Below are 190,680 nucleotides of genomic sequence, written 5' to 3'. Positions count from 1 at the left end.
CCCCCCCCCCGCCATAGACGACGGTGGGGTTGTACGACGGGACGTAGATCACCTCCGGATTGGCCGGCTCGATCCGCACGATGGTCTGGGTGGTGCCTCCCCCACCAGTCGTGCCGCCGCTGGCCTGCGCTGGCGGCTCCACGATGACCTTTTGCTGTTCGTTGGATTTCAGGTTGCCGGACTGCTGGGCCTTGGCGCGCAGCCGTTGTACCGCCGCCATCACGTCCTTCTCCTGCGCCAGGAAAGCGTCGCCGAGCTTCTGGGTCCAGTCGAGCTTGTCGCTCATCGGCTCCAGCACCTGCGGAAACGCGACCAGCGATTTCACGCTGACATCCCACGGCTGGCTCTCGACCGCCTTGATGGCGGCATCCCCTTTGACGTTGGGGTTGGCCTTAACCCATCGCGCCGCCTGTACCACCTCGAGCGGATAGGTCGACGCCATCAGCGCCTGCGCCAGCACGGAGTCAGGATAAAGCGCGATCGGCGCGACCAGCGCTTCGAGCTCCTCTGGCTTGAATGACGCCGGGCCGGCGCTATTTTCCTGCGCCCAGGCGCTACCAATGCTTGCTAGGAAGCAAGCTATGATCCATGCTCCGATCCAACTGAGTCGTCGCACGCTGCAACGCGTCATGGCACCCTCCTGACACCGCATCGGTTTCGCCGGCACCGATGCCAACATGGTGATCTTATAGATGCCCCGTTTGCTGCCCGCAATGGAACCTTGGTCCAATACGCGAGCGAACGGACCAACGGTACGCTTCCGCCAGGTACAAGCCTTGCAGGACATCTCGGACGAACGTATGGACCGTGTCATGAAACGGCAACATCGACCCGGCATGTTCAGCGCCCTCGCGTGCAGGGGGGCGCTGCTTCTGGTAATGGCGACAGCCATGCCCGCCGCGCACGCCCAGGCGCAAATTTTCGGGCCCGGCGTGCAACGGCAGGCCAACGCCGTGCTGTCGCTGATGAGTTATTCGGTCGTGCCGGATCTGGCATCGAGTTCGCTGTCGATCAAAAGCGCCCAGACGGACAACCCCGGCATCGTCATGTCCCAGCTTGGTGGCGGCTTCACGATGAGCAAGACGTTTCCGCTCTATCTCGAAGGCTCGATCGCGTACAGCCGCTACGATCCGACCTTTGTATCGACGGACGGTGCGGACTCGCGCCGGCTTCCCACGCGCTGGAACACTTTTGCCGGAACGGTCGGTATTGGCTGGGATTTTCCGCTAACTGACGACAAGGAACTGGTGATCCGCCCGATCCTCAACGCTTCGCTGGGCAATGTATCGAGTGACCTCAAGCTTGCCACGGCGGTCGTCCAGCACGTGACGGACCGCGACATCAACTTCCTCAACGGCGGCACGCTGAATGCCTACGGCCTGGGTGGCGCGCTGATGCTGGACTGGGAACACTACCGGCCAGAGCACGACATTGATATCGAGCTCCGCTACACCAGCATCCACTTGCAGAGTTTCGGCGGTTCCGCGCCAGCGGTCCAAGGATCCGTTACCTCACAAACCGCAAATCTCTATGCGCGCTGGCGCGCCCCGACTGGTGTGATCGCGCTCGATCGCCCGCTTAGATACGTACTCGAACTGTCCCATTCCCATTACTTTGGTGCGCAGGCGGGAGTATTGGGATTCAACTACCTGACAACGCTGGGCGCGGGACTGGAACTGGATACCACCGCGCACGAGGTGTATGTGACACGTGTGCGGGCTGTCGTCCGATATGTGTTTGGCAATAATGTCTCTGGCGTTTCCCTCGGACTGGCGGCGAGCTTCTGAGGCGGATATCGCAAAACTCATCATTTGAGAGTTATTGCGATCGACTCTTCCTGCTTGCACCAATATGGTTATTACTGATCCATTTTGGTGCAGAAAACAAATCCCATAACTGTCATCGGACTTCGGTCTTGCGCTGAATGCCCGCGCTCACGCACGCCGTGATGCATTCAGATATTTCTCATTACCGCCGTCAAAACGGACGACGGCATACCATACCGTGTTTACGTCCGCCCTATGGCTGTGCACTTCTCGGCCAGTTTCATGTCATTAATGTGCGCTATTTGATGCACGGCGCGCCAAAATGTTGATCATAGTCAATAATCTACAACCATCATCTATCCCATTTATATAGGATTGAGTGTGAACTAAATTCAAATGCATTTTGCATCGCACAAATATCAGTGTCTCAAGAGGGGTGGCCGCAATCCGTAAGGCTTTAATGAAGTGGCCATCCTGGACCCCGCTGGCGCTCCTGGTCCTATTTCGCATCATGGGGTGTGGTTATATTTCCATACAAATGCAAGCGAAAGAAGGTTCGTTTTTCAGAAAATGAAGAATATGCTTATCAGCATCAAATCCAGGCTTATAGCGGGGTTCGCATTGTTTGCATTAATGCTGACCGGCGTTGGCGCATTTGGCTATTATGGTCTGTCCACGCTTGGTGAGCGCATCGAGGCACTCTACGCGTCCAATACCACACCACTTATTCGAGTGGCTTCGGTCAGGGCGCATTCCTTGCGCATACGTATGAATCTCTGGCGCGCGCAGGTCGAAGCTTCGCCGCAAGCCACCGCGCAGGCCGAGAAGGACATCGCGGCGTCACGCGCCGCCATCGAAGATGCCTGGGCGCGCTACTACCCGGACGGCATCACCTCGCCCCGCGAACGGGAACTTGCCACGCAGATCAATGCTGCACTGAAGGAAATCCTCCCGGAGAACGACAAGGTGCTGGCCCTGCTTCGTGCGGAAGACTATGTTGCGGCCAAGGAATACCAGGACGCCAACGTCGCCGTGCAAGCTGACCGCCTGAACGAGTTGATCGACAAGGCCATAAACGACAACGCCGCGCAGGCGGAAGCGGCCGTGAAGGAAAGCTCGGGCATAACGAAGACGATCCTGGTGATGGCCGCTTTGCTGATCGCCGCTGGCATCCTGTTTTCGCTGGTCATCGCCACCTTGCTGACGCGTGGGGTAAAGAAGCCGCTCGACAAAGCATTGCATACTGCCGCCGATGTCTCCAAAGGAAAGCTCGGCCAGCCTATCGTCGTCGATACCCAGGGCGAGTTTGGCCGCGCTATTGACGCCTTGAATTTGATGGATGAAAAGCTCTCCACCACCGCGGAGGAAGGGTCGCGCCAGGCTGGCGAGGTAGGCGCATCCATGCAGGAAGTCATCAGCGTGATCAACAAGATGTCGGACATTTTTGGAGAGATCGCCGCCACGTCCGATAAGCGAAGCCGTGGGGTTGCACAGAGTCACGTCGCGATCAGCCAGATTGACGCAGCCACGCAGCAGAACGCCGCGTTGGCAGAAGAGGCTGCGGCCGCCTCCCAGTCTCTTCAGGAACAGGCGCGGCGAATGAAGCAGGACATGATGCTCTTCCGTCTCGCGAACGATACCGGCGCCATCACCGTGCCTCGCGCCACCGTGCCAAAAGCCGGTGCGCGCGTCGTCAAGAAGGTTGCGAAAACCAATGTGATGAACCCATCCAGCCAGTTTGCGCTGGCCGCTCAGGAAGGCAAGTCAGGTCACGACGACTGGCAGACCTTCTGAGCTCACGCACGAGGGAGTTTCCTCTGCGGGTCCAAAGCAATAAAGCCGGGGGTGGCGTCAAGCACACGCCACCACCCAGGTGTCCGCCACCGCCTCTCGCCTTCCGGGTAGCCATCGCTGCCAACGGTCAGCAAGTTACGGAAACCGCGCCCCTCTCGCATCGCCTCACTTGAAAATGCCTCGCTGCTCTGCATGTACCTTCGCCAGCTTTTGCCTCCCGGGTGGATTGAATCGCCGCGACATCGATCGCCTGGACTCCGTCGTACATGGCCGAATCAGCCTGCATAAGGGCGAATCGCTCTATCGGCTGGGTGATCCCGTGAAATCCATCTATGCAATCCGTGTCGGCACATTGAAGAGTCAGGTTTCCACCCAGGATGGACGCGTACAGATCGTTGGGTTTCACCTTCCCGGCGAACTGGTCGGTCTCGACAGCCTGGTGTCCCCGCAATATATGTCTCACGCGGTGGCCCTCGAGGACGCCCGGCTCTGCCGCATCAATCTGACAGCGTTGCGCGATCTGGCTGTCGCGCTGCCCGGGCTGTACAACAACATCCTGCGGCTCATGGCAAACGAAGTCCGTCACGACCATGGCATGCTGAGAACGCTTGGGGTGCTCAATGCCGAGGAAAGGCTGATCGCGTTCCTTCTCAGTCTTTCCGCGCGGCTGTCCGCCAGGGGCTTCGCGGCAAGCGAGTTCCAACTGCGAATGACCCGGGAGGAGATCGGCAGCTATCTGGGCCTGAAACTCGAGACGATCAGCCGCCTGTTCTCCAGGCTTTCGGAGACGGGACTGATCACCGTACGACACCGCAGCGTGAAGCTCAACGATCTCAACGGACTACGCCTGATATATGAAGGATCGTCGGGCGCTCTGGCATCGTTCCAGAATGATTGTCTTACAAACTGAAATGATTCTTGATATTGACTTCGGCGCGATTAACCATGACATTCCGCGCCACCATTAATTTGAGCAAATGCAACATTTTAACGTTTATTTTTCTTGTTCCATTGGAAATAAACATACAATTGAAAATGTAGTCAGGTTTTCTCCCCATTGGACTTGGCTATATCCGCGTTTATGCCCCCCTCTGGAGGGCATTTTTTTGCTCAATGAGGAATATTGCGCGCAGACTTATTATTGGGATCTGAATATGAAGAATTGCAGCCTCCTCGTATATAGAGAAAGCTGCTAATAGTGAAACTGCCGGGGGGGGTAAAGCAGAACTCAGGGCTTCAGATTGCCCATCCTACGGAGGGATACGTCCTTCGGGCGATTCATCGCTGCGGGTTCGATGGATATCGTTTGCTGCAAGTCTTCTGGCACAACGAAGGGATTCGCTGACGTAGCCAGCTTTTTCCCCTTGGCTGCGCGTGGGGGCGGCGCGCACAATCCACAGACAAAGTTGGTCTGCAGGTCATACTTGTGCCTGACGAACGAACCGCCACAGCATTTGCATGTGGAACTGACCAACGTACCGGAGTCCAAAAACCTGAGCAGGGTCCAGGCTCGTGTAAAGCTCAACGTGAGTTCCTCGCCTGTCAGCGAGACGTGCTCCACGTACAGGCGATAGGCAGACACAATGCAGCGGATACGCGATTGCTTGCCTCGTGCCATCAGAAACCTGTAGGCGGACAGGAATAGCGATGCGTGCACATTCGGTCGCCATGTCAGGAACCACTCTGGCGAGGACGGCAATTGCCCCTTCGGCGGCGAGACACCTCGCAACTCCTTGTAGAGCCGGGTAAGACGGTCCCGCGATATCGCGACTTCGGACTCCAAAACCTGCAACCGCGCACCGAGTTCAACCAGCTCAACCGCCAGCCGGAACTCCTCTACTTCTCTGAGGACACTCTTTCGAGTCGTCATGTTCCTCCTGCATCGTCAGTTGATCGAGTCCAAGGGGTGCGCCGAGAGCAGAATAGCCATGTGCATCTGCTGGAGATCGTGTTGCGGCGATCCATTTGCAAGCGTTGCGAGCAGTGAATGGTTATCGAATCTGAAGGCGCAAAGAAGTATGTTGGTTCGCGCCAGCTTGACCAGCTGCGCGGAGCTCAACCCCCCAATGATCTCGGCCACTTCCTGACTGACACCTAGCCGGAACATGGCTTCCGCGTCATGCGCAAGAATCATGCGCTGGGCAAGCAAGAGATAAGAAAGATTGAAATCTGAAATGCTGATGACCCTGTCGTCTACTTCCATTTTTGGATTAATTACTATGTTGGTGGTGTTCCAATACTAGCCCACCAAAAGACCATGTCTTGGAAGATTGACGGCGAAGTTTGTGAATAATCAACATACGATAATCACATTCATATCAAGGCATCGTAATCATATTTATCGGAACATTATTTGATATAAATAGATGCCAATTTTGATGTCAATCAAAATCAATGTTTCTATGAAATTACATTGGCGCGTAGACTTTCATTAATATTGGCTGTCCTACGGGGGCATGGAATTTCAGTTCTAACCTGTCAATTTGCTTTCAGCCATGATTTACCCAGGGTAGTTTGCCGATACTCACTTGTGCGGCCAAATGCCTGATCCGGCTTGAGTTGCCCATGGCCGGGCCGTTGCGCTATTGCCTTCCCGTGGCTGAGGTTGTTCCTTGGCGGTCTGTATTGCCGCACGGCAATGGAGCCAGCTTTCCTGTTACAGCGTGGCCTCCGCACTTCCGATTGACGAGGCAAGACAGAACGCATCTTTTCCATTGCGCTTGGCGTGGTACATAGCCACATCCGCCTTTTTCAGCAGTTCTCCGGGTGTCAATGCATCCGTCGGGTACACGCTGATGCCAATGCTGGAGGTCACGAAAACCTGGTGTTCGCCGATCTGCCGCGCGGACCGGATCATCCGGAGAAGGCTCCGCGCCAGCATTGGGAGATGGTCCTGGTCCGCGATGCCTTCCAAAACGATGGCAAACTCATCGCCACCAATCCGTGCAACCGTGTCGGAATCGCGCACCGCGTTGTGGAGATCCCGCCCAATCAGGATGAGCAACTCATCGCCGACGCCATGCCCCAGCGTATCGTTGACGGCCTTGAATCCGTCCAGATCGAGGAACATGAGTGCAACCGGCTGTGGCATGCGCCTGGCACGGGCAAGCGCCTGGCTGAGGCGCTCGTCGAGCAGAAACCGGTTTGGCAGGCCTGTCAGCATGTCGTGGGTGGCAAGATAGCCAAGCCGCTCTTCGGTCTGTTGCCTATGCGTAATGTCAGTGCAGATGGCAGCAAAATGCGTGTACTCGCGGTTTGCCCCGCAAATGCCCGCAATCGACAACGACTCCAGGTACACGCCACCATCCTTGCGCCGATTCCACAGCTCGCCTTTCCACTGGCCCGCCTCTCTCAGCGCTTTCCAGAGTCCGCGATAAAACTCCTTCGTCTGTCGTCCGGAATTGAACATGCGAGGGTTGTTGCCGACCAGTTCGGCCTGGCTGTATCCCGTGAGGCGGCAAAATGCGGGGTTCACCTTTTCTATCGTCCCTTCCGCATTCGTAATCATGACCCCATCCAGGGTCATCTCGATGGCCTGGTCCGCCAGCCAGAGGTGATAGCGCGACTCCTCCATGGCGTCGTCACGCTGGCGAACCAGGTGCGTGAAGATAGCGATTGAAATCGTCGCGCCAGTCGCCAGCAGCACAAATGCGAAGGCGGTGGTGATGGCCACGCTCAGCATGGTGGCACTTTCCTGCCGAAGCGCGGCCGCCATGGCGACGTTCAGATCGACCTCGCTCGCGATCAGCGTATCCAGCTGATTCAGCGCCTCGACGTTCTGCTCCAGCCAGTCGCGCGTGTCATCGTGATCGCCGAATGAAATCCGCTCCAGCGAAGACCTGACGATTCCGTTGAACAAGGTCAGCCGATGCCCGATCTCGGTGGCAAGCACGTCCTCGTGCTGATTGTCTGGCGCATCCGCGCAATACCGGGCCCAAGCGTTGTCGATGGCCCTCAGATTCACATGTATGGCCGCGATGGCCTGGCGTTCCTCTTCGCGGCCGCGCAAGGCAACAAGCCGCCAGAGCAAGCGGCGGATGTCGGTCGCACGTGTCCTGATTTCTGCGAGCTCTTTGATCGGCGCGGTGTTGTGCTCGTAGATTGCCTTCACGTATCCGTCAAACCTCAGCATGACGAACGCGCTTCCGCCGATCAGTGCTGTCAGGGCGACGACCCCGGCAGCTATGGCTTTGATACCTCGACGCCTTAGCGGTTGGGCATATGATTCCATTCCCAATGACGAATGTGGCCAGCAGGCCTTGGGTGTTTCCACAAAGCCAGCGACGAATTGCAACAAGAACGTTGAAGTGTCGGCAGGATACTGGGACTTCACTGCCTCCCCAATCTTCCATGTTGATTCGCATCAATGCGAAGCCGGAATATGTATTGCAGGAGCTCGCGCAACATGGACGACGCCGGCGACACGCTGCCTTCGACGTCTCCGGCGAGCAACAACTTGCCGCGAATTGCCCACGGTCAATGTCGCAGACCCATATCTGGATCCGCAGGCCGTTATTAGCAACCGAAGCACGGCATCCCATCGGTTAAACACCAGACACCTCGAGTGTGGCCGTGCGTGGCGCGATGGCAGCGTAGGCTGCTATCGCGAGAGAGAGGCCTATCCGCACTTTCGCCGCCATGCAGGCGAACCTAATCCATGAAGATCAATATGAGTCGAAATCCACTGTCCGCCGCATTCGGCGTAACAACTCAGGCAAGATCCGAACTGACACCGCCCTGCACCACCCCCGAGACCCCAGGCTCAGGCGGCGCGCCCGCTGATCCGCTCGTTGCCATGATGAGCGATATCGGCGTACTGGGCGATGCGTCGCTGCATTACGGAGCCAGGCTGCTGGTTATTCGAGAGTTGCTCAGAGCCTTGTGCAGCCATCTGCCGACCGCGCTGCGGCCCGGAATCGCCAACGAACTGCGAGCCGGTACGGAGCGAATCCTCGCGCACGCCGACGAACGGCCCCTGCCGGACGCCTTCTACCACGCACTTCTGGACGAGATGAACCGATACCTCGAGTGCCTGTGAGGGAATGAAAGCCGTCTGCCACATGCCTGAATTCGGAATCGGGCGCAACCATAATGAGGAATTTATTTAATTCGCCAAATAAAAGATTCATGTCGTGAATCAAAGTCCCCACGTAGAGCTGCGATATTCTGGGGGAAACCCTGACGGGGCACTCCGTGTGCCCCATGCCCCCGGATTTTTTCACGGCGCGCCATGCGCGGTGATGCCTGCATGGAATGGCTACCACGCATGTCACTTGCCTTTGCCAGAGAGTTACTCATCAAGCGTCAAATCTCACGTCGCGGACCTGCCGCGGCACTGATAGTCGTCCCGATCCTGCTTGGCGGCTGCATCTCGATGGATCCCACCTACGAGCGTCCTGCGGCACCGGTGCGGACCACGTGGTCGCCAGATGCCGCGGCGCCGGCCATCGCGCCAGCCGCCACAATAGGCTGGCGCGAGTTCTACGCGGACCCCGAGCTTCAGGCACTGATCGGTCAAGCGCTCGACAACAACCGGGACTTGCGCATCGGCGCCGCGCGTGTCGCGCAATCGCTTGCTGCCTACGGCATTCAGCGGGCGGAGCAATACCCGTGGATCGGTGCATCCGCCGATGGAACCCGGGCTCGGGTACCCGGTGATCTGAATCTGACTGGTCGGCCTCTAATAAGCAGTCAATATCAAGTTGGCGTTGGACTCAGCACGTGGGAGATCGATTTCTGGGGACGTATTCGCAGTCTCAAGGACGCCGCCTTGCAGAACTATCTGGCGTCCGATGCTGCGCAACGGGCTGTCACGCTGTCGATCATCACGCAGGTGGCGCAGACGTATCTGGCCATTCGCGAGCTCGACGAACGGATCGCTCTGGCAAAGCAGACCACGGACACCCGGGCCGAATCGCTGCGTATCTTCACGCGCAGGGAACAAGTCGGTTCCGCATCCAAGCTGGAGCTGACAGAAGTCATCACCCTTTATCAGCAGGCCCGGGCACTGGTCACCCAACTCGAGCAGGACCGGGCCACGCAGTCTCATGCGCTGGAGGTTCTGGTGGGCGCGCCGGTCGACGTCAAGCCGGCCATCGGCCTGGTCAACGATGCCGAGCTGATGCGCCAGATCGACGCTGGCCTGCCATCCGAGCAGCTGGAGAACCGGCCCGACATCGTCTCGGCCGAGCACCAGTTGATGGCCGAGAACGCAAACATCGGCGCTGCGCGCGCGGCGTTCTTCCCGCGAGTGACGCTGACCGGTTTCGCCGGCACGGCCAGTGCGGACCTGGATGGCCTATTCCGTGGAGGCAGTGGCGTATGGTCCTTCGCCCCAAGCATTTCCATTCCGATCTTCCAGGGCGGACAGTTGCGTAGCAACCTCGACCTCGCGAAAGCGCGGCGCGTTGAGGCGGTAGCCCAATACGAAAAAACTATCCAGAATGCTTTCCGCGATGTGGCCGATGCTCTGAGCGCGCAGCGCTGGCTGGCCGAACAGGTCGATATTCTGCAACTCACACAGGCGGCCCAGGCCGAACGCCGGCGACTGGCGAAACTGCGGTACGACAACGGTGCCGCAGCCTTCCTCGAAGTCCTTGATGCCGAGCGCGATCTGCTTGCCATTGAGCAACAGGCCGTCCAATCGCGCCGCGCCCTGCTTGCCAGCCGCGTCAGCCTGTATGCAGCACTGGGCGGTGGCACAGCCGTCGCCTCGCCGCCGGAGGCGGCCGCTCCGGAAGGTGCGCCCGCCAGTGCAGCGCCTGACGCCAAGCCCTCCACACCTTCTACTGCTCGTTAACCAAGTCGGCCCATGAAGCTTCCTACCAACAAGCTCGTTCCCGCCCTGGTCGTGCTCGCTGTCGTCGCCGGCGGCTGGTACGCGTGGGATCGCCTGCGCGACAACGGCCCCGGCGAAGGTTTCGCGCGCGGCAACGGTCGCATCGAGGCCACCGAGGTCGATGTGGCGACCAAGCTCGCTGGCCGGGTCAGCGACATCCTCGTCTTTGAAGGCGATTTCGTGACGGCGGGCCAGCCACTGGCCCGGATGCAGATCACCACGCTCGAAGCCCAGCACGATGAAGCCGTGGCCCAGCATCAGCAGGCCATCAACGCAGCCGCGGCGGCTGTGGCGCAGGCTGCGGCGCGCAAGAGCGACAAGGCCACGTCGGAAGCGTTGGTCGGCCAGCGCGAGGCCGAGCTCGACGCGGCGCTCCGTCGGCGCGCCCGCTCCGAAACCTTGTCCAAGGAAGGCGCCTCGTCGATCCAGGAATTGGACGATGATCGCGCGCGTGAGCGCAGCGCCCAGGCGGCCGTTACCGCAGCCCGCGCCCAGGTCGCCGCCGCCCAGTCGGCCATCGAGGCCGCTCAGGCACAGGTAGTGGGCGCGCAGTCGACGGTCGCCGCCACGCAGGCCACCATCGCCCGCATCCGGGCCGATATCGACGACAGCGAGCTGAAGGCACCGCGCGATGGCCGGATCCAGTACCGCGTGGCGCAGCCAGGCGAAGTGCTCGGCGCCGGCGGCAAGGTACTGAACCTCGTGGATCTGTCGGATGTGTACATGACCTTCTTCCTGCCCGAAGCACAGGCCGGTCGGCTTGCCATCGGCCAGGACGCCCGGATCATTCTGGACGCCGCGCCGGAGTATGTGATTCCGGCAAAGATCTCCTTTGTCTCAAGCACCGCGCAATTCACGCCAAAGACCGTGGAAACGGAAAGCGAGCGCCAGAAGCTGATGTTCCGGGTTCGCGCCAAGATCGACCCGGATCTACTGCGCAAGCATCTGAAAGTGGTCAAGACGGGGTTGCCCGGCGTGGCATGGGTCAAGCTCGATGCCAAGGCAGAGTGGCCGGCATCGCTGACCACCAAGCTACCTTGAAGATCGCGTAATGAACGTCTCGACGGGTACGCACGAGCACGTTGCCGGAGTCGCGCACGTCACGCTGCGCTATGGCAAGACGGTTGCTCTCGACGACATCTCGCTGGAGTTTCCCGCGGGCTGCATGATCGGCGTGATCGGTCCCGATGGTGTTGGCAAGTCAAGCCTGCTGTCGCTGGTGGCCGGCGCACGGGCCGTGCAGGAAGGCACGGTCACCGCGCTCGGCGGCGACATGTCGCGCAAGGACCATCGCGACGCCGTCTGCCCACGCATCGCCTATATGCCGCAGGGGCTGGGCAAGAACCTCTACCCGACATTGTCGGTCGAGGAAAACCTGCAGTTCTTTGCCAGACTGTTCGGCCACGGTGCGGCCGAGCGGCGTCATCGCATCGACGACCTCACGCGCAGCACCGGTCTGCAGCCGTTCCTGGATCGCCCGGCCGGCAAACTCTCCGGCGGCATGAAGCAGAAGCTTGGCCTTTGCTGCGCGCTGATCCACGACCCCGACCTGCTGATTCTGGACGAGCCGACCACCGGCGTGGATCCCCTCGCACGCGCACAGTTCTGGGATTTGATCGCCCGCATTCGCCAGGATCGTCCGGGCATGAGCGTGATCGTCGCCACCGCCTATATGGATGAAGCGCAGCGCTTCGACTGGCTGGTGGCGATGGACAGTGGCAAGATCCTCGATACCGGGACGCCGGCAGAACTGCTGGCCCGCACGGGCGCCGCCGATCTCGAAGGCGCGTTCATCGGGTTGCTGCCCGAGGAAAAGAAGCGTGGCTACGAGCCCGTAGTGATCGCGCCGTTGGCCGTGGACGAAAACACCCCGATCGCCATCGAAGCGAAAGACCTGACGATGCGCTTCGGCGATTTCGTCGCGGTGGACCACGTGCAGTTCAAGATCCGGCGGGGCGAGATCTTTGGATTCCTCGGCTCCAATGGCTGCGGCAAGTCCACGACGATGAAGATGCTGACCGGTCTGCTGCCCGCCAGCGACGGACGCGCGTGGCTGTTCGGTCAGGAGGTGGATCCGCGCGATATCGACACCCGCCGCCGCGTGGGCTACATGTCGCAGGCGTTCTCGCTTTACACCGAACTCACGGTGCGCCAGAACCTGGTGCTTCACGCCCAGCTCTTTCACGTGCCTAGGGAGGACATCGAAGTCCGTGTGGGGGAAATGGCCCAGCGCTTCGGGCTGCAGGACGTGATGGAGAGCCTGCCCGACGGATTGCCGCTTGGTATGCGCCAGCGGCTTTCGCTGGCCGTGGCAATGGTGCACAAGCCCGAACTGCTGATCCTCGACGAGCCGACCTCCGGCGTCGATCCCGTGGCACGTGACAACTTCTGGCGGCTGTTGGTTGCGCTGTCCCGCGAGGACCATGTCACGATCTTCATCTCCACGCACTTCATGAACGAGGCCGCCCGCTGCGACCGCATCTCGCTGATGCACGCAGGCAAGGTGCTGGTCAGCGACCCGCCGGAGAAGATCGTCAGCGATTGCGGCGCGGATACGCTGGAAGCCGCGTTTATCGATTACCTCGTGGCAGCCGGTGGCGGCACGCAGGCGGCCACGGAAGACACGGAGGCCCCCGCGTCCCCGGTAGAGGCCCAGGCCGAGACCGAAGCAAAGAGCAAGCATCAGCCATTCTCGCTCGGTCGCATGTACAGCTACCTGTGGCGCGAGTCGCTGGAGCTTCAACGCGACCCGGTGCGCCTGACCCTGGCCATGCTGGGCTCCGTGATCCTGATGCTTGTAATGGGCTTCGGCATCAGCATGGACGTTGAGGATTTGACCTATGCGGTCCTCGACCGCGACCAGACCACATTGAGCGAGAACTACGCGCTCAATATCGCCGGCTCGCGCTACTTCGTCCAGAAGCCGCCACTCGAGAGCTATGCCGACATGGACGCGCGCCTGCGCAGCGGCAAGCTGGCCCTGGCTATCGAAATCCCGCCCGGCTTCGCGCGCGATGTGGCGCGTGGCAAGCAAGTCCAGATCGGCGCGTGGATCGACGGCGCCATGCCGACGCGGGCCGAAACCGTTCAGGGCTATGTCCAGGGTATGCACCAAGCCTGGCTGGCGGATCAGGCGCTACGGCGTTACGGTGTGCGGGCCACGTCGAATGTAGCGATCGAAACCCGCTTCCGCTATAACCCCGACGTCAAGAGCTTGCCGGCGATGGTGCCGGCCGTGATTCCGCTGCTACTGATGATGATGCCGGCGATGCTGACCGCCCTGTCGGTTGTGCGCGAAAAGGAACTCGGCTCCATCCTGAATCTGTACGTCACTCCCGTCACGCGTACCGAGTTCTTGCTGGGCAAGCAGATGCCGTATGTCGCCCTTGGGATGCTGAACTTCTTCCTGATGTCGTTCCTGGCGGTCACCCTGTTTGGGGTACCAGTGAAAGGCAACTTTCTGGCGCTGGTGCTGGCGGCGCTGATCTTCAACGTCGTGTCCACGGGCGTTGGCCTGTTCGCATCGACGTTCACCCGTAGCCAGATCGCCGCCCTCTTCTTCACGATGATCGGCACGATGATCCCGACCATACAGTTCTCGGGTCTCCTGACGCCGGTATCGTCGATGGAGGGTGCGGGCAAGGTGATCGGCGGCATCTATCCCGCCACGCACATGCTCATCATCAGCCGTGGCGTGTTCAACAAGGCGCTTGGCTTCTCCGATCTTTACGCTTCGTACTGGCCGATGCTGATCGCCATCCCCGTCATTCTCGGGTTGACGGTGGCACTGCTAGCCAAGCAGGACAAATGATGGACGCCGCGCCTAACGCCTCCGCCCCAGCAGCCCCAGCGGCCCCACCCGCTCGCGCCGATGCGCGACGCGGCACGCTGCGCCACCTGGCGAATATCTACCGGCTCGGCGTCAAGGAGCTCTGGAGCCTGGCGCGTGACCCGATCATGCTGGTGCTGATCATCTACACGTTCACGGCCTCGGTGTACACGGCCGCCACGGCCCAGCCAGATACGCTGCACATGGCGCCGATCGCCATTGTTGACGAGGACCATTCGCCGCTGTCGCAACAGATCGCTTCCGCCTTCTTCCCGCCGCAGTTCACCATGCCGCAGATGATCACGTCGTCGGAGGTCAACGCAGGCATGGATGCGGGCAACTACACGTTCGCGCTCAATATCCCACCGAATTTCCAGCGGGATGTCTTGGGCGGACGCTTCGCCGAGATTCAGCTCAACGTCGACGCCACGCGCATGAGCCAGGCATTTACTGGCAGCGGTTACATCCAGCAGATCGTCTCGGGCGAAATCCAGACGTTCGTGGACCGGTACCGCTCCACCACCCGGCTGCCCGTGGAACTGGCGCTGCGTGTGCGGTTCAACCCAACACTGACACTGGCGTGGTTCGGCGCGCTGAACCAGATCATCAACAACATCACCATGTTGTCGATCATCCTGACTGGCGCCGCGCTGATCCGCGAGCGTGAGCACGGCACGATCGAACACCTGCTGGTCATGCCCGTCACGCCGTCGGAAATCATGCTCAGCAAAGTCTGGTCGATGGGGCTGGTGGTATTGGTCGCCGCCGCCATGTCACTGATGTTGATCGTGCGTGGCGCCCTGCACGTGCCAATCGCCGGGTCGGAAACGCTCTTCCTGTGCGGCGCCGCGCTGCTCCTGTTCGCCACGACGTCGATGGGCATCTTCATGGCCACGCTGGCGCGCTCGATGCCGCAGTTCGGCATGCTGCTCGTGCTCGTGCTGATGCCGCTGCAGATGTTGTCCGGCGGGAATACGCCACGCGAAAGCATGCCGGAGATTGTCCAGTACATCATGCTGGCGGCGCCCACCACCCACTTCGTGGAACTCAGCCAGGCGATCCTGTTCCGTGGCGCGGGCCTTGAGGTCGTGTGGGTGCAGTTCGTCGCGCTGTTCGTGATCGGGGCGGCGTTTTTCGTGATATCGCTGCGGCGCTTCCGCAAGACGATCAGCCAGATGGCGTAAAGGAAGAAGCCGTCCGATGGACGGCGTTCCATCTACCGCCGATCTCGGACTCGACACCTCCGCGAGGCCGGCAACGCCGATATCCCCTACTCCGCCGCGGGCACCAGCCGTGGCGCCCTCGGCGTGGAAGCAAAAGCGAACACAACCTGGATCAGCCCGAGGGTCAAGCCAAGCGACGCACCGACCTTCCACGCCAGCGAGTAACTCTGCATCTGGTCGTAGAGCCAGCCACCACCGAAGGCGCCAATGAAACTCCCGATCTGATGGCTGAAGAACGCCACGCCGGCGATCATTGCCTGCCAGCGCAGACCAAACGTCTGGGCAATCCACCCCTGCACCAGCGGCGACACCCCAAGCCACAGAAAGCCCATGATCGCGGAGAACATCATCGTGGTTTCTGGTGTCGGCAGTGCGTGGAAGAACCAGATGAAGCCGATCGATCGGCAGATGTAGATGCCACCCAGCAATAGCAGCTTGTTGACCCTGCCGCCGGCCCATCCAAAGAACAGGCTTCCCAGAATATTGAATCCGCCGATCAGGCCGAGCGCCTTGGCGGACAACATCGGATCCATGCCGCAGACTTCCAGATACGCAGGCAGGTGCGTGGTCAGGAAGACCAGTTGCATACCGCATACCGTATAGGCGAGCGCCATGACAACGAACGGAGGGTGTCGCAGTGCGGTCATCAGGGCCTGGCGGCCGCTCTGCTCCGGCTGCGCCCGCGCCGCCGGCGCTTCCCTCACCTTGTCCGCGCGGCCCGCAAACCATGCGGCGGGCAACATCACGACCGCCAGCACTGCAAAGGCTGCCACGCCCATGCGCCAGCCCCATTCGCCGGTGATGCCCTGGCCCAGGGGCGCCGCGATCATCGCACCGATCGATCCCGAAGCAGACACCAGGCCCAGAATCATGCTTCGCACGTTCTGACTGACCGCGCTCGAAGCCGCGGCCATGGCCAAGGCTGTGCCCGTAGTGGCCATGGCCATGCCAATCAGCACACCAGCACCAATCACCACGGCCCACAAACCATTAGCCGTGGCCAGCAACACCAGTCCGATGAGATACAGCAACGATCCCCCCATCATCAGCGGACGAAAACCGGTCCGGACCGCCAGCGCGCCGGCGAATGGCTGTAGCAAGCCCCAGGTGAGGTTCTGCACCGCTACCGCGATGGTGAAGTCGCCCACCGTTATCCCGATGTCCCGCGTCAGCGGCGGCACGAAGATTCCGAGACTCTGACGCAGTCCCATGGCAAGGGACAGCATGACTGACGCGCCGATGAGAATCGGCAAGACGGGGCGCAGCGAGGATCGAGAGGACATATCGTGGTTCTATTTTGTGTCCTGCCTTGGTGAAGACAGGTTCGCCCATTCTCCATTAATTGCGCCGTCAAGGAAATGCTCCCGAACACCAGTGCTGGCCTGCCCTGCAGAAACCGGACGGGTCGTATGCCTGCCTAGTTCCTTTCGCGCCTCTCACGCCTTCCGCTCATTTAAAATCTCTCCCGATCTAGCCTGCGGTATCGCAATGACAGGTTTGCCGGGTTCCGCTACAAAGCCTGGTTGGCATCAGCCGCCGCACAATATTCCCCAGTTTCCCCCAGGAGTCAGCCATGAATGATCCACAAAAGTCCCCGCCCACCGTTGCCGAAGGCTGGCAGGCGCCGCCGGACCGCACCAGTGTGACGGACGATGCGCGCGTGGAGGACATCATCCCGCTGCCCCCGCCCGAGCACTTGATCCGTTTCTTCCCCATCCGTGGCACCCCCGTTGAATCGCTGGTCACCCAGACGCGCCAGCGCATCTCCCGCATTCTGCATGGCAGTGATGACCGGCTGCTCGTGATCATGGGCCCCTGCTCGATCCACGACCCGCAGGCCGCGCTCGACTACGCACGGCGTCTGGCGGCCGAACGCGAGCGCTACGCGGACTCGCTGGAAATCGTGATGCGGGTGTATTTCGAGAAGCCCCGCACCACGGTCGGCTGGAAGGGCCTGATCAACGACCCCTACCTGGACGAGAGCTATCGCATCGACGAAGGCCTGCGCATCGCGCGCAGCCTGCTGGTGGATATCAACCGCCTCGGGTTGCCGGCGGCCGGCGAGTTCCTGGACGTCATTTCGCCCCAGTACATCGGCGATCTGATCTGCTGGGGTGCGATTGGCGCCCGCACGACCGAAAGCCAGGTACACCGGGAACTGGCTTCGGGCGTCTCCGCGCCCATTGGCTTCAAGAATGGCACCGATGGAAACATCAAGATCGCGATCGATGCAATCCAGGCCGCATCGCGCCCGCACCACTTCCTTGGTGTGCACAAGAACGGCCAGGTCGCGACGGTCCATACCAAGGGCAATCCGGACTGCCACGTCATTCTTCGCGGCGGCAAGGCGCCCAACTACGATGCGGAGGCCGTCGCCGCAGCCTGCAAGGAACTGGAAGCGGCGCGGCTGCGCAATTCGTTGATGGTCGATTGCAGCCATGCCAACAGCAACAAGCAGCACCAACGCCAGATCGACGTCGCACGCGACGTGGCGCAGCAGGTCAGCGGCGGCAGCCAGTCGATCTTCGGCCTGATGGTCGAGAGCCATCTGGTACCCGGCGCCCAGAAGTTCACGCCCGGAGAGCACAACCCGTCGGGTCTGACTTATGGTCAGAGCATCACGGACGCCTGCATCGGGTGGGAGGACTCCGTGACGGTGCTGGAACTGCTGAGCGAGGCGGTGAATGTGCGGCGCGGGGTGAACAGGAAGGCTTAACCGGCCATCCAGACGGGAGATGACCGGTCGGGGCTTTCCAATGTCCATCTGACAATCGGCAAGCCTCGAGCGGAAATCTCTGTCAGCGATTAATGTCTAGCGCCGACCCGGAATCTCGAAGATGTCCCAGCCCTTTCGCTGGGTCTTGAGGAAGGTCTTGATCGATTCGACGGTCACGGTACGGATCCGGCCCGCAAACCGCAGGGAATCGGGGTGATCATCGAATGCCACGTTGGCCTTGAACATCCTTCCACCGAGTCGGGTCAGCGTGCCAAATTCCATTTCGGACGGCTTGTAGCCCGCCAACTCCAGCCACGCTTGTGCTTGCCCACGATCACGGATGGTGGCGTCGCGCGCGCTTGCAGCGGCCACGGTTTCGATGACCCAGCCGTTCGAATTCTGATAGCGCGTCGAGAATGGATATGCCACGAGACTGTAAAGCTCGTCATGGATGGCGCGCAGTGTCTGTCCGTCCGACAGACGCGAAAGTAGCGCCTTCGCTGTGTCTTCGGGCGGCACCATGACCAGAGTGTCGAACAGGAACAGGTCGTCCAGATAGAAGTTCCCGACACCCTCATACCAAAGATCCGACTGGTTCGTTCCACAGGTATTCAGCAGATGGGCGACGCGCCACGGTGCCCCGGGCGCGCTCCGATAGACGATGCCCACATGGCTGTACTTGAGTCCGTACTTGCTGAGGTCCTGCCCCACCCGACCCAGCAGCGCGACCTGCACGCCCCGGCGGTCCAGATCACCAGTCACCCGCTGAGCGGTTGCCATGGCCGTTTGCAGTACAGCCGGCGTGAGCGGGCTGTCATTACACGGCTGGCCGGCGAAGGCCTCCGGCGAGTTGGCCAGGCACAGGGCGGCAATCGCGCTGGCGGCTATGGCCGCGACACCTCTCGCTTTCATCTTGCTGCCCCTTGTTGAACAACGGGGCTCGTGCCCGGCACGCGCGAATGGTGCAATAGCGCCTCACCTGCCGCATTGGGCAGGAAGGCGAGGACCTTCCCCGATGCAACCAGTACCGTGCCAGTCGACTGTGCCACCACGTTGACCGTGGCACCGACGGAGAGTCCAACAGCCTCCACCGCGCCGCGCGTCACCTTCAAGGACGCCTTGCCAGCCTGCCTCGAACCCTCCAGCAGCACATCGAATGCGTCCTTTCCAGCCTCGGTGATGCCCGTGACAACGAGAACACTTCCCACCCCCGCGATCGAGACCAGCGCCGCGGCCGGATCGCTGCCTTCGGCACTCGCGGCGACACTGGCAGCCGGGCTGGCAATGATCGACAGTGTGCCAACGGAAATCTGCTCGGAGGGTGATTGATGGTTGACCGATTGAGCCAGTGAGATTGCGGGAAGACTGGCTGCGGCCAGAAGACAAATGAACGATCGGAGTGGCGTCATCAGGGAAACAAGAGGCGAAGAGGCGAAGAGGCGAAGAGGCGAAATTGCGGTCAAGGGCGCTCCAGGTGGAGTCCCGGCACAGGGTCGCTGCAGTAGCCGCCATGCTTCGCCAGACTGTCGGGGGCCGAGATGACTTCGGGATTCAGAGGCGGCACAAGCTGGCCGGAGAAATTCCTGGAAAGCCTTCACGGATGGGTCGCAAGGCAGGTGCGCCGCCGCATCGCGTCACGGGAGTCGTCCGTCACAACCCCATGAGACAGGAGAACAGGAAGACGGGCGAGACACGCCCTCAGCGCTTACGCATCCCCCTGCCCGTACACGGTCGTCATGTGACTGTCCAGCGATGCCAGCAGCACCGCATCCTTCATGTTCCCCAATGACGACGCGGCCATATAGCCTCGCATCTCGCTGGCACAGGCAATGGCAGCTTCCACCTCGCGCATCGCCAGGATTTCCGCCGTCATGCTTGCCGCCATTGCGTACAGCGCTTCGGGATCCGGTGCATGCGTGTCGCGCTGCCGCTGCCGGGCGAAGATGTCGCCGAACGACTCGAGCAGTTCGGCACATTTGAAACTGCCTCCCATCGTCGTGCTGTAGTACCAAAGCTGCTCATCGTCATCGACTTCCAGCTCGCCGCCGTTCCGGATGTGTTGCAACATGCTTTCGAGCGGCGCGAAGAGCTTGTCGAGCACCCACGGCTGCAAGCGTCCGGGGAGATGTGCCTCTGCCTGACGTGGACGATACGGCTTGCGGGGGCGGCTACTTTTTCCCATTCTCGTGCGGGCACGCCAGACGAATGACGACAAAGAGAATGACACTGAGAATTGCGAGCGCTCGCCCCATCTGCATGAAAAACTGCTGGAATTCGGCGGCTGTCATGCGTGCCCCCCAGTGATCTCCGGGACCGCAGGCGTCAGTGCGGGAGGCGATGCCAACGCCAATGGCAAGGCATCCGATTGCGCTCTGGCATTCGCTTCCAACAGCAGTGCCAACGCAGCCTTGCGCAGCAGACTGTCGGCCGGAAGAATCTCGGTGAGTGTCTTGAGTTGGCGAATAGCATCGTTCGCTTCGCTGCCAAGGCGCGAAGGTGGGGCTTGATGCGAAGGTACTTGGGACAGCACGACTGTTCCTGAAGAAAACCCGTATACCAACAGCAAGCGCAATTGGATAGGAACGGATGTTTCCCAAGTTCCGGCGGGAACGGTCACAATTGGCCGGCAAAGCGAACGTCTGCCTGACCTATCCGGGGCATGCAGTGCTGCCCAATGTCGATGCTGCCTACAGCAACGGCAAGGGTGTCAGCACAATATTGGCAATGAGCGGCCAGTCAGCATGCCCCAGACGTTCAATCCTCGAAATCGCTGCGCACCACCAGCACAGGGATCCTGGATTGCGTCAATACGCCCTCTGAAACGCTACCAAGCACCATACGCTTGATGCCGCGTCGGCCGTGCGTTCCCATTACGATCAGATCGGCCTCCCAGTCATTGGCTTCGCTGGTGATCGTGTCGGCAATCTGTCCTGCTGCCGACCCCGCCTCCTCAAGCAGCTCGGTGGAGTAGTGCAAGCCGTTAGCTTCCATCTTCGACCGGACATGTTCCAGTATCCGCTTGCCGATGGCCGCGGTTGCCGCCTCAGCGGGCGTCAAGGTGCTGCCAAGCGCCTGTGTGACAACAAATAATGCCTTGACCTCCGCCCTCATGGCTTTTGCTACGGTCACGGCCTGCGCAAGGGCAAGCTCGGCGGCATCACTATCATCAACAGCCAACAGGATTTTCTTGTACACGATGACCTCCTCCTCTTCTGTTTGTGGAATCGTCTGGCGAACTGCGTTTATCGGAACACGAGAACGGGGATCGTGCTATGGGAGAGCACGTCCTGCGTGACGCTGCCAAGCAGCAGTTTTCCCAACCCCTTTCGACCGTGCGACGCCATGAAAATGACGTCGCACTGCAGTTCATTGGCTTTCTCGATAATCCCAAGATGTGGTGCCGAGGCGGAGGACGTTTTTCCAATACACGGTACTCCCGCCAATGCGGCTGCGGCTTCAATCCGGGAGAGCTCCTCCCGGGCCGCACTTTCGAGCCTGCTCTCGACACTTCCGGTATCAACCGCCGCGCTCATCGAAATGGACAAGCGAGGCTCTTCCTTGCAAATGTATGGCGTCAGGCGGGCCCTGGTGCTACGGGCAAATTCAATGGCCGCCGATACAGCCTTGCGAGATTGGTCGGAACCGTCCACGGGCAGCAGGATGTGTTTGAACATAGAGGTCTTGGGTTGAGGGCGAATCGGTTTGCAAACGGCTGACCGATTGCCGAACTGGTGGCATTACCCTGCCTTCAGGCACGGGATACCGGCACGGCATGCGGGGAGCGTTTCTCGATTCGTAAACTGAATCGATTTAGTTACAGTATCCCCGTACCACCCCGGTCTCCTTGACTGGAGTCAACGTCTCGATGCCGGCCCTCTCCGACACGTGCTCCCACCGGGCCCGCGCATCTCGCCGCGACCAAAGCGTGGCCTTTGCGATGGTGTTGACTTGCGGCAGTCCCACGCGCACCTGCTCCACCCGGAAGCGGCCGGCGAGAAAATCCAGAGCATTGATAGCCATCAGAACGAACTGCCGCGATTTAGTGGCCTGCAGAGACGCCGGGGCGACATCTGGGTAATGCCACAAAACTCCTGGTCAATTCTGACTCCCCACGCGTTTGGCATTCAGACCAGAAACGTCTGAAATTAGGTGGACAACCCGCTGCCACGGGTAACGCGCCCTCCATTTCCATCGCTACGCATGGATGGCATGGCACGAAATGTCAACGCCCTGGCTGCTCATGCAAAGTCGATCGCCAGTTGCCCACCTATGCTGGGGCTCTTGAATCCATGTTCGGTTCATGCTTGAGCGCCCCCGTCAGCAACCCCGTCCACGACACACGCCGGGACATTCCGCATGTGAATGCCCCCGGATCGCCGATCGAAGTGCAGACCCTGCATCGCGGGGGATGAAGAACCGATCGTCCGTTAGTCCCCGGCACAGCCTGCACACGCGCTCCATGCACTGAAGATGGGGCACGCGCCCATTGAGGCGCGGGATCCGGCTACGCATCGACCACCCGTTGAACGATACGCGGCGCCGCGCGCGTCGGCGCGCGGGTATCGCCTGGATCTGGCGCCCGAACAGCTTTCAACACTATCAAGGAGACCTCGTGAACACCCTGAATGGCTATGACTACGAAGACCTGCAGCTTGGCATGACCGCAAGCTACGCCAAGACCATCACTGAAACCGATATCGAGTTGTTCGCGACGGCTTCCGGCGACAACAACGCCATCCATCTCGACGAAGACTTTGCGAAGACCACGCCGTTTGGCGGGCGCATCGCCCACGGGATGCTGACGGCCAGCGTGATCTCGGCAGCGTTGGCCAGTCGCCTGCCCGGCCCGGGATCGATCTACCTGAGCCAGAACCTGCGCTTCAGGGCCCCGGTGAAGCCTGGTGAAACCGTGAATGTGACGGTCACGGTCACGGATCTCCAACCGGAGAAACGGCGTGTCGCCCTCAGCACGGTCTGCATGGTCCAGGACAAGGTCGTGGTCGACGGTGACGCCCTGATCATGCCGACGTCAGCAAAACGACGCGAGCAATGAGCCGCGCATCCGCCCGAAATAACACGCCATTCGTCATGAGAACGCCAATGCCTGTGCCGACACCGCATGCCAATCCGCTGCTGAGCGGTTTTCCCTCGCCGCTGACGACGCTCGCGGAGCTTTTCGCCTACCCACGCTACCTGCCCAGCAGCATCGACATGCCCCGTCTGATGCAGTCCGGCTTGCGCCACCTTGAAGGTCAGTTCTCAATACTGGCCTCGGCATTTGGCCAGGCCGGAGCAGACCAAAAGCCGGACCGCCGGTTCGCGGTGAAGGACTGGGACGAGAACCCGTGGTACCGGATGCTCAAGGAAGGCTATCTGCTCAATGCCAAGACGCTTGCCGAACTGGCCGAGTCGATCCATCTGGACGACGACGACGACAAGAGCAAACTGTCCTTTTTCCTGGGGCAACTCGTCGATGCCATGAGCCCGTCCAACTTCCTGGCCACCAACCCGGAAGCAATCCGGCTCGCACTGGAGACCAACGGTGAAAGCCTCTTGAACGGCTTCGCGAACTATGTCGAGGACATGCGTCAGCGGCGCATCGCCATCACCGACGAGTCGGCGTTCGAGGTGGGCCGTGACGTCGCCACATCCGAAGGCGCCGTGGTGTTCGAATGCGATGTGATGCAGCTGATCCAATACAAGCCGCTGACATCGAAGGTGATGTCGCGCCCGCTGGTGATCGTGCCGCCCTGCATCAATAAGTACTACATCCTCGATCTCCAGCCGGAGAACTCCTTCGTCCGTTTCGCCTGCGAACAGGGTTACACGGTCTTTGTCACTTCGTGGCGCAATCCGCAGGAAGACATGCGCGGTACCACCTGGGACGACTATGTGGAAGGTGTCATCAAGGCCCTCGAAGTCAGCCGTGCCATCGGTGGCGCAAGCCAGGTGAACGCGCTGGGCTGGTGCGTCGGCGGCACGCTGCTGACCTCGGCGCTGGCCGTCCAGGAGGCACGCGGCGAAGACATGGTGGCCAGCATGACCCTGCTGACGACTATGCTCGACTTCACCGACCCGGGCGACCTCGGTTTCTTCCTCGACGAAGCCACCGTCGTGGCACGCGAGCAGAGCATTGGCAACGGTGGCATTTACTCCGGCAAGGAACTGGCCTTCGTCTTCCAGACCCTGCGACCCAACGACCTGATCTGGCCGTACGTCGTCACCAACTACCTGAAGGGAAAATCGCCAGCGGCCTTCGACCTGCTCTATTGGAACGCCGATGCGACCAACCTGCCCGGCCCCATGTACGCGTGGTACCTGCGCAATATGTACCTGGAAAACCGGCTATGCAAACGCGACGAGTTGTCGATGTGCGGGCATTCGATCGACCTGAGCAAGATCAAGGTGCCGAGCTACATCCTGGCCACCAAGGAGGATCACATCGTCCCCTGGCAGTCGGCCTATCGCAGCACGCAACTGCTCGGTGGCGATAGCGAGTTCGTGCTGGGCGAAAGTGGCCACATCGCCGGTGTCATCAATCCGGCCTCCAAGCAAAAGCGCGGCTACTGGAGCGCCGGCGCGCAGGGAGATCATGCAGAGGACTGGCTCGCTTCCGCACAGTCCACGCCGGGAAGCTGGTGGACGCACTGGAGCGCCTGGCTCAAGCGTCACGGCGGCAAGCAAAAGGCAGCGCCGGCGAATCTCGGCGACAGCCGGTTCCAGCCGATCGAACCCGCGCCCGGCCGGTACGTGAAGGTCAGGGTCGAGTAAGTCTCAGCGGCCATTGCGTGCAGCACTCGCGGCTACGAGCACGATGGCCGCGAGACCTGTCCCTTGTGCATCTTTGGAAAAGCTATTGCGATAAGTTTTCTTATCGCAATAGCAACATGGCAATCGAAACTCGTAGCAAACCAATTGCGGGAGACCAGCAGGCCGGCCACCCATTGCCAATGCCGGCCGTCGAATCTGAGCCATCAGAAATGAGCGTGCGCATGCGCAAAGTTCCGGCGCGCAATGCCGTATGCCTGAACAAGCGCCCCGGCCAAAGCAAACGGTCAGGCCTGCCCCAACCGCTCTCGCCCATGCGGCGAGGAGAAATCAAGCATTGGACCCAACGGCACGATCCCCGTGGGGTTCAGCATCCGATGGCTTTCATAGTAGTGGCCCTTGATGTGCAGGAAATCGACCGTGCCTGCGATGCCTGGCCGTTGGTAGATATCCCGCAAATAGGCTGACAAGGCCGGATAGTCGACGATTCGGCGCAGGTTGCACTTGAAGTGCCCTACATATACGGCGTCGAAACGGATCAGTGTGGTAAAGAGCCGGATGTCGGCTTCGGTAAAACGATTTCCGACCAGCCAGCGCTGCTGGGAGAGATGTGCCTCCAGCCAGTCCAGCGTATCGAACAATGACCGCACGCTTTCCTCGTAGGCCGCCTGAGAGGTGGCGAAACCTGCCTTGTACACACCGTTGTTGACGGTGTCGTAGATCCGCGCGTTGACGGCATCGATCTGCGCGCGCAGATCAAGCGGGTAGTAATCCCCTGGCCTCGCCCCAAGCCCGTCGAATGCGCTGTTCATCATACGGATGATTTCCGACGATTCATTGCTGACGATCGTGGCCTGCTGCCTGTCCCACAGCACAGGCACGGTCACCCGCCCGGTGTACTGCGGGTTAGCCAATGTGTAGACCTGATGCAGCACGCGTGCGCCACTGACAGAGTCTGGTATCACCCCAGGGCCGTCGGCAAAGGTCCAGCCCTCCTCGTGCATCAGCCAGTGCACGACCGAAAGACTGATCATGTCTTCCAGCCCTTTGAGCTGGCGCATGATCAGTGTCCGGTGTGCCCAAGGGCAAGCCAGACTGACATAGAGGTGGTAGCGGCCCGGCTCCGCGCGGAATCCACCTATACCAGTGGGCCCCGCCGTGCCATCGCAAGTGACCCAGTTGCGGAAAGCCGCATCCTTACGCACGAAACGGCCACCGGTGGAGGTAGTGTCATACCACCTGTCCTGCCATTCACCATTCACCAGTAGTCCCATTGATCGCCCCTTGCCGTTTTACGGCAGCATCTCGCTTTGCCTGACGCATCGCCTTGAGCTTGCATTGTGCTCCACATGACGACCTGCCATGTCTTACGTATGCCGATCACGGCTGAAGTCATCGGGGTGCGGGACGAGGCCGGCCAGCCGCCAAGCCGTAGCCGGCCTTACCTTTACTTCCAGTTGGCGGCGATCACCCCCTCCAAGGTATCTCCGTAGTTCTGCGGCAATGTACTTTTCCCCGCGCTAAGGCGCCTGTGGTTCTACCGCCGCCCGGCATGGGCCCAGAAGGCTTGGGAACATTGCTGCACCCAGACAAGGCAAAGCCAGATTCCAGCCATGAAGTTGTTCGGCCAGCACTTGCAGATCTACTGGCACAGCATCCTCGCCCGATGCCAGCATCGGCTCAACACCAGCGCGGTCGAGAGCATCAAACATCATCAAGGTCATCAATCGCCGAGCCTACGGCTTCCGTGACGATGAGTACGTCCTCCTGAAAATCAAGGCGCCCTTCCCTGGAATTTCAGCTACGAAAGCGCGTCTTGATGACGGGCCCAACGGCTGGGTGGTCGTCAACGATAAGGACCGTGATCATCTCTACGTCCATTGGCCCCTATAAGGGGGCATTTCCGGAAAGCCCCCGACGATCACGGTCAGCCGCTGGGATCACCAAGAACGCACCGGACCAGGCAAGCGTATTCCCAGTGTTGCCACCGATCGTTACCGTACTCGGTCATCGGAGATGTCCAAGTCGAGCCCATGCCAGATGACATCAAAAGCGGACGCGACACCGCATCAGGAAAGTCTCTTGCTGTTGCGTTCCACCCCGCTTGCCGTGTTTATACGGACCACCAGCGCAGCAGGGGTGAACTGCTGAACCTAAAAGAGAGACAAGGGCATCGACAGACTGCCCTTTGCATCGCCACCCAGTCATCCGTTCATCGACAACATGCGGCTGGACGACATCGGGCGGACCGCCCACCCTTTCGTCCAGAAAATCGGAAACTTCCGAATATCCAGACACGGCCGCTTACCAATACTGGAAGCGTCAGAACCCACGTCGCAGGCCTCACCATGGACGATATGCTGGCCTTACTCAACATCACTCCCGTTGCCATTCTTCTCTGCGCACTATTCGTGCCTTGGTTCGTTTCGCGGGAGACGGGTACAGACGAACATGGCGGGGCATTTGGCGGCGTTCTGAGCACGGTCTTCGTGTGCATTCCGGCCGCCATCATCCTGGTCTCTCGCTATCTCTGACGGAGCGCTGTCCGCCAGAACAGAACTTGCTACACATGTCCTCCAACTACGCTCGCGCCGCATCCTATGGGATCGCATTGGCTCTGCTCACTGGCTGCGCCGCCTATGACCGCGGCTCACTCACTTTGGCACACGCCATCACGCCCTATCAGATCACGATCGAACAGGGCAACTTTGTGTCGCGTGAGTCGGTCGCCCAACTCAGACCCGGCATGACCCGGGATCAGGTGAGCTTCCTGCTTGGCACACCTTTGCTGACAGATGTCTTCCATGCAGATCGCTGGGACTACGTTTTCACCTTCCGGCGCGGCCATCGCGATATCGTGCAGCAGCGACGATTGACGGCATACTTCGCGGGCGACAGACTTCTGCGCTTTGACAGCGATCCGATGCCCAGTGAAGAGGAACTGATCGCCGAGATCGATGGCGTGCGACACGGAAAGGTTTCACCAAGCGCGAAAGCGAGTTCGCCAGCCGATACCGCCAAGCCTCAACCTCTCGGGCCAACAGCATGAATATTGCAATGCCGTTTCGACAAATCCGGGATCGCCTTCTTGTCGCCATATGCTGACGTGGAGTTGTAAACTCCACGTCACAGATGCGTGCCAAGTGCCGGGCACCATGTTCCCTTCACCTTCACCTCATCCTGCCTTCACCCACGCGCCGAATACTCCGGGCCATCCAATCACTAGAAAGGAACCGAGATGGCGACGCGAACCCAGGATTTTGACCATGACGTGGTAGTCGTCGGCGCGAGCTTTGCAGGCGCCGCCTGCGCACTGGCTGCGGCACGCGCGGGATTGCGCGTGGTGGTGCTAGAGCGGAAGGCAGACCCCGGGAGCAAGCTTCACACCACTGGCATCCTGGTCAAGGAGGCGGCCGAGCAGACATGGCTCGGCCGCGCTCCTGCCGATTGCCTGCGACGCATCGAGAAGGTTCGCCTCTATTCGCCGGCGCTGCGCAGCCTCGCGTTGGCGGCGCCCGGCTACTACTTCCTCACCACCGATACGCCGAATCTGATGCGCTGGCTGGCCTCGGAGCTGGTCGATCACGGGGTCGACCTGCGTCTCGGCACCTCTTTCAGTCAAGCGGCACGATCCGGTGCCGGATGGTCCGTGCCGGGCGTCGGCCGCACGCGGTACCTGGTAGGTGCTGACGGCGCGAGGTCAAGGGTGGCCCAGATTGCCGGACTCGGGCAAGGTCACGCCTTCCTCTACGGCGTCGAATACGAGTTTGCCGGCCTGCAACTCTCCGATCCAGATGCCCTGCATTGCTTCGCCAGCAAGCACTTCGCGCCTGGGTATATTGGTTGGGTGGCCCAGAATCCCACCGGTGTGCAAGCTGGCCTGGCGCTGCGCCATGCGCCACGGCGTCGGGCAGCGCCGGATATCGACGGCTTTCTTCGGCGTGTGCGGCACCTGCTCGGTGTACCGGAGGATGCGACACCGACCACGACCCGTGCCGGCCTGATACCCTGTGGCGGCCCGGTATATCCGTTGGCCCGGGATGGCGTACTGCTGACGGGCGACGCGGCTGGTATCGTGTCGCCGGTGACGGCCGGCGGCATTCACGCGGCGTGGCGGCATGGCGAAGCCGTCGGGCGGGCCATCGCGGCGCACCTTCAGACCGGCGCCGCAACGCCAGAGCAAGTGGCCGAACAGAGCGCGCCGCGTTTTCGGACCAAGCGGCTGCTACGTTGGGCGTTCGACCATTTCCAGTCGGATTGGGCATTCGATGTCCTGTTGCATTCGGCGCCTTTGCGATGGGCCGCGGAACGCATCTATTTCCACAAACGCGGCGTCGCGGCAGAGATTTAAACCTGATAGCGAGAATTGTGTAATGAAACAGCCAACCGTACTTGTGGTGGAAGATGAATCAGCCATTGCGGACACGATTCTGTACGCCCTACGCACGGAAGGTATGCAGGTCGAGACTTGCACGCTGGGGAGTGAAGCATTGGATCGCGTGCGATCGCGACGCCCCGATCTCGTTATCCTCGACGTTGGGCTGCCCGATATCAGCGGCTTCGAGGTTTGCCGATCGATGCGGACCTTTTCGGACGTTCCCGTCATCTTCCTGACGGCCCGGCACGAGGAAATCGACCGCATCGTCGGGCTCGAAATTGGTGCGGATGACTACGTGGTAAAGCCATTCTCGCCACGTGAGCTTGCCGCTCGCGTGCGCGTGATTCTCCGTCGCGCCAAGGGCGCCAGCGACTCACCCCAACCATCGCCAATGGCCCAGGAGGACGCCGATTTCGTCCATGACACCGACGGCGCCCGCCTGGCCTATCGTGGCCGATGGCTGGACCTCACCCGCTACGAATACCGCCTGCTGGCGCTTCTGGTGCAACACCCGGGGCGTATCTTCGCCCGCTCACAGCTCATGGATCTGGTCTGGCACGATTCGCTCGATACGGTCGATCGTACCGTCGACACGCACGTTAAGACGCTCCGAGCCAAGCTCCGCGAGATCGACCCCGCTGGCGACCCGATCCGGACCCATCGCGGCATGGGCTACTCACTCGAATCACGATAAGGAAGATAAGGGCATTCCATGCATATCGGCCTGCGCATCTTCTTTGGCTTCTTCCTGATCGTCGGGCTGGCAGCGTTCCTGACCTTGCGCGTGTTTGTCCAGGAAGTAAAACCTGGCGTGCGTCAGGCCATGGAAGACACCCTCGTGGACACCGCCAACGTCCTCGCCGTGCTGGCCACCGACGATTTCAAGAGCGGTCATCTCGCCGACGGCAATTTCGCGAATCATATGGCGCGGCTGCATGAGCAGCCCGTCGAAGCCAGCGTGTGGGGGATGCACAAGGGTGCCGTCGGGTACCGCATCTACATCACCGATGATCGTGGCATCGTCCGCTTCGACTCGTCCGGCGCGGCGGTCGGACAAGACTACTCCCGGTGGAACGATGTCTACCTGACCCTGCAAGGCAAGTATGGCGCTCGCAGCACGCCCTCCGACCCCAACGACGACAGCAGCACGGTCATGTATGTGGCGGCCCCGATCCGCGACGGCGAACGGATCATCGGCGTGCTGACCGTGGCCAAGCCGAATCAGACCGTGGCGCCGTTCATCGCGCGCAGTCAGCGCACTATCCTGATGTACGGGCTGTTGCTGATCGGCGGCGCTGCGGTGATTGGACTGGTGTGCACGCTCTGGCTCGTGTATGGGCTGCGCAAGCTGCAGCGCTATGCTCGGGCCGTCGCGGCCGGCGAGCGCGCAGAGATGCCCTTGCGCGGCGCCAGCGAACTCGCGGAACTCGGCCGAGCGGTGGAAACCATGCGCGTGCGACTGGAAGACAAGCAGTACGTTGAGCACTATATCCACACGCTGACGCACGAAATGAAGAGCCCGCTGGCCGCCATCGGCGGCGCGGCGGAACTGCTTCAGGAGGACATGCCGACGGCAGACCGCCAACGCTTTCTCGGCAATATCCGCAGTCAGGCGCAGCGGCTCGATCTGTTGATCCGCAAGCTTCTGGCACTCGCCGAAGTCGAACAACGCCAGCGCCTGGAGAAACGCGAACCCGTGCAGCTGGCGCAGGAGATCGAGCATATTCTTGCGTCACTGGAGCCACGGGCGCGCCAACGCGGCGTAAGCCTGCATTGGCGGCCACCGGCGGAGGGACAATCCTTCGACGTCTCCGGCGACGTGTTCCTGCTGCGGCAGGCAATCGTCAACCTGATCGAGAATGCCCTGGATTTCGCGCCGTCGGCGACCGACGTCGACGTGATGCTGGAACCGGGACCCCATCAGGATCAGATCACGCTCAGGATCGAGGACCGAGGTCCCGGCATCCCCGAGTACGCGCTTTCGCGGCTGTTCGAGCGCTTCTATTCCCTGCCCCGCCCCGATGGCGGCGAGCGCAGCACCGGGCTTGGCCTATGTCTGGTTCGCGAAGTTGCCCTGCTGCACCATGGCAGCGCTACCGTTACCAACAGAGAGGGCGGTGGCGCCAGCGCAGTGATGGTCCTGCCCATCTCCGCATGACGCGCAACACATGACGTAACGCGAAAGACGGAGCGCAGCCTTCACAACGGCTTCACGCCAACCACACGCCCTCCTCACCCGCGATCGCTAGTCTTGCTGCATCTTCACTCGCAAGACAGTCATGAAAAACTTTCGCTCTTATCCCTACAAGGTTCTGGTCGCGGCGGGCCTGATCCTGGTGCTGTGGGCCGCCCTGCAGATGGTCTTCAATCTAGTGGAGGAGCGCAGCCAGCTCCACGAGTCCGCCGAGCAAAGCATCTGGCGTAGTTATGCCGGCCCGCAAACCTTGACTGGCCCGATCATCGTCCTGCCTTACAAGGAAGTCCTCGTGGAATCCGAAGCAAAGGATGCCAAGGGCCGCAAGACACAGACGCAGTACCGGGAGGTCGCGCGACAGTTGCTGGTCTTCCCGAAGTCCCTCCAGGTTCAAACCGAGATCAAGCCCAGCGAACGGTACCGAGGCATCCACAAGGCGATTGTTTATGAGGCGGCGAGCCAGTGGACGGGCACCTTCGTCTTGCCTGACCTGAAGGCGGCCACCGCATTCGAGAAATCCGCCGGGCATGTCCGCTTCGAACTGGGCGAGCCGTTCGTGGCACTGGGCGTGTCCGACATGCGCGGCCTTGCTGCGGCGCCGGTCATGCAACTCGCCGGAAAGTCGCTGGAAATGGAGCAAGGCGCGCAACTCAATGGGTTGGGCCAGGGGCTCCATGCGGACCTTGACCTCCGCGGTGCGGCCGGCAAGCCCGCCGACGCGCGCGTCGTGCCGTTCTCGCTCACGCTTTCCCTGCTTGGAAGCCGTTCCATCGCGTTCGCGCCGGTCGCGGACATGAATACGTTCAGTATGCGATCCGCATGGCCGCACCCCAGTTTCGATGGCGACTTCCTGCCACGCCAGCGCACGGTGGACGCCAGTGGCTTCCGCGCCGAATGGTCGGTCAACGCGCTCAACACCCACGTGCGAGAGCGCCTTCTGCCCATGGAGAATGGCGAGCGTACGCAACCAAGCGTGACCGCCCCGGCGAACGCCGCGGAATCCATCTCCGTCACGCTGATCGATCCGGTCAACGGCTATGTACGTGTCGAGCGTGCCATCAAGTATGGGCTGCTGTTCGTGCTACTGACCTTCGCCGGCTTCTATGTATTCGAGCAGATCAAGGGACTGCGGATTCATCCGATCCAGTACCTGCTCGTTGGACTGGCGCTGACCCTGTTCTTCCTCATGCTCGTCAGCCTTTCCGAGCACGTGACATTCCTGTTCGCCTATCTGGCCGCGAGTGCCGCGTGCATCGGACTGCTCGCCTTCTACCTGACGTTCGTCCTCCACAGCTGGCGCCGAGGCGCGAGTTTCGCGGCGTTGATTGCGGCGCTGTATGGCGCGCTGTACGGCATTCTGGTTTCCGAGGACAACGCGCTACTGCTGGGTTCGACCCTGCTCTTCCTGGTGCTGGCCAGCATTATGACGGTGACACGCCGCGTGGATTGGTACAACGGGGATATGCAATCCAGGTCGGAGGAAGAAGGGGGCGAAGGATAAAAGTAATAACGGGCGCGTGGCTCAGTAGTGCCCAGGCCGCCTGCACTCAATCAGGAGGTGCGTAGCGCTTTTCCACGCGACAGATCCTCCGCCCCTTTTACGTGAGATGGCTCGCGCAACCTGTGACAGGTCGGGCCACTCACCCCCGCCCCCTCGTCAACCCACAAACGCCCCCGGCACTGGGTCCTCGCCCAGCACGCTCAGCAGAACCGCCCAGTGCATGGCCTCATCGCCAAGGATGCTGCCGGCGGATTTGGCGAGTTCCCGGTTGTGGAAGCTCGGCAGTACGCCCAGGTAGGCGGCAGTAGCACCCTTCTCCAGCCCGGCGGCGAACCGCAGGACATCGGCCTGGGTTTTCAGATCCGCAGCCGGAAAGTTGTATTCGCTGGCCTTCCGGGTCTTGACCGGCGTGCCGCCCAGCTTCATCACCGTGTTGGCCAGCACATCCGCATGGGCCTTGTGGTGCGTCTGGAACTTGACGGCGGTGTCGAGCACCGGCTTCTGCAGCAGCCCGCTTTCGGCGCCCACCTGGTAAGCGGCGATCGCCTGGTACTCCAGGCCAAGTGCCGTGTTGAGGATATTGATGTCGTCCTTTGTGCTGGTGGAATGCGTTTGCCCCCAGGCGGGCATGGCCTCGCCAAGCGACATCACGGCCAGCGACCCCAGTGCGAATGCACCCGGTGCCTTGAGCCAGCCGCGGCGGACCAGATTGGGAGCAAGGTCGGCGTCGCAGGCGACGCCGGCGAACGGCAAAGACAGGTCAGGCTTGGTTTTCATGGGAACCCTCCTTGATTTGGGCGATGAACGCTGGCGGGCGAAACACGTTGCCCGGGCGTTATCGGCTTATACGCAGCCATCCACCCGGCGGATGCACCGCTGACTCCCTGCTGCCTATAATCCCGCCAACCCCATCCGCCTGGAGTGCCGCGTGGCCCTGTCCCCGGAACCTCCTTCTTCGTTGCCCGACGCACCCACGGGGCTTGATGTATTGCTCGGCCGGGTGGCGTTGGGGGATCGGCTGGCGCTGCGCGCGCTTTACGATCAGGTCGTTCCGAAACTGTTCGGCCTCGCGCTGCGTATCACTCGCAGACGTGACTGGGCGGAGGACGTGGTGCAGGAGAGTTTTGTCAGCATCTGGCACCACGCCGCCGATTACCGACCGCAAGTGGCCGCCCCGATGACGTGGATGACGACGATTGTGCGCAACCGGGCGCTCGACTGCCTGCGCCGGGCGCATGCGGCGCGGCTGGCATCGGCCGCTTCCCTGGAGGACACCCCGGAAGCCGATCTCGAAGACGAACACGATGGCCCGGCCGAACTGGCACAGGCCAGCGAGCAAGCCCGCGCGCTGAACCGTTGCCTGCAGCGCCTGGACGGCCCGCAGCGCGAGGCGGTAGTGCTGGCCTACCTGCAGGACCTCAGCCATGCCGAACTGGCCGCGCGGCTGCGCGTGCCGCTGGGCACGATCAAATCGTGGATCCGCCGTGGTCTGGAGAAGCTGCGCGCCTGCCTGGAGGCCACGCCATGAATCTTGCGCGCCACCCTGCCCTGCTCGACCGCATGGCCGCCCAGTACGCATTGGGCGTGCTGCGCGGTGGCGCGCGCCGCCGCATGGAGCAAATGGCGCGTCAGGAACCCGCCGTGCGCGTGGCGATTGCCCATTGGCAGGCACGACTGGCTGGGGTGGCCGAACTGCAAGCGCGGGCCGTTCCCGTAGAAGCCGTCTGGTGCGGCATCGAGCGACGGCTAGGCTGGAAAGCCGATCCCGCCGAGGCACAGCCGACACGCACGACTGGCTGGCGTCACGTCTGGCAGGCCGCGAGCTTCTGGCGTGGCGCCACGGCGGCGATGACGGTCATCGCGCTGATCGCCGTTATTGCCACCATAGGCCTCGGGCCCGAGCGACGGCCCAGTCCCTCCACAGTGGTTGCCTTGCTGCAGTCGCAACAATCCCGGGCTGCCATGCTGGTCAGTTGGGATCCAACTGGCCCCGCCCTGGTGGTTCGCAGGCTCGACGACCTGACGCTGACAAACCAGCAGGTCTTCCAGCTTTGGGCGCTCCCCGTGGATGGCAAGCCTCAGTCGCTGGGCGTGATTGGCCGCGCGCGCCAGGTTCGCCTGCCGCTGGCCACGCTGCCCGCCAACGTGCCGACCCTGGCAGTCAGCATCGAGCCACTCGGCGGGTCCACCAATCCGGATGGACCGAGCGGGCCAGTCGTGTTCCATGGCGCCTTGCTGAAATCCCCCCGCTGACGGGCTGAGGGACTACGGCTACGTCTTCTCCGCGCCTGGCGCCGCGTACTGATTGTCTGGCGATACCACCACCGGCGCGGCGGGCTGGTCCATGTAGTGCGGGGACATGATCTGTACCCCGTTGCGGTTGAATTCGTCCTGAATCGCCGCGTGCAGGACCGATAGGAGCTCGAAGCGCCGCCGTGGGTCGTCAATCGAGCAAAACAGTTCGTATTCGACGTAGAAGTCCTGCAGTCCACGCTGAAGCACGTAAGGGGGCGGATTGTTGCCAAGCCCCGGCACGGTGGCGGCCGCGCGGATCAACATGCCGTGAATCTGGCGCCATGGCGCGTCATAGCCGATGGTGACCGACGTGGAGACCAGCGCGCCCACATTCGCTTCCGAACCACCCCGGCGAGAGTAATTGTGGATCGCGCTGCCGACCACCACCGCGTTCGGCAGCGTCACTTCCTCTCGCCGCACGTTGACGATCTTGACCGACAGCGAATCCAGTGACGTCACTGTGCCGATCGTGCCGCCGATATCAACCATGTCGCCGCGCCGGAGCGCGCGCGAATACACCAGCACCATGCCGCTCATGATCTGGTTGACGATATTTGCCGATCCCAGCGTCACCATGAACCCGAACAGCACCGACAAGCCCTTGAATACATCGCTCTGCGAGCCCGGAATGTACGGATACGCAAACGTCAGCCCCAGCGCCCAGACCACGGTCGACGCGATGCGCCGCGTAGCGCCGGCGGTTTCCGGGTGCATGCCGGGCACCGTGACCTGGCCCCGCTGCACCGCAATAAAGATCGCGGCCACCAGCTTGTGCACGGCACGTGTGATAAGCAGGATGACCGCCACGGTCACCAGCCCCGGGACGGCGTCTAGCATGGACGTGCCGACATGCCCCAGCAGGCCGAGCAGGAACGCCCCCATGCGCTGGCCCAGCGGCCGGGTCAGCGGGAACTGTTCGAGCGCGAAATCGAGCCACAGGAAGATGAGTAGCGCGATCAGCGCCGCGCCGACGATCTGTGCGATGCTGTTGGCAAGCTGCAGTAGCGCGCCGGACCAGTCGAAACGACCCGACGTCCGCGTGCGCAAGCGTGATTCCAACGCGCGGCGGAGCATCAGATCAAGGCGACGCCGGCCGCGCGCGATGGACCACAACAGACCGAGCAGGAGCAGCAGCGCAGCCAGCGAGTAGCCTGTGCCGCGCAGGATGGTGGGCCAGTGCAACTGGTCGCGGCGAGCATCTAGCGCAGTCTGGAGTTGCGCGGCAGCCGTGGCAGCCACGGACTCCACGGTCTGCCCTGGCTGTTCGGGGTCCAGATCGCCATCGACGACCGAGAACAGGATGCGGTTACCGACCTGCACTGCCACCCCCGATACGTTGCCCAGTCGGCCCGGCAATTGGGTCACGGGTTCGGCAAGCTCGCGCCGGTCAAGCTTGTCGAACCGCTCCTGCGCGCGGGCGACCCGCACCGCGGGGGGCGTGCCTCCAAGTTCCGCGCGTAGCGTCACCACCGGCAGGTTCATCAGCACCAGATCGGCGGGTGGCGCCGCAGGTGACGTGGACGCCTCGGCAGCCCACGTGGCGAAAGGCATGGTCAGCCACCACAGCAGCGCGATCCATAGCACGACGGGCACCCTGCCGCCGCTGCTTCGCTTCACTCCCTGTGGTATCAGTGAATCCATCATCTCCATGCATCCGCCTAGCCGTTCACAATCGCCGATATCACCCACGTTTGGCGCCTCAGGCAAGTGAAATCATTCGTGTTGTGATTTAAGTTCGGTCCGTCCGCTAGAATTCCCGCCAGATACAGGCCCCCGAAGGTTTCGAAGTTGGCACTACAGCAGGGTTTTCTCCTGACCCGTCACTGGCGCGACACGCCCGCAGGCACGGAAGTCGAGTTCTGGCTCGCCACCGATGAGGGCCCGCGCCGACTGCGCCTGCCCCGGCAGCCATCCACGGCGTTCATACCGGCCGCGCAACGCGAGACGGCCGAGGCGCTGCTGCGCGGCGAGCGCGATGTCGAGTTCCGCCCGCTGAACTTGCAGGACTTCCAGCGACGCCCGGTGATAGGGATCTACTGCGACCAGCACCGTCAGCTCATGCGGATTGAAAAGGCGCTCCGCGACGCGGGCGTCAGCGTCTACGAGGCCGACGTCCGCCCGCCCGAGCGCTATCTGATGGAGCGGTTCATCACCGCCCCGGTCTGGTTCGACGGCCAGCCCGGCGCGGACGGCGTGCTGCGCGACGCCCAGATGAAGCCGGCGGCCGGCTACCGGCCCAAGCTGCGCCTGGTCTCGCTCGACATCGAAACCAATGCGTTCGGCGAACTCTATTCCATCGCGCTTGAGGGCTGTGGCGAGCGGCAGGTCTACATGCTGGGCCCCACTCCCGCGCAGCCAGCGGCGGATATCGACTTCGCGCTCGAATACCACGCAACCCGTCCTCTGCTGCTGGAGGCGCTCAATGACTGGCTGGCTCGCCACGATCCCGACGCGATCATCGGCTGGAATCTGGTGCAGTTCGACCTTCGCGTGCTGCGCGAACACGCGCGCCAGTACCAGATTCCGCTGCGCCTGGGTCGTGGCGGCGCGGAACTGGAGTGGCGCGAGCACAACCAGCAGCAGCACTACTTCGCGGCAGCGGCAGGCCGGCTGATCATCGACGGCATCGAGGCCCTTCGCTCGGCCACCTGGAACTTCCCGTCGTTCAGTCTCGAATCCGTGGCCCGGACGTTGCTGGGCGAAGGCAAGGCGATCGACAATCCGTACGACCGCATGGATGCGATCGACCGGATGTTCGCCGAAGACAAGCCCGCACTGGCCCGCTACAACCTCCGCGACTGCGAACTGGTCACGCGCATTTTCGAGAAAGCGGAGCTGCTCCCCTTCCTGTTGGAACGCGCGACGGTGACCGGCCTGCCGGCGGATCGTACTGGCGGTTCGGTCGCGGCTTTCACGCATCTCTACATGCCGCTGATGCATCGGCAGGGCTACGTCGCGCCTAATCTTGGCGAGAAGGCGCCGGAAGCCAGCCCCGGCGGCTTTGTCATGGATTCCCGCCCCGGACTCTATGAATCGGTGCTCGTGCTCGACTACAAGAGCCTGTATCCGTCGATCATTCGCACCTTCCTGATTGACCCGATCGGGCTGGTCGAGGGCCTGGCCCACCCTGACGATGCCGACTCGGTGCCCGGCTTCCGGGGCGCGCGGTTCTCACGCACGAAGCACTGCCTGCCGGCCATCGTTGCACGCGTGTGGCAGGGCCGCGAAGCCGCCAAGCGAGACAAGAACAAGCCGCTCTCGCAGGCGCTCAAGATCATCATGAACGCGTTCTACGGCGTCCTGGGCTCCAGCGGCTGCCGCTTCTTCGACCCACGACTGGCGTCGTCGATCACGATGCGCGGCCACGAGATCATGCGCCAGACGCGCGCGCTTATCGAGGCCCGGGGCTACGAGGTGATCTACGGCGACACCGACTCCACGTTCGTGTGGCTGCGTCGCGCGCGGTCCGAGGCCGACGCCGCGCAGATCGGCCGCAGCCTGGTGGCGTACGTGAACGACTGGTGGCGAGATCATCTGTGGCAGACCTACGGCCTGGAGTCCGCGCTCGAGCTGCAGTTCGAGACCCATTTCCGGCGCTTCCTGATGCCAACCATCCGTGGCGCCGATCTCGGCAGCAAGAAGCGCTACGCGGGCCAGGTGATGCGCGCCGACGGCACGGCCGAGATGGTGTTCAAGGGCCTGGAAACCGTGCGCACCGACTGGTCACCGCTGGCGCAGCAGTTCCAGCAGACTCTCTACGCGAAGATCTTCAACCGCGAGCCCTATCGCGACTATGTGCGCGACACCGTGCGCCGCACGCTCGCCGGCGAACTCGACGAGCAGTTGATCTACCGTAAGCGCCTGCGCCGCCAGCTCGACGAATACCAGCGCAACGTGCCACCGCACGTACGGGCGGCACGCATCGCCGACGAGTACAACGTACTGCACGGCAGGCCGCGCCAGTACCAGCGCGGTGGCTGGATCAGCTACTTGATGACGGTGGCCGGCCCCGAACCACTGGAAACACGCGCATCGCCCATCGACTATGAGCACTACGTCACACGACAGTTGCAGCCGATTGCCGATGCGATCCTGCCGTTTCTGGACGACGATTTCGAGACATTGCTGACTGGGCAAATGACGCTGTTTCCCCAGTAACTTCCCTAGTTTCACGGTTCCCGGCACATTCGCTGAGGTATGCTTGGCGACCTAGAACAAGAATCCGCAGAGACTTCCCGCGCAGTCCATCATGTCCACCACCCTCCCCGATCCCACTTCCCCGGTTGCCCGTTCCAAGGCCATGCGTGCCGCCGCCAGCATGCTCGTACTGCGTGACGGAACACGCGGCATGGAGGTGCTGATGATGCGCCGCCCGCAGCGCGACGACGATCGCAGCGCCGGCGCCTTCGTGTTTCCCGGCGGCACGCTCGACCCGCAGGACGCCACGTTGCACAGCCTGTGCAGCGGACTTGAGGACTCGGCCGCCAGCGCGCGGCTCAGCGTCGCGGCGAACGGACTCGACTACTACCTATGCGCGGTGCGAGAAGCGTTCGAGGAAGCCAACCTGCTGTTCGCCTACGACACACGCGGGCAGTTGGTGCAGCTCGACAGTCTGGCGGAAAGCGTGCGCCGCCAGTTGCGCGAGGCGGCCGGCTACGGTGGCAAGGGGCTGGCGCACGTTTGCGAGATGCTGGGGTTGCGGCTGGCCGTCGACCGACTGGCGTACAGCGCCTACTGGCTCACGCCACCCGGACTGCCCAAGCGCTTCGACACGCGCTTCTTCATGGCCATGCTGCCCTCTGGCCAGACCGCTCTACACGACGGTGTGGAAGCCGTGGAGCACCGCTGGCTGCGTCCGGCCGAGGCTATCGACCCGGCCAGCAATTTCACGCTGGTCAATGCCACGCGCAGGATCCTGCAGTCGATCGCGCATTTCCAGAACGCGCAGACTTGCTTCGATTTCGCGCAGCAGCAGCGCAACATCCCCCTGGTCATGCCACGTCTGGCGAGCGGACCGAAGGGCCAGCGCCCAGTGATGCCGGAAGAGGCACCGTATGCGGAAATCTCCCGCATCGACCCCGATGGCGCCGGGCACGGCCGCTACGCGCTGGAGCCGGGCCATGCCGTAAAACTGTCCGATCGCGTCTGGCGCGTGACGGCCAATAACGGCAGCGTCATGACCGGGCCGGGCACCAATACGTACTTCGTGGCCGGAGCAGACAACACCTGGGCCGTGATCGACCCGGGTCCCGACGATCCCGCCCACTTCGACGCCGTCATGGCCGCCGCGCCAGGCCCCGTCAGATGGATCTTCGCCACGCACACGCATATGGACCACTCGCCGGGCGCCGTGCGACTGCGGGCCGCCACGGGCGCGCCGGTCATCGGGCTGGTCACGGCCGCGACCGACCGGCAGGACGCGACCTTCGCGCCCGACCACATGCCACGTCACGGCGACCGTATCGCCCTTGGGCCCCAGACGACGCTGCGCGTCGTCCACACCCCGGGCCATGCATCGAACCATCTCTGCTATCTGCTCGAGGAAGAGAAGACGCTGTTCACGGGCGACCACGTAATGCAGGGCTCGACCGTCGTGATCAACCCGCCCGATGGCGATATGCGTGCATACCTGGGGTCCCTGCGGGCGCTGCTCGACGAGGACATCGAGTGGATTGCCCCCGGTCATGGCTTCCTGATGGGTCGGCCGCATGACGCGATCCGCCTGCTGATCCGGCACCGCCAGCAACGTGAAGCCAAGGTCATGAACGCGCTGCGCGCGCTGGCCCCGACGGATCTCGCCACGCTGCTGGCGAGCGTCTACGACGACGTGCCTCCGGGCAAGCATCCGATCGCCCAACGCTCGCTGCTGGCACATCTGCGCAAGCTGGAGGCCGACGGCTTGGCACGCGAGGTGGAAGGTATCTGGCACCTGTTGCCTGGTGGGCTGTAACGGCCCGGCAGGCATCTTGCTGCGGCGCCGCAAAACCGCCGCCATCGCTTGAAATATCTGGATACCACGCCGGTCTTGGCGGTACGCCGGCGCGCTGCCTACATTGATGGCATTGAGATGCATCGGAGGCGCCATCATGTCCAGACTCTTTGCCGTGATGTTGCTGACGCTGACCGCTACAGGAGCGGGCGCCGCGACTGCCGTCACCAAGTGTGAAAGCAGCCAGGACACGCTCTATACGGCAACGCCCTCATGCCCCGCCGGCTACACCAACACTACGCGGACCATGCGCGGCAGCGTGATCACCGTCCCCCGCGCCACACCCAAGGCACGACAGGCGGAGATGGCCTACCTGCAACATCAGGCGCAGATTTCGCAGCAGATCCAGGCTTGGGACGAACGTGACGCCGAGCAGGACTGGCGCTTGATGAATGCGTTCTGGAACCAGTGCCGCGTTCTCGATTACCAGATCCGGGGCACGGAATGGGCCATGGAGCACACCGAATACTGGAGCCGGGCAGACCGCTACCGTGAGGCGGTGAACGCCGCCCGTGCGACGCAGTTCCAGATAGGATGTTTCCTCTGACTTCGGATGGGTCGCGGGACGGCAGCCTCGCCGCCCCGCCGTGGAGATTCCGAACCTGGGCGCATCGTATATTTCGCCGATATTAAATGCGCTTAGATCGGCATACAGAAAATTTCAGGCGGATTCCGGCCGGATTCAGGTCTTCTCTCACATACAATCCGTTCCCATCCGGCCCGCCACGTTTACATGATCAAATCATGTTCCGAACGCTGGCAATGCGGTCGCAACCGCTTCCTGTGAAGATCATGCTTACTCTCACTGCGATAGTTGCGTATATGCTGGCCTGCATCGTTGCATTGGCCTTCGGTGCCCGCTGGGTACTCAAGAATGACCCGCTGCTCAAGCAGCAACAACTACTCGACTCCGCAGCTGGCGCTCGCGCGGAAGATCACCCCACCTGACGCGCCACAGACGCTGCAAGCACCGTCACCTTGTCGAAACGCCGGTCCACGAGACCGGCGTTTTGCTTTCCGGGCCTCCCGGATTCCGCCCTGCGCTGCCACCCCTCCGCATAGTTTTGATGCGACGCAAAATGATCTTGCGTCGCCTTTTCGTCTATAAACGCGCAACATGGCGAGACCCTGCCGGTTATCAAGGCGAAGCATCAATTCAACAAGAGGAGACACGAAGCATGCGTTGGAAGCAGCGTCCAGAAGGCTCCAACTGGGGCGAATTCGGGCCCGATGATCAACTCGGCCGCGTCAATCTGATCGGGCCCGAGCAGGTGATCAGAGGAGCGAAAGAGATACAGGCAGGCATCAGTTTCTGCCTCTCACTACCGCTCGATTACCCTGGTGGCAACAAGCTCAATCCGCGACGCCACCCGCCTCAGTTGCGCCCGACATTCCGCGACGACATCCCCTATCTGAACTTCCCGCTGGCCAAGGTGGACCCCGCCGCCACCGATGTGATCAGCGACGATCAGGTATTGCTGTGTCTGCAGTATTCGACGCAGTGGGACTCATTGGCCCACGTTGGCGCGCTGTTCGACGCCGACAGCGATGGCCGTCCGGAACGGGTCTACTACAACGGCTACCGGGCCAATGCCGACATCGTTGGACCCGTGGACTACGCCGAGGATGACCACTTCGAAGCCCACGATTGCGGCCACGGCCACGGCAGCCACGCCGATGCGCTCGGCATCGAGAACTTCGCCGTCAAGGGCATGCAAGGCCGCGGCGTGCTGGTCGATCTGGCCGACGTTTACGGCACCGGATACCGCAATGTGGGCTACGAAGACCTGATGCGGGCGATGGAAGCACACCAGGTGGAAGTGGAACGCGGCGACATGCTCTTGCTGCGCACCGGCTTTGCCGAGGTGGTGCTGTCGATGCAACGCGAGCCCGACGAGAATGTGCTGCACCACAGCTGCTGCGCCCTGGATGGGCGCGACGACCGCCTGCTCAACTGGATCACCGATGCCGGCATCGCCGCGCTGATCGCGGATAACTATGCCGTCGAACGCTATCCGGCACGCCCGGCGCCGGCCGACGCGAAAACCCACCCGCTGCTGCCGCTGCATCATCACTGCCTGTTCAAGTTGGGACTGCCGCTTGGCGAACTCTGGTATCTGCGCGAACTGGCCGACTGGCTGCGCGCGCATCGTCGCACCCGCTTCATGCTGACCGCGCCACCGCTCAGGCTGCCGGGCGCTGTGGGATCACCGACGACACCGATCGCGACGGTCTGACTTGCTCCGCTCTCCCACGCGTGGGAGAGCGGAAACCAGAGGAACCCGAAAGGACACCCGAACACCAAGGAGGAGACGCATGAAAACAAAAGCACAAAAGCTCGCTGCCGCGGTACTGGTCACGGCGGCATTCACCAGCGTGGCCGCGCACGTCCACGCGCAGCCCAAGCCCGGTATCTCCGACGATGTCGTCAAGATCGGGCTACTGCTCGACATGAGCGGCCTGTACTCGGACGTCACCGGGCGCGGTAGTGCCGCCGCCGCGCAGATGGCGATCGACGACTTCGGCGGCAAGGTACTTGGCAAGAAGATAGAACTGGTGGTGGTCGATCACCAGAACAAGGCCGATATCGCCGCCAACAAGGCGCGCGAATGGTTCGATCAGGATCACGTGGACGCGATCCTCGACGTGGCCGCATCGGCGCCCGCGCTGGCCGTGCTGGACGTCGCCAAGCAAAAGAACAAGATCGTGGTGTTCTCGGGCCCCGGCACGGAGCGCATCACGAATGACCTGTGCACGCCCGTGTCCGTCCACTACGCGTATGACACCTACGCGCTGGCCAACACCACCGCGCGCGCCATGGTCGAGCGTGGCGGCAAGACATGGTTCTTCCTGACGGCCGACTACGCCTTCGGCCATACCCTGCAGCAATCGGCCACCGCCGTGGTCAATGAGGCCGGCGGCCGTGTGCTGGGCGCCGCCCGGCATCCGCTCAATACGAGCGACTTCGCCTCGTATCTGCTGCAGGCCCAGGCCAGCAAGGCACAGGTGGTAGGACTGGCCAACGCCGGTGGTGACACCGTCAACGCGATCAAGGCCGCATCCGAGTTCGGCCTGACACGTAACGGCAATCAGAAGCTGGCCGGGTTGCTGCTCTACATCAACGACATCCACGCCATCGGCCTGAAGACCGCGCAGGGGCTGGTGCTGACCGAGGCGTTTTACTGGGACATGAACGACGCCACGCGCGCGTGGTCACGCCGGTATTTCGAGAAGGTCAAGAAGATGCCGAACATGAGCCAGGCTGGTGTCTACTCATCGGTCTCGCACTACCTGAAGGCTGTGCAGGCAACCGGTACCGACGAGACCGCGGCGGTCATGAAGCAGATGAAAGCCACGCCGATCAACGACTTCTTCGCAAAAAACGGACGCATTCGAGAGGATGGTCGTATGGTGCACGACATGTACCTGTTCGAAGTGAAGAAGCCCGAGGAATCGAAGTATCCGTGGGACTACTACAAGCTACTGGCCACGGTGCCTGGAGACCAGGCGTTCATTCCGCCTTCGAAGTCGCAGTGCCCGTTGCTGAAGAAGTAGCGGACATCGTTAGAGTCATGCGTGGCGTCGATGCGCCGCGCATGACGCTTCGACCCGACCCGGTATAGCAATTCGCCGATAGGCCTGATCGAGCCAGCGCTACTCCTGAACGGAAAACTGAAACGGTATCTCCGGCAGCGCAAATCGGAGCCGGATCTCGTTCAAAGTCGGGACGAAGCGCCGGTCCAAGAACGTGAAGTACGACATCAGCAGGCCCACGCGTGCCTTTTGCATCTCGTCATATAGGTAGCTGTTCTTTGGAAATGCCAGTTTCCCATCGTTCAACATCCTCACGGCCTGACACGACGAAAGCAAGCTTGGCAGATGCAGGAACGTCGGCTTGCGAGCTAACGGGTCTATCAAGAGGGAGATCTGCGTGTATCGACTTCCCGCTTCGCCTGATGCGTTGGCATGTCCTTCCACGCAAAGAAGAGGCGGATGGGTGTGTGTACGCATCGCAACGAATATCTTGGCAGATTCCGGAGGAATCTCCGACACATGCTCTCCTGGAAACGCTTTGGCGGTCACAAAACGATAGCCTTTGCCGTTAACTACCATTCGATCTTTCCAGAGTTCGATACTTAGCGTTCTCCGATCTACTCTAGCCTGCAGCTTCGTGAAAATACCTGGCTTACCTGGGTAGGAATAGACCACACCGGCGTTTTGCTCGATAGGGTCAGCGTCAACGGAGACCGGGTTATCAAACACTGCCCCCGATTGGGAAGAATAAAACGCATCATAGCTGTCGTAAGACTGTGCAGCGTAAACGCTGCTTGGTGGAGTGGCAAAGGCCACCACCAGCATCGTCGCAATTCTCATCGGTACGCTTTCGCTCCCGTCGCTTTCACGTAGTCTGGATTCAGGGTCCAAAAAATCGTGCTGCCATGGGCAGCCGTGGAAACCCATACCGAGTCGTAGCGGCCTCGTTCGGCCCCATCAACAATTTTCCCAGTTCTTTTGTTCACGACTCGCCATCGCTTGACGAACAAGCGTTTGTTTTCCGGCACGCCGAAAATGTTGTGGGACGGGTCGCCCCACTTGAATCCTATCTGCGCCTTCGGATGGGTCGCGAACTCAGTCTTGAAATCGAGACCATCCCACCAAAACGCGCCATTCGACGGATCCCGACCTTCGTTTGCCAACGCTTTCCGAGCCCATTCAACAGCAACTTTTATCCCGGCGTCCGCATCAAGCTTGTCGTCGTGAGTGGACATCAATTTGTTGAAACGCTGGTTTGAGCCGCTCCATGCAAAAGCATAGTTTGGGTCCACGACACGCAACTCGGATGCCGTCTTCCCTCGCCACGCGCGGCACCTATTGGCAACGGAGAACGCTATTCCACCGATTTCGTCCGAGTCGTTGGCTGTGGATGCTTCTCCGTAGGCGATTGCGGCGAGCAAACGTAGATCCCTATTGATCGCGTCGCTCATCGTGCATCCCCCGCATGCCATGCCACGAAAGTGAGATTCGGAAGATCCTTCACCGGAAAGGACCGAGTTTTGCCGTCTGTCAGCGGAGTCCTGTCGACGAGCGTCCCGCTGTCGCTCGAAAGCTTGTAGGTCATCCCTTCGACAGGATTACCGGTTCTCGCGTCGACAATTTCGTAATAGCACTCAAGATTCTCGTCGGTATTCGCTATTGCTTCTGGCGAGCCCCAGTTGGGGTGACGAGGAGAAGCGACGAGCGCAGCCGCCTCTTCGGCCGTAAACGACATTGACATGCCTCGCTTGGCGTAGAAAACCGGAGGCGGGTTGCAATGACAAACATTGATGTCGCCACTCAGCGCCCACTGCTTTCCATTGGATGCTGTGCCGGGCCAGCGCGGTCCTTTTGGCGCGATGAAGCCGTCTTGCTTACAAGCAGTGCAGTAGGTTCTCATATAAAGCGTGGCGACATTCACCCGAGGCGGCGGGTTCGAACAAGTCACGTCCACAAGGCCTTCGGCAATCACTGCGCTCCCGGCGCGATCGCCGCGAGCAAGGAAATAGCGGATCATGTGGGCCCTCTCATCAACCATTGACGGACGAGCGCTTGCCGACCGTGAAGACGCGAGACGACACCATACTGAGCCGCTTGCGTCCACCTGCGATGGTGTCACCGTTGTCCAGTTCACTGCCATCACGATACGTCACCGCGTCGCCAACGCGCGCTACGGTCAGACCTGCAATCGTCAAGCCACTCGTAGCTTTGGTGACTCGTCCGCCGCGATCGGTAAGCGCGTCAATGGTCGCGAAAAGGTGTGGCACCCCCGTCGCGCAATCAGATTGGACATCCGTTCTCTCTTCAACACACGGCATGGCAAAAGCTCCTGACAATGATCGAATGAGGGCGCAAGAAGCGCTTTTAATGGAAGGCTCGCAACGAGTCCATAGGAGAAAATCGAAACTGCCAGTCAGCTACTAGTTTCGAAACCCAACCGGACTACGCGCCTGGCATTGTTCACAGCCACGAACAAACTGTCACCGATTCCACTCTTCTTTGCTTCGCCTCCTCTCGTTACATTCCTGACGCCGCACCGCGCCCGAGCCCGCAAGGAGGCGTGCGTGCGTCTGATAACAAGGATCACGAAGCATGAAGACCCGTATAACCTGCCTGGCCGCGCTGGCCATTCTGCCCACCCTGCCCGCCACGGCCCACGCCGACGGCAGCATTACGCTCTATGGCGTCGTCGATGCCGGCGTGGAATACCTGACCCACGTACCGAACACCGCCGGCGGTAGCAACAGCGTTGTCCGCCTGTCGGCCGGGAACCTGTCGACCTCGCGTTGGGGCCTGCGTGGCAGCGAAGATCTTGGCGGTGGCCTGAAAGCCATCTTCACGCTGGAGAACGGATTCGACCTGGACACCGGCAACGCCAACCAAGCCGGCCGGCTGTTCGGCCGCCAGGCATTCGTGGGCCTGCAGAACCAGTACGGATCGCTGACGCTGGGTCGTCATCAGACCGTGCTCTATGACTTCTCGCTCACGTATGACCCGATGGCCATCGCTACGCGCTACTCGGTGCTGATGCACGACAAGTGGATGTCGGGCCGGGCCGACAACTCGCTGAAGCTGACCGGCAAGCTTGGCGCGGTCTACTACGGGCTGTTCTACAGCACCGGCTACGACAGCAAGGCCGGTGGCGAGATTCCGGGCGACTACAAGGCTGGCCGCAACTGGTCGGCCGCGGCCGGCTACGATGCGGGACCGCTGTCGGCGCGCGTGGTCTACGACGAAGTGCGCGGCAGCACCGTTGCTACCGATGACAATCGCGAGCGCCGCGCCAGCATCGGCGCCAGCTACAACTTCGGCCGTGGCCGGGCTTTTGCCGGCTACCGCTGGTATTACGGCGATTTCGCCACCAGCTCGCTGCGCACCAACCTGTACTGGCTTGGCGCGAGCTACCAGGTGACGCCCGCGGTCACCGTGACCGGCGCAGCCTACTACACCGACGTGCGCAACAGCAGCGGCGATCCGTACAGCTTCGTGCTTTCGGGTACCTATGCGTTCTCGAAGCGTACGGACCTCTACGCCATTGCCGCCTACGCCCAGAACAGCAACGGATCGGCTATGGGACTTTCCGGCTTCGGCCCGTCGCTGAACGCCAACGCGACCACGCTGACGGCCGCCACCGAACAGGTCGGTGCGGGCCAGAACCAGTTCGGAGCGATCATCGGCATCCGCCATCGCTTCTGATCGGCAAGCACATACCAGACACGCTCCACGACGGAGGTTTCCTTCGTCATTGCAGGCCCGCCTTGGCGGGCCTTTTTTGCGTCTGGCCGAATGCCCTTCCCTTTAGCGCCCGCCCCCTTCGACCCTTTAACCCTTCAACTCGATCAGCAGATCCTTCGCTGCCACGCGGTCGCCAGGCTTGACGTGCACGGCAGCGATCTCGCCGTCGCGATCGGCCGCGATGTGGGTCTCCATCTTCATCGCCTCCAGCGCGAGCAGCGTCGTGCCGGCTGCCACGCGCTGCCCGGGCTGCACCGCCACGGTCACGATCGAGCCCGGCATCGGCGCGGCGATGTGCAACGGGTTCTCGGGATCGGCAACCTGGCGGCCCTGTCGGGCCGTGGCCACGCTGACCGTACTGCGCTGCTCGATCAGGGCCGTGCGCGACTGGCCGTTCAGCTCGAACTGGACCTTGATCACGCCCTCTTCGGCGTCGGGGTGGGTGCCTTGCAGCGAGACGAGGAGCGTCTTGCCCGCCGCAATGTCGACGGCCACTTCTTCCTGGGGCTGCAGGCCGTACAGATAGGCCGGAGTCGGCAGTACCGATGTATCGCTATAGGCACGCACATGCGCGTGGTACTCGACCGTCTGCTTCGGATACATCAGGTACGACGCCAGTTGCATGTCATCGAGCGGCTGTTCGCAGGCCGCCTCACCCTGTGCGCGGACGGCATCGAGATCGACGGCCGGGATCAGGTCGCCCGGACGGTACGGCGCGGGCGGCTCACCTCGGAGAACCTTGCGCGAAAGCTCGGCGGGGAAGCCATCCGGCGGGAAGCCCAGTTCGCCCTTGAACAGCGACACCACGGATTCGGGGAATGCCACTTCCTTGTTCGGATCGCACACATCCGCTGCCGTCATATCGTTGGCCACCATCATCAGCGCCAGATCGCCAACCACCTTCGACGTAGGCGTCACCTTCACGATGTCACCGAACATCCGGTTGACGTCGGCGTAGGCGCGCGACACTTCTGTCCAGCGATGCTCGATACCAAGCGAGCGAGCCTGCTCGCGCAGGTTCGTGTACTGGCCGCCCGGCATCTCGTGGCGATAGACGTCGGCAGTACCAGCGCGAATTTCGGACTCGAACGGCGCGTAGTAGCGGCGCACGCCCTCCCAATACATCGACGCTTCGTGCAGGCGGTCCAGACTGAGCCCGGGATCGCGCTCGCTGCCGGCCAGCGCGGCGACGATACTCGACAGGTTCGGTTGCGACGTGAGCCCGCTCATCGCGTCCAGCGCGCCGTCGACGGCATCGCAGCCCGCCTCGATCGCGGCCAGTGCCGATGCCGCGGAAATGCCGCTGGTATCGTGCGTGTGGAAATGCACGGGCAGCCCGGTCTCTTCCTTCAGCGCCTTGACCAGCGCCGCCGCAGCCTGGGGACGGCAGATACCCGCCATGTCCTTGATGCCAAGCACGTGCACGCCAGCGCGTTGCAGTTCGCGGGCAATGCCCACGTAGTACTTCAGGTCGTACTTGGGACGGGAGCCGTCGAACAGATCGCCCGTATAGCAAATCGCGCCCTCGCACAGCGCGCCGGTTTCGCCTACGGCGTCGATCGCCACGCGCATGTTGCGCACCCAGTTCAATGAATCGAACACGCGGAACACGTCCACGCCGGCACTGGCGGCCTGCTTGACGAAGAAACGCACCACGTTGTCCGCGTAGTTCGTGTAACCGACGGCATTCGAGCCGCGCAGCAGCATCTGGAACAGGATGTTGGGCACGCGCTCGCGCAGTTGCGCCAGGCGCTGCCACGGGTCTTCCTTCAGGAAGCGCAAGGCCACGTCGAACGTGGCGCCGCCCCAGCACTCCATCGAAAACAGTTGCGACAGCTCGCTGGCGTAGAACGGCGCGATCGGCAGCATGTCCGCCGTGCGCATACGCGTAGCGAACAACGACTGGTGCGCATCGCGCATGGTGGTGTCAGTCAGCAGCACCTGCTTCTGATCCAGCATCCAGCTTGCGAATTTCTCCGCGCCCAGCTCGCGCAGTCGATCGCGCGTGCCGAGCGGAAGCGGTCTGGTGGTGTCGGTAGCCGGCAGGACAGGCCTCGGAAGCGGCAACTGCGGCACCGCGCGGCCCGTCATTTCCTGATGACCGTTGATGCTGACGTCGCCCAGATAGCTCAGCAGCTTGGTGGCGGTATCACGCCGTTTCGTGAAGGCCAGCAGCTCCGGCGTCAGGTCGATAAAGCGCGTGGTGACGTCACCGCTCCCAAACGCGGGATGGTTGATGACGTTCTCCAGGAACTGCAGGTTAGAGGACACCCCGCGAATGCGGAACTCGCGCAGGGCGCGATCCATACGGCGGATCGACTCGGCGGCCGTCGGCGCCCAGGTGGTGACCTTGACCAGCAGGGAATCGTAGTACGGCGTAATCACCGCGCCACCATAGGCGGTGCCGGCATCCAGGCGCACCCCGAAGCCGGCCGCGCTGCGATACGCGGTGAGTCGGCCATAGTCCGGCAGGAAGCCATTCTCAGGGTCCTCGGACGTGATCCGGCATTGCAGCGCGTGGCCATTGAGCGGAATCTGGGCCTGCGGCGGCACGCCCGCCGCGCGCGTGGTGATATCGCCGTTCGCGTCGAGCGTGTCTTCGGTCATGCCGATCCGGCCGCCTTCCGTGACGCGGATCTGCGCCTTGACGATGTCGATCCCCGTGATCATTTCGGTGACCGTGTGTTCCACCTGGATACGTGGATTGACCTCGATGAAGTAGAACTTGTTCGTGTCCGCATCCATCAGGAATTCCACCGTGCCAGCGTGCGAATAGCCGACCGCGCCCATCAGGCGCAGCGCCGCGTCGCACAGTGACGCGCGACCGACAGCGTCCATGTATGGCGCAGGCGCGCGTTCGATAACCTTCTGGTTGCGCCGCTGCACCGTGCAGTCACGCTCGTGCAGATGCACGAGATTGCCGTGCGTGTCGCCCAGGATCTGCACCTCGACGTGGCGCGCATTGCGCACCAGCTTCTCCAGGTACACCTCGTCGTTGCCAAACGCAGCCAGCGCCTCGCGACGGGCCGCCGCCAGCGAAGGCTCCAGGTCCTGTTCACTCTCCAGCACCCGCATGCCACGGCCGCCACCGCCCCAGCTTGCCTTGAGCATCAACGGATAGCCAATGCCGGCCGCCAGGCGCTTGCACTCGGCCAGATCGAGCGGCAGCGGATCGGTCGCCGGCATGACGGGCACACCCGCCGCAATGGCCGCATTACGCGCCGCCACCTTGTTGCCGAGCATCCGCATGACTTCCGGCGATGGCCCGATCCAGCGAATGCCGGCGTCGATGACCGCCTGGGCGAAGTCCGGGTTCTCGGACAGAAAACCATAGCCCGGGTGAATCGCGTCGACCTTGGCCTGCCGCGCGATCCGCAGAACGCCTTCGATATCGAGGTAAGCCGCCAGCGGCTTCTTGCCGTCGCCAACCAGATAGCTTTCATCGGCCTTGAAGCGGTGAAGTGCGAGCCGGTCCTCTTTCGAGTAGATGGCGACTGTGCGGATGCTCATCTCGGCGGCGGCCCGCATCACGCGAATCGCGATCTCGGAACGGTTGGCAATCAACAACGACTTGATCGGGGCGAAGTCCATGGGGCATGCAACCTAAGCGAACAGGCCAGGCGTGGGGACACGCGATGGCCAGAAGTCAGAAGACGGCGGTGGGCAGGTCCTGCCCTCGCCGGAGAAGTCGAAGATCAGCCCGTCGGCACTGCACGGTGAGCGGGATTGACGATCAACTTGCGCGCGCATTCACGTGTGCGTCTGCTGGGGGCGAAAACGCAAAAAGCGGGCCACAAGGCAACGCCGCGCGTATCTCGTTGATTTGTCAGGAAATATCAATCGCAGTGGTTTGATGCGATGGTTTCAGGAATGAAATTCATAAGTTCAATCATGAAACCCGCCATTTCTGAGCGACACCGATTGATCCCCAGCTTCATGGCACTGGACTGCAGGGCAGTTATGGGCACTATTTGCCGCTATCTCCCCTATTTCGGGACGTTAAGGGGGGCGAAGGCTGATGCCGGCCACCCCACGACCAGGATCCCTATACTGCCTCCCTTGAAAATTCCCGATCACTGTATATATTTACAGTAACTGTATGGATGAACAGTCCCAGGAATTCTCGGAGGTATCAGATGGAACACCTGATCCGTGTGCAAAACGAATACGACCGACAGGTACTGGTGTGGCTGCGAGGCCGGATTGGCGATGCCGCCCTGATGTCTGCCGCCCGGCGCGTCGCGGCGGATGGGAAGAAGCCTTATCTTTCCACCATCTGCCGGCTGCTCAATATCCGGGCGCCATCGCGCCGAAGCTTCGCCGAGGAAGCGCGCAAGACCCATCGCGCCGTGGGCGAGCGCTATCTGGCGCAGATTCGCCAGATCCTGAACCAGCCGGCTGCCCAAATGAAAACGGCCGGACACGAAGTCCGGCCGCAGGCAACGCTCTTCTAGGATCAGTCGGAGCAACCCAACCTTTCCGACGTTTCCGACCTTATTGGCCGATCCGATTTCAGGTCGGCATTTCGGTCACCCGCATGGCGGGCGTAATCTGAAGCGGGTCAGTCAACAGTTCCAGCACGGCTGGCTTGCCGGCATTGCGGGCCCGCTCGAAGGCCGCCGCGAAATCCTCGGTTTTCTCCACGCGCTCTGCCCAAGCGCCGCAGGCGCGTGCCATGCCGACGAAATCCGGATTGACGATCGTCGTGCCGCTCTGACGGCCCGGGTAGCGGCGCTCCTGATGCATCCGGATCGTGCCGTACATGCGGTTGTTGACCACCACCACGATCAGGTTGACGCCATGCGCCGCAGCGGTGGCGATCTCCTGCGGGTACATCAGGAAGCAGCCGTCGCCGGCCAGACAGACCACGGTCTTTTCGGGATGACGCAGCTTGGCCGCGATCGCCGCCGGCAGGCCATAGCCCATCGCGCCACAGGTCGGCGCCAGCTCTGTACGGGGGCGCTTGTAGGCGTAGAAGCGGTGGAGCCAGACGGCATAGTTGCCTGCACCGTTGGTCACGACCGAATCCTCGGGCAGCACGCTGCTCAGGTGCGAAATCGCGGCGGACATATTCACGCCGCTCAATTCTGAATGCGGCTTCGGCGGTGTGACAAAGGCCTCGTGATCCGCGCGCGCGCCCGCCGTCCACGACTTCCACGGTACCTGCGCTGGCGGCTGCAGCGATGCGAGCATCGCCGCGCCGGGTTCCACCCCGGCATGGATCGGCAGCGCGGCCTGGTAGACGCGACCCAGTTCGAAGCTGTCGGCATGGATATGCACGAGCCTCTGCTTCGGACGCGGCACATCGAGCATCGTGTAGCCATCGGTAGCGATGTCCCCGAGGCGCGTGCCGAATGCGACGATCAGATCGGCGGTTTCCACGCGCTCGGCAAGCTTCGGATTGACGCCCAGGCTCAGGTGCCCGACGTAATGCGGATCACGATTGTCGAGCACGTCCTGGCGGCGGAAGGCGCAGGCCACCGGCAAATCCCATGCGTGCACGAAGGCCGCGAAGTCGCGCACAGTGGCTTCCGTCCAGTTGGCGCCACCGGCGATCACGAGCGGACGCTCCGCCGCGCGCAGGGCCGAGGCCAGCGCCTGGGCATCTTCGGCACGCGGGGCCGCTGCCACCGCGCGATACGGCGCTGCGTCGACGCACTCCACCATGTTGTCGAGCACGTCCTCCGGCAATGCCAGCACCACCGGACCGGGACGGCCCGACGTAGCCACCTGGAAGGCACGGGCCACCATCTCCGGAATCCGCGCGGGATCGTCGATCTCGGCCGCCCACTTGGCCATCGAGCCGAAGACCGCGGCGTAATCCACTTCCTGGAACGCTTCCCGTCCCTTGTGCTCGCGCGCGATCTGGCCAACGAACAGGATCATCGGCGTGGAATCCTGCGCGGCGATATGCACGCCGCAGCTTGCGTGCGTGGCGCCCGGCCCGCGCGTCACGAAGCAGATGCCGGGACGCCCGGTCAGCTTGCCGTCCGCCTCCGCCATGTTGGCGGCCGCCCCTTCGTGCTTGGTGACGATCAGGTCGATCGCCGGCTGGTCATGCAGCGCGTCCAGAACATCCAGAAAGCTCTCCCCCGGCACGCAAAAAATGCGCTCGGTGCCGTGGATGCGAAGTTGATCGACGAGGACACGTCCGCCAGTGCGGGCGACGGGGGAAGAAGCGTTAGCGGTCATATCGAAAGCCTGCGATGGAATGTCTGCGATTGTTCCGTTTGACGCGCGCCCTCGCGCGGTCTATCGTGCATTTCTGTTATGCGGATTTTGCAAGTCAGCGTGGCACTCGCGCGTGTAGATTTGCTGGCGAGGCGCGGAACAAGACGCCCGGATCTGTCCACGGAACCGACAGGCAGAACAAGAAGAAAACACAGCGAATATCGTACCGCAACGCCGTACCCACCCGTTCGCGTAACAGGAGACAACGCAATGTTTTTCACCCATCGTCGGATGCGGCCCATGCTGGCCGTGCTTTGTGCCGGATGCATGACCATCGCCACGCAGGCCGGCGCGCAGTCTGCCGATCACTGGCCCAGCAAGCCCATCACCTACGTGGTGCCATTCGCGGCGGGTGGCACTACCGATCTGCTGGGCCGCCTGATCGGGCAGCGCCTGTCGCAGACGCTGGGCCAGTCGATCGTGGTGGAAAACCGCGCTGGCGCGGGCGGCAACATCGGTTCGGACTACGTGGCCAAGGCCGCCCCCGATGGCTATACCCTGCTCGGCGGCACGATCAGCTCCCACGCGATCAATATCAGCCTGTATCCGAAGATGCCGTATGACCCGGTCAAGAACTTCCAGCCTGTGGCACTGATCGGCACCCTGCCGAACGTGCTGGTGGTCAATGCCAACAGCCCATGGAAGAGCGTGCAGGACGTGATCGCCGCGGCCAAGGCCAAGCCGGGCTCGGTCAACTTCGGGTCGTCGGGCAATGGCACGTCGCAGCATCTGGCAGCCGAACTGTTCGCCAACATGGCCGGGCTGCGCATGACCCATGTTCCCTACAAAGGCAGCAGCCAGGCTGTGCAGGCGCTGCTGGGCAACCAGGTCGACATCGTGTTCGAGAACAGCGTGGCGGCGATGCCGATGATCCAGGCCGGCAAGTTCCGCGCGCTGGCCACGACGGGCGCAAAGCGCGCGCCGGAACTGCCCGACGTGCCGACCATGGCCGAGTCCGCCCCCGGCCTGTCCGGCTATGAAATCGTGTCATGGCAAGCGATCTTCGCGCCGGCTGGCACACCGATGCCGATCATCAACAAGCTCTCCGGCGAGATTGGCAAGATCATTCGCCAGCCCGATGTGCGCAGCAAGCTGGCAGGGATGGGCATCGAACCCTCGGGCGCCGGCCCCACCGAACTGGGCAACTTCCAGAAAAGCGAAGTTGCCAAATGGGCAAACCTGATCAAGGTGGCCAATATTCACCTGGAGTAAGCATGAGTGAACACCGTATTCCGACCGCCGGCCTGCATCAGTGGGTGGTCGATCTCTGGCTGGCGGCAGGCTCCGATGCCCGCGAGGCCCGGCTGACCGCCGATCACCTCGTGGGCGCCAACCTGTCGGGCCACGACTCTCACGGCGTGGGGATGATCCCGAAGTACGTGATGTCGTGGCAAGGCGATCAGCTCCAGCTCAACCAGAAGGTCAGCGTGGTGCACGAATCGGGCGGCATCCTGAGCCTGGACGGCAATCGCGGCATGGGCCAGGCGGTGACCGAACAGGCCATGGGGATGGGCATCGAACGTGCCCGCGAGCATGGTGTCTGCGTGCTTGGCCTGCGCCGCTCGCACCATCTGGGCCGGGTCGGCCACTGGGCCGAGCAGGCCACGGCAGCCGGCATGATCTCGATCCATTTCGTCAACGTCCTCTCCAAGCCAATCGTCGCGCCACACGGCGGCTACGACGCGCGCTTCGGCACCAATCCGTTCACGATCGGCGTGCCGCTACCCGCGCAGCCGCCTCTGGTGCTCGACTTCGCCACCAGCGCCATCGCGCTTGGCAAGGTACGCGTGGCCCACAACAAGGGCGTGCCGGTGCCGCCGGGCTCCTTGATGGACCCGAACGGCCACCCCACCGACGACCCCTCGGTCATGTTCCCGGGCGCCGGCGGCCCGCAGGGCGCGCTGCGCACGTTCGGCGAGCACAAGGGCTACGTGCTGGCCGTGATGTGCGAACTGCTCGGCGCGGCGGTGACCGGTGGCCATACGATCCGTCCGGAGACGCTCACGCACGAACATGCGGTGTGGAACAACATGCTGGCGATCATCTTCGATCCGGCACGACTGGGCAGCAGCACCACCTTCGGCCACGAGGTCGAGGCGTTTGTCGAATGGGTCAAGGCGTCACGGCTGCAGCCAGGCAATGACCAGATCCGCCTGCCCGGCGACACGGAACGCGAATGGCGCCGCACCCGCGCCGATTTCATCCCCGTGGACAGCAGCACGCTGGCCCAGCTGGACGATGCCGCCGCTCGCGTGCTGCAGGCGCGTGGCAAGTCGCCGGGGCCGGTCTCCGCGCTGGCGACCGATTGAACCAGGAGCAACCGCATGACCCAACATCTGCCGCAGATCACCCCCTTGCCAAACCGTTTCCGGGCCGACGTGCTCGCGCGAAAGCGCCTGATTGGCCTGTGGAGCTCGCTGGGCCAGCCCGTGACCACCGAGATCATCGGTCTGGCCGGATTTGACTGGCTGCTGCTCGACGGAGAACACTCGCCCAATGACGTGCTGACGTTCATGCCGCAGCTCATGGCGCTCAAGGACAGCACCAGCGCGCCGGTGGTTCGCCCGCCGTGGAACGACCCAGTGATGCTCAAGCGGCTGCTCGATATCGGCTTCTACAATTTCCTGATTCCGTTCGTGGAATCGGCGGAAGAAGCCCGTCGTGCCGTGCGCGCCACGCGCTACCCGCCTGACGGCATCCGTGGCGTCTCCGGCGCGCAGCGCCAGAACCGCTATGGCACGTTGCCGGACTTCTTCAAGACCATCAACGACAATATCTGCGTGCTGGTACAGATCGAAAGCCGCAAGGGCGTGGAAGCGGCCGACGAAATCTGCGCGGAACCCGGCGTTGACGGCATCTTCATCGGCCCCAACGACCTGGCCGCGGCCTACGGGCATCTGGGCAACCCGAACCATCCTGAGGTGCAGGCAGCCGTGCGGCAGATCTATGAAGCAGCTAACCGCGCCGGCAAGGCCATTGGCACGCTGACGCCCGTGGAAGCCGACGCCAAGCGCTACCTGGACATGGGCGCGCATTTTGTTGCGGTGGGTATCGACAACGCACTGCTGCGCGACGCGGCACGCGCGTTGCGCGAGCGCTTTACCGTGTGAACCCCCTTCAACCGGATATCGACATGAGCAAGATCGGATTTATCGGACTCGGCGTAATGGGCAAGCCCATGGTGCTGCATCTGCAAACGGGCGGCCACGCCGTCCATGCTCATACGCGCAGCGGTGTGCCGCAGGCGTTGCTGGATGCGGGCGTCCAGTCGTGCGCCAGTGCGGCCGATGTGGCGCGGCAGGCCGACGTCATCTTCCTGATGCTGCCGGACACCCCCGACGTCGCCCGCGTGCTGTTCGGCGAACAGGGCGTGGCCGAGGGCCTGTCCCCGGGCAAGATCGTAGTGGATATGAGCTCGATCTCGCCAATCGAGACGCGCGAATTCGCGGCACGCATCGAGAAGCTCGGCTGCGACTACGTCGACGCGCCAGTTTCCGGCGGCGAGGTTGGCGCGAAGGCCGCCACGCTGTCGATCATGGCCGGTGGCAAGCAGGATGTTTTCGACAAGGTGCTGCCGCTGCTGCAACTGATGGGCAAGAACATCACGCTGGTCGGCAATGCCGGCGACGGACAGGTGGCCAAGGTGGCGAATCAGGTCATCGTCGCGCTGACGATCGAAGCTGTCAGCGAGGCGCTGGTGCTGGCTGCCAAGGCCGGCGCCGATCCGGCACGCGTGCGGCAGGCGCTGATGGGCGGCTTTGCGAGTTCGCGCATTCTGGAAGTGCACGGCGAGCGCATGATCAAGCGCACCTTCGAACCGGGGTTCCGCATCGAGCTACATCAGAAGGACCTGAATCTCGCGCTGTCCACTGCCAAGGCGCTCGGTTTGGGCCTGCCTAACACCGCATCGTGCCAGCAACTGTTCAACGTGTGCGTGGCGCAGGGCGGCGCGGGCTGGGATCACTCGGGACTGGTCAAGGCGATCGAGCACATGTCGTCGTTCGCGATCGGTGACAAGCCGACCAACGCTCCGACCAAAGGCTGATGTCGGCACTGAACTCCGACGATCTCGCGTGCTTTATCTGCGTGGCCAACACGCAGAGCATTTCGCGCGCGGCGCTGGAACTGGGCGCGGACCAGTCGACCGTGAGCCGGCAGATCGCTCGGCTCGAGGCGTCGCTGGACACGCGCCTGTTCCATCGCAGCGGCCGCGGCGTGGTGCTGACCGAAGCGGGCAATACGCTGCTGGGCTACGCGCGGCAGGTGGCCGCCACGCTGACCGAGGCGCGCGCCGCCGTGCGCGCCTCGACCGCCCAGGGCCCGGCACAGCTTGTGATCGCGGCTCAGCCGACCATCGCCAACACCGCCTTCGCGGCCATCGGCACCGCGCTAAAGACACGCTTTCCGGCAACAAAGCTGCGTTTTGTGGAAGGGCTGGCCAGCCCTATTCTGGCGTGGCTAGCCGCCGGAGAGATCGACGTCGCCCTGCTCTACCTGCCTGAGCAGCAAGGCGCGCTCAAGGTCGACATCTTGCTCGAGGAAGACCTGACACTGGTCACGCCCACGTCGTGGAGCCATCTCGGGCCGACGTTCCAGGCCCGCCGCCTGGGCGAAGTGCCCATGATCCTGCCCAGCACCGGGCACGGCCTGCGCGTGCTGGCCGAATCGCTGGCCGCACGGGTCGGCACCACGCTGAACATGGCGCTGGAATGCGATGCGTCGAACACGGTGTCGATGCGGCTCGTCGAGGACGGTTGTGGCGCGACGCTGTTGCCATTCGCCGCAGTGGCGGACCGCGTCGCGCAAGGCCGCCTGCATTCCGCGCGGCTGGTCGATCCGGTGGTCACCCGCCAGGTAGCGCTGGCCACGGCACGGAACCGGCCACCTGTGCCGGAACTCTGGGACATCATGCAGACGGTGCGGCTTTCGGTCCGGAATATCGTGATGTCGGGGGCCTGGCCGGGGGCGCGGCTGATCTAAGCCAGATGCGAGCCCCCTCGGGCCATCATCGTGCGGATATCCCGCGCTCATGCAGTGTCAATGCAGATCGGCATCCGGTGCGTCAGCATGGCGATTGGCGGCCGGCAGCGGACGCTCCACGTCCCTCGCCGTTTCCTTCTTGCGCAACGCCATCAGCAACAGCGGCGTAGCGGCCATGGATAGCGCCACCACGGCGGTCACGATGGACGCCTGCTCGCCATTCAACAGGCGTGCCGCCTCGGCCACGGCCATCACGACGAACGCGAACTCGCCACCCTGTGAAAGAAGCACCGCAAAGTAGACTCGGTCCCCACGCGGCAACTGAATCTGCCTTGCGAGGAAAAGCAGGCCTGATATCTTGGCGACCAGCAGCACCAGGAGCAGTACGGCAACGAGGAACGGCTTGCTTGCCAGGACATCGAACTTGATCGACATGCCCACGGCCATGAAGAAAAGGCCGAGCAATACGCCCTTGATGGGGCTGATGTCCGCCTCGATTTCCTCGCGGCAGTCGGAGCCCGCCAGCAACACCCCCGCCACGAACGCGCCCAGGGACATCGACAGATGCACGCTTTGCATCAGCAACGCGATGCCGATCACCCAGAGCAGCGCGAATACGGTCACCATGTCCCGCGTGCCGCTGCGTCGGATGATCGGCAACAGATACCGCAGCAGAATGGTTCCGCCAAACACCACGGCAGCCAGCATGCCCAGCGCCTCGAGCGCGACGATCCACCCCGCGATCGTGTTGGTAGTGGCCGGTGCGGGGGAAAGCAGCGGCAACAGCGCAATCATCGGGATGGCGGCCATGTCCTGGAACAACAGGATGCCAAAGCTCGCCCGGCCAATCGGCGCCTGCATCAGCCCGCGCTGCTCCAGAATCGCAATCACCATCGCCGTCGACGACAGGGACAGCGCGAAGCCGGCGGCAACCCCGACGCGCCAGTTCACCCCGAAAGCGATGAAAGCGAGAGCCAGCAGTACCGCGCAAAGCAGAACCTGGGCACCGCCGTGGCCAAAGATCGATCGCCGCAGGTTCCAGAGTTTTCGAACGTCCATCTCGATGCCGATGATGAACATCATCAGCATGATGCCGAGCTCGGCAATATGCAGCACGGCATTGACATCCGTGACGAACCCGAGCGCGGAGGGACCGATGAGCATCCCGGCGACCAGATAGCCGAGGACGGAACCGAACCCGAGCCTGATGGAGAGCGGCACCACCACAAGGGCCGATGCGAGGAATAGCACTGCCTGGAGTAACAATTCCATGGTTGCCGTCTTCCATGTCAGGTCAATCGGCCGGGTCTGATCATTTCAGTGGGAGAAATAGTCACCCGGTCGGCGCACCACTGGAGCCGCGTCGTTACATTCGCTTCGTGGCGATGAACGCCCCATCATATTCACGCCGGCATCCACTGACAATGCCTCTCTGGATCCAGGACGAGCCTTGAGCGTGACCCGAAATGCGGACGTTCCGCCTTGAATCCCCGCATCGCGTCACCCACACTGGATCACATCGACACCCCATTCCCGGAGGGTACATGCATCTCGAAGGCTCATGCCAGTGCGGCGCCGTGCGGTTCAGCCTGGAATCGGATTCGCCCTACCCGTTTATGCATTGCCATTGCTCGATCTGCCGCAAGACTGGCGGCGGTGGCGGATACGGGATCAATCTCGGTGGAGATGCCAGCACGCTGCGCGTGCGCGGCAAGACCCATGTCGGACGGTTTCACGCGGTCATACGCGAGCCCGGCAAGCGGCCGGTGCGATCGAAGGCGTTCCGGCATTTCTGCTTGAAATGCGGCAGCCCGCTATGGCTGTGGGATCCGCGCTGGCCTGAGCTGGTGCACCCGAACGCGAGCGCCATCGACACGCCGCTGCCGAAGCCCCCCGAAGTCATCGAGGCAGCGCTCGATTACGCAGCCCCCTGGGTCGACGTGCCACGCGGCAAGGGACACCGGCACGCCCGCACATGGCCGGCCGAGTCCCTGAGGGAATGGCACGAGCGGCATGGCCTGCTGGGCTGAAAAGAAATTCGGCTGGGCCGCAAACGCAAAAAAACGCAAAAACCGGCGGCGCGAGCCCCTCGCACCGCCGGGCGACCGTCCACCACGACGGTCGAAAACAACGATCAGAAAGCGAGATCAGAAGCGGTGCTGCAGACCCGCCGTCACGCCGACCTGGTTATTGGCATAGCCAATATTGTCACGCGAGACACTCACGTTCTGACCATTGCGCGCCTTGGCATAGCCGGCGGACAGATAGGCCATGGTGCGTTTGGAAAGATTGTACTGGGCACGCAGCGAGAACAGGATCGGATCTGCGTCGGTGTCGCCCTTGATGTTCTGCTTGTAGATCGCGCCGTACAGCGTGAAGGCCGGCGTGAAGTCGTACGCGGCGCCCAGCCAGTACATGTCGCTGAGCTGCTTGGCGGCCGACGTCGTGAACGTCTTGCGGTAGTTCCGGTAGCCCGCGTAGACGGACAGCGAACCGAAGTCGTAGCTGGCGCCAGCGTGGATGCCCTGGATGTAGTCGACGCTGTCAGCCGGCGTGGTGCTGGTGCCCGCGCCGTTCTGGCGATCCCAGGTCAGTGCTGCGGCAAACTTGCCAGCTTCATAGCCCACGCCCAGGTCGTACTTGGACGAGCTCTTGAAGCTGCCAGGCACTTCGCCCATCGCCATCGTGCCGCCCACCTTGACCGGACCGAACTTGCCGTCGTAGCGCAGCACGTTCGTGGAGCGGGAGAACATGCCGTCCTTGCGGCCGCCCGTGGCGGTGGCCGACGTGGCCCACGAATAGTTCGGCGCGTAACCCATCGGGTCGAACGGGAGCATGAAGTCATAGGTCGTGGTGAAGTCACGGCCCATGCGGATGCTGCCCAGCGTCTTGTCCTGCAGGCCCACCCAGGCGCGACGATCGAACAGCGTGTTGTCCGTGTCGAGCTTGCCGGTGTCGAGGGCAATGCCGGATTCCAGCGTGAAGATTGCCTTCAGCCCGCCGCCAAGGTCTTCAGTGCCGCGCAGACCCCAACGCGACGTGTTCTTGCCGCCCGACGTCATCTTGACCACCGAGCTGCCGGTTGGCCCTGCGTGGCTCACGTACTCGATACCCGAATCGACCAGACCGTACAGGGTCACGCTCGACTGAGCTGCTGCGCCACCCGATGCCACGCAACCCAACGTAGCCAGGGCCAATGCCTTCCGTTTCATACAAGTCTCCTTTGTCTGCTTGTAGTTGTGGAACGGCACGGATGGTATTTGGGCCTCACTTTCAGTTCGCTTTCGATTCGTGGGTATCTGCGGCGTGGGTTATGCACCACGATCGGGATTTCCCTAACTAGGCATACCGGACCCAATGCAGGTATCACTCGTCGCGCGACACTGGTTCGCCCGAGACAAGACTTAGACCTGCCCGCTGTATCCCTCCCATGCGTATCCTGCTTGCCGAAGACAATCTCAAACTGGCCGAATCACTGGTGGATTCCCTGAGCCAGAGTGGCTTTGCCGTCGACTGCATGCATGACGGCGCCAGCGCCGACCATCTGCTGACCACGCAGGACTACGCCCTGGCCATCCTCGACATCGGCATGCCCCGTCTGGACGGCCTGGAAGTGCTGCGTCGGCTGCGTCAGCGGCGCAACCCGGTACCTGTGCTGATCCTGACCGCGCATGGCTCGGTGGAAGACCGCGTGCGCGGGCTGGACCTGGGTGCCGACGACTACCTGGCCAAACCATTCGCGCTGAACGAACTGGAAGCCCGGGCGCGCGCGCTGATCCGTCGCAGCCACGGCCATGACCGCACCGCGCTTGAATGCGGCCCGCTGCGCTATGACAGCGTGAGCCGCGCCTTCACGCTGAACGGTGAACTGCTGCAACTCACGGGACGTGAACGCGCCGTGCTGGAAGTGCTGCTGATGCGCGATGGCCGTGCCGTCAACAAGGCCGCGCTGTCGGAGAAGATCTTCGGCATCGATGAGTCGGTCAATGCCGACGCCATCGAAATCTACGTCTACCGCCTGCGCAAGAAGCTGGAAGGCAGCGGCGTGAGCATCGTCACGCTTCGCGGGCTTGGTTATCTGCTGGAATCACGCGACACCGCCACGACGGACGTGCACCAATGAAAACAGGCAGCCTGAGGCTGCAGATCACGCTCTGGCTGCTGATACCGCTGCTGGGGCTGCTGGCATTCGACGCGTGGCTGACCGATCGGCGCGCGATGTCCGCGGCCCACCAGGCATTCGACCGCACGCTGGCCGCGTCGCTCAAGTCCATGCGCGAAGGGATTTCGCTGCGCGACGGGCGCGTCGAAGTGGAAATCCCCAATCTGGCCCTGGAAGTCTTCGACGCCGAGGATGGCTCGCGCGTCTACTACCAGATCCGCGACGAGCGTGGCACCACGATCACCGGCTATGAAGGGCTGCCGATGCCGGAAGGACCGGTGAATTCGCTCTATCGCACCCGGTTCTACGACGCCGAGTACCTTGGCGTGCCCGTCCGCATGGCAGCCATGCCACTGCCGCTGCACGACGTCCGCTCGGCCCGCACGCAAATGGTCTGGGTGCTGCTGGCCGAATCGACCGAGCCGCGCGAGCAGCTTGCCAGCGACATCCTGATCGGCTCGCTGCTACAGGAACTGATGCTGATCAGCCTGGCGCTGGGCATCGTCTGGCTTGGCGTGCGGCGGGGCCTGCTGCCGCTGCAGCGGCTATCCGACGCCATGTCCGCACGCGGCCCCGACGATCTGGAACCCTTGGAAGACACCGCGTTGCCGGTCGAAATGAAGCCACTGGTGGCCGCAGTGAACCAGTACGTGGCCCGGCTGCACCGCATGATCGAAGGCCGCAAGCGCTTCTTTGCCGATGCCGCGCACCAGCTCAAGACGCCGTTGGCCATCATCCAGGCCGAATCGGAACTCGCGCTGCGCGAGAAGGACCTGCCGAGCGTGCGCGCGCACGTCGAGCGGCTGCATGGATCCGTGCAGCAGGCCGCCAAGGAAGTCGCCCAGTTGCTGTCGCTGTCGCGGCTCGAACCAGACAGCGGCTACGCGCCCACGCTGCGGCGCCTGCGATTGGATGTGCTGGCGCAGAACGTGGCGCTTGAATGGGCGCCGCTGGCCCGGCGCGCGGGGGTGGACCTGGGTTTCGAGGGTCGCGGCCCAGCCGACATCGACGGCCAGACCGAACTGCTGCAGGAACTGCTTGGGAATCTGATCGACAACGCTATCCGCTATGCGGGCGCCGGCGCGATGGTCACGGTGCGCGTCGACGGGCATCGGCTGGCCGTGGAGGACAACGGTCCCGGCGTGCCCGCGTTCGAGCGCGAGTCGATCTTCAAGCGTTTCTATCGTGGAGAGTCGAGCGCCAGCCGCGATGGCAGCGGCCTGGGGCTGTCGATCGTGCGGGAGATCGCCCGCATTCATGGCGCCGCCGTCGCGCTGGAAAGCACGCCGGGCGGCGGCCTGACCGTGGTGGTTACTTTCCCTGCGCCTGTGCCTGCGCTTGCGCTTGCGCTTGCGTCTGGGCCAGGGCCGGCTTCGACAGATTCCCCCGGGCGCGCTGCAGAAAGCCGATGAATTGCTCCGCCTCTTCGGCGTTGAAGCCGTTGAGCGCCTCCGATGTCACCACATCCCCCACCTCGCGCGCGGCATGCAGTGCCTGCTCCGCCTTTTCCGTCACGCTGACCATGCGTTCGCGGCGGTCCGCCGGATTGGGCCGGCGCACGATCCAGCCACCCTCCTCCATGCGGTCCAGCAGTCGCCCGGCCGAAATCGGCGCCACTTCCATCAGGTCCGCCAGGCAGGCCTGATTGATTTCCCCATAGTGCGTCAGACACGCAAGCGCACGGTACTGCGCACGCGTCAGATCTAGCGTCGCGCGGGACAACTCGTCAAATCGCCTGCCGGTCAGCCGGCCAACGTCCGCCACGAGAAAGCCGAAGCGCCTTTCAAGATTTGTTTCCATCGCGCGATTATAGGGAGTCGGGGCGCTCGATCCGCTTTTCTGGCCGTCCATGACTCGCGTGATCGCCCAAAAACGCCAGTCCATGATTATAATAAGCACGCTTATTATTCTGCGCCAGCCCTTCCAGACTTCCCCCAATGTCCTCCGTGGTTTCCGCCTCGGCACAGCCCGCCGCTGCCCCGCTCAACCGGCCGATGATCACCCTTTCGATCATGCTGGCCACGCTGATCCAGACGCTCGACAGCACCATCGCCAACGTCGCCCTGCCGCACATGCAGGGTACGCTTTCGGCCTCGCAGGACGAAATCACGTGGGTGCTGACGTCCTATATCGTCGCCGCAGCCATCGCCACGCCGCTGACCGGCTGGCTGTCCGACCAGCTCGGCGTCAAGCGACTGCTGGCTATCTCCATCGGCGGATTTACCGTGGCTTCGGCGCTGTGCGGGATGGCGGACTCCCTCACCCAGATCGTCGCCGCGCGGCTGCTACAAGGGGTTTTTGGGGCGGCGCTGGTGCCGCTGTCCCAGTCGATCCTGCTCGATATCAATCCACCGTCGCGCCAGGGGCAGGCCATGGCCGTGTGGGGCATGGGCGTGATGGTCGGGCCGATTCTCGGGCCCACACTGGGCGGCTGGCTGACCGACAGCTACAACTGGCGCTGGGTGTTCTTCATCAACGTGCCGATCGGCCTGTTCGCATTGTTCGGCGTGCTGGCCTCGCTACCGAACCGCACCCCGGCGCGCAGCATGAGGTTCGACGCGTTCGGCTTCGCCACGCTGAGTCTCGCTATCGGGGCGTTGCAGGCCATGCTGGACCGCGGCGAACAACTTGACTGGTTCGGCTCGCTCGAAATCCGCATCGAGGCGCTGATCTGCGTGATCGCCTTCGCCTACTTCCTGATCCATACAGCCACAGCCGGCGAAAAGTCGTTCTTCCGTTCCGCGCTGCTCAAGGACCGAAATTTCGTCACCGGGGCCTGTTTCATCTTCGTGATCGGCGCGGTCATGTATGCCACCCGCGCGCTGCTGCCGCCGATGCTGCAGAACCTGATGGGCTATCCGGTGGCCACCACCGGGCTGGTTACCGCGCCAAGCGGGCTGGGCACGATGATCGCGATGATGCTGGCGGGCCGCCTGCTGCGGCGCGTGGATGCGCGGCTGCTCCTGCTGGCCGGCTTCCTGATCTCCGCCTTCGCACTGTGGCAGATGATGGGCTACACCGTGGTGCTGTCGATGTCGGATATCGTCGTACCGGGCATCATCCAGGGCTTCGGCCTGGGGCTCGTGTTCGTGCCGCTGTCGGCGCTGACGTTCTCCACACTGGAGCCGTCCCTGCGCGCCGATGGCACGGCCACATATAGCCTGATGCGCAATATCGGCAGCAGCATCGGCATCTCGCTGATCCAGACCATGATGACCCGCAACGCGCAGGTGGCGCACAGCGACCTGGTCACGCATATCAACCCGTACAACCCCGCGCTGCAGTCGATGCTCACGCATGGCTCGCGGATCGACATCGCGGTGCTGAACCAGACCATCAACCAGCAGGCGGCGATGATCGCCTATCTGAACGACTTCAAGGCGATGTTCATCGCCACCCTGGTGGTGGTGCCGCTGATCCTGATGATCCGCCCCGGCGCGAAGCACGCCGACGACAGCCTGGCGCACGCGGCGATGGATTGATGAGGTCGCCGGTGCGCCGACAGGCCGCAGCAACTACTCGAGCCGGATCCAGGTCGTCTTCAGGTCCTGGTACTTCTCCAGCGCGTGCAACGACTTGTCGCGGCCGAACCCCGACTGCTTGACGCCGCCGAACGGCACCGTGATATCGCCGTCCATGTAGCAGTTGACCCAGACCAGCCCGCTACGCAGCCGGCGCGAGACACGATGCGCGCGCGACAGATCCGACGTCCACAGCCCCGCACCTAGCCCGTACGCCGAGTCGTTGGCCATCGCCACGGCTTCGGCCTCGGTGTCGAACACGGTCACGGCCAGCACTGGGCCGAAGATCTCCTCCTTGACGATCGACAGCGACTGCGTCGGGCACTCGAAGATCGTCGGCTGGACGAACCAGCCCCCGGATTCGGCTCGCGCGGCCTGACCACCCGCACGCAGCCTTGCGCCCTCCCTCTGGCCGGCTTCCACATACGACATCACGCGGTCGAACTGCCGCCCGTCGACGATCGCGCCCATCGCGGAACGCGGGTCGAGCGGATCCCCCGGCTGCATGGCCGCCGCATGCGCCTCCAGCTTCGCCATGAACGTGTCGTAGATGCCGCGCTGCACGTAGAGCCGCGAGCCCGCGATGCAAATCTCCCCCTGGTTGTTGAAGATACCGATGGCGGCGGCCAGCGCGGCGCGGTCGAGGTCCGGGCAGTCGTCGAACACGATATGCGGGGACTTGCCGCCGCATTCGAGCCAGACGCGCTTGAGATTCGACTGGCCGCTATATTCCATGAACCGCTTGCCGGTAGCCGTGGAACCCGTGAAAGCCAGGCAGTCGACATCGGGATGGCGGCCCAACGCCTGCCCTGCCTCAGCGCCCAACCCGGGCACCACGTTGAAGACGCCATGCGGCACGCCAGCCTCTTCCGCCAGCGCGGCCAGGCGGATCGCGGTCAGCGGCGATTGCTCGGCGGGCTTCAGCACCACGCTGTTGCCCGCAGCCAGCGCTGGCGCCACCTTCCAGCTCGCCATCAGCAGCGGATAGTTCCACGGCACCACGGCCGCCACCACGCCAAGCGGCTCGCGCGTGATCGTGGCCAGCACCCCCGCATCGGTCGGCGCGATCTCGTCATAGACCTTGTCGATCGCCTCGGCATACCACGCATAGGTGCGTGCCGCTTCGGGGATGTCATAGAGCATGGTGTCGCCGATCGGCTTGCCCATGTCCAGCGTCTCCAGCAGCGCCAGCTCTTCCCGGTGCGTCTCGATCAGGGCCGCCAGACGCGATAGCACGGCCTTGCGCTCGCGCCGGGGCATCGCCGACCAGACCCCGGCCTCGAACGCGCGCCGGGCCGCAGCCACGGCACGGTCGACGTCCGCTGCGCCGCAGGCCGCCACACGCGCCAGTTGTTCGCCGGTGGCCGGGTTGATGCAGTCGAACGTCGCGCCATCGGCCGCGCTGGTCCACTGGCCGTCGATATAAGCGTGTGCCGGAATCGGCAGCGCCCGCGCCCGGCCCCGCCAGTATTCGAGATCCTTGAGTTCGCTCATTGGTCACGCCCCTTGCCCGCCTGCGCCACCATGGCGCCAAGCAATACGTTTGCGCCAGCCTCCAGATGCTCGGGCCGGGCGTCTTCCACCTCGTTGTGGCTGATGCCGTCCTTGCACGGCACGAAGATCATCGCGGTCGGCGCCACGCCGGCGATATACACCGCGTCGTGACCCGCGCCCGTCACGATGTCCTGATGGCTGAAGCCGCGTGCCTGCGCCTCTGCCCGGACGTGGCCAACCAGCTCCGGCGCGAACGGCGTGGGCGCGAAGTACTGCACATCCTCGATCTTCACGTCGAGCGCCGTTCCCGTAGTCTTGCCTTCGGCCAGCGCCGCGCAGGCCGCGCGGAAACGCGCATCCATCACCTTGAGTTGCTCCGCGTCCTGGTGACGCAGGTCCACCGTGAACGTCACCGCACCGGGAATCACGTTGCGCGAGGCGGGGTGAACGTTGACCACGCCCACCGTACCGCGCCCATGCGGCGCGAAATCGTTGGCGATGCGGATCACCTCCTGCATCACGTGCGTGGCGCCGTAGAGCGCATCGCGCCGCAGCGGCATCGGCGTGGGGCCTGCATGAGCCTCCATGCCGGTCACGGTCACGTCATACCAGCGCAGCCCCAGCGAGCCTGTGACCACGCCGATCACGTTGTCGGCAGCCTCCAGGATCGGACCCTGCTCGATGTGGGCCTCGAAGTACGCGCCCACGGGTCGCCCGCCAACCGGCAGCTTGCCGGCATAGCCGATCGCCTCCAGTTCGTCCGCCACGCGCTTGCCCGCCGTATCCGTGGCGTTCAGGGCCACTTCCAGCGGGAACACGCCAGCGAACACGCCCGAGCCCATCATCACGGGCACGAAACGCGTGCCTTCCTCGTTGGTCCAGATGGCAAGCTCCAGCGGCGCCTCCGTCTGCACGCCGTGGTCGTTGAGCGTGCGCATCACCTCCAGGCCCGCCAGCACGCCAAAGCACCCGTCGAACTTGCCGCCGGTGGGCTGCGTGTCGATGTGGCTACCGGTCATGACAGGCGACAGGTCATTGTTGCGGCCCGCGCGGCGGCCAAAGATGTTGCCCACCTGGTCCACGGTCACCGTCAGGCCGGCATCGCGCATCCAGCCTGTCACGAGATCGCGCCCCTGTCCGTCCAGCGCGGTCAGTGCCAGCCGCGCGTTGCCGCCCTTTGGCGTCGCGCCGATGGCAGCCAGATCCATCAGGGACTGCCAGAGCCGCTGGCCGTCGATGTTCAAAGTCGTCATGTGTACTCCTGATTCATGCCATCGCAGGCACGAAGCCCGCGAGAAACGCCTCCAGCGCGATGCCGATCGCATCCACTTCGTAACCGCCCTCCTGCACCACCACCGTCGGCACGCCCAGCGCGTGGATACGCTCGCCCACGCCCCGATAGGCTTCCAGCCCCACCTGCAGCACGCTGATCGGGTCGTGCTTGTACGTGTCGAAGCCAAGCGCCAGCACCAGCGCCTGCGGACGGTAGTCGCGCAGCGCATCGAGCGCGCTGTCCAGCGCCGACAGGAATCCAGCATCGCCTGTGCCGTGCGGCAGCGGGAAATTGAGGTTGTAGCCATAGCCCGCGCCATGACCGCGCTCGGTGGCGTAGCCCGTGTAGAACGGGTAGTAGCTGCTGGGGTCCGCGTGCAGCGAAATCGTCATCACGTCGGAACGCTGGTAGAAGATCTGCTGCGTGCCATCGCCATGATGGGCGTCCACGTCGAGCACGGCGACCTTGTCGAAGCGCTCCAGCAGTGTCTGCGCGGCGATCGCCGAGTTGTTGACGTAGCAGAACCCGCCTGCGCGGTCGGCGTGGGCGTGGTGGCCGGACGGCCGGCACAGCGCATAGGCCATGCCATTGCCGTCGTGCGGCGCGCACACATGCCGCGCCGCCGCCACCGCGCTATGCGCCGAGCGCAGGATCGACTGCCAGCTATGGGGCCCGAGCGGACAGCTCAAGTCGCCGAGGTAGTAGCCCGCTTCGGCAATCACGCTGCCCGATGGACACGGGCCACGCCGCGTCTTGTCGATCTTGCCGCTGTGATACGGCGAAAGGTTCGGCAGCACCTCAATGCCCGGTTCGAGCGTAGGCGTTGCCTGCGCCATCCAGCGCTCGAACGCGCTGGTCAGGAAATCGAGGTACGCCGGGCTATGCACTGTTTCCAGCGGCGCGCGGCCGTAGTCGGGCGGCGCGACGAGTTCGATACCACGGGCGTCGAGCGCCCGCTGGAGCACGGCGGCGCGGGCCGGTACGTCGGTCGGCTCGCACAGCCGGCCTGCGCGCATGAACTGCCGAGGCTGGTGCAGCAACTGGTCATCCGAGAAAAAGGCGCGCATGGTGGGAATTACGGGTGGTTCCGTCGGTTGTCGTCGTGTTGCGTCGCTCAGGCGGATTGCCGCGCCAGCGCTGCGGCACGAATGCCGGAGAGCGTGACGCCGGGCGCGATGCCATCGGGTTCGTAGCGCAGCTCGATCAGCGCGGGAAGTTGCTCGCGATTGGCGAATTCCAGCGCCCGGGCAAAGGCGGGGGCGAAATCCTCATCGCGATCCACCACTTCGCCGTGGCCGTGATACGCCTTGACCAGCTGGCTGAACTCGGGATTGTCGAAGCCGAGCGCAATCGTCCGGCCCGGGAACTCGCGTTCCTGATGCGCGCGGATCGTGCCCCACATGCCGTTGTTGAAAACCAGGATCACGATGCCCAGCCGATACTGCATGGCCACGCCGAGTTCCTGCAGGTTCATCTGGAAGCAGCCATCGCCCGCGTAGCAGACCACGGTACGCGACGGATCCTCGAGCTTGGCCGAGATTGCGGCCGGCAAGCCGTAACCCATCGACCCTACCGTCGGCGCCAGGCTCGTGCCCACGCCATGGAAGCGGTGATAGGCGTGCGCGAACAACGCATAGTTGCCCGCGCCGACAGTGATGCAGGCATCGTCCGGCACGTGGTCGCGCACGTGGCAGGCCACCCGGTTCAGGTTCAACGTGCCGGGCGCGTCCTTGGGCTCCTGCTCCGCAAGGAAGTTGGCATTGGCCGCCGTCACCGCCGTCATCGCCTCTCGGGATACCGTCTGCGCCGGAGATAGCTGCGCCACGGCCGCCGCAAACGACACCACATCGGCGGCAATCGGCAACGTCGGACGGAATACCCGGCCGAGTTCGTCCGGATCGGGATACACGTGCACCAGCTTCTGCCGTGGCTGCGGGCTTTCCACCAGCGTGTAGCCTTCCGTGGTGGCCTCGCCCATGCGCGTGCCCACGGCGATCACCAGATCCGCTTCGTGAATCCGCTGGCGCAGCGCATCGCCCATCCCCCAACCGACGTGGCCGGCGAAGTTCGGATGTCCGTTGTCGAAGCATTCCAGACGTCGCCATGCCACCCCCACGGGCAGGCCGAAGCGTTCGGCAAAGCCTTCGATCTGCCGCATGGCCGTGGGCGTCCAGCCCGATCCCCCGACCAGCAGGAACGGCCGCTTCGCGCCCGCCAGCAAGGTGGAGAGCTTGTCGAGCGCCACCGGCGTCGGGGCGCCGTGGACGCGCTCATAACGCGGCATGTCGGCGACCGTGGCGCGGCCCCAGAGCGTGTCCTCGGGCAACGCCAGCACCACCGGACCGGGACGCCCGCTGGTTGCCACCGCGTAGGCTCGCGCCACGAACTCGGGGATCCGGTCCGTGCGATCGATCTGGGCCACCCACTTGGCCATCTGGCCGAACATGCGGCGGTAGTCGATCTCCTGGAATGCCTCGCGCTCGTAGAAGTCGTTTCCAACCTGACCGACGAACAGGATCATCGGTGTGGAGTCCTGAAACGCCGTATGCACCGCGATGCTCGCATTGGTCGCACCCGGGCCGCGTGTGACAAAGCAGACGCCGGGCTCGCCCGTCAGCTTGCCGTAGGCCTCCGCCATGTATCCGGCGCCGCTCTCCTGCCGGCAGACGATCGGTGTGATTGCGTCCTGATGGTCGTAGAGCGCGTCGATGCACGGCAGATAGCTCTCGCCCGGCACCAGGAACACGCGCTTCGTGCCCTGGATGCGCAGTTGTTCGACCAGAATCTGGCCGCCATTCCGTTCGCGTGGCGCGCTCATGCCTGGTCTCCGCGCTTGATTTCGATTTCGACGAACACGCATTCACCGTCATGGGCGTTGATCACGTTGTGCTCGACGCCGGCTGTCCGGTAATAGGCGCGCCCGGCCACGAGCTGGCTCGTGACCTCGCCCTCCGGCGTCTGCAGCAGCAGCGGCCCGGTGGTCATCGGCACCACCACATAGTCATAGCCATGGCGGTGATGCCCGGTTTCGGCGCCCTTGGCGAAGCGCCATTCGGTCACGGCCACACGGTCGTTGTCGACCTGGACGGTCGGTACTGCCTGGGGTCGGGTCATGTCAGTGGCTCCGTTCGGCGGGTCAGCGGGTCAGTACGTCTGCCAGGATGTCGAGGCCCTCGTTCATCACGGCGTCCTGGATGGTCAGCGGGAACAGGAAGCGAATCACGTTGCCGTACACGCCGCACGACAGCAGCAACAGGCCCTTCTCCAGCGCGCGGTTCTGCACTTCGCGGGTGAACTCCGCATCCGGGCTGCCATCGGCGCGACGGAACTCCACGGCCACCATTGCGCCGATGCCACGGACTTCGGCAATTTGCGGCACGCGCGGCTTGAGGCTGTTCAGGCGGGCCGTCAGTCGTTCGCCAAGCGCCGCGCCTCGCGCGATCAGATTCTCGGATTCGAGCACGTCGAGCACGGCCAGCGCGGACGCCACGGCCAGCGGATTGCCGGCGTAGGTTCCGCCGAGGCCGCCCGGCGCGGGCGCATCCATGATTTCGGCACGGCCACACACGGCGGAAAGCGGCATCCCGCCGGCCAGGCTTTTGGCCATCGTGGTCAGGTCCGGCGCGACGTCGTAGTGCTCCATCGCGAACAGCTTGCCCGTGCGGCCGAAACCGGTCTGGACCTCATCGGCCACCAGCAGGATGCCGTGTTCGTCGCACACGGCGCGCAGCATCCGCACGAACTCCGGCGGCGCCACGTTGAAACCGCCTTCGCCCTGCACCGGTTCGAAGATAATGGCTGCCACGCGGCGCGGGTCGATATCGGCCTTGAACAGGTGTTCGAGCGCGCGGCGCGAATCCTCCACCGTCACGCCATGCAACGCAGACGGGTAAGGCGCGTGGAAGACCTCGCCGGGGAACGGCCCGAAGCCGGTCTTGTACGGGGCCACCTTGCCAGTCAGCGCCATGCCCATCATCGTGCGGCCATGGAACCCGCCAGAGAACGCGATCACGCCGGGCCGGCCGGTGGCAGCGCGCGCGATCTTGACGGCGTTCTCTACGGCTTCCGCGCCGGTCGTGAAGAAAGCGGTCTTGCGAGCCGAGCGGCCCGGCGCGCGCTGGTTGATCTTCTCGGCCAGCTCCACATAGCTGGCGTACGGCACGATCTGGTACGCCGTATGGGTGAAGCGATTCAGTTGCGCCTGCAGCGCGGCCACCAGGCGCGGGTGGCGATGGCCCGTGTTGAGCACGGCGATGCCGGCAGCGAAGTCGATATAGCGCTTGCCCTCGACATCCCAGATTTCGCTGTTCTCGGCGCGGTCGGCGTAGAAATTGCACATCACACCTACCCCACGCGGGGTAGCGGCATCCTTGCGACGGACCAGTTCGGCGTTCTTCATTGATTGGCTCCAGTGAATTCGTGGTTCTGTGTGCGGCAGACCTCAGGCCGCGACGCGAATCAGCGTCGGGTCCCAGGTCTTGCCCGGAATGGCGTCGATCAGGCGACGGGTGTAGTCATGCTGCGGATCATCAAAAATCTGCGAGGGCGGGCCAGCTTCGACGACCCGGCCCCGGTGCATGACAATGACCTGATGGCAGATCTGCGCAGCCACGCGCAGGTCGTGCGTGATGAAGATCAGCGCGATATCGAGCCGCTTCTGCAGGTCTGCCAGCAGTTGCAGCACCTGCGCCTGTACGGAGACATCGAGCGCCGATACCGATTCGTCGGCCACCAGCAGCTTCGGCTCCAGCGCCAGGGCCCGGGCGATACCGATGCGCTGACGCTGGCCGCCCGAGAACTGGTTTGGATAGCGGTCGAACGCGGAGGCTTCCAGTCCAACCAGTTGCAGCAGTTCGCGCGCCCGCGCCTGGGCATCGGCCAGTGGCACGCCTGTGGCGACAGGGCCATCGGTGATGATGCGGCCAACCGTATGGCGCGGATTGAGCGACGCAAACGGGTCCTGAAAGATCATCTGCACGTCGCGCCGCATCGGGCGGAACTGACGCTCTGAGAGGCGCGCAATGTCCTGGCCGTCGAACAGCATCTGGCCACCGTCGACGCCGGTCAGGCGCAGCAGGCATTTGCCGATGGTCGACTTGCCCGAGCCCGATTCGCCCACGATACCGAGCGTCTCACCGCGTTTGACGCTGAACGACACGTCATCCACGGCGTGCGTCACGCGCTTCTTCGAGAACAGCCCGCCACCGGAAACGTAGGTCTTGCGCAGGTTTCGCACGTCGAGCACGGTGCGGTCGTCCGCATGGCCGCCGTCGCGCGCGCGGCCATGTGGCACGGCGCTGATCAGCCGCCGGGTATAGGGATGCTGCGGGTGATTGAGCACCTGCTGCGCAGTGCCGATCTCGACCAGCACGCCCTTCTCCATCACAGCCACGCGGTCGGCGATCTCGGCCACGACCCCGAAGTCGTGGGTTACGAACATCACGCCCATGCCTTTCTCGGCCTGGATGCGCCGGATCAGGGCCAGAATCTGCGCCTGCGTGGTCACGTCCAGCGCCGTGGTGGGCTCGTCCGCGATCAGCAACGTCGGCTCCAGTGCCAGCGCCATTGCAATCACCACGCGCTGACGCTGCCCGCCGGACAGCCGGAACGGATAGCTGTGCACCAGCGTGGCCGGATCGGGCAACCCGACGAACTCGAGCAGTTCCAGCACGCGCCGCTGGCAGGCTTCGCCCGGATAGGCGCGGTGCACACGCATGACTTCGGCGATCTGGTCACCAACGGTCATCACTGGATTCAGTGCGGACAACGGCTCCTGGAACACCATCGCCATGTCCTTGCCACGCATGCCGAGCAGCGTGGTTTCGTCCAGTTTTAGCAGGTCGCGGCCCTGGAACAGAATCTCGCCGCGCTCAGGCTTCAGGTAGCTCGGCAGCAGGCCCATGATCGCGTTGGCGCTCATCGATTTTCCCGAGCCTGATTCCCCTACGATGCAGAGGATTTCACCAGCGTGCAGGTCATACGAGATGTCCTTGACCGCGTGCGCGCGGTCGCCGCCGGCCGGTAGCGCGATGGAAAGATCGCGGATCGACAACAGCGGTTGTCGGGAGGAATTGGTCTGCGTCATCGTAGCGCTCCTTACTCGCCGCGGCGGCGCAGTTGCGGGTTCAGGGCATCGTTGAGCCCCTCCCCGATCAGATTGATCGCCAGCACCGTCAGCAGGATTGCCACGCCGGGCCAGACGCTCATCCACCAGGCTTCGCGGATCATGGTGCGCGCGGCGCCGATCATGAAGCCCCAGCTCATCATGTTGCGGTCACCAAGCCCCAGGAACGACAGCGCCGACTCGGTCAGGATGGCGGTGGCCACCATGAACGACGCCGAAACGATAATCGGCGACATCGCATTGGGCAGGATCTGCGTCAGGATGATGCGCAGCGGACGCTGGCCGATCACAATCGCGGCCTGCACGAACTCACGCTGCTTCAGCGAAAGGAACTCGCCACGCACCAGACGCGCTACTGGCGGCCACGACACGACCGAAATCGCGCCAACGATCGAGTAGATCGACGGATTGAAGATGGCCACGATCACCACTGCCATGGCCAACTGGGGAATGGTCTGGAAGAACTCGGTCACCCGCATCAGCGCGTCGTCGATCCGGCCACCGCAGTACCCCGCCACGGACCCCACGAGCACGCCGACGACCAGCGCCACCGCCGTGGAGATCACCCCGACCAGCAGCGACACGCGCGCGCCGTACAGCAGCCCGGCGGTGATATCCCGGCCCAGCATGTCCGTGCCGAACGGATAGGCCATGTCCGCGAACGGCTTCATCAGCGGTTCCGCCACCATCATCCAGGGCGACTCTTCATAAAGCATCGGCGCGACGAAGGACACCACAACCACCGCCAGCAGCACGATCAGGCCGATCATGGCGCCGTAGTTGCGGCAATAGCGCTTGAGGAACGATTTCATGCCGTGGCCTCCTTGCCGCCGATGGCGATACGGGGGTCGATGAAGCGGTAGACCACATCGGTCACCAGGTTGAAGAACACCACCAGGGCCGATGTCACGAAGAAGATGCCGAGCAGCAACTGATAGTCGCGTTGCAGCAGCGCATCGAACATCAGCCGGCCAATACCGGGCCACGAAAACACGGTTTCGGTCAGCACCGCGCCACCGGCCATCTGACCGAGCTGGATGCCAGCAAACGTGATCACGGGCAGCAGCGCGTTACGCAGCACATGCACACGAATCACGCGGCGGGCCGGCACACCCTTGGCGCGCGCGGTCTTGACGAAGTCCATGCCCATGACCTCGAGCATCGAAGCCCGCGTCAGCCGCACGTAGACAGCCATGAAGAAGCAGCCCAGCGAAATCGTCGGCAACACCAGATGGAGCGCGATATCCTGCACGCGCGCCAGTCCCGTGTATCCGGCCCCGACGCTCTCCATGCCGAAAGCAGGCAACCAGCCGAGCACCACGGAGAACAGGATGATGGCCATCAGCGAGAGCCAGAACAGCGGCGTGGCGTACAGCAGCAACGCCCCAGACATCACCGCGCTGTCAATCCAGCGCCGGCGGTTTTCGTAGCGCGTTCGCGCGGCAATTACGCCCAACAGCACCCCCATCACGATCGAGAACAGGAATGCCCCGCTCATCAGCAAGAAGGTGGCCGGCAGACGATCGAGGATCAGGTCCAGCACCGGCAGGTGGTTGCGATACGAGTAGCCGAGGTCGAGCTTCGCCACCCCCTTGAGATAGATGCCCAGTTGCGTCAGCACAGGCTGGTCCAGCCCGAACTGCTCACGCAACTGCGTCACATAGGTGGCATCGCCGGCGCCAGCTTCGCCAGCCATCACCGTGGCCGGATCGCCGGGCGCCATGCGGATCAGGAAGAAGTTGATGACGACCACGCCGATCACCACCACCAGTGCCTTGACCAGCCGGGATAGAAAGAAAGACAGAAAATTCACGATAACCTCCGCGTGCACATCCCCGCTGCTCCCCGGCAACCTGTCACCGGGGAGCCTGGCGGCGCGATCAGTTCTTCTCGATCGAGACGTTGTCGAACGACTCGTTCAGGCCAATGGCCGTGGTCACGAGGTTCTTGATGTTCTTGCGATACAACGTCGGGAATTCGATCTCGAACAGGTTGGCATTGGCCACCTCGCTCACAAGGATCTGCTGCAGTTCGCTGTAGAGCTTCTGGCGTTCCACCGGGTCCATGGTGTTGCCGCCCTTGGCCCACAGATCGTCAGCCTTCGGGTTGCTGTAGCCCTGAACGTTCGCGAACGGCGTGCCCTTGACCATGTTGCGCGTCACGTACAGACGTTCCACGCCGAGTGCCGGATCCCCGTACTGGTACGTGTAGGTCACGGTCATGTCGTAGTCCCAGTTGCTGACCCGCGACGACCACGTACCGGCGTCGGCAGACTCGATGCTGACCTTGAAGCCGATCTGCTCCAGCATCTGCTTGATGTACTCGTCCAGACGGTCCCAGTTGGCGCCGTAGGACGTGGAGAGGATCTTCACCGGATACTTGCTGACGTCCACGCCAGATGCCTTGAGTTCCTCGCGCGCCTTCTTGATGCTGAAGTCGAAGTTGGGCATGTTCTTGTCGAAGAACAGTGTGCTCGACGAGAACGGGCTGACAGCCGGCTTGCCCATGCCGAAGAAGATGTTGTCGACGATCAGCTTGCGGTTCAGCGCGTGCATCACGGCGCGGCGCACGTTCACGTTGTTGAACGGCGGCTTGCGCTCGTTGAGCAGCAGGCTCGTCATCGGCGCGAACATTTCCCAGCCCTTGGTCGTGTACTCGACGTTGGGCAGCGCGCGCAGGCGCTTGACGTCGACGTTGTCAACGTCGCCACCGCGCAGCACTTGCACGTCACCCTTCTCGAACGCCACCGCGCGCGACGCCGAGTCCGGGATCACGTAGAACACCAGTTCGTCCAGGTACGGCTTGCCCTTCTTCCAGTAGTTCGGGTTCTTGGCCAGCTTGATATAGGCGCCCTTCTTCCACTCCTTGAGCATGAACGGGCCGGTGCCCACCGGTTTCTGGTTGGCCGGGTTGTTGCGGTAGTCGGTGCCGTCGTAGATGTGCTTCGGCATCATCGGCATGGTGCCGGTTTCGAACATCGAGATAAACGGCGGGAACGGCTCCTTGAGCTTGATCTCGACGGTACTGTCGTTGACCGCGCGGATCGACGCCATGTACTTGTTGATCACGGCGCGCGTGCGCACGTGTACCTCGCGCAGCATCTTGTCGATCGAGAACACCACGTCGGCAGAGGTGAAAGGTTTGCCGTCGTGCCACTTCACGCCCTGCTGCAGTTCGAACGTGTAGGTCAGGCCATCAGGCGAGATCTGCCACGACTTCGCCAGTTCGGGGCGCGGCTTCAGGTCGGGACAATAGGTCAGCAGACCTTGATAAATCTTGCCGGCGATGTACTGCGTGGGTGCCTGCGAGTTCAGCGCGCTGACCAGGATCGGCGGCTCGGGTTGCACGATGCCGGACAGCGTGCCGCCCGTGGTCTGGGCAAGCGCGGTGCCAGCCATGAGGCTGGCGGCGGCAACAAAGGCCATCGACATCAGGCTCCCCCTGATGCGCGACTGGACGCTGGCAGTGATGCGTTTCATCGGTCGTTTCCTTTTCTTGGGACAAGCGAGGGCAACGGGCAACGCCCCACCACGTGGTGGCGCATTTGCCCAGGCGGTACAGCAACGAGGGAAAACCGGTTTCTAGGTCTGGTCGGCGGCTGGCTCTACACCGCACCAGTCGTGCATGAACTGTGCGAACGTGGTCGCCACGCGCACCATGCTTTCGATCGACACCGATTCGTCGATGCCGTGGATGTTGCGAGCTTCGGGGCCGTAGCAGGTGACGGGCGTATCGAGCGTGATGCGGAAGTGCCGGGCGTCGGTGGTAGCCGTGGTGGCCTGGCGCTTCAGCACATTGCCGTGGGCCTTGCGGTGCGCCTCGGCCAGCGCCAGCATCGGCGCGTTATCGAGATCGAATTCGCAGCCCGGCGCGTGAAAGCCTTCGTAGCGGATGTTCAGGTCAAGCGTGCTACCCAGACGCGCCAGCGAATCACGAACGCGCTGGGCAACGATGGCCTTGGCATCGTTGACATCCATCTGCGGATAGAAGCCGATGCGGATACCAAGCGTGCAGGTACACGGCACGGATGAGTTCCATTCGCCACCGTGGATCTGGCCCAGGTTGAAGTTGATCGGATGCGCGTGGTCGCGATAGGCGGCGGGCCGGTTCTCCGGCAGGTTCCATTCGGTTTCGAGGCAACGCAGGTCCTCCATCACCGCGATGCCAGCCTCCACGGGATTGACGCCGGTGGTCATGTACGCGGCGTGGGCGGGGCGGCCCGTCAATTCCACATACATCCAGAACACACCCATCTGCGCGCTCATCAGGGCTTCGCCCAGCGGCTCCGGGATCAGCACCGTGTCGAACGAAGCGAGCTTGCCCGCGCCCACCGCGCTACGCAGCGAAGCCACCGTGGCCAGCGCGCCGTTGCCGGTGCTCTCTTCTTCCAGCACGCCGTTGAATCCGACGTTGCCGGCAGGCTGCACACCCAGTTCCTTCAGTGCCTTGAACGCGGCCAGCGCGCAGACGATACCCGCCTTCATGTCACCTGCGCCGCGGCCATAGAGCCAGCCATCCTCGACATACGACTTGAACGGTGACTCGCGCCACATCGAATCGGGGCCGGTTGGCACCACGTCGAGGTGACCATTGAACAGTACCGAGCGGCCACCGCGTTCGCGCGGACGATGGGTGGCCAGCAGGTTGTAGCGCCCACCATCGGGACAACACGGCGTGGAGAACAGCGGCATGTCTTTCAGCTGCGCCGTGTTCAGGACGATGCGTTCCGACTCCAGTCCAAGCTCGCGCAGCGCACCGTCCATGAAGTCCACCGCGGGCTGCTCCGCACCCGACGGGCTCTCAGCTGCCACGAAGTCACTCAGGGTTTTCACCATGTACGGCGTGAGTGCGCGCACGGCATCGGCAATCGCCTGCGTGGTGAGCGTTGTCGATTCAGGAAACGCAACGGTGGCTGCATTCGGCATGGGGGCTCCGCGATGGGGACATCGAAAAAAAACAGCATCAGCACGGATGGAAAATTATCCGATGGTTGGTACCATCGGTAGGTCCATATCCTGTTTTTTTCCCGGAGCCACTTTGAAAGAGACCATTCTTTCCGACCTGCTGCTTCAGCGACTTGAGCGCCCCGCTGGTGCAGTCACCGGCAAATCGGGCGAGCATATGAACCGACAGCTCTACGCCATCATCCGTCAGGAGATCCTTGCAGGTGCTGTGCCAGCGGGCAGCAAGCTGCCGGCGTCGCGCCTGCTGGCCAAGGAAATCGGTGTCTCGCGCAACACCGTCCTGTATGCGTACGAGCAGTTATTGGCCGAAGGCTATGTGACCGCATCCACCGGAAGTGGCACCTTCGTGTCGCATACCGTTCCCGACCATCGTGCATTGCACAACGGGAGTGCGACGAATGGCACCATCACTGTGCCCGCAGTGCAGCAACACCCAAACCGATTCGCGCTGTCGCGAAGGGGGCAGCATCTGGTGTCCCACGCCAGCGCGTCGGATCGCCAATGGGGCGCGTTCGTCGCGGGCGTGCCTGATGTCTCGCTGTTTCCGCACGCGGTCTGGGCGCGCCTGCTGAACAAGCACTGGCGCAATCCAAGTCCGCAGTTGCTGACGTACGCGCATCACGGCGGCTACCTGCCGCTGAAGAAGCTGCTGGCCGAACACCTGCGTCTAGTGCGTTCCGTGCGCTGCGAGCCGGACCAGATCATCCTGACCACCGGCATTCACCAGGCCGTGGACCTGACCACCCGGCTGCTGGCCGACCCCGGCGACAAGGCATGGATGGAGGATCCCGGCTACTGGGGCACACGCAGCCTGCTGGCAAGCGCGGGCGTGGAGCCAATCCCGGTACCGGTCGACGACGAAGGGATCGCGCCAAGCCCCGCGACGCTACAGAATCCGCCACGCTTCATCTTCGTCACGCCTTCGCACCAGTATCCGCTCGGCATGATGATGAGCCTCTCGCGCCGGCGCATGTTGCTCGAATACGCGCGGCAGCGCGGTGCATGGATCATCGAGGACGACTACGACAGCGAGTTCCGTTTCGAAGGCAGACCGGTGGCGTCGTTGCAGGGGCTCGACGACAACGATCGCGTGATCTACATGGGCACGTTCTCGAAGACGCTCTTCCCAGGCATACGCATGGGCTTCATGGTGTTGCCCAAGCCGCTGGCGCCCCACTTCGCCACTGGGCTTTCCGAGCTCTATCGCGAAGGCCAGCTCGTGCAGCAGGCGGTGCTGGCGGACTTCATCGAGGAAGGCCACTACGCCACGCATATCCGCCGGATGCGCCAGCGGTACGCGCAGCGCCAGGCGCTGTTACGCGAAGCCATCGCCGACCGCTTCGGCGCCGACTGGCCCACATCCACGCATGAGGCCGGCCTGCACATGGTGATGCATCTGCCGCGTGGCGCCGATGATCTCGGCATCAGCATGGCCGCACGCACGCAGGGGCTGTCGGCCCGGCCGCTATCGCGCTACTACAGCGAGGGGGCAGCGACGCAACAAGGGCTGCTGCTCGGCTACGCGTGCGTGCCCGAAGCCGAGATCGGTCCGGCCTTTCGCAAACTGGCCGAAGTCATCGAGCCGGCGCTGGAACATCTGGCACGCACCCAGGAGCCGCCAAAACCGATTGCCGCGAGGATCAATGCAGAAGCGTGGAGCGGCGCTTGATGTCTGGTGCCATCACGAAGGTGACGAATGGCACTTTACGTTGCCGTGATGGATTCCTACGATCAGGTTTTGTCGCGCGGCATACGCTGACCCATTCCATTCCGCTACTCGATGTCCAATACACCTGCCCTCCTTTCCGAACTCGCCGCGATCCTTGACCCTGCCGGCCTGCAAACCGGCGACGCCATCGACACACGCTTCCGCAAGGACTGGTACGCGCCGCTGGGTAACCCGCCGCTGGCCGTCGTGCGGCCGCGTACGACGGCAGATGTCGCGGCCATCCTTGCCGCATGCCACAGGCATGGCCAGCCAGTCGTTCCCCAGGGAGGGCTGACTGGCCTGGCGTCTGCCGCGACGCCCGGGCAAGGCGAGGTCGTGCTATCCCTCGAGCGGATGCGTGGCGTCGAGGAGATCGACGAGCAGGCTGGCACGATGACGGTCTGGGCGGGTACCACGCTGCAGGCGGCACAAGAAGCCGCGCGCACGGCCGGATGGTTGCTGGCGGTGGATCTCGGCGCACGCGGCAGCTGTCAGGTCGGCGGCAATATCGCCACCAATGCGGGCGGCAATCGCGTGATTCGGTACGGCATGATGCGCGACCAGGTACTCGGGATTGAAGTCGTGCTGGCCGATGGCACCGTGCTGACATCGCTGAACAAGATGCTCAAGAACAACGCTGGCTACGACCTGCGCCAGATTTTCGTCGGCAGCGAAGGTACGCTCGGCGTGATCACACGCGCGGTCCTGCGGCTCGCGCCACTGCCGTCTACCACGCAGACGGCGCTCTGCGCGCTGAACAGTTTCGACGATGTGGTGCGTCTGCTGCGCCATGCGCAGCGCGCGCTTTCCGGCCGTGTCTCTGCCTTCGAAGCTATGTGGGCCGACTACTACGCGCTAGTCACCACGCGCGTTCCGGGCGTACGCGCACCGCTTGCGGCAGGGCATCCGTTCTATGTGCTGCTCGACCTGCAAGGCAGCGACGCCGATGCCGATGCCGCCGCGTTCGAACGGATGCTGGAAGGTGCGATGGAAGACGGCCTGATTGTCGATGCTGCGGTGGCCGCGAGTGGTAAGGAAGCAGAGAGCTTTTGGAAGTTGCGCGATGCGGTGGCCGAGTTTCCACAAATGTGGGCACCCAACGCGGCCTTCGACGTCAGCCTGCCGATTGGCAGCATCGGGCGGTTCGCCGACGCACTGCGTAGCGCCATCCTGGAACGATGGCCGAGCGCCGAACTCGTGAACTTCGGACACGTCGGCGACAGCAATCTGCACTTCAGCGTGCACCTGCCCGGGGTAGACGCGGCGGCGTTCCCAGAAGCCGAGATCGACGCGGTAGCCTATGCCATCGTTCGCGAGTTCGCCGGGAGCGTGTCGGCGGAGCACGGCATCGGCATCCACAAGAAGCCCTACCTCGGCAACTCGCGCACACCTGAGGAGCTGGCGCTGATGCGCACAATCAAGGCAGCCCTCGACCCGAAGGGGATTCTGAACCCCGGGCGGGTATTCGATCCTGCCTGAGATGAACTACGGGTCGACCATCGCCGTCGACCTGAAACCAGCGAGCCTCAGCCCACCAACGCCGTAACCCAGCCCGTCAAGGTTGGCCCGGCGATGACCATCAGCACGCCGGCCAGCACCATCGTCAGGCTGGCGACCACACCCTCTTCGGCGTGACGTTGCCGGGCGCGCGCGGTGCCGAAACCATGCGCGGCCGTGCCAAGCGATGCGCCCTGCGCCACGGGCGAGCGCAGTCGCAGCAGGCCGAGCACCGTGTCCCCGACGATCATGCCGGCAAGTCCGGTCATTACGGTGAACAGCGACACCAGTTCGGCGGACCCGCCCGTATGCGCGACGACGGCCACAGCAAACGGCGTGGACACGGAACGCGCCATCAGGCTGCTCGACACCTCGCTGCTGAAATGAAATGCCTCGGCCAGCAGCCGCGCGCTGAGCATCGCCACCAGCATCCCGGCGATCACGCCAAGTGCCAGCGCGATCCAGTGACGGCGCACGATCTCGCGGTGTTCATAGATCGGCACGGCGAACGCGATCGTGGCCGGTCCGAGCAGCCAGACCATCCACCGGGTATCGGCGACGTACTCGGCGTAGGGAATGCCGGTGATCAGCAGCAGCGCAATGGTCAGCGCCGGCACGACGATGGCCGGCGACAGCCAGATCCGTGGCAGGCGCTGGTACAACGGCTTGACAGCGAAGTACAGCGCGACGGTCCATGCCAGGCAGAGAAACGACGCCAGGGACGGGGCCAGATGCAAGCCGGAGAGCGCAGGCATCTCACTGTTCTCCGTTCGAGCGCGCCCGCACCAGCCGCGCCTCCAACTGCGCCTCCAGCCGGCAGCCGGCATGGACCGCCAGCGCCGTGGCGGCCATAACGAGCACCGTGCCTGCCGTCACGGCGATGACCAACTGGACGCCCTCGCGCCGGAACAGCGGCAAATAGTTGATCACGGCCACCACGCACGGGATGAAAAACAGCACCAGCTCGCCAAGCAGCCAATTGGCCCCATCCTTGACCCAGCCGACCTGAAAGCGGCCGGAGAGCAACAGGACCAGCACCGCCAGCAGCCCCAGCACCCCTGGCGACATCGACCACCCGAACGCCCGGGTGAGCGAATCGGCGGCAAACCAGACGGCGAGGAGCCCGCCAACTTGCGTGAGCGTGCGCAGGTGGCGCGAGCCGGCAGGTATGGCGGACGTGGCGGAACTGGCAGAAGACGGGGGCGTGGAGGCGGGGGCGGACATGGCGGTGGGCAGCAAACCTGACATGCGCCAATTATTCGCCGAGATCGTGCACAACGACAGGCCGCAAATCCGCATCGGTTGTGCAAAGATGCACAACCTCACCCTTTCACTACAGTGACCGATCAGCCCGTACCGTCGAGGAACAGCCCGGTATTCGCCTCGACTTCCTCGGCGATAAAGTTGGCCACGGCACGCACATGCGCCGATTTCCAGTGGTCTTCGTGAACGTGCATGTGGAAGGTGCGCGTCACGGCCACGGCATCGGGCAGCACCGGCACCAGCGCGGGGAAATCCGCGGCCACGTAAGCCGGGATGATGCAGAGGCAATGTCCGGAGAGCGTGGCGTGAACCTGGGTCAGCAGGTTCGTGCAGCGCACACGCGCCGGAAGCTCGACGCCGACCGCGCCGGAAAAGCTTAACTCGGGCGAGAACAGCAATTCCTCCACGTAGCCGACGAAGGGATGCTGCGCGAGGTCTGCCTTGGTACGAATCTGCGCAGCGCGCTTCAGGTACGACTTCGTCCCGTAGACGAACATGCGGTAGTCGGTCAGTCGGCGCGACGCCACACGCAGATGCTCCGCGCCCGACAGGCCGATGGCGATATCGGCTTCGCGGCGGGTCAGGCTGAAGATCCGGGCGGCGGCGAAGATTTCCACCTCGAGCCTGGGGTGCCGTTCGGTCAGCGCATGGATGCGCGGCGCCAGGAACATGCTGCCGAAGCCATCGGGCGCGCCGATCCGCACGATGCCGGCGATCTCCTGCTCGCCAGCCGCTGCGGCCTTCGAGGCAAGTAGCGCGCCTTCGATCGTCTCAGCGGTGGCCAGCAGCCGCTCGCCCGCATCGGTCAACGCATAGCCCGTATGGCTCTTGTGAAACAGGCGCGTATTGAGCGTTCGCTCAAGTGCGTGGATATGGCGTGCCACCGTCGTGTGCTCTGTGCCGAGTTGCTCGGCAGCCGCGGAGAGCGTGCCCGACCGGGCAACGGCCAGGAAGTACCGGTAGTCGTCCCAGTTGTCATTGGGTCTGGTCGCGGAGGGCATTCGTCAATCCATCCAGTTGAAGTCTACTCAGTAATGGGGTCTCGGGCGCCAAGGCGCAGCGCGCGATGCTGCCGCCGGTATGCGCCCGGCCCGATGCCGAACTGCTGCGTGAAAACACGGCCGAACGCCGCCTGTGACGCATATCCACACTGTTCGGCCACGGCCGCCGCCGACAGGCCATCCTGACGCAGCAGCCGCGCGGCGCGTTCCATGCGCAGCGTCGTCACCAGTTCCAGCGGCGTCATGCCCAGTTGCGAGAAGCGACGCGCCAGCGTGGCGCGTGACACGTTGCAAACCTGAGCGAGGCTATCGAGCGTCCACGGCTTCTCGGGCGCGCGTACCACGGCGTCGACGGCGCGTGCCATCCGAGGGTCCGCCATCAAGGCAATGACGCCCTGCGAAACACCCCCTTGGGCGATCAGCGTGCGCAGCAGCACGGTAAACAGCGCGGTCGAGAGATCGGCGATGATCGCAGCGCTACCCGGGCCGGGGCGCTCCGCTTCCGCATGCATCATGCCGATCAGGCCGCGCAGCCAGGCCAGATCGTCCCCCCCACCCTCACCCTCACCCTCACCATCGCCGTTGCCTCTTGTGCCGACGCACAGCATCTCCGGCAACGCGCTCAGCAGAACCTTGGACGCGCTGCCAAGCACGAACGTGCCGCACAGGATGTCGAGCGGCGCCGCCGCGCCCGGTACCGACACTTCCGTCACCACCCCGTTGAACTGTCGCGACTCCGCCGCCCTGCGCCGGCCGCCCTGCATGCCATGCAGCGTATGGGCGGCGCCGTGCGGAAACAGCAGCACATCGCCCATGCCAACCTGCAGCGTCTCCTTGCCCACCTGCACGCTGGCCTGCCCATCCAGGATCACGTGATACGGCACATGACCGGGTGGCGCCTGTTCATTGTGGGCCGACCACGCGCCCGCCACGCGGCAATGGAGGTCCACCGTGCCGGCTGGGGCCAGCAGGCGCACGAGTTCGCTAAGGCTGTCCATGGAGCACGCCCCGACGTGAGACGATCGAGCAAAAAGATGAGCCGATTCTAATCCATCAGAATCGCACTCGCACCTACCATGGAGTCCATGGAAGCGTTGCTACATACCGGCGCCTCCGAACCCCGATACCCGTGACACGAAGGAGAAAGACCATGACCACCCGCCTGCATACCATCGCCGTCCAGGACGCCACCGGCCAGACCGCCGAACTTTTTGGCGCGCTCCGCGGGGCGATCGGCAAGGTGCCGAACGCCTACGCCACAATCGGCAGCAATGCGCCGGCGGTGCTCGCGCAAGCGCTGCAGACGAATGCGGCGCTCAAGAAGGGCAACCTGTCGGCGCGTGAACTGGAAGCCATCAATCTCTCCGTGAGCGAGCACAGCGGTTGTGACTACTGTCTGGCCGCACATACGCTGACGGGCAAGATGGCCGGCTATACGGGCGATCAGATGCGCCAGCTCCGTCGGGGCAGCTACCCAGAGGATGCAAAGATTGACGCGCTAACCCACTTCGCGGTGGAACTGGTAAGCACGCGCGGCACGGTACCGGCTGCAAGCTTGGAGGCAGTACGCGCCGCTGGCTACAGCGATGGGCAGATCGTCGAGGCCATTCAGGCCATCAGCGCGATCCTGTTCACCAACATGATCAATCGCGTCAACGACACAACCCTGGACTTCCCGGCCGTGGCATAAGGAAGCGGGCCCGTATGGGCCCGTTTCAGCATCCGTGGCGTCGCGCTTGCCCGGCTAGTGCCACGCGCTGCCCACCTGGATATAGAACGCATTCTGGTCGCGGCTGTGCGCCACGTCGATACCCATCGACAGGCCCAGCTTGCGGGCGATCATGTAGCGGAAACCGCCACCGACGCTGACCACGGTGGACGCATCGGAGAAATCGTTCCACCGCCCGTACGCCTTGCCCGCGCCGGAGAACGCCAGCAGCGACCAGCGCGGCGTGACGTCCCAGCGCAGTTCGACTTCGGTCATCACGGCATTGCGGTCCTGATAGCGTCCCTTCTGCACACCGCGCAGGTCCACATAGGGCTGCGCGTAGAACGGCACATCACCCGAGGAGAAACGCGTATCGCCGCGCAGGCCGAGGATCAGCGTGCGAGCCACCGGAATCCACGTGAAGCCACGCGCGTTGTACATGTCGAATGTCTGTGTGCTGCCGAAGCCAGCTCGCGCGAACTGCGCTTCCAACTCGGCGTAGCTGCCCTTGTTCGGATAGAAAATGTTGTCGCGCGAGTCGTAGTCGATGACGATACCGCCCTTGCCGATACGCTGGTCGCGCTCGAAGCTGCCCAGTTCCTGCGCCGAATTGCCGAACTTGAACGTCGCGGACGTATCGGCAAATACGTAGCGCGGACCGATAAACCAGTGCGTGTCGCCCACCCGGATCAGCACCTGCTGCACCAGCGCGAAGCCGCTCAGCTCATAGGATCGCGGCTGGTTCGAGACACCGAAGTACTCGAGATTGGCGTCCACCTTGCCGATACCGCCCAGATAACGGATGCGGTCGCCATCCCAGGTGTGGAAATGCCCGAAGCCGGCCGCCCACGTGCCGTTATCGGTATAGGCACCGCCCAGCACCGTGATATTCGGCGGTGCCGGCCCCTTGCCGCTGGCCCGGGCCTCGGCGGCGGCATCCGCCATGGATTCGGAGAAAAACAGCAGCCCGAGCCCGAAGCCGTAACCCACCGCCGGTTCGGTGATGATCGTCGGCACCGGCAGCGCGCCCTTGTGATTGAGCAGGAAGTCGCTCATGTCGAGCTTGCCGTCTTCCGGATCGAAGAACGTCAGTTTCTTCTTTGCCGGAGGCTGCATCTGGTCCGCCGGCTTGGCGGATTCGGACGGTTTTGCGGATTCCGCCTGCGATTGCGATTGCGATTGGCCGGGATCTTCAGGCTGAGCCTGTCCATAAACCGGCGATCCGGCGGCGGCAGCCAGCAGCGCCAATGCAGATATCAGAATCGCGCGCGTCATTTTCCAGATGTCATATTGAAACCGGCAACGACGGTCCTCTGCGGGACACCGCGGGACACCGCCCCCTTACTCAGTTTGGCGGGGTCGAATAGAGTGACACTTCGATCCCTTTTTCTGATTTATCCGCGACTGTACCGGAGCAACGCGCCCGACGCGGCGCTATGCGTGATGAACTTTCTCGTCCGCAGAGTTTAGATTTTCTTCCCCGCGCACCTTTTCGAATACCCCAATTGGGGCATTTCCAATGACCGGACATCCGCGCCAGACGGCGGTTTTGGGAAATCGCACTCAATTTCATTTCTTCTACATCGACTCACAACAAAACTAAATTCCCATTCTGTCGCGAATTCGCCAGACTTCTTTTCGGCAAGTGTCTGCATCACAAGTCTCTCGATCATCGAAAAAGGACACGATAGTGAAACACTACACACCCGAGAACTTCCATCTCACCCAAAGCATTGGTTTCCACCTGAACAAGGCACGCAACAGCCTGCTTCTGGAAATGGATTCCGCATTGCGTCCCTTGGATATCAACGGGCAACAGATGGGTATCCTGCTGGCGCTGACCCGCGGCATGGCGGGCACGCCGTTTGAGATCAGCAAGCTGCTCGGCATCGACAGCGGCCTGATGACGCGCATGCTCGACCGGCTCGAGGAAAAAGGCCTGCTGGAACGCAGCCGCAGCATCGACGACCGTCGCGTGGTGAATCTGACCCTGACCTCCAAGGGCAGACTGGTTTCGGCAGAGATCCCGTCGATCGCACCGGAAGTGCTGAATGAGCGACTGAAGGCATTCACGCCCGAAGAGTTCGACGAATTCCGGCGCCTGCTGCAGAAATTTGTTATGGGTTGACCACATCTGGCGAGTTGCGCGCGCGACCGGCCAGGTCGTGCGCCGGCTGCGCCTGGCGTCAGCGCATGACGGACGCAGGCCGCCGCGCTGCCCCGCCCCCCACACTCACTCAGGCCTTGGGATTGAGAGACCCCACCGCCCGCATTGACTGCTCGATCGCCGCGGTTACCGACGGGCTCCCGGCCGTATCGGCCCCCGCGATGCGGATGTTCCCCACACCCCGCCCAGCCTGCTCCAGCGCAACTTGCAGGTTTGCGTCGTCGGGCGCGAGCCTGGATGGCATGTAGCTGTATCCGTGCGCCCAGCGATTGACGGTAATGCCCTGGATGTCCCGGGCTGACTTGAATCCACCCGCCGCCAGCATACGGTCTAGCTGGGCGCGGATGTCGCGCTCGAGCACCTCGAACGGCGTGCCAAGCAGAAAGGCACGACCGGCGCGGAACCGCTCGCGGGCCGACATGCCGCTATCGGGCACGGTCGGCACATAGAGCATGTGGAGCACCACCGGGTCATCCTTGCCGCCCGGCGCGGATTCGAGCCAGAGGTCCGAGTAGGCCATGGTCGGCGCATGGATCCGCCACGCTTTCAGCGCATCGAACGCACGCCAGTTGTCGAGCGCCACCTTGGTGTAAACGAGCGGCGCCTTCACACACGCGCGCAGCGCGGCCTTGGCCGGCGCCGGCAAGGAAGGCAGGATGAACGGCACCATCATGTCGTAGCCGGCCACGACGACGTGCGCGGCTTCCACGCGTTGCAGGTTGCCCTGCCACCCGTAGGTCACGCGCGTGATCCGCACGTCCGGTTCGATCGCGATGGCGGTGCTGTTCAAACGGATACGCACCGGATTCCCTTCCCGGTCGAGCTTGCCGTAGTCGAAACGCGCGCCGACGATATCCCCCCCCTGCGCCGCCACGCCTGGCACCAGCCTGCTTACCAGCGCGCGCGCCAGTGTGGCATTGCCGTCCGGGAACCAGAGCCGCGACGCCGGTGACTTGCCCAGCCTCGGGTCGATCGCCGGGGCGGCCATGCCGGCACCGGCCGGCAATCCGATCGAGATGGCCTGCGCCACCGTAATGCCGTCGGCATCGAGCGCGTAGGCGTCCTGGCTGCGACTACGCAGGAACCGCAGCCCCGGTAGCCCTAGTCCAGCCTTCTCGCGCAAAAACACCGCATAGCGCGTGGATTGCGCGTAACGGGCGCGCGCCTCGCCAGCCATGCCTGGCAGATAGTCGGTCTCACCTTGCGCCAGACGCTGAAGCGCCTGCCGGTCGGCTGGCGGCAACGGCGCGGCGTTCAGGAAGGCGCCCAGATCTTCCGGTGCTGGACGCACGCCAGCATTGCGCGCGTCGACCAGCGCCGCGAACGGATCGCCAGCCAGCCACTGATCGCGCCCAAAATGTTCGGCATCGAAGAACACAGCACGCCCAAGGCCGCGCCGCGCATAGTCGTCCCCGGGGCGCGCCTGGATCGTCGGCGCCAGGTCGAGCCCCGCCAGCAATGCCCGCACGGCCGCGTTGTCGCTGGCCGACGGCGGCATCTCGGCGCTGCCGCCGTAGGTAACCAGCGTGCGGCCACGTACCGTGAACTCGTTCCGCTTGGCGTGACCGCCGAAGTCATCGTGGTTGTCGAGGATCAGGATGCGCGCGTTGCCACCGAAGCGTTGCTGGTAGAACCATGCCGCAGCCAACCCACCGATGCCGCCACCCACCACCACCAAGTCATAAGATTCGCGCGCCAGCACGCCTGGATACTTCGCACCCTCCCGCGCCAGGCTATGCGCGAGCGTAAACGTGCCGGGGTGGTTGCCGCGCAGGCCGGTCAGCGCGGGAGGATAGCCAGGGCCTTGCGCCTCCGCAGCACGCAACAGGCTGGCCGGCGCGAGCCCGGCGGCAATCGTCAGCGCCGTACCATTCAGGAAGTCTCTGCGAGTAATGGTCATCGTGCGTTCGTCGCCTGCTTTCCTGTTGCCTTGCGGCGTTCCGCCACGGCTTGCGCCGTCACGGGCGCGGCGCGATTCCCCCAGCTGCTGCGGATGAAGGTCAGCAAATGTGCCAGTTCCTGGTCTTCCATGGTCCAGCCATAGCCGGGCATGTGGTAGTCCGTGGGCGCGGTGTTGACCCGTGCCGTGACGGCGCCGTTAAGCAGCAGGTTCACCAGCGATGCGGGATTCGGGTCCACCACCGTCGGGTTGCCGGCCAGTGGCGGAAATACCCGCTCATAGCCCTTGCCGCTGGCGTTGTGGCACGGCATGCAGTAGGTCGCGTACTGGCGCGCGCCGGCGGTATCGAACCGGCCCTGTTCGAGTTGCGTGGCGACGGTCGCGTCATAACGGAACGGCTCAGCCTCCCGGCGCGCGCCCGGGATCGACTTGAGATAGGTCGCCACGGCGTCAAGATCGCCGGGGGTCATGTACTGGGTTGACGAGGCAATGACCGTCGACATCGGCCCGAACGACGTGGCATGGGCGTTGCGCCCCGTGTGCAGGTACTCGACGATCTCCGCCAGCGACCAGGCGCCGAGCCCGGTCAGCATGTCGCCGGTCAGGTTCGTGGCCGACCACCCCTCGACCGTTGCGCCGGACAGAAAGTCGCGGCTGCGTGTATCGGTCCCTTTCTCGCCGAACAGCGTGCCACGCGGGGTATGACAGGCGCCGCAGTGCGCCACGGCCTGGACGAGATAAGCGCCGCGATTCCATGCCGCGCCCCGGTCCGCGCTCGCCGGTATCGGCCCTTCCTCCAGATGAAGCAGGTTCCACGGCACCATGAGCCACCGCATGCTGTATGGCCAGCGCATCTGCGCATCACGATTGGTCTGCGCTACCGGCTTGACCTCGGCGCGCAGCCACGCATACACGGCGGCCACGTCGTCCCGCGTCATACGCGCGTACGACGGATACGGCATGGCGGGATACAGGCGCCGGCCGTCACGGGCCACGCCGCGCCGCACGGCACGGTCGAAGTCGTCGAGCGAATAGCGGCCCAAGCCGGTACTGGCCTCAGGCGTGATATTGGTGGAGTAGACGGTGCCGGCGCCCGTCTGAAGTGGCAACCCGCCGGCCATCGGCGCCCCGCCCTCGGCGGTGTGACAGGCAACGCAATTGGCGACGCGCGCCAGGTAGCGGCCGCGCTCTACCTGCGCCTGGGAAGCAGTGGGCGGCGCCGCCCATGCGGTGCTCACCGACAGCCACGTCATCCATGCCAGCCATCCGATTGCGAATCCACGCATCGCGGTACCGTTCTTGTTGTGATGCACCTCGGGGACACCGCATTGTTACCCAAATTTCGCCATGCGTGCACGCTTTCGATCCCGCAAGTATTCGGCCAGACCAAAGCCACCCTGCACCACCAATGCCAGCAGCGCGGCCGGGATCGCGCCGCCGAGAAGCTGGGTGGCGTCGTTCAGCGCCAGTCCGGTCACGATCCGCTCGCCGTACCCGCCCGCGCCGACAAACGCAGCGATGGTCGCCGTGCCTACGCTGATGATGGCTGCGGTCTTGATACCGGCCAGCAGCACCGGCAGGGACAGCGGCAACTCCACGTACCAGAGCACTTGCAACGGCCGCATCCCCAGTGCCAGGGCAGCATCGCGCATCCCCGCCGGCACTTCCTGCAGCCCAGTGCACGCATTGCGCACGATCGGCAGCAAGGCATAGAGGAACAGCGCGACCAGTGCCGGCCAGATGCCGATACGGCCCAGCGCCGGTATCAGCATCGCCAGCAGCGCCAATGACGGGATGGTCTGCAACATGCCGACCAAGGCCAGCAACACCTGACCGAACCGGCGCCGGCGCGCGGCCACCACACCCAGCGGCACGCCGACCAGCGTGGCGGCCCCCACCGAGCCGCCGACCAGCGCCAGATGTCGGGCAGTCAGGCGCCCGGTCTCCGCGTTCGTCAGCATCGCCGCCAGGTTGTCGCGCTGATCCGATCTCGCCACACCGTTCGCCGATACCCCCGGGTGCCCGGACAGGAAATTCCGGGCCACAGCAGAGAACGTCTTCCCATCGACTTCCGCTGCCGCATTCATGGCGATCATGTCCTGCGTTCCGATGGTGCCAGCCAGACGCCGCAGTGCCTGCCACGCCGCCGCATGACGCATCGGCACGTCGAGCCGGTAGACGATCACTGCCTCGTAGCGCGGGAACACGCGCTGGTTGTCCTCAAGCACGCGCAGGTGGTACTTGCTGATCTTGGCATCAGTCGAATAGATATCGGTCGCGTCGATCTGTCCGTGCGCCAATGCCTCGTAGGCGAGGCCATGATCGATCCCCGCTGGTCGCTGAGGCAATCCATACGCGCGCTTGAGCGCGGGCCAGCCATCGGCACGGCCAAGAAACTCGTGCGACAGGGCGATCCGCAGGTCCGGTTGCCCCGCAAGGTCGCCAAGCGCGCGCAGGCTGACTGGCTGGGCATCGGAGACCGCGATCGCATAGGTATTGTCGAAGCCGAGCGCGATGGCCGCGCCCAATCCCATCGGCGCCAGCGCGGCGTTGATCTGCTCCAGCGTGGCGGTACCCGGCAGTCTCAGAATCTCGCTGGCGAGCGTGCCGGTGTAGTCCGGGTATAGGTCGATGCTGCCGGCCTGGAGCGCCTGGAACACGATGGCGGTGTTGCCCAGCCCCGGCAGATAGCGCACCGCGCCGTGCGGCTCGGCAACCTGCCTCAGGATCTCACCCAGAATGTAGGACTCGGTAAAGCGTTTGGAACCGATGCGCAGCGTGTCGGCGCCGGCAGCCGGACCACAGGCCATGACCAGCAGCACTAACAGCGCGCCAAGGAAGCGGCATTGCCGGAGGGCGAACCGCGTAAATGAATGAAACAAGCCGAAGCCTCCGCTCGGTGATGTCCCCCCATCATAAGGGCATCCGGCAAGCGCCGCGGCAGATCAGGTGTGTCAGGCGGATCAGGTGGCCGCCGGGGAGACGTGGATCGCCAGCCAGATGGTCGGCTGTGCCACGTCGGTCCTCGCCACGCGGTGGCGGCAGTGGGCCGGCAAATGAAGCCAGTCGCCGGCGCCCAACGTGTGCGTCGTGCCGTCGTCGACTTCCACGGCGGCGCTGCCGCTGATTACGAGCACCCACTCGTCGTCGGTGCTGTCGTACCAGAAGTCGGGCGCGCTGGCCTGGCCGTTCGAGACGATGCGCTCGATGCGCACCCGTCCCGCCGCCTGCCATTCCATCAGATCGGCAAAGATCTCCGCCGATGCGTGAACTGGTACGTCTCGCAGCAGATTGCCGGTGGTCGCCGTCATCGTCAGTTCCTTAGTCGGACGGCCCCGGCGCCAGCACTTCGCGCGTGCCGTTGCGGCCCATCGGGGATACCAGCCCCGCCGCTTCCATCTGCTCGATAAGGCGCGCGGCACGGTTGTAGCCGATGCGCAATTGCCGCTGCACGGCGGAAATCGACGCGCGCCGCGATGTCAGCACGAACTGGGCAGCCTCATCGTAGAGCGGGTCGGACTCGCCGTCGCTGCCGCTGTCGCCGAACAGATCCGCTGCGCCTTCGGGCGCGTCGCCTGCCAGGATGGCCTCGTCGTAGTCAGGCTCGCCGAACTGCTTCCAGTGTTCGACCACGCGATGCACTTCCTCGTCGGCCACGAATGCGCCGTGCACGCGCTGAGGATAGCCTGTGCCCGGCGGCAGGAACAGCATGTCGCCCTGCCCCAGCAGACTCTCGGCGCCCATCTGGTCCAGGATCGTGCGCGAGTCGATCTTCGAAGACACCTGGAACGCCACGCGGGTCGGGATATTGGCCTTGATCAGGCCCGTGATTACGTCCACCGACGGCCGCTGCGTGGCCAGGATCAGGTGGATGCCGGCCGCGCGCGCCTTCTGCGCCAGCCGGGCGATCAATTCCTCAATCTTCTTGCCGGCCACCATCATCAGATCGGCCAGCTCGTCGATCACCACCACGATCAGCGGCAGCGTGGACAGCGGCTCAGGCGCATCCGGCGTCAGCGAGAACGGGTTCGGCACCTTCTGCCCGGCGGCTTCCGCCACGCGGATCTTCTGGTTGTAGCCCGCCAGGTTGCGCACGCCGAGCGCCGACATCAGCCGGTAGCGCTTTTCCATTTCACCGACGCACCAGTTGAGCGCGTGCGCGGCCTGCTTCATGTCCGTGACCACGGGTGCCAGCAGGTGCGGAATGCCCTCGTAGACCGACAACTCGAGCATCTTCGGGTCGATCATGATCAGACGCACGTCTTCCGGCGTGGCCTTGTACAGCATCGACAGGATCATGGCGTTGACGGCCACCGACTTGCCCGAGCCGGTCGTGCCGGCCACCAGCAGGTGCGGCGCGCGCGCCAGATCGGTCACCACCGGGTTGCCGGTGATGTCCTTGCCCATGGCCAGCACGAGCTTCGACGCGTGCGCCTGGAAGGCTCCGCCATTGACGATTTCGGACAGGCGGATCATCTGCCGCTTCGCGTTCGGCAGTTCCAGACCCATGCAGGTCTTGCCTGGAATCGTCTCGACCACGCGAATCGATGTCACGCCCAGCGCGCGGGCCAGATCCTTCATCAGGCCCACCACCTGCGCGCCGCGCACGCCCATCGCCGGGTCGACTTCGAATCGTGTGATGACCGGACCCGCGCTGGCCCCGACCACGGACACCGGCACCTTGAACTCGGCCAGGCGCTGGGCGATCAGCTCGCCGGTCTGCTCTAGCCGCTCCTCGGACACCTGCTCGGCGTTCTCGTCTGCCGCTTCCAGCAGGCTGGTGCCCGGCAGGCGGTAGTCGACGATTCGCGGCGCTGGCGGCGCAGGGGGCGCTGCCAGGGGTGACGGCGGCACAGGCGCGGCCATCACCGGGGCAACCGTCGCCGGCGCCTGGGCGCCAAGTGCCACCGTCCGCCCGACTACGGCCGGCAGGACGATGCGTGGCTTGGGCGTTGGCTGGACGAAGGTGTTGGCATCCACCACGGCGGACGGGTCGTCGGCCTGGCTATCGTCGGCCTGATTTTCGCCCTCCCCTGCTTCCTCCGCTGCCGCCTGCAATTCGATTCGGGATTCGTCAGACTCGGGATCGCCAGCATCGGCCGCGGGGGTGCTTGCTTCGTCGCTGGCCGGGACGGCCTCGGCGAGGATCGCTTCGGTGGTCTCTTGTTCTGCGGTTGCGGTTGCGGTTGCGGTTGCTGTTGCGGCTTCGGCTTCGGCTTCGGCTTCGGCTTCGGCTTCGGCTTCGGCTGGCGCCTCATCGATGGCTTCCGCTTGGGTGATCTCCGCCTCGGCCATTGAAGCCGCCACGGCCAGCTGGATCGCCATGTCGTCGGCATCGCCGTGCTCGGCTGGCACGTCCGGGACGTCAGCCAATGCCGGCTCCGCGACCGGTGCCGGCAGCGCCTCGGCTTCCATCGGCGCGGCTTCGGGCACTGCCTCTGCCACCGGCGAAGGCTCCACTGCCACCGATGGCTGCACGTGCCGGCCAGCCAGCGCCTGCAATTCGGCCAACAGGGCCAGCGCCTCGTCGCGAATCGCGTCCATTGTCACGGACGATTCCGGCATTTCGCCAGACGCCTCGGATCCGCCGTCCACTGCGGACGTTTCCAACGCAGCGGGCGCATCCTGACGTTCGACGGCAAGGTCGTCCGCGACAGCCGCAACAGCCGCAATATCTATCGCCTGTTCGACAACCTCCGCCGTGGCAGCCGGGGCGACGGTAGCTGCCGACGCGGCCACCGTGGTCGCAACCGCAGGCTCGGGCAGCGTGGTAATTGCCGAGCGCAGGCCGAGCTGCGGATTACGGAACGGGCTGCTGACAACCGTCGCGCGCGGTGCTGCCGGCTTCGGCGCAACCGTGGCTTCCGCCTTCGCCTGGACCGGTGCGGCAGCGGCGGGACGGGCGGCCGTCGGCACAGGGTTGGCCGCGCGAGGCGTGGGTGGCGTTGTGGAAGGCTTCTGAGCGGAAGACGGAGCAGGCTTCGGCGTCACCGGCGTCACCGGCGTCATCGGCTTCACCGCGCCTGGCGCCTCGGCATGATGCAGCCAGATCTCGCCCGGTTGCGGGGGCGACTCACGCGTGCGGGGCGGCGGTTGCCACGCGGGCTGACGGCGGGCGGAAACCGCCTCGATACCTTTCTGGCGCGTCTGCGTGGCCTGCCAGCCGCCGGCCGACTGCGCCGGCAGCGACGTGGTCTCCCAGCGCTCGACGGAATCACGCGGTGAAGCCTGCGGCGCCGCGCTATCGCTACGGAAATCGCCGCGCGGTTCGCTGCGCGCGTCGTGACGGGAATCTGTTGTACGAGTGCTGCCTCGTGATTCGAATCGGGAATCGGCGCGCGGCTTCGTCCGGGTGTCGCCCCGGTCCTCGTCACTTTCCACGCGCGGCTTGCGCAGCAGGAACAGGCTGCGCCATGTCTCGCCGAACACCATGGGCGCGGTCAGGCCCAGCACCGCCAGCATCATCAGCAGCGCGCCGGTCCAGCCGAGCATTCCGGACACCACGCCGGCCAGCGCGTGCCCGACGGCACCGCCCGCGGTCTCGCCTTCGCCGCCAGTCAGCGATTCAAGCGTGGCGCTGGCACCCAGCACGAGTACCGTGCCAAGCAGCACGCGCAGCGAGCCACGACCAAGCAGCCGCCGCTCGCCAGCCAGCACACGCCCCACTGTTTGCCATACGAGCGGCAACAGCCACAAGGTCGACAATCCGAACCAGCCCAGACCCATGATCAATTTGACACGTTCAAAACTACGGGCAGCGATTGTAGCGGGTCTGGCTCTGGTGCCATGCGCGAATTTGTGACGCGATGTCGCGGAAAGCGCCGAATTTGGTGAAAAAAGATGGTGACGCTGCGATGAAGGTGCGCGGCGCCGGGTAGCGACGCGTTACTGCGCCGCGCGGAACGGATACTTGAGGAAAATCTGCGTCACGACCTTGTCGATAGCCTGCTGGCGGGTCTGCGGGTCCACGTCGCTGGCATCGCCCTGCGCCACGCCCTCCCAGACAAGCTGGTTCCTCTGCGCATCGACGATATCGATATTCAGCGTGCCCTCGGTGTAGGTGTAGGTATCGCTGTAGAACCCGTAACCGGGCCATGGCGCATAGAGACCGCCGCGATACGCGTAGTAGCCGGCGTATCCGGGCGGCGGCATCGGGGCCGGGTTGCTGACGACTTTCTCGCGCAACTGCGCGTTAAAGTTGACCAGCAAGTCGGGCAGATGCGCCGCATACCGATAGCCGCGCGCCGACATCTCCCGCTCGACCGCCGTCTTCAGGTATTGCGTAGTCAGGCTCTCGTACCCGCTGCGGTCCGTGCCAGGATGCGCCACGAACCCAAACGTCCGGTACTTCGAGAAGTCGTTCGCATGGTTGTAGTCGACACGAATATCAGGGCCAGTCGCGCAGCCTGCCAGCGACACCAGCACCACCGCCCAGGGCGCGGCACGACGAATTCCACCAAAACTCAGCATCGCGGTGCCTCCGTCAGTTCCACCTGCCATCGATACCGCCGAAGCTCAGACGTCCGGCACCGAGCAGGGCCACGGCGAGCGCGCCCGCCAGATACATCCCCTGCAACTCCAGCGCCCAGCCACCGGTTGGCGCCATTTCCATGAGTTGTTTGGTGTGGACGAGCCCAAACGCGAAGAGCATGTTGACGACGACGATCAACGCCGCCGCCCGGCTCCACAGACCAACGATCAGGAGGATGGGGGCCAGCACCTCGCCCACGTAGACCAGATAGGACAGCTCCACCGGCAGGCCGGCGTCGGTGACCACCTTCACTACGAAACCCGGGCCAGCCATGATCTTCGAGATACCGTGCAACAGAATCAGCACCCCCAGCACGATACGAAGTACGGCTTTGCCAAGATCCTGCGATCCTTGCGAGTGACTCATTTCGACGGCTCCTTGCATTGGACGATGCGGTATCACATGGAACGCATGTGACCTGTACTCCCTACATTAGGTCGTGCTGGCGTGAAGGTAAAGGCGCAGCACCGTACAGGTTGCCCGCTGTCGGGACTGTCGGAACTGTCAGGACTGTCAGGACGCCTCCAGCTCCTTCGCCTTGCCGCCGGCGCGCTGCGCAGGTTCGGTCGGTGGCGCCACGTGCATTCCCAGGCTGACGTTCGGAATCATCCCCATCTTGCGCGCGCATTCGGGCAACACTTCGCCCAGATAATCGAGAAAGCGGCGCAATGCGGGCGTTACACCCTGCCGCGACGGAAAGACCGCGTGCAGCACCCCCATCGGCAAGTCCCACTGCGGCAGCAGTACTTCAAGCTCCCCGCGCTCGACTTCATCGCGACAGTACATGCTCGGCAGCAGCGCCACGCCGACGCCGGCAACTGCCGCTTCCCGCAGCAGCGCGAACTCATCGGAGATGAGCTTTGGGTCGTAGCTCACATGGACCTGCTCACCGGTCTTGCTGACGAGCGGCCACACATGCTTACCATCATGAGGCTTCTGGTTGACGCCGGGCATCCCTTCCAGCGCCTGGGGCGTGCGCGGCCGGCCAATGCTGTCGAGCAGTGCCGGGCTGGCCACCAGCCGCAACTCGCTCTTGCCGAACGTGCGCACCGCCAGGCTTGAATCCTCCAGCACGTTTCGCACGCGCAGGGCGAGGTCGAATCCCTCCGCGATCACGTCGACGCGACGGTTGGTGGCTTCGACTTCAAGCTGGATGCCGGGGTTGGCCCGCATGAAATGACCGATCGAAGGTGCCAGCAGCACCTGTGCAATACCGACCGGGCAACTGATTCGGAGAAAGCCTCCCGGCTGGTCGCGAGCATGTTCGATCACTTCGCGGGCGGCCTCCGCCGCATCGAGCATTTCGCGGCAGCGGGCATAGTAGGCTTCACCAAGCGGCGTTACGCGCACTTGTCGTGTGGTCCGGCGGAGCAATTGCACACCCAATTCCTTTTCGAGCTGTGCAATCCGGCGGGAAAGTCGCGATTTCGGCACGCCGGTGGCCCGGCTTGCCGCTGAAAAGCTGCCGTGCTGCACCACTTGGGCGAACAGCGACAAATCATTGAGATCCTGCATGGCGGGCTCCTTCAAGGCGGGCAACGGCACGTAGGCGGCGAGGCGCATGCCGTTGCAGCGATAGAACAATCATTTGCATTTTGCCTCACTACCGGCACCAATGGGGAACCTCTATCTTTCAGCCATCCAAACCGAATTCCCAAGTGGAGCCAGACATGAACATCCTGCAAATCGATTCGAGCGTACTGGGCGACAACTCCGTATCGCGTTCCCTGACCGCCAGCATCGTGGCCGACCTCGTTGCCAAGAACCCCGGCGCCAAGGTAACCGTGCGCGACCTGGACAAGGAAGCCCCCGCCCACCTCGGCAACCACCTGCTGCCGGTGCTGGGTGGCCCGAAGGACGGCCTGAACTCCGTGCAGCAAGCCGAACTCGAGCGCACCGAAACGTTCCTGGCCGAATTCATGGCTGCAGATGTGCTGGTGATTGGCGTCCCGCAGTACAACTTCAGCATCCCGAGCCAGCTCAAGGCCTGGATCGACCGCATCGCGCAAGCCGGCCGCACCTTCCGCTACACCGCCAACGGCCCTGAAGGCCTGGCAGTCGGCAAGCGCGTGATCGTGGTGTCGTCGCGAGGCGGCGTGCGTCAGGACGCCAACACGCTGGACCTGCACGAAGTCACCATCGATGCGGTGTTGCGCTTCCTCGGTATCACCGACATCAGCATCGTCCGCGCTCACGGTCTGGCCATGGGCCCCGACGCGCGCGAAGCCGGTCTCACGACTGCCCGCTCGCAGATCGCCGCGCTCAACGACGCCGCGCTGCGCGCCGCCGCCTGAGCCTGACAGTCTCTCCCTCTCCGTGTAGTTCCCGGCGCCCTCCCCGGTGCCGGCGATCCTTGAGACAGGTGCCTCCCCCAGGCACCTGTTTTTTTGTGGGTCTCGCAAACGCCCACCTGCGTCAAACTCCGATGGCCTTGCCGCTCGCCCCGACATGCGGATGGGTCTATGATTGTTCGACATTTGCCGCGCCTTCCAGGAGTCTGCATGACCTCAGCCCTGCTGCCTGCCGCCGCCAGTCATCCACCGCAAGAACCCGCCCTGCTCAGCCAGTACCGTCATGTGCGCAGCGCCACGGAAGCGATGGTGGCGGACCTGTCAGATGCTGACGCCACCGTGCAATCCATGGACGACGCCAGTCCAGCGAAGTGGCATCTTGCCCATACCACCTGGTTCTTCGAGGAGTTCGTGCTATCCGCCCGGCTGCCCGATTACGAGCCGGTCGATCCGCAGTATCGCTATCTGTTCAATTCGTACTATGAAGCGGTCGGCGCGCGCCACCCGCGTCCGCGCCGCGGCCTGCTGACCCGCCCGTCGCTCGATGAGGTACTGGCGTATCGCGAAGCCGTCGATGAAGCGATGGAATCGCTACTGATGCGGGCCCAGACCGACGACGAAGCGGCGTTGATCACGCTTGGCCTGCATCACGAGCAGCAGCATCAGGAACTCCTGCTGACCGATATCCTGCACCTGTTCGCGCAGAATCCGCTGCGCCCGGCCTATGCGCCGACGCTGCCGTCCCCGGTTATCGCTGACCCCCGCCCCGCGCCAGAGTGGATCGCCTTTCCGGGCGGCGTGGTGACGATCGGCCACAGTGGAGACGGTTTCGCATTCGATTGCGAGGGCCCGCGCCACCAGGTACTGCTGCAGCCATATCTGCTCTGCTCGCACCCGGTCAGCAACCACCAGTGGTTTGAATTCATCGAGGATGGCGGCTACCAGTCGACCGGCCTGTGGCTCTCCGATGGCTGGCGCTGGGTCTGCGACAACCAGATCGAAGCCCCCCTGTACTGGGAAGAGCGCGATGGCACGTGGTGGCAGATGACGTTGCGCGGAATGCAGCCCGTCGATCCGGACAGCCCGGTCACGCACGTGAGTTTCTTCGAGGCCGACGCGTTCGCGCGCTGGGCGGAGCGCCGCCTGCCGACCGAAGCTGAATGGGAGCACGCGGCGCACAATCTGCCCGCCACCGGCAATTTCGCGGAAGGCCGCGCGCTACGTCCCCTGCCCGATCGTCAGAACACGGCCGGCTCCCTGCGCCAGATGTTCGGCGACGTTTGGGAGTGGACAGGCAGCGCCTTCCTGCCCTATCCCCGCTTCCGGCCACGCGAGGGGGCCGTGGGCGAGTACAACGGCAAGTTCATGAGCAGCCAGATGGTGCTGCGCGGCGGTTCCTGCGTCACCGCCGAATCCCATATCCGCGCGAGCTACCGCAACTTCTTCTATCCGCACCAGCGCTGGCAGTTCACTGGGGTGCGACTTGCGGACGATGCCTGACGCTTAAGCCAGTCCCTTTCGGTCTTTCCTGTCGTCTTTTTATCGGCCTTTCAAGACCTTGGACGTTTAGTCCAAATTATTGGTGGCGAATAATTCTGGCAGTTAATTGCGAAATAACGGACTTCATGAAGGACCGGATGTCGATCACTCCTCGCGCAACCGTCTCCAAAGTGTTGTCGGACTGATGCCTAGCTGCGCGCAGGCCGCCGCGCGGTTACCGCCGCAATCGGCCAGCACACGGCGGATATGCTCGGCCTGGCTTGCCTTGGCCACCCCTGCCAGCGATTGCGCGGGCGCGCCGTCGGACATTTCGATGGCCGTCCCGTGATCACCAGAAAACAGTTCTGGCACCGCCGCCTGCAACTCCCGCTGCAGCGCCACAGGTGTCAGGTTCGCGCCAGCCACAAGCACTGCAATCCGCTCGGTCACGTTTTCGAGTTCGCGAATATTCCCCGGCCACACGTAGCGCGCCAGCCGTGCCCGCACGATCGCGGGTAGCGGTTCCCCATCCGACATGCCAAGCCGTTCCTGCGCGCGCCGGTAGAGCAGTTCCGCCAGCACGGGCAGGTCTCCCGCGCGGTCGCGCAAAGGCGGCATCTCGATGCGGAGGATGTTCAGGCGGTAGTAGAGATCCTGGCGGAACGCCCCATCGCGCACCAGCGCAGCCAGGTCGCGGTGCGTGGCGGCGATCACGCGCACATTGACCGGCACGGCCTCGATCGCGCCGATCGGCAGCACCTGTTTCTCCTGCAGCACACGCAGCAGGCGCGTTTGCAGCGCCGGCGGCATATCGCCGATCTCGTCGAGGAACAGCGTGCCGTTGTGCGCCGACTCGAACAGGCCGGCCTTGCCGCCGCGCCGGGCGCCCGTGAACGCCCCCTCCTCGTAGCCAAACAGCTCGGATTCGAGCAGTGTCTCGGGGAAGGCCGCGCAGTTGACCGCCACGAAGGGAAAGGCGCGGCGCGGACTCGCGTCGTGCATCCCCTGCGCCAGCACTTCCTTGCCGGTACCGCTTTCGCCGCTGACCAGCACGGTCGAATCGACCATCGCATAGCGCCGCGCCAGCGCACGCAGATCGCTCATCGCCGGCGAATCGCCCGCCAGGTCGTCCAGGCTGTAACGCACGCCCGCCGCCCGGGCGCGCGTGCGCGAGCGCAGGTTGCGGTCCGCGCGGTGAATCGCGTTGGCGTCCTGGATCGTCAGCACGGCGCCTGTCGTGCCGGCCTCGCTCATGATCGGAATCCGGTTGACGACCACCATCTTGTCGCCCAGCCGATGGATTGCTTCGAGCTCGCGCGCGCCGCTCTGCATCACGCCGTCGAGGGACAGTCCGGGCGCCAGCGTGGATAGCTTGCGACCCACCGCAACCCCGGCAGGCGTGCCGAGGAATCGCTCCATCGCCGGATTGAACGCCTGCACCCGCCCCTCGCCGTCGACCGCAGCCACGCCTTCGTTCAGGTGGGCAAGAATCGTGTTCACGTATTCGCGTCGCGTGGATTCGATACGACGCAACCGCGCGGCCTCGATCGCATCCTCCAGCGCCAGCCGCACGGCATTGCCCGAGTAGAGAAACACGCCGACGAGCCCGTACTTGTCGGCCATGTCTGTCACCAGGCCCGGGCCGACCACCACGCGCACGCCCTCCTCCTTGAGCGCCCGTACACGTGCGGTCGCATCGTCCTCGGTCAGATAGGTGTAGCGCGGGATATCGAGCGAGAAGGCCCGCACGAACTCGTCGACCTCGGCGTAGGTGGAGGCATGCGTCACCAGCGCCACCTTCGGCGAAATACGCCGGGCGGTGGCTAACGCGCTCATGACGTCGAAGCCGGTCACCTTGACCAGCACCACCGGCACGTCGACATGCTGGCGCAGGTAGGCGCCGTTCGATCCGCCCGCCACCACCACGTCGACGCGGTTCTCCCGTGCCTCCCGGTTGATGGCGCTGGCCGCGGCTTCGAAGGCACGGCCAACGATCCGGAATTCCGCCCGGCCCGCGTAGGCCGGAATCAGTTCGGCAAAGGCGCGAGAGAGACGGCTGATGCCCATGGCCCAGATCCTCGGGCGGGCGCCAGGGGCGACGGGGCCAGCGGGGTTGAGGGAAATCGGCTGAGGAACAGTAGGGTGCGACGGTGTCATGGAACAGCTTCCAACGCGGGCGTATAGTCGATCTGGATTCTGCACCGGCCAGCCCGGCATTTCAACTTTGAAATGCGTGAATTTCAAAACCGAACACTGGAATGCCATCGGCGCCACTTTCCGGCATGGGCCGCGCACTGCACCCACATGGGATAAACCACTGATCGATAAGGAAAAATCGTCGAAAATCGGGCTCGACCGACACCTGCCGCAAGCATCACTTGGCAGCTGGCACACCCCTTGCGCCATAGGGCCGCCCTGTCCCGACAGGTTTCAGCATTCACGAATAACGGATTCACGCCATGACCTTTACCGCCACCGAACTCGCCCGCTCCGCCGGCGCACGCTTCCGCCAGGCCCTGATCGATGAAAGCCCCCTGCAGATCCCGGGCACCATCAATGCCAATCACGCGCTGCTGGCCAAGCGGGCCGGTTATCGCGCGATCTACCTGTCGGGCGGCGGCGTGGCCGCTGGCTCGCTGGGTCTGCCTGACCTGGGCATCTCGAACCTGGACGACGTGCTGACCGACATCCGCCGCATCACCGACGTGTGCGACACGCCACTGCTGGTCGACGTCGACACCGGCTTCGGCGCCTCGGCATTCAACGTGGCCCGCACCACGCGCTCGCTGATCAAGTTCGGCGCAGCCGCCATGCATATCGAAGACCAGGTCGGCGCCAAGCGCTGCGGCCATCGTCCGAACAAGGAAATCGTCACCAAGGGCGAAATGGTCGACCGCATCCGTGCCGCCGTCGATGCCCGCACCGACGAGAACTTCGTCATCATGGCCCGCACCGACGCCCTGGCCGTCGAAGGCCTCGACAGCGCGATCGAACGCGCCGTGGCCTGCGTGGAAGCCGGCGCCGACGCCATCTTCCCCGAGGCGATGACCGACATGGACATGTACCGCAAGTTCGTCGATGCCGTGAAGGTGCCCGTGCTGGCCAACCTGACCGAATTCGGCGCCACGCCGTACTACACGCTGGACGAACTGCGCAACGCCGGCGTTGCCATGGCGCTCTACCCGCTGTCGGCGTTCCGCGCCATGAACAAGGCGGCCGAGAATGTCTTCCAGGCGATCCGCCGCGAGGGCACCCAGAAGAACGTGGTCGACACGATGCAGACGCGCGCCGAACTGTACGACCGCATCGGCTACCATGACTTCGAGCAGAAGCTCGACGCGCTCTTCGCACAAGGCAAGGGCCGCTGATCCAGCACCCACCGCCATGACCGCACGTAAACACACCAAGCTTAACCAGGAGACCCAAATGTCCGAAGCCCAACCGCTGGCCACCCCGAAGCCCAAGAAGTCCGTTGCCCTGTCAGGTATCGCCGCCGGCAATACCGCACTGTGCACCGTGGGACGCAGCGGCAATGACCTGCACTATCGTGGCTACGACATCCTTGACATCGCCGACACCTGCGAATTCGAGGAAATCGCTCACCTTCTGGTCCACGGCAAGCTGCCGACCAAGTCCGAACTGGCCGCCTACAAGGTCAAGCTGAAGGCACTGCGCGGCCTGCCCGCCAACGTGAAGGCCGCCCTGGAATGGGTGCCGGCCAGCGCCCACCCGATGGACGTGATGCGCACTGGCGTATCGGTGCTGGGCACCGTGCTGCCGGAAAAGGACGACCACAACACCCCGGGCGCGCGTGATATCGCCGACCGCCTGATGGCCAGCCTGGGCTCGATGCTGCTGTACTGGTACCACTACAGCCACAACGGCCGCCGCATCGAAGTGGAAACCGATGACGACTCGATCGCCGCCCACTTCCTGCACCTGCTGCACGGCGAAGCCCCGTCGAAGCTGTGGGAACGCGCGATGCAGACCTCGCTGATCCTGTACGCAGAGCACGAGTTCAACGCCTCGACGTTCGCCTGCCGCGTGGTGGCTGGCACGGGCTCCGACATGTACTCGGCCATCTGCGGCGGCATCGGTGCGCTGCGTGGTCCGAAGCACGGCGGCGCCAACGAAGTGGCCTTCGAGATCCAGAAGCGCTACGACACGCCGGACGAGGCAGAAGCCGACATCCGTCGCCGCGTGGAGAACAAGGAAGTGGTGATCGGTTTCGGTCACCCCGTGTACACGATCTCCGACCCGCGTAACGTGGTGATCAAGGAAGTGGCGCGCAAGCTGTCGAAGGACGCCGGTTCGATGAAGATGTTCAACATCGCCGAGCGCCTGGAAACGGTAATGGCCGACGCCAAGAAGATGTTCCCGAACCTGGACTGGTTCAGCGCGGTGAGCTACCACATGATGGGTGTGCCGACCGCGATGTTCACGCCGCTGTTCGTGATCGCCCGTACCTCGGGCTGGGCCGCACACGTGATCGAGCAACGGGTCGACAACAAGATCATCCGCCCGACCGCCAACTACACCGGCCCGGAAAACCTGAAGTTCGTGCCGATCGAAAAACGCGCCTGATTCGATACCCAGGCACGCAAGATCCGCAAGAAAAACGTGCCGCCGTCCGCGCCCCAGGGCGCGCCGGCCGGCGCGAAACAGTCCTCACACGACGCCATGAACACTGCATTCCGCAAGCCGCTACCCGGCACCAAGCTCGACTACTTCGATGCGCGTGCCGCGGTCGAAGCCATCTCCCCGGGCGCTTATGACAAGCTGCCCTACACGTCGCGCGTGCTGGCCGAGAACCTCGTGCGCCGCTGCGACCCCGCCACGCTGACCGCATCGCTCAAGCAACTGATCGAACGCAAGCGTGAGCTCGATTTCCCGTGGTTCCCGGCCCGCGTGGTCTGCCACGACATTCTGGGCCAGACCGCGCTGGTGGACCTGGCCGGCCTGCGCGACGCCATCGCCGATCAGGGCGGCGACCCCGCCAAGGTCAATCCGGTGGTGCCGGTGCAACTGATCGTCGACCACTCGCTGGCCGTTGAATGCGGTGGTTTCGACCCCGATGCGTTCACGAAGAACCGCGCCATCGAGGATCGCCGTAACGAAGACCGCTTCGATTTCATCAACTGGACCAAGAAGGCGTTCCGCAACGTCGACGTGATCCCGCCGGGCAACGGCATCATGCACCAGATCAATCTGGAGAAGATGTCGCCCGTGATCCACGCCGACCACGGCGTGGCCTACCCCGACACCTGCGTCGGCACCGACAGCCACACGCCGCACGTCGACGCGCTCGGCGTGATCGCGATTGGCGTGGGCGGCCTGGAAGCCGAAAACGTGATGCTCGGCCGCGCCTCGTGGATGCGCCTGCCGGACATCGTCGGCGTGGAGCTGACCGGCCGTCGCCAGCCTGGCATCACCGCCACCGACATCGTGCTGGCCCTGACCGAATTCCTGCGCAAGGAAAAAGTGGTTGGCGCGTACCTGGAATTCCGTGGCGAAGGCGCTTCGTCACTGACGCTCGGCGACCGCGCGACGATCTCGAACATGGCCCCCGAGTACGGCGCCACCGCCGCCATGTTCTTCATCGACAACCAGACCACCGAATACCTGCGACTGACCGGCCGCGACGAGGCACAGGTCCAGCTCGTGGAAACCTACGCCAAGACCGCCGGCCTGTGGGCCGACGCGCTGACGAAGGCCGAGTACGAGCGCGTGCTCCATTTCGACCTGTCCACGGTCGTGCGCAATATGGCCGGCCCGTCGAACCCGCACAAGCGCCTGCCGACCTCCGATCTGGCTGCCCGCGGCATCGCCGGCAAGTGGGAAGAAGTGCCGGGCCAGATGCCCGACGGCGCCGTGATCATCGCCGCCATCACCAGTTGCACGAACACCAGCAACCCGCGCAACGTGATTGCCGCTGCCCTGCTGGCGCGCAACGCCAACGCACGCGGCCTGACGCGCAAGCCCTGGGTCAAATCGTCGCTGGCGCCGGGATCGAAGGCCGTGGAGCTTTATCTGGAAGAAGCCAACCTGCTGCCCGATCTGGAAAAGCTCGGCTTCGGCATCGTGGCGTTCGCCTGCACGACCTGCAACGGCATGTCCGGCGCGCTCGATCCGAAGATCCAGCAGGAAATCATCGACCGTGACCTCTACTCCACGGCCGTGCTCTCCGGTAACCGCAACTTCGATGGCCGTATCCACCCGTACGCGAAACAGGCGTTCCTGGCATCGCCGCCGCTGGTGGTGGCCTACGCCATCGCCGGCACGATCCGCTTCGACATCGAGCGCGACGCGCTGGGTACCGATGCCGACGGCAAGCCGGTGTACCTGAAGGACATCTGGCCGACCGACGAAGAGATCGACCTCATCGTCAAGCAGAGCGTGAAGCCCGAGCAGTTCCGCAAGGTCTACGAGCCGATGTTCGCGCTGCAGGCGGAAAACGACACGTCGATCAGCCCGCTCTACGACTGGCGCCCGCAAAGCACGTACATCCGCCGTCCGCCGTACTGGGAAGGCGCGCTGGCCGGCGAGCGCACGCTGCGCGGCATGCGTCCGCTGGCGGTGCTCGGTGACAACATCACCACCGATCACCTCTCGCCGTCGAATGCGATCCTGCTGAACAGCGCGGCCGGCGAGTATCTGGCCAAGATGGGCCTGCCGGAAGAAGACTTCAACTCGTACGCGACGCACCGCGGCGACCACCTGACCGCGCAACGCGCCACATTCGCCAACCCGACGCTGATCAACGAGATGGCCGTGGTCGAAGGTGCGGTCAAGAAAGGTTCGCTGACGCGCATCGAGCCGGAAGGCAAGGTCGTGCGGATGTGGGAAGCGATCGAGACGTACATGCACCGCAAGCAGCCGCTGATCGTGGTGGCCGGGGCCGACTATGGCCAGGGCTCGTCACGTGACTGGGCCGCCAAGGGTGTGCGTCTGGCCGGCGTGGAAGCCATCGTCGCCGAAGGCTTCGAGCGCATTCACCGCACCAACCTGATCGGCATGGGCGTGCTGCCCGTGGAGTTCAAGGCCGGTGAGAACCGCGCCACGTACGGCATCGACGGCACGGAATCCTTCGACATCATCGGCGCACGCAAGCCGCGCGCGGAACTGACGCTGGTCATCCACCGCAAGAACGGCGAGCGCGTGGAAGTGCCGGTGCTGTGCCGCCTGGACAGCGACGAGGAAGTTTCGATCTACGAAGCAGGCGGCGTGCTGCAACGCTTTGCGCAGGACTTCCTCGAGTCCTCGCGCGCGGCGGCCTGACGGGAGACTGACGAATGGCACATGTACCCCAAATCAGGATTCCCGCCACCTACATGCGTGGCGGCACCAGCAAAGGCGTGTTCTTCCGCGTGCAGGACCTGCCAGAGGCTGCGCAGGTCCCGGGCAAGGGGCGTGACGCGCTGCTGATGCGCGTGATCGGCAGCCCCGATCCGTACGGCAAGCAAATCGACGGCATGGGCGCGGCCACCTCGAGCACCAGCAAGACCGTGCTGATCTCGAAGAGCACCCGCCCGGACCACGACGTCGACTATTTGTTCGGGCAGGTGTCGATCGACCAGCCGTTCGTAGACTGGAGCGGCAACTGCGGCAACCTGTCGGCGGCGGTCGGTCCGTACGCGATCAGCAACGGCTTCATCGACGCGGCGCGCATTCCCGAGAATGGCACCGTGACGGTCCGGATCTGGCAAGCGAACATCGGCAAGACCATCATCTCGCACGTGCCGATCACCAACGGCGCGGTGCAGGAAACGGGCGACTTCGAGCTCGACGGCGTCACGTTCCCCGCAGCCGAAGTCCAGCTCGAGTTCATGGACCCGGCCGCCGAGGAAGGCGATGACGGTGGCGGCGCGATGTTCCCGACCGGTAACCTCGTCGATGACCTCGAAGTGCCGGGCGTCGGCACGCTCAAGGCCACGATGATCAATGCCGGCATTCCGACGATCTTCGTCAATGCGGAGGCCATCGGCTACACCGGCACGGAACTGCAGGAAGCCATCAACGGCGACCCGAAGGCGCTGGCGATGTTCGAGACGATCCGTGCCTATGGCGCCAAGCGCATGGGCCTGATCCGCGACATCGACGAAGCCGCGCGTCGCCAGCACACGCCGAAGGTGGCGTTCGTGGCGAAGCCGGCGACGTACACGGCATCGAGCGGCAAGACCGTCAATGCCGGCGACGTGGACCTGCTGGTGCGTGCGCTGTCGATGGGCAAGCTGCACCATGCGATGATGGGCACCGCCGCGGTGGCCATCGGCACGGCGGCTGCAGTACCGGGCACGCTGGTGAACCTGGCGGCAGGCGGCGGCGAACGTGAGGCGGTGCGGTTCGGCCACCCATCCGGCACGCTGCGTGTGGGCGCGCAGGCCGTCCAGTCCGATGGTGAATGGACCGTGACGAAGGCCATCATGAGCCGCAGCGCACGCGTGTTGATGGAAGGCTGGGTTCGCATACCGGGCGACGCGTTCTAAGCGCGTACAGACGGAAGGTCCTCGCTGCTTGAACGAAGCGGCATCCTCTCTGGCAGAGGATGCCGCTTTGTCTTTTCAGGCATACGTATGCGGCTGTGCCCCTGCTGGTGCAGTTGTCGACGCAACACCGGGGCCTCGGTATAGTGCACGCTCCATTCTTGGCAACGACCGCTGGAAAACCCTGCGGCGCTTGACGAGTGGAATCCATGAATCGAAAACCTGCGGCTCTCGCGCTTCCACAAGACGCGCGCCGTTCGCCGATATGAGGAGAATCATGCAACGCACTGCCCGTCTCAAACCCTTGGCCGCCCTGCTGCTTTCGGCCAGCCTGTTCACTGGCGTGGCTCACGCCCAGCTCAGCCCCGCGCCGGCCGCCAGCGCCAATGCGCCGGCAGGCACGACCGCCGAAGCACGCAAGGCCAACATCGTCATCATCGGCACCGGCGGCACCATCGCCGGCGCGGGTGCTGCCGCCACCAATACCGCGGCCTATCAGTCCGCCGTGGTGCCGGTCGACAAGATCATCGCTTCCGTGCCGGAGATCTCGAAGATCGCCAACGTCAAGGGTGAACAGGTCTTCCAGATCGGCTCCGAGAGCTTCAACAACGAGCGCCTGATCAAGCTAGCCAAGCGCGTCTCCGAGCTGCTCAAGCAGCCCGACGTCGACGGCATCGTGATCACGCACGGCACTGACACGATCGAGGAAACCGCATACTTCCTGAACCTGACGCTCAAGAGCGACAAACCCGTGGTGGTGGTCGGCTCGATGCGCCCGGGCACCGCGCTGGGCGCCGATGGCGCGCTGAACCTGTACGACGCCGTGCTGGTAGCGTCGAACCCCGCCTCGAAGGGCAAAGGCACGCTGGTGGTGCTCAATGACGAGATCCAGACCGGCCGTGACGTGACGAAGACCAACACGTTCAAGGTCGAGACGTTCCGCTCGCCGTTCGGCCCGCTCGGCTACGTGGTGGAAGGCCGCACGCTGTATTTCCGCCTGCCGGCCCGCCCGCACACGACGCAGACGGAGTTCGACATCGACAAGATCGACAAGCTGCCTGAAGTGGCCGTGGTCTACGCGTACGGCAACATGAATCCTGCCGCGATCGATGCCGCGGTGAAGAGCGGCGCCAAGGCCATCATCTTCGACGCCACCGGCAATGGCAGCGTCGGCGACTACATGGTCGAACCGCTCAAGGCCGCCCGTGCCAAGGGCGTGTTCATTGTGCGTGCCTCGCGCACGGGCAGCGGTGTCGTGATCCGTAACGGCGAACAGCCCGACGACAAGTACGACTGGATCGTCACCGACGACCAGATCGCGCAGAAGGCTCGCATCCTGATGGCGCTGGCACTGACCAAGACCAACGACCCGAAGGCACTGCAAGAGATCTTCTGGAAGTACTGATCCTGGTGAACCTGGTGTGAACTAGATCAGGGCCGTGCTCATCAATGCCTTGGCAACGAGCACGGCCTCGGCATCGCCCTCCGCATAGACCGAGACCTCGGTCGCCACCTGCCGTTTGCCACGGCGAATCACCTCGGCCACGGCCCGCAGTGGGGCTGCCCGCGCCGGCGCCAGATACTGGATCGACAGCGAACCCGTTGCCCCGGTCTTGACGACATCCAGATCGACCTTCGAGAACGCGGCCGCCGCGCCCGCCACATCGATCAGCGTTGCGATGACGCCCCCATGGACGATATCGCCAACAGTGATGTTCTTCATGCTGAATGGCAGCAGCATCTCCACGCGCTCGGCAGCAAGCGCATCGAGCCGAATACCCAGCGCTTGCGCCACCGGCGAGGCGATCAGCACCGACTCGATCATTGCGGCATTGCGCGGGTCGACAGCGTTGGCAGACTCGGACATCGGCAATCTCCCGGTAATCAGGTCAGGTGCGGTGGAAACATGACCCATCAAGCGTAGACGGGTGACCAGCCAACCACAATGACCTCGGGGGTAATTCCGGATCGGACAGGCGTTTATAATGTGCGGCCAGTCGTTCCTGTCGCCGTCACTCCGTCTTTATGCCCGTCAACCCGTCCGCGTCACTTGCCCCGTCCGCCACCGTCGATACCGATGGTCAGGCGAAGTTGAGCGATCGTCCGGACAGCCCCTGCATCGGCATCTGCTCGACCTTGTTCGACGAGATCTGCCAGGGCTGCGGCCGCACGGCCGCCGAGGTCAGCAACTGGGTGTTCTATTCCGACGAGGAAAAGCAGGTGATCTGGGAGCGGATCACCCGCGAAGGCACGGCGCGTCGGTTCCAGCCGGATTGACCGGCAGATACGCCGCGCTGGCTGACCCTAGCCTCCGGCCAACCGCTTCTCCATATCCTCCACGACATGGCTCGCCACGCGCTGGCGGGCCAGCTTGCGCCAGCTTTCCGCCAGCGGCGCCAGATCGGCCATCTCGGCCAGTGCCGTGTAGTTGAGGCGATCCACGTAGAGCACGTGCAGCAACCGTTGCAGGGTCCATTGCGGATAAGGGCGCGCTACCAGCACCATCCTGTCGCCGGCTGACACTTCGCCCTCCTCGATCACCCGGTAGTACCAGCCCGTGCGTCCACCTTCCTGCACCGAGCGCGACATGGCTGCATAGCCGAACCGATGATTGAGCTTCCAGCACGGCTGCCGGGCCTGCGAGACTTCCACCAGCGCCGTGCCGACACGGAAGCGGTCACCAATACAGACTTCCGCCTCCGTCAGACCGTGCGTGCTGAAGTTCTCGCCGAAGGCACCGGGGCCATTCAGCACGTCGACGTTGCCGCCATGGGCGGCAAGCGTGTCGTGCCAGACCGGATAGTGGTCGCGCGGATAGTGGTGCAGCGCCTTTTCGGGGCCGCCGTGATGCTTCGGATCGCCCTGCTCGTCGATATCGAAGCCGAGCTTCGTGATGCGAACCGGCCCGCTGACCACTGTCTTTTCCATCCCGCTCGGTACCCCTTTGGGGCCGAACGGCTTTACCCTGCCCGCTAATACGGCGGCAATCGGGATGTTGATCAACGCATCCATCAAACCCCGGCCTCTTCCATCCACCGTGTAAACATCCGCTCACCGGCATTGGCGACGACAGCGCCGATTTCACCGGTACGGCGACGGATCGTGCGCGGATCAATGCCGGCGCGCCCCAGTTCGACCGTATGCCCGATCAGCCAGGTTTCGATATCGCCCGGCTTGACCTCGGGGTGGAACTGCAACGCCAGCACATGCGAGCCGATGGCATAGGCCTGGTGCGGCGTGGCAGCGGTGGAGGCAAGCAGTTCGGCGCCGGCGGGCAGGTCGAAGGTATCGCCGTGCCAGTGCAACACCTGCCAGTCGGCCTCGGCCAGCGCGGCCAGCGGCGAACGCCGACCAGCTTCCGTGGGCGTGATCGGCGCCCAGCCGATTTCGCGCGTGCCCGGATACACGCGCGCACCGGCAGCGGCTGCAATCAGTTGCGCACCCAGGCACGCACCGATCATTGGCCGCTGTGCATGAAGACGGTCACGAATGACGGCGATCTCGGCTTCGAGCCACGGATAGGCTTCGGTCTCATAGACCCCGATCGGGCCGCCGAGCACCACAAGCAGATCGGCTGGATCATCCTGCACCAGTGCAAGGTCATCCACGCCGGCCTGATACATGCGGATTTCGTGACCACGCGCGCGGGCTGCATCGGCAATCACGCCGGCGTGCTCGAATCCCACGTGCTGGATCACATCGGTGCGGCGCGGGCCGCGAGATGCATGGGTATCGCTCATCGAATGACTCCTGCAAGGAAAGGTCTCTTCATGGTACTGCCCGCTTACCGGGAATGATTTCCATTGACACAATCTTTGACAACATCGGGCGGGTCAGTTGCCATCGCTCAGTTGCCGTCGATCAGTTGCCATCACTCAGCGGCCGCAGTACCAGCGTGTCAAAGCTGTCGCCGCCCGGATTGCGCCGGTGGGCGCCAATCGTGATGAACTGCACGGCTGCCCACTCCTCGGTCCAGTCGCGGTAGTGCGGCGACAGCGCGTTGCCAGACTGTCCGGTCGACGTCATGAAACGCGACTCCGACAGATCGTCCAGATCGTAGATGGCGCGCAGACTGGCCGCGTGCGTGCTCTCGAATGGTGCGTGCTCATCGCGGAGGTTGTGGCGGCCCACATCCACCGTATACGTATCACCGCCGGTGGGCACGCGCACGTTGAACAGGCTGGACAGGTACGGCACCTTGCCGAACGGCTTGTGCTCGGAACGCGCGGTGTGCGCCTTGCCCCAACGCCACTTGGCCGTGTCTTCGCCATAGCGACGATCCAGATCGGCAATCGCCCGCTGCCATGCCAGCCCGATCGTGTCCGCGCAGCTCTCGTGGGCGGGCGTGCGCGAGTTGTCGCACCAGAAGGCACCCAGGCCCTTCGGGTCGCGCATCGCATTGAGCATCGGCAACTGGACGTTGCGTTGCTCCCAGAGCCGGTTGAATTGCGATTCGCCGACCTTGTCCTCGAACAGCAGGCGCGACAGTTCGCGTAGCCATGCGGTCACCACCAGCGGCTCCGCCCGGTCGGCCGACATCGTGCCGTCCCATTTGCGCAGCGCGTCGAGCAGCGCGCGCTCGCGCGGCGGGCGTGTGGCGTCCGTCGCCGCTGGGGCAGCCAGCAGCAATGGCAGCGCATCGCGCACGGCTAGCGAGACCACGTCCTTCTGGATCGCGGCAAAGGTGTCCTTCGTATGGTGCGGCTCGGCCTCCAGCAGCGTGCGGATGCGCTGGTAGCGATACGGCACCGTCCACTCGCTCGTGATGAAGTACGGGTAGTCGTCGCCCACGATCTTCTGGTTCGCCGTGACGATCATGCCCTCGGGCGGATTGAAGCGGCGCGGCAACTGCTCGAACGGAATGAAACCCTGCCAGTCGTAACGCGCATCCCAGCCCGGCGCTGGCGCGAGCCCCATCAGGTCATTGTCAGGGCGGCGCAGCGGCACGCGGCCCGGGGCGATATATCCGATATTGCCGTCGACGTCGGCATAGACGATGTTCTGCTGCGGCGAATGAAAGTCACGCAATGCCGCCACGAACGACTTCCAGTCCGATGCGTGGCTCATGTTCAGGCTGGCCACGAACGTGCGATCGTCGGCGCGCAGCGCCGCCCACTGGAACGCCACCACGTACTGCGCGCCCAGCGGCTTGGCGGCCGCGCTGATCGGCTCCGCCACATCGGACATGACCGGTCCGTGGCGCGTGCCGCGCACCGTCAGCGTGACATCCGGCGCCCCCTTGACCTGGATGGTCTCGGTTCGCGTGCTGAACTCCGCCCAGCCCTCTGGCGTTTGATAGCGGTTGGGATTGGCCGGGTCGACCCGCTCCAGATACAGGTCCTGGACATCGGGCGCGGTATTGGTGAAGCCCCAGGCAATGCGCTTGTTGTGACCCAGCACCACCAGCGGCGCGCCGGGCAGCGTGGCGCCGGTCAGATCCAGGCCCGGGGCCTGCAGATGCGCGAAATACCAGAGCGCGGGCGCCTGGAGCCCCAGATGCGGGTCATTGGCCAGCAGCGGCTTGCCACTGCGCGTATGGGCGCCGGAGACAACCCAGTTGTTCGAGCCCATCCCCTCCACGTAGCCAGACGGCGCCTGCTGGACAACTTGCGCCATGGCCGTGGCCACCGGGGCAAGCTTGCGATAGAAGCTGGCGTAGTCCATCGTCCGCAACGGCTTCTCGCCCGGATACGGCGCCAGGATTTCTGCAATGCGAGAGGCCGGCAACTGCTGGGACAGCCCCATGCGCAGGACTTCCTGCGTCCAGTTGCCCCCGAGATCCCACGCCATCATGGTCTGCCAGCCAATCGTATCCACCGGCTCCCAGCGCTCGGGGCGGGTGCCAACGATCAGGAATTCCGGCGGCAGCGCCGACTTGCGCGTGTCGATGAACGCATTGACACCATCGGCATAGGCCTGCAGCACCGCGCGGGCCTCTGGCGGTGTCTGCGCGAGGATCGCCTCTGCATTGCGCCGCACGCCCAGTGTGCGCAGGAAGCGGTCGGTCTCGAGCGCGCTGGGACCCAGGATTTCGGCAAGACGGCCCGCGACGATGCGCTTGTTCATCTGCATCTGCCAGAGGCGGTCCTGCGCGTGGACGTAGCCAAGCGCGTAGTACGCATCGAGTGAATTGGCCGCCTGGATATGTGGCACGGCATTGCGGTCTCGCACCACTACCACGCGGTCTCGCAGGCCGGCCAGTCGCAAGGTGCCGGCCACGTCTGGCTGCGACGCCTGCCGGTACCAGATATAGCCGCCGATCGACCCGGTTGCCGCCAACAGCACGATGCCCAGCAATCCCCAGCCCAGCCGTTTCAACCAGCGCATCCAACTCCCCCCGATAGGAAAGACCGCAATGACAGAAATAAAAAATGCCCGGACATGCCGGGCATTGATGATACGACGAACTCGTCCTCGGTCAGGCGGGCTTCTTGAGTTGCAGCGACTTGTACTCGAGGAATTCCTCCAACCCGAACTTGCCACCTTCACGCCCGTTGCCGGACTGCTTGAAGCCACCGAACGGCGCGTTCATGTTGAACGGGCCGCCATTGATGTCCACCTGGCCGGTACGGATACGGCGTGCCACGCGGATCGCGCGCGACTCGTCACCAGACCAGACACCTCCGCCCAGGCCGTAGATGCTGTCGTTGGCGATGCGGATGGCCTCATCTTCGGTGTCGTAGCAGATAACGGACAGCACCGGTCCGAAGATCTCCTCCTGCGCCACCGTGGCCTTCGGATCGACGTTGCCAAGGACGGTCGGCTTGACGAAGAAGCCACGGTCCAGACCAGCCGGCGTATCGGGCCCTCCCGCCACCAGTTCCGCGCCCTCATCCAGCCCGCGACGGATATATCCGGTGACGCGCTCCTTCTGCACCGCGGAGATCAGCGGTCCCAGCTTCGTCGTGTCCGCCAGCGGATCGCCAACGGTGAAGCCTTCCACCACCTTCGCGGCGATGGCCTTGACTTCCTCGTAGCGGCTGCGCGGCACAAGCATGCGCGTGTGCGCCGAGCAGGTCTGCCCCGAGTTCAGGTAGCACGCGCCGATAGTGCCCTTGACGGCCGTCGGCAGGTCCGCATCGTCGAGGATCACCGACGCCGATTTGCCGCCGAGTTCGAGCGCCACGCGCTTGACGGATTGCGCGGCCAGTTCCGAGACGCGCTTGCCGGCACGGGTCGATCCCGTGAACGACACCATGTCGACATCGGGATGGCTGGCCAGCACCTCGCCGACCACGGGACCATAGCCGGTCACCAGGTTGAACACGCCCGGCGGCAGCCCCGCGGCCTCGATCACTTCAGCCAGCACGAAGGCGTTGAGCGGCGCCACTTCGGACGGCTTGAGCACCACCGTGCAGCCCGCTGCCAACGCCGGCGCCACCTTCAGCGTGATCTGGTTGAGCGGATAGTTCCACGGCGTGATGGCCGCGACGACGCCGACCGGCTCGCGCACGACCAGCGAATTGCCCACCTGCTCCTCGAACGCGAACTGGTCGAGCAGCGCCGCGGCCTGGCCCCAGTTGTAGACGGGGCCGCCCACCTGAATGGCCCGGGCCAGCTTGATCGGCATGCCGACTTCGCCGGCAATCATCTGCGCGAGCTCCTCGCTACGCGCCTTCAGGCCTTCGGCAATCTTGCGGATGTAATCGGCACGCACGGACGGCGGCGTGGCCGACCAGGCTTCAAATGCCCCGCGCGCGGCAGCGATGGCGTTCTCGGCGTCACGCGCGTCCCCTTCAGGGATCTTGCCCATAACGTCTTCGGTAGCGGAATGAATGACATCGATGAACCCCGTACCGTGGGGGGTCACCCAGCTACCATTGATGAAAAGTTTGTCTCGTTGTTGCATGGCCACAGTTCTCGTTAGGTGAATCGGCGGTTGCAATATTTTTTGTTACTTTCGTGGTGCACCACATTGTAGAGCGGTTTGCGGTTTCGAATTTCCTGTGCCGCAAGCGCCAACTGACATCGAGACGGCGATTATCGGCCACATACCAGACTTTGGGAGGGTATGCGTCAGGCGGCCGGTACATAACAAAACAAGACAGAACAAAACAACAAGGAGCGGGGCATGGTCGATCCGATCTTTCGCAAGACGGAGGCAGGACAGGAAGAAATTCGCACGCGCGAACGAAAGCTGGATCAGAAACTGCGTGCGCTATTGCTGATCGTGAATGGGGAGCGCGCCAAATCGGAGCTAGTGGCGCAAGTCGGCGCCCTGGGCGTGGCCGGGGAAGCATTGGACACGCTGCTGGCACTCGGACTGATCGAGCCAATACCGGCTCCCACGGGCGCGAAGCCTGCCTTGTCGACTGCGCAGGCCACGGTTCGCCCAACTACAGGTCCGGCACGTTCCGCGCCGCAGCGGGCCCCGGCCGAGACCAATCTGTTTGCGGCCTATTCATCGTTCAACACGTCCGATGGCAAGGGCATCGACGACGTCCTGGCGGACACCACGATCGCCCCGGGCACCCTGCCCGCCGCGAAGCCATCGACGCAGCCAGCCACGCCGGCACCCGATGGCTACCAGCGGCTTTATCACTTCTTTACGGATGTGATCGGCAATCACCTCGGCCTGCGCGGCTATATGCTGCAAGTCAAAGTGGAGAAGGCGGCGACGCTGGTGGAGCTGGCTGCCCTGCGTGACATGCTGGGGGCTGCGCTGCAGAAGGCGAAGGGAGAGATCACGGCGCGCGCGATCATCGATCAGCTGGATCAGCTGCTGGCGGAGATGGGAATGGCGCCGGTGCGGTAGCACGGGCCATGAAGCTCCCCTGTTCCGCGTTGCGGGACAGGGGAGAAAGACGCCGGCTTAGTGGATTACCGGCGTACCGGCTTTACGCCTCGATACCCTGCGATTGCAGGTACTCGTCGTACGTGCCGAGGTAATCGGTGATCCGCCCGTCGGTGCGCACTTCGATCACTCGCGTGGCCAGAGCACTGATCAGTTCACGGTCGTGCGACACGAAGACGAGCGTGCCCGTGAACTTGTCCAGCGCGACCTGGAGCGATTCGATCGACTCCATGTCCATGTGGTTGGTCGGCTCGTCCATCGCCAGCACGTTATGGCGGCCCAGCATCAGCTTGCCCCAGATCATGCGACCCTTCTCGCCACCGGATAGCACCTTGACGGACTTCTTGATATCGTCGGCCGAGAACAGCAGACGGCCCAGCGTGCCGCGCAACGACTGGTCGTCGTCGCCGGCCTGGGTCCACTGGCTCATCCAGTCCATCACGTTCAGGTCGTTCGGGAATTCCTCGTACGTGTCCTGCGGCATGTAGCCCACGTTGGCGTTCTCGGCCCACTTGACCGTGCCGCGGTCCACTTCCACGCCGCGCTGCACGCCGGTTTGCACCACGTTGTTCAGCAGGGAACGCAGCAGCGTGGTTTTGCCCGCGCCGTTCTCACCGATGATGGCCACACGCTCGCCAGCCTGGATCGCCATCGACAGATTGTTGATGATCTTGCGGTCGTAGGTCTTGGTGATGTCCTCTGCTTCGACAGCCAGGTTGTGCAGCTTCTTCTCGAACTCGAAGCGCACGAATGGGTTCTGGCGCGACGACGGCTTGATGTCCTCGACCTTGATCTTGTCGATCTGCTTCAGGCGCGACGTGGCCTGGCGAGCCTTCGACTTGTTGGCCGAGAAGCGGCGCACGAAGTCCTGCAGTTCGGTGATGCGATCCTTGGCGCGCGCGTTGGCGGCCACCTGGCGCTCGCGGGCCTGCATCGACGCCTGCATGTAGTCGTCGTAGTTGCCCGGGTAGACCTTCAGCGTGCCGTAGTCCATGTCCGCCATGTGCGTGCACACGGAGTTCAGGAAGTGACGGTCGTGGGAAATGATGATCATGGTGGAGTTGCGCTCGTTGAGCACGTCTTCCAGCCAGCGGATCGTGTTGATGTCCAGGTTGTTGGTCGGTTCGTCGAGCAACAGCACATCCGGATTCGAGAACAGCGCCTGCGCCAGCAGCACGCGCAGCTTCCAGCCCGGGGCGATCTCGCTCATCGGGCCCTGGTGCTGATCGGTCGGGATACCCACGCCCAGCAACAGTTCGCCAGCGCGTGCCTCGGCCGTGTAGCCGTCGAACTCGGCGTACTTGGCCTCGAGTTCGGCAGCGTGCATGTAGTCTTCGTCGGTGGCTTCCGGATTCGCGTAGATTGCGTCCCGCTCGCTCGCCGCGCCCCACATTTCGGTATGGCCCATCATCACCACGTCGAGCACGCGGTTGTCCTCATACGCGAACTGGTCCTGGCGCAGCTTGCCCAGACGGATGCCCGGCTCCAGCATGACCGTGCCCGACGACTGCTCCAGATCGCTGCCGAGAATCTTCATGAAGGTGGACTTGCCGCAGCCGTTCGCGCCGATCAGGCCGTAGCGGTTGCCCTCGCCGAACTTGACCGAGATATTCTCGAACAACGGCTTGGGGCCGAACTGCATGGTGATGTTTGCGGTAGAAAGCACGTCTGAACCTTGTCTGGAATGTCGGTGTGCCGCGTGGGCACCCTGAGATGACTGCTCGCGGCAGGCATTGGCGCCCGGCGCAGCGAAATGAGGAAATAACCAGATATTTTACCACTCGTGGGGGTATCTGGTAAGTCGCGGGCGGCATGTCGCCGCCCTGGCCGCCGCGCGGCTACAACGTCGGATAACCCGACAGCGACAGCACAAAACCGTCGGCACGTGCCGTCAGCCGCGCATTTCCGCCCACCGGCAAAGTCAGCTTGCGCGGGCAGTGGCCGAACGGCAGGCCCGTGAGCACCGGAATACGCAACTGTTCGCGCACATAGTCGAATACGGCATCCATGTTGTAGCCATTGTCGTAGTCGGTGGTGCGGTAATTCGAGAAGTCGCCCAGCACGATAGCCTGTTGCTGGGCCAGCACCCCTGCGTGCAGCAACTGGAGCAACATCCGCTCCACGCGGTACGGTGGCTCGTTGATGTCTTCCAGGAACAGAATGCCACCGTCGATGTCCGGCATGTACGGCGTGCCCAGCAGCGTGCACAGCATGGCCAGATTACCGCCCCAGAGCGTGCCTTCCACGGTTGCCGGTGCGGCCACCTGGGGCGCCACGACCTCGATGTCGTGGACCGGGGCGTGCAGGATGCCCTCGAAATGCCGCCACATGAACGAATCGACGTGCTCCTCGCCGAAATCCGCGAGCAGCATCGGCCCTGCGAACGACACCCCGCCAGCCTTGGCCAGATAGGCCAGCTGGAACGCGGTGAAATCGCTGTGACCGACGATCGGCGTGCCGCTTGCGCTGGCCTGCTCCGCGATGCGCCCGAACTCGATGCGATCGAGCAGTCGGCCCAGGCCGTACCCGCCGCGCACCGCCAGCGTCAGCTCCCGAGCGGGACCTGTGCCGATGGCATGGAGATCGGCCAACCGCTCCGCATCCGTACCGCCGAATCGCAGATAGCGGCGCGCGAGCACATCGGGATTGTTGACGTGGTAGCCGTGGTGCTTGAGCCAGGCACAGCCGCGGGCGGCAATGGCAACGTCGTGAGGGTAGCCGGATGAGGCGATGAGACGGACTTCGGTGGGCTGGCTCATGTTTCGGAATTCGGGTCTGAAGCCTGAATTTTCCCCGAATCTGCGTCCACTGGCGAGACCTGCAAGGCTCTTGCCGCTTTCTGCGCCCTGCGGCGCGCCCCGAAAAAATCGCGCAGCAACTGGCCACACTCATCGGCCATCACGCCTCGCGTGAGTGTGGTCTGGTGATTGAGCGTGGCCTGCGCGAACAGATCGACCACGCTGCCGGCCGCCCCCGTCTTGGGATCGGTCGCGCCAAATACCACGTGTCGCAGCCGCGCATGGAGAATCGCCCCGCTGCACATCGGGCACGGCTCGAGCGTCACGTAAATCTCGCACTCGGGCATCCGGTAGTTGCCCAGCACCTTGGCTGCCGCGCGCAGCGCCTGCATCTCCGCATGAGCGGACGGATCGACCGAACGGATCGGCAAATTGTGGCCGCGCGCGATGATCTTGTCGTCCCACACCACCACGGCGCCCACCGGCACCTCGCCGGCCGCTTCGGCCAGCCGTGCCTCGTCGAGCGCGGCGGCCATGTAGAAACGGTCGCGCTCCGCGGGGTCGGCGAATACGGGGACGTCTGCCATGAAACGCCTGTCAGTCCCGCGTCAGTCCTGCGCGGGCAGGCTGAGCGGCGCGCTGACCTCGGCCCAGCAGTTCGGCGTCTCGAACAGCACCAGGCGGGTCAGTTGCAGATGATGATCGAAGCAGTCCTTGAAGACCGGCGCCAGGATGTCGAACGCCACCTGCGCAAGGTTCTCAACGGTTGGAATGCTGTCGATCACCACGGTCTTGTGGTTGTCCATCGACTGCAGGAAATTCAGCAGCGCGGTATCGCCACGATAGATCAGGAACGCGTGATCCCACTTCGACACCAGATGCTCGTTGGCAAGCGTCTTGATATCGCCGAAATCCAGGATCATGCCGTCATCGGGCGCGCCCTCCTGGTGCAGGACTTCGCCGGACAGCGTCAGGTCCAGACGATAGCGGTGGCCATGGATGTTGCGGCACTGTCCGCCATGGCTTGGGATGCGGTGCCCGGCGTCGAATTCGAGCCGGCGCGTAATCGAAACTTGTTTGCTCATGTGTCAGCGAATGCCCAGCAGCTTGTGGGTCTGCAGCGACAGGCGCCAGCGCGGGTGGCGCTGGCAGAACTCCACTGCCGCGGCAGTATTCTGCCGGGCCAGCGGGCCATCCATGGCCTGCACCATGAAATACTGGAAATCCAGTTGCTCGTATGCTGCGAAATCCTGGCCATCCTGCGGAATCACGACCTTGAGTTCGTCGCCCTTCCTCACCACGAGTTCCGAACCCATCTTCGGGCTCACGCAAACCCAGTCGATACCCTCAGGCACCTCGATCGTGCCGTTGGTTTCGATGGCGATCTCGAAACCGCGCGCGTGCAGCGCATCGATCAGCGGCGCGTCGAGCTGCAGCAGCGGCTCACCGCCAGTGCAGACCACGAGCGGTTTGCCGCCTGCACCCTGCGGCCATTCGGCCGCCACCACTGCCGCCAGTTCATCGGCGGTCTTGTACTTGCCACCCAGCGTGCCATCGGTCCCGACGAAATCGGTATCGCAGAACTGGCATACCGCCCGCGCGCGGTCTTCCTCACGACCGGTCCACAGGTTGCAACCCGAGAAACGGCAGAACACCGCGGCGCGACCGGCGTTAGCGCCTTCGCCCTGCAGCGTGTAGAAGATTTCCTTGACGGCGTAAGTCATGCGGTTGGTTTTGGGTCTTGGGGGGGTGTCCGGAATCGCCCGCCTGCCTAAAAAATAAGCAAAATGCGATGGGTGGGCAACCGGTGATTGTAGCAAAAACTTAGGGTTTTTGCTGAGAACCCGAAATCATGACGACCTTGGCGCCGGCCACCGCGAGCAGCAGACGCCACCCATCATCACTCACCGCGGCGGCGCGCCCAGGAAATCCATCTTGCCGATCTGTACCCCCTTGTGACGCAGGATGTCGTAAGCCGTCGTGACATGGAAATAGAAGTTCGGGAGCGCGAAACCAAGCAGATAGCTCTTCCCGTCGAACGTAATCGGACCATGGCGCAGCTTGAGCTCCACCGTCCGCGTCTCGCTGCCTTCGAACTGCTCCGGCCGAATCGTCTTCAGATAGCCAATGGTCTTGGCGATGCGCTCCTGAAGCTCCGGGAAAGTCGCCTCGGTATCCGGAAATGAGGGAGTCTCAAGCCCCGCCAGCCGTGCCGCGCAGCCCTTGGCCGCGTCGCTCGCGCGCTGGATCTGAGCCGGCAACGGGTCCATATCCGCGATCAACCGCGTCTGGATCAACTCCGCGGCGTCCATTCCCTGCGCCTTCGCATGGGCCGCGCCCTTTTCCAGGATCGCGGACAGGTTGGTCAGCGCGCGGATGAATACGGGTACCGATACGTCGTACATCGAGAGGGCCATGTGGGCTCCTTGGCTGTGAATACGGAACGTGCGTTGCTGTTGTCCAGGCGGGGCCTGCCGGCACCCGCTGGCCAGAGCATAGACCGGAATCCCGCCGACTGCCCGGTCAGGCTTCAGCCCCGGCGGAAATCGGGCCTTCAATGGTCCGGGCACGGACCTGCGGATCGTGAATGCGTGCGATGCCTTCGTGACCTGACATGTGAGCCTGAGCCTCTGCTGAGATAGAGCGCTGGCGATCGTGCTCGAACGCGTTGCACCAGGTGCTGGGCCTCGCCAATAAAGATGCGCTTTAAGTCACTTATCACCGGGAGGCGATATTTTTATCCGGGTGATATTGCACGCTTAATTTTATCCGGATAATATATGAGAATCGCCTAGTTACCCATCCGATGATGACGATGACAACCTCCCCCTCCTATACCAGCTTCAACGGACACCAACGCATCGCCACAGGCCCCTTGCTGGCGAACGCGCTGGCCATCAAACATGCGCTCGCACAGGGTACGACCGGCCTCGTGTTGATCTTCGACGATACGACCGGCCGCACCGTGGATGTGGATACCAGGGGAACGGAACAAGAGATCGCCAGCCGATTGCAGCTGGCGACGCCACACAACAAAGATCCTGAAGCCGGGTTGGAAGCGCCGGAGGCCTCCGAGCCCAAAGGCCGCGGTCGACCGAAGCTTGGCGTGGTGGCGCGTGAGGTCACGCTGCTGCCCCGGCACTGGGAATGGCTAGCCGGCCAGCCTGGTGGCGCCTCCGTGGCGCTCAGGAAGCTGGTCGAGGAAGCGCGCCGCGCGGGCAGCGAGAAAGACCGGATGCGACAGGCCCACGAGCGCGCCTATCACTTCATGCTGGCCATTGGCGGCGATCTGCCCGGCTTTGAAGAAGCTACGCGCGCGCTGTTCAGCAATGATGCATCGCGGCTCCGCGAACTGATCGGCGGATGGCCGGCTGACGTGCGCGATCACGCGCTACATCTGGCGGACTATTGATAGTCCGGAGAGAAAGCGCAGGCATCTGCGATTTGCAGCGGAGAATATCGACTGGCAACCGGGCCGCATCAGACGGCCCGGTTGCCGGGCGAGCGCCCCCACCCCACAAGGCGATGAAATCATGACAATTTCAACGAACACGGCAGCGCAAATCCTCGAGCAACTCGCCGACGCACTCATCTTTGCCGATACGGACGGCCGAATCACGGGCTGGAATCATGCCGCGGCAGAACTCTTTGGATACGGCGCGGACGAGGCGCTGGGCCAAAGTCTCGACCTGATCATCCCCGAGCGCCTGCGGGCCGCGCACTGGAAGGGATTTCAGGCCGCCATCGACACCGGCAAGACCCGGCTCTCCGGCAAGCCGACACTAACCAAGGCGATCCATAAGGACGGACGCAAACTCTTCGTGGAAATGACGTTCGCGCTGGTCAGCGATGCGACCGGCAAAGTCATCGGCTCAGTCGCCGTTGCACGGGATGTCACGGACAAGGTCGAGCAGGAACGCGCCCAGAGCGCTGCGGGGCCAGCGTCAAGATAGCCCCCCCGTTTCCGGGACGATCACCAGCATTCAAAACCCGCAACGCTTGCGGGTTCTTATTTTCCGCCGCTGACGACGGCTACCCGTCAGGTTTGGCCAACACTCCAAATGTTTTCGGCAGAGGCCCGATAGCGTGGCAGACCGGAAATTGCAGCTGGCCTTCAGTTCCGGCTTGCACAATAGGCCACAGGGACTATAAATAGAACCATAAATCGAATTCTATTTGGGAGACACAGCATGCTCGATGTTCCCATCGGCAGCGCCAAGGCATCGCCTGAGCGATCAGATCGACCTGATCGCCAGACAGATGCGGCACCCCCAAAGAACCGCAGACTCGCCCTGCAAGCCCGCAGCCAGGCAACAGAGAAAGCGCTGCTGGATGCTGGCCTGGCCCACTTCGAAGCGCAGGGATTCGAGGGCTTGTCGATGCAGGCGGTGGCTGAATACGCTGGCACATCGATTGGCGCCTTGTACTTCCGCTTCGGAGACCGCGAGGGCTTCATTCAGGCCGTGCTGGAGCGCGGCTTCGACCAGATCCGCCAGGATACCGACGACTTGCTGGCCAAGGTCACGACCGAGCATGCATCACCGCACGAAGTCATCAATGCCTTCGTGGACCTGGCCGTACGCGTACAGAAGAAGAGTCATGGCGTATTCCGTGCCTTGCTGCAGCGTGCGCTGGTCGACCCCAAAGCTTGGGAGCCCGTGGGTCGCCTGGGAAACGACGCCACGCGCCGGCTGGTGTCCGCACTGAGCCGATTTCCGGAGGTGGTAGCCATCCCCGACTGGGAAGCGCGCTTGATGTTCGGCGTGTACGCAGCGCGCAGCGCGCATTTCAACGCGATGTACAACAGCCAGGCGCCGCTACCCAAGGGCCATGCCGCCATGGTTCACATGCTGTACGAACTTATCGTGAGCTATCTCGGCCTGCCTCCAATCGGGCGCGTCGGCCAGGGCGCCAAGGATCAGGGCGGCCGCCCCAGGAAGCTCGCCACCTCATCGCGCACCCGCCATACGCCGTAGAGATCCGCGTAGGCGTTAACGGCCAGCAAATCGAGCGTTGGCTGCAAGCGACCTGACGCAGTCTGGTCGATCCCTTTCTCTTCCTCACTCAAGGACTCCTATGCAACGTCTGAATGTGGACGCGCCCGGCATTCCCAGAACCAGTGTGCTGGACGCGGGCCAGGGCAGACCCACAATTCTGATTCACGGCACGTCCTCAAGCGCCGAAATGGGTTGGGCGCAGTTGCTGCCCAGGCTGGCAGCCAAACGGCGCTGCCTCGCGTTCGACATGGTCGGCGCAGGCCAGACCGAAGACCCGGGCGGCCCCATCGCCCTGGCCACGCTGGTCGAGCAAGTCCGCGCCGTCGCCGACCTAGCTGGAGACGGCAAGCCTCTGGATCTTGTCGGCTATTCGCTGGGCGCCGTGGTCGCCGCGGTCGCGGCCGCTGCAATGCCCGATCGTGTGCGCCGACTGGTCTTGCTGGGTGGCTGGGTGCAAAGCAGCAGAAGCATGTGCGTGCTTTTTGACCTCTGGGCGGAGCTGTCACGAACCGACAAGCACCAGCTTGCGAGACTGCTGCTGGTCAACGGCGTATCCGATACCTTCTTTCAAGCCAACTCCACTGAGGCAATCCAGACCGCACTGGACCGCATTGCCAACCTGCTTTCTGCCGGAGGCGATCGCCAGGCGGAGCTCGATGCCACGATCGACATTCGCGCCGAGCTACCCAAAATCAGGGCCCAGACCCTGGTGATCGGCATGCAGCAAGATCGTCTGGTGCCGCCCGCGCATTGCCGCGATCTGGCTGCAGGCATTGCAGGCGCGCGTTACGAGCAGATCGACTGCGGCCACCTCGTCACGCTGGAACAGCCCGGTGCCCTGCTCGATCTGGTTGAAAGTCATCTTGATAGTCCGACAGGACATTGCCACGAAGAACGACACGGTGCCGCATGACGTCATCGGCGCTCTTCACGTGAGTGGCCAGGGCCACATACGATATCTCAGGAGACAACCCCATGAATGCCAACATCTTGTCCGGGCGCCAGCCTGCCCGACCCGCTGCCACGGAGCATTTCGACGTGATCATCGTCGGTGCCGGCATCTCGGGTGTGGGCTCTGCCTATCACATGCGGACACAATGCCCCGACAAGCGTTTCGTCGTGCTCGAAAGCAAGGATAGCTACGGGGGCACCTGGCACACACACCGCTATCCCGGCGTGCGTTCGGATAGCGACCTCTACACCTTCGGCTACCGCTTCAAGCCATGGATGGGGAAACCCATTGCGACTGCGGAGGAAATCCTCAGCTACATGGCCGAAGTGATCGAAGAGAACGACCTCGCTCAGCACATCCGCTATCGCCATCGCATCGACGCGGCGTCCTGGTCTTCCGCCGAAGGACTTTGGACCCTTGATGCCACACGCCTGGAATCGGGAGAGCGCGTACGTTTCACCACCAATTTCCTGTGGATGTGCCAGGGATACTATCGCCACGATCAGGGCTATCTGCCCGCGTGGACGGGCATGGACAATTTCAAAGGCCCGTTGATTCACGCGCAGACCTGGCCCGAGGAACTGGACGTCCAGGGCAAGCGTGTGGTCGTCATCGGCTCGGGCGCTACCGCTGCCACCGTTGTGCCGGGACTGGCCCGCCTGGGTGCCAAGGTCACCATGCTGCAACGCTCGCCCACATACTTCATCTCGGGACGCAACGCCAACGATCTCGCAAACGAGCTACGCCGGCTCGAGATCGACCCGATGTGGATCCACGCCATCATCCGGAAGAAAGTCCTGATGGATGGCGCCATCTTCGCCCGCCGCTCGCGTGAAGAACCAGAGGAGGTGCGCAAGGAGCTGCTTGCAGGGGTTCGCGCGCAGCTTGGCGAGGACTTCGAACTCGAACCGCATTTTTCGCCACGCTACCGGCCTTGGCAGCAGCGGGTGGCGTTCATTCCGGATGGCGACATGTTCGCGGAAATTCGCGAGGGCAACGCCAGCGTGGTCACTGACGAGATCGACCGGTTCGTCGAAGACGGCGTCGTGCTCAAGTCCAACGCGAAGCTAGACGCCGACATCGTTGTGGCCGCTACGGGCTTTCAGCTCAGTGTGCTGGGCGACATTCCGTTTAGCGTCGACGGCCTGCCGCTGGATTTCTCGAAAACCGTGACCTATCGCGGCATGATGTTCACTGGCGTGCCTAACATGGTCTGGGTGTTCGGCTACTTCCGCGCCAGCTGGACGCTACGGGTTGACATGGTCGCCGACTTCGTCTGCCGCCTGCTGAAGCACATGGATGCCACGGGAGCAACGCAAGTCACCCCACAACTCCGTGAAGACGAGAAAGACATGCCTCTATCCGAGTGGATAGACGCCGACAACTTCAACCCCGGCTATCTCATGCGCGACATTCATCTCATGCCCAGGAGCGGCAACACGCGCGAGTGGCAACACACGCAAGACTACTGGGGAGAAAAGGATGAGTTTCCCGAGATTGACCTAACGGATGGGGTGTTCCGTTACGACGCAAACCGTCCATCAGGCAATGCCTGAGCCAGGCCGTGGTCGACAGCACGGTGCCGGATGAATGGCACAAAAAAGCCCGCAATTACGCGGGCTTTTTTGTTCTCTGGTGCGACTCGGCTCTGGCCAGCGCCAGAGGCCGAATCACTCCCACTCGATCATCAATGAGCCTCGCAAACCCGCGTGGTTAAAGGGATTGGGCCTGATCGACATGGGGCACTACCGTCGCTTTTACCGTCAAGGGCGACCATCTTTTGCTGGCGCGGGAGATGGAGCGCTTTGCGCGGGAGCTGGGTTTTCGACACCATCATCAATCAGCTCTCAGGATACCGGAGAAATCCCCAACCGTCAGCCGACGTAAGCGCAGGCAGGCGAGCACCATCCGGTCGCTGGGACTTGGAGCGCGTCTAGGGATGCTCCCCCGATTGCTCGGCGTCCCAAAAGTGCCGCATCGCTTCGAAGGCTTTTCTCTCAACGTCCTGCATTCGTGCCAAAGCATCAGGCTCGGGTACGGGCCGGAAGCTTGACGACAACTGTTCAACGTCGCGTCGAGCGGCTAGCCAAGCCTGCAGCAGAGGCTGCCACTGCCGATCCCAGTGGCCGAAGGGCCGCGAGTCAGGCGATGACACTTTGCGTAGCGCCTGGTGCATCACGGCACCGGCGGTCCGCGTCGGGTCGTCCCATTTGGCCGGAACGCTCCAGCCGGCGTCGCGGACGCCACTGGCGCTTCGGAGGTCAGGGCCCACCATGGGAACAGGTGCGCCCACGACAGTTCCGAATCCGAAGAGCTTGTGATCGATGCGATCGCCTTCCTCAAGTGGGCAGTTCGAACTACTCATTCGGGTCTCCTCTCTTCATGCAATTTCATTGGCTTTGTGTGGACACTGCTCAAACCATAAACGCCGGTTGAGCGATAACGACCGGGCTGACCACGTCGCGAATCTCACTAAGTCCCGCAATAAGCAGGTCGTATTGCTCTGTGCGTCGTCCTTGGTCCCAGATGATCGGAAGCACTTTGCGATAGGGGCTGCCCCGCTTCAGGTAAAGGCTGACGTCTTCACCAATCTGCGAAATCAGGTCCTGCGGCGTGCTGCTTTTTCGCCAATACTTGACCTCGATCACCAGGTGCAGCGACGGGACTACTAAGTCTGCCCGCGGTTTCTTTTGCCCCACCGACGCAAGCCACTCTTCATCACGCAGATCGGGCAACACTGGCGAAAGCACCGCGCACAGAAGATTCTGAAAGTGATATTCGTTTTCAACCGCCCACTTTTGCGCGGTCGAGTTCGGCGTCTTCTTCTGTTCGTCCCAGGTCCACCGACGCAACCCGGATGGGAGCCGGCGAAGCAGCAGTCCGACATCGTCTAGGCTCGGTGCGCGCAGATCGATCTGCGCCGCGCCCTGGGCGAGATAGTGAAACGCTGCCAGATCCAAGGCCGCCTGTTCAGGGTCGTCATAAACAACCGACTTGATGCGGCTAAGCAACTGCGACGCAAAGTCGTTATCGACCGCCGGCGAAGCATCCGCCAAGCGACGTGCGACGTAAATAGCTGCGCCCGCGGTGGCGGGCACCACCGCCAGCTCGCCCTTCAATCCCACCTCGGACCGCGTCTTGATCATGGACAGCAGTTCATGGCGCCAGCCGACTTCCGCCGGCAACAGCGGCTGCAGCTTTGCATAGAGCGACGCGAACCATGCGCCGAATTTCGACCACCGCACATCATCGGATGTGGCCAACAAACCCACCAGAACGCCGGTATGCGCTAACGGCTGCATCAGACTGACGAGAGCCGTTTGGGAATCGCCTCTACGCCCCATCAGCCAGTCCACGCCCTGCGCGAATGAGTCGCGGCATGCATCACTCAACGTCGGATCGATGCTCAGCAGGAACCCCAAAGCCGCCACGGCATGAATCGACCGACCACCGCCGGAAATCTCTTCGCACAGGTCCCGCGCCATCGCGGCGCTCTGCTGGGTGGACAACCCTTCGGCGAGCACCCAGTGATAAAAGGCAATCGACAGCGGGCCCGCAGTCGTCAGTGTCTCGGCCTGCCCCGCTACTGCGCGCAGCGCTTCGTGCAGCATCGGGTTGCCGGCGCTCATAGAAACCACCGCGTTGTGCCGATCTTGCCGAGCATCACACTCGGACTCCACCGGCTACCCAAACGGTCAAGCCGCCCTAAGAGACCCGCGACAAGGTCGGAGTAGTAGATGGTGACCGGCATCGCCGCCGGCAGGAAGCTGCGCCAGGAATGGTTCGAAAACCAATAGACCTGTTTGGTGAGATAGATGATGTCCGTGAACGTCGAATCGCGATGCAGGCTTAGCAGTAGCGGTTTGGGTAGGCCATCCGTCGGGCGCTTGAGCTGCTGCGGCCCCGTCAACGTCAACAAGGTCTCATTGTGTCCGACTTCCGCAAAAAGACCTCGAACCGGCGTCTTCTCTCCCCTGCCCTTGGTCCCGATGGAATCATCGTCAAACAGCAGATACGGATGGTCCTGTTTGACGTGCAGGAAGGCGAACTGCAGATCGAATTCAGAGAACTCCTTCAACGCCGCCTTGACCGATTCCACCTCGGTATTGCGCATTGGCTTGAACGCATGAACGATCACGCGTACCGAATCGCCCCTGATCCAGTTCATCTCGTTGCGCACGCGCTGAAGGGTGGCCTGCAATGATTCGGTCAGGGCCTCTCCGTACTTCGACATGGGAACAGCGTTCGACAGATTCGATAGCAGATAGCCGCCGTCACCGCGAAAGACGCTGGTAATGCCGACAATGCGTTCTTTCCTTGAAAAGCGGGATTCGCCAATCGCTGCGCTGCCTAGGCCGATGACCACCTCGTGCGCGATACCCTTATCCGACTTGATCAACCAGGGAATGCCGCCGAGCTTGGCATAGACCGCAAGGGCGAGATTGCTAAGGGTGTAGGCGAGATTGAGCGGCGCCATCGAGAACGTCTCGAACGCGACGAACTGCGTGGGGATCTGATTGGAGAGAAACGCCGCCTTGGCCACCAGATACGGATTCTTCGGCGGCGCCAATTGGCGTGAGTCTCGCTCGGTCTGCACCAAGGCCAGATGCCAGGGCGCGCCCTCGGCGCCCATCCGGACCGCCTTGGAAGCAGCCGCATGATAGGCGTCGGCCGTGAAGGCGTCGGCCTCCACAAACGTCAGGTTGATGTCCTGCAGTCCGTAGATGCCGAGAAACCCTCGCCCAAATGGCAGTGACTTGCCGTCGACCGTTAGGCCATCCCGAAACTTCCGAAGGAACAGTTCAAATTGACCACGCCGCGCGCGGTCGCAGATCACGCAGACATTAGGCCGCGTGGGCGTGAAGACGTGGCGACTGTAGGGACCGAACTTGCTTAGACCGACCGCAGCCCGCGACTCCGACTTGAGCGTCCCGGCGTCGAAAACATAGGTCGGCGTCGTGCCCTCGGTGAAACGGGGGAAGTTCTGCGCATCTTTCTCGCTCAGCAGGTTGCCGATGCCAACGCTGAGACCTTCTTGCAGCTCGATCTCGCCGAGGCCGCGGAGCCAGTCCGAAATCCGGGCAATGTGCTCCATGCGCGCACGCCCTCTGCTGTTCTCGAACACGATCTCATCGATCTTGCCCTGCACCCTGCCCGACGTATTCCGCATGAAGTGCTGCAGCAGGTGCCGAAGATTCTCAGGTGAGGCCTCCAGGTACAGCTCGTCGAGTGGAAGCAACTCCTCTACATTCTGAAACCGCTCGGACAGGCGCGCGTGGCCGTCCGTGAGCGCGCCGACTCGACCCACCAGCCGGCGATAGGGCAGCATGCGCACATCTTCGACCGGCACCAGGCGCTCGACCGTCAACCCATCCAGCCGAACGCCTTGCGCATGCAACACGGCAAGGCTGGTTGCGCAAGTCTTCTGAATCTCGATGTCCCACAAGAGACCGAGTGGTTCTGCGTCCGGTAGCTTTAACGAGCGGATCGCGATCAAGACCCGCGATTGCAGATGAAGATGCCGGTCGGCTTCGATGAAGCCCGTCGGCAAGGTGCGCCCTATGGTGGTAATCGGGTTATAGCGCGCCACCGGTCGCCGATTGGAACTGAGCAAGGTCACGAGACGCTGCTCAAGCAGCGGCCGGATGAGCGAAGCATGCTCAACCACCGAAACAATCTTTTCTTCGCCGATGGGCGACGCATTCAAAGTAAGCGGCAGCGCCACGATGTGATCTGATCGACGGGTCACGGCGTAGTGCGCGCGGTGCTCGTCGCGCAGATTCCGGAACTGCTGCGCGTCCTCAAAGGGCAACGCCTGCAGCCGAATGGCATCACCGCGCACTCGCAGCGGCGTGAAATTGAGCTGCAGCTGTCGTCCCATAGGCCCTCACATCCTCTTGTTTCGCCGGATCAGCATCCGAATTTTTAGAATTGATTTCTCGATGAACCACATCCAGCGCATCCGCAAGGACGGCTTCCCGAAGCCGTTGTCGATGCCACCAATAAGCGCCTCGATGATCTGGCGGTTCTTGCCGGGATAGATGCCGTTGTCGTGCAACATGACCAGCAGGGGCTCGATCGAGATGGCGCTCGAATAGCCGGTCTCCGCGTCCTTGCCATCCATCACGAGCGCTTCGACAAGCACCCCCAGCAAAAAGCCATATTCACTCAATACGGGGCCACCGCTAAAACCACCCCTCGCCGGACACGAGATGATGAAATGCGGGTGCGGCCCACTGTATTTGTCCATCACCGCGTTGACCTCTCCTTCCGACGCCAGGAGCACGGCCTGCTGCGAAAACGGAATCGGCGGATAGCCCATGAGCAGCACTTTTGAGAGCACCAACTCGTCGCCGATCCAGTCGTCCAGATGCCCACCGATCTCGATATGGTCAGTTTGCACAAAGCCTTTCGGTGAACCATGAATCGTCGTCATGTCCAGGTAGTGCGACAGATCCAGATCGGTCTTCATCAGGGCCAGGTCGATGCGATCGTCCTTGTTGAAGATCACCGACTGCACGGTCAATGGCACCGACGCATGCTCGGACACCACTTCCTGCACGACACCATCGCGCAGCACATGGGCCGCCGTGACCAGCCAACCGTCACCGATATGGAAGGCGGTGCCGGTACTCAAATCGCCCACCGGCGTCTGCACCGTGATGCGCACCAAGGCTGGCTTGTAGCTTTGGAATAGCGCCCGCAGGTCCATGACCGTCAGCCTGGTTACGGGATCAAGGTCAGCAGAACCTGCTGAGCGACGCCACTGGTGGCGCCGGGGAACCACCCCGGTGCGGCCACGGTGAAGCCGCCGGCCACGACCGGCTGATACGGATCGGTCTTGATGTCGATCTCGTAGTAACGCAACTGATTGCCAAACTTCCCCAGCGCAACGCCCGTCACGGAGGCGGCACCGGCTTTGCGCAAGAAGGCCGCGGCAACGCCAAACGACACACCGTAGGTCGTGCAATCGTCCACAACGATCACGTGCTTTCCGACCAATCGTCCGCTCTGTTTGTAGAAAGGGTTCAGGTGGATGGTCGAAATTTGGCCGGTCGGATCGGTTCGATCACCGCCACCACCCGCCGAGCGCTTCGGCGAAGGGGTGTGCCGAATGAATAGCGGCTCTCCCCGCTTGGAGAAGCGAACGCGGGAAACCGTCGTTCGCAAGCGATGCGTGAAATCGCTAAGGATCTCGTCATCGTCGTTAGCACTCTTCGACGACGGATAGACGCCCCATACCAGTCCATCCAGTTCGTTCACTTTTTCCATGAGCAGCGAACGCGAGGTGACGGCCAGCAAAGCGTTCAGTCGCGCGCCACCGCCTTTGACGGTGGCGGTCAGCCGCTGCGCGAACAGTTGCTGCGTGACACCTTTGCCAAGGCCGGACAAGTCGCTAAGCGCACGCACCCGATAGCGGCCAGCGTCGCCTGCATACCACCACTGCCCCGACCAGCCGGCCGTCAGGTTGATGATCTCTTGCAGCTGCGCGGCGCTGTCCACGCGAATGCCCAGTGAGGCGACCTGCTGTGCTGCCGACCATCCGGCTGCCACGAGGATCGCACCGCCGTTCTTCCCCATCTGGACGTCTTCGTCCTTTGCCGCGAGAACCAGCGCATCGAAGGGATTGAGCGCAAACTTCTTGGCGTTCTGCGACACGATCTCGCCCGATTGCCGCCCTCGACTTTGCAGGAACTGAACGCCACTGGTGCCAAACGTCCCGTTAAACCAGGCCGGTTCCGCATGATTGGAAATCAAGCCCACCGGATTGCCCGCCGCCTTGGCGTTGATCAACACCTGGGCGAGTTGCGGGTCGGGTTGGCCATTACGCAGGACGGCGTCCGGAGAGGTCATGACGATCAGCATGTGGCGTGTCCCTTGTCCTGTTCTTAGATGCTGTCAAAATCCAAGTCCACCGACTTGGGCGCTCGCCGCGCGAGGAACAGCCCGACGATGCGTGCCTCGGGAAATCGCCGCTCCAGCACTTGCTTCACCGCCTTGAAATGGCAGCCTGTGGTGAGCACGTCGTCTACGACAAAAATGGTCTGGGGGGCCGGCTCGGCCAAGCTCTCGTCGAGTTGATAGTTGGCGACCAGTTCGTCCGGCGTCGGGCGCGTGTCCGACAGATGGGCCGCCGCCGCCGATTCGCGCTGGACGACCAGTTCACGGATGTCGGTGTGACGCCCCCGGCAGACGGCCTGCAGCAATTGCAGCATGCGATCGTCGTATAGCGGATCGCTCTTCACCTTCGACGGCGGGATCGGGACGAAGGTGATTTCGGCGTCAGCCTTGATCGCGGCACGAAAGATTGCCGCTGCCTGCAGGATCGCGCGCTCTTTGTATTGCCACTGCGCGGTTCCACGCTTGTCCACGGACTTCTTGAAGTTGAGGATCAGCTGGTTGGTTTCGCTGTAGGCATGCCCCTCGCCCGCAGTGTATTCACCTGCGTAGTAGCAAATGTCCTGTGCGTCCAGATAGTGATGATCCGGAAGTGTCAGGGCATCGATTTTGAGTACGCGCTTAGCCAAGAGCTGCCCTGATGTCGTCGATGCCGGTGACGCGAATGGCCCCTTGACTCTGGAACTTGGCCGGCCATGTCAGCTTCGGATTGCGAAAGCAGTTGTCCAGAATGAACAGCTTGCGCCCCTGCTGCAGCGCCGCGCGTGCTTGCGCCAGCGTGCCGGACGTATCGCTGGCTTCGACGATGACCGTTGCCTGCGCGAGCGCTGACATCGTGGCATTGCGCTCAGGGAAGAACAGGCGATTGCTACGGTAGTCCTGGGTCGAGTAGCGCCAGATCGGCACCTGGCTCACCAGCAGGAATTTCTCGGCAATCAAGTCTTGCAGCGCCCGGTTCTCGGGTGGGTAATACTCGGTAATCGGTGTGCCGATCACGGCAATCGTGCTGCCGCCGTTGTCAATGGCCGTCGTGTGTGCCGCGGTATCCACGCCTTTGGCCAAACCGGAGACGATGGTGTAGCCGTCTTGGACCAGCAGCTTCACCAACTTGCGGGTTCGGCGCAAGCCGTCGTCGGACACGCTGCGCGAGCCAACGATGGCGATCCGCTTAGGCGAGTCGATCAGATCCCACCAGCCTCGGTAGTACAACAGTTCGACGGGATGCGCGGCATCGCGCAACCGATCGGGGTAGTCTTCTGCGCCATGCAAACGCACACCAAAGTCGTGAATCTTCGTGTGCGCAATCTGGTCTTGCACCCGCTGTAGCGCCGTGTCAATTTCCTCTTCCGAGACCAGCTCGGAGGGCATCGCATTCGGGCTATCGCGGAAGCAGTCAGCGATCGTCTTGAACGTCGCTTTTTGATGCGCCCACAACGCCTCGTACGCCGCCATCTCCCGCGACGGTGAAATCGGTTTGTTGCTCAGTACTGCGTCAATGTCATTCATCGCTTGACTGATCTCCATAGACGCGCCGATCAACGCTTCGGCGAAAATCGAAACGGCACGACGTTGCTGTCCGTGGCAACCGGTGCGTCCGCGCCACTGGGCACTGAACGCAACCGAGCCAGCTGCACAACCTTGGGCTTGCCCTGGAAGTACCCTTCCGATAAGCCAGCCAGCATCTCGATGTCATGGGCCGCCAGGCCAATGTGCCTGGGGATCGAGTCGATCGGCATCACGTTTTCCTCGACGAGCAGATCGATCGTTCGACGCAGCAGGCGCGGCCGCTCGGGTGGCCTATCGCCGTCGCCCGGCTCGGACTTCGCGCCCCAACGGGCGGACCGACGTTTGAACAGCGACTGGGCCGCTTCTTCATCCAGAATCTTCAGCGCACGCAAACGCATCACGATCGCAGCGACGGACACACCCCATCTGCGTTTGAGCAAGAGAAGATCGTCCAGCGTCACCGGCGTGCGGACTTCATTTGCAAACGTTTCGGCCGGTAGCAGGAATGCGCCCGCAAAGCGATGGGCTTGCTGTTCCAGTTGCTTATGACGGTCACGCTCGGTCGGCCGGGGAATGAACCGATGCAGGATCAGGTGGCCAAGTTCGTGCGCCAAGTCGAAACGGCTTCGATAGCCGTTATCCTTGTCGGCCGAGAGCAATACCAGCGGGCGCCCCAGCGCATCGCTCCATGCCGACAGGCCCTCGATCTGCGAAATGCCCGTTTCCTCGCGGATCAGGACGACGCCAGCGCCTTCAATGGCCAGCGCCAGGTCGGGCACCGCCGTACGGCCGATACGCCACAGATCGCGGCATTCGCTCGCCGCCAGTTCAATCTCGTCAGGCGTGATCTCATCGGGCTCCTTGAACTGCCGGGTCGGCAAATTCAGCGCCGGGTAGTCCACGAACTCGGACAACGCGAGCGCGACGTCCTGCGCCCACTCCATGCGCGCTTCCAGCATCGCGCGCGCCGCCACGTGGGCGGACGCGTTACTGCGAAACAGCGGCAGCGACACCTTGGCCGAGGGCGCCCGCGTGAACCATTCGGGCGTGACGTTGACCACGCCGGCAAGGCGCTCCAGGGTTTCCCGTTCGGGCGCCTGATTGCCCGACCGCCATTTGCTGACCGTCGCGGGCGACACGCCGACCAGCGAGGCAAGTTGCGCTTGGCTCAAACGCCTCGCGGCAAGAATCTGACTGAGGCGCTCGCTTTCAAAGCCTTGAATACCACCGCGGCTCATGACGCGCTGCCATCGTTGCCCTGCTTCTTGATCTTCTTGAGCTTGGGCTTGGCCAGGTCGTCCTGCGCCGCCGGCTTTTGTTCGTACCGCTGCAGGAACGCATTCAGTGGTTCCTTGAACAGCCAGCCGCGCATCTCGCGGTCCGGCACCGCAATCTGGATCGACACGGGCGACTCTGGCTGGATATGCAGCGAGCCCGAGAAGCACGCCACGAAAAACGCGACCGCATCGGCAGGCGCGGTGTATTGATCGAACAGTTCCGGTTGCACCAACGGCTCAATGGCCTTGTTCGCATAGGACATCTGGCGGCGCGTGTGGCTACGTCGGCCGTTGATCCAGAAGCCGTCCGGGATGTTGAACCTGGCCAGTGTGAACACCCCGGCCCGGCCGCTGACGATGCCGTTACCGCGAATGGCGGTTGGCGAAGCCTCGCCCATTTCCAGTGCCCGATGAAACGCCTCGTTCATGTGGAAATGCCGCAGTTGACCCACGACGTGGGGCAAGTGGCCTTCGTCCATGCCTTTGGATGCGGCGTGCGCGCGCTGGGCGCCGACGGTCAAGGCTTCCTCGACGGCCATCACCAGCTCGCGCGGCAGGCTGCGCTGCAACAGGTCGGGAATTGTGTCTACGGGCGGCTGGGCCATTCGTCCTCCAAAGGTCTGATTTCGCTTTTCGGCATTTTACCACGAAAAAGTTTCGTTTAGAACAGAAAACTACGGGAATGCTTGCTTCCATGGCAAGTACAGAAGCCCTCATCTCTTGAAAAGTGTCAGAAATTCCTTCATACTTCTACCAGTTAGGAGATTCCCACCATGCAAACCCTCGCCAAACAGGTACTAGAGCACGCCGCCGGATTGCCGGAGGGCACACCCTTGGTCGCCAAGGAACTGCTCCATTTGGGAAACCGGGCGGCGATGGACCAGGTGCTGTCTCGACTCGTGCAGCGCGGCGCCCTGCTGCGCGCCGGTCGCGGCATCTATGTCCTGCCGGTGGAGAGCCGTTTTGGCTCCCGCGCCCCCTCGGCCTCCAAAATGGTCGAGGGGCTGGCCCACCAGCGCGGCGAAACCATCGTGTCGCATGGTGCGGCGGCGGCCAACGCGCTGGGCCTGACCACGCAAGTGCCCGTGCGCTCCGTCTACCTGACCTCCGGCCCCAGCCGCCGGTTGAAGCTGGGGGCCCAGACCGTCGAATTCCGGCACGCGCCGGTGTGGCAGTTGATTTTTCCTGGCCGCGCTGCCGGCGATGTCGTGCGGGCATTGGCCTGGCTGGGGCCCGAGCGCGCCGGTGAAGCGCTGCGCACGCTGCGCGCCAAACTGCCGGCGGCCGAGATGAAGGAAGTCGCATCGGCACGTGCGCGCCTGCCGACATGGATGGCAAAGGAAGTGAGCGCGCTGGTGTCGCATGGCTAAGTTCTTCGACCTGTCTGCCGATGAGCGTCTGGAAGCGCTGGCCCAGGCGGCCAACGCTTCCGGCCGCCCTCCCCACCTGCTGGAGAAGGATGTCTGGGTGGTATGGGCTCTGGGCCATCTCTTCGCTGCGCCCTACGCGTCGCATCTCATCTTCAAGGGCGGCACCTCGCTGTCGAAGGCCTACGGCGTCATCCAGCGTTTTTCCGAGGACGTGGATCTCACCTATGACATCCGCGCCATCGCCGGCGATCTGATCGGCGAGGCAGGCACGCCCCTTCCCGCCAGCAAGAGCCAGGAAAAGAAATGGAGCAAGGAGATTCGCACCCGGCTGGCTGAATGGGTGACGGACGAGGTCGTCCTGCGGCTTCAGCAGGACCTGCAGCAGCAGGGTCTGCCGGCCCAGGCCCGCGCCGAAGGCGACAAGGTGTTCATCGACTACACGCCGTTGGCTTCAGGAACGGGCTATGTGCCGCCGGCGGTCATGCTCGAATTCGGCGCGCGCTCCACCGGGGAGCCTTGCGAACCGCGCGCGGTCCGTTGCGACGCCGCCGCGCACCTCGAAGGCGTGGAATTCCCCGAAGCGACGCCGCAGGTGATGCGTGCCGAGCGGACCTTCTGGGAGAAGGCCACCGCGATCCACGTGTTTTGCGCGCAAGGTGTCTTTCGCGGTGGTGAGCGCTTTGCACGTCACTGGCACGACGTAACGCGTTTGGACGCCGCCGGCTTCGCTGACGCGGCGATCGCCGACAGGGCGCTCGCGAAGGCGGTGGCCGATCACAAGAGCATCTTCTTCGCGGAAAAAAGCCCGGACGGCGCATCGATCGACTACTACGCCGCCGTCTCGGGCGGGCTGTGCCTAGTGCCCAACGACGAGGCCTTGGCCAAGTTGGCCGCCGACTACCAACACATGGTCGACGACGGGCTGTTCCTCGATGAGGTCGAATCGTTCGACGCCCTGCTCCAGCAATGCCAGGCTATTCAGCAGAAGGCGAATGCCGTTGGAGCGAATGGGGACCTGGAGAGCCAACCGTCTGCGTGAGTCCTGGGCGAAGCAAAGCGAGCACCTGGCGGGAAGGCGCAGAGCCAGGACGTTGAGTTGGTCGCGAGGTTGTGCATTGCGTTTCGCAGCGCGCGCATCTGATCATGAATGGGGCTACGCAATTTGCGCAGTCGCGAACACATTAGGAATTCGTCAATTCAACAGGGGGCGTAATGCTGCAGCGAATGACACCAAAAGACTATTCGGAGTTCTGGGAGCGTGAATCGTCCCAATTCTCCAGTGACAATATCTATGCACATCTCAGCCAGATTGTTCCCACCGAAGCGACCTTGGAAGTGGGTTGCGGCGCAGGATGGAGTACGTTGAGTCTTGCGACAAATCGGCCTGTCTTGGCGATCGACAACAACGCCTATTTGATTGGCCTCGCTCGATCCCGATTGAACACCCACGGAGTGACTGCGCAGATCATCCAGTCTGACTTGTTCGAGCCGTCCGAGGACCTGCTCAAGGCGATCGAGGCATTCCAGCCGAAGGTCGTGGTCGGATGGTTCATCGGCTCCCATCCTGACGACAATGACAAGCGTACTCCGGCCGACCTGCGCATCGACGAAAAGCCCAAGGTCTACCGAGAAAATGTCGAGGATCGACTAGTTGCGCTGCCGCTCTGCCCTCCATCCGTGGAGTGGGTCCACACCGTGCAACGCGGTGCCGCTCCACCCGGGGTTAGCGAGGCTCAAATCAAGGATGAGTTGGCGAAAGAATACGAAACGTACATGTTCAACAACTCAGGATTTACCGTGACGGACGTACAGGTGCTGGACTGGAATCAAGGGGCAACCCCATTCCCCTATGTTCAGACCGTGAGACCGGACCTGCCCGCCGGCAAGCCCAAGCCCGTGATCATCTCCATCCTGGCTCGTCGAATGGCCAACGTGTAGGGTTCGCCGCCCCCGCCTCAACGTAAAAGCGCGATTGAGGGTGTGCAGTGGATTTCCCCTTCGGTTTCAGCGCATATTTGATAGGACGGGCATATTTACAGTGCAGTAAATATGCCCTTTACGCGCCGCCACAGGCCGGCGCGTCGCGGTAGCGACGATTGCTCGAACTAACAGCTAGGACGCACCCCCTTTGACACCCCTCCCCCGTTTGAACTCGCGATCCCCTGCGATAAACGCTTCCAGCATGTGAGGAATCAGCGTGGTCGCATCGACCGCTTCGCCGTATGCCTGCGCATGCAGTGCGGCGTAGCGGTCCAGATCGGCCTTCAGCGCGGCAGGACACGCGAAGGTCAGCTTGACGCTTTCGGTTTTCGGCAGCGGCCCCAGTCGCAGCTTGCGGGTCGTGCTCATTGCGAAGCCCTCCGATTAAAGAACAGCGGCTGGTACGGCCGCAGTACCAGGTCGCGGTTAACGATGATGCGCACCGGCAAGCCCGGTCGTTCGGTCAGTGTGGGCTGGATGTTGAGGTTGCGTCGGGTCATCTCCTGCCCGGCCTGATTCACGCTGTCCTGCAGGCTGTCTCGCCCGGCGACGATGATGCGATCACCATTGCGGTTCTCCGGCGCGGCCAACTCGGCGCCGACGCCCAGCAGCGTCGTCAGCGCCGCGCCTGCAACGATGCGATCCCAATGCCAATCGACGCCATCCTCCAGGCCGGCGTAGCCGGCCGGGTCGGTGCCGGCAAGGTTGTCCAGCGTCAGGGAAGACGTGTCCGGCAGGATGATGCGATTCCACACTACTTGCACGCGGCTTTGCCCGTAGGCGACCTGGCTGTTGTACTTGCCAAAGATGCGCGACCCCTGCGGGATCAGCAGATAGCGGCCGGTCGCGGTGTCGTACACCGGCTCCGTCACTGTGCCAATCACGTCGCCCGGCAAGTCCGACTTGATGCCTGTCACCAGCGCCGCCGCGATCACTGTCCCCGCCATCACCTGATACGGCGAGGTCGGCATTTGCAGGTTGCCGGAATTACGGGTTTCGATGGTTCCGGCTTTCTGGAACGCCTCTTTCTGGTCTTGCCGGTTCTGCACAGCGGTTGGGTCGGCAGGCTGCGCCGCTGTCGAGGCCGGCCCCGCGGCCTGCGGATCGAAGCCCGCCAAGCCAGATGTCGGACCGGCAGCAGCCACCTGCGCCGGTGCGGTTGCGGCGTGCTGGTTGCTGGAGCGGAAGAACACCGTCGATCCCGCAGCCGCTTCCGCCTCCTTGCGCCGTGCGTCACGCTCGGCCGCGCCGGGGTCTTGGCCGGGCGGCGTGTAGCTGGCCACCGCCGGTTGTGACTTCACGATTGCCGGCCCCAGGTCGCCGGGCAACGGCGGCCCCAGCTCTGGCACCTTGGGCGGTAGCTTGGAGTAGTCGGCGGGAAGCTGGTCCAGTCCTTCGGAGCGCGAGACGCGATCCACGTTGTAAAGCTCGGCCGGTTCGTTGCCGCCGCGCCGATGCGCCGGCTGCAACGACCACATGGTTGCGCCCAGCACAGCGACGCCGAGGCCGCCGGTCAGCATCGCCAGCGTGCGGCGATTGAGCCGCGTTACCGGGCGCGGCTGCGCACGCAGCGCCACGTTCTCAGGCGCGACCTTTGGCGCAGCGTCGGGAATGGGCACGTCCGGGGTGTCGTCCTGGCTCATGGTCATTTCCCCTTCGTACCGTCCGTGCGCTCGATGCGCACCACGTCGCCCTTATCGCCGCCCAGGCGCAGTTCGGCTGCGCCGAACAGCCGGTCCACGATGTAGTACGGGGCACGGAAGCGGTAGTTCACCAGTTGCCCGTCACCCTGCGCGCCGATGACGAACAGCGGAGGCAGCTCGCCTTGCGCGATGCCAGGAGGGAACTGGATGTAGACCTTCTCGCCGTCGTCGAAAGCGCGCAGCGGCTTCCAAGGCGGATTGCTGCCGCTGACCGCGTAGCGAAAGCGGATCTTCTCCAGCGATAGGCCAGTATCGACCGGCGCTGCCGCTTGCGCGGCCTGATCCTGACGCTGCAAGGCAAGCATCTGGTCTTTCGGATACTCCCATGACACTGACGCCATCCACGCCTTGTCAGTCGATGTCAGCTCGATCAGGTAAGTGCGCCGGCTGGTGGTGATGACCAGATTCGTCTTGAGGCCCGAGCGGATCGGCTTGACCAACACGCTGACACGCAGCGAGTTGCCGGCGCCGCTGGACGTGTCGCCGACAATCCAGCGTACCGTATCGCCGGCGGCGACCGTCACCAACTCCTCGCCGGGTTGGAGCGAAATCACCGTGACGCGCCCCGGCGCCGCATAGACCTGGTACAGCGCGCCATCGGTGAAGGGCCAGACCTGGATCGCATTGACATAGCCCTCGCGCGTGGGTGCCATGCGCGCTTCGGCGTTCGCACGCGATACGCGCAAGGTTTCGTCGGCAGGCTCCGGCGCTGGCTTGGCCTCATCCACTTCCGGCAGCGGCTTCATCTGCGCCGGCATCGGCAACACCTTCGGCACCGCCACCACTTCAACAGGCTTCGGCGGTTCGGGCAGCGGTTGTGCCTGCACCGGCTCGTCGAGAGAAATGCGCGGTGGTGGCTTGCCCTGCGAGGCGCAGCCCGACAGGGCCGCCAAGGTCAGCACGAAAGCGTAAAAGCGGAAAGACTGGTTCATGGCTTGGCTCCTTCGGACGCATCGAGTTCACGGCTCCACGACAGGCCGTTGACGTAGATACCCAGCGGGTTCTTGCGCAGGCGTTGCTCGGTGCGCGGGGTTTGCAGGACGATGGAGACCACTGCGTTCCAGCGTTCGGCACCGGCCGGCGCGCCGTTGACAAATCGCTGCTCGGTCCAGCGCACATTGAACGACGAGTCGCTGGCACGAACGACGCTGGTGATCTGCACCGTCACCGACTCCTTGCCGACGCGCGCAAACGGGTCATTGGTGCGCGCGTAGTCGTTGAGCACGGCCGCGCCTCGGTCGGTGGTGTAGTCGTAGGCGTCGAGCCAGTTCTGCCGCACCACGATCGGGTCGATGGACAGCGAGCGAACCAGCGTGATGAAGTGCGCGAGGTGGTAGGCGATCTGCGCATCGGCCGGCCGGTACGGCGTGGCGGCTTCGCCGACCGCGCGCACCTGACCGGACTTGTCCACCTCCACTACATAGGGCGTCACGATGGATTGCGCCGAACGCCACACCAGACCGCCGGCCATCAGCAGCGCGAGCACGAGGCAGCCGAAGGCCATCAGCCGCCAGTTCTTCGCCTGCACACGGGCCGAGCCGATGCGCTCGTCCCACGCCTGCGCGGCGGATTGATACGGAGTGGCAGGCTGCGGCGTATCGGCATAGCGCACCTGCGGTCGCTTGAATCGCATAGGTCGTTCTCCTCAAGAATCGGAATCGCCCAGGCTTGGGCCTTGCGCCGAGCCACCGCCGTCTCCGCCGCGCAGCGTGTGCGCGGCGGTGGTCGCGGCATGGGCGATTTGCCGGCGACGATGCAGGCGCTTGGCCCAAGCAGGTTGCTTTTGATCGGCAGCAGCCGAGGACGGGCCGGTTTCGGATGCGCTCGCTTCGGCAGACCCGCCAGCAGCCGCGCCACCCTCGCCACGGAATGCACCGGCAACTCGCTCGCCGAATGCGCGTGCGCCGGCGGCGACTTTCTGCCCGGCGGCCTGTGCGCCAGTCCTTGCGACGTTGCCTACACCGGCGGCAGCGCCCTTTAAGCCACCACCCGCAGCAGCGGAACCGGCCTGGAACGCCGACCGCGCGCTGCTGGCAGTTGAGGCGGCGGCACGCGCGCCGCTACCAATCGCGCCAGCGGCGGCGGGTGCCATGCGCGCCCCGGCCGCGACCGCACCACCAACGCCAGTGGCCGCCGCACCGATGGCAACGGCAGTTCCCGCCGCGCCCAAGGCCGCACCAGCCATCGCACCAGCGCCGAGTTGTGGGCCGCCAGAAATCAACCCTGTGGCGATGCCCGGCCCGAAGATGCCGAGCGCCAGCATGGCGAGCGAGGCCAGCATCACGACCAGCGCGTGGTCGATAGAAGGTTCGTCGGGCGTAACCTGGAACTCGGCGAACAAGCCCGTGCCAATGCCGACAATGACCGCCAGCACCAATACCTTGATGCCCGACGACACCACGTTGCCGAGCACCTTTTCCGCGAGGAACGCGGTCTTGTTCCAGAGGGCGAACGGCACCAGCACGAAGCCGGCGAGCGTGGTCAGCTTGAACTCGATCAGCGTGATGAAAAGCTGCACCGCCAGCACGAAGAAGCAGACGATGACGGTGAACCACGCGAGGAACATCACGACGATGGGCGTGATGTTGATGAACACCTCGGGGAAGCCGGCCATCTCGCTGATCTGGTCGAGGATCGGCGCCGCCGCGTCGATGCCGGTCTTGGCGAGATGCCCCGGTTGCAGGAACGTCTCCATGCTCACGGCCGAGCCAGTGGCCGTCAGGCCCAGGCCGGCGAACGAGCGGAACACGATGCCGGCCAGCATGTTGAAGTTGCCGATGATGTAGGCGAAGGCGCCGACGTAGAGCACCTTGCGGATGAGCTTCGCCATCACGTCTTCGCCCTGGCCGGTGGCGTGACCGAGCGCCCAATACAGCCCGGCAAGCGTCATGTCGATCGCCACCAGCGTCGCGGTCAGGAACGCAACCTCGCCACGCAGCAGGCCGAAGCCGGAGTCGATGTAGTTGGAAAAGACGTTGAGGAAGTGGTCGATGATTGAGACGTCGTTCATGGCTCTGCCTCCAACGGCGCGTCTGGCCCGTCGAAGCTGGCCGGGATCGGCGGCAGGTCGGCCAGCGTTTGGTATTCATCGGGCCCGGCGCGCCCGGAGAGGAAGCGGCGCAGGTCGGCTTGTGCGACCTGCGCGCAGAACGCGCCGCCATGCTCGCCACGCCGGCACTGCGCAAGCAGCGTGTGCAGCCGAGTTGGGTCGGTGGCCAGTGCATCGACCGACAGCGCGTGTGGCCGGTCGCAGCCAGCGAGCAGGCACGTGATGGCGAACAGGACGGACGCGCGTTTCATGGCTGTGCCCGTCAGTTGCCGTAGAAGGTCACGGGCTGCGGCGTATACGCCGTGCCGGTGCCGAGGAAGCGCCGCGTCACCTCGCGGCCGCGCTCGACGGCGGCGGCCTGGCGTGCCAGTTCCAGCGACGTGGCGCGCCCCTGCGTAAGCTGAAGCTGCTGCGTCTGGATGGACTGCTTGGCCTGCAAGGCGAGAAGCTGATTCGTCGCTTGCATGGCCTGCAAGGCGCCCGTGGCCGACTGGCTCTGGCCGACGAGATCGGTCAGCGTGCTTTCGTCTGCGGTCACGTTCTGCGACACCTGCGCTTGCATCCGCATCGAGGTCTGCAAGCCTTCGAGCGTGTTCTGCCAACGCTGATGCGCGTCCTGGTACATCTGGTTGCCGCTGACGGTGGCGGCGTACTGCTCCGGGTACAGGCGCGCGAACTGTTGATCCATGCTCTGCACCTGGAACGCCAACCCTTGCGCCTGCGCGATGAGCTGCTGGGTGGTCGCCAGGTTCGTGCGCAACTGGCTGACCACGTTGAACGGCAGACTCTCCAGGTTGCGCGCTTGATTTATCAGCGACTGCGCTTGATTCTGGAGTTGCCTGACCTGGTTGTTGATCTGCTCCAGCGTACGCGCGGCGGTCATCGTGTTCTGCACGAGGTTGGTCGCGTCGATGACGGCCCATTGCGCGTGCGCAGCAGGCATGGCGCCGACGAACGCAGCGACAGCGAGGGCGAGAAGGCGAATCTTCATGGCGAAATCTCCTGTGGTTGTGAAGCGAGGAAGGACGCGGCGGATGGCGCGGACGGCAGCAGGTCGGCCGCCCAATCGAGGCCGCGGTGGCGCAGCCAGGCGCCGGCGAAGCCCGGTGCTCCGGCGTCGTTCAGCACGCGGTCGATGGCGCGCTGGTCTTGGGGTGTCGAAGCGCCTGCGAACGCGAGCGCGACCGGCCCCAGGTCGAGGTCGAACAGGCGATTGCCTGCGCGGGATTGGTAGTAGTAGTCGCGCTTGGGCTGCGCGGTGGCGACGATCTCGATTTGCCGGCTGTTGAGGCCGAAGCCTTCGTAGATCGTGCGAATCTGCGGCTCGGTGGCCTGCGGGTTCGCGAGGAAGATCCGGCTGGCGCAACTCTCGATGATTGCGGGCGCGATGCTCGAATCCTTGATGTCGGCGAGCGACTGCGTGGCGAAGATGACGCTGACGTTCTTCTTGCGCAGCGTCTTGAGCCACTGGCGGATGCGCGCTGCAAACACCGGGTCATCCAGGAACAGCCAGGACTCGTCGAGGATCAGCAGCGTCGGTGCGCCGTCGAAACGCTCCTCGAAGCGCGCGAACAGATAGCCCAGCACGGCCAGCACTGCGGCCTTGCTGTGCATCAGTTCTTCCATCTCGAAGCACTGCACGTCGGCCGCGCCCAGCCGGTCGTGATCGGCGTCGAGCAGCTTGCCGTGCGCACCGCCAAGCACATACGGCGCAAGCGCCTGGCGCAGCGCGTTCGACTGCAACAGTACCGACAGGCCCGTGAGCGTGCGCTGTTCGACCGGCGCGCCGGCAAGGCTGCCGAGCGCCGACCAAATGGCCGCCTTCTCGTCGGGGCCGACGGCGACGCCTTCATGTTGCAGGCGACCTTCAACCCATTCGGCGGCCCAGGTGCGGTAGCTCTCTTGGTCGATGCGCGCGAGCGGTTGGAACGCGATCGCGCCATCGGCACCCAGGTCATAGTATTCGCCGCCCAGGCCCAGCGCGGTCGCCCGCATCGAGCGTCCCATGTCGAAGGCGAAGATGCGGGAGCCGGGATAGCGGCGGAATTGCATCGCCAGCGTGGCGAGCAGGACGGACTTGCCCATGCCGGTCGGGCCGGCGACCAGCGTGTGGCCCACGTCGCCGATGTGTGTCACCAGCCGAAACGGCGTGGCGCCTTCGGTGCGGGTGACGATCAGCGGCGGGCCGTCAAGGTGGTCGTTCTTCTCCGGTCCAGCCCACACCGCTGATACCGGCATCAGGTGCGCGAGGTTCAGCGTCGAGACGATGGGCTGGCGCACGTTGGCGTAGGTATTGCCCGGCACCGACGACAGCCACGCCTCCACGGAATTGAGGGTTTCGGGGATGGTCACGAAGCCCCGACCCTGAATCACGCGCTCCACCATGCGCAGTTTCTCGTCGGCCGTGTCGGCATCGGCATCGAGCACCGTCACGGTCGCCGTGACGTAGCCGAAGGCGACTTGATCGCTGCCCAGCTCCTGCAGGGCCGCATCGGCGTCGGCCGCCTTGTTGCTCGCGTCGGTATCGACCAGCGGGCTCTCTTGCTGGAAGATCGTTTCGCGCAGCAGCGCCAGGACGTTCTTGCGCTTGGCGAACCACTGGCGTCGCAGGCGGACCAGCTCCTTCTCGGCCTCTGCCTTATCCATGCAGAGAAAGCGCGTGCTCCAGCGATACGCGAAGCCAAGCCGGTTGAGGTCGTCCAGAATCCCCGGCCAGGTCGAGGTCGGAAAGCCGCGCACCGTCACGACGCGCAGGTGCGCATCTCCAAGCATCGGCGCGAGGCCGCCGATCAGCGGCGCGTCCGCCAGCAATGCGTCGAGGTGGAACGGCACGTCCGGCACGCCGATGCGGTAGCGCCGCGTCGAGACAGTCGCGTGCAGGTAAGTCAGTGTTTCGGCGTCGTCGAGCCAGTCGATTTCGGGCATCACGCCATCGAGCAGGTCGAAGATGCGCCCGGTTTCCGCGACGAATGCAGTCAGGCGTTCGCGCCAATCCACACCTGCGCTTGGCGTGTTCTCGTACAGCAGCTTGGCGGCACGAGCCCGAGATTCCTCCGGCGGCAGGTATTGCAGCGTGAGGTGATAGCCGCTCTCGAAGTGGTTGCCGGATTCCTCGAAGGTTGCGCGCCGTTCCTCGTCCACCAGCCACGACAGCGGCTCGGGGAAATCCGAATGCGGATAGTCCGCTGCCGGCCGGCGCTCGGCTTCGACGAACAGCGCCCAGCCGACACCGAGACGGCGCAGTGCATTGTTCAAGCGCGCGGTCGTGGCGACCAGCTCGCCTTGTGTCGCGCTATCGAGGTCAGGCCCGCGAAAACGTGCAGTGCGCTGAAAGCTGCCATCCTTGTTCAGCACGACGCCGGGCGCGACCAGCCCGGCCCACGGCAGCCAATCGGCGAGCAAAGCCGGACGCTGGCGGTATTCGGCGAGGTTGAGCATCGTGGCGTCCTCCGTCACACGTCCAGCAGTGGCTTGTGCTTGAGGTGCTTGGCGAACACCTGCATGAACTGCGGATCGACGCGCGCGCCCCACACCGCCAGCGAATGACCGACGATCCAGAGCACGACGCCGGGAATCCAGAGTTGCAGGCCCAGGCCCACGGCGGCGGCCAGCGTGCCGTTGGCGATCGCCACGGTGCGCGGTGCGCCGCCCAGCAGGATTGGCTCGGTCAGCGAGCGATGCAGCGGCACCTCGAAGCCCGGCAAGTCGCTGGCCGTGCTCATACGACGGCCCCGCCGGAGAAGCTGAAGAACGACAGGAAGAACGAGGATGCGGCGAAGGCGATCGACAGACCGAAGACGATCTGGATCAGCTTGCGGAAGCCGCCGCTGGTGTCGCCGAATGCGAGGGCCAGGCCCGTGGCGATGATGATGATGACCGCGACGATGCGCGCAACCGGCCCCTGGATGGATTCGAGGATGGATTGCAGCGGTGCCTCCCAGGGCATCGAGGAACCGGCGGCCTTCGCCGTGCCCGCCGTCATCAGCGAGATGGCGGCCAGCAGCAGGCCGTGATGCGCCGGGCCGGCGAGGCGACGCAGGCGCGCGAGGTACGAAGCCGGATTTACGGAAAAGCGGAAAGCAGGGGCGTGCATCTGCGTCATGGCAGTTCTCCAGAGGGGTTGAGGGATGAGGAAGACAGCGGCAGTTCTGGAAGCGGCGCCTCCAGCGCATCCGCCAAGCGGTAGCCCACGCCGTCGAAGCCGACGACGCGGGCGATGCTTTCGATACGACGGCGCCGGCCGCGGCCGGCGATGTGGATGACGACATTGACCGCCTCGGCGACCAGCGCCCGCGGCGGATTCACGGCGACTTCGAGAATCAATTGCTCCAGGCGCAGCAGTGCGCCGAGCGCGGAACCGGCGTGGATGGTGGCGATGCCGCCCGGATGGCCTGTGCCCCACACCTTGATGAGATCCAGGGCCTCGCCGCCGCGCACCTCGCCGACGATCACGCGATCGGGACGCAGGCGCATCGTGGCGCGCACCAGCTCGGTCATCGACACGACGCCGGCGCGGGTGCGCAGCGGCACGTGATCGCGCGCAGTGCATTGCAGTTCGATGGTGTCTTCGAGCACCAACACGCGGTCGCCCGTTGCGGCGATTTCCGCGAGCAAGGCATTGGCGAGCGTTGTCTTGCCGGTGCTGGTGCCGCCGGCGATCAGGATGTTCTGCCGCTCGCGCACTGCGCGGCGCAGGAACTCGGCCTGCTCGGCGGTCATCATCCCGTCGGTGACGTAGCGATCCAGCGGGATCACGCCAACCGCGCGCTTGCGCAGTGCGAAGGCCGGCCCCGGCGCCGCAGGCGGCAGGATGCCCTCGAAGCGTTCGCCCGTTTCCGGCAGTTCGGCGGTGAGCAGCGGCTGGCTGCGATGCACCTCTGCGCCGACGTGCGCCGCGACCAGACGGATGATGCGCTCGCCGTCTTCCTCGGACAGCTCCGCGCCCATTGGTGCACGGCCCGACGACAGGCGATCGATCCAGAGCGTGTGGTCTGGATTGAGCATGATTTCAACCACGTCAGGGTCTTCGAGCGCGGCGGCGATCAGCGGCCCCATCGCCGTGCGCAACATGCGGATGCGCCGGTCGAGCGACGTAGTGGCGAAGGACTGCGGTTGCGCGCTCATGAGTCGCGCTCCTGGTCCTCGCCCAGCGCCGCCGCGCCATCCAGCCGTGCGGCATCGGGGTTCAGTTCCTCCACCACTTCACGCACGAGGCTGCGTCCGCGCATCAGGCGGCGGCCGAGCTGTTCGACGAACTGCTCGAACCGCGCTTTGCCTTGCGCGCGTGCGGCCTCCTGATGGGCTTCGGGAACCGGCGTACTGACGGTCAGGAAGTAGCGCACGAACAGTGCCAGCGTCTCGATCTCGATGTTCTGGTCGCGCTCCAGCCGCTCGAACTGGCGCGTCAGCCGATCGAGCCGCTTGGCGATGGCGGCCTCGCGCTGGTCGCCCGCGTCGGGCGACAGCCAGGACGCCAGCGCTGCCGCGACGATGGATGACTTGGACACGCCTTTCTTGGCGGCCAGCTCGTCGAGGCGCTTTGCGTGCTCGTGCGGAATGAACAGGTTGAGGCGGTACTGGCTCATAGCTCGATCCCGTCGTGTTGGTCAAGGGAAGCCAGCCGGGCCGTGCGCTGCATGGCCGGGTCGAGCTGGCGAGGAAGCGGCAACGGCGCGTCGTCGTCATCGAGCAGCGCCAAGTCGTTGGCCACCAGCTCCTGTTCGGGGCGGTATTCGGCGACCTCGGACAGCTCCGGCTGACGGCGCGGGCCGCCGTCGTCCGTGGTGCCGGCGTCGCCGCCGGCCAGGCCGACGGCTGAGGGAGCAACCGGAACAACAGGGATAGCCAGCCCGCTCCAGTCGTCAGGACGAACCGGTGGCGCATCGACGTAGCGGCCGTTCGCAAGTGCCGGCGGCGATAGCACGCGGCGCTTGAAGTTGGCGTCGGCGTAGTAGCGGAGCTTCTTGGCCCTGATCGGCGCGACGCTGGACACCATCACCACGGCATCGTCCGGTGGAAGCTGCATCACCTCGCCGGGCGTCAGCAGCGGGCGCGCCGTCTCTTGGCGCGACACCATCAGGTGCCCCAACCACGGCGCGAGCCGATGGCCGGCATAGTTGCGCTGTGCGCGCAGCTCGGTCGCCGTGCCGAGCGTTTCGGAGATGCGCTTGGCGGTGCGTTCGTCGTTGGTGGCGAACGTCACGCGCACATGGCAGTTGTCGAGGATCGAATGGTTCTGGCCGTAGGCTTTGTCGATCTGGTTGAGCGACTGCGCGATGAGGAAGCTGCGGATGCCGTAGCCGGCCATGAACGCCAGCGCCGTCTCGAAAAAGTCGAGCCGGCCCAGCGCCGGGAACTCGTCGAGCATCAGCAGCAACTTGTGGCGACGTGCGATGCCGTCGCTGCCGTCGAGCGATTCGGTCAGGCGTCTGCCGATCTGGTTGAGGATCAGGCGCACCAGCGGCTTGGTGCGGCTGATGTCCGAAGGCGGCACGACCAGGTACAGCGAAACGGGATGGTCGGCGGCGATCAGATCGGCGATGCGCCAGTCGCAGCGAGAGGTGACTTCGGCCACCGTAGGATCGCGGTACAGGCCGAGGAACGACATGGCGGTGGACAGCACGCCCGACCGCTCGTTGTCCGACTTGTTCAATACCTCGCGCGCGGCGGATGCGACAACGGGATGCGGCACGTCGCCCAGGTGGCGCGTCGTCATCATTCGATGCAGCGTCAGCTCGAACGGGCAAGCCGGGTCGGAGAGGAAGTTGGCGACGCCGCGCAGCGTCTTGTCCTCGCCGGCGTAGAGCACATGCAGGATGGCGCCGACCAGCAGCGCGTGCGAAGTCTTCTCCCAATGGTTGCGGCGTTCGAGTGCGCCTTCGGGATCGACCAGGATGTCCGCGATGTTCTGCACATCGCGCACCTCATGCGCGCCGCGCCGGACTTCCAGCAGCGGGTTGTACGCGGCCGATTTCGGATCGGTCGGGTTGAACAACAGGCAGTGCGAGAAGCGCGAGCGCCAGCCGGCCGTGATGTGCCAGTTCTCGCCCTTGATGTCGTGAATGACGGCTGACGCCGGCCAGCTCAACAGCGTCGGCACCACCAGGCCGACACCCTTGCCGGAGCGTGTCGGCGCGAAAGTCAGGACGTGTTCCGGGCCCTCATGCCGTAGGTATTGGCCGCGATGCAGGCCGAGGAAGACACCGGCCGGCTTGTCGAGGCCGGCTTTGCGAATGTCGGCAACTTCGGCCCAACGTGCCGAGCCGTAAGTCGTGACCAGCTTCGACTGTCGCGAGCGCCACACCGACATAGCGATGGCGACCACGACGGCGACCAGGCCGCTGCCGCCCGCGATCGCGCCACCGGTGTCGAAGATGCGCGGCGCATAGGCATCGTAGGAGAACCACCACTCGAACAACCGCCAAGGGTGATAGACCGGCTTGCCGAAGAAATCGAACCAGGGCGAGCCAAGGCGTAGCTGATAGCCCAGGGCGGCGGCTGTCCACTGCGTGGCGGTCCACACGCCTGCAATCACGATGCCGAACACGACACCGACTTGCCCGAACAGCACGCCTTGACCTTGCATCCTGGCCTCCGCTTTCTCCTCGTTGACACGCAGCACAAAGGCGTGCCGCACACGTGAGGATCGGAGTCATGTCAGGGGCGGTCAAAGACCGTTATCGGAAGAAATGTCGAGAAAAAAGCAAGATTTCGCGTCGCGGCGAATCGAGGAAAAATGCCGCGAGCAACGGCGTGTTGCAACGTATCTCGTTAGGAAGGCGAAATTTCGTGCGAGTCCGTGGCAATCAGAACTTGGGGGCTTCCTTCGGCGGGTTGTAGGGCGTCTTGCCATCCCCCAGGAAGCGGCGGTTCGTCGCTTCAGCCACGCGATTGCATAGTTCGTCGCCTAGCTTGGCACGATCCGATTTGCACTGCGCGCGCAGCTCCTTGAGTCTTTCGGGATTGGCTACCAGCGACTCCACTGTTTCGGTTGGCTCGGGCTTGCCGCAGGAGGCCAGCACGACGGCGAGTATCAACAGCATGCTCTTGTTCATGTCTCTGGTTCCTCCGAAGGATCAGATTGGGGTGGTGTGGAAGGCTTCTGTCCACCGGACGATTCGACAGTGCTGACTCTCTCGATGAAACGAGCCAGCGGCTGCGAAGGCTCGCCGTCCAGACGCAGCAGATAGGTGGTGAGCATGGGTGTGCGGCCGGCCAGCGGACGTGCCACTACGCCCGGCTCGCGGCTGGCCGCGATCTGCGAGGCGCCAGCCAATCCCAAGGCAAAGCCCGCCGATACCAACGCCATCATTAGGTCGATAGTTGTGACTCGCTCGGCAATCAGTGGCTCCTGCTCCACTCGGCGCAGCGCGCGATCTACCTGGCGTGCATGACCCTCGCAGGCCAGAGGATCGCCGAGTACCAGCGGATAGTGCAGCACCTCTTCCAACGGAATACGTTTGTACTTCAAGAGTGGATGTCGAGCAGGCACCGCCACCATCAGAGGATCGTCCCAAACGGGTTCCGCGATGACTCCATCGCCAACCTCGTCCGATTGCGCGAACCCTACGTCGTACAGATCGTCGTGAAGGCCCTTGATTTGCTGCGTAAGCGGAACCTCGGACAAGCGAATCTCGATTTCGGGCTCTTCCTGCCTGCACAACGCCAGGAATGTAGAAAACCGCGACGGCGTGATGCCGTCCGACAGCGCGACCCGCAACTGGCCATGAAAGCCGTTGGCGGCGGCTTTCACACTGTCGCGGGCCTGCTGTAAAGCGGTGAACACTCGCGGCACATGTTCTTGAAACAGCTTTCCTGCGCGAGTCAGCCGTGTGCTGCGCGTCGTGCGAACAAACAACTTGACGCCCAGGTCTTCTTCCAGCTCTTTGATCGCCCTCGAAAGAGGCGACTGTTCGATATGCAGTCGTTCGGCGGCGCGAGCGAAATGGAGTTCTTCGGCTACCGCGAGGAAGCAACGTAGGTGTCGAATCTCCATCTATCGCCTCCCTGTCATTGGCGCCTAGATCACTTCATCGGCTACATCGATCAAGTGGTGGCTTTCGTTGATGCGTTGGATGGTGAAAGTCTCTCCATCAATGGAAATTTCATTGATGCAGCACGGCTCCTGCTTGATCCGCCAATAGCGGGACAAGGACAAGCCGAGGGTGTGCGTCAGGATCACCCGGTTGATGCTGTCGTGACCGACCAGAACCACAGCCTGGCCCTTGTGCTTCTTCAACACCCGTTGCAGCACGCTGATGCCGCGCGCCAGGACCTGAGCGAGCGTTTCGCCGCCGGGGATGGCGGCGAGGTCCGGTGCTTCGAACCATATCCGATGTTCCTCCGGCCAGCGGGCGCGCACTTCGTCATGCGTGAGACCCTGCCATTCGCCATAGTGCGTGTCGGCCAGGTCATCGAGAATTTCAGGCTTGGCGCCTGTTGCCTCGCCTATCTCCGCGCCAGTGCGCACGCAACGGCCCAGCGGACTGGTGTAGATCGCATCAGGCTTCCATGTTTGGGCTACGCGCCGGCCGAGAGCCTTGGCCTGTCGCTCCCCCAGCTCGGACAATGGAATTTCGGCCCGTCCACGGAAACGTTCGGGGGCTATCCAATCCACGTGGCCGTGGCGTGTCAGGATGATGGTCGTCATAAGGTCTTCTCCATGTAGCAAAAAAATCAGTCACCGCACGAACGCGGCATGTCCGGCATAGACGGCGGCCTTGCCCAGCACTTCTTCGATGCGCATGAGCTGGTTGTACTTTTCGACGCGCTCGCCGCGACATGGCGCGCCCGTTTTGAGATGGCCTGTGCCCAGCGCCACGGTGAGGTCGGCAATGAAGCTGTCCACGGTCTCGCCGCTGCGGTGCGACACCATTGCACCCCAGCCAGCCAGATAGGCCGTATCCACTGCGGCACGGGTTTCGGTGAGCGTGCCGATCTGGTTGGGCTTGATGAGCACCGCATTGGCTACGTCCTCCCGGATGCCGCGCTCGATGCGTTCTACGTTGGTGACGAACAGATCATCACCAACCAGTTCAATCCTGCTTCCCAGCGCCTGATTCAGCAGCTTCCAGCCAGTCCAGTCGTCTTCCGCCAGTCCGTCTTCCAGCACGGCGATGGGATACCTGGCGATCCAGTCGGCATACAGCTCCACCATCTGCTCCGCTGTGACATGGTGGTCTTCGCTGCGCAGGTGGTACAGACCGTTCTCGTAGAAGCCGCTGGATGCAGGATCGAGCGCAATCACCACATCCTCGCCGGGCGTGTATCCGGCACTCTCGATGGCCGCCAGGATCAGCTCTACCGCGTCGCTGTTGTGCTTCAAGGCGGGAGCAAAACCGCCTTCATCGCCGACTGCCGTGGAGTAGCCACGTTCTTTCAACGTGGCGTGTAGGCGATGGTAAATCTCTGCACCCCAGCGCACGCCTTCGGCGAAGGTTGCCGCGCCAACCGGAGCGATCATGAATTCTTGGAAGTCCGTACCCTGCCAGTTGGCATGCACGCCGCCGTTGAGGATGTTGAACATCGGCACCGGCATACGGCAGGCTTGCGCGCCGCCCAGGTACTGGAACAGCGGCAGCCCGGCCGTCTGTGCTGCAGCCCGCGCGACGGCCAGGCTGACGCCCAGGATGGCGTTGGCCCCGAGCCGGGCCTTATTCGGCGTGCCGTCGAACGCGATCAGGGCATGGTCGATGGCGGCTTGATCCTTTGCGTCCAGGCCATGCAAGACGGCTCCAATCGCCTTGTTGACGTGGGCGACGGCCCTGCACACGCCTTTGCCTGCATAGCGGTACGGGTCGTCGTCGCGCAACTCGACCGCCTCATGGATGCCAGTCGATGCACCCGAAGGCACGGCTGCCCGGCCGGTCGCGCCGCCAGCAAGCCGCACATCCACCTCGATGGTGGGATTGCCGCGTGAATCCAGAATTTCGCGGGCGTGTATCGTCTGGATCGCAGACTCCATAGCTGACTCCGATGCAAGAAGGCGGAAGGACATTACGCAGGGTGCCGGGGCATCGGGAGCAATGCCGCAGCCCCTGCTCAACATGAGGTGTTCTCAATGGCCGGAACCGTTCCCGTCCAGTTCCGCACCCGATAGGCAGGCGGTGGTGTTGTCCGCCACGCTGGCACGGCACGCCGCCTCATCCGGCATGCGGTCGTACATCAAACCGCCTTCGACGAAGCTGACGTGGTACCAAGCTGACTCTTTCAAGCGCGGCTGAATACCGGCAAGCCACAGCAGAGCAGCCGCCCACAGGATCAGGCCGGCCAGCAGGTTGTTGTTGTCCCTGAACCAGTCGGACAACGTGGGTTCCGGTCGAAGATTGCGAACGGTCAACATGGTGAGTCTCCTTATGGTTGGGGCAAAAACTTTCGGCTGATATACGTTTACGTCACGGCCTTGCCCACGCGCCCGTACTCGACAGGCACTTTTACGTAGGTCAGGTTGATGTCTTCCTGGGCGAGCGCGTCCATCAGGCGCTGGCATGCCGCCTCGTCCACCGAGACGGTGATGGCGAGCGGCTGGTCCGCCAGCTCGAAGAAATGCGCGGAATGGAAGCGCCCGGCGTGGTCGAAGCCTTCCGCGGCGCCGACCAACGTGCCGCCGGCGGCGCCCTGTTCCTTGGCGAATTTCAGCAGCCACTCGCCAATGGGCGTGTGCCGGTGCCTGCGGTCTTGTCCCGTGAAGAACGTGAGTTGATAGCCTTTCATAGCAGCTCCTTGGGTCATGGTTGGCGAATGAGGGAAACCGTGGCCATGCCAAGCACCGTCATCGCGAGCGAGCCGCCCACGTGCAGTGCCAGCATGCCGGCCGACCACCCCAGGCGGCCGTCGCGCAGCAGCGTCAGCAGTTCGGCCGAGAACGTCGAGAAGGTGGATAAGCCGCCGGCCAGGCCGGTGATAACGAACAGCCGCCAGGCCGGCGACAGGTTCGGCGCCGAGCCGAAATAGGCGATGGCGGCACCCACGATGTAGGCCGCGATCAGGTTGGACGCCAGGGTGCCCATTGGGATGTGCGGCGCAAGCGCGTTCATGCTCAAGCTCAGGCCGTAGCGCATCAGCGCACCGATCACCGACCCGATGCTCACCGCGAGGATTGCGTAGGCGCCGGCCATCGTTAGCTGGCCTTGCTGGCATGTGTCGCATGCGCGGCGCGGTGGCGACCCAGCGGCAATTCGCACAGGAACAGCACGACATGCACCTTGCGCAGTTCCTCGGCGTGCTCGTGCATGAACTCGCGCAGGCGCTCCTCGGTATCCAGCAGCTCCAGGCATTGCGGATGCCGCATGCCGGTCAATTCGGGATGGTGGTGCGACATGCGTTCGCCCGGCAGGTAGCCGGAGCTGACCTGATGCAGCATGGCCTGCACGATGTTGGCCTGCTTGGCGACCGTCAGCAGATGATGCGCCAGCGCCGGCGCGCTCAAGTGATGCCAGAAGCGCGTGACCTTGGCTTTGGTGGCGATCGGAAAATACAGCCGCAAGGCGGCGATATGCTGCTGACTGGCTTTTGAGGTCATTGGGCGTTTTCCTTGGTCGTGACGGATGTTTCGGCCTTGTTCTCCGGCGGCGGCGGGTCTTCTTTCGCCGACTCGTCCTTCTGTTTGCGGAAATGCGCGAGGTCGGCAATGCGCAGTTCTTCGGGAACGGCGTTGCGGTGCTTGCTGTGCTTGCTGTGGCCCACGCGCTGCGCGCGGTAGATGCCCGTGTGGCCGGAGAACAGATAGGCCGTGATGCAGCCGACGGCGGCCAGCGGGCCGATTTCCGCGCCGAACAGTTCCATCGCCATGAGCGTGGTGGCAATGGGCGTATTGGCAGCGCCCGCGAACACGGCGACGAAGCCGATGCCGGCCAGCATGGGAAACGGCAATTGCAGCAGCGGGGCCAGGACGTTGCCCAGCGTCGCGCCGATGTAGAACAGCGGCGTGACTTCGCCACCCTTGAATCCCGTGCCCAGCGAGACGACCGTGAACGCCATCTTGCCGAGGAAGTCCCAGGGCGCCATCGGCTCCTGGAAGGAGCGCACGATGTCAGGGATGCCCAGGCCTATGTAGCTGTAGGCATCGAGCGCCCACACCGCCGTGGCGATGACGATGCCGCCAGCAGCGGGCCGAAGCGGCGCGTAGTGAATCAGGCGTTTGACCCACGCGCTCAATTTGTGGGCGGCCGTGGCGAACAACATGCCCACGAGGCCGAACACGATCCCGGCCGCGACCACCGCCATCACGCTCCAGAAACTGATGGGCAAGATTTCGCCCATCACGTAGTGCGTGTGGTGGACGCCCCAGGCCAAGCAGACCTGATCGGCGACGATGCCGGCCACGACGCACGGGAACAGCGCGTCGTAGCGCATGCGCCCAATGGCGAGGATTTCAAGACCGAACACGGCGCCGGCCAGCGGCGTGCCGAACACGGACGCGAAGCCGGCGCTGATGCCGGCCATCAACAGGATGCGCCGGTCCTCGTGCTTCATGCGAAACAGGTGGGTGAGCTGGTCGGCCAGCGCGCCGCCCATCTGCACGGCGGTTCCCTCGCGGCCTACCGAGGCACCGAACAGATGGGAAACGACGGTGCCGCCCAGCACCAGCGGAACCATGCGCAGCGGCACGACCTTCTTGGGGTCGTGGATCTCGTCAATGATGAGGTTGTTGCCGCCATCGACGGTCTTGCCCATCAGGTGGTAGATCCACCCGACAGCGAAGCCGGCTACCGGCAGCAGCCAGATGACCCAGCGGTGCGCTTCGCGCCACGCGGTGGCGCGATCCAGGGACACGAGAAAGAAGGCGGAAGCGGTGCCTGCCAGGAAGGCAACCAGGCTGGCGATGACAAGCCACTTGCCGATGTAGGGCAGCAGCTCAAGTTGTTCGGGACGGAATCGGCGCATTGGTCATGTCTGCTCGAAATAAATCGGGCTGACCAACGGCAAGGGATGTGAACGCGAGCGCCTACAGCCCCCGACCGTGGTCAGGTGTCTGTAGGCGTCATCAGCAGCTAAGAAATCGCTGCGGTTAAAGGAGGAACGCCATCTCCTACCACGTAATTTACCGCATCCCCGTTGGCGCGTCCACATTGATTTCATCCGACGTGTGTATCCAGAACAACAGGCATGCCTTATTGAAACAATTGATTTGTTACGGTGGTTTCACTATGATTGTTCGCATGAAAATTCAAAACTGGCTGTTGCTCACGTACAAGGTGCCCGCCGAACCCGCCAAGAAGCGCATCGCTATCTGGCGAAGGCTCAAGGGCATGGGAGCCATCTATTTGCAGAACGGCGTCTGCCTGCTGCCCAAGACCGACGACCACACTCGCCGCCTCAAGATCATCGAGAACGAAATCGACGAAATTGCCGGGGAGTCGGTGCTGCTGGAGACCGTCGCGCTGGACAAGTCCCAGGAGGAAAAAGTCGTGGCGCGCTTCAAGGCCGATCGCGATGAGCAATACACCGAATTCATCGCCAAATGCGACGACTTCGACGCGGAGATTGCCAAGGAGACGGCGGCCAGCCACTTCACCTACGCAGAACTCGAAGAAAACGACGCCGACCTCAAGAAGCTCCAGACGTGGTTGGAGAAGATTCGCAAGCTCGACTTCTACGGCGCTACGCGGGCCGTCGAGGCGCAGCAGCGCCTGCAGCGCTGCGAGGCGCTGCTCGACGCCTATGCCCAGCGGGTCTTCGAGTCACACGACGAAAACCGCTGAAAGGAGCCGCAATGAAACTGACCGTCCTGACCTACAACACCCTGTTCGCCGGCCGCGATGGCGCCAACGACGCACGTGCCCAGGCGCAAATCGACCTTATCAACCAGGTGCGGCCCGATGTGTTTCTGATGCAGGAAGCCAAGGGCTTCGATGCCAATGGCGGCGCGTGGCTGTATGCCACGGAAGATCGCATCGGCATGCGCGGCTTTCTCGCCATCGCGCCGCGTACCGGCCAGAACGTCGCCATCTTCATCCGCGAGCCGCTGCGCCCGCTCGCCTTCGACGCGGATGGCGCGCACTTCCACCACGCGCTGGCAACGCTCAAGGTGGCCGTGCCGGGCAGCAGCGAACCGATCACCTTCATCAGCGCGCACCTGTGCCCCAACGGCCCCGAGGTACGACGCCGCGAAGCGGCTTACCTGGCGGTGCAGGCCGCCCCGGACCGGCTCACGCTGGTCACTGGTGACTTCAATTCGGCCTCGCCTCACGATCCCGAGCCGGAAGGTTTCGACGCGCTGCCGGCGCAGCATCGCGCCCGCTACCTGGCCGACGATCTGCAAAGCGCCGACCGTAGCGTGCTGGCGCATCTGGAGGCGGCGGGGTGGGTCGATCTAGGCTACCGGCTGGACCCGGCCAAGGTGGCAACCGTGCCCACGGCCGGCTTCACGGGCACCGAGTTTGCGACGATGCGCTGCGACTACCTGTTGGCCTCCGCTTCGCTCGCCCAGGCGGCGCGGCATTACGAGGTGATCCGCACGCCGGCCACGGATGGCGCCTCGGACCACTACCCCGTCCTCGCACGCTTCGAGTTACAGCAATGACCTCGGAGCCCGCCCATGCTGCCCCCGACACTGGCCGCGCGCCTGCGCCTGCGGCCGCTTAACGACCAACATCACGAATTGCCCTCCATGCAGAATGAACTACAAGAAGCGGCTCCCGAAGCCCCCGCCACGACGAAGGGCTGGTTCAATCGCACCGTCGCTGGCGCGGGACTGACCAGCGCCCTGGGCGACTTCTGCTACGAAACAACAACGGTCATCCTGCCGGGCTTCCTGGCCGTGCTGGGCATCCCGGCGGCGGCGCTGGGCATCATCGAAGGCATTGCCGATGCCGTCGCCAGCTTCACCAAGATGGTCTCCGGCTATATCGCGGACAAGCTCGGCCACCGCAAGAGCCTCGTGCTGGTCGGCTATACGCTGACGCCGGTGGGGCAGGTCTTCATCGCGCTGGCGGCGGGCTGGCCGCTGCTGCTGCTTGGACGGCTGGTGTCGTGGTTCGGCAAGGGACTGCGCGGCCCCTTGCGCGACGCCATCGTGATCCAAGCCGTCAGCCCGCAGACGCGAGGCCGTGCCTTCGGCTTCCACCGCGCGGTGGACACCATCGGCGCGGTCATCGGCCCCTTGCTGGGCGTGGCCGTGCTGGGCTGGGCGCAGTCCCTGCATTGGGACGATGCGGCCGGGCCGTTCCGCTTCGTCCTCTGGCTGTCGGTGATTCCGGGCGTGCTGGCCGTGCTGGCATTCCTGGCCCTGGTCAAAGACCCAGAGCATTCGCCCAATCCGGGCCTGCGGCTGTGGAGCACGCTGCGCGGCCTGCCGGGACGCTTCAAGCGCTACCTAGGCGCGGTGGGAATATTCGGCCTGGGCGACTTCTCGCACAGCCTGCTGATTCTCGGGGCGACGCAATTGCTCACGTCGTCGCTCGGCGTCGTACAGGCCGCGCAGGTTGCCGGGCTGCTGTACGTTGGCCGCAACGTGGTTCAGGTGGTGGCCTCCTATCCCATCGGCGCATGGGCCGACCGTATCGGCTCGCTGCCGCTGCTCGTGGTGGGATACGCGCTCGGCGCACTGACAGCCGTGTTGATGGTCCTGGCCTTCTGGTTCCATACCGCAAGCGTGCCGCTGCTCGCCGGGGTCTTCGTTGCCGCCGGGCTGTATGTCGCGGTGCAAGAGGCCCTGGAATCCACCGTGACGGCCGACATGGTGGGTCCCGAAACGCTGGCGACCAGCTACGGCGCGCTGGGCACGGTCAATGGCGGTGCGAAATTCCTTTCCAGCGCGACGGTCGGTTTGCTCTGGACGGCTGTTTCGCCAGTGTTCGGGTTCGGTCTCGCTGCTGCCTTGATGGGCGCCGGCACGTTGGCCTTGTGGCGCATCCAGCGAGGCGGCGCAGCCTCCTGACGGATCGCTGGCTCTCCGACTTTCGTGGAGTCAAGGCGATGGTCGCCGGGACACGGGATTAGCCCACGGCGGGGCCTCGTTGCCTCCCCAGCTCCCAAGACACGGCGCCGCCGCGCACGTTCGCGGCAAGCTGATGGCCCAGGCGATGTTCGATCACCGGCTTCCACGGCACCAGTGAGAAGCCCATGCCGTCATCGAGCATCGCGTAGCGCCCACTGGCGAGCACAACCGAACGCCGGTAGATGCCAACCACGCGCTGCCCGTCCGTGAGGGGGCGATGCGCCAGGCCGCTTTCGGCGGCAATGTCCTTCGCGGCCTGCACCAGCTCGCGCCCGCGCAGCGTCGCCAGCAGGTTGCGCGCGAGGACGACGCGCTGCCCGCGCTGCTCGGCCAAGCCCTGTTCAGTCAGAAAGTCGGCGCGCTGGCGTAGCGCGTCCTTCACCTCGGCCCCAAAGCCCAGGTCGCCCAAGCCCTTGCCGCCTCCGATCAACTGCTGATCGAGCCAGGTGGCGCCGACGACACGCGCTTGGCGCTCGATGGGTAGGTGCGATTTCAGTTCCACCGCCACGCCGCCGCCAAGGCGCTGCGCGTCGTACTGGCGGCCCTGCTCGGTGAGGTCGTCGGGCACTCGCCAGACGCCTTCGGCCTCGCGCTCCACGATGCCGGCGCGGCGCAGGGCTTCGAGCCGGCGCACGTGTGCGGCCACCACCTCACGCGGATCGCGGTCGGGCGTAGCCTGTCCTTGGGCAAGCGCAAGATGGTGGTCGGTCCGGTACACGCCACCAACGGACAGTGCGGCGATGTTGCGGTCGGCAACGCGCACGTTGGCCGCCCTTTTCACCTCTATCACGGCCCCGGTCGGGTACTGCTCCAACTCCGAGCGCGGCGGCAAAGCGACGTAATGCGCCTTGCCGTCCGTGCCATCGACGATCAGATAGCCCTTGTCGTACAACTCGTCCGCCAGCCCCTTGCCAGCGACGCGACCGACGATGGCGCGGCCAGCCTCGCCAGGTTGGAACACGACCAGCTCGCGCTGCTTGCCACTCATAGCCCGCTGCATCGTGCGGATGATGTCGCCGCGCTCGCCCATTGCCCGCAAGGCCGGCTCGGCCTCGGCGTGGACGGCCCACACGCCGGGCTGTTGCTCGCTCGCCAGGCCCATGCGTTGCAAGCGTTGCAAACGGCCGATCAGCATTTGTCGCTGGCGTTGCAGCCGGGGTTCTGCGAAGCGTTCGATATGCACCAAGCCGTCGTCGCCGGCCTCGCGCTGCAAGGTGCGATCCAGACCTGTCCATCGCTCCTGTTCGACTTCGCGCAGCATAGCCTGCTGCATCTCCAGCTCGGTGCGCGGCCCCAGCCATTCGGTCGCCAGCTCCGACGCACGCCGACGCATCCCTTCGGCGATGTAGTCACGCGAAATGATGAGGTCTTTGCCGGTGTCGTCCTTGCCGCGCAGAACGACGTGCGTGTGTGGGTTGTCGGTGTTCCAGTGATCGACGGCCACCCATTCCAGCCGCGTGCCCAGGTCGGCCTCCATGCGCGCCATCAGGTGCCGCGTGTAGGTTCGCAGGTCGTCGAGCTGTTCGGCGTCCTCCGGCGAAACGATGAACCGGAACTGGTGGCGGTCGTCGGCACCACGTTCCTTGAACACTTCGAGGTCGGCGGCATCGGTCGTCGGCCCGTAGGCATGGCCTGGGCCGCCTTGGCGATCAACGCCTTCGCGCTCGATGTAGCGCAGGTGCGCAGCAGTGGAGCGCGGCCCCGCCTGTGCCAGATTGACCAGCCTCGCCTTGATCGTCACGCGCCGGGCGTTTGCCCCAAGTCCACGACCAGCAAAGCGAGCGGCGACGTGGCCGCGCCCTAACCGGGAACCGGGTCGCTGGCCGACCTTGCCAGCCGCCTTGCCGAGCTTGGCGCCGGCCTTGTTGGTCTGGCGCAGTACCTTGTTGATGAAGGCGTCGCCACGCTGCTTCGGCGCACCAGGCCGAACGCGGAATCGGTCGTCGTCACGGCTGCTCATGGTGCGGTTACATCCAAGGCCGTCGCAGTCCAGCGGACGAAGCACGCGGTTTCGCCAACGGCGATGCGGCGTTGCGCACCTTCGCGGCACGCTGCCGCCCCCTGGCGCGTGCCGCGCCACCCCCATGTGCAGACAAGGTTTCCAAGCGGCCACGTGCCGCGACCTTTTATCTTGCCTTCCGCCTTTGCCCTGCGCTGTCGCTCCGGGCGTCGGCGGCCCGGCGGCGCTGCGCTGCTTGCAGCCAGCGCGCCGGCGAACGCGCCCACGGCCACCGGCCGGGCGCGTTCGAGGCAAGACGCCTGCACGTGTGAAAGCGATGCCGGATGCTGCGCAACGTGCGACGCGGATGCGCTCGCACGACATGCGCGACGACACGGCAAAGGGCGGCAGGACGACACGCCGGATGGCACGATGAAGCGCAGCGAATCGGCAGCCATCATCAGCGTGTCTCCAACCAGACCGGATGCGCGAGGCCGAGCACGGCCGATGCGCGCACCGGCCCGAAGTAACGGCTGTCGAACGACGCGGGATTGGTCACGCTCAGCAGGAACAGCTCGCCCGGTTCGAGGCGGCGGCACTGCTGCCAGGATGGCAGCGGCCGGCCCATGCGGTCGGCAGGCAATGCGGCGGCCACTGGCACGCCGTCGATGCGCACGCTGCGACCGACAATACACACCTCCTGCGGCGCGACGGCACCAACGCGCTTGAGCAACGGAATGCGCGTCGGCAGGTAGCCGCGCTGCGCAGCCAGCGCAGCGGCTTCGGCCGGCAAGGGCACCAGCACGATGCTGTCCACGGACAACGGACGTGACAACAAGGCGGTATGCGGGTCGAACGGTTCGATGCGATACCAGCCGACCGCCACGCTGTCGGACGGGTTGTAGGTCAGGCGCGGCAGCGGCGACACGAAGGATGCCCATGCCAGCGCAGCGAAGCCGCCGATGGACAGGCTCGCCAGCACGAGGCGAGCGCGCAGACGCGAGCGACGACGCGGCGCTGTTCCAGTGGTGTTTGCGGACGTGGGAAGCGTCGTCATGGCAGCGCCCTCCCGGCGAGCCAGGCGGCGTGCCGCTCGGCGGTGTACTCTGGCAGCGGCAAGCGTGCCGCGAGCCGGTTGCCGAGCGTGCGCCAATACGCCGGCAAAGCGGCGTTCGGCGCAATGCCCAGCGCCTCGATGGCGTCGAGCTGTGCCAACACGGCGCGCACGGTGGGTTCACCTTCGGCGTGCAGCAGCAGGCGCGCACCGGGCAGCACGCCGGGAATGCGCTGTGCCGCGTCCAGTGGTGTGCAAGCCTGCATCACCATGAGCTGCCAGCGCACGGTTCCGTAGTCGTTGGCGTGCCAGCGGATGCGGCAGAACATCGCGCCAGGCAGGAACACCGCGACGCGACGCCAGCGGTCCAGCCGGACGATGCGCGCCGGCTCGCCGAAGCGCAGATACAAGTCGATGCGTTGCTCGACGTAGGCGAGCGAAACGCGGGTCAGCGGCGCGGCGCCGGCCTGGCCGGCGAGCACTGCGGGCGATGGCGGCGGGGCAGCCGTGGCCGCCAGAGCGGATGCGTTCATGAGGTCTTCTCCGGGAACTCGCGTTCGAGCAGCGCGCGCAGCAGTTCGGCGACAGTCACGCCCTGCGTGAACGCCGATACCTTGATACGGGCGCGCATCGCAGGCGTGATGTCGAGGGTCAGGCGCGCGGTGTAGAGGTCGCCTTTCTGGACGCCGTCAGCGTCGCCCTGGCGAATCCACGCCTCGGCGTGTGGATTCGCCGGCGGACGCGCGCCGATAGCGATGCGCTTGCCGTTGCGCTCGCTCATGCTGGCCACCGCAGCAGCTCGTCGGTGAGCGCGGCGATCTCGCGCGCAGCGGCGCTATCAGGCGCCATTTCGCGTGCAAGCCGGCCAGCGGTCACGCTGTCGGCAAAGACGATGCGCTGATGCACTTCCGAGCGCAGCGCCGGCAGCGGCTGCTCGGCGAGCGCGCTGCGCGCCTCGCGTCCGATGACGGTGGTGCTGACGCGACGGTTGACGACGAAGGCCGCGCGCAGCGCGGGCCGGAACACTTGCGCCTCGCGGATCAGCGACACCATCTCGGCCGACGCCCACAAGTCGTAGGGACTCGGTTGTACGGGGATCAGCACACGCTCGGCCGCCAGCAGCGCGGAGCGCGCCAAGGCGGCAATGCGTGGCGGGCCGTCGATGACCACGTGATCGGCGCGGCGGGCCAGCTCCGGCGCTTCCTGGTGCAGCGTCTCGCGGGCGAGGCCCACGGCGCTGAACAAGCGCGGCAAGCCTTGCTGGCTTCTGCGCTGCGTCCAGTCCAGCGCAGAACCTTGCGGGTCGGCATCGAGCAAGATGACGTGCTGGCCGCGCATTGCCAGTTCGCCGGCGATGTGTGTGGCAAGCGTGGTCTTGCCAACCCCGCCTTTCTGGTTGAGCAACGCGACGATCATGGCGCGGCCCTCCGTGTGTGAAGGCCAGGCTTTCGCAGTTGCCCGCAGTGCCGTCTCGCGGTTTTCCACCGAAACGGCGCGCTCTTATTAAAAGTTAGAGTATTTGAGTTAGGGAAGTTAGAGCACGCCGAAACCCGCGCCACTATTAGCTTTCCGGCGATTTCGCACGCCTGATAGCACGATAGGGACACGCCTGATAGCACGATACCCGGCACGCCTGATAGCACGAGGCCGTTCACAAGTTTTCCCCGAGTTATCCCCGTGCCGTGGGCGGCACGGGTCGAAAGGTCAACAGTTCCTCGCCGGTATCCAGCGTTCGCTCGATGCCGAGCACATAGCCGGGCAGCGACTGCCGCGCGACCAGCGCGCGCAGGTCGCAAGCGAAGTCGTAGGGCTTCGCCGTGCTGCCCGATTTGCGGTGCAGGTGCCGGAAGTCGAACTGCCAGCCGCCCGGCTGTTTGCCGCCGTGCTTGCGCACCAGGCGGTACAGCCACCGCTCGATGCCGCCGGTGAGCTTGAAGTAAGCCGGGTCGATGGTCAGCACCAGCGCGGCGTCGAGCACGCCGGCATAGAACCAGTCCGGGAGGATCAGCTCGATGCCCAGCGGCGTGCCGCGGGCGTCGGCCAGTTCCTTCCATTCGTTGATCCACGAGAAGCGATGCAGGCGCCGTCCGGTCGTCTCGCGGATGGATGTGGCCACGCTGGTCGATTGCAGCCGATCGAGCGCGGCCTTGAGGCGCTGGTAGTCGCGCAGCGACGTGCTGCGCCCGATGAAGCGCAGGATCTCGTAGGGCGTCGCGTGCATCAGGCGCGACGGGCGAATGCCTGCGTCTCGCGCTTCCACGATCTGCGATGCCGCCCAAATCAGCACGTCCGCATCCCAAATCGTGGCGATGCCATGCTCCTGCGTGCCCTCCACGCGCACGGTGACGCCACCAGCGCGGAAGTCGATCGGCGCGGTGCGCCGCGACTTCGCTAGCGAGAAGAACGGAAAGGCCATCAAGTCCTGGCTGTCGCGCGGCGCCATGTCGCCCGGCAAGGCGCGGAACAGGTCGAGCTGTTCCCGCTCCCGCGATGGGCTGGGCATGGTGATGGCCACCGGCGAGCCATCCGTCACCGCGCACGGCTATCGGCCGAGTGGTGCTCGGCGTATTCGGGGTCGGACGTAGCCTCGAAGCTGCGCTGGTCGGCCCAGGCGTCGAGGTCGGCCACCGCGTACATGACGCGGCGGCCGAACTTGCGGAACTTCGGGCCGCCCCCGATCACGCGCTGCTTTTCCAGCGTGCGCGGCGACAGCCGCAGGTACTCGGCGGCTTCGTCGTTGGTAAGGTAGCGTTGGGGCTGCGCAGGCGCAGCGACAGCAGCGGCAGCAGGCCGCAAGGGTGCGGGTCGCATCGAGTGAACCTCCATCGGTCAGAAACGCCGGCAGCACCAGCGCAGCCGGATGGAGGCAGTCTCAAGATAGCGACGGGTTGTGCAGAGGGTCGTTTTGCAGCGCAGGCAAAACGACCCTCCCCAGGTCATTCGAGCTGTACCAGGCGGCGGTAGCCGCCGCGCATCAGCGATTGGCCGCGCCGTACCAGGCGGCGCACGCGCGAGCGCAGGCCGCCATCGGTGTACCAGCCGGCCGCCACGACTTCAGCGCCGAACAGCCCTTCGGCTGTCTCCCGCAAGGACGCGCCCGCGAGGGTCGCGTCGAGCGCCTGCAAGGTGTGCAGTTCCAGCAGCGCGGCGGGCGTGGGCCGCGAGCGGGCCGCTGCCGTAGGCACGGCCGCCGTGTCCACCGTCGCCAGTTTGTCCAGCTCGGCCGTGATCGTGCGGTAGCTCGCGCAAGGCGCGGCGCACGGGCGGATAGCATAGAGGTAGGCCATGCCGTCGGCCAGGCCCGGCGCAAGTGCAAGCCGCACGCAGCAGCCGGGCCAGCGTGCCGTCAGCACCAGGCGCTTGCCATCGTGGATCAATTGCTTGTTGCCGGGGACGTGCCAGAACTCGAAGGTGTGGGCTTCCGGTGGCGGGTCGGCATCCGGGTAGAGCTGGAGCACGCCGTCATGATCGGGGAACCAGACAGGATGCGCGTCGCGTGCATCCTGGTGCGGGTCTTCGAGCAGGCGCAGGCCCCATTCGTGCGCCGTGGCCGGCCGGCGGCGACGGCGCCGCCAATCGCGCCGGTACTCGGGATGGCGGCGCAAGTATTCCCAGGCGAGTGCGGGACCGTCCAGGTGCAGCACGTAGAGATAGGCGGCGGTCGGATACCAAAAATCGTTGGTTCGATCAGTCATGAGGCAACCATCCCTGCTGATGGGAACGTCGCCACGGACATCGAAATGCAGGACTACAGCCTCATCGGCAATTTGTCATTCAGGCGGGCTAAGCTGGTGGTAATCAAGTCCGATTGATTCCGAAGCCTTGCATGGATCGTCCGAGTGCGACGGCTGCGCAGCTCGGAAATGGTGCGCAGCGTCACGTACCCTGCCGGAAGCTACGTCCTGCACCATGTCTCTTTCGGTCAAGGCCGCACCCGCTTGGTGCAAGAGTGCCGATTCAGACTGCAACTGTCTTGAACTAGACCTAAAAAGACACAATTCGCCTCAGTCAGTCGGGGATGGAGCCATCACGTTGCGCGAGCTGCACGTATTCCGATAGCGGTCGTGCCGCACGGAAATACAGGTCACGCAGGACCGGCCGCTGCTGCGGCCCGATGATGCCGGCCAGGTCAGACAGCTTGACCGTTCCGAGCGACGGCATCCCGATGCCAAGGTCGATCAGTCCCCAGGCGGTGTCACCGTCAGCGGGGTCGAGCGCGGCCAACAGCCAGGTCGCGTGCGCATCAGGGGTGAACAGCCGCACCACCGGCAACGGGTCGATGCTTTGACCGGCTGTGCGCGCCGCGCCGACGGCGAGCAGTTGCGCACGTTGTTCGGTAGTGACGAGCGGCTGGGTCATGGCCGGGAATCTCACGAAACCGCCGGTGCACGGACGCGCTTTGCCGCCAAGACGTGGAAGCGTCGAAGCGGATGCGTGCTTTCGTGCGAAAGCACGCAGGCGTAAGCCATCGAATCCGTACATGCACGGAAACGCAGAAGCGGCATTGTGCAGATCTGGAAAGACACGGATGTGACTCTCTGGTGCGGTCGAAATCCGCATCTGCGGATTTCCGTAAAGGGACGAATACGTAAATCAGCATCGCCAAATGAACACTATAGATTGTAGCCCTATAGAGCGCAATCGGCTGTCATCTTGGTTTTTCAGGGGAAACCATAGGTGGCGGCGAAGGACTCATTGGCGACGGCAATACGGACGGTCAGGAAGGCGCGTGGCTTGAGCCAGGAAGCGTTTTCCGACGTGTCCAGCCGCACGTATATGAGTTCACTGGAGCGCAACCTGAAAAGCCCAACCCTGCACAAGCTGACCGAGCTGTGCGAGGTCATGGAAGTGCATCCGCTCACGCTGCTGACGCTGGCCTACGCCGGCGACAGCACGCGCAAGGCCGATCAGCTTCTGGCGCAGGTGCGCCAGGAGCTTGAGGCTGTCTTGAAGGAACGCGACGCGCCATAGGCGCGTGCGTGACGTGCTGCGCCAGCAGCACGGCGCCCCGCCGCAAGGGACGGGGCGCGGTGGGCGGCGTCAGTCCGCCTGCTGCGGCTTGCTGCGCGACCAGATCAGGTCGTGCGTGCCGTTCTCGCCTTCGATCAGGCGGGCGTAGACCGTTGCCGGGAACGAAGGATCGTCGAGGGTCACGGACAGGTAGTCCCGTCCGGCCTCGCTGGTTTTCTTCCACGCCGCGCCGATGTCGTGGCCGGCCGCCTGCAGACGGAAGTCCGGGGCTTTCTCGTTGTCGCCCTTGTCGTTGGGAACCAGCTTGACCTTGACGTTGAGCGTCAGGGTGCGAAGCGTGCCGGTGAAGCCGTCTTTCTCTGCGGTGAAGGTGCCGATGTTAGCCATGATGTTTCTCCTTTCGGGTTGAACAAGGTCGCGCCAGTGCGTCCTTGTTGTGAACCGGCCGGCGAGGGATGGGCGGGTCGCACCGCGCAGCGGTCGCAACAGCGTGGAGAACCTGGAAGCGAAAAGAATTTGTCCCGTGAGGAATGCGCGCAGCGCAGGGGAAATTGTTTTCGCTGCAAGGTTGCGGCCATGAAGCCCAAGGCGCAGCCGTGCCCTCGCCAGGATTCACGACAAGCCAAGGACGCACGGGCCGCCCGCTCCCGAAAGGAGACATGGCTGACTCGCTATCCCCGTGTGACGGCTGCACCGGCTTGTACCCTGACGCGGGCAAGGCCAACCGCCAGCCACAAGGCGATAACGCCCCTTGCGGCCCGCAAGCGGCCTTCGTAGTTAAGGTGTGGCGTGGAAGCTCCATAGCAAGCCGGGCGGCGTGTCGGTGAACCGTCCTTCGTGACGTACAGGCGGCGAACCGTCAGCGTCGAGGACGGCACGCTTTGGCACAACCTGCCGCAGCGAGCCGGGGCGTAGCCCCACAAGTCCCGCCCCTGGCGGCGGGGGGGGCCATCGAAATCTTGCCCGCGCCAGCGGGCGCAGATTGCCGTGCCGCGTGCAAGGCACTTGCACGGCCGCCCCGTCGCCGCCTGGTCGAAGGCGGCGACGGGGCGATTTTGCTGTGGGCGTTGAAAACCGGGCGCGGCCACTGCCGCGCCCGGTTCGGGTGATAGCCCCGGCGCTGTGCGCCGGGGCTATGCGACTACTTCACGCGGCCAGTGCGTGCGCTTCCTCCTCGCTGGTGGCATCTTCCGGCGCGTCGGCGTCGGCCTCGTCCACCACCACCGGCACGCCTTCCGGCTCGGTGTGATGGCCGGTCTGGAATACGGCGGGCATCCAACCCGTACCATCCGCCAGCCGTTCCGCTTCGCTGGCAATGTCGCCTTTTTTCAACTTTGACAGGCGGGTGACATGCGCCGGGGCGTACTGGTTTACGGCTTCCAGAATCACGGCCTTGGGGACGTGCTGGAAATAGCCCTCGGCGGTCGGCTTCCACCATGCGGCCATGTCCAACTCCACTGCCCGCGCCAGTTCCGCGCCGGGCTGGTGCTGCGCAGCGCGAGGCGTCACCACGTCCACCGTGGAAGCCACGCACACGGCAAGCAGGCGCACCAGTTCATCTTGCGACTTCGTCAGCAACACGGCGAACAGTTCGGCGCTTTCCTCCGGCAAGGTTGCGCCCGCGACTTCCTGCAAGGTGCGCAATGCTACGGCGGCGGGCGATTCCGACACGTCCGGGGCAAGGCTTTCCAGCCGGTCTTGCACTTTCAGGCTGACGCCAAGCGGCAAGTCATGTCCGTGGTAGCGGTCTTGCAGCACGGTTTGCACCATGCCATGCACCAGCGCAGCCAGTGCCACCAGCGGATGCCGGGCGACTTCGACTTGCAACGCCGCCGTGCGGTGGGCGCTCAACCGCTGCGCCAGCCGATCGGACACGCTGGCGGTCTTGGGCGCTTCGGGTTCGTCGCCTTCGTCGTCGTTCGCGCTTTCCCCGACGAATCCCTGCCGCAGCTTTTCCAGCGTGCGCAGTGCCTTGGCCTCGGCCTCGCGCAGCAGGCCGCGATGAATCACGGCTTCGCCCTCGCGGTCGAGCGTGACGATGGAACCGGCCACGGCGCGCACGTCCGGGGCGTAGCTTTGCAAGGCTTCTTCGATGGTTTGCAGTTCCCCGGCCACGTGTTCGCGGCGTTCTTCCAGCGTTGCCGCCTTGTCCTCGTCCTCGGCGTCGTAAGCGTCTTCCAGTTCGGCGTCGATTTTTTCGAGGCGGGTTTGCAGCGAGGCGAAGCGGCGGGCTTCGCGGGCGGTCGGCTCGCGGCGCTGGCGCGGCGCGTTCTGGAATGCCTGCCGGTCGGCGGAACTGATGTGCGGCGTAGCATCCACCCACGCCCAGCCTTCGGCACGCACGCCCTCGGCCAGCGCGTCCAGTTTGCCGCGCACCAACGTTTCCAGCAGTGCGGCGTCGGTCAGGTAGGTTCCGGTATCGCCTTCGGCGAACAGGTCGCGGCGGGTGCCGCCGCCTGCCGCCGTGTAGGTCTCCAGCCCGGCGAAACGCACCAACGGATGCGCGGCATTGATTTCGCGCTCGGTCAGGCGTTCGCGCAGAGCGGACGCGCCGCGCTGCCATTCCGGCGCACCGTAGTACGCGGCTTCCTGCGCGGCGTGGTCGTCGGTGACGGTCAAGGCCATCAACTGTTCCAGCGTTGCGGTGCCGGCGCGGTAATCGACCAGCAGGCGCGGCGAGACGTTTGCCAGCTTCAAGCGGCGCTGCACCACCAGCGGGGTCACGCCGAAGTCAGCGGCAATGTCCTCGATGGGTCGGCCTTCCTTGACCAGTGCGGCAAAAGCCGCGAACTGATCGGCGGGGTGCATGTTCTCGCGCTGCACGTTTTCCGCGAGGCTCACGGTACGGGCGGACGCATCGGCCACCAGCAGGCACGGCACTTCGTAGTCGGCGGCGATGCGCTTCTTCTTCGCCAGCAGCTTCAACGCGGTCAGGCGGCGGTCGCCCGCCACGACTTCGTAATGCTCACCATCTGCGGCGGCAATCACGATGAGGTTTTGCAGCAGGCCGACGCGGGCGATGCTCGCAGCCAGTTCAGGGATGGACTGGCGCGGAGTCGTGCGGACGTTGCGCTTGGAGCGGCGCGGCAACAGTTGCGACAGCGGAACCAGAATCAGGTTCTTGGTCGGGTCGGCCACTTCCAGCGGCGTGACGGCTTCAACGGCGGAGGCTTCGGTTTTGAGAACGGCGTTCATGGTGATAACTCCTTGCGGTTAGGGATGCAGCAGCGAAAGAAGCGGCAAGGGCTGCTGCCTGCCCCTGCCGCGTTGGGATTCAGGCTTTCAACTGGCGCAGGCCATCGGCCAGCAGCCACAAGGCGCGATTGAGGCGGATGCCGTTGTCGATGCCTTGCACCGGGCGAGTGGTCTGGCGGCGACCATTCGCGGCACGGGCGGACAGGCCGCCTTTGATGAGGTTTTCTTGCGTGCGGTTGAACACGCTCCACAAGTCGCGGCGGCTGTCGTCGTGACGGCGCGGCATCAGGATTTGCGATTCCGTGATGGGCGCGGGCTTGTCCTCGTCGTACTTCAACGCCAGCGCAGCGCGGGCGAAGACTTCCGATTCCCCTGCATCCAGCGTGATTGCCTGCATGGCATCGCGGGATTCCTGCGCTCGGTCGAAGCCGCGCAGGACTTCGTAAGCGCCTTCAATGACCTGCGCGGCCACATCGCCTTTGTGGGGTACGCGCACGTCCGCCACGGTGTCGCCACAAACGAGGCCGTTCTGGCACACAAAGCGGAACATGCCGGCGAGCATCTGATAGCTGCTCGTGCCGTCGTGGGAGTTCAGCAGGATGATTTCGTTGGCCTCGCGGCCGTTGATCTGGCTGGCATGGCGCAGCCGGATCATGTGCTTGGTGTAGTCACGGCGGTCGTCGGCGCGCACGCGGGTCTGGCACACCATGAAGGGCTCGAAGCCCTCCCCGCGCAGCTCTTGCAGCACGCTGGCGGTGGGGATATAGCTGTACCGCTGCGAACGGCTTTCGTGCGGGGCGTCCGCGAAGATGGACGGGGCCACGGCGCGGATTTGGTCATCGGACAAGGGGCGTTCCGAACGCAGCACCGGCGAACGGGAAGCGAAGCGAGAGGCGAGTTGCATGGTGATTTCTCCTGACAAAGAAAGAAGGGTTGGCTTTCACCGCACACCGGATTTCTAGATTCGGAGCCCAGCCTTTCGGCTGTTCGGTGCGGTCGGCACGACGAACCCGGTTGGCCTCGTTGCCACCGTCTTTTCTGAGTTCATCGCCCGCGACGGTCAGGAGCGCGCGGACGGGGGCCGTCAAGGAGACAAGCGCAGGGTTGGTGCGGCCCGCAGGCGCAGCCGAGGACACGGCCCTGCGCGCCTTGACGGCACACGGCCGCGGGCTACAGTCGCGGACAAGGTGATGAGGTCAGGAAAGACGGTGACCTAGGCAACGGCCATCCCTGTGTGCCGACCGCACGCAAGCGAAGCGCGCAGGCCCGGATCGAGAATCCGGGCCGTAGGCGTCAGCGATGGAAGCCCGCAGGGGCCGAGACGCCGCAGGCGGCTCGATGCGCAGCACGACAGCGCGACCGGCAACGCCGGGGACGCCCATCAGCTCGATGTCGCCACGTGCTTGCCGCCAGATCCTTTTTCGCGGAAAATGGAGGTCAAGGCCTCGTCCGCCTGAGCTTCGAGCGGCTCAATCAAGACTGCTGAAACTGCTTTTCCTCATCTTCTTGCCACCACCATGCGATATCGCCTGGGCGTCGGCCAAGTAATCGCTCGATTGGCCACGCTGAGATCAGGAGAATCGTATGTCGATCGGCATTTCCGACCTTGCCCATTCCGTTCGCAAGAACAGCGCTGCTCAAGGGCCATCCGTGCCCCTCGGGCATTCGCAGCAGTTGGTCGTGGCGGCGCTGGGCTACAAGACCTTTGCCGCCTACCAGGCTGCACAAGCGACTTCACAGGAACCGGCGCATCTGGCCGATGTCCACCACGTCGTACTCGACGTCGACCGGCTCGATCAGCGTGCGTCGGAGCTTGGCGTGGCGACCACGCCCGACCAACTGCACGCGTTGCTCGATACCGCCTTCGGCGAGCGCGCGCCGCATATCCGCCTCCACGCGTCCTACGCCGCCTTCGAGGATTTTCTGCGGCAGCATGTGGATCAAACGGTCACGGAAGATAGTGACGTGAATAGCGAAATGGCCAATGCCAACTACGACGGCATCGACGAGGTGTATTTCGATTTCGAGGTCGCGTTCGATGACGTCGCCGTGGGCGGTGCGCTCGATATCGAACTGGCCGGGCACGTAGGCCTGGGAATCGACACCGAGCGGCCCTACGCGGGCCACATCGTGAACGTGGAGGGCGTGCTGAGCGTGGTGCGCCTGGGCCAGCACTGTTTTGGATCGGTGGATTGCCAGGTCACCAAGGCTGATCTGGATACCGACTGGGGCGACGACGACCACGAAGACGGGCCGCCGGTGCGCAGCACGTCGCAGGCCTACGCGGAGTTGCTCGGCCTGGAGCTGCACGAGGTCGGCGACCTGGTCGATGTCGAGGCCGAGCCGCGAGACGGCAATAGCGGCGAGATGATCTACAGCTATCTGCTGGATTTCACGGACGCCGCCTCGCCCGAGATCGCGCAGAAGATCCTGCGGCGCCACGGCTCGCTGCGTATCGAGGTCGGCCCGAGCTTCTTCGAGAACTTGCGTAGCGACGACTGGCCGCGGTAACGACGCAAGCACGCGCATCCCACGGAAGTGGGATGCGCGACCCAGGCGTCCGCGAGGACACCGACCGTTAGCCGTTGCCTTACCGCATGTCGGCGTACAAGGTCAGCGGGGCAAAGATCGCGGCGATGACGACCGCGCCCAGCGAGGTCAGCCAGAAATCGACGCCGATGGCAATGACGTCCGCCAGCTTCGGCACGGCGGAGACCCGGTGCAATATCGCATTGACGCGCACGATGACCTGCAGCCAGTCCGGCATCGTCGTCACCGCATGAGGGCGTTGAACAAGAAGGTCAATGGGTACAGCACCAGCAATCCCATGCCAGGGCACTGGAGGCGGTACGTGCCGTCATGCCAAAAGGCTCAAATATCTAGCTGATGCACCTGCATCCAGCATCAGCATCACCCCCGCCCGTCAGAATGACGCCTAAGGCTACTCAAGACTGACATCGAAGGGCGCGTACACCGATCGAAACGTCGTCAGGATGCTCTGCCTGGCCGCATCCAGTTCGCCAGCGGCGCGATGGGTGAGCGTGTACGTCGGACAATCCGGCTGACCGCAGCCGCAGTGTTTGATCTCCCCTTCCTTGAGGCGAGTCACGAAGATGCGCCGCAGCGCATCGACCTGACGAACGACCTTGTTCAATACGGCGCGGATGCGTCGATCGCGAAGATGATGGATCGATGGGATGCGCCGGATCTCGTCGCCTTCGCGTGTCCGCCACACGCCGGTGTTCAGCGCGCCTATAGTGTCTTCGATGGCCTGCTGAAAAGCAGGCAGGGAGCTTTCCTGATGGAATGGCGTGCGAAAGGCGGGACGATCGAACACGGCCGCCATCAATTGCAGCGCATCGGCATCCGTCAATTCGGGAAAGTCGTCCACGAACGCACGGATCGCCGTTTCGGCATCGGGAAATTCGATGCCCTGGACAAAACGGCGCAGCAGGTATTCGGCGCGAAGGCGCAGGTTTTCCTCGAACTCCACGCCCGACCATATCGTCACGTGCGCAACGCCCAGGGACGCTGCGGCCTGCTCGATCCGCGTTCGGGCGGTGTCCGACACGGCGCCACGGCAGACGAACTTGAAGGCATCCGGCACCCCGCCGATGGCCTTGACCGCCTTGCTCATGTCGCTCTTGGCCTTCGCCAGGGTCAGCGTGTCCCGGTTCGCGCATTGGATGATGGTTTTGCGTGCTGGCCGGTCATCAAACGGCTCGGTGCCCGAGATGTCCCGTCCTTGGTCTCCACCGGATTGCCCGCGCCAGACCAAGTCGTGCCAGCCGGCGCGCACGTGATACGCAAAGACCAGGCGCTCGAACTGAAGGCCGCTGTAGTCCTCGAAGTGAATGGGAGAAACCGTCACTGTCGCCATGCCTTTTTCCTTTTCTTTGTGACTACACGTCCTTCACTACGCCGCACTACGCCGTAGCGAGTTCCCCCGATAGCCAATGAAAGCCACCATTACTCCGTGCGGCGGCAAACCTTTCGACGCCGAACACTCACGGAGTTCGACATGGAGAATAGCCCGCTGCAAAAAATCAATAGGGACGACGGTGCCGAAGGACTACCGCGAGCTGCCTCCCTACCCCTCCCCGGCACGGCCGCCTACGAGGAACTGCCCCAGTTTCCCAAGCGCAACACCTTGCCGTTTCGTCGCACGATTCGCCGCCAGGAACTGCGGCAGATCGTTCCGCTGGCCGAGACTACGATCTACGAGATGGAGCGCCGTGGCGAGTTTCCGCGTCGCTTCAACCTGACGCCGCGCTGTGTCGTGTGGGACCTGGCCGAGGTGGAAGCGTGGGTCGAGGCCCGCAAGCAAGCGCCGCGCGGCGGCGTCTCGAAACCCGATGTCCGTCTACGAAAAACCCGCCCTGTGCGAGCGGCCTCTCGCCAGGAATGAAGCGCGGAGCGGCCCTTAGCTCACCAACGCTCCCAGTTCCCTGGACACTGACCGCGTCAGCCGTCGGCCCTCCTTTGCCACGTTGACCTGCAGCGCCACCCGCGCCACGTCCAGCACGTCCAAGGCCAGCGAATACGTGCCCTTGGCCTGCAGCCAGGCCAGCACGTCCGCCAAGTGCCAGATCGATGCGCTGCCCTCATGCACCGGCGCCGGAAAGCTGCCCGGGTGGGCCAACATCAGCTTGCGCATGTTCTGCCGCGACACACCCACAATATCGGCCACGTCGGTCAGTCCAACCAGGTCCGGCGCGACTTCGATCAACTGTGCCGAAGGCACAGCGTGCCGCACGTCTGCCAGCGCGCTGCGCACGGCCGCCCCGGCATCGGTCGCCTCGCGGGTGAATTCCAGCGCCATGCGTCCCGGCTGCCCGATGCCGATCAAGGCGTCGTCGCAACCGGTCTCGCCCAAGCGCTCGACCAGCGCATCGGTGTCGCTGTCGTCGTCCGCAAGCTGGTACTTCAGGGTAAAGGTGTATTCCATCGCTCTCGTCCTTGGCCCTGTCGGGCGCGGCGGACGCCCACCTGGATGGGCGAGCCACACGCTCGGCTCGCCCGCGAGCGTCTTCAACGTCTTGCCTCCCATGAGCGAGACGGCCATCAGCAACCATGACTATGGACAGGAAGGGCATGGTTGTCAAGTGACAACCATGCCCTTACATTAGGCTATGGCGCTCAACATCGGCACCGTCACGTTCGCCGGCATCAACTTGGGCACGTAGGTCTGCCCGCTACCCCAGGCGTCGACCAGGTTGGACCACTCTTGCAGCATGTGGCGCCGTTGCTCGGCGTATTCGGCCTTGTTGTAGATCGAGCGCGACGAGCGTCCGTCTTCGTGCGCCAGGCACTTCTCGATCCAGTCGCGGTTAAAGCCGATCTCGTTCAACAGGGTCGACCCGGTACGGCGCAGGTCGTGCACGGTGAATGGCTGCAGCGGTAGCCCTTTGCTTTTTGCGGCGTCCGCCACGAGCTGCGTGACCCGATTCAAGGTCGCATTGGACATGCAGCGCTCTGCGTCGTAACGCGAGGGAAAAACGAATCGTGAGCCTGCCGCGCAGGCGTGCAGCGTGACGAAGATGCCCAGCGCCTGACGCGACAGATAGACCACATGCGGGTTGCGTCCTTTCATCCGCTCCTTAGGGATCGTCCACGTCGCGTTCTCGAAATTGACCTCATCCCAGGTGGCGTGAATCAGTTCGCTCTTGCGCACCAGCGTCAGCAGAATCAAGCGCAGCGCCAGCTTAATGGTCGGATAGGTGGCCACCGATTCCATCTGCTGCACCATCAGCCGGATTTCCAGCGGCGACAAGGCGCGATCCTTCGGCACGAAGGTGGCGATCGACGCCGCCCCCACGCTGTTGGCGGGGTTCTCCACCTTTTCACCGTGGGCGATGGCGTAGACATAGACCTGCTTCACGATGTCCCGGATCTGAACTGCGGTGGCTGGCGCCCCCCGCTCCTTGACCTTGTTGCACAAGGCCCGCAAGTCTTCAGGCTCAATTTCGATCAGCAGACGGTTCTGGAAGACCGGCAGGATGTCCCGGTCGATGATGTGCTTGCGCATGGCGCGGGTGCTGTCGGCCAATTTCGCGTGGGCCAGCCAGGCGTCCATCGCCGCGCCGAAGGTCTTGATGGCGACCACGCGGCGCTTCTCGCGTTGCTTTTCAATGGCGGGCGAGATGCCCTTGAGAACGGCTTTCCGCGCGTCCAAAAGCAGTTCGCGCGCCATCGCCAGTGAAATACCGTCAGGGCCGTAGCGCCCGAGGGTTAGGGTCTCCCGGCGTCCGTTAAGACGGTAGTCATAGCGGAAGGTGACGGTACCGGCGGTCGATACCGTCACGTACATCCCATCACGGTCAGAAGCCTTATAAATCCGTGACTTAGGCTTCAAATTACGCAGTGCAGCGTCGGTAAGCATCGTGCATTTCCTCCTGTTTTTTGACGGCTTTTACCGTCAAGGATCAGGAGACCCACTGATGCCCGGAAAGCCGCATAAAACAAGCTTCTCCGAGAAGATTTTTACCGTCAAAGACGGTAAAAGTCTGAATAGTGAATGGGAGGGTATCAATCCGGCCTCGATTTCTACCGTCAGCTGTACCGCCAACTTTTTCTGCTGGCCGGCGATTGACACCGATAGCCGCCGCGACGTATTTCTTTCTAAATCAACACGTTATGGCTGTTTTTCGATAGCTGGCGATAGTCCCCGAAGGACCTGATTTCACTCCCACTCGATTGTCGCAGGCGGCTTGCCCGAGACGTCGTACACCACGCGGTTCAGCCCGCGAACCTCGTTGATGATGCGGTTCGAGCAGCGGCCCAGCAGCGAGTACGGCAGGTGCGCCCAGTGGGCGGTCATGAAGTCGGTGGTCTGCACCGCGCGCAGCGCGACGACATAGTCGTACGTACGGCCATCGCCCATCACGCCCACGGACTTCACCGGCAGGAACACGGCAAATGCCTGGCTGGTCAGGTCGTACCAGCTCTTGCCCACCTGATTCGCTTCGCACAGACCGGCAGCGGCGTCCTGCTCCGTGGCGATCGTCTTGCGGAGTTCCTCGATGAAGATTGCATCGGCGCGACGCAGCAGGTCGGCATAGTCGCGCTTGACCTCGCCGAGAATCCGCACACCCAGACCCGGGCCCGGGAACGGATGACGGTAGACCATCTCGGGCGGCAGGCCCAATGCCACGCCCAATTCGCGCACTTCGTCCTTGAACAAGTCGCGCAGCGGCTCCAGAAGCTTCAGGCCCAGCGTTTCCGGCAGGCCACCCACATTGTGGTGGCTCTTGATCGTCGTAGCCTTCTTGGTCTTGGTACCGCCCGACTCCACCACGTCCGGGTAGATCGTGCCCTGCGCCAGCCACTTGGCGTTGCTCAGCTTCTTCGCTTCGGCCTGGAAGACTTCGACAAACTCGCGGCCAATGATCTTGCGCTTCTGCTCGGGGTCGGTCACGCCGGTCAGATGACCCAGGAACTGCTCGGAGGCATCGATATGCACAACCTTCGCGTGCAGGCGGCCTGCGAACATGTCCATCACCATCTTGCCTTCGTCCAGGCGCAGCAGGCCGTGATCGACGAACACGCAGGTGAGCTGGTCGCCAATGGCGCGATGGATCAGCGCGGCGGCCACCGACGAATCGACACCACCGGACAGGCCGAGGATCACCTCTTCATCGCCCACCTGTTCGCGGATCTTCTCGACGGCTTCGGCGATGTGGTCACGCATGACCCAGTCGGCCTTCGTGGCGCAGATCTCCAGCACGAAGCGCTCGATCATCTCGCGGCCCTTCGACGTATGCGTGACTTCCGGGTGGAACTGCACGCCGTAGTAACCGCGCGCCTCGTCGGCCATGCCGGCGATCGGACAGCTCGGCGTGGAGGCCATCAGCTTGAAGCCGGCCGGCAGTGCCGTGACCTTGTCGCCGTGGCTCATCCAGACCTTCAGCATGCCGTGGCCTTCGTCCGTGGCGAAGTCCTCGATGCCCTTGAGCAGGTTCGTGTGGCCATGGGCGCGCACTTCCGCGTAACCAAACTCGCGCGAATCGCTCCACTCCACCTTGCCGCCCAGTTGCACGGCCATCGTCTGCATGCCGTAGCAGATGCCGAGCACCGGCACGCCCAGGTCCCACACGGCCTGCGGCGCGCGCAGTTGGTGGTCCTCGTAGGTGCTGGCGTGGCTGCCGGACAGGATGACGCCCTTCGGCGCGAACTCGCGCACAAACTCGTCGGTGACGTCGTTCGGATGGATTTCGCAGTAGACGTGCGCTTCGCGAACGCGGCGGGCAATGAGCTGTGTGACTTGCGAGCCGAAGTCAAGAATGAGGATTTTGTCGTGCATGATTGGCAGTTGGCAGTGCTTCCGGATCGGGTTCGGGCATCACCTCGGTGCCCGGACCATAGCCAGGCGGTGGCGTGATACCCGGCTCGCGCCGGTATTCGGGAGATGCAGGGGATCCATTCGGGCGCGCCGTGCGGGGCACGCCGGGTTCGTTGTTCGGGGAGTCGCCATTGGCCGCGCCAGCTTCGCGCTCGACCGTAGCCTGTTCGGCCTGTTGCCGCTCACGCAGCCGCACCTTCTTGGCCGCGGGAATCTGCACGATGGCAAAAAAGATCAGTACGGCTGCCAGCGTTAGCAACCAGACCTTGCCCACGCCTTGTACGGGAATGTCGAGAAACAGCGTCCATACGGTCACCAGCAGCGCGCTGACCAGATTCACATAGCCCGTGGTCCGCGCCACGGCGACGGTCAACTGGCCGTTGATGGTGGCCTGGAACAGCAGCCAGGACAGTCCGATCGTCGCCACGCCAAGCAATTGCCCGAAGAGGGCCGGCTGGGGCTGCGGCAATTGCAGCGCGGCATACAGCGTGGTGAACGGTGACGCCAGCAGCAGGATGCCAAGCAGCAAGTCCAACAAGGCGTCGAAGAACAGCACGGCTCGCAGCAATACCTTCATGAGCGCTCCTTTTTTGCAGCGCGGCCGCGCGGCTCCGTCAGCATCGACGAAACCAGCGCGGCCGTGGTGGGAGGCACCAGATCGAAATCAATCGATATGGTAGTTCGGCGCTTCCTTGGTGATCTGCACATCGTGGACATGCGACTCGCGCATCCCCGCGGCGGTGATCTGCACGAACTCGGCGGTTTCGTGCCATTGGGCAATCGAGCTTGCGCCGCAGTAGCCCATCGACGCGCGAATGCCACCGGTCAGCTGGTGGATGATCGCCTGCACCGAGCCCTTGTAAGGTACGCGGCCTTCGATTCCTTCAGGCACGAGCTTGTCGACGTTGGCCGTGTTGTCTTCCTGGAAGTAGCGGTCAGCGGCACCGTCCTTCATCGCGCCAACCGAACCCATGCCACGGTAGCTCTTGAACGAACGACCCTGATACAGGAACACTTCACCCGGCGCTTCCTCGGTACCCGAGAACATGCCGCCCATCATCACGGTGTGTGCGCCAGCGGCCAGTGCCTTGGCAACGTCACCCGAATAGCGCACGCCGCCATCGGCGATCAGCGGCACGTCTGTGCCCTTGAGCGCTTCCGCCACGTTCGACACGGCGGTGATCTGCGGCACGCCGACGCCAGCAACGATACGCGTCGTGCAGATCGAGCCCGGACCGATACCGACCTTGACGCCATCGGCGCCATGCTCGACCAGTGCCAGCGCAGCCGCGCCAGTGGCGATGTTGCCACCCACGACCTGCACTTGCGGGAAATTCTGCTTGACCCAGCGCACACGGTCCAGCACGCCCTGGCTATGGCCGTGCGCGGTATCGACCACGATCACGTCGACGCCGGCCTTGACCAGCAACTCCACACGCTCGTCGTTGTCCGGACCCACGCCCACTGCGGCGCCTACGCGCAGTTGGCCGTGCGCATCCTTATTGGCCAGCGGGTTTTCCACGGCCTTCTGGATATCCTTCACAGTGATCAGGCCACGCAGTTCGAACGCGCCGTTGACTACGAGCACACGCTCCAGACGATGGCGGTTCATCAGGCGCTTGGCTTCTTCCAGCGGAGCGCCTTCGGCGACGGTCACGAGCTTTTCTCGCGGCGTCATCTTCGCGCGCACCGGCGCGTCGAGTTCTTCCTCGAAGCGCAAGTCGCGGTTGGTGATGATGCCGACTACGGTCTTGCCTTCCAGCACCGGGAAGCCCGAAATGCCATGCTGCTGCGACAAGGCAATCACATCGCGGACCTTCATTTCCGGAGAAATGGTGATCGGATCACGCAGCACGCCCGATTCGTAGCGCTTCACACGCTGCACTTCGCGCGCCTGGTCGGCTGGCTTCAGGTTCTTGTGGACGATGCCGATACCACCGGCCTGTGCCATGGAAATGGCAAGGCGAGCTTCCGTCACGGTATCCATGGCGGCGGAAACCAGCGGAATGTTCAAATCGATGGAACGGGTCAGGCGGGTGCGGAGGGAAACATCCCGGGGCAGGACGGCCGAATAGGCCGGGACGAGCAGCACATCATCGAATGTGAGTGCTTTCTGGACAAGACGCATAGCGAATCCTCTAGGCGCAAAAGCAGATTATACAGGAATGCAGGATTTGCTGATGCGTTATCGCATGGCGTTTGCTAATCTCGGCCTCCTTTTTAGACGCCCCTTCGGGGCCAAGCGGGAAGACCATGGGAATCGGGGTGTTATGCGGCCTGTTGGCGGGGGCGTTCTGGGGCATGGTATTCATCGCGCCCAAGCTGCTGCCTGTGTTCTCCCCCTGGGAACTCGCGATCGGCAGGTACCTGGCCTACGGTCTGGTGGCCTTCGTCGCAGCGCTACCCCTGATGGGCCGCATCGCCCGCAAACTGACACGCGCCGACTGCGTCGCCCTGCTGCGCCAGGCATTCACCGGCAACCTGCTCTACTACGTGCTGCTGGCATTCGGCGTGCAGTTGGCGGGCGTCGGACCGACCTCGCTGATCATCGGCATCCTGCCGATTTCGGTCACGCTGATGGGCCGGCGTGACCATGGCGCCGTGCAGCTGCGCCGGCTGGTGCCGCCACTGCTCGTGGTGGCAGCCGGGATCGCCTTCATCAACATCGATCTTTTCGCCGGGGGCGGCAGCGCGCACGGCGCCACGATCGGCGCGGCGGCACGCCCCGTCTGGCAGAAAATCGCCGGTGTGATCTGCGCGGCTGGCGCCCTGGTCTGCTGGACGCTGTATGCCGTCGACAATGCCCGCTACCTTCAGCGCAATCCGCACTACAGCGGCAACGAATGGTCCGCGCTCTACGGCTTGTCGACCGGGCTGGTATCGGCGGTTCTCGCCGCAATCGGCTGGGCGATGTTTGGCGACACCCTGACCGCCCCCGACAGCGGCCGCGACTGGCAGTTGTTCTGGATGGTCAATGCGGCCGTGGCGCTCGGAGCGTCGCTAATTGGCAACAACCTCTGGAACATTTCAAGCCGTCGTTTGCCACTGACGCTGTCCGGTCAGATGATCGTTTTCGAGACGCTCTTCGCGCTGGCATACGGGTTTGTATTCGATCATCGCTGGCCGCGGCCCCTCGAGATGGCCGCGATCATGCTGTTGATGGCAGGCGTGGCGTGGTCCGTGCGCTTGCACGCGACCGACAAGTCTCAGTAGACTAACGAGCCATGACGCACGGGTCACATCACTGTCAACCCTACTGGCGTCTGATGCCCATCTGCAACCCGCTCGACCTGTTGACGCCTTCGCCATGAACCGATCGTCCGTGCTGTACCTGCTGATTGCTGCAAGCCTTGCCGTCCCCGGCACCGCATTCTCCCAATGGCAATGGAAGGACACCAACGGTCGCACGGTCTACAGCGACACGCCGCCACCGCCGTCCGTACCGGACCGCGCCATCATCATGGCACCGGGCCGCGCGCCGGGCATGTATCACGCGGTGGAAGCCGATGCTCCGCCGAAAGGCGACGCACCGGCAAAGGCCGACGCCCCGCGTATGCAACCCACCAGCGTCAAGGCCGGCGGCACCAAGCCGAAGGACGCGGACACCGAATTCCAGGAGCGACGTGACGCGCGCTTGAAGGCGGATCTCGAAGCCGCCACCAAGGAGCGCGAGCAACTGGCCAGGCAACAGAATTGCCAGGAATTGCGCAACTACGCGGCGGGGCTGAATCAAGGGATGCGCGCCGCGAAGGCGGGCCCGGATGGCGTGCCGGTGCGTCTGAACGACGACGAGCGTGCCGCGGAGATTGCGCGCACCAACGAGGCGCTGCAGCAGTGCAATAGCTGACCGGACACAAAGCGACCCGCACGCCACTCATCCGCCACTCATCCGCCACTCATCCGCCACTCATCCGCCACTCATCCGCCACTTAACAAGCCACTTAGAGGCGCTATCAAAATGAAGCGAAGCGGTTCTGGCTAGGCGCGCGGCCGCAGACAGTACAAGTGGTACGGCAAGGTCGCGCAACGACGCCAGAATCATTTTGATAGCGCCTCTTAGGCGCCCTGCCCGCCTCCACGCAGCCATTTCTGGCCCTCGCGCGTGCCGGACGCCCGCGTCCTCTGAACCCGCTTGCGCCGCGCGGTCTTCGGGTCGGCAGTCAGCACACGATACACTTCCACGCGATCTCCCTGCCTTACCGGGGTATCCAGCGTCTTGAGCTTGCCGTAGACACCAACGCGCAGCGTGCTCGGATCGACCTCGGGACAGGCTTGCGTCAGGCCACTGGCCTCGATCGCACCGATGATCGTCGTCCCCGCGGGAACATCCAATTCCTTCAGGAACACGGTATCCGGCCGCGCGTAGCAAACGGACAGGCGGACCACGCCGCCCACCTCAGCCGTTGTTGGCGTTGTCGGCATAAACCACCTCGGCGCGTTTGACGAACGCATCAACAAAGGTATTGGCGATCACGCTGAATACCGGCCCGATGATCTTCTCCAGAAAGACGCTGGAGAACTCGTAATGCAGGTGAAATTCGATCTTGCACGCGTCCTCGCGCAGCGGCGTGAAGCGCCAGGAGCCATTGAAGACCTTGAAAGGCCCGTCGGCGAACGTCATATCAATGCGGGTCGGACGTTCCTGAGCATTACGCGTGTGGAAGAACTGCTTGATCCCTTTGAAATGGATATGGATCTTGGCATCGAGCAGCGCATCAGTCTGCTCGAACACCTCCACACCGCCACACCAGGGCAGAAACTTGGGATAGTCCTCCACGCGGGTGACCAGATCGTACATCTGTTCGGCCGAGTGGCCGAGCAGGACGGATTTATGGACGTCTGCCATGTATTCGGTTTACAGGGCACCGGCGGGCTGGGCCGGGGCCGGGGCGTTTGCTAAAATCGCAATTTTAGCCGACAGCCGCGCGTACGGCACGTCCGGCGCCCGCCGCACCCACCCCGGCTGACTTACGCTGTCGCCCAAGACCGGCGCGACAACTATCTTCAGGAACCACTTCCCGCATGACGATCGCTGACAACAAGAAGGCCTTTTTCGACTACTTCATCGAAGAGCGCTATGAGGCCGGGATCGTGCTCGAAGGCTGGGAGGTCAAGGCGATTCGCGCCGGGCGCGTGCAGATCAAGGAAGGCTACGTCGTGGTACGCGACGCGGAGATGTTCCTGATCGGCGCCCATATCAGCCCGCTGCAAAGCGCCTCCACCCACATCAACCCGGACCCGGTGCGCACGCGCAAGCTGCTGCTCAAGGCCGACGAGATCAAAAAGCTGATCGGCAAGGTCGAGCAGCGCGGCTATACGTTGGTGCCGCTGAATCTGCACTACACGCGCGGCCGCGTCAAATGCGAGATCGGGCTGGCCAAGGGCAAGAAGCAGTTTGACAAGCGCGAAACGGAAAAGAACCGCGACTGGGATCGCGAGAAGGCTCGCATCATGAAGGGCGGCGTGAAGGAATGATGGCAGCGCAAGATAAGCCATAGACAAAAACGGAGGCATGAGCCTCCGTTTTTGTTTCTGCCGACCTACTGCGTATTCCGCCGAACCTGGACACCCGCTCCGCCGCAAACTGGGCACCTGTTCCAACGCAAACTGGACACGCGTTCCAGGCCAAACTGGACACT

178 protein-coding genes, 1 pseudogene and 1 riboswitch are annotated in these 190,680 nt (G+C 63.8%); of the genes and pseudogenes, 68 read left to right on the top strand and 111 right to left on the bottom strand.

Features of this window, described 5'->3' with window-relative positions:
• Positions 1-631: DUF3300 domain-containing protein (locus RN01_RS23930; protein ID WP_039016777.1), on the bottom strand; the 631-nt coding region annotated here is incomplete at its 3' end.
• Positions 632-890: 259 nt separating this feature from the next.
• On the opposite strand from RN01_RS23930, the gene RN01_RS23925 reads away from it, so the two are divergent.
• From RN01_RS23925 to RN01_RS23915, 3 genes are all read left to right on the top strand, one after another.
• Complete coding sequence (locus tag RN01_RS23925) at positions 891-1,787, top strand: hypothetical protein (RefSeq protein WP_017514530.1); 897 nt, start codon at positions 891-893, stop codon at positions 1,785-1,787.
• Positions 1,788-2,345: 558 nt separating this feature from the next.
• Positions 2,346-3,560, top strand: coding sequence for an MCP four helix bundle domain-containing protein (locus tag RN01_RS23920; RefSeq protein ID WP_223277321.1), 1,215 nt, complete (start codon positions 2,346-2,348; stop codon positions 3,558-3,560).
• Positions 3,561-3,735: 175 nt separating this feature from the next.
• Positions 3,736-4,470, top strand: coding sequence for a helix-turn-helix domain-containing protein (locus RN01_RS23915; protein WP_017515368.1), 735 nt, complete (start codon positions 3,736-3,738; stop codon positions 4,468-4,470).
• Between the two features lie 318 nt (positions 4,471-4,788).
• On the opposite strand, the gene flhC is transcribed toward RN01_RS23915, so the two are convergent.
• The 3 genes from flhC to RN01_RS23900 form a co-directional block, all read right to left on the bottom strand.
• Positions 4,789-5,430, bottom strand: coding sequence for a flagellar transcriptional regulator FlhC (gene flhC / locus RN01_RS23910; RefSeq protein WP_017515367.1), 642 nt, complete (start codon positions 5,428-5,430; stop codon positions 4,789-4,791).
• A gap of 15 nt (positions 5,431-5,445) precedes the next feature.
• The gene (gene flhD / locus RN01_RS23905) at positions 5,446-5,763 is read right to left on the bottom strand and encodes a flagellar transcriptional regulator FlhD (protein ID WP_017515366.1); all 318 of its coding nucleotides are present in this window, start codon (positions 5,761-5,763) and stop codon (positions 5,446-5,448) included.
• Positions 5,764-6,216: 453 nt separating this feature from the next.
• Positions 6,217-7,893 carry a diguanylate cyclase domain-containing protein gene (locus RN01_RS23900; protein WP_223277320.1) on the bottom strand — a complete coding sequence of 559 codons (1,677 nt, stop codon included), beginning with the start codon at positions 7,891-7,893 and terminating at the stop codon, positions 6,217-6,219.
• Between the two features lie 324 nt (positions 7,894-8,217).
• On the opposite strand from RN01_RS23900, the gene RN01_RS34055 reads away from it, so the two are divergent.
• The 5 genes from RN01_RS34055 to RN01_RS23875 all read left to right on the top strand — a co-directional run bounded on the left by RN01_RS34055 (position 8,218) and on the right by RN01_RS23875 (position 15,411).
• Positions 8,218-8,598 carry a hypothetical protein gene (locus RN01_RS34055; RefSeq protein WP_128646750.1) on the top strand — a complete coding sequence of 127 codons (381 nt, stop codon included), beginning with the start codon at positions 8,218-8,220 and terminating at the stop codon, positions 8,596-8,598.
• Positions 8,599-8,826: 228 nt separating this feature from the next.
• Entirely contained in the window at positions 8,827-10,359 is a 1,533-nt protein-coding gene (locus RN01_RS23890; RefSeq protein ID WP_051385294.1) for an efflux transporter outer membrane subunit, read from the top strand.
• Between the two features lie 12 nt (positions 10,360-10,371).
• On the top strand, positions 10,372-11,439 hold the full coding sequence (locus RN01_RS23885; protein ID WP_017514601.1) for an HlyD family secretion protein: 1,068 nt from the start codon (positions 10,372-10,374) through the stop codon (positions 11,437-11,439).
• Positions 11,440-11,449: 10 nt separating this feature from the next.
• Positions 11,450-14,209 (top strand): ribosome-associated ATPase/putative transporter RbbA, encoded by a 2,760-nt coding sequence (gene rbbA, locus RN01_RS23880; protein ID WP_017514602.1) that lies wholly within the window; start codon positions 11,450-11,452, stop codon positions 14,207-14,209.
• A 77-nt stretch (positions 14,210-14,286) separates the two neighbouring features.
• Positions 14,287-15,411, top strand: a complete 1,125-nt coding sequence (locus RN01_RS23875) for an ABC transporter permease (RefSeq protein ID WP_024569734.1) — start codon at positions 14,287-14,289, stop codon at positions 15,409-15,411.
• A gap of 86 nt (positions 15,412-15,497) precedes the next feature.
• On the opposite strand, the gene RN01_RS23870 is transcribed toward RN01_RS23875, so the two are convergent.
• Positions 15,498-16,733, bottom strand: a complete 1,236-nt coding sequence (locus RN01_RS23870; RefSeq protein WP_029700157.1) for an MFS transporter — start codon at positions 16,731-16,733, stop codon at positions 15,498-15,500.
• Positions 16,734-17,023: 290 nt separating this feature from the next.
• Here RN01_RS23870 and RN01_RS23865 point away from each other — a divergent pair, with 290 nt between their 5' ends.
• Positions 17,024-18,166 carry a 3-deoxy-7-phosphoheptulonate synthase gene (locus RN01_RS23865; RefSeq protein WP_017514997.1) on the top strand — a complete coding sequence of 381 codons (1,143 nt, stop codon included), beginning with the start codon at positions 17,024-17,026 and terminating at the stop codon, positions 18,164-18,166.
• Positions 18,167-18,262: 96 nt separating this feature from the next.
• On the opposite strand, the gene RN01_RS23860 is transcribed toward RN01_RS23865, so the two are convergent.
• The 6 genes from RN01_RS23860 to RN01_RS35080 form a co-directional block, all read right to left on the bottom strand.
• Positions 18,263-19,078 (bottom strand): DUF2145 domain-containing protein, encoded by an 816-nt coding sequence (locus RN01_RS23860; RefSeq protein ID WP_017514998.1) that lies wholly within the window; start codon positions 19,076-19,078, stop codon positions 18,263-18,265.
• Positions 19,075-19,575, bottom strand: a complete 501-nt coding sequence (locus tag RN01_RS23855; protein ID WP_017514999.1) for a hypothetical protein — start codon at positions 19,573-19,575, stop codon at positions 19,075-19,077. The genes RN01_RS23860 and RN01_RS23855 overlap by 4 nt, the downstream gene beginning before the upstream one ends.
• Positions 19,576-19,871: 296 nt before the next feature.
• Positions 19,872-20,267 (bottom strand): hypothetical protein, encoded by a 396-nt coding sequence (locus tag RN01_RS23850; RefSeq protein WP_017515000.1) that lies wholly within the window; start codon positions 20,265-20,267, stop codon positions 19,872-19,874.
• Positions 20,268-20,920: 653 nt separating this feature from the next.
• Complete coding sequence (locus RN01_RS23840; RefSeq protein ID WP_017514867.1) at positions 20,921-21,361, bottom strand: universal stress protein; 441 nt, start codon at positions 21,359-21,361, stop codon at positions 20,921-20,923.
• Positions 21,362-21,408: 47 nt separating this feature from the next.
• The gene (locus RN01_RS23835; protein WP_011516405.1) at positions 21,409-21,840 is read right to left on the bottom strand and encodes a universal stress protein; all 432 of its coding nucleotides are present in this window, start codon (positions 21,838-21,840) and stop codon (positions 21,409-21,411) included.
• Between the two features lie 136 nt (positions 21,841-21,976).
• Positions 21,977-22,186, bottom strand: a complete 210-nt coding sequence (locus tag RN01_RS35080; RefSeq protein WP_128646672.1) for a DUF3999 family protein — start codon at positions 22,184-22,186, stop codon at positions 21,977-21,979.
• Positions 22,187-22,778: 592 nt separating this feature from the next.
• Here RN01_RS35080 and RN01_RS23825 point away from each other — a divergent pair.
• Positions 22,779-23,219 (top strand): MaoC family dehydratase, encoded by a 441-nt coding sequence (locus RN01_RS23825; protein ID WP_017514865.1) that lies wholly within the window; start codon positions 22,779-22,781, stop codon positions 23,217-23,219.
• A gap of 47 nt (positions 23,220-23,266) precedes the next feature.
• Positions 23,267-24,937, top strand: a complete 1,671-nt coding sequence (gene phaC / locus RN01_RS23820) for a class I poly(R)-hydroxyalkanoic acid synthase (RefSeq protein ID WP_024569737.1) — start codon at positions 23,267-23,269, stop codon at positions 24,935-24,937.
• A 284-nt stretch (positions 24,938-25,221) separates the two neighbouring features.
• Here the strand turns inward: phaC and RN01_RS23815 are convergent, their stop codons facing one another.
• The gene (locus RN01_RS23815) at positions 25,222-26,208 is read right to left on the bottom strand and encodes a glutathione S-transferase family protein (protein WP_024569738.1); all 987 of its coding nucleotides are present in this window, start codon (positions 26,206-26,208) and stop codon (positions 25,222-25,224) included.
• 246 nt (positions 26,209-26,454) lie between these two features.
• On the opposite strand from RN01_RS23815, the pseudogene RN01_RS33285 reads away from it, so the two are divergent.
• From RN01_RS33285 to creD, 7 genes and pseudogenes are all read left to right on the top strand, one after another.
• Positions 26,455-26,731: pseudogene (locus RN01_RS33285) on the top strand (transposase); the annotation flags it as partial.
• Positions 26,732-27,282: 551 nt separating this feature from the next.
• Positions 27,283-27,468, top strand: a complete 186-nt coding sequence (locus RN01_RS23810) for a hypothetical protein (RefSeq protein ID WP_017515770.1) — start codon at positions 27,283-27,285, stop codon at positions 27,466-27,468.
• Between the two features lie 35 nt (positions 27,469-27,503).
• The gene (locus RN01_RS23805; protein WP_024569739.1) at positions 27,504-27,983 is read left to right on the top strand and encodes an outer membrane protein assembly factor BamE; all 480 of its coding nucleotides are present in this window, start codon (positions 27,504-27,506) and stop codon (positions 27,981-27,983) included.
• 189 nt (positions 27,984-28,172) lie between these two features.
• On the top strand, positions 28,173-29,285 hold the full coding sequence (locus tag RN01_RS23800) for an NAD(P)/FAD-dependent oxidoreductase (protein ID WP_024569740.1): 1,113 nt from the start codon (positions 28,173-28,175) through the stop codon (positions 29,283-29,285).
• Between the two features lie 22 nt (positions 29,286-29,307).
• Positions 29,308-30,006, top strand: coding sequence for a two-component system response regulator CreB (gene creB / locus RN01_RS23795; protein ID WP_017514527.1), 699 nt, complete (start codon positions 29,308-29,310; stop codon positions 30,004-30,006).
• Positions 30,007-30,024: 18 nt separating this feature from the next.
• Positions 30,025-31,470 (top strand): two-component system sensor histidine kinase CreC, encoded by a 1,446-nt coding sequence (creC, locus tag RN01_RS23790; RefSeq protein WP_017514526.1) that lies wholly within the window; start codon positions 30,025-30,027, stop codon positions 31,468-31,470.
• A gap of 121 nt (positions 31,471-31,591) precedes the next feature.
• A complete protein-coding gene (gene creD / locus RN01_RS23785; protein WP_017514525.1) occupies positions 31,592-33,007 on the top strand; it encodes a cell envelope integrity protein CreD in 1,416 nt (471 codons plus the stop codon).
• 156 nt (positions 33,008-33,163) lie between these two features.
• Here the strand turns inward: creD and RN01_RS23780 are convergent, their stop codons facing one another.
• Positions 33,164-33,784 (bottom strand): ferritin-like domain-containing protein, encoded by a 621-nt coding sequence (locus tag RN01_RS23780; RefSeq protein WP_024569741.1) that lies wholly within the window; start codon positions 33,782-33,784, stop codon positions 33,164-33,166.
• Between the two features lie 151 nt (positions 33,785-33,935).
• On the opposite strand from RN01_RS23780, the gene RN01_RS23775 reads away from it, so the two are divergent.
• Positions 33,936-34,535, top strand: a complete 600-nt coding sequence (locus RN01_RS23775; protein WP_024569742.1) for an RNA polymerase sigma factor — start codon at positions 33,936-33,938, stop codon at positions 34,533-34,535.
• Complete coding sequence (locus RN01_RS23770) at positions 34,532-35,260, top strand: anti-sigma factor domain-containing protein (protein ID WP_024569743.1); 729 nt, start codon at positions 34,532-34,534, stop codon at positions 35,258-35,260. The genes RN01_RS23775 and RN01_RS23770 overlap by 4 nt, the downstream gene beginning before the upstream one ends.
• 18 nt (positions 35,261-35,278) lie before the next feature.
• On the opposite strand, the gene RN01_RS23765 is transcribed toward RN01_RS23770, so the two are convergent.
• The gene (locus tag RN01_RS23765) at positions 35,279-36,919 is read right to left on the bottom strand and encodes a mechanosensitive ion channel family protein (protein WP_223277319.1); all 1,641 of its coding nucleotides are present in this window, start codon (positions 36,917-36,919) and stop codon (positions 35,279-35,281) included.
• A gap of 171 nt (positions 36,920-37,090) precedes the next feature.
• Here RN01_RS23765 and RN01_RS23760 point away from each other — a divergent pair, with 171 nt between their 5' ends.
• The 6 genes from RN01_RS23760 (at position 37,091) to RN01_RS23735 (ending at position 44,846) form a co-directional block, all read left to right on the top strand.
• Positions 37,091-39,460, top strand: a complete 2,370-nt coding sequence (locus RN01_RS23760; RefSeq protein ID WP_024569745.1) for a DNA polymerase II — start codon at positions 37,091-37,093, stop codon at positions 39,458-39,460.
• Between the two features lie 91 nt (positions 39,461-39,551).
• Positions 39,552-41,252, top strand: coding sequence for an MBL fold metallo-hydrolase (locus RN01_RS23755; RefSeq protein ID WP_017512280.1), 1,701 nt, complete (start codon positions 39,552-39,554; stop codon positions 41,250-41,252).
• Positions 41,253-41,388: 136 nt separating this feature from the next.
• Positions 41,389-41,838, top strand: a complete 450-nt coding sequence (locus tag RN01_RS23750) for a hypothetical protein (protein WP_017512279.1) — start codon at positions 41,389-41,391, stop codon at positions 41,836-41,838.
• 245 nt (positions 41,839-42,083) lie between these two features.
• Positions 42,084-42,239, top strand: coding sequence for a hypothetical protein (locus RN01_RS23745; RefSeq protein ID WP_223277318.1), 156 nt, complete (start codon positions 42,084-42,086; stop codon positions 42,237-42,239).
• Positions 42,240-42,469: 230 nt separating this feature from the next.
• A complete protein-coding gene (locus RN01_RS23740) occupies positions 42,470-43,528 on the top strand; it encodes a cyclase family protein (protein WP_017512277.1) in 1,059 nt (352 codons plus the stop codon).
• A 79-nt stretch (positions 43,529-43,607) separates the two neighbouring features.
• Entirely contained in the window at positions 43,608-44,846 is a 1,239-nt protein-coding gene (locus tag RN01_RS23735; RefSeq protein ID WP_017512276.1) for an ABC transporter substrate-binding protein, read from the top strand.
• 99 nt (positions 44,847-44,945) lie between these two features.
• Here the strand turns inward: RN01_RS23735 and RN01_RS23730 are convergent, their stop codons facing one another.
• Genes RN01_RS23730 through RN01_RS35075 form a run of 4 tightly spaced genes read right to left on the bottom strand, consistent with a single transcriptional unit; the run spans position 44,946 to position 47,143 of the window.
• Positions 44,946-45,665 (bottom strand): hypothetical protein, encoded by a 720-nt coding sequence (locus RN01_RS23730; protein ID WP_017512275.1) that lies wholly within the window; start codon positions 45,663-45,665, stop codon positions 44,946-44,948.
• Positions 45,662-46,276 carry a hypothetical protein gene (locus RN01_RS23725; protein ID WP_017512274.1) on the bottom strand — a complete coding sequence of 205 codons (615 nt, stop codon included), beginning with the start codon at positions 46,274-46,276 and terminating at the stop codon, positions 45,662-45,664. Before RN01_RS23725 ends, RN01_RS23730 begins: the two co-directional genes overlap by 4 nt.
• Positions 46,273-46,842 (bottom strand): hypothetical protein, encoded by a 570-nt coding sequence (locus RN01_RS33280; protein ID WP_029700163.1) that lies wholly within the window; start codon positions 46,840-46,842, stop codon positions 46,273-46,275. Before RN01_RS33280 ends, RN01_RS23725 begins: the two co-directional genes overlap by 4 nt.
• 13 nt (positions 46,843-46,855) lie before the next feature.
• Complete coding sequence (locus RN01_RS35075) at positions 46,856-47,143, bottom strand: PAAR domain-containing protein (protein WP_326998544.1); 288 nt, start codon at positions 47,141-47,143, stop codon at positions 46,856-46,858.
• 274 nt (positions 47,144-47,417) lie between these two features.
• Between RN01_RS35075 and RN01_RS23720 the strand changes: the two genes are divergently transcribed.
• The gene (locus RN01_RS23720) at positions 47,418-48,521 is read left to right on the top strand and encodes a porin (protein WP_011516367.1); all 1,104 of its coding nucleotides are present in this window, start codon (positions 47,418-47,420) and stop codon (positions 48,519-48,521) included.
• A gap of 126 nt (positions 48,522-48,647) precedes the next feature.
• On the opposite strand, the gene RN01_RS23715 is transcribed toward RN01_RS23720, so the two are convergent.
• A complete protein-coding gene (locus RN01_RS23715; RefSeq protein WP_024569747.1) occupies positions 48,648-52,151 on the bottom strand; it encodes a pyruvate carboxylase in 3,504 nt (1,167 codons plus the stop codon).
• 545 nt (positions 52,152-52,696) lie between these two features.
• On the opposite strand from RN01_RS23715, the gene RN01_RS23710 reads away from it, so the two are divergent.
• Positions 52,697-53,014, top strand: coding sequence for a hypothetical protein (locus RN01_RS23710; RefSeq protein WP_008650745.1), 318 nt, complete (start codon positions 52,697-52,699; stop codon positions 53,012-53,014).
• A 58-nt stretch (positions 53,015-53,072) separates the two neighbouring features.
• Here the strand turns inward: RN01_RS23710 and RN01_RS23705 are convergent, their stop codons facing one another.
• Positions 53,073-54,752 carry a thiamine pyrophosphate-binding protein gene (locus RN01_RS23705; protein WP_024569748.1) on the bottom strand — a complete coding sequence of 560 codons (1,680 nt, stop codon included), beginning with the start codon at positions 54,750-54,752 and terminating at the stop codon, positions 53,073-53,075.
• 249 nt (positions 54,753-55,001) lie between these two features.
• Between RN01_RS23705 and RN01_RS23700 the strand changes: the two genes are divergently transcribed.
• Genes RN01_RS23700 through RN01_RS23680 form a run of 5 tightly spaced genes read left to right on the top strand, consistent with a single transcriptional unit; the run spans position 55,002 to position 59,771 of the window.
• Positions 55,002-56,003 (top strand): tripartite tricarboxylate transporter substrate binding protein, encoded by a 1,002-nt coding sequence (locus RN01_RS23700; RefSeq protein ID WP_008650742.1) that lies wholly within the window; start codon positions 55,002-55,004, stop codon positions 56,001-56,003.
• Positions 56,004-56,005: 2 nt separating this feature from the next.
• Entirely contained in the window at positions 56,006-57,100 is a 1,095-nt protein-coding gene (locus RN01_RS23695; RefSeq protein WP_017514286.1) for a malate/lactate/ureidoglycolate dehydrogenase, read from the top strand.
• Positions 57,101-57,115: 15 nt separating this feature from the next.
• A complete protein-coding gene (garL, locus tag RN01_RS23690; protein ID WP_011516361.1) occupies positions 57,116-57,901 on the top strand; it encodes a 2-dehydro-3-deoxyglucarate aldolase in 786 nt (261 codons plus the stop codon).
• Positions 57,902-57,924: 23 nt separating this feature from the next.
• The gene (locus RN01_RS23685; protein ID WP_024569749.1) at positions 57,925-58,836 is read left to right on the top strand and encodes a 2-hydroxy-3-oxopropionate reductase; all 912 of its coding nucleotides are present in this window, start codon (positions 57,925-57,927) and stop codon (positions 58,834-58,836) included.
• Positions 58,836-59,771: a LysR substrate-binding domain-containing protein gene (locus RN01_RS23680; RefSeq protein WP_011516359.1), complete on the top strand. Its 936-nt coding sequence runs from the start codon at positions 58,836-58,838 to the stop codon at positions 59,769-59,771. The genes RN01_RS23685 and RN01_RS23680 overlap by 1 nt, the downstream gene beginning before the upstream one ends.
• 57 nt (positions 59,772-59,828) lie before the next feature.
• On the opposite strand, the gene RN01_RS23675 is transcribed toward RN01_RS23680, so the two are convergent.
• A complete protein-coding gene (locus RN01_RS23675; RefSeq protein WP_024569751.1) occupies positions 59,829-61,043 on the bottom strand; it encodes a monovalent cation:proton antiporter-2 (CPA2) family protein in 1,215 nt (404 codons plus the stop codon).
• Positions 61,044-61,315: 272 nt separating this feature from the next.
• Between RN01_RS23675 and RN01_RS23670 the strand changes: the two genes are divergently transcribed.
• Positions 61,316-61,801 (top strand): GFA family protein, encoded by a 486-nt coding sequence (locus RN01_RS23670; protein WP_008649594.1) that lies wholly within the window; start codon positions 61,316-61,318, stop codon positions 61,799-61,801.
• 117 nt (positions 61,802-61,918) lie between these two features.
• Here the strand turns inward: RN01_RS23670 and RN01_RS23665 are convergent, their stop codons facing one another.
• On the bottom strand, positions 61,919-62,983 hold the full coding sequence (locus RN01_RS23665; RefSeq protein WP_008649596.1) for a porin: 1,065 nt from the start codon (positions 62,981-62,983) through the stop codon (positions 61,919-61,921).
• Positions 62,984-63,201: 218 nt separating this feature from the next.
• On the opposite strand from RN01_RS23665, the gene RN01_RS23660 reads away from it, so the two are divergent.
• Together RN01_RS23660 and RN01_RS23655 are read left to right on the top strand one after the other, a co-directional pair.
• Entirely contained in the window at positions 63,202-63,894 is a 693-nt protein-coding gene (locus tag RN01_RS23660) for a response regulator (RefSeq protein ID WP_024569752.1), read from the top strand.
• Positions 63,891-65,345 carry a sensor histidine kinase gene (locus RN01_RS23655; protein WP_017515534.1) on the top strand — a complete coding sequence of 485 codons (1,455 nt, stop codon included), beginning with the start codon at positions 63,891-63,893 and terminating at the stop codon, positions 65,343-65,345. Before RN01_RS23660 ends, RN01_RS23655 begins: the two co-directional genes overlap by 4 nt.
• Here the strand turns inward: RN01_RS23655 and RN01_RS23650 are convergent.
• Entirely contained in the window at positions 65,245-65,733 is a 489-nt protein-coding gene (locus RN01_RS23650) for a MarR family winged helix-turn-helix transcriptional regulator (RefSeq protein ID WP_024569753.1), read from the bottom strand. The genes RN01_RS23655 and RN01_RS23650 overlap by 101 nt on opposite strands.
• Positions 65,734-65,870: 137 nt before the next feature.
• Between RN01_RS23650 and RN01_RS23645 the strand changes: the two genes are divergently transcribed.
• Positions 65,871-67,415 carry a DHA2 family efflux MFS transporter permease subunit gene (locus RN01_RS23645; protein WP_035835076.1) on the top strand — a complete coding sequence of 515 codons (1,545 nt, stop codon included), beginning with the start codon at positions 65,871-65,873 and terminating at the stop codon, positions 67,413-67,415.
• Positions 67,416-67,448: 33 nt separating this feature from the next.
• Here the strand turns inward: RN01_RS23645 and RN01_RS23640 are convergent, their stop codons facing one another.
• The 11 genes from RN01_RS23640 to RN01_RS23590 form a co-directional block, all read right to left on the bottom strand.
• Positions 67,449-68,948, bottom strand: a complete 1,500-nt coding sequence (locus RN01_RS23640) for an aldehyde dehydrogenase (protein WP_017515564.1) — start codon at positions 68,946-68,948, stop codon at positions 67,449-67,451.
• Positions 68,945-70,201: a Zn-dependent hydrolase gene (locus tag RN01_RS23635; RefSeq protein ID WP_024569755.1), complete on the bottom strand. Its 1,257-nt coding sequence runs from the start codon at positions 70,199-70,201 to the stop codon at positions 68,945-68,947. Before RN01_RS23635 ends, RN01_RS23640 begins: the two co-directional genes overlap by 4 nt.
• Before the next feature lie 13 nt (positions 70,202-70,214).
• Positions 70,215-71,288: a histone deacetylase family protein gene (locus RN01_RS23630; protein ID WP_011516350.1), complete on the bottom strand. Its 1,074-nt coding sequence runs from the start codon at positions 71,286-71,288 to the stop codon at positions 70,215-70,217.
• Between the two features lie 47 nt (positions 71,289-71,335).
• Positions 71,336-73,039: a thiamine pyrophosphate-binding protein gene (locus RN01_RS23625; protein WP_024569756.1), complete on the bottom strand. Its 1,704-nt coding sequence runs from the start codon at positions 73,037-73,039 to the stop codon at positions 71,336-71,338.
• The gene (locus RN01_RS23620; protein WP_017513027.1) at positions 73,036-73,335 is read right to left on the bottom strand and encodes a cupin domain-containing protein; all 300 of its coding nucleotides are present in this window, start codon (positions 73,333-73,335) and stop codon (positions 73,036-73,038) included. The genes RN01_RS23625 and RN01_RS23620 overlap by 4 nt, the downstream gene beginning before the upstream one ends.
• Before the next feature lie 22 nt (positions 73,336-73,357).
• Positions 73,358-74,620: a 4-aminobutyrate--2-oxoglutarate transaminase gene (gene gabT / locus RN01_RS23615; RefSeq protein WP_017513026.1), complete on the bottom strand. Its 1,263-nt coding sequence runs from the start codon at positions 74,618-74,620 to the stop codon at positions 73,358-73,360.
• Positions 74,621-74,662: 42 nt separating this feature from the next.
• A complete protein-coding gene (locus RN01_RS23610) occupies positions 74,663-76,306 on the bottom strand; it encodes an ABC transporter ATP-binding protein (RefSeq protein WP_017513025.1) in 1,644 nt (547 codons plus the stop codon).
• An 11-nt stretch (positions 76,307-76,317) separates the two neighbouring features.
• Positions 76,318-77,157 (bottom strand): ABC transporter permease, encoded by an 840-nt coding sequence (locus RN01_RS23605; protein ID WP_011516345.1) that lies wholly within the window; start codon positions 77,155-77,157, stop codon positions 76,318-76,320.
• A complete protein-coding gene (locus tag RN01_RS23600; RefSeq protein ID WP_024569757.1) occupies positions 77,154-78,158 on the bottom strand; it encodes an ABC transporter permease in 1,005 nt (334 codons plus the stop codon). The genes RN01_RS23605 and RN01_RS23600 overlap by 4 nt, the downstream gene beginning before the upstream one ends.
• Before the next feature lie 67 nt (positions 78,159-78,225).
• Positions 78,226-79,824, bottom strand: a complete 1,599-nt coding sequence (locus RN01_RS23595; protein WP_017513024.1) for an ABC transporter substrate-binding protein — start codon at positions 79,822-79,824, stop codon at positions 78,226-78,228.
• Positions 79,825-79,926: 102 nt separating this feature from the next.
• Complete coding sequence (locus tag RN01_RS23590) at positions 79,927-81,270, bottom strand: ArgE/DapE family deacylase (protein WP_024569758.1); 1,344 nt, start codon at positions 81,268-81,270, stop codon at positions 79,927-79,929.
• A gap of 112 nt (positions 81,271-81,382) precedes the next feature.
• Here RN01_RS23590 and RN01_RS23585 point away from each other — a divergent pair, with 112 nt between their 5' ends.
• Both RN01_RS23585 and RN01_RS23580 read left to right on the top strand, forming a co-directional pair.
• Positions 81,383-82,978, top strand: a complete 1,596-nt coding sequence (locus RN01_RS23585) for a PLP-dependent aminotransferase family protein (protein ID WP_008649629.1) — start codon at positions 81,383-81,385, stop codon at positions 82,976-82,978.
• A 111-nt stretch (positions 82,979-83,089) separates the two neighbouring features.
• Positions 83,090-84,496 carry an FAD-binding oxidoreductase gene (locus RN01_RS23580; RefSeq protein WP_017514372.1) on the top strand — a complete coding sequence of 469 codons (1,407 nt, stop codon included), beginning with the start codon at positions 83,090-83,092 and terminating at the stop codon, positions 84,494-84,496.
• Positions 84,497-84,543: 47 nt separating this feature from the next.
• Here the strand turns inward: RN01_RS23580 and RN01_RS23575 are convergent, their stop codons facing one another.
• The 4 genes from RN01_RS23575 to RN01_RS23560 all read right to left on the bottom strand — a co-directional run bounded on the left by RN01_RS23575 (position 84,544) and on the right by RN01_RS23560 (position 87,776).
• Complete coding sequence (locus tag RN01_RS23575; RefSeq protein WP_017514371.1) at positions 84,544-85,269, bottom strand: LrgB family protein; 726 nt, start codon at positions 85,267-85,269, stop codon at positions 84,544-84,546.
• A gap of 1 nt (position 85,270) precedes the next feature.
• Complete coding sequence (locus tag RN01_RS23570; RefSeq protein WP_223277316.1) at positions 85,271-85,762, bottom strand: CidA/LrgA family protein; 492 nt, start codon at positions 85,760-85,762, stop codon at positions 85,271-85,273.
• Positions 85,763-85,860: 98 nt separating this feature from the next.
• Complete coding sequence (locus RN01_RS23565) at positions 85,861-86,778, bottom strand: LysR family transcriptional regulator (RefSeq protein WP_008649637.1); 918 nt, start codon at positions 86,776-86,778, stop codon at positions 85,861-85,863.
• Between the two features lie 23 nt (positions 86,779-86,801).
• Positions 86,802-87,776: an AraC family transcriptional regulator gene (locus tag RN01_RS23560; protein WP_024569761.1), complete on the bottom strand. Its 975-nt coding sequence runs from the start codon at positions 87,774-87,776 to the stop codon at positions 86,802-86,804.
• A gap of 152 nt (positions 87,777-87,928) precedes the next feature.
• Between RN01_RS23560 and RN01_RS23555 the strand changes: the two genes are divergently transcribed.
• A complete protein-coding gene (locus RN01_RS23555) occupies positions 87,929-88,468 on the top strand; it encodes a carboxymuconolactone decarboxylase family protein (protein WP_017513627.1) in 540 nt (179 codons plus the stop codon).
• Between the two features lie 54 nt (positions 88,469-88,522).
• On the opposite strand, the gene RN01_RS23550 is transcribed toward RN01_RS23555, so the two are convergent.
• Entirely contained in the window at positions 88,523-89,761 is a 1,239-nt protein-coding gene (locus RN01_RS23550) for a BamA/TamA family outer membrane protein (protein WP_017513628.1), read from the bottom strand.
• Positions 89,762-90,176: 415 nt separating this feature from the next.
• Here RN01_RS23550 and RN01_RS23545 point away from each other — a divergent pair, with 415 nt between their 5' ends.
• Complete coding sequence (locus RN01_RS23545; protein WP_008649643.1) at positions 90,177-90,614, top strand: MarR family winged helix-turn-helix transcriptional regulator; 438 nt, start codon at positions 90,177-90,179, stop codon at positions 90,612-90,614.
• A 109-nt stretch (positions 90,615-90,723) separates the two neighbouring features.
• Here RN01_RS23545 and RN01_RS23540 read toward each other — a convergent pair whose 3' ends face one another.
• The 8 genes from RN01_RS23540 to RN01_RS23505 form a co-directional block, all read right to left on the bottom strand.
• Positions 90,724-92,553, bottom strand: coding sequence for an NAD(P)-binding protein (locus RN01_RS23540; RefSeq protein ID WP_017513629.1), 1,830 nt, complete (start codon positions 92,551-92,553; stop codon positions 90,724-90,726).
• Positions 92,550-93,866, bottom strand: a complete 1,317-nt coding sequence (locus RN01_RS23535; protein WP_017513630.1) for a cytochrome c — start codon at positions 93,864-93,866, stop codon at positions 92,550-92,552. The genes RN01_RS23540 and RN01_RS23535 overlap by 4 nt, the downstream gene beginning before the upstream one ends.
• Before the next feature lie 18 nt (positions 93,867-93,884).
• Positions 93,885-95,435, bottom strand: a complete 1,551-nt coding sequence (locus RN01_RS23530) for a glycine betaine ABC transporter substrate-binding protein (protein ID WP_029700166.1) — start codon at positions 95,433-95,435, stop codon at positions 93,885-93,887.
• An 81-nt stretch (positions 95,436-95,516) separates the two neighbouring features.
• Positions 95,517-95,864 (bottom strand): cupin domain-containing protein, encoded by a 348-nt coding sequence (locus RN01_RS23525; RefSeq protein WP_017515441.1) that lies wholly within the window; start codon positions 95,862-95,864, stop codon positions 95,517-95,519.
• Positions 95,865-95,874: 10 nt separating this feature from the next.
• On the bottom strand, positions 95,875-99,279 hold the full coding sequence (locus tag RN01_RS23520) for a DNA translocase FtsK (protein WP_039016776.1): 3,405 nt from the start codon (positions 99,277-99,279) through the stop codon (positions 95,875-95,877).
• A gap of 159 nt (positions 99,280-99,438) precedes the next feature.
• Entirely contained in the window at positions 99,439-100,023 is a 585-nt protein-coding gene (locus RN01_RS23515) for a DUF4136 domain-containing protein (protein WP_035835081.1), read from the bottom strand.
• A gap of 13 nt (positions 100,024-100,036) precedes the next feature.
• On the bottom strand, positions 100,037-100,450 hold the full coding sequence (locus RN01_RS23510) for a DoxX family protein (protein WP_017515990.1): 414 nt from the start codon (positions 100,448-100,450) through the stop codon (positions 100,037-100,039).
• A gap of 147 nt (positions 100,451-100,597) precedes the next feature.
• Complete coding sequence (locus RN01_RS23505; RefSeq protein ID WP_024569765.1) at positions 100,598-101,599, bottom strand: LysR substrate-binding domain-containing protein; 1,002 nt, start codon at positions 101,597-101,599, stop codon at positions 100,598-100,600.
• Between the two features lie 155 nt (positions 101,600-101,754).
• Here RN01_RS23505 and RN01_RS23500 point away from each other — a divergent pair, with 155 nt between their 5' ends.
• Together RN01_RS23500 and egtB are read left to right on the top strand one after the other, a co-directional pair.
• Positions 101,755-102,378, top strand: a complete 624-nt coding sequence (locus tag RN01_RS23500; RefSeq protein ID WP_017515215.1) for an FMN-dependent NADH-azoreductase — start codon at positions 101,755-101,757, stop codon at positions 102,376-102,378.
• A 207-nt stretch (positions 102,379-102,585) separates the two neighbouring features.
• Positions 102,586-103,875 (top strand): ergothioneine biosynthesis protein EgtB, encoded by a 1,290-nt coding sequence (gene egtB, locus RN01_RS23495; protein ID WP_017515214.1) that lies wholly within the window; start codon positions 102,586-102,588, stop codon positions 103,873-103,875.
• Positions 103,876-104,019: 144 nt separating this feature from the next.
• On the opposite strand, the gene prpR is transcribed toward egtB, so the two are convergent.
• Positions 104,020-106,011 (bottom strand): propionate catabolism operon regulatory protein PrpR, encoded by a 1,992-nt coding sequence (gene prpR / locus RN01_RS23490; protein WP_080672774.1) that lies wholly within the window; start codon positions 106,009-106,011, stop codon positions 104,020-104,022.
• A 302-nt stretch (positions 106,012-106,313) separates the two neighbouring features.
• Between prpR and prpB the strand changes: the two genes are divergently transcribed.
• The 5 genes from prpB to RN01_RS23465 all read left to right on the top strand — a co-directional run bounded on the left by prpB (position 106,314) and on the right by RN01_RS23465 (position 113,742).
• Complete coding sequence (prpB, locus tag RN01_RS23485; RefSeq protein WP_011516322.1) at positions 106,314-107,222, top strand: methylisocitrate lyase; 909 nt, start codon at positions 106,314-106,316, stop codon at positions 107,220-107,222.
• Positions 107,223-107,280: 58 nt separating this feature from the next.
• Positions 107,281-108,438 (top strand): 2-methylcitrate synthase, encoded by a 1,158-nt coding sequence (prpC, locus tag RN01_RS23480; protein ID WP_011516321.1) that lies wholly within the window; start codon positions 107,281-107,283, stop codon positions 108,436-108,438.
• 96 nt (positions 108,439-108,534) lie between these two features.
• Positions 108,535-111,132: a Fe/S-dependent 2-methylisocitrate dehydratase AcnD gene (gene acnD / locus RN01_RS23475; RefSeq protein ID WP_017513413.1), complete on the top strand. Its 2,598-nt coding sequence runs from the start codon at positions 108,535-108,537 to the stop codon at positions 111,130-111,132.
• A 14-nt stretch (positions 111,133-111,146) separates the two neighbouring features.
• Complete coding sequence (prpF, locus tag RN01_RS23470) at positions 111,147-112,340, top strand: 2-methylaconitate cis-trans isomerase PrpF (protein ID WP_017513414.1); 1,194 nt, start codon at positions 111,147-111,149, stop codon at positions 112,338-112,340.
• A gap of 274 nt (positions 112,341-112,614) precedes the next feature.
• On the top strand, positions 112,615-113,742 hold the full coding sequence (locus RN01_RS23465; RefSeq protein WP_024569767.1) for an asparaginase: 1,128 nt from the start codon (positions 112,615-112,617) through the stop codon (positions 113,740-113,742).
• 21 nt (positions 113,743-113,763) lie between these two features.
• Here RN01_RS23465 and RN01_RS23460 read toward each other — a convergent pair whose 3' ends face one another.
• Entirely contained in the window at positions 113,764-114,204 is a 441-nt protein-coding gene (locus RN01_RS23460) for a PaaI family thioesterase (protein WP_008649687.1), read from the bottom strand.
• 158 nt (positions 114,205-114,362) lie between these two features.
• Between RN01_RS23460 and RN01_RS23455 the strand changes: the two genes are divergently transcribed.
• Entirely contained in the window at positions 114,363-114,614 is a 252-nt protein-coding gene (locus tag RN01_RS23455) for a DUF1289 domain-containing protein (protein WP_008649688.1), read from the top strand.
• 27 nt (positions 114,615-114,641) lie between these two features.
• Here the strand turns inward: RN01_RS23455 and RN01_RS23450 are convergent, their stop codons facing one another.
• From RN01_RS23450 to RN01_RS23435, 4 genes are all read right to left on the bottom strand, one after another.
• Positions 114,642-115,349 (bottom strand): MOSC domain-containing protein, encoded by a 708-nt coding sequence (locus RN01_RS23450; protein ID WP_024569768.1) that lies wholly within the window; start codon positions 115,347-115,349, stop codon positions 114,642-114,644.
• Positions 115,349-116,077, bottom strand: a complete 729-nt coding sequence (locus RN01_RS23445; RefSeq protein ID WP_017514799.1) for a glutamine amidotransferase — start codon at positions 116,075-116,077, stop codon at positions 115,349-115,351. The genes RN01_RS23450 and RN01_RS23445 overlap by 1 nt, the downstream gene beginning before the upstream one ends.
• Before the next feature lie 121 nt (positions 116,078-116,198).
• Positions 116,199-118,664 carry a penicillin acylase family protein gene (locus RN01_RS23440; RefSeq protein ID WP_024569769.1) on the bottom strand — a complete coding sequence of 822 codons (2,466 nt, stop codon included), beginning with the start codon at positions 118,662-118,664 and terminating at the stop codon, positions 116,199-116,201.
• A gap of 91 nt (positions 118,665-118,755) precedes the next feature.
• Complete coding sequence (locus RN01_RS23435) at positions 118,756-120,186, bottom strand: aldehyde dehydrogenase family protein (RefSeq protein ID WP_024569770.1); 1,431 nt, start codon at positions 120,184-120,186, stop codon at positions 118,756-118,758.
• A 222-nt stretch (positions 120,187-120,408) separates the two neighbouring features.
• Between RN01_RS23435 and RN01_RS23430 the strand changes: the two genes are divergently transcribed.
• A complete protein-coding gene (locus RN01_RS23430; RefSeq protein ID WP_024569771.1) occupies positions 120,409-121,092 on the top strand; it encodes a hypothetical protein in 684 nt (227 codons plus the stop codon).
• An 82-nt stretch (positions 121,093-121,174) separates the two neighbouring features.
• Here RN01_RS23430 and RN01_RS23425 read toward each other — a convergent pair whose 3' ends face one another.
• From RN01_RS23425 to RN01_RS23400, 6 genes are all read right to left on the bottom strand, one after another.
• Positions 121,175-122,797 carry an ABC-F family ATPase gene (locus RN01_RS23425; RefSeq protein ID WP_008649697.1) on the bottom strand — a complete coding sequence of 541 codons (1,623 nt, stop codon included), beginning with the start codon at positions 122,795-122,797 and terminating at the stop codon, positions 121,175-121,177.
• Between the two features lie 172 nt (positions 122,798-122,969).
• Entirely contained in the window at positions 122,970-123,890 is a 921-nt protein-coding gene (gene ldcA / locus RN01_RS23420) for a muramoyltetrapeptide carboxypeptidase (protein ID WP_017514690.1), read from the bottom strand.
• The gene (gene tadA, locus RN01_RS23415) at positions 123,887-124,456 is read right to left on the bottom strand and encodes a tRNA adenosine(34) deaminase TadA (RefSeq protein WP_011516308.1); all 570 of its coding nucleotides are present in this window, start codon (positions 124,454-124,456) and stop codon (positions 123,887-123,889) included. The genes ldcA and tadA overlap by 4 nt, the downstream gene beginning before the upstream one ends.
• Positions 124,457-124,477: 21 nt before the next feature.
• On the bottom strand, positions 124,478-124,954 hold the full coding sequence (locus RN01_RS23410) for a 6-carboxytetrahydropterin synthase (protein ID WP_008649701.1): 477 nt from the start codon (positions 124,952-124,954) through the stop codon (positions 124,478-124,480).
• Positions 124,955-124,957: 3 nt separating this feature from the next.
• Positions 124,958-125,593, bottom strand: coding sequence for a 7-carboxy-7-deazaguanine synthase (queE, locus tag RN01_RS23405; RefSeq protein ID WP_017514689.1), 636 nt, complete (start codon positions 125,591-125,593; stop codon positions 124,958-124,960).
• A gap of 180 nt (positions 125,594-125,773) precedes the next feature.
• Positions 125,774-126,286 (bottom strand): DUF1993 family protein, encoded by a 513-nt coding sequence (locus RN01_RS23400; protein ID WP_017514688.1) that lies wholly within the window; start codon positions 126,284-126,286, stop codon positions 125,774-125,776.
• 392 nt (positions 126,287-126,678) lie between these two features.
• Between RN01_RS23400 and RN01_RS23395 the strand changes: the two genes are divergently transcribed.
• The 5 genes from RN01_RS23395 to RN01_RS23375 all read left to right on the top strand — a co-directional run bounded on the left by RN01_RS23395 (position 126,679) and on the right by RN01_RS23375 (position 131,374).
• Entirely contained in the window at positions 126,679-127,281 is a 603-nt protein-coding gene (locus tag RN01_RS23395) for a DUF2239 family protein (protein ID WP_024569772.1), read from the top strand.
• 121 nt (positions 127,282-127,402) lie between these two features.
• Positions 127,403-127,822, top strand: a complete 420-nt coding sequence (locus RN01_RS23390; RefSeq protein WP_017514760.1) for a PAS domain S-box protein — start codon at positions 127,403-127,405, stop codon at positions 127,820-127,822.
• 237 nt (positions 127,823-128,059) lie between these two features.
• Positions 128,060-128,845: a TetR/AcrR family transcriptional regulator gene (locus tag RN01_RS23385; RefSeq protein WP_017514759.1), complete on the top strand. Its 786-nt coding sequence runs from the start codon at positions 128,060-128,062 to the stop codon at positions 128,843-128,845.
• 100 nt (positions 128,846-128,945) lie between these two features.
• Positions 128,946-129,779: an alpha/beta fold hydrolase gene (locus tag RN01_RS23380; RefSeq protein WP_017514758.1), complete on the top strand. Its 834-nt coding sequence runs from the start codon at positions 128,946-128,948 to the stop codon at positions 129,777-129,779.
• Between the two features lie 62 nt (positions 129,780-129,841).
• Entirely contained in the window at positions 129,842-131,374 is a 1,533-nt protein-coding gene (locus RN01_RS23375; protein WP_024569773.1) for an NAD(P)/FAD-dependent oxidoreductase, read from the top strand.
• 377 nt (positions 131,375-131,751) lie between these two features.
• Here RN01_RS23375 and RN01_RS23370 read toward each other — a convergent pair whose 3' ends face one another.
• From RN01_RS23370 to RN01_RS23330, 9 genes are read right to left on the bottom strand one after another with little or no spacing between them, the layout of a single operon-like run.
• Positions 131,752-132,183, bottom strand: coding sequence for a hypothetical protein (locus RN01_RS23370; protein WP_017515575.1), 432 nt, complete (start codon positions 132,181-132,183; stop codon positions 131,752-131,754).
• 49 nt (positions 132,184-132,232) lie between these two features.
• On the bottom strand, positions 132,233-133,447 hold the full coding sequence (locus RN01_RS32570; protein ID WP_017515576.1) for a hypothetical protein: 1,215 nt from the start codon (positions 133,445-133,447) through the stop codon (positions 132,233-132,235).
• Positions 133,444-135,699, bottom strand: coding sequence for a Piwi domain-containing protein (locus RN01_RS23360; protein ID WP_024569774.1), 2,256 nt, complete (start codon positions 135,697-135,699; stop codon positions 133,444-133,446). The genes RN01_RS32570 and RN01_RS23360 overlap by 4 nt, the downstream gene beginning before the upstream one ends.
• A gap of 6 nt (positions 135,700-135,705) precedes the next feature.
• Positions 135,706-136,530, bottom strand: a complete 825-nt coding sequence (locus RN01_RS23355; RefSeq protein ID WP_017514905.1) for a serine protease — start codon at positions 136,528-136,530, stop codon at positions 135,706-135,708.
• Between the two features lie 14 nt (positions 136,531-136,544).
• Complete coding sequence (locus RN01_RS23350; protein WP_024569775.1) at positions 136,545-137,684, bottom strand: phosphoribosyltransferase; 1,140 nt, start codon at positions 137,682-137,684, stop codon at positions 136,545-136,547.
• Between the two features lie 23 nt (positions 137,685-137,707).
• Complete coding sequence (locus tag RN01_RS34730; RefSeq protein ID WP_029700171.1) at positions 137,708-138,346, bottom strand: hypothetical protein; 639 nt, start codon at positions 138,344-138,346, stop codon at positions 137,708-137,710.
• Entirely contained in the window at positions 138,339-139,223 is an 885-nt protein-coding gene (locus RN01_RS23340; RefSeq protein ID WP_017514517.1) for a DNA-processing protein DprA, read from the bottom strand. The genes RN01_RS34730 and RN01_RS23340 overlap by 8 nt, the downstream gene beginning before the upstream one ends.
• A gap of 29 nt (positions 139,224-139,252) precedes the next feature.
• Positions 139,253-140,461: an XRE family transcriptional regulator gene (locus tag RN01_RS23335; RefSeq protein WP_017514518.1), complete on the bottom strand. Its 1,209-nt coding sequence runs from the start codon at positions 140,459-140,461 to the stop codon at positions 139,253-139,255.
• Positions 140,458-141,105, bottom strand: coding sequence for a hypothetical protein (locus tag RN01_RS23330; RefSeq protein WP_017514519.1), 648 nt, complete (start codon positions 141,103-141,105; stop codon positions 140,458-140,460). The genes RN01_RS23335 and RN01_RS23330 overlap by 4 nt, the downstream gene beginning before the upstream one ends.
• A 168-nt stretch (positions 141,106-141,273) precedes the next feature.
• Here RN01_RS23330 and RN01_RS23325 point away from each other — a divergent pair, with 168 nt between their 5' ends.
• From RN01_RS23325 to RN01_RS23315, 3 genes are all read left to right on the top strand, one after another.
• On the top strand, positions 141,274-141,870 hold the full coding sequence (locus RN01_RS23325) for a DUF6088 family protein (RefSeq protein WP_017514520.1): 597 nt from the start codon (positions 141,274-141,276) through the stop codon (positions 141,868-141,870).
• Complete coding sequence (locus tag RN01_RS23320; RefSeq protein ID WP_024569777.1) at positions 141,863-142,909, top strand: nucleotidyl transferase AbiEii/AbiGii toxin family protein; 1,047 nt, start codon at positions 141,863-141,865, stop codon at positions 142,907-142,909. The genes RN01_RS23325 and RN01_RS23320 overlap by 8 nt, the downstream gene beginning before the upstream one ends.
• 173 nt (positions 142,910-143,082) lie before the next feature.
• The gene (locus RN01_RS23315) at positions 143,083-143,808 is read left to right on the top strand and encodes a bifunctional 2-polyprenyl-6-hydroxyphenol methylase/3-demethylubiquinol 3-O-methyltransferase UbiG (protein WP_024569778.1); all 726 of its coding nucleotides are present in this window, start codon (positions 143,083-143,085) and stop codon (positions 143,806-143,808) included.
• Positions 143,809-143,982: 174 nt separating this feature from the next.
• Here RN01_RS23315 and RN01_RS23310 read toward each other — a convergent pair whose 3' ends face one another.
• From RN01_RS23310 to RN01_RS23205, 22 genes are all read right to left on the bottom strand, one after another.
• On the bottom strand, positions 143,983-144,219 hold the full coding sequence (locus RN01_RS23310) for a DUF2274 domain-containing protein (protein ID WP_024569779.1): 237 nt from the start codon (positions 144,217-144,219) through the stop codon (positions 143,983-143,985).
• Entirely contained in the window at positions 144,216-145,493 is a 1,278-nt protein-coding gene (locus tag RN01_RS23305) for a TrbI/VirB10 family protein (protein WP_017514535.1), read from the bottom strand. The genes RN01_RS23310 and RN01_RS23305 overlap by 4 nt, the downstream gene beginning before the upstream one ends.
• Before the next feature lie 2 nt (positions 145,494-145,495).
• Positions 145,496-146,485 carry a P-type conjugative transfer protein TrbG gene (trbG, locus tag RN01_RS23300; RefSeq protein WP_017514534.1) on the bottom strand — a complete coding sequence of 330 codons (990 nt, stop codon included), beginning with the start codon at positions 146,483-146,485 and terminating at the stop codon, positions 145,496-145,498.
• Complete coding sequence (gene trbF, locus RN01_RS23295; protein WP_005413072.1) at positions 146,482-147,186, bottom strand: conjugal transfer protein TrbF; 705 nt, start codon at positions 147,184-147,186, stop codon at positions 146,482-146,484. The genes trbG and trbF overlap by 4 nt, the downstream gene beginning before the upstream one ends.
• A gap of 12 nt (positions 147,187-147,198) precedes the next feature.
• Complete coding sequence (trbL, locus tag RN01_RS23290; protein ID WP_024569780.1) at positions 147,199-148,563, bottom strand: P-type conjugative transfer protein TrbL; 1,365 nt, start codon at positions 148,561-148,563, stop codon at positions 147,199-147,201.
• On the bottom strand, positions 148,560-148,853 hold the full coding sequence (locus RN01_RS23285; protein ID WP_017515260.1) for a hypothetical protein: 294 nt from the start codon (positions 148,851-148,853) through the stop codon (positions 148,560-148,562). Before RN01_RS23285 ends, trbL begins: the two co-directional genes overlap by 4 nt.
• Before the next feature lie 11 nt (positions 148,854-148,864).
• A complete protein-coding gene (gene trbJ, locus RN01_RS23280; protein WP_017515261.1) occupies positions 148,865-149,593 on the bottom strand; it encodes a P-type conjugative transfer protein TrbJ in 729 nt (242 codons plus the stop codon).
• On the bottom strand, positions 149,590-152,040 hold the full coding sequence (gene trbE, locus RN01_RS23275; RefSeq protein WP_024569781.1) for a conjugal transfer protein TrbE: 2,451 nt from the start codon (positions 152,038-152,040) through the stop codon (positions 149,590-149,592). The genes trbJ and trbE overlap by 4 nt, the downstream gene beginning before the upstream one ends.
• A gap of 14 nt (positions 152,041-152,054) precedes the next feature.
• Positions 152,055-152,324, bottom strand: coding sequence for a VirB3 family type IV secretion system protein (locus tag RN01_RS23270; RefSeq protein WP_024569782.1), 270 nt, complete (start codon positions 152,322-152,324; stop codon positions 152,055-152,057).
• Positions 152,321-152,704, bottom strand: coding sequence for a TrbC/VirB2 family protein (locus RN01_RS23265; RefSeq protein ID WP_017515337.1), 384 nt, complete (start codon positions 152,702-152,704; stop codon positions 152,321-152,323). Before RN01_RS23265 ends, RN01_RS23270 begins: the two co-directional genes overlap by 4 nt.
• Positions 152,701-153,726 carry a P-type conjugative transfer ATPase TrbB gene (gene trbB, locus RN01_RS23260; RefSeq protein ID WP_017515336.1) on the bottom strand — a complete coding sequence of 342 codons (1,026 nt, stop codon included), beginning with the start codon at positions 153,724-153,726 and terminating at the stop codon, positions 152,701-152,703. Before trbB ends, RN01_RS23265 begins: the two co-directional genes overlap by 4 nt.
• Complete coding sequence (locus RN01_RS23255) at positions 153,723-154,187, bottom strand: ribbon-helix-helix protein, CopG family (RefSeq protein ID WP_017515335.1); 465 nt, start codon at positions 154,185-154,187, stop codon at positions 153,723-153,725. The genes trbB and RN01_RS23255 overlap by 4 nt, the downstream gene beginning before the upstream one ends.
• Positions 154,184-156,187, bottom strand: a complete 2,004-nt coding sequence (locus RN01_RS23250; protein WP_024569783.1) for a conjugal transfer protein TraG — start codon at positions 156,185-156,187, stop codon at positions 154,184-154,186. The genes RN01_RS23255 and RN01_RS23250 overlap by 4 nt, the downstream gene beginning before the upstream one ends.
• Before the next feature lie 220 nt (positions 156,188-156,407).
• Positions 156,408-156,656 carry an EexN family lipoprotein gene (locus RN01_RS23245; protein WP_017514232.1) on the bottom strand — a complete coding sequence of 83 codons (249 nt, stop codon included), beginning with the start codon at positions 156,654-156,656 and terminating at the stop codon, positions 156,408-156,410.
• Positions 156,653-157,597 carry a LysR family transcriptional regulator gene (locus RN01_RS23240; protein ID WP_017514233.1) on the bottom strand — a complete coding sequence of 315 codons (945 nt, stop codon included), beginning with the start codon at positions 157,595-157,597 and terminating at the stop codon, positions 156,653-156,655. Before RN01_RS23240 ends, RN01_RS23245 begins: the two co-directional genes overlap by 4 nt.
• Before the next feature lie 24 nt (positions 157,598-157,621).
• Complete coding sequence (locus RN01_RS23235; RefSeq protein ID WP_024569784.1) at positions 157,622-158,251, bottom strand: histidine phosphatase family protein; 630 nt, start codon at positions 158,249-158,251, stop codon at positions 157,622-157,624.
• Between the two features lie 30 nt (positions 158,252-158,281).
• Entirely contained in the window at positions 158,282-159,565 is a 1,284-nt protein-coding gene (gene eno / locus RN01_RS23230) for a phosphopyruvate hydratase (protein ID WP_017514235.1), read from the bottom strand.
• 93 nt (positions 159,566-159,658) lie between these two features.
• Entirely contained in the window at positions 159,659-159,943 is a 285-nt protein-coding gene (locus RN01_RS23225) for a hypothetical protein (protein ID WP_017514236.1), read from the bottom strand.
• Positions 159,944-159,990: 47 nt separating this feature from the next.
• Complete coding sequence (locus RN01_RS23220; RefSeq protein ID WP_017514237.1) at positions 159,991-160,314, bottom strand: DUF190 domain-containing protein; 324 nt, start codon at positions 160,312-160,314, stop codon at positions 159,991-159,993.
• Positions 160,315-160,328: 14 nt separating this feature from the next.
• Positions 160,329-160,718 carry a fluoride efflux transporter CrcB gene (gene crcB, locus RN01_RS23215; protein WP_017514238.1) on the bottom strand — a complete coding sequence of 130 codons (390 nt, stop codon included), beginning with the start codon at positions 160,716-160,718 and terminating at the stop codon, positions 160,329-160,331.
• 2 nt (positions 160,719-160,720) lie between these two features.
• Positions 160,721-161,122 (bottom strand): DUF190 domain-containing protein, encoded by a 402-nt coding sequence (locus RN01_RS23210; protein ID WP_024569785.1) that lies wholly within the window; start codon positions 161,120-161,122, stop codon positions 160,721-160,723.
• A complete protein-coding gene (locus RN01_RS23205) occupies positions 161,119-162,486 on the bottom strand; it encodes a voltage-gated chloride channel family protein (RefSeq protein WP_024569786.1) in 1,368 nt (455 codons plus the stop codon). The genes RN01_RS23210 and RN01_RS23205 overlap by 4 nt, the downstream gene beginning before the upstream one ends.
• Before the next feature lie 84 nt (positions 162,487-162,570).
• A riboswitch (Fluoride riboswitch) is annotated at positions 162,571-162,641 on the bottom strand.
• A gap of 75 nt (positions 162,642-162,716) precedes the next feature.
• On the opposite strand from RN01_RS23205, the gene RN01_RS23200 reads away from it, so the two are divergent.
• From RN01_RS23200 to RN01_RS23190, 3 genes are read left to right on the top strand one after another with little or no spacing between them, the layout of a single operon-like run.
• On the top strand, positions 162,717-163,304 hold the full coding sequence (locus RN01_RS23200; RefSeq protein ID WP_196746975.1) for a Chromate resistance protein ChrB: 588 nt from the start codon (positions 162,717-162,719) through the stop codon (positions 163,302-163,304).
• A gap of 11 nt (positions 163,305-163,315) precedes the next feature.
• On the top strand, positions 163,316-164,125 hold the full coding sequence (locus tag RN01_RS23195; protein WP_024569788.1) for an endonuclease/exonuclease/phosphatase family protein: 810 nt from the start codon (positions 163,316-163,318) through the stop codon (positions 164,123-164,125).
• A 15-nt stretch (positions 164,126-164,140) separates the two neighbouring features.
• Entirely contained in the window at positions 164,141-165,481 is a 1,341-nt protein-coding gene (locus RN01_RS23190) for an MFS transporter (RefSeq protein WP_231582294.1), read from the top strand.
• 58 nt (positions 165,482-165,539) lie between these two features.
• Here the strand turns inward: RN01_RS23190 and RN01_RS23185 are convergent, their stop codons facing one another.
• From RN01_RS23185 to RN01_RS23140, 9 genes are all read right to left on the bottom strand, one after another.
• Entirely contained in the window at positions 165,540-167,501 is a 1,962-nt protein-coding gene (locus RN01_RS23185; RefSeq protein ID WP_024569790.1) for a relaxase/mobilization nuclease and DUF3363 domain-containing protein, read from the bottom strand.
• Positions 167,502-167,940: 439 nt separating this feature from the next.
• Positions 167,941-168,537, bottom strand: coding sequence for a S26 family signal peptidase (locus RN01_RS23175; protein WP_017513914.1), 597 nt, complete (start codon positions 168,535-168,537; stop codon positions 167,941-167,943).
• Positions 168,534-169,067, bottom strand: coding sequence for a DUF2840 domain-containing protein (locus RN01_RS23170; protein WP_017513915.1), 534 nt, complete (start codon positions 169,065-169,067; stop codon positions 168,534-168,536). The genes RN01_RS23175 and RN01_RS23170 overlap by 4 nt, the downstream gene beginning before the upstream one ends.
• Positions 169,064-169,315, bottom strand: coding sequence for a hypothetical protein (locus RN01_RS23165; RefSeq protein WP_029700173.1), 252 nt, complete (start codon positions 169,313-169,315; stop codon positions 169,064-169,066). Before RN01_RS23165 ends, RN01_RS23170 begins: the two co-directional genes overlap by 4 nt.
• On the bottom strand, positions 169,312-169,950 hold the full coding sequence (gene parA / locus RN01_RS23160; protein ID WP_017513917.1) for a ParA family partition ATPase: 639 nt from the start codon (positions 169,948-169,950) through the stop codon (positions 169,312-169,314). The genes RN01_RS23165 and parA overlap by 4 nt, the downstream gene beginning before the upstream one ends.
• 253 nt (positions 169,951-170,203) lie before the next feature.
• Positions 170,204-171,037, bottom strand: a complete 834-nt coding sequence (locus RN01_RS23155) for a replication initiator protein A (RefSeq protein WP_029700174.1) — start codon at positions 171,035-171,037, stop codon at positions 170,204-170,206.
• Positions 171,038-171,063: 26 nt separating this feature from the next.
• Complete coding sequence (locus tag RN01_RS23150) at positions 171,064-171,345, bottom strand: AlpA family transcriptional regulator (RefSeq protein WP_024569793.1); 282 nt, start codon at positions 171,343-171,345, stop codon at positions 171,064-171,066.
• Positions 171,346-171,470: 125 nt separating this feature from the next.
• Positions 171,471-172,229 carry a DUF2285 domain-containing protein gene (locus tag RN01_RS23145; RefSeq protein ID WP_029700175.1) on the bottom strand — a complete coding sequence of 253 codons (759 nt, stop codon included), beginning with the start codon at positions 172,227-172,229 and terminating at the stop codon, positions 171,471-171,473.
• Positions 172,230-172,542: 313 nt separating this feature from the next.
• The gene (locus RN01_RS23140) at positions 172,543-172,893 is read right to left on the bottom strand and encodes a DUF2958 domain-containing protein (RefSeq protein WP_024569795.1); all 351 of its coding nucleotides are present in this window, start codon (positions 172,891-172,893) and stop codon (positions 172,543-172,545) included.
• Positions 172,894-173,211: 318 nt separating this feature from the next.
• On the opposite strand from RN01_RS23140, the gene RN01_RS23135 reads away from it, so the two are divergent.
• Positions 173,212-173,505, top strand: coding sequence for a helix-turn-helix domain-containing protein (locus RN01_RS23135; protein ID WP_017514199.1), 294 nt, complete (start codon positions 173,212-173,214; stop codon positions 173,503-173,505).
• Between the two features lie 69 nt (positions 173,506-173,574).
• On the opposite strand, the gene RN01_RS23130 is transcribed toward RN01_RS23135, so the two are convergent.
• The 3 genes from RN01_RS23130 to RN01_RS23120 all read right to left on the bottom strand — a co-directional run bounded on the left by RN01_RS23130 (position 173,575) and on the right by RN01_RS23120 (position 177,604).
• Complete coding sequence (locus tag RN01_RS23130) at positions 173,575-173,892, bottom strand: DUF736 domain-containing protein (RefSeq protein ID WP_017514200.1); 318 nt, start codon at positions 173,890-173,892, stop codon at positions 173,575-173,577.
• Between the two features lie 759 nt (positions 173,893-174,651).
• A complete protein-coding gene (locus tag RN01_RS23125) occupies positions 174,652-176,700 on the bottom strand; it encodes a ParB/RepB/Spo0J family partition protein (RefSeq protein ID WP_017514201.1) in 2,049 nt (682 codons plus the stop codon).
• A 79-nt stretch (positions 176,701-176,779) separates the two neighbouring features.
• Positions 176,780-177,604, bottom strand: a complete 825-nt coding sequence (locus tag RN01_RS23120) for a DUF932 domain-containing protein (protein ID WP_017514202.1) — start codon at positions 177,602-177,604, stop codon at positions 176,780-176,782.
• Between the two features lie 680 nt (positions 177,605-178,284).
• On the opposite strand from RN01_RS23120, the gene RN01_RS23115 reads away from it, so the two are divergent.
• Positions 178,285-179,211, top strand: a complete 927-nt coding sequence (locus RN01_RS23115; protein WP_017514573.1) for a hypothetical protein — start codon at positions 178,285-178,287, stop codon at positions 179,209-179,211.
• Positions 179,212-179,290: 79 nt separating this feature from the next.
• Here RN01_RS23115 and RN01_RS34045 read toward each other — a convergent pair whose 3' ends face one another.
• Positions 179,291-179,467: a hypothetical protein gene (locus RN01_RS34045; protein WP_017514572.1), complete on the bottom strand. Its 177-nt coding sequence runs from the start codon at positions 179,465-179,467 to the stop codon at positions 179,291-179,293.
• 174 nt (positions 179,468-179,641) lie between these two features.
• The gene (locus RN01_RS23105; protein ID WP_017514571.1) at positions 179,642-180,580 is read right to left on the bottom strand and encodes a hypothetical protein; all 939 of its coding nucleotides are present in this window, start codon (positions 180,578-180,580) and stop codon (positions 179,642-179,644) included.
• A gap of 141 nt (positions 180,581-180,721) precedes the next feature.
• Between RN01_RS23105 and RN01_RS23100 the strand changes: the two genes are divergently transcribed.
• Positions 180,722-181,108, top strand: a complete 387-nt coding sequence (locus tag RN01_RS23100; RefSeq protein WP_017514570.1) for an AlpA family transcriptional regulator — start codon at positions 180,722-180,724, stop codon at positions 181,106-181,108.
• Between the two features lie 15 nt (positions 181,109-181,123).
• Here RN01_RS23100 and RN01_RS23095 read toward each other — a convergent pair whose 3' ends face one another.
• The gene (locus tag RN01_RS23095; RefSeq protein WP_017514569.1) at positions 181,124-181,648 is read right to left on the bottom strand and encodes an AlpA family transcriptional regulator; all 525 of its coding nucleotides are present in this window, start codon (positions 181,646-181,648) and stop codon (positions 181,124-181,126) included.
• 177 nt (positions 181,649-181,825) lie between these two features.
• Positions 181,826-183,082 (bottom strand): tyrosine-type recombinase/integrase, encoded by a 1,257-nt coding sequence (locus RN01_RS23090; protein WP_024569797.1) that lies wholly within the window; start codon positions 183,080-183,082, stop codon positions 181,826-181,828.
• Position 183,083: 1 nt separating this feature from the next.
• Between RN01_RS23090 and RN01_RS34375 the strand changes: the two genes are divergently transcribed.
• On the top strand, positions 183,084-183,380 hold the full coding sequence (locus tag RN01_RS34375) for a hypothetical protein (protein WP_167351968.1): 297 nt from the start codon (positions 183,084-183,086) through the stop codon (positions 183,378-183,380).
• 2 nt (positions 183,381-183,382) lie between these two features.
• Here RN01_RS34375 and guaA read toward each other — a convergent pair whose 3' ends face one another.
• From guaA to guaB, 3 genes are all read right to left on the bottom strand, one after another.
• Complete coding sequence (gene guaA, locus RN01_RS23085; protein WP_011516212.1) at positions 183,383-185,002, bottom strand: glutamine-hydrolyzing GMP synthase; 1,620 nt, start codon at positions 185,000-185,002, stop codon at positions 183,383-183,385.
• Complete coding sequence (locus tag RN01_RS23080) at positions 184,977-185,618, bottom strand: hypothetical protein (protein WP_017513703.1); 642 nt, start codon at positions 185,616-185,618, stop codon at positions 184,977-184,979. Before RN01_RS23080 ends, guaA begins: the two co-directional genes overlap by 26 nt.
• An 87-nt stretch (positions 185,619-185,705) precedes the next feature.
• Entirely contained in the window at positions 185,706-187,169 is a 1,464-nt protein-coding gene (gene guaB, locus RN01_RS23075; protein WP_011516210.1) for an IMP dehydrogenase, read from the bottom strand.
• Between the two features lie 125 nt (positions 187,170-187,294).
• On the opposite strand from guaB, the gene RN01_RS23070 reads away from it, so the two are divergent.
• Together RN01_RS23070 and RN01_RS23065 are read left to right on the top strand one after the other, a co-directional pair.
• The gene (locus tag RN01_RS23070; RefSeq protein WP_024569798.1) at positions 187,295-188,254 is read left to right on the top strand and encodes a DMT family transporter; all 960 of its coding nucleotides are present in this window, start codon (positions 187,295-187,297) and stop codon (positions 188,252-188,254) included.
• Positions 188,255-188,348: 94 nt separating this feature from the next.
• Complete coding sequence (locus RN01_RS23065) at positions 188,349-188,888, top strand: DUF4124 domain-containing protein (protein ID WP_017513701.1); 540 nt, start codon at positions 188,349-188,351, stop codon at positions 188,886-188,888.
• 209 nt (positions 188,889-189,097) lie between these two features.
• Here RN01_RS23065 and RN01_RS23060 read toward each other — a convergent pair whose 3' ends face one another.
• The gene (locus RN01_RS23060; protein WP_024569799.1) at positions 189,098-189,463 is read right to left on the bottom strand and encodes an RnfH family protein; all 366 of its coding nucleotides are present in this window, start codon (positions 189,461-189,463) and stop codon (positions 189,098-189,100) included.
• Positions 189,438-189,887, bottom strand: a complete 450-nt coding sequence (locus RN01_RS23055; RefSeq protein ID WP_017513699.1) for a type II toxin-antitoxin system RatA family toxin — start codon at positions 189,885-189,887, stop codon at positions 189,438-189,440. Before RN01_RS23055 ends, RN01_RS23060 begins: the two co-directional genes overlap by 26 nt.
• Positions 189,888-190,063: 176 nt before the next feature.
• Between RN01_RS23055 and smpB the strand changes: the two genes are divergently transcribed.
• Positions 190,064-190,516 (top strand): SsrA-binding protein SmpB, encoded by a 453-nt coding sequence (gene smpB / locus RN01_RS23050; protein WP_008652065.1) that lies wholly within the window; start codon positions 190,064-190,066, stop codon positions 190,514-190,516.
• Positions 190,517-190,680 lie beyond the last annotated feature (164 nt).

The sequence above is a fragment of the Cupriavidus sp. SHE genome (genome assembly GCF_000812445.1).
Lineage (GTDB): Bacteria > Pseudomonadota > Gammaproteobacteria > Burkholderiales > Burkholderiaceae > Cupriavidus > Cupriavidus metallidurans.
This window is presented reverse-complemented; position numbering and strand designations above follow the sequence as displayed.

Coding starts and splice junctions, on each gene's coding strand:
- RN01_RS23915 (WP_017515368.1), top strand. CDS start 3,736: ATGCCTCGCTGCTCTGCATGTACCTTCGCCAGCTTTTGCCTCCCGGGT.
- RN01_RS23130 (WP_017514200.1), bottom strand. CDS start 173,892: ATGGCTAACATCGGCACCTTCACCGCAGAGAAAGACGGCTTCACCGGC.
- RN01_RS23380 (WP_017514758.1), top strand. CDS start 128,946: ATGCAACGTCTGAATGTGGACGCGCCCGGCATTCCCAGAACCAGTGTG.
- ldcA (WP_017514690.1), bottom strand. CDS start 123,890: ATGAGCCAGCCCACCGAAGTCCGTCTCATCGCCTCATCCGGCTACCCT.
- crcB (WP_017514238.1), bottom strand. CDS start 160,718: ATGGCCGGCGCCTACGCAATCCTCGCGGTGAGCATCGGGTCGGTGATC.
- RN01_RS23220 (WP_017514237.1), bottom strand. CDS start 160,314: ATGAAAGGCTATCAACTCACGTTCTTCACGGGACAAGACCGCAGGCAC.
- RN01_RS23055 (WP_017513699.1), bottom strand. CDS start 189,887: ATGGCAGACGTCCATAAATCCGTCCTGCTCGGCCACTCGGCCGAACAG.
- RN01_RS23325 (WP_017514520.1), top strand. CDS start 141,274: ATGCAAACCCTCGCCAAACAGGTACTAGAGCACGCCGCCGGATTGCCG.
- RN01_RS23755 (WP_017512280.1), top strand. CDS start 39,552: ATGTCCACCACCCTCCCCGATCCCACTTCCCCGGTTGCCCGTTCCAAG.
- RN01_RS23590 (WP_024569758.1), bottom strand. CDS start 81,270: ATGCCGAATGCAGCCACCGTTGCGTTTCCTGAATCGACAACGCTCACC.
- RN01_RS23455 (WP_008649688.1), top strand. CDS start 114,363: ATGCCCGTCAACCCGTCCGCGTCACTTGCCCCGTCCGCCACCGTCGAT.
- RN01_RS23695 (WP_017514286.1), top strand. CDS start 56,006: ATGAGTGAACACCGTATTCCGACCGCCGGCCTGCATCAGTGGGTGGTC.
- RN01_RS23610 (WP_017513025.1), bottom strand. CDS start 76,306: ATGACGCAGACCAATTCCTCCCGACAACCGCTGTTGTCGATCCGCGAT.
- RN01_RS23810 (WP_017515770.1), top strand. CDS start 27,283: ATGGACGATATGCTGGCCTTACTCAACATCACTCCCGTTGCCATTCTT.
- RN01_RS23370 (WP_017515575.1), bottom strand. CDS start 132,183: ATGAGTAGTTCGAACTGCCCACTTGAGGAAGGCGATCGCATCGATCAC.
- RN01_RS23155 (WP_029700174.1), bottom strand. CDS start 171,037: ATGCCCAGCCCATCGCGGGAGCGGGAACAGCTCGACCTGTTCCGCGCC.
- RN01_RS23245 (WP_017514232.1), bottom strand. CDS start 156,656: ATGAACAAGAGCATGCTGTTGATACTCGCCGTCGTGCTGGCCTCCTGC.
- RN01_RS23640 (WP_017515564.1), bottom strand. CDS start 68,948: ATGAGCGAACTCAAGGATCTCGAATACTGGCGGGGCCGGGCGCGGGCG.
- RN01_RS23745 (WP_223277318.1), top strand. CDS start 42,084: ATGCTTACTCTCACTGCGATAGTTGCGTATATGCTGGCCTGCATCGTT.
- RN01_RS23685 (WP_024569749.1), top strand. CDS start 57,925: ATGAGCAAGATCGGATTTATCGGACTCGGCGTAATGGGCAAGCCCATG.
- prpR (WP_080672774.1), bottom strand. CDS start 106,011: ATGACACCGTCGCACCCTACTGTTCCTCAGCCGATTTCCCTCAACCCC.
- RN01_RS23670 (WP_008649594.1), top strand. CDS start 61,316: ATGCATCTCGAAGGCTCATGCCAGTGCGGCGCCGTGCGGTTCAGCCTG.
- RN01_RS23410 (WP_008649701.1), bottom strand. CDS start 124,954: ATGAGCAAACAAGTTTCGATTACGCGCCGGCTCGAATTCGACGCCGGG.
- RN01_RS23580 (WP_017514372.1), top strand. CDS start 83,090: ATGTCCAATACACCTGCCCTCCTTTCCGAACTCGCCGCGATCCTTGAC.
- RN01_RS33280 (WP_029700163.1), bottom strand. CDS start 46,842: ATGATCCGCTATTTCCTTGCTCGCGGCGATCGCGCCGGGAGCGCAGTG.
- RN01_RS23570 (WP_223277316.1), bottom strand. CDS start 85,762: ATGTCAGGTTTGCTGCCCACCGCCATGTCCGCCCCCGCCTCCACGCCC.
- RN01_RS23070 (WP_024569798.1), top strand. CDS start 187,295: ATGGGAATCGGGGTGTTATGCGGCCTGTTGGCGGGGGCGTTCTGGGGC.
- prpC (WP_011516321.1), top strand. CDS start 107,281: ATGTCCGAAGCCCAACCGCTGGCCACCCCGAAGCCCAAGAAGTCCGTT.
- RN01_RS23540 (WP_017513629.1), bottom strand. CDS start 92,553: ATGACCATTACTCGCAGAGACTTCCTGAATGGTACGGCGCTGACGATT.
- trbJ (WP_017515261.1), bottom strand. CDS start 149,593: ATGAAGATTCGCCTTCTCGCCCTCGCTGTCGCTGCGTTCGTCGGCGCC.
- RN01_RS23210 (WP_024569785.1), bottom strand. CDS start 161,122: ATGACCTCAAAAGCCAGTCAGCAGCATATCGCCGCCTTGCGGCTGTAT.
- rbbA (WP_017514602.1), top strand. CDS start 11,450: ATGAACGTCTCGACGGGTACGCACGAGCACGTTGCCGGAGTCGCGCAC.
- RN01_RS23450 (WP_024569768.1), bottom strand. CDS start 115,349: ATGGATGCGTTGATCAACATCCCGATTGCCGCCGTATTAGCGGGCAGG.
- RN01_RS23175 (WP_017513914.1), bottom strand. CDS start 168,537: ATGACGACGCTTCCCACGTCCGCAAACACCACTGGAACAGCGCCGCGT.
- RN01_RS23750 (WP_017512279.1), top strand. CDS start 41,389: ATGTCCAGACTCTTTGCCGTGATGTTGCTGACGCTGACCGCTACAGGA.
- RN01_RS23465 (WP_024569767.1), top strand. CDS start 112,615: ATGCAACGCACTGCCCGTCTCAAACCCTTGGCCGCCCTGCTGCTTTCG.
- garL (WP_011516361.1), top strand. CDS start 57,116: ATGACCCAACATCTGCCGCAGATCACCCCCTTGCCAAACCGTTTCCGG.
- RN01_RS23550 (WP_017513628.1), bottom strand. CDS start 89,761: ATGACGCGCGCGATTCTGATATCTGCATTGGCGCTGCTGGCTGCCGCC.
- RN01_RS23635 (WP_024569755.1), bottom strand. CDS start 70,201: ATGACGACTTTGAACATCGACGGCCAGCGGCTCTGGCAGTCCCTGATG.
- RN01_RS23630 (WP_011516350.1), bottom strand. CDS start 71,288: ATGCGCGCCTTTTTCTCGGATGACCAGTTGCTGCACCAGCCTCGGCAG.
- RN01_RS23665 (WP_008649596.1), bottom strand. CDS start 62,983: ATGAAACGGAAGGCATTGGCCCTGGCTACGTTGGGTTGCGTGGCATCG.
- RN01_RS23655 (WP_017515534.1), top strand. CDS start 63,891: ATGAAAACAGGCAGCCTGAGGCTGCAGATCACGCTCTGGCTGCTGATA.
- RN01_RS23625 (WP_024569756.1), bottom strand. CDS start 73,039: ATGAGCGCGCCACGCGAACGGAATGGCGGCCAGATTCTGGTCGAACAA.
- RN01_RS23335 (WP_017514518.1), bottom strand. CDS start 140,461: ATGAGCCGCGGTGGTATTCAAGGCTTTGAAAGCGAGCGCCTCAGTCAG.
- RN01_RS35075 (WP_326998544.1), bottom strand. CDS start 47,143: ATGCCGTGTGTTGAAGAGAGAACGGATGTCCAATCTGATTGCGCGACG.
- RN01_RS23505 (WP_024569765.1), bottom strand. CDS start 101,599: ATGCAGGATCTCAATGATTTGTCGCTGTTCGCCCAAGTGGTGCAGCAC.
- RN01_RS23225 (WP_017514236.1), bottom strand. CDS start 159,943: ATGTTGACCGTTCGCAATCTTCGACCGGAACCCACGTTGTCCGACTGG.
- RN01_RS23390 (WP_017514760.1), top strand. CDS start 127,403: ATGACAATTTCAACGAACACGGCAGCGCAAATCCTCGAGCAACTCGCC.
- guaB (WP_011516210.1), bottom strand. CDS start 187,169: ATGCGTCTTGTCCAGAAAGCACTCACATTCGATGATGTGCTGCTCGTC.
- RN01_RS23265 (WP_017515337.1), bottom strand. CDS start 152,704: ATGACGCAGATGCACGCCCCTGCTTTCCGCTTTTCCGTAAATCCGGCT.
- gabT (WP_017513026.1), bottom strand. CDS start 74,620: ATGAAGAACGCCGAACTGGTCCGTCGCAAGGATGCCGCTACCCCGCGT.
- flhC (WP_017515367.1), bottom strand. CDS start 5,430: ATGACGACTCGAAAGAGTGTCCTCAGAGAAGTAGAGGAGTTCCGGCTG.
- RN01_RS23860 (WP_017514998.1), bottom strand. CDS start 19,078: ATGAAAGCGAGAGGTGTCGCGGCCATAGCCGCCAGCGCGATTGCCGCC.
- prpB (WP_011516322.1), top strand. CDS start 106,314: ATGACCTTTACCGCCACCGAACTCGCCCGCTCCGCCGGCGCACGCTTC.
- RN01_RS35080 (WP_128646672.1), bottom strand. CDS start 22,186: ATGGCTATCAATGCTCTGGATTTTCTCGCCGGCCGCTTCCGGGTGGAG.
- RN01_RS23520 (WP_039016776.1), bottom strand. CDS start 99,279: ATGGGTCTGGGCTGGTTCGGATTGTCGACCTTGTGGCTGTTGCCGCTC.
- queE (WP_017514689.1), bottom strand. CDS start 125,593: ATGACTTACGCCGTCAAGGAAATCTTCTACACGCTGCAGGGCGAAGGC.
- RN01_RS23920 (WP_223277321.1), top strand. CDS start 2,346: ATGCTTATCAGCATCAAATCCAGGCTTATAGCGGGGTTCGCATTGTTT.
- RN01_RS23095 (WP_017514569.1), bottom strand. CDS start 181,648: ATGGAATACACCTTTACCCTGAAGTACCAGCTTGCGGACGACGACAGC.
- RN01_RS23500 (WP_017515215.1), top strand. CDS start 101,755: ATGAACATCCTGCAAATCGATTCGAGCGTACTGGGCGACAACTCCGTA.
- RN01_RS23100 (WP_017514570.1), top strand. CDS start 180,722: ATGGAGAATAGCCCGCTGCAAAAAATCAATAGGGACGACGGTGCCGAA.
- RN01_RS23870 (WP_029700157.1), bottom strand. CDS start 16,733: ATGTCCTCTCGATCCTCGCTGCGCCCCGTCTTGCCGATTCTCATCGGC.
- RN01_RS23740 (WP_017512277.1), top strand. CDS start 42,470: ATGCGTTGGAAGCAGCGTCCAGAAGGCTCCAACTGGGGCGAATTCGGG.
- RN01_RS23815 (WP_024569738.1), bottom strand. CDS start 26,208: ATGGGACTACTGGTGAATGGTGAATGGCAGGACAGGTGGTATGACACT.
- RN01_RS23330 (WP_017514519.1), bottom strand. CDS start 141,105: ATGGCCCAGCCGCCCGTAGACACAATTCCCGACCTGTTGCAGCGCAGC.
- RN01_RS23555 (WP_017513627.1), top strand. CDS start 87,929: ATGACCACCCGCCTGCATACCATCGCCGTCCAGGACGCCACCGGCCAG.
- RN01_RS23650 (WP_024569753.1), bottom strand. CDS start 65,733: ATGGAAACAAATCTTGAAAGGCGCTTCGGCTTTCTCGTGGCGGACGTT.
- RN01_RS23700 (WP_008650742.1), top strand. CDS start 55,002: ATGTTTTTCACCCATCGTCGGATGCGGCCCATGCTGGCCGTGCTTTGT.
- RN01_RS23125 (WP_017514201.1), bottom strand. CDS start 176,700: ATGAACGCCGTTCTCAAAACCGAAGCCTCCGCCGTTGAAGCCGTCACG.
- RN01_RS23710 (WP_008650745.1), top strand. CDS start 52,697: ATGGAACACCTGATCCGTGTGCAAAACGAATACGACCGACAGGTACTG.
- RN01_RS23575 (WP_017514371.1), bottom strand. CDS start 85,269: ATGCCTGCGCTCTCCGGCTTGCATCTGGCCCCGTCCCTGGCGTCGTTT.
- RN01_RS23725 (WP_017512274.1), bottom strand. CDS start 46,276: ATGAGCGACGCGATCAATAGGGATCTACGTTTGCTCGCCGCAATCGCC.
- RN01_RS23115 (WP_017514573.1), top strand. CDS start 178,285: ATGTCGATCGGCATTTCCGACCTTGCCCATTCCGTTCGCAAGAACAGC.
- guaA (WP_011516212.1), bottom strand. CDS start 185,002: ATGCACGACAAAATCCTCATTCTTGACTTCGGCTCGCAAGTCACACAG.
- RN01_RS23400 (WP_017514688.1), bottom strand. CDS start 126,286: ATGGCCCTCTCGATGTACGACGTATCGGTACCCGTATTCATCCGCGCG.
- RN01_RS23735 (WP_017512276.1), top strand. CDS start 43,608: ATGAAAACAAAAGCACAAAAGCTCGCTGCCGCGGTACTGGTCACGGCG.
- RN01_RS23190 (WP_231582294.1), top strand. CDS start 164,141: ATGCTGCCCCCGACACTGGCCGCGCGCCTGCGCCTGCGGCCGCTTAAC.
- RN01_RS23605 (WP_011516345.1), bottom strand. CDS start 77,157: ATGAAATCGTTCCTCAAGCGCTATTGCCGCAACTACGGCGCCATGATC.
- RN01_RS23090 (WP_024569797.1), bottom strand. CDS start 183,082: ATGCTTACCGACGCTGCACTGCGTAATTTGAAGCCTAAGTCACGGATT.
- egtB (WP_017515214.1), top strand. CDS start 102,586: ATGACCTCAGCCCTGCTGCCTGCCGCCGCCAGTCATCCACCGCAAGAA.
- RN01_RS23730 (WP_017512275.1), bottom strand. CDS start 45,665: ATGAGAATTGCGACGATGCTGGTGGTGGCCTTTGCCACTCCACCAAGC.
- RN01_RS23705 (WP_024569748.1), bottom strand. CDS start 54,752: ATGACCGCTAACGCTTCTTCCCCCGTCGCCCGCACTGGCGGACGTGTC.
- creC (WP_017514526.1), top strand. CDS start 30,025: ATGCATATCGGCCTGCGCATCTTCTTTGGCTTCTTCCTGATCGTCGGG.
- RN01_RS23675 (WP_024569751.1), bottom strand. CDS start 61,043: ATGGAATTGTTACTCCAGGCAGTGCTATTCCTCGCATCGGCCCTTGTG.
- RN01_RS23805 (WP_024569739.1), top strand. CDS start 27,504: ATGTCCTCCAACTACGCTCGCGCCGCATCCTATGGGATCGCATTGGCT.
- RN01_RS34055 (WP_128646750.1), top strand. CDS start 8,218: ATGAAGATCAATATGAGTCGAAATCCACTGTCCGCCGCATTCGGCGTA.
- trbG (WP_017514534.1), bottom strand. CDS start 146,485: ATGAACCAGTCTTTCCGCTTTTACGCTTTCGTGCTGACCTTGGCGGCC.
- RN01_RS23835 (WP_011516405.1), bottom strand. CDS start 21,840: ATGTTCAAACACATCCTGCTGCCCGTGGACGGTTCCGACCAATCTCGC.
- RN01_RS23235 (WP_024569784.1), bottom strand. CDS start 158,251: ATGACGACCATCATCCTGACACGCCACGGCCACGTGGATTGGATAGCC.
- parA (WP_017513917.1), bottom strand. CDS start 169,950: ATGATCGTCGCGTTGCTCAACCAGAAAGGCGGGGTTGGCAAGACCACG.
- RN01_RS23595 (WP_017513024.1), bottom strand. CDS start 79,824: ATGAAACGCATCACTGCCAGCGTCCAGTCGCGCATCAGGGGGAGCCTG.
- RN01_RS23435 (WP_024569770.1), bottom strand. CDS start 120,186: ATGCAACAACGAGACAAACTTTTCATCAATGGTAGCTGGGTGACCCCC.
- RN01_RS23800 (WP_024569740.1), top strand. CDS start 28,173: ATGGCGACGCGAACCCAGGATTTTGACCATGACGTGGTAGTCGTCGGC.
- RN01_RS23305 (WP_017514535.1), bottom strand. CDS start 145,493: ATGAGCCAGGACGACACCCCGGACGTGCCCATTCCCGACGCTGCGCCA.
- smpB (WP_008652065.1), top strand. CDS start 190,064: ATGACGATCGCTGACAACAAGAAGGCCTTTTTCGACTACTTCATCGAA.
- RN01_RS23145 (WP_029700175.1), bottom strand. CDS start 172,229: ATGACTGATCGAACCAACGATTTTTGGTATCCGACCGCCGCCTATCTC.
- eno (WP_017514235.1), bottom strand. CDS start 159,565: ATGGAGTCTGCGATCCAGACGATACACGCCCGCGAAATTCTGGATTCA.
- RN01_RS34045 (WP_017514572.1), bottom strand. CDS start 179,467: ATGCCGGACTGGCTGCAGGTCATCGTGCGCGTCAATGCGATATTGCAC.
- RN01_RS32570 (WP_017515576.1), bottom strand. CDS start 133,447: ATGAGCGCCGGCAACCCGATGCTGCACGAAGCGCTGCGCGCAGTAGCG.
- RN01_RS23565 (WP_008649637.1), bottom strand. CDS start 86,778: ATGCCCTCCGCGACCAGACCCAATGACAACTGGGACGACTACCGGTAC.
- RN01_RS23430 (WP_024569771.1), top strand. CDS start 120,409: ATGGTCGATCCGATCTTTCGCAAGACGGAGGCAGGACAGGAAGAAATT.
- RN01_RS23080 (WP_017513703.1), bottom strand. CDS start 185,618: ATGAAGGTATTGCTGCGAGCCGTGCTGTTCTTCGACGCCTTGTTGGAC.
- RN01_RS23925 (WP_017514530.1), top strand. CDS start 891: ATGCCCGCCGCGCACGCCCAGGCGCAAATTTTCGGGCCCGGCGTGCAA.
- RN01_RS23170 (WP_017513915.1), bottom strand. CDS start 169,067: ATGAACGCATCCGCTCTGGCGGCCACGGCTGCCCCGCCGCCATCGCCC.
- RN01_RS23285 (WP_017515260.1), bottom strand. CDS start 148,853: ATGAAACGCGCGTCCGTCCTGTTCGCCATCACGTGCCTGCTCGCTGGC.
- trbE (WP_024569781.1), bottom strand. CDS start 152,040: ATGCTCAACCTCGCCGAATACCGCCAGCGTCCGGCTTTGCTCGCCGAT.
- RN01_RS23250 (WP_024569783.1), bottom strand. CDS start 156,187: ATGCAAGGTCAAGGCGTGCTGTTCGGGCAAGTCGGTGTCGTGTTCGGC.
- creB (WP_017514527.1), top strand. CDS start 29,308: ATGAAACAGCCAACCGTACTTGTGGTGGAAGATGAATCAGCCATTGCG.
- RN01_RS23310 (WP_024569779.1), bottom strand. CDS start 144,219: ATGAGCACGACCCGCAAGCTGCGACTGGGGCCGCTGCCGAAAACCGAA.
- RN01_RS23780 (WP_024569741.1), bottom strand. CDS start 33,784: ATGAAAACCAAGCCTGACCTGTCTTTGCCGTTCGCCGGCGTCGCCTGC.
- phaC (WP_024569737.1), top strand. CDS start 23,267: ATGCCTGTGCCGACACCGCATGCCAATCCGCTGCTGAGCGGTTTTCCC.
- RN01_RS23315 (WP_024569778.1), top strand. CDS start 143,083: ATGCTGCAGCGAATGACACCAAAAGACTATTCGGAGTTCTGGGAGCGT.
- RN01_RS23720 (WP_011516367.1), top strand. CDS start 47,418: ATGAAGACCCGTATAACCTGCCTGGCCGCGCTGGCCATTCTGCCCACC.
- tadA (WP_011516308.1), bottom strand. CDS start 124,456: ATGGCAGACGTCCCCGTATTCGCCGACCCCGCGGAGCGCGACCGTTTC.
- RN01_RS23510 (WP_017515990.1), bottom strand. CDS start 100,450: ATGAGTCACTCGCAAGGATCGCAGGATCTTGGCAAAGCCGTACTTCGT.
- RN01_RS23255 (WP_017515335.1), bottom strand. CDS start 154,187: ATGAGCCAGTACCGCCTCAACCTGTTCATTCCGCACGAGCACGCAAAG.
- RN01_RS23460 (WP_008649687.1), bottom strand. CDS start 114,204: ATGTCCGAGTCTGCCAACGCTGTCGACCCGCGCAATGCCGCAATGATC.
- RN01_RS23890 (WP_051385294.1), top strand. CDS start 8,827: ATGTCACTTGCCTTTGCCAGAGAGTTACTCATCAAGCGTCAAATCTCA.
- RN01_RS23270 (WP_024569782.1), bottom strand. CDS start 152,324: ATGAGCACGGCCAGCGACTTGCCGGGCTTCGAGGTGCCGCTGCATCGC.
- RN01_RS23065 (WP_017513701.1), top strand. CDS start 188,349: ATGAACCGATCGTCCGTGCTGTACCTGCTGATTGCTGCAAGCCTTGCC.
- RN01_RS23350 (WP_024569775.1), bottom strand. CDS start 137,684: ATGCTGATCGTCATGACCTCTCCGGACGCCGTCCTGCGTAATGGCCAA.
- RN01_RS23385 (WP_017514759.1), top strand. CDS start 128,060: ATGCTCGATGTTCCCATCGGCAGCGCCAAGGCATCGCCTGAGCGATCA.
- RN01_RS23770 (WP_024569743.1), top strand. CDS start 34,532: ATGAATCTTGCGCGCCACCCTGCCCTGCTCGACCGCATGGCCGCCCAG.
- RN01_RS23525 (WP_017515441.1), bottom strand. CDS start 95,864: ATGACGGCGACCACCGGCAATCTGCTGCGAGACGTACCAGTTCACGCA.
- RN01_RS23395 (WP_024569772.1), top strand. CDS start 126,679: ATGACGATGACAACCTCCCCCTCCTATACCAGCTTCAACGGACACCAA.
- RN01_RS23150 (WP_024569793.1), bottom strand. CDS start 171,345: ATGCGACCCGCACCCTTGCGGCCTGCTGCCGCTGCTGTCGCTGCGCCT.
- RN01_RS23680 (WP_011516359.1), top strand. CDS start 58,836: ATGTCGGCACTGAACTCCGACGATCTCGCGTGCTTTATCTGCGTGGCC.
- RN01_RS23865 (WP_017514997.1), top strand. CDS start 17,024: ATGAATGATCCACAAAAGTCCCCGCCCACCGTTGCCGAAGGCTGGCAG.
- prpF (WP_017513414.1), top strand. CDS start 111,147: ATGGCACATGTACCCCAAATCAGGATTCCCGCCACCTACATGCGTGGC.
- RN01_RS23560 (WP_024569761.1), bottom strand. CDS start 87,776: ATGGACAGCCTTAGCGAACTCGTGCGCCTGCTGGCCCCAGCCGGCACG.
- trbB (WP_017515336.1), bottom strand. CDS start 153,726: ATGAGCGCGCAACCGCAGTCCTTCGCCACTACGTCGCTCGACCGGCGC.
- RN01_RS23440 (WP_024569769.1), bottom strand. CDS start 118,664: ATGCGCTGGTTGAAACGGCTGGGCTGGGGATTGCTGGGCATCGTGCTG.
- RN01_RS23660 (WP_024569752.1), top strand. CDS start 63,202: ATGCGTATCCTGCTTGCCGAAGACAATCTCAAACTGGCCGAATCACTG.
- RN01_RS23360 (WP_024569774.1), bottom strand. CDS start 135,699: ATGGGACGACAGCTGCAGCTCAATTTCACGCCGCTGCGAGTGCGCGGT.
- RN01_RS23165 (WP_029700173.1), bottom strand. CDS start 169,315: ATGAGCGAGCGCAACGGCAAGCGCATCGCTATCGGCGCGCGTCCGCCG.
- RN01_RS23620 (WP_017513027.1), bottom strand. CDS start 73,335: ATGACCCGACCCCAGGCAGTACCGACCGTCCAGGTCGACAACGACCGT.
- RN01_RS23855 (WP_017514999.1), bottom strand. CDS start 19,575: ATGACGCCACTCCGATCGTTCATTTGTCTTCTGGCCGCAGCCAGTCTT.
- flhD (WP_017515366.1), bottom strand. CDS start 5,763: ATGGAAGTAGACGACAGGGTCATCAGCATTTCAGATTTCAATCTTTCT.
- RN01_RS23355 (WP_017514905.1), bottom strand. CDS start 136,530: ATGGACCTGCGGGCGCTATTCCAAAGCTACAAGCCAGCCTTGGTGCGC.
- RN01_RS23240 (WP_017514233.1), bottom strand. CDS start 157,597: ATGGAGATTCGACACCTACGTTGCTTCCTCGCGGTAGCCGAAGAACTC.
- RN01_RS23340 (WP_017514517.1), bottom strand. CDS start 139,223: ATGAATGACATTGACGCAGTACTGAGCAACAAACCGATTTCACCGTCG.
- RN01_RS23140 (WP_024569795.1), bottom strand. CDS start 172,893: ATGACCCAGCCGCTCGTCACTACCGAACAACGTGCGCAACTGCTCGCC.
- acnD (WP_017513413.1), top strand. CDS start 108,535: ATGAACACTGCATTCCGCAAGCCGCTACCCGGCACCAAGCTCGACTAC.
- RN01_RS23645 (WP_035835076.1), top strand. CDS start 65,871: ATGTCCTCCGTGGTTTCCGCCTCGGCACAGCCCGCCGCTGCCCCGCTC.
- RN01_RS23205 (WP_024569786.1), bottom strand. CDS start 162,486: ATGCGCCGATTCCGTCCCGAACAACTTGAGCTGCTGCCCTACATCGGC.
- RN01_RS23375 (WP_024569773.1), top strand. CDS start 129,842: ATGAATGCCAACATCTTGTCCGGGCGCCAGCCTGCCCGACCCGCTGCC.
- trbF (WP_005413072.1), bottom strand. CDS start 147,186: ATGCGATTCAAGCGACCGCAGGTGCGCTATGCCGATACGCCGCAGCCT.
- RN01_RS23320 (WP_024569777.1), top strand. CDS start 141,863: ATGGCTAAGTTCTTCGACCTGTCTGCCGATGAGCGTCTGGAAGCGCTG.
- trbL (WP_024569780.1), bottom strand. CDS start 148,563: ATGAACGACGTCTCAATCATCGACCACTTCCTCAACGTCTTTTCCAAC.
- RN01_RS23185 (WP_024569790.1), bottom strand. CDS start 167,501: ATGAGCAGCCGTGACGACGACCGATTCCGCGTTCGGCCTGGTGCGCCG.
- RN01_RS23515 (WP_035835081.1), bottom strand. CDS start 100,023: ATGCTGAGTTTTGGTGGAATTCGTCGTGCCGCGCCCTGGGCGGTGGTG.
- RN01_RS23120 (WP_017514202.1), bottom strand. CDS start 177,604: ATGCAACTCGCCTCTCGCTTCGCTTCCCGTTCGCCGGTGCTGCGTTCG.
- RN01_RS23105 (WP_017514571.1), bottom strand. CDS start 180,580: ATGGCGACAGTGACGGTTTCTCCCATTCACTTCGAGGACTACAGCGGC.
- RN01_RS23715 (WP_024569747.1), bottom strand. CDS start 52,151: ATGGACTTCGCCCCGATCAAGTCGTTGTTGATTGCCAACCGTTCCGAG.
- RN01_RS23195 (WP_024569788.1), top strand. CDS start 163,316: ATGAAACTGACCGTCCTGACCTACAACACCCTGTTCGCCGGCCGCGAT.
- RN01_RS23885 (WP_017514601.1), top strand. CDS start 10,372: ATGAAGCTTCCTACCAACAAGCTCGTTCCCGCCCTGGTCGTGCTCGCT.
- RN01_RS23445 (WP_017514799.1), bottom strand. CDS start 116,077: ATGAGCGATACCCATGCATCTCGCGGCCCGCGCCGCACCGATGTGATC.
- creD (WP_017514525.1), top strand. CDS start 31,592: ATGAAAAACTTTCGCTCTTATCCCTACAAGGTTCTGGTCGCGGCGGGC.
- RN01_RS23060 (WP_024569799.1), bottom strand. CDS start 189,463: ATGCCGACAACGCCAACAACGGCTGAGGTGGGCGGCGTGGTCCGCCTG.